The sequence below is a fragment of the Burkholderia sp. A9 genome (assembly GCF_000801975.1).
The window spans coordinates 169,019-347,578 of sequence record NZ_JSZN01000004.1; the positions used below are offsets into that span (position 1 = coordinate 169,019).

Annotated in this window: 156 protein-coding genes and 2 pseudogenes (1 of these 158 running past the window's edge); 62 read left to right on the top strand and 96 right to left on the bottom strand. The window is 65.8% G+C overall.

Features of this window, described 5'->3' with window-relative positions; genetic code table 11:
* On the top strand, window positions 1-149 hold the 3' portion of the coding sequence (locus PI86_RS02705) for a VOC family protein (protein ID WP_039318514.1). 235 nt of this gene lie to the left of the window's left edge; 149 of the gene's 384 nt are visible here — the last part of the coding sequence; its start codon lies off the left edge, out of view; it ends in the stop codon at window positions 147-149.
* 196 nt (window positions 150-345) lie between these two features.
* Here PI86_RS02705 and PI86_RS02710 read toward each other — a convergent pair whose 3' ends face one another.
* Window positions 346-1,194 (bottom strand): ureidoglycolate lyase, encoded by an 849-nt coding sequence (locus tag PI86_RS02710; protein ID WP_039318516.1) that lies wholly within the window; start codon window positions 1,192-1,194, stop codon window positions 346-348.
* A gap of 659 nt (window positions 1,195-1,853) precedes the next feature.
* On the opposite strand from PI86_RS02710, the gene PI86_RS02715 reads away from it, so the two are divergent.
* A complete protein-coding gene (locus PI86_RS02715) occupies window positions 1,854-2,675 on the top strand; it encodes an IclR family transcriptional regulator (protein WP_014900838.1) in 822 nt (273 codons plus the stop codon).
* A gap of 227 nt (window positions 2,676-2,902) precedes the next feature.
* Entirely contained in the window at window positions 2,903-3,454 is a 552-nt protein-coding gene (locus PI86_RS02720; RefSeq protein ID WP_014900837.1) for a hypothetical protein, read from the top strand.
* 674 nt (window positions 3,455-4,128) lie between these two features.
* Here PI86_RS02720 and PI86_RS02725 read toward each other — a convergent pair.
* The 5 genes from PI86_RS02725 to PI86_RS02745 form a co-directional block, all read right to left on the bottom strand.
* The gene (locus PI86_RS02725; RefSeq protein ID WP_039318517.1) at window positions 4,129-6,486 is read right to left on the bottom strand and encodes a GNAT family N-acetyltransferase; all 2,358 of its coding nucleotides are present in this window, start codon (window positions 6,484-6,486) and stop codon (window positions 4,129-4,131) included.
* Window positions 6,487-7,057: 571 nt separating this feature from the next.
* Window positions 7,058-7,354: an H-NS histone family protein gene (locus PI86_RS02730; protein WP_039318519.1), complete on the bottom strand. Its 297-nt coding sequence runs from the start codon at window positions 7,352-7,354 to the stop codon at window positions 7,058-7,060.
* A 103-nt stretch (window positions 7,355-7,457) separates the two neighbouring features.
* The gene (locus PI86_RS02735) at window positions 7,458-7,742 is read right to left on the bottom strand and encodes a hypothetical protein (protein ID WP_014900834.1); all 285 of its coding nucleotides are present in this window, start codon (window positions 7,740-7,742) and stop codon (window positions 7,458-7,460) included.
* 61 nt (window positions 7,743-7,803) lie between these two features.
* Window positions 7,804-8,331: a hypothetical protein gene (locus PI86_RS02740; protein ID WP_039318520.1), complete on the bottom strand. Its 528-nt coding sequence runs from the start codon at window positions 8,329-8,331 to the stop codon at window positions 7,804-7,806.
* Between the two features lie 66 nt (window positions 8,332-8,397).
* Window positions 8,398-9,885 (bottom strand): sigma-54 interaction domain-containing protein, encoded by a 1,488-nt coding sequence (locus PI86_RS02745; RefSeq protein WP_039318521.1) that lies wholly within the window; start codon window positions 9,883-9,885, stop codon window positions 8,398-8,400.
* A 326-nt stretch (window positions 9,886-10,211) separates the two neighbouring features.
* On the opposite strand from PI86_RS02745, the gene PI86_RS02750 reads away from it, so the two are divergent.
* Window positions 10,212-11,615, top strand: a complete 1,404-nt coding sequence (locus PI86_RS02750; protein ID WP_014900831.1) for a GntP family permease — start codon at window positions 10,212-10,214, stop codon at window positions 11,613-11,615.
* Window positions 11,616-12,098: 483 nt separating this feature from the next.
* Window positions 12,099-12,350, top strand: a complete 252-nt coding sequence (locus PI86_RS02760; RefSeq protein ID WP_039318739.1) for a DUF4148 domain-containing protein — start codon at window positions 12,099-12,101, stop codon at window positions 12,348-12,350.
* Between the two features lie 27 nt (window positions 12,351-12,377).
* Here PI86_RS02760 and PI86_RS02765 read toward each other — a convergent pair whose 3' ends face one another.
* From PI86_RS02765 to PI86_RS02775, 3 genes are all read right to left on the bottom strand, one after another.
* Entirely contained in the window at window positions 12,378-13,973 is a 1,596-nt protein-coding gene (locus tag PI86_RS02765; RefSeq protein ID WP_039318524.1) for a thioredoxin family protein, read from the bottom strand.
* Between the two features lie 467 nt (window positions 13,974-14,440).
* Window positions 14,441-15,487: a helix-turn-helix domain-containing protein gene (locus PI86_RS02770; protein ID WP_039318525.1), complete on the bottom strand. Its 1,047-nt coding sequence runs from the start codon at window positions 15,485-15,487 to the stop codon at window positions 14,441-14,443.
* 342 nt (window positions 15,488-15,829) lie between these two features.
* Window positions 15,830-20,722, bottom strand: a complete 4,893-nt coding sequence (locus PI86_RS02775) for a YadA-like family protein (RefSeq protein WP_039318526.1) — start codon at window positions 20,720-20,722, stop codon at window positions 15,830-15,832.
* A 129-nt stretch (window positions 20,723-20,851) separates the two neighbouring features.
* Between PI86_RS02775 and PI86_RS16805 the strand changes: the two genes are divergently transcribed.
* The gene (locus PI86_RS16805) at window positions 20,852-21,559 is read left to right on the top strand and encodes a hypothetical protein (protein WP_152608028.1); all 708 of its coding nucleotides are present in this window, start codon (window positions 20,852-20,854) and stop codon (window positions 21,557-21,559) included.
* Window positions 21,560-21,887: 328 nt separating this feature from the next.
* Here PI86_RS16805 and PI86_RS02780 read toward each other — a convergent pair whose 3' ends face one another.
* Window positions 21,888-22,448, bottom strand: a complete 561-nt coding sequence (locus tag PI86_RS02780) for a GNAT family N-acetyltransferase (RefSeq protein WP_039318528.1) — start codon at window positions 22,446-22,448, stop codon at window positions 21,888-21,890.
* A gap of 321 nt (window positions 22,449-22,769) precedes the next feature.
* Between PI86_RS02780 and PI86_RS02785 the strand changes: the two genes are divergently transcribed.
* Window positions 22,770-23,039, top strand: coding sequence for a hypothetical protein (locus PI86_RS02785; protein WP_014900823.1), 270 nt, complete (start codon window positions 22,770-22,772; stop codon window positions 23,037-23,039).
* A gap of 161 nt (window positions 23,040-23,200) precedes the next feature.
* On the top strand, window positions 23,201-24,193 hold the full coding sequence (locus PI86_RS02790) for a DedA family protein/thiosulfate sulfurtransferase GlpE (protein WP_039318529.1): 993 nt from the start codon (window positions 23,201-23,203) through the stop codon (window positions 24,191-24,193).
* 68 nt (window positions 24,194-24,261) lie between these two features.
* On the opposite strand, the gene PI86_RS02795 is transcribed toward PI86_RS02790, so the two are convergent.
* The 7 genes from PI86_RS02795 to PI86_RS02825 all read right to left on the bottom strand — a co-directional run bounded on the left by PI86_RS02795 (window position 24,262) and on the right by PI86_RS02825 (window position 32,146).
* Window positions 24,262-25,734, bottom strand: coding sequence for an OprD family porin (locus PI86_RS02795; RefSeq protein ID WP_039318531.1), 1,473 nt, complete (start codon window positions 25,732-25,734; stop codon window positions 24,262-24,264).
* Window positions 25,735-25,893: 159 nt separating this feature from the next.
* Window positions 25,894-26,916, bottom strand: a complete 1,023-nt coding sequence (locus tag PI86_RS02800) for an ABC transporter ATP-binding protein (RefSeq protein WP_039318533.1) — start codon at window positions 26,914-26,916, stop codon at window positions 25,894-25,896.
* Window positions 26,913-27,905, bottom strand: a complete 993-nt coding sequence (locus PI86_RS02805; RefSeq protein ID WP_039318536.1) for an ABC transporter ATP-binding protein — start codon at window positions 27,903-27,905, stop codon at window positions 26,913-26,915. The genes PI86_RS02800 and PI86_RS02805 overlap by 4 nt, the downstream gene beginning before the upstream one ends.
* A 1-nt stretch (window position 27,906) precedes the next feature.
* Complete coding sequence (locus PI86_RS02810) at window positions 27,907-28,809, bottom strand: ABC transporter permease (RefSeq protein ID WP_039318538.1); 903 nt, start codon at window positions 28,807-28,809, stop codon at window positions 27,907-27,909.
* Between the two features lie 13 nt (window positions 28,810-28,822).
* Window positions 28,823-29,761 carry an ABC transporter permease subunit gene (locus tag PI86_RS02815; RefSeq protein ID WP_039318541.1) on the bottom strand — a complete coding sequence of 313 codons (939 nt, stop codon included), beginning with the start codon at window positions 29,759-29,761 and terminating at the stop codon, window positions 28,823-28,825.
* A gap of 11 nt (window positions 29,762-29,772) precedes the next feature.
* Complete coding sequence (locus PI86_RS02820) at window positions 29,773-31,386, bottom strand: peptide ABC transporter substrate-binding protein (RefSeq protein WP_039318543.1); 1,614 nt, start codon at window positions 31,384-31,386, stop codon at window positions 29,773-29,775.
* Between the two features lie 178 nt (window positions 31,387-31,564).
* Window positions 31,565-32,146 carry a cupin domain-containing protein gene (locus tag PI86_RS02825; RefSeq protein ID WP_014900815.1) on the bottom strand — a complete coding sequence of 194 codons (582 nt, stop codon included), beginning with the start codon at window positions 32,144-32,146 and terminating at the stop codon, window positions 31,565-31,567.
* Window positions 32,147-32,645: 499 nt separating this feature from the next.
* On the opposite strand from PI86_RS02825, the gene PI86_RS02830 reads away from it, so the two are divergent.
* Complete coding sequence (locus PI86_RS02830) at window positions 32,646-34,169, top strand: peptide MFS transporter (RefSeq protein WP_039318547.1); 1,524 nt, start codon at window positions 32,646-32,648, stop codon at window positions 34,167-34,169.
* A gap of 120 nt (window positions 34,170-34,289) precedes the next feature.
* Window positions 34,290-34,496: a hypothetical protein gene (locus tag PI86_RS02835; protein ID WP_014900813.1), complete on the top strand. Its 207-nt coding sequence runs from the start codon at window positions 34,290-34,292 to the stop codon at window positions 34,494-34,496.
* A gap of 55 nt (window positions 34,497-34,551) precedes the next feature.
* On the opposite strand, the gene PI86_RS02840 is transcribed toward PI86_RS02835, so the two are convergent.
* From PI86_RS02840 to PI86_RS02850, 3 genes are all read right to left on the bottom strand, one after another.
* Window positions 34,552-35,676 (bottom strand): OpgC domain-containing protein, encoded by a 1,125-nt coding sequence (locus PI86_RS02840; RefSeq protein WP_039318549.1) that lies wholly within the window; start codon window positions 35,674-35,676, stop codon window positions 34,552-34,554.
* Between the two features lie 386 nt (window positions 35,677-36,062).
* Window positions 36,063-36,962, bottom strand: a complete 900-nt coding sequence (gene rarD, locus PI86_RS02845; RefSeq protein ID WP_014900811.1) for an EamA family transporter RarD — start codon at window positions 36,960-36,962, stop codon at window positions 36,063-36,065.
* A 13-nt stretch (window positions 36,963-36,975) separates the two neighbouring features.
* Window positions 36,976-37,272, bottom strand: coding sequence for an acylphosphatase (locus PI86_RS02850; RefSeq protein WP_014900810.1), 297 nt, complete (start codon window positions 37,270-37,272; stop codon window positions 36,976-36,978).
* Window positions 37,273-37,452: 180 nt separating this feature from the next.
* Between PI86_RS02850 and hpnA the strand changes: the two genes are divergently transcribed.
* Together hpnA and PI86_RS02860 are read left to right on the top strand one after the other, a co-directional pair.
* Window positions 37,453-38,460 (top strand): hopanoid-associated sugar epimerase, encoded by a 1,008-nt coding sequence (hpnA, locus tag PI86_RS02855; protein ID WP_011353724.1) that lies wholly within the window; start codon window positions 37,453-37,455, stop codon window positions 38,458-38,460.
* Between the two features lie 108 nt (window positions 38,461-38,568).
* Window positions 38,569-39,969 (top strand): hypothetical protein, encoded by a 1,401-nt coding sequence (locus PI86_RS02860; protein WP_039318562.1) that lies wholly within the window; start codon window positions 38,569-38,571, stop codon window positions 39,967-39,969.
* A 104-nt stretch (window positions 39,970-40,073) separates the two neighbouring features.
* Here the strand turns inward: PI86_RS02860 and PI86_RS02865 are convergent, their stop codons facing one another.
* Window positions 40,074-41,261, bottom strand: a complete 1,188-nt coding sequence (locus PI86_RS02865) for a glycosyltransferase (protein WP_014900807.1) — start codon at window positions 41,259-41,261, stop codon at window positions 40,074-40,076.
* A 427-nt stretch (window positions 41,262-41,688) separates the two neighbouring features.
* Between PI86_RS02865 and ispH the strand changes: the two genes are divergently transcribed.
* A complete protein-coding gene (ispH, locus tag PI86_RS02870) occupies window positions 41,689-42,630 on the top strand; it encodes a 4-hydroxy-3-methylbut-2-enyl diphosphate reductase (RefSeq protein WP_014900806.1) in 942 nt (313 codons plus the stop codon).
* Between the two features lie 12 nt (window positions 42,631-42,642).
* Window positions 42,643-43,803, top strand: a complete 1,161-nt coding sequence (hpnH, locus tag PI86_RS02875; RefSeq protein ID WP_014900805.1) for an adenosyl-hopene transferase HpnH — start codon at window positions 42,643-42,645, stop codon at window positions 43,801-43,803.
* Between the two features lie 148 nt (window positions 43,804-43,951).
* On the opposite strand, the gene PI86_RS02880 is transcribed toward hpnH, so the two are convergent.
* The 3 genes from PI86_RS02880 to PI86_RS02895 all read right to left on the bottom strand — a co-directional run bounded on the left by PI86_RS02880 (window position 43,952) and on the right by PI86_RS02895 (window position 45,470).
* Entirely contained in the window at window positions 43,952-44,212 is a 261-nt protein-coding gene (locus PI86_RS02880; RefSeq protein ID WP_039318566.1) for a hypothetical protein, read from the bottom strand.
* Between the two features lie 180 nt (window positions 44,213-44,392).
* Window positions 44,393-44,872 carry a hypothetical protein gene (locus tag PI86_RS02885; protein ID WP_039318568.1) on the bottom strand — a complete coding sequence of 160 codons (480 nt, stop codon included), beginning with the start codon at window positions 44,870-44,872 and terminating at the stop codon, window positions 44,393-44,395.
* A 220-nt stretch (window positions 44,873-45,092) separates the two neighbouring features.
* On the bottom strand, window positions 45,093-45,470 hold the full coding sequence (locus tag PI86_RS02895; protein ID WP_039318741.1) for a hypothetical protein: 378 nt from the start codon (window positions 45,468-45,470) through the stop codon (window positions 45,093-45,095).
* Between the two features lie 498 nt (window positions 45,471-45,968).
* Here PI86_RS02895 and PI86_RS02900 point away from each other — a divergent pair, with 498 nt between their 5' ends.
* Both PI86_RS02900 and PI86_RS02905 read left to right on the top strand, forming a co-directional pair.
* Window positions 45,969-46,322, top strand: coding sequence for a DOPA 4,5-dioxygenase family protein (locus PI86_RS02900; RefSeq protein WP_039318573.1), 354 nt, complete (start codon window positions 45,969-45,971; stop codon window positions 46,320-46,322).
* A 118-nt stretch (window positions 46,323-46,440) separates the two neighbouring features.
* Window positions 46,441-46,872 carry a nuclear transport factor 2 family protein gene (locus PI86_RS02905; RefSeq protein ID WP_039318576.1) on the top strand — a complete coding sequence of 144 codons (432 nt, stop codon included), beginning with the start codon at window positions 46,441-46,443 and terminating at the stop codon, window positions 46,870-46,872.
* A 90-nt stretch (window positions 46,873-46,962) separates the two neighbouring features.
* Here PI86_RS02905 and trhA read toward each other — a convergent pair whose 3' ends face one another.
* The 5 genes from trhA to PI86_RS02930 all read right to left on the bottom strand — a co-directional run bounded on the left by trhA (window position 46,963) and on the right by PI86_RS02930 (window position 52,320).
* Window positions 46,963-47,583 carry a PAQR family membrane homeostasis protein TrhA gene (gene trhA, locus PI86_RS02910; RefSeq protein ID WP_014900798.1) on the bottom strand — a complete coding sequence of 207 codons (621 nt, stop codon included), beginning with the start codon at window positions 47,581-47,583 and terminating at the stop codon, window positions 46,963-46,965.
* A gap of 223 nt (window positions 47,584-47,806) precedes the next feature.
* Window positions 47,807-48,013: a YbdD/YjiX family protein gene (locus tag PI86_RS02915; RefSeq protein WP_014900797.1), complete on the bottom strand. Its 207-nt coding sequence runs from the start codon at window positions 48,011-48,013 to the stop codon at window positions 47,807-47,809.
* A gap of 12 nt (window positions 48,014-48,025) precedes the next feature.
* Window positions 48,026-50,104: a carbon starvation CstA family protein gene (locus tag PI86_RS02920; RefSeq protein ID WP_014900796.1), complete on the bottom strand. Its 2,079-nt coding sequence runs from the start codon at window positions 50,102-50,104 to the stop codon at window positions 48,026-48,028.
* Window positions 50,105-50,374: 270 nt separating this feature from the next.
* The gene (locus tag PI86_RS02925; protein WP_014900795.1) at window positions 50,375-50,803 is read right to left on the bottom strand and encodes a PRC-barrel domain-containing protein; all 429 of its coding nucleotides are present in this window, start codon (window positions 50,801-50,803) and stop codon (window positions 50,375-50,377) included.
* A 386-nt stretch (window positions 50,804-51,189) separates the two neighbouring features.
* Window positions 51,190-52,320 (bottom strand): 3-deoxy-7-phosphoheptulonate synthase, encoded by a 1,131-nt coding sequence (locus PI86_RS02930; RefSeq protein ID WP_014900794.1) that lies wholly within the window; start codon window positions 52,318-52,320, stop codon window positions 51,190-51,192.
* Window positions 52,321-52,506: 186 nt separating this feature from the next.
* Here PI86_RS02930 and PI86_RS17595 point away from each other — a divergent pair, with 186 nt between their 5' ends.
* Window positions 52,507-52,662 (top strand): hypothetical protein, encoded by a 156-nt coding sequence (locus tag PI86_RS17595; protein WP_235362672.1) that lies wholly within the window; start codon window positions 52,507-52,509, stop codon window positions 52,660-52,662.
* Between the two features lie 84 nt (window positions 52,663-52,746).
* Here PI86_RS17595 and PI86_RS02940 read toward each other — a convergent pair whose 3' ends face one another.
* The gene (locus PI86_RS02940; RefSeq protein ID WP_039318579.1) at window positions 52,747-53,457 is read right to left on the bottom strand and encodes a YceH family protein; all 711 of its coding nucleotides are present in this window, start codon (window positions 53,455-53,457) and stop codon (window positions 52,747-52,749) included.
* 410 nt (window positions 53,458-53,867) lie between these two features.
* On the opposite strand from PI86_RS02940, the gene PI86_RS02950 reads away from it, so the two are divergent.
* Window positions 53,868-54,632 carry an SDR family oxidoreductase gene (locus PI86_RS02950; protein WP_014900792.1) on the top strand — a complete coding sequence of 255 codons (765 nt, stop codon included), beginning with the start codon at window positions 53,868-53,870 and terminating at the stop codon, window positions 54,630-54,632.
* A 44-nt stretch (window positions 54,633-54,676) separates the two neighbouring features.
* Complete coding sequence (gene hutC / locus PI86_RS02955) at window positions 54,677-55,414, top strand: histidine utilization repressor (protein ID WP_014900791.1); 738 nt, start codon at window positions 54,677-54,679, stop codon at window positions 55,412-55,414.
* A gap of 91 nt (window positions 55,415-55,505) precedes the next feature.
* Here the strand turns inward: hutC and PI86_RS02960 are convergent, their stop codons facing one another.
* Together PI86_RS02960 and PI86_RS02965 are read right to left on the bottom strand one after the other, a co-directional pair.
* A complete protein-coding gene (locus PI86_RS02960; protein WP_039318583.1) occupies window positions 55,506-56,354 on the bottom strand; it encodes a phytanoyl-CoA dioxygenase family protein in 849 nt (282 codons plus the stop codon).
* Between the two features lie 39 nt (window positions 56,355-56,393).
* Entirely contained in the window at window positions 56,394-57,197 is an 804-nt protein-coding gene (locus PI86_RS02965; RefSeq protein ID WP_039318585.1) for an ABC transporter substrate-binding protein, read from the bottom strand.
* Window positions 57,198-57,691: 494 nt separating this feature from the next.
* Here PI86_RS02965 and PI86_RS02970 point away from each other — a divergent pair, with 494 nt between their 5' ends.
* The 3 genes from PI86_RS02970 (at window position 57,692) to PI86_RS02975 (ending at window position 58,857) form a co-directional block, all read left to right on the top strand.
* Window positions 57,692-58,171, top strand: coding sequence for a helix-turn-helix domain-containing protein (locus PI86_RS02970; RefSeq protein WP_039318745.1), 480 nt, complete (start codon window positions 57,692-57,694; stop codon window positions 58,169-58,171).
* A 71-nt stretch (window positions 58,172-58,242) separates the two neighbouring features.
* The gene (locus PI86_RS17600) at window positions 58,243-58,362 is read left to right on the top strand and encodes a nucleotidyl transferase AbiEii/AbiGii toxin family protein (protein WP_235362677.1); all 120 of its coding nucleotides are present in this window, start codon (window positions 58,243-58,245) and stop codon (window positions 58,360-58,362) included.
* Between the two features lie 9 nt (window positions 58,363-58,371).
* On the top strand, window positions 58,372-58,857 hold the full coding sequence (locus PI86_RS02975; protein WP_235362673.1) for a nucleotidyl transferase AbiEii/AbiGii toxin family protein: 486 nt from the start codon (window positions 58,372-58,374) through the stop codon (window positions 58,855-58,857).
* A 2-nt stretch (window positions 58,858-58,859) separates the two neighbouring features.
* Here PI86_RS02975 and PI86_RS02980 read toward each other — a convergent pair whose 3' ends face one another.
* Window positions 58,860-59,534: an ankyrin repeat domain-containing protein gene (locus PI86_RS02980; RefSeq protein ID WP_039318588.1), complete on the bottom strand. Its 675-nt coding sequence runs from the start codon at window positions 59,532-59,534 to the stop codon at window positions 58,860-58,862.
* Between the two features lie 136 nt (window positions 59,535-59,670).
* Here PI86_RS02980 and PI86_RS02985 point away from each other — a divergent pair, with 136 nt between their 5' ends.
* The gene (locus PI86_RS02985) at window positions 59,671-60,534 is read left to right on the top strand and encodes a LysR family transcriptional regulator (protein WP_014900785.1); all 864 of its coding nucleotides are present in this window, start codon (window positions 59,671-59,673) and stop codon (window positions 60,532-60,534) included.
* A gap of 61 nt (window positions 60,535-60,595) precedes the next feature.
* On the opposite strand, the gene PI86_RS02990 is transcribed toward PI86_RS02985, so the two are convergent.
* The 3 genes from PI86_RS02990 to PI86_RS03000 all read right to left on the bottom strand — a co-directional run bounded on the left by PI86_RS02990 (window position 60,596) and on the right by PI86_RS03000 (window position 63,589).
* On the bottom strand, window positions 60,596-61,075 hold the full coding sequence (locus tag PI86_RS02990; protein ID WP_039318591.1) for a nuclear transport factor 2 family protein: 480 nt from the start codon (window positions 61,073-61,075) through the stop codon (window positions 60,596-60,598).
* Between the two features lie 60 nt (window positions 61,076-61,135).
* Window positions 61,136-62,320: an amidohydrolase family protein gene (locus PI86_RS02995; RefSeq protein WP_039318594.1), complete on the bottom strand. Its 1,185-nt coding sequence runs from the start codon at window positions 62,318-62,320 to the stop codon at window positions 61,136-61,138.
* A gap of 69 nt (window positions 62,321-62,389) precedes the next feature.
* Window positions 62,390-63,589 carry an amidohydrolase family protein gene (locus PI86_RS03000; RefSeq protein WP_039318595.1) on the bottom strand — a complete coding sequence of 400 codons (1,200 nt, stop codon included), beginning with the start codon at window positions 63,587-63,589 and terminating at the stop codon, window positions 62,390-62,392.
* A 428-nt stretch (window positions 63,590-64,017) separates the two neighbouring features.
* Here PI86_RS03000 and PI86_RS03005 point away from each other — a divergent pair, with 428 nt between their 5' ends.
* Window positions 64,018-64,632 (top strand): glycine zipper 2TM domain-containing protein, encoded by a 615-nt coding sequence (locus tag PI86_RS03005; RefSeq protein WP_039318597.1) that lies wholly within the window; start codon window positions 64,018-64,020, stop codon window positions 64,630-64,632.
* Between the two features lie 273 nt (window positions 64,633-64,905).
* Here the strand turns inward: PI86_RS03005 and PI86_RS03010 are convergent, their stop codons facing one another.
* The 3 genes from PI86_RS03010 to PI86_RS03020 all read right to left on the bottom strand — a co-directional run bounded on the left by PI86_RS03010 (window position 64,906) and on the right by PI86_RS03020 (window position 68,036).
* Window positions 64,906-66,297, bottom strand: coding sequence for an amino acid permease (locus PI86_RS03010; protein WP_039318600.1), 1,392 nt, complete (start codon window positions 66,295-66,297; stop codon window positions 64,906-64,908).
* A gap of 103 nt (window positions 66,298-66,400) precedes the next feature.
* Window positions 66,401-67,651, bottom strand: coding sequence for an NAD(P)/FAD-dependent oxidoreductase (locus PI86_RS03015; RefSeq protein ID WP_039318603.1), 1,251 nt, complete (start codon window positions 67,649-67,651; stop codon window positions 66,401-66,403).
* Between the two features lie 31 nt (window positions 67,652-67,682).
* On the bottom strand, window positions 67,683-68,036 hold the full coding sequence (locus PI86_RS03020; protein WP_039318605.1) for a RidA family protein: 354 nt from the start codon (window positions 68,034-68,036) through the stop codon (window positions 67,683-67,685).
* A gap of 269 nt (window positions 68,037-68,305) precedes the next feature.
* On the opposite strand from PI86_RS03020, the gene PI86_RS03025 reads away from it, so the two are divergent.
* Window positions 68,306-68,944, top strand: a complete 639-nt coding sequence (locus tag PI86_RS03025) for a helix-turn-helix domain-containing protein (RefSeq protein WP_039318747.1) — start codon at window positions 68,306-68,308, stop codon at window positions 68,942-68,944.
* A gap of 245 nt (window positions 68,945-69,189) precedes the next feature.
* Window positions 69,190-69,699 (top strand): GNAT family N-acetyltransferase, encoded by a 510-nt coding sequence (locus PI86_RS03030; protein WP_039318607.1) that lies wholly within the window; start codon window positions 69,190-69,192, stop codon window positions 69,697-69,699.
* 70 nt (window positions 69,700-69,769) lie between these two features.
* On the opposite strand, the pseudogene PI86_RS03040 reads toward PI86_RS03030, so the two are convergent.
* Window positions 69,770-70,275: pseudogene (locus PI86_RS03040) on the bottom strand (hypothetical protein).
* A gap of 324 nt (window positions 70,276-70,599) precedes the next feature.
* Between PI86_RS03040 and PI86_RS03045 the strand changes: the two are divergent.
* Window positions 70,600-71,958 carry an aspartate aminotransferase family protein gene (locus PI86_RS03045; RefSeq protein ID WP_039318613.1) on the top strand — a complete coding sequence of 453 codons (1,359 nt, stop codon included), beginning with the start codon at window positions 70,600-70,602 and terminating at the stop codon, window positions 71,956-71,958.
* A gap of 160 nt (window positions 71,959-72,118) precedes the next feature.
* On the opposite strand, the gene PI86_RS03050 is transcribed toward PI86_RS03045, so the two are convergent.
* The 5 genes from PI86_RS03050 to PI86_RS03070 all read right to left on the bottom strand — a co-directional run bounded on the left by PI86_RS03050 (window position 72,119) and on the right by PI86_RS03070 (window position 78,187).
* The gene (locus PI86_RS03050; protein WP_039318615.1) at window positions 72,119-73,342 is read right to left on the bottom strand and encodes a serine hydrolase domain-containing protein; all 1,224 of its coding nucleotides are present in this window, start codon (window positions 73,340-73,342) and stop codon (window positions 72,119-72,121) included.
* Between the two features lie 71 nt (window positions 73,343-73,413).
* Window positions 73,414-74,610, bottom strand: coding sequence for a serine hydrolase domain-containing protein (locus PI86_RS03055; RefSeq protein ID WP_039318617.1), 1,197 nt, complete (start codon window positions 74,608-74,610; stop codon window positions 73,414-73,416).
* Between the two features lie 63 nt (window positions 74,611-74,673).
* A complete protein-coding gene (gene hydA / locus PI86_RS03060) occupies window positions 74,674-76,098 on the bottom strand; it encodes a dihydropyrimidinase (RefSeq protein WP_039318618.1) in 1,425 nt (474 codons plus the stop codon).
* 10 nt (window positions 76,099-76,108) lie between these two features.
* Window positions 76,109-76,837 (bottom strand): maleate cis-trans isomerase family protein, encoded by a 729-nt coding sequence (locus tag PI86_RS03065; RefSeq protein WP_039318620.1) that lies wholly within the window; start codon window positions 76,835-76,837, stop codon window positions 76,109-76,111.
* A gap of 51 nt (window positions 76,838-76,888) precedes the next feature.
* A complete protein-coding gene (locus PI86_RS03070) occupies window positions 76,889-78,187 on the bottom strand; it encodes an MFS transporter (protein ID WP_039318622.1) in 1,299 nt (432 codons plus the stop codon).
* 172 nt (window positions 78,188-78,359) lie between these two features.
* On the opposite strand from PI86_RS03070, the gene PI86_RS03075 reads away from it, so the two are divergent.
* Window positions 78,360-79,073 (top strand): GntR family transcriptional regulator, encoded by a 714-nt coding sequence (locus PI86_RS03075; protein WP_039318624.1) that lies wholly within the window; start codon window positions 78,360-78,362, stop codon window positions 79,071-79,073.
* Between the two features lie 47 nt (window positions 79,074-79,120).
* Here PI86_RS03075 and PI86_RS03080 read toward each other — a convergent pair whose 3' ends face one another.
* Both PI86_RS03080 and PI86_RS03085 read right to left on the bottom strand, forming a co-directional pair.
* Entirely contained in the window at window positions 79,121-80,305 is a 1,185-nt protein-coding gene (locus tag PI86_RS03080; protein ID WP_039318749.1) for a M20 aminoacylase family protein, read from the bottom strand.
* 38 nt (window positions 80,306-80,343) lie between these two features.
* Window positions 80,344-81,585 (bottom strand): diaminopropionate ammonia-lyase, encoded by a 1,242-nt coding sequence (locus tag PI86_RS03085; RefSeq protein WP_039318626.1) that lies wholly within the window; start codon window positions 81,583-81,585, stop codon window positions 80,344-80,346.
* A gap of 179 nt (window positions 81,586-81,764) precedes the next feature.
* Between PI86_RS03085 and PI86_RS03090 the strand changes: the two genes are divergently transcribed.
* Window positions 81,765-82,241 carry an Lrp/AsnC family transcriptional regulator gene (locus PI86_RS03090; RefSeq protein ID WP_014900764.1) on the top strand — a complete coding sequence of 159 codons (477 nt, stop codon included), beginning with the start codon at window positions 81,765-81,767 and terminating at the stop codon, window positions 82,239-82,241.
* Between the two features lie 27 nt (window positions 82,242-82,268).
* Here the strand turns inward: PI86_RS03090 and hpaB are convergent, their stop codons facing one another.
* The 5 genes from hpaB to PI86_RS03110 form a co-directional block, all read right to left on the bottom strand.
* The gene (hpaB, locus tag PI86_RS03095) at window positions 82,269-83,741 is read right to left on the bottom strand and encodes a 4-hydroxyphenylacetate 3-monooxygenase, oxygenase component (RefSeq protein ID WP_235362674.1); all 1,473 of its coding nucleotides are present in this window, start codon (window positions 83,739-83,741) and stop codon (window positions 82,269-82,271) included.
* Between the two features lie 35 nt (window positions 83,742-83,776).
* Entirely contained in the window at window positions 83,777-84,169 is a 393-nt protein-coding gene (locus PI86_RS16820) for a hypothetical protein (protein ID WP_152608031.1), read from the bottom strand.
* 228 nt (window positions 84,170-84,397) lie between these two features.
* Window positions 84,398-85,039, bottom strand: a complete 642-nt coding sequence (locus PI86_RS15960; RefSeq protein ID WP_326929216.1) for a JmjC domain-containing protein — start codon at window positions 85,037-85,039, stop codon at window positions 84,398-84,400.
* A gap of 224 nt (window positions 85,040-85,263) precedes the next feature.
* Complete coding sequence (locus PI86_RS15965; RefSeq protein ID WP_152608032.1) at window positions 85,264-86,853, bottom strand: ATP-binding cassette domain-containing protein; 1,590 nt, start codon at window positions 86,851-86,853, stop codon at window positions 85,264-85,266.
* A 168-nt stretch (window positions 86,854-87,021) separates the two neighbouring features.
* Window positions 87,022-87,717, bottom strand: coding sequence for a hypothetical protein (locus PI86_RS03110; protein ID WP_039318751.1), 696 nt, complete (start codon window positions 87,715-87,717; stop codon window positions 87,022-87,024).
* A 968-nt stretch (window positions 87,718-88,685) separates the two neighbouring features.
* Here PI86_RS03110 and PI86_RS03115 point away from each other — a divergent pair.
* Window positions 88,686-88,862 (top strand): annotated as a pseudogene (locus PI86_RS03115) (Lrp/AsnC ligand binding domain-containing protein); the annotation flags it as partial.
* Window positions 88,863-88,864: 2 nt separating this feature from the next.
* Here the strand turns inward: PI86_RS03115 and PI86_RS03120 are convergent.
* From PI86_RS03120 to PI86_RS03190, 15 genes are all read right to left on the bottom strand, one after another.
* The gene (locus PI86_RS03120; RefSeq protein WP_039318631.1) at window positions 88,865-89,482 is read right to left on the bottom strand and encodes a 3'-5' exonuclease; all 618 of its coding nucleotides are present in this window, start codon (window positions 89,480-89,482) and stop codon (window positions 88,865-88,867) included.
* A 192-nt stretch (window positions 89,483-89,674) separates the two neighbouring features.
* Entirely contained in the window at window positions 89,675-91,396 is a 1,722-nt protein-coding gene (locus tag PI86_RS03125; protein ID WP_039318632.1) for a tannase/feruloyl esterase family alpha/beta hydrolase, read from the bottom strand.
* Between the two features lie 28 nt (window positions 91,397-91,424).
* Window positions 91,425-92,573, bottom strand: a complete 1,149-nt coding sequence (locus PI86_RS03130; protein ID WP_039318633.1) for a porin — start codon at window positions 92,571-92,573, stop codon at window positions 91,425-91,427.
* A 66-nt stretch (window positions 92,574-92,639) separates the two neighbouring features.
* Window positions 92,640-93,845 carry a 3-(3-hydroxy-phenyl)propionate transporter MhpT gene (gene mhpT / locus PI86_RS03135; RefSeq protein WP_039318634.1) on the bottom strand — a complete coding sequence of 402 codons (1,206 nt, stop codon included), beginning with the start codon at window positions 93,843-93,845 and terminating at the stop codon, window positions 92,640-92,642.
* A 214-nt stretch (window positions 93,846-94,059) separates the two neighbouring features.
* Window positions 94,060-95,946, bottom strand: coding sequence for a feruloyl-CoA synthase (locus tag PI86_RS03140; RefSeq protein ID WP_442854563.1), 1,887 nt, complete (start codon window positions 95,944-95,946; stop codon window positions 94,060-94,062).
* A gap of 11 nt (window positions 95,947-95,957) precedes the next feature.
* Complete coding sequence (locus PI86_RS03145; protein WP_039318636.1) at window positions 95,958-97,406, bottom strand: aldehyde dehydrogenase; 1,449 nt, start codon at window positions 97,404-97,406, stop codon at window positions 95,958-95,960.
* A 119-nt stretch (window positions 97,407-97,525) separates the two neighbouring features.
* A complete protein-coding gene (locus tag PI86_RS03150) occupies window positions 97,526-98,356 on the bottom strand; it encodes a p-hydroxycinnamoyl CoA hydratase/lyase (protein ID WP_014900752.1) in 831 nt (276 codons plus the stop codon).
* A 230-nt stretch (window positions 98,357-98,586) separates the two neighbouring features.
* Window positions 98,587-99,090, bottom strand: coding sequence for a MarR family winged helix-turn-helix transcriptional regulator (locus tag PI86_RS03155; protein ID WP_039318637.1), 504 nt, complete (start codon window positions 99,088-99,090; stop codon window positions 98,587-98,589).
* A gap of 172 nt (window positions 99,091-99,262) precedes the next feature.
* Complete coding sequence (locus PI86_RS03160) at window positions 99,263-100,165, bottom strand: SMP-30/gluconolactonase/LRE family protein (protein WP_039318638.1); 903 nt, start codon at window positions 100,163-100,165, stop codon at window positions 99,263-99,265.
* A gap of 43 nt (window positions 100,166-100,208) precedes the next feature.
* Window positions 100,209-101,228, bottom strand: coding sequence for an L-arabinose ABC transporter permease AraH (gene araH, locus PI86_RS03165; protein WP_039318639.1), 1,020 nt, complete (start codon window positions 101,226-101,228; stop codon window positions 100,209-100,211).
* A gap of 30 nt (window positions 101,229-101,258) precedes the next feature.
* Window positions 101,259-102,821 carry an L-arabinose ABC transporter ATP-binding protein AraG gene (araG, locus tag PI86_RS03170; protein ID WP_039318754.1) on the bottom strand — a complete coding sequence of 521 codons (1,563 nt, stop codon included), beginning with the start codon at window positions 102,819-102,821 and terminating at the stop codon, window positions 101,259-101,261.
* A 20-nt stretch (window positions 102,822-102,841) separates the two neighbouring features.
* On the bottom strand, window positions 102,842-103,855 hold the full coding sequence (locus tag PI86_RS03175) for an arabinose ABC transporter substrate-binding protein (protein WP_039318640.1): 1,014 nt from the start codon (window positions 103,853-103,855) through the stop codon (window positions 102,842-102,844).
* Between the two features lie 83 nt (window positions 103,856-103,938).
* The gene (locus PI86_RS03180) at window positions 103,939-104,868 is read right to left on the bottom strand and encodes a Gfo/Idh/MocA family protein (RefSeq protein ID WP_039318641.1); all 930 of its coding nucleotides are present in this window, start codon (window positions 104,866-104,868) and stop codon (window positions 103,939-103,941) included.
* Between the two features lie 36 nt (window positions 104,869-104,904).
* Entirely contained in the window at window positions 104,905-105,834 is a 930-nt protein-coding gene (locus PI86_RS03185; protein WP_039318642.1) for a dihydrodipicolinate synthase family protein, read from the bottom strand.
* Between the two features lie 101 nt (window positions 105,835-105,935).
* A complete protein-coding gene (locus tag PI86_RS03190) occupies window positions 105,936-107,687 on the bottom strand; it encodes an IlvD/Edd family dehydratase (RefSeq protein WP_039318643.1) in 1,752 nt (583 codons plus the stop codon).
* Between the two features lie 114 nt (window positions 107,688-107,801).
* Here PI86_RS03190 and PI86_RS03195 point away from each other — a divergent pair, with 114 nt between their 5' ends.
* Window positions 107,802-108,752, top strand: coding sequence for a LysR substrate-binding domain-containing protein (locus tag PI86_RS03195; protein WP_039318644.1), 951 nt, complete (start codon window positions 107,802-107,804; stop codon window positions 108,750-108,752).
* 118 nt (window positions 108,753-108,870) lie between these two features.
* On the opposite strand, the gene PI86_RS03200 is transcribed toward PI86_RS03195, so the two are convergent.
* Entirely contained in the window at window positions 108,871-109,347 is a 477-nt protein-coding gene (locus PI86_RS03200; RefSeq protein WP_039318645.1) for an OsmC family protein, read from the bottom strand.
* A 94-nt stretch (window positions 109,348-109,441) separates the two neighbouring features.
* On the opposite strand from PI86_RS03200, the gene PI86_RS03205 reads away from it, so the two are divergent.
* Entirely contained in the window at window positions 109,442-110,098 is a 657-nt protein-coding gene (locus PI86_RS03205) for a GntR family transcriptional regulator (protein WP_039318646.1), read from the top strand.
* A gap of 136 nt (window positions 110,099-110,234) precedes the next feature.
* Here PI86_RS03205 and PI86_RS03210 read toward each other — a convergent pair whose 3' ends face one another.
* A complete protein-coding gene (locus tag PI86_RS03210) occupies window positions 110,235-111,269 on the bottom strand; it encodes a LacI family DNA-binding transcriptional regulator (RefSeq protein ID WP_039318647.1) in 1,035 nt (344 codons plus the stop codon).
* A 190-nt stretch (window positions 111,270-111,459) separates the two neighbouring features.
* Here PI86_RS03210 and PI86_RS03215 point away from each other — a divergent pair, with 190 nt between their 5' ends.
* From PI86_RS03215 to PI86_RS03235, 5 genes are all read left to right on the top strand, one after another.
* Window positions 111,460-112,608, top strand: coding sequence for an ABC transporter ATP-binding protein (locus PI86_RS03215; RefSeq protein WP_039318648.1), 1,149 nt, complete (start codon window positions 111,460-111,462; stop codon window positions 112,606-112,608).
* A gap of 9 nt (window positions 112,609-112,617) precedes the next feature.
* Entirely contained in the window at window positions 112,618-114,618 is a 2,001-nt protein-coding gene (locus tag PI86_RS03220; RefSeq protein WP_039318649.1) for a beta-galactosidase, read from the top strand.
* Window positions 114,619-114,694: 76 nt separating this feature from the next.
* A complete protein-coding gene (locus PI86_RS03225; protein ID WP_039318650.1) occupies window positions 114,695-115,954 on the top strand; it encodes an ABC transporter substrate-binding protein in 1,260 nt (419 codons plus the stop codon).
* Window positions 115,955-116,008: 54 nt separating this feature from the next.
* Window positions 116,009-116,995 carry a carbohydrate ABC transporter permease gene (locus PI86_RS03230; RefSeq protein ID WP_039318651.1) on the top strand — a complete coding sequence of 329 codons (987 nt, stop codon included), beginning with the start codon at window positions 116,009-116,011 and terminating at the stop codon, window positions 116,993-116,995.
* 26 nt (window positions 116,996-117,021) lie between these two features.
* A complete protein-coding gene (locus tag PI86_RS03235) occupies window positions 117,022-117,873 on the top strand; it encodes a carbohydrate ABC transporter permease (protein ID WP_039318652.1) in 852 nt (283 codons plus the stop codon).
* A 323-nt stretch (window positions 117,874-118,196) separates the two neighbouring features.
* Here the strand turns inward: PI86_RS03235 and PI86_RS16830 are convergent, their stop codons facing one another.
* The 5 genes from PI86_RS16830 to glcC form a co-directional block, all read right to left on the bottom strand.
* Window positions 118,197-118,874, bottom strand: a complete 678-nt coding sequence (locus PI86_RS16830) for a hypothetical protein (protein ID WP_152608033.1) — start codon at window positions 118,872-118,874, stop codon at window positions 118,197-118,199.
* A gap of 254 nt (window positions 118,875-119,128) precedes the next feature.
* A complete protein-coding gene (locus tag PI86_RS16835; RefSeq protein WP_152608034.1) occupies window positions 119,129-119,803 on the bottom strand; it encodes a hypothetical protein in 675 nt (224 codons plus the stop codon).
* Window positions 119,787-121,328, bottom strand: a complete 1,542-nt coding sequence (locus PI86_RS03240; RefSeq protein WP_235362675.1) for an N-acetylmuramidase domain-containing protein — start codon at window positions 121,326-121,328, stop codon at window positions 119,787-119,789. The genes PI86_RS16835 and PI86_RS03240 overlap by 17 nt, the downstream gene beginning before the upstream one ends.
* A 43-nt stretch (window positions 121,329-121,371) precedes the next feature.
* Window positions 121,372-124,272 carry a type VI secretion system Vgr family protein gene (locus tag PI86_RS03245; protein ID WP_052319350.1) on the bottom strand — a complete coding sequence of 967 codons (2,901 nt, stop codon included), beginning with the start codon at window positions 124,270-124,272 and terminating at the stop codon, window positions 121,372-121,374.
* A 786-nt stretch (window positions 124,273-125,058) separates the two neighbouring features.
* Window positions 125,059-125,829, bottom strand: a complete 771-nt coding sequence (gene glcC / locus PI86_RS03250; RefSeq protein ID WP_039318653.1) for a transcriptional regulator GlcC — start codon at window positions 125,827-125,829, stop codon at window positions 125,059-125,061.
* Between the two features lie 223 nt (window positions 125,830-126,052).
* Between glcC and glcD the strand changes: the two genes are divergently transcribed.
* The 10 genes from glcD to PI86_RS03300 all read left to right on the top strand — a co-directional run bounded on the left by glcD (window position 126,053) and on the right by PI86_RS03300 (window position 137,924).
* Window positions 126,053-127,552: a glycolate oxidase subunit GlcD gene (gene glcD / locus PI86_RS03255; RefSeq protein WP_039318654.1), complete on the top strand. Its 1,500-nt coding sequence runs from the start codon at window positions 126,053-126,055 to the stop codon at window positions 127,550-127,552.
* Window positions 127,552-128,640 (top strand): glycolate oxidase subunit GlcE, encoded by a 1,089-nt coding sequence (glcE, locus tag PI86_RS03260; RefSeq protein WP_039318655.1) that lies wholly within the window; start codon window positions 127,552-127,554, stop codon window positions 128,638-128,640. The genes glcD and glcE overlap by 1 nt, the downstream gene beginning before the upstream one ends.
* Window positions 128,641-128,664: 24 nt before the next feature.
* Window positions 128,665-129,885 carry a glycolate oxidase subunit GlcF gene (gene glcF, locus PI86_RS03265; RefSeq protein ID WP_039318656.1) on the top strand — a complete coding sequence of 407 codons (1,221 nt, stop codon included), beginning with the start codon at window positions 128,665-128,667 and terminating at the stop codon, window positions 129,883-129,885.
* A 22-nt stretch (window positions 129,886-129,907) separates the two neighbouring features.
* Window positions 129,908-130,312, top strand: a complete 405-nt coding sequence (locus tag PI86_RS03270) for a GlcG/HbpS family heme-binding protein (protein ID WP_039318657.1) — start codon at window positions 129,908-129,910, stop codon at window positions 130,310-130,312.
* Between the two features lie 38 nt (window positions 130,313-130,350).
* Complete coding sequence (locus PI86_RS03275; RefSeq protein ID WP_039318658.1) at window positions 130,351-132,525, top strand: malate synthase G; 2,175 nt, start codon at window positions 130,351-130,353, stop codon at window positions 132,523-132,525.
* A 563-nt stretch (window positions 132,526-133,088) separates the two neighbouring features.
* Complete coding sequence (locus tag PI86_RS03280; RefSeq protein WP_039318659.1) at window positions 133,089-134,651, top strand: sensor domain-containing diguanylate cyclase; 1,563 nt, start codon at window positions 133,089-133,091, stop codon at window positions 134,649-134,651.
* A 110-nt stretch (window positions 134,652-134,761) separates the two neighbouring features.
* Window positions 134,762-136,144, top strand: coding sequence for a cache domain-containing protein (locus tag PI86_RS03285; RefSeq protein WP_014900726.1), 1,383 nt, complete (start codon window positions 134,762-134,764; stop codon window positions 136,142-136,144).
* A 31-nt stretch (window positions 136,145-136,175) separates the two neighbouring features.
* Window positions 136,176-136,820 (top strand): response regulator, encoded by a 645-nt coding sequence (locus PI86_RS03290; RefSeq protein ID WP_039318660.1) that lies wholly within the window; start codon window positions 136,176-136,178, stop codon window positions 136,818-136,820.
* 364 nt (window positions 136,821-137,184) lie between these two features.
* On the top strand, window positions 137,185-137,670 hold the full coding sequence (locus PI86_RS03295; protein ID WP_039318661.1) for a DUF2778 domain-containing protein: 486 nt from the start codon (window positions 137,185-137,187) through the stop codon (window positions 137,668-137,670).
* Entirely contained in the window at window positions 137,667-137,924 is a 258-nt protein-coding gene (locus tag PI86_RS03300; protein ID WP_039318662.1) for a hypothetical protein, read from the top strand. The genes PI86_RS03295 and PI86_RS03300 overlap by 4 nt, the downstream gene beginning before the upstream one ends.
* A 473-nt stretch (window positions 137,925-138,397) precedes the next feature.
* Here the strand turns inward: PI86_RS03300 and PI86_RS03305 are convergent, their stop codons facing one another.
* Complete coding sequence (locus PI86_RS03305; RefSeq protein ID WP_014900723.1) at window positions 138,398-138,994, bottom strand: MlaC/ttg2D family ABC transporter substrate-binding protein; 597 nt, start codon at window positions 138,992-138,994, stop codon at window positions 138,398-138,400.
* 330 nt (window positions 138,995-139,324) lie between these two features.
* On the opposite strand from PI86_RS03305, the gene PI86_RS03310 reads away from it, so the two are divergent.
* Window positions 139,325-141,958 (top strand): MMPL family transporter, encoded by a 2,634-nt coding sequence (locus PI86_RS03310; RefSeq protein ID WP_039318663.1) that lies wholly within the window; start codon window positions 139,325-139,327, stop codon window positions 141,956-141,958.
* On the top strand, window positions 141,951-142,991 hold the full coding sequence (locus PI86_RS03315; protein ID WP_039318664.1) for an MlaA family lipoprotein: 1,041 nt from the start codon (window positions 141,951-141,953) through the stop codon (window positions 142,989-142,991). Before PI86_RS03310 ends, PI86_RS03315 begins: the two co-directional genes overlap by 8 nt.
* Window positions 142,992-143,107: 116 nt before the next feature.
* Here the strand turns inward: PI86_RS03315 and PI86_RS03320 are convergent, their stop codons facing one another.
* The 5 genes from PI86_RS03320 to PI86_RS03340 all read right to left on the bottom strand — a co-directional run bounded on the left by PI86_RS03320 (window position 143,108) and on the right by PI86_RS03340 (window position 148,501).
* Window positions 143,108-143,815 carry a phosphorylase gene (locus PI86_RS03320; RefSeq protein ID WP_039318665.1) on the bottom strand — a complete coding sequence of 236 codons (708 nt, stop codon included), beginning with the start codon at window positions 143,813-143,815 and terminating at the stop codon, window positions 143,108-143,110.
* Window positions 143,816-143,818: 3 nt separating this feature from the next.
* Entirely contained in the window at window positions 143,819-145,792 is a 1,974-nt protein-coding gene (shc, locus tag PI86_RS03325) for a squalene--hopene cyclase (RefSeq protein ID WP_039318666.1), read from the bottom strand.
* A gap of 11 nt (window positions 145,793-145,803) precedes the next feature.
* Window positions 145,804-147,057: a hydroxysqualene dehydroxylase HpnE gene (hpnE, locus tag PI86_RS03330; RefSeq protein ID WP_039318667.1), complete on the bottom strand. Its 1,254-nt coding sequence runs from the start codon at window positions 147,055-147,057 to the stop codon at window positions 145,804-145,806.
* Between the two features lie 4 nt (window positions 147,058-147,061).
* Window positions 147,062-147,910 carry a presqualene diphosphate synthase HpnD gene (gene hpnD, locus PI86_RS03335; protein ID WP_014900717.1) on the bottom strand — a complete coding sequence of 283 codons (849 nt, stop codon included), beginning with the start codon at window positions 147,908-147,910 and terminating at the stop codon, window positions 147,062-147,064.
* A 258-nt stretch (window positions 147,911-148,168) separates the two neighbouring features.
* Window positions 148,169-148,501, bottom strand: coding sequence for a hypothetical protein (locus PI86_RS03340; RefSeq protein ID WP_039318668.1), 333 nt, complete (start codon window positions 148,499-148,501; stop codon window positions 148,169-148,171).
* A gap of 205 nt (window positions 148,502-148,706) precedes the next feature.
* On the opposite strand from PI86_RS03340, the gene PI86_RS03345 reads away from it, so the two are divergent.
* Window positions 148,707-149,591 (top strand): alpha/beta fold hydrolase, encoded by an 885-nt coding sequence (locus tag PI86_RS03345; protein ID WP_039318669.1) that lies wholly within the window; start codon window positions 148,707-148,709, stop codon window positions 149,589-149,591.
* Window positions 149,592-149,621: 30 nt separating this feature from the next.
* On the opposite strand, the gene PI86_RS03350 is transcribed toward PI86_RS03345, so the two are convergent.
* Genes PI86_RS03350 through PI86_RS03360 form a run of 3 tightly spaced genes read right to left on the bottom strand, consistent with a single transcriptional unit; the run spans window position 149,622 to window position 151,550 of the window.
* On the bottom strand, window positions 149,622-150,566 hold the full coding sequence (locus PI86_RS03350) for a GGDEF domain-containing protein (RefSeq protein WP_014900714.1): 945 nt from the start codon (window positions 150,564-150,566) through the stop codon (window positions 149,622-149,624).
* On the bottom strand, window positions 150,563-151,189 hold the full coding sequence (locus tag PI86_RS03355; RefSeq protein ID WP_014900713.1) for a chemotaxis protein CheC: 627 nt from the start codon (window positions 151,187-151,189) through the stop codon (window positions 150,563-150,565). Before PI86_RS03355 ends, PI86_RS03350 begins: the two co-directional genes overlap by 4 nt.
* On the bottom strand, window positions 151,182-151,550 hold the full coding sequence (locus PI86_RS03360) for a response regulator (RefSeq protein ID WP_014900712.1): 369 nt from the start codon (window positions 151,548-151,550) through the stop codon (window positions 151,182-151,184). Before PI86_RS03360 ends, PI86_RS03355 begins: the two co-directional genes overlap by 8 nt.
* A gap of 468 nt (window positions 151,551-152,018) precedes the next feature.
* On the opposite strand from PI86_RS03360, the gene PI86_RS03365 reads away from it, so the two are divergent.
* Window positions 152,019-154,265: a hybrid sensor histidine kinase/response regulator gene (locus PI86_RS03365; RefSeq protein ID WP_039318672.1), complete on the top strand. Its 2,247-nt coding sequence runs from the start codon at window positions 152,019-152,021 to the stop codon at window positions 154,263-154,265.
* Window positions 154,266-154,311: 46 nt separating this feature from the next.
* Here PI86_RS03365 and PI86_RS03370 read toward each other — a convergent pair whose 3' ends face one another.
* Complete coding sequence (locus PI86_RS03370; protein WP_039318674.1) at window positions 154,312-154,866, bottom strand: NADPH-dependent FMN reductase; 555 nt, start codon at window positions 154,864-154,866, stop codon at window positions 154,312-154,314.
* 367 nt (window positions 154,867-155,233) lie between these two features.
* Here PI86_RS03370 and PI86_RS03375 point away from each other — a divergent pair, with 367 nt between their 5' ends.
* Window positions 155,234-155,830 carry an RNA polymerase factor sigma-70 gene (locus tag PI86_RS03375; RefSeq protein ID WP_039318676.1) on the top strand — a complete coding sequence of 199 codons (597 nt, stop codon included), beginning with the start codon at window positions 155,234-155,236 and terminating at the stop codon, window positions 155,828-155,830.
* Entirely contained in the window at window positions 155,811-156,047 is a 237-nt protein-coding gene (locus PI86_RS03380) for a zf-HC2 domain-containing protein (protein WP_039318678.1), read from the top strand. Before PI86_RS03375 ends, PI86_RS03380 begins: the two co-directional genes overlap by 20 nt.
* Window positions 156,048-156,369: 322 nt before the next feature.
* On the opposite strand, the gene arsC is transcribed toward PI86_RS03380, so the two are convergent.
* Window positions 156,370-156,726, bottom strand: coding sequence for an arsenate reductase (glutaredoxin) (gene arsC / locus PI86_RS03385; RefSeq protein WP_039318680.1), 357 nt, complete (start codon window positions 156,724-156,726; stop codon window positions 156,370-156,372).
* 973 nt (window positions 156,727-157,699) lie between these two features.
* Between arsC and parA the strand changes: the two genes are divergently transcribed.
* Both parA and PI86_RS03395 read left to right on the top strand, forming a co-directional pair.
* Entirely contained in the window at window positions 157,700-158,362 is a 663-nt protein-coding gene (gene parA, locus PI86_RS03390) for a ParA family partition ATPase (protein WP_014900706.1), read from the top strand.
* Between the two features lie 23 nt (window positions 158,363-158,385).
* A complete protein-coding gene (locus PI86_RS03395; RefSeq protein WP_039318682.1) occupies window positions 158,386-159,447 on the top strand; it encodes a ParB/RepB/Spo0J family partition protein in 1,062 nt (353 codons plus the stop codon).
* A 90-nt stretch (window positions 159,448-159,537) separates the two neighbouring features.
* On the opposite strand, the gene PI86_RS03400 is transcribed toward PI86_RS03395, so the two are convergent.
* The gene (locus PI86_RS03400; protein WP_014900704.1) at window positions 159,538-160,902 is read right to left on the bottom strand and encodes a replication initiation protein; all 1,365 of its coding nucleotides are present in this window, start codon (window positions 160,900-160,902) and stop codon (window positions 159,538-159,540) included.
* A 1,822-nt stretch (window positions 160,903-162,724) separates the two neighbouring features.
* Here PI86_RS03400 and PI86_RS03405 point away from each other — a divergent pair.
* Window positions 162,725-163,906, top strand: coding sequence for a DNA-binding protein (locus PI86_RS03405; RefSeq protein WP_039318685.1), 1,182 nt, complete (start codon window positions 162,725-162,727; stop codon window positions 163,904-163,906).
* 139 nt (window positions 163,907-164,045) lie between these two features.
* Here the strand turns inward: PI86_RS03405 and PI86_RS03410 are convergent, their stop codons facing one another.
* The 3 genes from PI86_RS03410 to PI86_RS03420 form a co-directional block, all read right to left on the bottom strand.
* Window positions 164,046-165,059, bottom strand: a complete 1,014-nt coding sequence (locus PI86_RS03410; protein WP_039318687.1) for a tyrosine-type recombinase/integrase — start codon at window positions 165,057-165,059, stop codon at window positions 164,046-164,048.
* A gap of 102 nt (window positions 165,060-165,161) precedes the next feature.
* Window positions 165,162-165,539 (bottom strand): DUF2471 family protein, encoded by a 378-nt coding sequence (locus PI86_RS03415; protein ID WP_039318689.1) that lies wholly within the window; start codon window positions 165,537-165,539, stop codon window positions 165,162-165,164.
* Between the two features lie 129 nt (window positions 165,540-165,668).
* Window positions 165,669-166,280: a helix-turn-helix domain-containing protein gene (locus tag PI86_RS03420; protein ID WP_039318691.1), complete on the bottom strand. Its 612-nt coding sequence runs from the start codon at window positions 166,278-166,280 to the stop codon at window positions 165,669-165,671.
* A 161-nt stretch (window positions 166,281-166,441) separates the two neighbouring features.
* Here PI86_RS03420 and PI86_RS03425 point away from each other — a divergent pair, with 161 nt between their 5' ends.
* Together PI86_RS03425 and tdh are read left to right on the top strand one after the other, a co-directional pair.
* Entirely contained in the window at window positions 166,442-167,641 is a 1,200-nt protein-coding gene (locus PI86_RS03425) for a glycine C-acetyltransferase (RefSeq protein WP_014900699.1), read from the top strand.
* Between the two features lie 13 nt (window positions 167,642-167,654).
* Window positions 167,655-168,683, top strand: a complete 1,029-nt coding sequence (tdh, locus tag PI86_RS03430) for an L-threonine 3-dehydrogenase (protein ID WP_014900698.1) — start codon at window positions 167,655-167,657, stop codon at window positions 168,681-168,683.
* A 496-nt stretch (window positions 168,684-169,179) separates the two neighbouring features.
* On the opposite strand, the gene PI86_RS03435 is transcribed toward tdh, so the two are convergent.
* The gene (locus tag PI86_RS03435; protein ID WP_039318694.1) at window positions 169,180-169,581 is read right to left on the bottom strand and encodes a hypothetical protein; all 402 of its coding nucleotides are present in this window, start codon (window positions 169,579-169,581) and stop codon (window positions 169,180-169,182) included.
* Window positions 169,578-170,216: a GNAT family N-acetyltransferase gene (locus PI86_RS03440; protein ID WP_039318696.1), complete on the bottom strand. Its 639-nt coding sequence runs from the start codon at window positions 170,214-170,216 to the stop codon at window positions 169,578-169,580. The genes PI86_RS03435 and PI86_RS03440 overlap by 4 nt, the downstream gene beginning before the upstream one ends.
* 191 nt (window positions 170,217-170,407) lie before the next feature.
* Between PI86_RS03440 and PI86_RS03445 the strand changes: the two genes are divergently transcribed.
* Both PI86_RS03445 and PI86_RS03450 read left to right on the top strand, forming a co-directional pair.
* On the top strand, window positions 170,408-171,022 hold the full coding sequence (locus PI86_RS03445; protein ID WP_039318698.1) for a TetR/AcrR family transcriptional regulator: 615 nt from the start codon (window positions 170,408-170,410) through the stop codon (window positions 171,020-171,022).
* 55 nt (window positions 171,023-171,077) lie between these two features.
* Entirely contained in the window at window positions 171,078-171,557 is a 480-nt protein-coding gene (locus tag PI86_RS03450) for a nuclear transport factor 2 family protein (protein ID WP_039318701.1), read from the top strand.
* 559 nt (window positions 171,558-172,116) lie between these two features.
* Here the strand turns inward: PI86_RS03450 and PI86_RS03455 are convergent.
* Window positions 172,117-173,202 carry a tartrate dehydrogenase gene (locus PI86_RS03455; RefSeq protein WP_014900693.1) on the bottom strand — a complete coding sequence of 362 codons (1,086 nt, stop codon included), beginning with the start codon at window positions 173,200-173,202 and terminating at the stop codon, window positions 172,117-172,119.
* Window positions 173,203-173,319: 117 nt separating this feature from the next.
* Between PI86_RS03455 and PI86_RS03460 the strand changes: the two genes are divergently transcribed.
* Window positions 173,320-174,243: a LysR substrate-binding domain-containing protein gene (locus PI86_RS03460; RefSeq protein WP_039318703.1), complete on the top strand. Its 924-nt coding sequence runs from the start codon at window positions 173,320-173,322 to the stop codon at window positions 174,241-174,243.
* A 160-nt stretch (window positions 174,244-174,403) separates the two neighbouring features.
* On the opposite strand, the gene argC is transcribed toward PI86_RS03460, so the two are convergent.
* Entirely contained in the window at window positions 174,404-175,369 is a 966-nt protein-coding gene (gene argC / locus PI86_RS03465) for an N-acetyl-gamma-glutamyl-phosphate reductase (RefSeq protein WP_039318759.1), read from the bottom strand.
* Between the two features lie 118 nt (window positions 175,370-175,487).
* Between argC and PI86_RS03470 the strand changes: the two genes are divergently transcribed.
* Window positions 175,488-176,372: a LysR family transcriptional regulator gene (locus tag PI86_RS03470; RefSeq protein WP_039318705.1), complete on the top strand. Its 885-nt coding sequence runs from the start codon at window positions 175,488-175,490 to the stop codon at window positions 176,370-176,372.
* Between the two features lie 26 nt (window positions 176,373-176,398).
* Here PI86_RS03470 and PI86_RS03475 read toward each other — a convergent pair whose 3' ends face one another.
* The 3 genes from PI86_RS03475 to PI86_RS03485 all read right to left on the bottom strand — a co-directional run.
* Window positions 176,399-176,863 carry a hypothetical protein gene (locus PI86_RS03475; protein WP_039318707.1) on the bottom strand — a complete coding sequence of 155 codons (465 nt, stop codon included), beginning with the start codon at window positions 176,861-176,863 and terminating at the stop codon, window positions 176,399-176,401.
* A 60-nt stretch (window positions 176,864-176,923) separates the two neighbouring features.
* Window positions 176,924-178,141, bottom strand: a complete 1,218-nt coding sequence (locus tag PI86_RS03480; RefSeq protein ID WP_039318708.1) for a patatin-like phospholipase family protein — start codon at window positions 178,139-178,141, stop codon at window positions 176,924-176,926.
* 122 nt (window positions 178,142-178,263) lie between these two features.
* Window positions 178,264-178,560, bottom strand: a 297-nt coding sequence (locus tag PI86_RS03485; protein ID WP_039318710.1) for an SDR family oxidoreductase, incomplete at its 5' end; no start/stop codon positions are given.

Below are 178,560 nucleotides of genomic sequence, written 5' to 3' on the forward strand. Positions count from 1 at the left end.
TCTACCGCGCCGCGCTCCAGCACGGCGGGCAGGACAACGGCGGGCCCGGCAAGCGCGAGCACTATGGCCCCGGCTATTACGCGGCATTCGTCGTCGACCCCGACGGGTATCGGCTCGAAGCCCATTGCGAGCTGGACAACGTCGTCTGATCCGGTTCGTACGGCCCCGGATGAACGACAAGGGCCCGATTCCGCATCGCGCGGAATCGGGCCCTTGTCTTTGCTGCATCGATGTTCGGTTCGCGACGGCCGCCGCCGGTCATGCGAGGCGATCGGGCGGCTGGCCGGGCAGCGCGGCCGGGTTGCGGTTGATTGCGCCCGCGATCCGGCCCGCGCCGGCCAATGCTTACTGCGCGTTGCGCGTGCTCTGCAGTTGCTCGCCGAGCCCTTCGATCCCGAGGCGCACCATCTGGCCGGCCTTCAGGAACACCGGCGACGGCTTGATGCCCATCCCGACGCCCGGCGGCGTGCCGGTCGTGATCACGTCGCCCGGTTGCAGCGTCATGCAGGTCGACAGGTAGGCGATCAGTTGCGCGACGGTGAACACCATCGTGCGCGTGTTGCCGTTCTGATAGCGATGGCCGTCGATCTCGAGCCACAGGTCGAGGCGCTGCGGATCGGGCACCTCGTCGCGCGTGACGAGCCACGGGCCGATCGGGCCGAACGTGTCGAAGCCCTTGCCCTTGTCCCACTGGCCGCCGCGCTCGATCTGCCACTCGCGCTCGGACACGTCGTTGACGACGCAGTAGCCCGCGACGTAGTCGAGCGCGCGCGCTTCGTCGACGTCCTTGCAGGTCGCGCCGATCACGACGCCCAGCTCGACTTCCCAGTCCGTCTTCACCGAGCCCTTTGGAATGTCGATGCCGTCGTTCGGGCCGCAGATCGAACTCGTCCACTTGCCGAACACCACCGGCTCCTTCGGCACCGGCATGCCGGCTTCGGCCGCGTGGTCCGCATAGTTCAGGCCAATGCCGATGAACTTGCCGACGCGCCCGACGCACGCGCCGATGCGCGGCTCGCCGGGGACGAGCGGCAGCGTGGCCGGGTCGATCCCGCGCAGCCGCGCGAGACCGGCGTCGGACAGCGCGTCGCCGGCAAGATCCGGCACGTGCGCGGACAGGTCGCGAATCCGGCCGTCCGCGTCGAGAATTCCGGGCTTTTCCTGGCCGGACGGGCCATAGCGAAGCAGTTTCATCGTGCTCAACCTCTGTTGTCGAATGTGACAGGATACCGGCCGACGCGGCCGCTCACAGCCACGCGCCGGACTGAATGTCGATCGTCGATGGCGCGCGTCGGCCCAGGTTCCGGCAGCCGTTCGACGCGCGAGGCTCGCGCAGGCGCAGCGATCGCGGCGCCGCACCGGGGTGCAGCGCGCATCGAACGGGCGGCCGCCGGTCTGCGCATCGGCGACGACGGCCCGGCATCCGCGGCATGTGCCGGCCCTTGCCGGCCGGCTTCACGCGCGGCCGCGCCGTCGCTGGCCCGCCACTCTTTGTACCATCGGCGGCCCGCCATGAAATGGCGCGCGACGGATACCGACTATTGGTGCGCCTGCCGTGGTTGCACCGCAGCATCGGACCTGTCGATACATTCGGCCCGACGCCGAATCCCGCTTTTCTTCCATCCCAGGCAAGCGAATTGCGAATATTCGTTATGACCCTGTCATCGGGAACGACACCTGATCCGTTCTTGCTCGGTAACGATCGGTAAAAAGATGCCGCATTGCACACTGTAAGTTTGTTGTTAAGCTCGCGCGGATGGCGGTCACATCCGCATGCGGCTTGACGAATCCGCGTGCAAAACGGGCCTGCGTGCGTCGCCCGCCGATCGGCAATTCCCGGACTTCCAAACATAATGCAAACGACCAACAATCCGCTTCCCGGCATCGACGCACGGGAGTCGATGGGCGCAGCCGATCGCTATCGCGCGCCCGCGCTCGACAAGGGTCTCGACATCCTCGAACTCCTGTCGGAACAGAAGGAAGGACTCACCCGCACCGAAATCACGAAAGAGCTCGGCCGCAACGCGAGCGAGATCTACCGGATGCTCGAACGTCTCGTTGCCCGCCGCTACGTGATGCGCTCGACCGGCGGCGACCGCTACACGCTCAGCCTGAAACTGTTCGCACTCGCCCACCGGCATCCGCCTATGAACCGGCTGATCGCCGAAGCCTTGCCGCTGATGCAGCGCTTCGCCGATGCCGCCGAACAGTCGTGCCATTTGTCAGTCTACGATCGCGGCAACCTGCTCGTGATCGCGCAGGTCGACGGCCCCGGCCCGTGGGGCGTGTCGGTGCGGCTCGGCTCGCGTGTCGGGCTCGCCGATACGGCGTCGGGCCGCGTGATGCTGTCGTTCCAGAGTGCCGAGCAGCGCGCGCACATACTGGCCGAGCATCGCAAGGTCAAGGGTGAAGCGCCGATCAACGAACAGGAACTCGCGTACGCGTGCCAGTCCATCCGGCAGTCCGGCTATCTGCGCCAGGACAGCCGCCAGGCGTACGGCGTCACCGACCTGAGCGCGCCGATCCTCGGCCCGTCCGGCCATGCGATCGCGGTGCTGACCTGCCCGTACATGCGCCGCATCGATGCGCACATGGCGCCGTCCTCCGACACGGTCGTCGCAGGGCTGCGCGATACGGCCGGCCATCTGTCGATGTGCCGCGCGGAGACATATTGAACGCGCGACGGCGCTGAAGCCGGTCGATCGTTCGGGCGCGGCAGTCGTTCAGCCACCCGGCCGGCGGGCGGCCGCTCCGGTGCGCGATGCGCGGCGGGATCGCGGACGCTCGCGCCGGCCTTCGCCAGACCGTTGCCGAAGGTGCGGGCGCTGCACGCGCGGCGCTACGCTAGAATAGCGGCCCTCTCAAAAACTACGGCGGCCGGTTGTCGCGGCCGTCGTGTCTGATGGATGTCATGGCCAAACTTCTGAACGATCAAGAATTCCAGCGCTTCTCCGAACTTCAGCAGAAGCAGGCAAGCTTCACGATCACGCCCGAGGAAGCGGACGAGCTGCGCGATATCGTCGCGCGCGCGCAGAAGAAGCGCGACGATCGCGCCGCTGCGATGCTCGCGATCGAGAACTACATCGAACAGTTCGACATCACGCCCGACGAGCTCTTCTCGCCCGAGCAGATCGGCGACGCCGCGCGCACCTACGGCCTCATCACGGCCACCAAGAAGGAACGCACGCTGCCGCCGTCGATCACGTTCAACGGCAAGCCGTACCAATGGACCAAGACGCTCCCGGACGACGTGCGCAGCGCGCTGTTCGACGCGTTTACGTCCGGCGAATCGGTCAAGCGCTTCATCGCGATGCCGAAGGACACCGCGCGTTGCGCACTGACGATCGCCCGCCTCGAGCGCGAAACCGGCGGCGTCTATGCCGAAGCGCATCTCGAAGAACTCGCGATTTCGCGCGACCAGGTGAACGACGCAGCGTCGAAACTCGCTGTGTAAACGCTGTTGCGGGCACGGTTCATGCGTGCCTGCAACGGCGCGGACGCCGGCCGAGGCCGGTGCCGCGCCTGCCGGAGCACTGCGTCCGCAGGCTCCCGAAAAGCCTCACCTCGGCCTCCCGCAAGCGCTCACCGGCACATCCCGTAACGGCTCACCCAAGGCTCCCGGAGACGCTCACCGCAGCCTCCCGAACGTCCTCACCCACACCTCCCGCAGACGCTCACCCGGCCTTCCCGGAAAGGCTCACCAGCGCTTCCCGCAAGGGCTCACCGGCCGTTCCCGGGAAAGCTCACCGAGTGCTCCCGCATCGGCTCACCTCCGTCATCCCGGAGAAGCTCACTCACGGCTCCCGAAAAGTCTCACCTTTGTGGAATTTCGGACGCTGCGGGTGCGGAATGCGGGTTCGGGGTGCGCGAATGCACAGTCGAAATGGTGCGTACACGCCGGCCGTCGACGCACGCAACGGCCCCGTCGCCGATGTCGCTGATCGATGACTTCGCGCTTCCGCACGGGTCCCGAGGGGGCTTCCGCTGTGCGTGTTCGATCAGCCTGGATACTTTGCAGCCCGAAGTAGAGCCGGCCCACGCGACCATGAATGAACGCCCCCGACACCGTGCGGCATGTATCGACGACGCACGACATCGCGGCACGTTCGAGCCTGCACCCAACCTCGATTACGACTGCAGCTTCATCCTGAACCCCACCACGCCGGGTTCTTCCGTCGTCGATACCGCGAAACCGCACGACTTCGCCAGCGAGATCATCGCCGTGTTCTCGCGCAGCGCCTCGCCGATCATCCACGCCGTGCCGCGCGATCGCGCATAGTCGATGATACGGGTCATCAGCAGCCGACCGAGCCCCTTGCCCTTCTGATCGGGCCGCACCGCGATCGCAAACTCGGCCGTCTCATTGTCGGGATCGGCGACCGCGCGCACCACCGCGAGCGTGTGCGACCGGCCCGATACGTCGGTGAACGACACGACGAAGGCCATCTCGCGGTCGTAGTCGATCTGCGTCATGCGCGCCACTTGCGAATGATCGAAGCTGCGCACCGCACCGAAGAACCGCATCCGCAAATCGTCCGGCGTCATCGCGCCAAGCAGTTCGTTGTGTGCCTCCTCGTCCTCCGGACGGATCGGGCGGATCGTCACGGTCTCGCCGCGCCATTCGAGCGTCTGCTCGAGATGGCGTGGATACGGCATGATCGCGAGCCGGCTGCGCCCGGTAGCCAGCGTGATGCGCGGCGCGATGACGTGCACACGATCGGCCAGCACGCGCAGCGTGATCGACATCGCGACGACTTCGCGAACGTCGCATACGACTTGCGACAGCGCAATGAGCGCACCAAGCGTGGGTTCGACGGGCGTGCGGCGTGCATACGGCGAACGCTCCATCACCGCGCGCGCGAGCACCGTATTCAGCGGCGGCAGCCCGTACACGACGAACGGCGCCGAGATGCCGTCCGCCGGCGGCACGGCATAGCGGAACACCGGGCCGAAGTTCGAATCGTCGTACATCTCGACCGTGACGTCGACGACTCTGGCACCCGCCGGCGCATCAGCCGGCTCGCCGTGCAGCCCGAAGTGGGACAGCCAGCGCAGCGCCGCTTCGCCGGCCAGTTCGGGTTCACCGGCCTCGACCCTTCGGCGCGCATCGGCCTGTGCGGACGCGACGCACTCGGCCGGTTGCGGCGGCGTGCCCTCGGGCGTCTGCATCAGCAGTTGCCGACCGAGGTTGTAGTCGACGAGCCGCGCGTATGCGCGCGCAAGCCGCTGCGGTGTCGTATGCACCGGGATGCCGTTGGCGTGCAGTGCGTCGCGCGTCGTTGCGTCGACCCCACCGAAGAAACACGCAAGGATGCCGCGGTACGCATGCTGCCGCGATTCGATCAGCGTGCGCGCGACGGCGTCGGCCGGCGCGCTGTGAGACGTCGAATGCACGACGAACAGCGTGCCCGTCTGCGGAAACGGCGCAAGCGCCTTGATGGCCGCGCCGAAATGCTCGGGGCGCGCATCGTCGCCCAGCGCCAGCGGATTGCCGGGCTCGACGAGATGCGGCAACGCGGCCGACACCGCCGAGGTTGCCGCCGCCGGCCAGTCGGCCAGCACGTCGCGCACCTCCGCGACTGCATCGACCGCGAGTTTCGCGACACCCGCGTCGCTGGTCACGAGCGTCGCCGCGCCACGCGCAGTGACGCGCCCGACGCCGAGCGTCTCGATCTCGTCGAGCAGATCGTCGAGCGCATCGACGCGCACCATTCCCGCACGCTGGAACGCCGCCGTGTAAAGCGCATCGCCGGGATCGGCGCGCCCGGTGCGCAGCGCGAGCACCGGCTTGTTGCGCGCCGCCGCACGCGCCGCCGACATGAACTTGCGCGCGGCGCATACGGTGTCGAGTTCGAGCAGGATCGCACGCGTGCCGGGATCGCTTGCCAGATAGTCGAGCACGTCGCCCGCATCGACGTCGGCCTCGCCGCCGAGTGCGACGACATGCGAAAAGCCGAGGCCGCGCGCATCGGCCCAGCCCAATACCGCGTTCGTCAGCGCGTTCGATTGCGACACCCACGCGACGCCGCCCGATCGCGCCGTATAGGCCGGCGCGCCGAAATGCGCATGCCGGGCGGGCGACAGCACGCCGAGACTGCCGGGCCCGACGATACGGAGCACGAACGGCTTCGCGGCCTTGAGCGTGCGATCGAGCGCGGCGCGATCCGCGTCGGTGCGCACCTCGCCGACGATCACCGCGACGCGCGTGCCGAGCTCGCCGAGCTTGCGCACGATGCCGGCCCACGTGGCCGGCGGCGTGCAGATCACCGCGACCGACGGCGGCGCGGGAAGCCGGTCGACATCGGCGATGACCCGGTGCCCGTTCAATTCGCGATACTTCGGATTGACGGGCCACACGGGCCCGTCGAACGCGCCGTCGAGCACGCGCGCCCACACCATCGCGCCGAAACTCCCCGCGCGCGACGATGCACCGACGACCGCAACGGACCTGGGCTGGAACAACGCATCGAGATGGCGGACGGTCACATCGGCTCCCTACGTTAACGAAAGACGACCCGACCGGCACACGCACCCGGCGGGCCGTGCGCCGATCGACGCGAACCCCAAGCATAGGCGAACGGGATGCGGCTGCCTATATGCCGAACGGCCGACTGTGCGACACGCGTCAACGCCTGCAACATGGGCCGGTCGTCGATGCCTGCGCACGACGCACACGATGAACGCATGCGATGCGACGATCCGGTCGCCTCCTCAAAGGTGAGGATTTACAGGAGCCATGGTGAGCATATTCGGGAATTGCGCATCGCGCTGCGTGAATGCGCGAAAGGTGATGACAGACCGCAGCACGCAGTCACCGCGAAGCGTGCAAATGGCAACGCGCGCATGTCGTGCAATTGCGCGGTTGTTTACCGGAATTCACGGAGATATACGGTCGAATCGCAGCGAATTCGCAAAACGGCACCCGTTAATCGCGCGGCATGGCACGTCGATTCACCGGCCTGCTTCGCGCTGCGGTGATACAAAAACAAAACGGTGCGACGGCCATTTGGCCGTTCGCACCGTCAGTCAGCACACGAAAGGTGAGGATTTTCGGGAGTCAGTCCTTGATCAGGAAACGCGCGCGGTTCTTGCCGAGCCATGCCGGCGCACGCCCGCGGCCACTCCACGTTTCGCCCGTCTTCGGGTTCAGGTACTTCGGTGGCAGCGGACGCTTCGGCTTCGCGGCAGCGGCAGTGCCCAACGGACGGAAACCGAGTTCTTCCGCCGTAATGTCGAATTCCTCGATTTTCGCCCGGATCGCGGCAATCGCATCGCTAATTGCCTTTTCGCGTTCCTTGTCGATCTTTTGCTGAAGTCTTTCGAGCTGCGCTGTCAGTTGCCTGTAGGTCGCCATATGGATGGGATTCCGTGAGTGTTATTCATGAAAAATAGCCGACTCCAAGCGAATAGAAAAGCGCTTCACCCGATTATGGTCTCCTCATCCGGTCATGTCGGGATCAATAACCGCTTTTCTTCTTGCATGCGAAGAGAAGGTTTCGCACGGCGTCATCGGTCGATTGCTGGAGGATGTCGAATTCCCCGTTGCACATGGCTCGGGCATTGTCCGTGCAATTGCTCCAGCCACTGCCGGTGCACTGCACCTGCGTAGTCGGGCGCCCGTCCGAAGTAAACAGCGGCGCCCCGCCGCCGCACCCGCCGAGCCCTGCGACCAGGGCCAACAATCCGGCCCGACGCCAATGCGTTCCAGGCCACCGACAGACCGACGCAAGCATGTGTTTCATTGTTCTTTCCGTCAACCATTTTTTGAATGTCGCGAGTATGCCATGCACGCTCATCACGCGTTCATTCCGGTGTCCGGTCGGGCCGTCCGCGCGTCTTGTACGGCACGGCCCGGTGCGGATCGTCGGTGATGCGAACGAAAACCTGCTCGACGTCGGGAAGCGCGCCGAGTTCGCGCTGCAGCGCCTGCCGATCGAAGGCCGGATCGGCACACCCTTCGACATAAATGAAGCGCCGCTGCACGGTGATCCACAGGCTCGTGCCCTGCAGGCGATCGGAGCCAGCGAAATGCGCTTTCGCAGCCGCGGCGATCGGTGCGTCATACATATAGGAATTCGGTTTCGTGCAGCGGTGGGCGAGCCAGCAGGTGGTCCCGCGCTCGGCGCGGTAATGCGCGTCGTCCGTCATCTCGGCGCGCGTCATCCACGGGCCGAGCGGCAGCGGACATTCGGCGAAGTCCTGCGACAACGCGACGAACGGATCGTTGTACCAGTTGCGCCGCGCAGCGGGTGCGTCAGCGTCGTCGCCCTGCGCGACCGCCGACGTCGCCACCAGCACGGCAAGCCATCCGGCGATGCCGATTCGTTTCATCGTTGTCTCCTGTTGGGCACTTCCCGGGTGCCGCTCGTCATGTCCGACCGCATCCGCCACCGCTTGCTATCGGTCGATCCCCAGCGCCACCAGTTTCTTGTAGAGCGTCGCCCGACCGATACCGATGCGCGCGGCCGCTTCCACGACCTTCCCGTCGCACGCCGCGAGTGCGTCGATCAGGAACTGGCGCTCCCACGCGGCCAATGCATCGGTATACGAAACGACCGGCGCACCGGATGCACCCGGCGCGTCGCCCGCGTCCAGGCCGACCTGCGACGGAGCAGCCCGCATGCCCGCCGGCATGCTGTCCGGCGCGACACGCACCGGCCCGAGGAACGGCGCGAGCGCACCCGCATCGATCACCGTGCGGTCCGACAACATCAGCGCACGCTCGAGCGTGTTGCGCAGCTCGCGCACATTGCCGGGCCACGGGTACGCACACAGCATCCGCAGCGCATCGTCGGTCAGTTCGCAGTGCGCGGCGCGGCCGTGCTGCGCGGCGAGTTCCTCGAGCGTCGCGTACACGAGCGCCGCGATGTCCGACGCTCGCTCGCGCAGCGGCGGCGCATGGATCGTCAGCACATTGAGCCGGTAGTAGAGATCCGCGCGAAAGCGCCCGTCCGCGACCAGCGCGGGCAGGTCGGCCGACGTCGCGGCGATGATCCGGACGTCCGCGCGCACGATCCGGTTCGAGCCGACCGGTTCGAACTCCTTGTCCTGCAGCACGCGCAGCAGCTTGCCCTGCAGCGGCAACGGCATGTCGCCGATCTCGTCGAGAAACAACGTGCCGCGGTCGGCCAGCTCGAACTTGCCGACGCGCCCCTTGCGATCGGCACCGGTATACGCACCCGGCGCCGCGCCGAAGAATTCGGTTTCGAGCAGCGTGTCGGGAATCGCGGCGACGTTGACGGTCACGAGCGGCTGGAGCGCGCGTGCGGACGCTGCGTGGATCGCATGCGCGAGCAGTTCCTTGCCGGTGCCCGTTTCGCCGAGCAGCAGCACCGGCGAATCGACCTGCGCGGCGCGGCGCGCCTGCCGCTTGGTTTCGAGGCTCGCGGCACTCGTGCCGACGAAGCTCGCGAACGTGTATTTCGCACGGCGCGCCTGCGCAAGCGACCGCTGCGTCGCGATCAGCTGCTGCTGCAGCTGCACGTAGCGGGAAAAGATCGGCGTGAGCGTCTTCAACTGGTCGAACAGCGCGAAGCCGATCGCGCCGACCGTCTCGCCCGCCTCGTTCTTCAGCGGCAGGCGCGTGACGACCAGCGGCTCGCGGCCGGTCTCCATGATGTCGAGCAGGATCGGCTGTCCGCTCGACACGACCTCGCGCATCAGGCTGTTCGGAATCACGGCCTCGCAGTCGAGGCCGACCGCCTGCTGCGGATCGGCGAACCCGAAGCGCGCCGCGTAACGCTCGTTCATCCACACGACGCGCGCATCGCGATCGACGACCACCGTGCCCGCACTCGAATCTTCGAAGGTCCGAAACAGCGACTCGGCGGCACGCCGCAGCACGTCGCCGTAATTGACGGGCAGGCGGGCCCAGTCGTTCATCATCGTGTCGTCGTCTCCGCGTATGCTTGGCCGGATGTCTCCGGAACGAGACGGATTATCTCATTTCGGAGACACGCCGGAATGGCTTGTCCGGGAAAGCCCTGCGTGCTTCATCGGGCATCCCGGGCGGCCGGATCGTCTCCGAATGGAGACGTTTTATGTAGAATCATCAGACATTGGCCGGCGCAGGCCCGCCAGCCTGCGTCGGACCCATGTCCGGCGGCGCAATCCGGCCGATGGCACGAAACCTGCACGAACCTGAGCCGGTCCGCGGCGCGTCCCGCGATCGAACAACAACCAAAGCCATTCAAAGCCATTAGGAGACTCCCTTGTCTTTCGTGATCGTCCTCGCCGCGCTGGCGTTCCTGATGTTCGCCGCGTATCGCGGCTACAGCGTGATCCTGTTCGCGCCGATCGCCGCGCTCGGCGCGGTCCTGCTGATCGAACCCGCCGCCGTCGCACCGGTCTTCTCCGGCATCTTCATGGAGAAGATGGTCGGCTTCGTCAAACTGTACTTCCCGGTGTTCATGCTCGGTGCCGTGTTCGGCAAGGTGATCGAACTGTCCGGGTTCTCCGAGTCGATCGTCCATGCGGCGATCCGCTACATCGGCCGCTCGCGTGCGAATGCGGTGATCGTCGCGGTGTGCGCGCTGCTCACCTATGGCGGCGTGTCGCTGTTCGTCGTGGTGTTCGCGGTATATCCGTTCGCGGCCGAACTCTATCGCCAGAGCAACATTCCGAAGCGGCTGATGCCCGGCGCGATCGCGCTCGGCGCGTTCTCGTTCACGATGGATTCGCTGCCCGGCACGCCGCAGATCCAGAACATCATCCCGACCACGTTCTTCAAGACGACCGCCTGGGCCGCTCCCGCGCTCGGCACGATCGGCTCGCTGTTCATCATCGTCGTCGGCCTCGCGTACCTGGAATGGCGCCGCCGTTCGGCGATGGCGAAGGGCGAAGGCTACGGCACGTCGCTCATCAACGAACCGGAGCGCGTCGAAGCGACGGCACTGCCGCATCCTGCGCTGGCGATCCTGCCGCTGATCCTCGTCGGTGCATCGAACTTCACGTTCACCAAGCTGATCCCGCAGTGGTACGGCGCCGCGTCGTACACGGTTGCGCCGGACGTGCTGCCCGGCGTGCACACGCCGGTCACGACGTCGATCAAGACCGTCGTCGCGATCTGGTCGGTCGAGGCCGCGCTGCTGCTCGGTATCGTGCTGGTCGTCCTGACCGCGTTCAAGCGCGTCAGCGACCGCTTCGCAGCCGGCTCGAAGGCCGCCGTCGGCGGCGCGCTGCTCGCCGCGATGAATACGGCGTCGGAATACGGTTTCGGCGGCGTGATCGCCGCGCTGCCGGGCTTCCTCGTCGTCAGCGACGCGCTGAAGAGCATTCCGAACCCGCTCGTGAACGCGGCCGTGTCGGTCAGCTCGCTCGCCGGCATCACCGGTTCGGCGTCGGGCGGCATGAGCATCGCGCTCGCAGCGATGTCGGACCTGTTCATCAAGGGCGCGCAGGCAGCCAACATTCCGATGGACGTGCTGCACCGGGTGGTCGCGATGGCCAGCGGCGGCATGGACACGCTGCCGCACAACGGCGCGGTCATCACGCTGCTCGCGGTCACGGGCCTCACGCACCGCGAGTCGTATCGCGACATCTTCGCGGTCACCGTGATCAAGACGCTCGCGGTGTTCTTCGTGATCGCCGTGTACTACACGACGGGCCTCGTGTAAGCCCCCACATCGGGCAGCGTTCCGCACGCTGCCCCACTCCGGCCGGCCGCATCGACGCCGGCCGGCGCTCCGCTCCTCAAGCCTCCTTCTGCGTGTCACGGCCGTTCGACTGGCCTGGCAGGCAACACGCAGCGCGGCGCTCATCACGTCGCACAGCGTCGGCCCGATCGGCCTGCATGCAAACCGGGGCGTATCGCTCGGAATTCACCTCCGACCGGCTCGCCCCGTCCGATCGCCCGAACTCGTTGGGCACCATGCTGCCGTGTGGCCCGAACGGCTCGACGTCCGCCATGCACCGCCATCCGGCATCGCGCGCTAGCGCCGACCCATTGCTACCGCCCACCCATTGTTACCGACAGCAGAACACTGCGTTGGGAGTGATCGCATTTTTCCCGCACACGGCCAGGCCTACACTGCCTTCAACCGCCGCCGCTTCGTCGCCCGAAGCCCGGCCGCCCAGTCGGAAACATGGAGGTCCCGATCATGAAGCGCCTGATCCATGCAGTTGCCATTGCCCTGGCCGTATCCGCGCCGCTCGCCGCCCAGGCACAGTCGAACCCACCGCTGACACGCGCGCAGGTGCACGCCGAAGTGAAGGCGCTCAAGCAGGCCGGCTTCCAGCCCAGCGACTGGTTCTATCCGGCCAGCATCGTTTCCGCCGAAGCAAAGATCGCCCGTCAGCAGCGCGCCGGGTATGACGGTAACAGCAGCGCGGCGCCGGAATCGGCCCAGTAATCGCGGGATCCGCGCCCTCGCGCGCCGTTACGCCTTCACAGGCTGAATCAGCTTCGTGCATGCCGCTGCCTGCGGATCGCCCGCCGGCAGCTTTGCGCACACCCCGTCGAACTGCTTCACGACCAACCTGACCGACGCATCGTGCGCGCCGCCGCCGCGCCAGCGGTTCAGTTGCGTGACGACCTTGGTCAACGCGCGCAGGTTCGCACCATAGAAGGCATCCTTGGTCTTGCCCGCCTGAGCCAGCACGCTTGCGGCAATCCCTTCGATGCGCGCCCCATCGTCCGGTGCCAGCGCGACTGCATTCGCGAAATAGGTTGCGCCCCAGCGCAGCTTCGTCGCCGGTCCGCTCGCCGAGTCGTACGCCTTGCTGTACCAGTCGAGCGCCGCGGCCTTGTCGCCGCGCGCCTTCGCATTCGCGGCCAGCCCTGACATGAAGTAGTACGGCGTCGACGAACGCGGCAACTCGGCCTTCAGCAGCACATCCGATTCGTCGTAGAGCCCCGCGTCGGTCAGCGTGTCCGCGGCTTCGCTGACGAGCGCCTGGCGTTCGTACGCATTCGCGGCGCCCTGCACCGATGCCGCGATCTGCTTGCGGGCAGTGTCGACCAGAGCCGGCGCAGCGAGCGGCGCGCCGTCGTGCGCGTCGCCGCGCGCGAGCAGCACGCGGCCGTGCAACGCCATCAGCCGGTCGATCGACGACAGCGTGGTGTCGGTCGACAGGCGTGCGAGCGCCGTGTCGTACGCAGCGCGCAACGTCGCGCGCTGCGTGGCGTCGCCGCCGAGGTATGCGACCACCCGCGCGGGCGCCGCCACCAGCACGTCCGAATCGGCCCGCGACAGCGCCGGCTCGCGCAGCACCCCGCGCAGTGCATCGGCGAGCACGGCCTTGTCGAGCGCACCGGCCTGCGCGGGATCGTCCGATGCCGCGACCACCGCCGACTTCAGCGCGAACCGCGCGGCGTCCGCCTTCGCGCCGGCTGGGCGCGCACGTTGCGACAGCGTCTGCAGCGTCACCGCGACACGGTCGGCCGGCACCGGCAGCGCGCCGTCGGTGTCCCACGAATAGTCGGCAAGCAAATGCCATTCGTCCGGCGTCAGCGACGCGCCGTTGTTCAGCGCGTTCGCGAGCGTCTGCCGCACCGGATGCGTGGCCGTCATCCCGAGCGACAGCGCTTGCATGTAGCGGTCGAGATCGGCTTCGCCCGGCAGCCGCGTCACTTCGGTGCCGTCCGGGCGGAACAGGATCATCGTCGGGTAGCCGTGCACCTTGAAGCGCTCGCCGAGCTTCTGCGCGCTTTCGGTATCGCCGTCGAGATACACGGGCACGAAGAACGTCGAGCGGCTCTTGAATGCCTGCTGGCTGAAGATCGTCGACTTCACCTGGTTGCACGACGGGCACCACACCGCGCCCCAGTACAGCAGCAGCGGCTTGCCGGTGCGCTTCGCCAGCGCGAAGGCCGCATCGACGTCGCCCTGCTGCCACGCGATGCCGGGCGGCAGATGCACGCCGCCGCTCGACGCGCTGGATACCGCAGCACCCTGCGGCGCGGTGGTGGCAAACGCCGCACCCGCGGCGGCGATCAGGCAGGCGGCGGTCAGGTTCCGGAGGACGGTTTTCATCGAAGCGGGTTCCGTAGAGAAGAAGGCGGGGGTATCGCACGCCACTGTCGCGCGAATTTCGGCGATGCAACCGTTGGCGCGCCGACGTACGGGTGCGCCGCACGCCAAATCATCGAACCATACCGCGCACGCGTCGATCATCTAACGAATAAGTTTTCGAATGGTTATTACGCGTCGAATTCCGTAATGCGCATTACGCGCGAATCGAGATACTGCGATCATTCGACGAAATGGGACACTTCAACGTAATTAAAGAGACGATTCACCGCCCGCGCCGTTCATCTTGATTCGCGTTAGTAAGATAATTAACGAATCGGGCACCCCCGTGTCCGATCTTTGTGCCTTCACAAGCCACATTCGTGTGGCTTTTTTTCAACCGAGCGCAACGCCTTCATGCACTGAACGGCAAACGGGCCATCGGTCCGACCGCGCGCCCCTGCACCAGCCTGCGCTCGCCGGATACGACATCATCGGTCGCTCGTCCCCGGTTCCGGCTGCGGCACCACCGCGTAACGCGCGAAATAACCGTGCAACCGAGACAAATCATGCGCGGGCGCCGCGAGCTTCGCGTGCCCCATCCTGATCTCGCTCGCCGTCATGCCGAAGCGCTGACGGATCGCGTGCACGAACCGGTCGCTGCTCGAAAAACCGTGGCGCAGCGCGATTTCCTTGATCGACTGCCCGCTCGACCGCGGATCGACAAGCGCCCGATACGCGAGATCGAGACGGCGGGCGCGAATGAACCGCGCGACACCGCCGTCCATCTCGAACACGCGATACAGGTGCGCACGCGAAATGCGGAAGTACGCCATCAGCGATTCGGGGCCGAGATCGCGATCCGTTACGTGACCCGCGATGTACCGCACGATCCGTCTGCGCAGGACGGTGCCGTGCGTCGCGAGGCCCACGTCGTCCCCGTGTGACGCGTCCAGTAACCCGGCCGCGAGCAGCGCCACCAGTGCGTCCTGCACCGCGGTCGCCTGCGGCGTCGACACATGCGCCGCGACCCGGTGCACCCCTCTCAGATAGTCGGCGAGCAGGCGTGTGGTTCCCTTGTCCGCGCCAAGCACCGCGCCGTGCAGATTCCGTCCGTCGGCCACCCGCTCGAGCCCGTCGCGCGGCATGACGACCGCGAGGGATGCGCCCGGGTCCACCTGGCTGCTCAGCGGCCGGGCAAGGTCGATCACATAGATGTCTCCCGCCTGCGCACGCGCGTCGACGCCGTCGAAATGGCCGACGTGCGCGCCCTCCTGCACGAGCTGCACGACGTACTGGTCGAGGCCGCTTTGTTCGATCGTGCGGCGATCGCGCCGGTACGCTTGCGCATTGAATGATGCACGCCACAGCAGCATCTCGCCGACCATGCGCGACACGAGCGTACCTGCCAGACGCGCGTCGCCGTGATCCGCTATCAGGGACGTTTCCGCGATGGGCCGCGTGACGTCGCGCCAGTACTCGTCCCGCAGCGCGGGCTCGATGTGGTCGGTCGAAAGATAGACTTCCCCGGAAGCCATGTTGTCCTCGCATTTTTTATTGCGAATGTCGTTGTCGTGGATCGGAACGGGCGACGCGCCGCGGTCATCCGAGCGGCACCACGCCTAGGGCGATTGCAGCGCCGCCCCGTAACGGGATGCGCCGTGCCCGCTATCGGATCCGCTTGCCTGCGCCGGTTCACCGAGCGCTAAACGGCCGCGGAGATCGGGCGGCGCGAAGCACCACCTTAGGCGGGATGCGGCAGCCGGTCCGGCATGAGTCGCTTCGTCGCCTGCCGGCTGCGAACCGCCCCGAACGGGCAGGTTCGCAGCCGCTCGCCGCGCACTTGACGGACGTGCGCGGCCACGCGATGTCGGCTTGCGTCAGAACTGGTAGCCTGCGCCGACGACCGCGCCGAAGTCCGAACGGGTGTTGCCCGTGACGGACGCTTTCACGACCCACTTCTCGTTCTGCGTCACATACGAATAACCCGCCGCGAAACCTTGCTGGCCGCGGTAGTTCGCCGTGGCGGCCGTCACCATCGAACGCCCCGGTGCGGTCGGCTGCGGAAGACCGGCAACGGCCATCGCCGACGCAACGCCGCCGAACATGTCCTTCTTGACGGTGTTCAGGTCGTTGTACACCTGGCCGACACGTTGATCCGTGTAGCCGCGCGATGCCGCCGACGCTGCCGCGACGTTGTCATTGAGCTGCTGCACGTTCACCGCATCGGTCGGCGCCGTACCGGCCGCGACATGGGTGACCTGACGTTCGTTGCCGGTCGCGCCGACGGAGAACGTGTTGTCGCGATCCGCAACCGAGCCCTGCCCGACGGCCACCGAGTTGTTGCCGGTAGCCGTCGCGGTCGATCCGAACGAACCCGCATCCGCGCGGGCGATCCAGTTCGTGTTCGCATCGGTGGCGACGCCCTTGACCTGCTGGTCGGCCCTGACGCCCTGGAGCGCGCTGTCGAGCTGACCGAGGTTCACCGCGTCATTGCTGTTGACGCCCGCGGCCACGCCCGTCAGCACGCGATCCGCGTTGGCGCCGTTGGCGAAATTCACCGACGTGCCGCCGGTACCCGCGCCGACCGTGATCTGCCCGTTCGGATCCTGCTGCTGCACGAGGCCGGCTTTGCCGTTCGCGACATTGGTCACGTTCTGCTGCAGGTTCGAGATGTCGGTCGTGTTCTGCGCGACTTGCTGGTTCGTCGCGTGGAGCTGCGAGCCGTTCACCGCGTCCGTGCTGGTTGCGCTGAGCGTGCCGGCCTGCACGTTGGTGATCTTCGTGCCGCCCGCACCGCCGCCGAGCGTGATGACGTGCTTCGAGCTGTCGTCGTACGTGACGGCCAGCGCACCGAGCACGTCGATGTTGGACTGCACGCCCTTCAATTGCTTCACGTTCACCGCATCGGTATCGGCCACGCCGGCCGCGACGTTCTTCAACACGACGGGCGACGTGACGTCGCCGCCGACGAGCGACACGGAATTCAAACGGTTGCCGCTCGCGTCCACATCGTATTTCACGACGTTCTTCACGGCCTCGCCGGCCTGGTTCGACACGTTCGTGATCTGCTGTTCGAGATCCGATTTCACGCCGAACAACTGACCGCCGTTCACCGCGTCCGTGCTGCCCGCCGCGACATGGCCGTCCGCCACGCTGGAGATCTTCGTGGCCGCGCCGCCTCGCGCCGCGTTGTAGGCGCCGACGACCGGATCGAATTGCAGCGCGTCTTGCTGCAAGCCTGCGATGGCAGTCGTGTTATTGACGATATTCGTTTCCGCGTTGCCGATACGCGTTTCGTGGTTCTGGATCGTCGTCGCGTTGATCGCGACGCGGTGGTCGATGTTGCCGAGCGCGTCACCGACGTTGTTGAACGTGTCGCCGCCGACGTCGTACTTCGGCGCATTGATCGAGCCGTTCGAGTTCGCCGAGGCACCGCCGCCGAGTGCAGCCGCGACGCTGTCGGTCGCGTAGCGCAGTTGCGAGCCGTTCACCGCATCGTTGCTGCCGGCGTAGACGCCACCTTCCGCGACGTTCGTCACGCGCACCGGCACGCCGCCGTTGCCGGCGCCGAGCGAAACCTGCCGCTTGCTCGCATCGTCGTACTTCACCGCGAGCGAATCGAGCGCGCCGACGCCTTCCTTCACCGCACTATTCAACTGATCGACGTTGACCGCGTCGGTGCCCTTCACGCCTTGCGCGAGGTTGGCGATCTGCTGCGGCGCACTGCTGCCGTGGCTTGCGTCGTACGCGCCGAGCGTCGCATTCCATTGCAGCGCGTCCTGCTTTAGCGCCGAAATGCTGGTGGTGTTCGTCGTCACGCGTTGATCGATCGACGTGATCGTGCCGTCTTGCGTGGTGATCTGCTGCTGCAGATTGCCGGTGACCTTCGACAGTTGACCGACGTTGACGGCGTCGCTGTTTGCCACCCCGTCCGCGACGTTCGACAACTTGACCGGGACATGGCCCGCACCGCCGAGCGTGACGGTGTTCTTGTCGCTTCCGTCGTACTTGACGTTCAGCTTGTCCGCCTGCTGCAGGTTCGTGACGTTCGTATTCGTGGTCGCCAGGTTGCTCGTCAGCGTCGACACGTTCGTCGTCAGGTTATCGACACGTGTCGTCTGCGTCGCGACATTCTGGTTGGTCGCGTACAGCTGCGAGCCGTTGACCGCATCGGTGCTGTTCGCGTCGAGCGCACCCGGCGCGACGTTCGCGATCTTCACCGCGCCGGCAGCCCCGCCCGCGAGCGTCACCGAATTCAGGCGATTGCCGTTCGTATCCGTGTCGTATACGACCGCATTCTTCGTCGCCCCGCCGATCTGCGTGCCGATCTGGTCCTGCACGCGCTGCAGTTGCGCGCCGTTGATTGCGTCCGTGCTCGTCGCCGACACATCGCCGGCCGCAACGTTCGTGATCTTCTGCGCGGAACCGCTACCGTGCGAGGCATCGTATGCGCCGGCCGCTGCCGACCATTGCAGCGCATCCTGTTGCAGCGCGCCGATGCTGGTCGTGTTCTGCGTGACCTGGCCACCGATCTGCGTGATCGAGTCGCCCTGCTTCGCCACCGTCTGGTTGGTCGCATACAGTTGCGAGCCGTTCACCGCATCGGTGCTCGTCGTCGACAGCTCGGCCGCCTTGACGTTCGTCACCTTCGTGCCGTTCGGGCCCGCGAGCGTCACGGAATCAAAGCCTTCCGCACCGTCGTATTTCACGTTTCGCTTGTCGGCCGCCTGCAGGCTCGACACGTCCGTCTGCGTGCCGGCAAGGCTCGAGCTCAGGTTCGTGACGTTCTGGTTGGTCGTGCCGAGCGACGTGCTCAGGCTGGTCACATTGTCTTGCAGGTTGGTGATGTTCGTCACGGCCGACGACAGCGACGACCGGATCGGCGAAATCGCACCGTTCAATTGACCGATGTTGACGGCATCGTTGTTCGCGACCCCATCCGCGACGTTGTGCAGGCTCACCGGGCCGCTCGCACCTTGCCCGCCGAGCGTGACGCTCGTGTGAGCGTCGTCGTCGTACTGCACCGCGTTCTTCGTGGCCGCGCCGATCTGGCTGTTGATCGTGGTGCTGAGATTGCTGATCTGCGAATTGACGTTGTTTGTCACGCTCGTGCTGAGCGACGACAGGCCGCCGTCGAGCTGGCCGACGTTCACCGCATCGTGCACATCCTTGCCATCCGCGACATTCTTGATCGTCGTGCCGTTGGTGCCCTGCAGCGTCACCGTATCGAAGCCCGACTGGCCGTCGTACTTCACGTTGCGCGTATCCGCCTGTTGCAGTTGCGTGATGTTCGACGTGGCCGTGCTCAGCGACGTGCCGATGTTCGTGACGCTCGTGTTCAGGTTGTCGACCGTCTGATTCGTCGTGCTGAGCGACGTCTGAAGGTTCGTGATGTTCTGGTTGATCGGTGCAACCGCGGTGCTGATGCCGCTGTTCAGTTGCTTGACGTTCACCGCGTCCGTGTCGGCGGTGCCCGTCGCCACGTTATGCAGACCGACCGGTGAAGTGGCGCTCGCGCCCCCGAGCGTCACGCTGTCGTGCGCGCCGCTGTCATACTGGACCGCGTCCTTCGTCGCAGCGACGATCGACGTGCTCAGCGACGAGCCGAGGTTGGTGATCTGCGTATTGACATTGCCTTGCACCGTCGACAGGCCGCTGTTCAGCTGGCCGACGTTTGCCGCATCCGTGTCGGCGACACCCGCCTTCACGTTGCCGATCGTCGTGCCGCCATTGCCGTCGAGCGAGATTGCGGTGTGCGTGCTGTCGGTGTATTTCACGTTCAGCAGGTCGGCCGCTTGCAGATTGGTGATATTGGTCGTTGCCGTCGACAGCGACGTGTTGATGGTCGTGATCTGGCCGCCGACCGTCGTGCTCAGGTTCGTCACGCGCGAATCGACGCTACCGATGCTCGTCGTCAGGCCGTCGTTGACCGACTTCAGCTGCGCAATGTTGACGGCATCCGTGCCATCCACGCCGGCCGCGACGTTCTTCAGCTGACGCTCGTTGCCGATCGAACCGAACGAAACCGCGCCGCCGACCGGTGCGGCCGTGCCGCCGAACACCGGCTGGTTCGTGTTGTTCGCCGCACCGACACTGCCCGAGCCGATCGCGATCTGGTTGTCGCCTTTGGTCTGAGCACCTGCGCCGATCGCGACGGATTGCGTGCCGGCCGCACGCGTCTGCGTGGCGGCGTCATAGGCTGCACCGTTCGACACGCCGTCGCTCGCCGTCGGATTCGCTCCGCCGATCGCGACCGAGCGATCGCCTTGCGCAAGCGCCGAATGGCCGAGTGCGATCGAGCTCTTCCCGTGCGCATCCGCGACGTTGCCGAGCGCCATCGAGTAATCGCCGACTGCGGCCGATTGACGACCGATCGCGAGTGCCGTGTTGCCTTGCGCCACGGCGACCGTGCCGATCGCCGTCGCCGAATTGGCAAGCGCCTGTGCACCGACGCCAATTGCGGTGGCACCGCCACCACCGCTGCTGGTGTCCTTGCTGTTCGCGTTGGCCCGATCGCCGATCGCGATGCCGGCGGCGCCTGCCTTCGCGTTGTTGCCCGCGGTATAGCTCGCAGTGCTCACAGCGACATACTGGCCACTCTTGGTCGCAACGCAAAGCGGGTTCGTTCCGTCGATACACTGCCCGTTGAGCGCGTTGTCCGGATTGCCGCGGTCGACGAAATTGCTCTGCGCATGAACAAGCCCTGCACTCATGATGCCTACTCCGGCGAACATCGCCGCCACGAGCATCGAAATCTGCTTCTTCTCCATATCGTATTTCCCCTTTTTTCAAGTAGCGCTGCGTTACAAATCAGTAGTGCGAATTTTCGTGTGCTCTCGAGCATTCCGGCCGCGCTGGCCAACCAACCGATACGAGAACATGCGTAACGATTTCCGCGCGTGACGACGCATCCGCGTCGATGCGGACGATCTTCAACTGCTGGTTATCGATGCCGCTCGAGCGGCCTTACAGATTCAATTTCAAAGGTGTCGCCGGGCGCGTGGCGGATGCGCGGCAACGTCGACGGCGTACGGGACTATTTGCCCGGGCCATTGGAGGGGGTGACGTCGTTCAGACGAACGACGGATTCGAGTGCCGGCATCGCGACAACAACGTCGACGACTTGCGGCATCGCGGCGGCTTGCGGTCGAGCGCCGAATACGGACAGGATGTTCCACGGCATTTTGATACTTCCCCGTAGCGAATGGACTTCTGCTCTCTCATGCACGGCCTGCGGGATCGATAGCGTTCTCGAACGCGCCCGCCAGTTCTGGACCGGCTCTCTTTATTCAGTGTTCGATCCAGCCGGGTGTCCGGCCCGGGATCGACACTATCGTTCTATGCGACTGGCGGGTCTCCATCACTTCCGCAATCCGCTCTCTTTTTTCGGATCGACTGGAATTAAATCCATCTCCCTTACCAAAATCGCGAACGGATTATATCCATCAATTTTCAGAAACGGTCTCTCAAAATTACAAACAGCCGCCATTTATTTGTCAAACATCGTCAAAATCACCGCCAATTTCGCCGATATTAAGAAAAACCTTTTATTAAACAGAGCCCCACCAAAAGGTGCAATCCCAATACCCCTCCATTGTCTCATTTGATATTTCAAAACGTCTCATTTCTCGATTTCAATAATTCGATCAAGTCGAATACCAGCATATTCAAAATCAGCGCATTCGCGCGAATGCCGTTTGATGCGCGACTCGCCCGCGATCATCGAGCCGGAGCGGCAACGCAAGATAAGGAAACCAAGGAAGGAGGCAAGCAACGCTCACCCGCCGGTTCCGACCGGAACCGGCGCGCAGAAATGGAACCAGGCAGAAAATGGAGTCGATCCGGATTCGACCGGGCACAGGCATGCCGGCCGATTCTGGCCGTCTCGCACACACCGTGCGTTCCCGCGGGCTGCGCCCCGGGCGAACACGGCGTCTAGTCGCGAGCGTCAGCGGAGAGGGGCGCGTCGGGATTCCGAATGCCGTCGGCAGACGGCCGGGCCACACGCCTGAGCCGCGCCATGTGGCAGGTGGATACGTACTCGCCGTCGCGCAGCGCGAAGTCCGGCGACTCGCCTTCGATCCGGAACCCGTGCTTCTCGTACAGCGCGATCGCCGCGCGGTTGTCCGCGTACACCGTCAATTCGATCCGCGTAATGCTCAGCCAGTTTTCCGCAAGATCGATCGCGGCGGCCAGCAGCCGGTTACCGATGCCGCGCCCGTGGTGCGACGCCTTGACCATCATCCCGAACCCGGCCACATGGCGCCGCCTTGGGTTCTGTTCCGGGGTGAGCCCGAGATGGCCGACCACCTCACCGTCGAGCTCGGCGACGAGGCTGAAACCCCGTTCGCGTATGCCGTCGATGCGGTGCGCCCATTTTTCGAGCGACGGGAACGGCGCCTGCAGCGTGTTTGCATAGACGGCCGGGGCCGCGGCGATCTGCCGGATCGCGTCGATATCTTTCGTTTCGCTGTGTCGGATCGTGATGTTGGCCATGAGGGTCCCGGTTCGAGGCCGCACGCGACAGCCCTGGATCAGGCTTCGCCGTCGTGCCGATAATCCTTCGAGAATATCCGATTGCACGTTTTCGTCATACGGTTGCGAAGCGGGGTGCCGCCCGATCCGCGATCCGGAGCCCGGACCTGTCCCGCAAGGCCCGCGAAACGGACCAAACATCCGAAGGATGGCTGGTGCAGCCCTCATTTCGCACCCACGAAAATGCTCCGTATTACCGCCCGTTCGCGTTAAACTTCGTCAAGCTGCATTCAACAACGACATCTTCGCCAATACGGCATCCACGACACGAGGATAGGTTCGATGCGCACTACCGGCTCATCCGGGGCAATGACCCTGCTCACCGAACACGACCCGGCCGACGGCCGTGAACTGCGCTCGCTCCGGCTCGAATCGACCGCCGACGGCAAGAGCGTGCTGCTGATCGAGATCGACGAGCGCAAGCCCGGCATTCACCGCGAGGTCCGCTACGAGATCACGCCGGCCGAACTGATCGCGGCGATCCGCTCGCACGGCGCCGAGCTGCCCGGCGAAAACCACGGCGCCGCATCGCTCGCCCGCACCCCCTCCTGATTTCCAACGGTGAGCCGTGTGCAGCGCATCGGCTCACCGACCCGCCGCATTTCCCTGCCGCCGGCAGGCGCTTTCCGTCATTCCCCGCCGCCAGCTTGAAAATGGCCGATAATCGGCCCATCTACGTATCCCCCCACGCGCTTCCTTTTCGGCCAGCCGTCATGCTCCGTGACCTCGTCGCCCAATACGGGCCGCTTCTCGTTTTCGCCAATGTGCTCGCGGCAGCCATCGGCCTGCCCGTGCCGGCGATGCCAACGCTCGTGCTGTTCGGCGCGATGGCCGCGATGCATCCGGCGATGATCGGCTCGCAGCTCGTGACGGTGCTGGCGCTGTCGGTGCTCGGCGCACTGATCGGCGACACCGTGTGGTACATGGCCGGGCGGCGTTACGGCGGCACGACGCTGAAGACGATCTGCCGGCTGTCGCTGTCGCGCGATACCTGCGTGAAGAAGACCGAACGCTTCTTCGGCCGCTACGGCGTGCGCGTGCTCGCCGTCGCGCGCTTCATTCCGGGCTTGTCGCTCGTGTCGGTGCCGATGGCCGGCGCGCTCGGCACGCGCTATCGCACGTTTGCGGGCTACGACGCCCTGGGCGCCGCGCTGTGGACGATCGTCGGGCTCGTCGCGGGGGTCGTGTTCTACCGGCAGATCGACTGGCTGTTCGCCGGCGCGAGCCGGCTCGGCCGCGCGGTGCTGCTGGTGATCGTCGCGCTGCTGGCAGTCTATGCGGCCGTGCGCTGGATGCGCCGCCGCGCGCTGATCCGTCAGCTGGCAAGCGCGCGGATCGGCGTCGACGAGCTCGACCTCCTGCTGCGCGACCCGGTCGCGCCGGTGGTGCTCGACGTGCGCTCGCCCGAGCACCGCAAGCTCGACCCGTTCACGATTCCCGGCGCGCAGTTCGCGGACGAGCGGCGCATCCAGGACATCGTCGCGCGCTATCCGCTCACGCAGAAGTTCGTCGTGTACTGCTCGTGCCCGAATGAAGTGACGGCCGCGCTGATGGCCAAGCGCCTGCTCGACGCAGGCTTCACCGATGCGCTGCCGTTGCGCGGCGGCCTGGACGCCTGGCGCGACACGGGCCGCCAGCTCACGTCGCTGGTGGAAGACATGCCCGCCGCGAACGATCCGGTGGCGGGGTTGCACAAGCCGGCCTGATCACACTGACTGCAGGCCGGCCGCGCGATGCGGAAAATACTGCGGGGGACAACTGCGCCCCCCTTCGATCAGAACGCGTGCAGCGGCACGTTCACGACCAGGCGGTACTCCTTGTTGGTCGCGTCCGCGGTGTGCGCGGAACCGGTATGCCACATCGCGATGAACGTGACCTTCGTGTCCTTCAGCTTGCCGCTCTGGAACGTGTACGACGGGATGAAGCCGAATTCGTGGTGACGGCCCTGCACCGGCGCGCCGTTGCTCCAGTAGATGCTCGACTTGCTCGGATCCGCCGCCGCGCCCGCGCTGCCGTCCGAACCCCAGCCCGTCACGCCCCACAGCATCGCCTTGAAGCCCGGCAGGCCCGCTTCCTTGCCGTAGAACGTGTAACGCAGCTGCAGCGACTTTTCGTGCGGCGCGTTGTAGTCGACGTCCATCGAGTTGGTCAGGAAGATGCCGTTCGTTTCGTTCAGGTAGTCGAAGAACTGGTCGCCGAGAATCTGCTGATAACCGAGCAGCAGTTCGTGCGGCCCGTGCTGTGCAGCCAGCGACAGGCTGTACGCGTTGTTGTTGATCTTGCCCTGCAGCGCGTCGCCCGTGTCATGCGTCGAGTAGACGTTGCCGAAGCCCGTCCACTTGACCGTCTGCGTGCTGCCGATGCTCTGCTTCACCGACGCGTAATACTGGTGCCACACGTCGTCGGCCTGGTTCGCGTACAGCGCGACTTCACCGTTCGGCGAGTAGTCCCACGTGCCGCCCACGTAGGACAGGCGATTGATGCGCGTGCCGCCGTACTGCGTCGTGAGGTTCGTGAGCGTCGTATGGCCGCGTGCGTCGGTCTTGGTGAAGCTGCCGCCCTCGAGCATCACGTTCTTGAATTCATTGCTGACGATCGTCGCACCGAGGAAGGTCGGCGGCAGCGCACGGTTGTCGTGCTGCTCCATGAACGGGTTGTCGACGGCCTGCAGACCGTACTTGACCACCGTGTTCGAGATCCGCGCCTTCACGTCGTAGACGCCCGGATACGCCCATGCGAGCTGGTTCGAACCACCGCCGCCCTTCGCGATGTGCACCATGCTGCCCGCGCCCGCGCCGCCGTCGAGCTTCAGCGCCGCATACAGCGACGCGTCCACGCCGAAGCCGATCAGGCCGGTCGTGAAGCCCGACTCGAAGTTCGCCATCGCGCCCTGGACCCACGCGTGACGGTGCGGCCCGCCCTTGTTGTCGAGCGTGTCCGCGTAGTTGCGGAACAGGAAGTTCAGATGGCTGTCGGCAATGAAGCCGTTCGACTTCGACTGCGCCGAAGGCTCGTCCGGCGGCGTGACGGCCTGGGTTGCCTCGGCGTTGATGATCGCGTTCTCGGTCGATGCCTGTGCAACCGTCGTGCTCGTGCCGGCGGACGGCGCGGCCTGTGCGACCATCAGCGGTGCGGGGGCTGCGTCGTCGGCGCGCGCGACGCCGCTCAGCGATACGCCGGCGAGCGCCGGCAGGCCCCATGCAAGCAGCATCTTCGATGCCGTCCCGATCGTCTTCTGCTTCTTCATCGTAATTCTCGTCTTGTGTTGATGTCGTCCACGCCGGTTGCGATCCGCTTCCGGCCCCCCGGCGTGCCCGGCTAAGGACGCGCCTGTACCCGCGGCGCGAAGGTCATTCGCGCCGCACCTACCCCTGTTGACCTGCCTTGTTATGTTTGCTGCGTCACTTCACGCCGCCACACCCGCCCGAATGCACGCGACACGCGCCGCCGAGCCCTGCCGCACTTCCGGCAGCGGCACGTCCTGCGCGCACGCGTCGATCGCGACCGGGCAGCGCGTGCGGAACGCACAGCCGGACGGCGGGTTGAGCGGAGACGGCATCTCGCCCGCCAGCAGCATCGGACGGCGAGCACGCTCGCGCGCCGGCTCCGGCGTCGGCGCTGCATCGAGCAGCGCCTTCGTGTACGGGTGCTGCGGCACGCCGTACACGTCATGCCGCGCGCCGAACTCCATCACGCGGCCGAGATACATCACGAGCACGCGCTGGCTGATGGCCTTCACCACCGCCAGATCATGCGCGACGAACAGATAGGACAACGACAGTTCGCGTTGCAGATCGCGCAGCAGGTTCACGATCTGCGCCTGGATCGACACGTCGAGCGCCGATACGGGTTCGTCGCAGATCACGAGCTTCGGCTCGCCGATCAGGGCGCGTGCGATGCCCACGCGCTGGCACTGTCCGCCGGAGAATTCGTGCGGATAGCGCAGCAGATGATGCGCGTTCAGGCCGACCCGCTCGAGCATCGTGACCACCCGGCGGCGCACTTCGGTGCGGCCGAGGCCCGCGTGGTGCGTGACGAGCGGCTCGGCGACGATCTGCTCGATCGTCATGCGCGGATCCAGCGACGCAAGCGGATCCTGGAAGATCATCTGCACTTCGCGGCGCATCGCGGTGCCGCGCAGGTGATCGGGCGCGACGGCTTCGCCGCGCCAGCGCACCGTGCCGGCCGTCATCGGCACGAGGCCGATCAGCGAGCGCGCGAGCGTCGACTTCCCGCAGCCCGACTCGCCGACGAGCCCGACCGTCTCGCCGCGCTTCACGTCGAACGACACGCCGTCGACCGCGCGCAGCGTGCCCTTCGGCGACCACGGATAGCCGCCGAGCGGCACGCGGAAATGCACCTTCAGATCCTCGACGGACAGCAGCGTGTCGCCCGTCGCGCCGTCATTGCGGCGTTCATTGACGCTCATCGCAGACCTCCCGTCAGATCGGCCAGCGGCCGGTGGCACGCGCGCACCGCGCCTACCGCGCCATAGGTTTCGAGCGCGGGGCGCGCGTCACCGCAGCGCGCCTCCGCATACGTGCAGCGCTTCGCGAACGCGCAGCCGGCCGGCGCGGTGCCGGGCATCGGCGGATTGCCGGGAATCGCGACGAGCGGGGCATCGTCCGCGTCGGTCAGGCGCGGCAGCGCGTTGAGCAGGCCGATCGTGTACGGATGCGACGGCGCCGCGAAGATCGATTCGGCCGGCGCGTATTCGACGGTGCGGCCCGCATACATGACCATCACGTCGTCCGCGAGGCCCGCGACCACGCCCATGTCGTGCGTGATCAGCACGATCGCGGTGCCGCGCTCGCGGTTCAGCTCGCGCAGCAGGTCGATGATCTGTGCCTGCACGGTCACGTCGAGCGCGGTGGTCGGCTCGTCGGCGATCAGGATTTCCGGCTCGGACAGCAGCGCCATCGCGATCATCACGCGCTGGCGCATGCCGCCCGAGAACTCGTGCGGATACATCCGGATGCGGCGCGCCGCGTCGGGAATGCGCACCGACTCGAGCGCCTCGATCGCGCGCTTCGTGGCTTCCTTGCGCGACAGCTTGCAATGCAGCTGCAGCGTCTCGGTCATCTGCCGCTCGATCGTCAGGAACGGATTGAGCGACGTCATCGGATCCTGGAAGATCATCGCGATCCGGTCGCCGCGCACCGCGTTCAGCGCGCGCGTATCCATCTCGAGCAGGTTGTCGCCACGATAGCGCGCGGCGCCGGTCGTCGCGCCGTTGCCGGCCAGGAGGCCGAGCAGCGCCATCACGGTCTGGCTCTTGCCCGAGCCCGATTCGCCGACGATGCCGAGCGTCTTGCCGGCTTCGAGCGAGAACGACACGCCGCTCACGGCGTCGATCGGCGGTGCGTCCTTGCGCGAGAAACGCACGCCGAGGTTTTCAACTTCAAGCAGAGCTGCCATTTCAGCGATCCTTCGGGTCGAGCGCGTCACGCAGGCCGTCGCCAACGAAGTTCACGCAATAGAGCGTCACGCACAGCATGACGGCCGGCGCCAGCAACAGCCACGGCGTCGATTCCAGTTTCTGCGCGCCGTCCTGGATCAGCACGCCCCAGCTCGTCATCGGTTCCTGCACGCCGAGGCCGAGGAACGACAGCACCGATTCCGTCAGCACGATGTTCGGCACCGAGACCGTCGCATACACGACGACCACGCCGAGCAGGTTCGGCACGACGTGGCGCAGGATGATCGACGCCGGCGACACGCCGATCGCGCGCGCCGCATCGACGAACTCGCGGTTGCGCAGCGACAGCGTCTGGCCGCGCACGACGCGCGCCATGTCGATCCACGAGAACGCGCTGATGGTCAGCACGACCAGCATGAACGAGCGGCCGAACAGGGTCATCATCAGGATCGCGATCAGCAGGTACGGGATCGCGTACATCATGTCGACGACGCGCATCATCGCGGAGTCGACGCGGCCGCCCGCGAAGCCGGCGATCGCACCCCACGCGACGCCGAACAGGCCGGACACCAGCGTGCCGAGCAGGCCGACCTCGATCGACACGCGGCCGCCGATCAGCGTGCGCACGAGCAGGTCGCGGCCGAGCTCGTCGGTGCCGAACCAGTGCTGGCTCGCGAGCGTCGGCGGCAGGCTGATCGAGCCCCAGTCGCTTGCGGCGGGATCCGCCGCAAGCAGCCACGGGCCGACGAAACACGCGAGCGTGATCAGCGCGAGCAGCACGAGGCTGAACACGGCCGCGCGGTTGTGAAGGAAGCGCGCGAACGCGAGCGCGAGCGGCGAACGCGAACGCGGCGGCGAGTCGGTCTGCACGGGCAGACTGACGACGGGAGTAGTCGGAGTCATCGCAGGGCCTCGCTCAGTAACGGATGCGCGGATCGAGCCACGCGTAGGCGAGGTCGACCAGCAGGTTGAACAGCACGGCACAGACGGTCGTCAGCACGACGAGGCCGAGCACCAGCGTGTAGTCACGGTTGATCGCGCCGTTCACGACCAGCTGCCCGAGCCCCGGCAACGCGAACACCGATTCGGTGACGACGGCCGCCGTGATCGACGTGATGCAGACCGTGCCGAACAGCGACACGACCGGCATCAGCGCGGGCTTGAGCGCGTGGCGCAGCACGATCGTCGAGCCTTGCAGGCCCTTCGCGCGCGCAGTGCGGATGAAGTTGCTCGACAGCGTCTCGATCATCGAGCCGCGCATCACGCGTGCGAGCAGCGACACGTTGATGAGGGTCAGCAGCACGATCGGCAGCAGCCGGTACTGCCAGCCACCGTCGCCCCAGCCGCCGGCCGGCAGCCAGCCGTTGCCGGCCGACGTCTTCAGCAGGATCGCGAAGATCCACACCAGCACCGGGCCGAGCACGAACGGCGGCACGACGTTGCCGAAGTTGCCGATCAGCATCACGAAGCGGTCGATCAGGCTGTCGCGGCGCACGGCCGCGACGGTGCCGAGCAGCACGCCGAACACGATCGAGATCGGGATCGACACGCCGCCCACGCCGAGACTCACGGGCAGCGCCTTCTTCACGAGATCGTTCACCGACCAGTCGACGTAGCGGAACGACGGGCCGAGATCGCCCTGCAGCAGCGAACCGAGATACAGCAGGTACTGCTTCCACAGCGGCTCGTCGAGGTGGTACTTCGCGTTCAGGTTCGCGAGCGTCGCCGCGGACAACTGCTTCTCCGTATCGAACGGACCGCCGGGCGTGAAATGCAGCAGCAGGTAGCAGACGGTGATGACGGCGAGAATCGTCGGCACCGCCCACAACGTGCGTCTCAATGCGTAGGCCAGCATGATCGCTCCGCTCAGTGCTTGATCAGGTACATGTCCTGCGAAGCACGCATGTCGATCACGTTCTTCAGCGAGTACCCGCCCACGTAGGGCTTCACGAGACGGTCGGCCGAGTACTGGAACAGCGGCACCATCGGCGTGTCGTTCATCGCCGTGTCGTGCGCCTGCGTGAGCAGCGTGGCGCGCGCCTTGTCGTCGAGCTTCTGGTTGCCTTCGTCGACGAACGTGTCGACCTGCTTGTTGCAGTAGCCGACGGTGTTCTGCGAGCTGCCGCAGCGGATCAGGTCGAAGAAGGTCATCGCGTCGTTGTAGTCGGCGAACCAGCCGTCGCGCGCGATCTGCACCTTGCCGTCATGCCGATCCTTCATCAGCACCTTGAACTCGACGTTCTCGAGCTTCGTGTTGATGCCGAGCTTGGTGCGCCATTCCGATGCCGTGAACAGCGCGACCTTCTTGTGCAGGTCGTTGGTGTTGTAGGTGAGCGTGAACGACAGCGGCTTCGCGTCCGAGTAGCCGGCCTGCTTCAGCAGGGTCTTCGCGGTCTCGACACGCTTGGCCATCGGCCACGACGCCCATTCCGGCGTGAACGGCTTCGCGCCCTTCGTGCCGTTCGGCATCAGCCCGTACATCGGCTTCTCGCCGGCCTGCGTGAGCTTCGACGTCAGCACCTCGCGATCGATCACCATCGACAGCGCCTGGCGCACGCGCTTGTCCTTCAGCGCCGCGTCGCTGTTGTTCAGGTAGTAGTAGTACGTCGCGAGCTGCAGGCCCGGGCGCAGTTCGCCGCCGAACTGCTTGCTGACCTGCTGGAAGATGCCCGACGGGATCGAGTAGCTGTAGTCGATCTGGCCGGCCTGGTACATGCGCATCGCCGTTTCATCGCTCTCGATCGGCAGGTACGTGACCTTGTTGATCACGACCTTCGGCGCGTTCCAGTACTTCGCGTCCTTGGTCACGACGATGCGGTTGTTCGGCTGCCAGTCGGCGAGCTGGTACGCGCCGTTGCTGACGAGGTTGCCCGGGCGCGTCCACGCGTCGCCGAACTTCGCGACGGCGTCCTTGTTCACCGGCACGAGCGGCGCCATCGCGGTCAGCTCGGGGAAGAATGCGACCGGCACGTCGGTCGTCACTTCGAGCGTGTACGGATCGACGGCGCGCACGCCGAGCGTCGACGGCGCGGCCTTGCCCGCGATGATGTCCTTCGAGTTCTTCACGAACTCGACGAGGATCGTGTATTTCGAGCCCGTCTTCGGATCGACGAGGCGCTGCCACGAATAAACGAAATCGGCTGCCGTCACGGGCTCGCCGTTGCTCCACTTCGCGTCGTGGCGCAGCTTGAAGATCCACGTCTGCGGCGTCTTGCGCTCCCACGATTGGGCGACGCCCGGCACGACCTGGCCGGTCGCGTCGATACGGGCGAGCCCCTCGAACAGGTCGAGGCCGATCGTGTTGCCGGTCCACGACTCGATGTGTGCCGGATCGAGCGACTCGACTTCGGCGGGCACCTGGCGCGTCAGGTCCTGTTGAGGAGCGAGCGCGACGTTCGACGGAACGGTAACGGCGTGGGCGACAGGCGTCGTCAGGGCGAGCGCGGCCAGCACGGCCGACATGGCATGCAAGGATTTCATCGTGGCAGTCTTGAGAAAGTGTTTCGGTGAGCGTCGCGCGGCGGATGCCGCGGATTACGCGTGAGACGCTGACGGGTACAGCGATTGAGGAGGCCCGTGATTCTCGTATTGCATGTTAGTATTCCTTACGTTTCTTTCGACAGGCATCCCATCTCTGAAACGAAGGAATACCCGTGCGTTAGAACAATCGCGGTGTACCGACCCAGACCACCACCGATTCAACCTTCGCGGTGTTGACCCAGCTGTGCGGGACCGTCGACTGATAGTGCGAACTGTCGCCGGCATGCAGGACGAACGTCTTGCCTTCCAGCGTCAGCGACACTTCCCCTTCAATCACATACAGGAACTCCTCTCCTGCATGTGTCGTCACCTCCGACCGCTTCTGCCCCGGCGGCATCCGCACGAGGATCGCCTCGAGCTGACGCCCTTCGGTCACGTTCGTCAGCCTCGCGAACAGGTTCGCCGAATCGGCGAATCCGAAGAAGCGCAACTGCTCGCCTCTGCAGACCGAGCGTTCCTCGCTCGGCGTATCCACGAAGTACTGCACCGTCACGCCTAGCGCCTGTGCGATACCGGCCAGCGACGTCAGCGACGGCGACGCGAGCCCGCGTTCGACTTGAGACAGAAACGGCTTAGAAATCCCCGCGGCGGTAGCGGTGTCGTCGAGCGTGCGCTTGAGTCGTTGGCGCAACGCGCGAATCTTGCTGCCCAGTGCGGCGGCAGCGTCTGCTGACCGCGAGTTTTCAGTGGGGGGAACCATAGCAGGCCGAAAAGTGGTCGTCAAAAAATGTTTGATGGAAAGTAACTAAGTTAGATCGATTTGGCTTAGTCTTCGGGTTCGCACACGTCTTCGGTGTTGAGCCCGGTGCACTAAACAGGGCACGAAGCGAGCGAAACGACGCGCTATCTTGCCAGACTCGCCGGCTTCACAGGCAAGCTGCAAGCGGCTCTCCGGGAATCTGCGGAGAACTGGCGCAAAGCTTACAAGTAGATGATGAGACAAATGTTCCTGAAAGCTGCCGCCATATCGGGAGTTTCCCTGAGTGGCGCGAACCTGACGCACCGGACCGGCGAACGTTACCATTCGCGCGCCGGTCGGGGCCCCGCCCCGCCCTACCAGGCGGCGTCCGACCCCGGCCCGGGCTAACCCGCCCGACTGCTCCATCGCCCACGCAAGGCCTACCCGGCCACTGCGCTGCGGCGCCAGTTCGACCCCCAAGGCGACGCGCGATCCGCGACGCCCGTTTCAGACGAGATTGATGATGCAAACACCTGTTTCCCAAACCCGATCGTTTACGACGGTCTTCCTCATCGAGATGTGGGAGCGCTTCGGCTACTACGGCATGGCCGCGCTGCTCGTTCTCTTCATGATCGACAAGCTCGGCTTCACCGACAGCAACGCGAGCCTGACCTGGGGCGCGTTCACCGCGCTCGTCTGGGCGGCACCGTCGATCGGTGGCTGGATCGGCGACAAACTGCTCGGCTCGCGCCGCACGATGGTCATCGGCGCGATCGTGCTGTGCCTCGGTTACCTGATGCTCGCGCTGCCGAACGATCAGCTTGGCTACATGTACGCGTCGCTGGCCGTGGTCGTCGTCGGCAACGGTCTGTTCAAGGCGAACGCGGCGAACCTCGTGCGCCGGATTTACGAAGGCGACGACGCGCGTATCGACAGCGCGTTCACGATCTACTACATGGCAGTCAACATCGGCTCGACCGTGTCGATGCTCGCGACGCCGTGGATCAAGGATCACTGGGGCTGGCACACCGCATTCGCAGTATGCGCCGCGGGCATGATGCTCGGCGTCCTGAACTTCTTCCTGATGCATCGCACGCTTTCGCAGATCGGCTCGCAGCCGGATGCGGAGCCGATCCGCTGGGGCCGCCTCGGCGCGGTTCTCGCGGGCAGCGCGGTGTTCTGCGTCATCACGATGTACGTGATCGGACACAAGCAGCTCGCGGTCGCGAGCGTGTGGACGGCAGCGTTCGCGATCCTCGCGATCTTCGGGTACATGATCGCGAAGGCAGAGCAAACCGAGCGCGCAGGCCTCATCGCCGCGCTCGTGCTGACCGCGCAGGTGATCCTGTTCTTCATCTTCTACATGCAGATGTCGACGTCGCTGACCCTGTTCGCCATGCGCAACGTCGACCCGCGCTTCATCGTGTTCGGCACGACGCTGTTCTCGTGGAGCCCCGCGCAGTTCCAGGCGCTCAACCCGATCTGGATCATGCTGATGAGCCCCGTGCTCGTGGCGATCTACAACCGCCAGGCGAAGAACGGCCGCGACCTTCCGGTCGCCGCGAAATACGCGCTCGGCTTCGCCACGGTCGCGCTCGGCTATCTGATCTTCACGATCAGCGGCCGCTATGCGGTCGACGGCCACGTGTCGTCGTGGTTCATGGTGTGGGGCTACGCTCTCAACTCGCTCGGCGAACTGCTCGTCAGCGGCCTTGGCCTCGCGATGATCGCCCGCTACGTGCCGGCGCGCATGAGCGGCTTCATGATGGGCGCGTACTTCGTCGCGACCGGCGTGTCGCAGTATCTCGGCAGCGTGGTCGCGAACTACGCGCAGATGCCGTCGAAGGACCTGCCCGCGACCGTGTCGCTGCCGCTCTACCTGTCGCTGTTCGAGAAGCTCGGCTGGCTCGCCGCGGTCGGCATGCTGCTCTCGCTGCTGCTGCTGCCGATGATGAACCGCCTGTCGCGCCAGCATCAGCGTTGCGCGGAAGAGCGCCGCGAGGAAGAAGCCGGTCAGGCGCCGGCGCTGGCCTCGGTCCAGTAAGTACTATCCCTCGGCGTGCGGCATGCACGCCACATTCTCCCGCCAGAGCGGCCAGCACGTCCTACACTGGTTGCAACAGCGCATTCGCTCCATCGCGATGTGCACTGGTGGGAGAAGATCATGAAAAGCAAAACGACACGGCTTTTGAGGCTACTGTCGGACATCCGGCACGCGCAGCGCTGCACCGCATTGCGCGCCGCCCGGGCCGCAGCCGAAGCCGACGCGGTGCTCGCGCAACCGGACGATCCGAAGTCCGACGAACGCGACGACACCGAATCCGACGACGCGACCGTCGTCCCCCGCTCCCGTATCAGCTCACCTCACTGACGGCTCCGCCGCCGCGCGGCCCGTTGCGTGCCGCCTGCGCGTTGTCCCGCGCCGCTCACGCGGCCGCGCCGCGCCAGCGCGCGATCCACGTTCCCGAACCGGCCACGACCATCATCAGCGCGACCGCGCATGCGTCGGCCGCGAGGCCCACACCGGGATGCCGCAGCTCGGCACCGTTCGCGACCGGATGCAGCAGCGAATCGATGACGAGCGAGATCGCGGCGCCCGCGACGAAGCAGATCAGCCCGCGCCGGCCGACCGCGACGACGGGCCCCACGGCGCGCGCGATCCGCGCGATCCAGCCGTAGCGCACGCAGTCGGCCATCAGCCACGCGACCGCCGCGAAGCTCACGATGCGCGGCAGCGCGAGATCGCGCTTGAGCACGCCTTCGGGCACCGGCAACCCCGAGAACAGCTTGTAGCTCGCGCAGCCGAGCACGATCGCGCATGCCACGCCGGTCGCCGCGGCGCTCCAGCGCCCGAGCGCGATGTGCCGGTACACGGGCTGGCAGCGCGCGAGCACGCCGCCGACGAACATCAGCTGCCACGCGAACGGATTGAAGCTCCAGCGGAACGAATCGGTATCCAGCAGTTCGGGGCCGAGCCAGCCCGCCGCGAGCCACGACGCGGCGCTGAACGCGGCGAGCAGCCACGGATGGCGGCGCGCGAACGGCACGATCGCCGGCGACGCGAGCGCGAACAGCACGTACATCGGCAGCACCGACGCGAGATACGGCTGGCGCTGGAACGTGAGCAACTCGGCGAGGCCCGTGAGCGGCGACGCGAGCATCACGCTGACGTCGTCGAGCGCGAGGTTCGGCGCGTCGATCCCGTAATGGTCGAGCACGGCGGACACGACGAGCATCAGCGTCGACGTCGCGAGAAACGCGCGATAGATCTGCATCGCGCGGCGCACGAACCGCCGCTGCGCGGCACGCGCGCCGTGCCGGTCGGCGATCGCGCCGTACGCGCTCGCGGTCGCGAAGCCGCCGAGGAACACGAACACCTCCGCCGCGTCGCACAGCGCGAACGCGTGGAGCGTCACGCGAGACAGCACGCTCGCGCCGATGTGATCGACGACGATCATCAGCAGCACGATTCCGCGGAAGAAATCGACTTCGATCAGGCGGCCGCTGCGCGCCGGCGCGACCGTGGCGACGGGCGGCGCGCTCAACGACATGGCCGCACCTGCGCGATGACGGCGCGGCACGCGCCGGTGGAGGATTCGGAAGGGAGAAGGCAAACGTGATCGGCGGCGATACGCGTATGCTCGTATCGCGCCAACCCGGCCGGCCCGGCACGGAGATGACCGTTCATGGAAAAGCCGCATACGAAGAGAAGACGGTCAGATCAGTCTAGCGGCCGGTCGGGGGATACCCTAAGTAACAAAGTGCAACGGAATCTTCTGTTCGATTACAGGCGTGACATCGGCGATGCGAAGCTGGCGAGGCGGCCAGCCCGATGTCAGCGCGATGCCAGTTCGACGCCAGCATCGCGGGATTCGACGCTAGGAACGCGCGATGCGCAGCACGTTCCGTGAGGCCGCCGCGTCGTGAGCGACAACGCTCAACCGCGCATGGGCAAGCGCCGCATCAGCATCGCGCTATGCCACGCGGTCAATGCGACGGCAGCCCAGATCGGCCCGTACGTCGCGAGCTGCGCGACGCTCAACGTCTCGCCGAGCAGCAGCAGCGACACCGCGACGAGCAGCACCGGCTCGACGTAGCCGAGAATTCCGAACAGCGCCATCGGCAGCATCCGGCTCGCCTTCAGGTAGCTCGCGAGCGCGAGCGTGCTGAGCACGCCGAGCCCCGGCAGCAGCGCGGCCCACAGCAGCGGATGGCTGGCGACCGGCGTCGGGCTCGCCGCCACCATCGCGAGCGCAATCGGACACAGCAGCACGATCTCGAGCGCGAACGCGGCCAGCGAATCGGCGTTGATCCGGCGGCGCAGCACGAAATACGGCGGATAGCCGAGCGCGACGACGAGCGTCGGCCATGCGAACGCGCGCGTCGCCCACACTTCGTGCGCGACGCCGAGCGCCGCGCAGGCGACCGCCATCCATTGCAGCGGGTCGAGCCGTTCGTGGTAGTAAAAGCGGCCGACGAGCACCATCGTCAGCGGCAGCAGGAAATAGCCGAGCGACACTTCGAGCATGCGCCCGTGCAACGGCGCCCACAGGAACAGCCACAGCTGCAGGCCGAGCAGCGCCGCGCTCACCGGCAGCGCGATCATCAGGCGCCAGTCGCGCACGCTGCGCCGCACGAGCTCGACGAGCGCCGGCCAGCGGCCGCGCAGCGCGATCAGCGCGAGCGCGCCCGGCGCGGTCCACACGATGCGCCACGCGAAGATGTCGAGCCCCGTGAGCGGCGCGAGCAGTTTCGCGTAAGCGGACATCAGCGCGAACAGTGTCGACGCCAGCACCGACAGCACGATGCCGCGCCCGGCCTCCGGATACCCCGTCATGTTCTTGTTCGCCTTACTGCTGCTGGAAACGCTCGAAGCGCTTTTCAACCTGACGCTCCTCGAACGTCACCTCGGTCACGCGCGCGGACGGCGGCCCGTGGCGCAGCCACGCGAGCATCCGGTCGATCTGCGCGCCGGGGCCCTGGATCATCGCCTCGACGCTGCCGTCCTCGAGATTCGCGACCCAGCCACGCAGCTTCAGCGCATGCGCCTCGCGCACGGTCGCGTGACGGAAACCGACGCCCTGCACGACGCCGCGCACCCGCACGTAGTAGGTCTCGATCCGTTCGTCCAGTTCATTGCGGCTCATGGCGTCGCCCTCCCGTTGCATTCAAGCCCGGCATTGTAGTCGCGTCGGCCGCTTCGCACACGCGTGCGGCGGGCCGGCCCGACCGCCGCGCGGCGCTCGCGTCGCCGGGCGCGCCGACCACGTACAATCTCGCCGACGCACAACCGCCGCGCCGCTTGCGCGCGGCCCTGAAGGAAACGCATGACTGATACTTCCCGCGATCTCGTTCTCGTCACCGGCGCGTCCGGTTTCGTCGGCTCGGCCGTCGCACGCATCGCGCAGCAGAAAGGCTATGCGGTGCGCGTGCTGGTGCGCCCGACCAGCCCGCGCACGAACGTCGCGGATCTCGATGCCGAGATCGTCACCGGCGACATGCGCGACGAGGCGTCGATGCGCGCCGCGCTGCGCGGCGTGCGCTACCTGCTGCACGTGGCGGCCGACTACCGGCTGTGGGCACCGGATCCGGACGAGATCGAGCGCGCGAACCTGGAAGGCGCGGTCGCGACGATGCGCGCGGCGCGCGCCGAAGGCGTCGAGCGGATCGTCTACACGAGCAGCGTCGCGACGTTGAAGGTGACGAGCGCCGGCGATCCGTCCGACGAGAACCGGCCGCTGACGGCAGAGCAGGCGATCGGCGTCTACAAGCGCAGCAAGGTGCTGGCCGAGCGCGCAGTCGAGCGGATGATCGCCGACGAAGGGCTGCCGGCGGTGATCGTCAACCCGTCGACGCCGATCGGCCCGCGCGACGTGAAGCCGACGCCGACCGGCCGCATCATCGTCGAAGCCGCGCTCGGCAAGATCCCCGCGTTCGTCGACACGGGGCTGAACCTCGTGCACGTCGACGACGTCGCGCACGGCCACTTCCTCGCGCTCGAGCGCGGCCGGATCGGCGAGCGCTACATCCTCGGCGGCGAGAATCTGCCGCTGCAGCAGATGCTCGCCGACATCGCGCAGATGACGGGCCGCAAGGCGCCGACGATCGCGCTGCCGCGCTGGCCGCTCTACCCGCTCGCGGTCGGCGCGGAGGCCGTCGCGAAGTTCACGAAGAAGGAGCCGTTCGTGACCGTCGACGGGCTGCGGATGTCGAAGAACAAGATGTATTTCACGTCCGCGAAGGCCGAGCGCGAGCTTGGCTACCGCGCGCGTCCGTACCGCGAAGGGTTGCGCGACGCGCTCGACTGGTTCGGCTCGGCGGGCTACCTGAAATAACATAAAGCGGCGTGCTTCACGCTGCTTTGCGCACTTTGTTACACGTCGCTGACGGACCAGCACCGGCGCAGCGGTTAAAATCGCGGGTCTTACGCAGAGAAGACACGCATGAACCTGAACGAACAGATCGATTCGCTCAACGCGGGCGTCGATCAGCTCCTCCACGATCACCACGCCGCGCAGCAGGCGGCACGTAGCGCGGAAGCGTTCGCGCGCGCCGCCGCCGCGGAAGCCCAGGCCGCCGCCGAACGCCACGCGGCCGCCGAGACCGAAGCCCAGGCCGCCGCGCAGCGCCACACGGCTGCCGCCGCCGATGCCGATGCCGCGCAGCAGCGCCATGCCGACGCCACCGCCGCGGCCGACGCCGCCGCCCAACGTCACACCGAAGCTGCCGCGCAGGCCGAAGCCGCCGTCCAGCGGCACGCGGAAGCGACCGCGCTGACCGAAGCACTCGCGCAGCGCCACGCGGATGCCGAAGCCGCGTCGCAGCGTCATGCGGCCGCGATCGCCGAAGCCGAGGCCGCCGCGCAACGCCATCACGCCGCCGCGACCGAAGCGGACGCAGCTGCGCAGCGTCATGCCGCCGCCACCACCGAGGCCGAAGCCGCCGCGAAGCGTCACGCGGAAGCGACCGCCGAAGCCGAGGCCGCGACCCAGCGCCAGGCGGCCGCCATCGCGGACGCCGAAGCGCTCGCGCAGCGTCACACGCAGGCGATCGCCGACGCGCAAGCCGCCGCGCAGCGCCATGTCGACGCGACCGCCGAAGCGGAGGCCATCACGCAGCGCCACTCCGAGGCGATCGCACAGGCCGAATTGGCCGCGCAACGTCATGCAGACGCGACGGCCGAGGCCGAGGCCGTCACGCAACGTCACACCGAAGCGATCGCGCTGGTCGAAGCGGCCGCGGAGCGTCACGCGAAGGCGATCGCCGACGCCGAGGCGCTGGTCGAAGCCGTCGTGAAGGAGGCCGCGACGAGCGCGGTCGCTGCGGCAACCGCGACGGATGTCGTGGCCGAAGTCGCGGCCGAAGTCGTCGCACCGGCTGTCGAGCCCGCTGTCGAGCCGGTGGCAGAAGCAGCCGAACCGGTTGTCGCCGATGAAGTCGTTGCAGCGCCGGCCGACGCGACCACCGCCGTCGTCGCGACGACGGCAGCCGACGCCGTGGTCGAAGTCGCCCCGGCGGACAACGCGACGCTGCACGTCGCGCGCCCGTCGCAGAACGAGCTGACGCTGACCGTCAACGGCCAGTCGATCACGCTGCACCCGGAACAACTGGGCCAGCTGATCGAGGAACTCGCGCATGCGCGCGCGTCGATGCAGCCGGAGCCGCCACCCGGCATCCCGGCCGGCTGGCGTTTCGTGACGACGAAGAACCCGATGATGGCCGTGCAGAAGCAGTCGAACGGCGACCGCCTGTTGGTCGCGCGCCACACCGGCTACGGCTGGGTGCCGTTCACGTTCTCGCCGGACGTCGTGGTCCAGATGTACATGATGCTGACCCAGCGGTAAGCACGCGCGGCACCGCCGCAAAAGAAACAGCCCGACCGGTTCGCACCGATCGGGCTGTTTGCTTTCCGAACACCGGGTGAACGGCCGGCATCCGCCGGCGTCGTTCAGCGATCCACCGGCGCCTGCACGCGCGCCTTCCACTGGCCGCCCTTGCCGCGCCAGTAGCGCCACGCGGACGCGAACGTCGCGCCGACGTAGAACAGCGCGACCAGCGGCAGCGCGGGCGCCCACAGCGGCGAGCGCCGGTAGTAGCGCAGCATCGGCGCATACGCGGTGCACATCGACGCCCACGCGAGCCACGCCGGCCATGCGCGTGCACCGTACACGAGCGCGGCGACGGGCGGCACGAGATAGATGATCGTCATCCCGAGCAGCGTGCCGGCGAGCAGCAGCGGCGAATAGTGAAGCTGCGTGAACGCGGTGCGCGCGATCATGTTCCAGATGTCGCGCCAGCTGTCGTACGGACGCAACGAGACGCTGCGGTCGGCCAGATCGAGCCGGATCGGATGCCGGCCGCTACCGCGATGCTTGATCTGCGCGGCAAGGCTGCAGTCGTCGATCAGCGCGCCGCGGATCGATTCGATGCCGCCCGCCTCCTCGAGCGCACTGCGCTTGACCAGCATGCAGCCGCCCGCGGCGCCGGCGGTCCGGTTGCGCGGATTGTTGATCCACGAGAACGGATAGAGCTTCGCGAAGAAGAACACGAACGCCGGGATCAGCGCCTTTTCCCAGAACGAATCGCAGCGCAGCCGCACCATCAGCGACACGAGATCGCGCTGCTCGGCCTGTGCGCGCGTGACCAGCTGGGCCACCGCGTCGGGCGGATGGCCGATGTCGGCATCGGTCAGCAGCAGGTAGTCGGCCGGCAGCCCGAGCGTGCGCACCGCCGCGATGCCCTGCGACTGCGCCCACACCTTGCCCGACCAGCCGGCCGGCAGCGGCTTCGCGGCGAGCACCGTCAGCCGGTCGGCGCGGTTGATCGCGAGCGCGGCCGCGCGGGCCGCGTCGGCGGTGCCATCGTCGCTGTGGTCGTCGACAATGATCAGATGAAAGTCGCCCGGATAGTCCTGCTCGAGCAGCGACGTCGCCGCTTGCGCGATCACGTCGACTTCGTTGCGCGCCGGCACGACCGCGACCACGGCCGGCCAGCCAGCCTCGGCTGCGGCGCCGCGCGCGTCGGGCGGCAGCGCCCGCGCTGGCCGCGCCCGCCAGAAGCCGCCGCGCGCGACGAGCAGCACGATCCAGATCAGCAGCGACAGGCCGGACACCAGGAAGGTAATCGCCAGCATCATCGGCAGGCCTCCTGCCGGACACCGGCGCGAGCGGTCCGGCCGCCCGCGGCGCCGGACCGGTCAATCAGGGTCGGAGTGAAAACGCCCAAAACCGCACGGGCGGCAGGGCAATACGCGTAAGAATCGACGGTCATCGAATGGCCTTGAAATGAGCGCGACGCCGGGCAACCGGACAGGCTGCCCGCGAAACCGCGCAGTTTACCGGGTTCCGCGCGCGCGAGCGCCGACGCGGCTCTGCGCGGAATGCAACAGCGTCGATACAGCACCAAAGCAAGGACGGCCCGATAGGGTTAAAATGCGCGATTAATTCGGGGTTCCGGGGCCTGGCATGGCCGGTTCGTTTCCTGCCTTCATAACATCAAGCCGGGGCGAGCGAGCGGTGCCAGCTCTTCGAACCCCGGCGTCTGTCGTCGGAGTTCGCTCACTTATGCGAGTCATCCTTGCCCAGCCCCGCGGCTTCTGTGCGGGGGTTGTCCGTGCGATCGAGATCGTCGATCGCGCGCTGCAACAGCACGGCGCGCCGGTCTATGTGCGTCATGAGATCGTTCATAACCGGCATGTCGTCGAAAACCTGCGTAATAAAGGGGCGCGATTCGTTGAGGAGCTCGACGAAGTGCCGCACGGTGCCGTGGCGATCTTCAGCGCCCACGGTGTCGCCCAGACGGTCGAACGCGACGCGGAAACGCGCGGGCTCGACGTGCTGGACGCAACCTGCCCGCTCGTCACGAAAGTGCACGTTCAGGGCCGCCAGTACGTCGCGGCGGGCCGCCGGCTGATCCTGATCGGCCATGCGGGCCATCCGGAAGTCGAGGGCACGATCGGCCAGATTCCGGCCGAGGTGGTCCTCGTGCAGAGCGAGGCCGAAGTCGATACGCTGACGCTGCCGGTCGATACGCCGGTCGCGTACGTCACGCAGACAACGCTGTCGGTCGACGACACGCGCGGCATCATCGAAGCGCTGCAGCGCCGGTTCACCGACATCGTCGGCCCGGACACGCGCGACATCTGCTACGCGACGCAGAACCGCCAGGCCGCCGTGCGCGAACTGAGCAGTCAGGTCGACGTGCTGCTGGTCGTCGGTGCGACGAACAGCTCGAACTCGAACCGCCTGCGCGAGATCGGCACCGAAAGCGGCGTGCCGAGCTATCTCGTCGCCGACGGCTCGGAAGTGAAGGCCGAATGGTTCGCGGGCGTGCAGACGGTCGGCCTGACCGCCGGCGCGTCGGCACCCGAGGAAATGGTTGAGGATGTAATTGGCGCGCTACGCGCGCTGGGGCCCGTCGATGTCACGACGATGGCGGGCCGTGAGGAAAAAGTCGAATTCAAGTTGCCGGCGAAGCTTACGCAAGCTGTCGCCCGCGAAGTTTAAGGAGGACAACTCTTGTCTATTCCGCTGCTCCAGCAAGTCCGCGTCGGCGCATACATCATGCGCCAACACCTGTCCGGCAACAAACGCTATCCGCTCGCGCTGATGCTCGAGCCGCTGTTCCGCTGCAACCTCGCCTGTAACGGCTGCGGCAAGATCGACTATCCGGACCCGATCCTGAACCAGCGCCTGTCCGTCGAGGAATGCCTGCAGTCCGTCGACGAGTGCGGCGCGCCCATCGTGTCGATCGCCGGCGGCGAGCCGCTGCTCCACAAGGAGATGCCGGAGATCGTCAAGGGCATCATGAAGCGCAAGAAATTCGTGTACCTGTGCACGAACGCGCTCCTGATGGAAAAGAAGATGGACGACTACGAGCCGAATCCGTACTTCGTCTGGTCGGTCCACCTCGACGGCGACAAGGACATGCACGATCATTCCGTGTCGCAGGAAGGCGTGTACGACAAGGCGGTCGCGGCCATCAAGGAAGCGAAGCGCCGCGGCTTCCGCGTGAACATCAACTGCACGCTGTTCAACGACGCGATCCCCGAGCGCGTCGCGAAGTTCTTCGACACGCTGGGGCCGATCGGCGTCGACGGCATCACCGTGTCGCCGGGCTACGCGTACGAGCGCGCACCGGACCAGCAGCACTTCCTGAACCGCGACAAGACGAAGAACCTGTTCCGCGAGATCCTGAAGCGCGGCGAAGGCGGCAAGCGCTGGTCGTTCAGCCAGTCGTCGCTGTTCCTCGACTTCCTGGCCGGCAACCAGACGTACAAGTGCACGCCGTGGGGCAACCCGGCGCGTACGGTGTTCGGCTGGCAGAAGCCGTGCTATCTGGTCGGCGAAGGTTACGTGAAGACCTTCAAGGAGCTGATGGAAGACACGAACTGGGACAACTACGGCGTCGGCAACTACGAGAAGTGCGCGGACTGCATGGTCCACTGCGGCTTCGAAGCCACCGCCGTGATGGACACGATCTCGCATCCGCTGAAGGCGCTGCGCGTGAGCAAGAAGGGCATCAAGACCGACGGCCCGTTCGCACCGGACATCTCGATCGCGAAGCAGCGCCCGGCCGAGTACGTGTTCTCGCGCCACGTCGAGATCAAGCTCGAGGAAATCCAGCGCGCCGGCAAGGGCAAGCTGCAGAAGCCGGCGAAGCCGGCAACGGCGGCTTAAGCGCGTTGCGCCATGCGGAGGGTTGCCCTCCGCACCGGCGGGCCTCAAGAAAGCGTCACGGAGTTCGCTCCGTGGCGCTTTTGTTTTGTCGGACGCCAGATAGCCCGCTGCGCATCCGGGCACGCATGCGAATGAGAACGCCGGCTGCCTAGTTTCGCGACTGCGCCGCGGCGATCAGCTGCCATGCGGTCGGACCGGGATCGAGCAACGGGTCGGACGGCGGGTCGAGATCATGTTGATGCGCTTCGTCGGACGGCAGCGCCTGCGACTTCGCGATGCCGATCTCGTCGCCGCATACGGTGCATCGATAGATGCCCGCGATCGTCACTTCACTGCCCGGCGGCAGGTTCTCGCTGAATGCGCGGCCGCTTCCGCACGTGAAGTAGCCGCCGATCCTGTATAACGCCATCGCTCCTCCTGACCGAAACGAATGCGTTCGCGCCGACACGCACGATCATCGCAAACGCGAGGATGGATCGTCATCGACCGAACCCGTCCGGCTCCTGTCTTGACATTAGACGGCGAGCGTCAGCCCCAGGGAATGGGACACGTATGAAACACAGCGCGGAGCCGGTCGCGTTGCAGCCGCTCAATGCAGAACGGCCGGCTTGCGCATCCTCGCCACCGCCTGCGCGACCAGCTCCGGCTGCGCGGCGGACGCGAACGTGCAGACATGACGCCACAGCTCGGCGAGCCGGTGCCGCGTGAGCGTCGCGACGCAGGTGTCGTGCGCGGCAAGCACGTGTTCGAGCACCGCGCATTCGTCGTCCTGCAGCGTCCATGCGCCGCTTTGCGCGGCGCGCGCCACGCTCGCGTCGAGCACGCGCTCCGCGGCAATGCACAGGTCGGCGCTCGCATCGGCGCACACCGCATCGTCGAGCGCGAGGAACACCAGATAGACGCTCGTGCGCAGCCGCATCAGCAACGCTTCGCTGCCATGCTCGCCGCGCAGCGCGACGAGCGCCATGTGGCACTTCAGCGAGATGTCGCGCACATGCGTGGGCGGCAGCGGCAACAGCCACTCACGCGTGAGCGGCGGGTGGCGACGGCTTTTTCGGACGGCCTTCATGATTCGCACTCGCTTGCGGAAACATCGTCCGCGTCGAACGCCGGCCACACCGTGCGGCACGCGACCGCGCCGCGGCGCGCGACGCGCAGGTCCTTCGCACGGCGCCGCGCGCCGTACACCGCGGCCCGCCGCGGCGCGCACGCATCCGGTAGCCGGCGTATCGCCGACGCACGCAACGCGTCGGGGAATCGGTTGGGGCATGCCATGCTCGTCTCCCGCATCAGAACGTGTTCTCGCCCTTCAGGTAGTACGCCGTCTTCACGAAGAACGCCTTCACCGGATGGCCGCTCTGCGCGTCGCCGGCCGCGCGTGCTTCCATCGCGGCCTTTTCCTCGCGCGACCGGTCAGGCACCGGGTTCCTCACGCGTTCGAGCGCACGCTGCATCGCGAGCGGATAGTTCTGGTTGCCGGCCGTCGTCGCACGAAAACCGGCGCGCGTCATCTGCATCAGCTGCACGTCGGTTTCGGCGCGCGCCGCCGACCAGTTCAACGGTGCGGCGTTCGGCTGCCACTCGGTATTGACGGATTGCGCGAAGCTGGCGGCGGGCAGCGCGACCAGCGCGCCGGACAGGACAGCAAGGGAAACGAGGGATCGCATCATGGCCTCCAGATGGTTGTTTCCGCATCGATCTCCGGCGTCGATGCGGTGAAACCATCGTATGTCGCGCGGCAGCGCGCTTGAATAGCCGAATCCGCAATTGATATTTTCGGTACCGAAATCCGGGCTGCGATCCGCTTGATTCGCCAATCCCGCCAAACCGGAATTTCTTTATTTCATTCAATTACCTGATCGCGTTTTCGCAGACGATTCGAAGCGGCCCGTGAATCGTTTTTTCAGTTTTTGAAATGACGTATTGCCGGCGCGATTGCGTGCCGCAGCAAGTGCCGGCGCGGCTTTCGGCGTAACGCCTTGCATGCCGGCCCGCGCGAGAAATGCTTCATCGAGCGAGCTTGTTCGTCTGACGCGCGGCAGTCGTCCACGCCGAATTACTGCTCTGCGACAAGACGTGTCCGACGAGGACGCGCGATAATTGCGCATCGCGCCGTATGTCACGGCCGTCCCGCATTCCGCTTCCTTCTCTTCGCGAGTCCCGCCATGGCTGCCATCGACACTACCGCCATCCACAGTTGGCATGCCCACGTCTACTTCGATGCCGCGAGCCGCGACACGGCCTGGGCGTTTCGCCTCGTCGTCGAAGAACGGTTCGGCGCGATCATCGAACTCGGCCGCTTTCATGAACGCCTCGTCGGCCCGCATCCGGCCTGGTCGTACCAGATCGCGTTCGACGCCACGCGGTTCGACACCCTCGTGCCGTGGCTCGTGCTGAATCACGGCGCGCTCGACATCTTCCTGCATCCGAACACGGACGACGAACTGCGCGACCATCGCGACAGCGCGGCGTGGATCGGCAAGTCGCATGAACTGAATCTCGGCGCGCTGGCGGGCTGACCGCCGCCGCGAGGTCGCCTTCGACACTTGCGACATCCACGTTTCGGCCTGCGCTGAAACGTCCGGCGGCGTCGCATCGATACAGTGGTTCCGTGATCCACGCGCACCGGAACCCGCCATGACGCACACCGACACCGATGCACGCCGCATCTATCAAGACTGGCACGCCGCCGTCGTCGCCCGCGACCTCGACGGCCTGATGGCGCTGTACGCGGACGACGCGATACTCGAAACTCCGCTGATCGTCGTCACGCTGCCCGGGCACGGTTCGGGCGTGCTGCACGGCAAGGCCGCGATCGGCGAATTCTTCGCGGCCGGCCTGCGCAATCCGGGCAACAAGCTCGGACGCTGGTACCGCACGGGACTGTGCTTCTCGAACGGGCGGCAACTCACCTGGGAATATCCGCGTGAAACGCCGGAAGGCGATCAGGTCGATCTCGTCGAGGTGATGGATCTGCGCGACGGGCTGATCGCGCATCACCGCGTCTACTGGGGGTGGGTCGGGTTCAATGCGCTGCGGAACGTCGCGCCGGCGGCCGGTCGCACCTGATGCCGACGGCCACGAAGAACGCGCGGCGCGCCTGCTCCCGCTGGCGCGGCCGCCGCATGCGACTGCACATACGCCGCCGCCCCGCGTCGCTCACGCGACATACATCGCGACACTGACGAACTGGCACAGGCTGCCGGCCAGCACGAAAAGATGCCAGATACCGTGCCCGTGGCGGATGCGCTCGTCGTTGATGAAGAAGTAGATCCCGACACTGTAGATGATGCCGCCGGCCAGGAGCCACGCGGTACCCACCGGCGGCAACGCATGGATCAGCGGGCGGATCGCGACGAGCGCGAGCCAGCCCATCAGCACGTACAGCACCATCGAGACGATCCGCGTGCGTCGTCCGAGCGTGAGTTCCTGCGCGATCCCGAAGGCGGCGAGCCCCCAGCTCACGCCGAACAGCGACCAGCCCCACGGGCCGCGCAGCGTGACGAGCGTGAACGGCGTGTAGCTGCCCGCAATCAGCAGATAAATGGCCGAATGGTCGCACTTCTGCAGGATCGCCTTGAGCCGCGGGTTGCGCACGCTGTGATACGCCGTCGAGATCCCGTAGAGCAGGATCAGCATCGCACCGTACACGCTGAAGCTCACGATCTTGTAAGGATCGCGGTCGAGCGCGCCGATCGTCACCAACGCGACCAGCCCTGCCACCGACAGTACCGCGCCGACGAGATGGGAAATGCTGTTGAAACGCTCACCGACATGCACGACCGGTTCTCCTGCGCGGATTCATCGGAAAAAAGCAGAGCCCTATGATACCGGGGTGTGAATTAAGCCGCGCTGAAGCCGGTCAAACGCCGCGGCGACGGCCGGGCCACGCCACGCCCGCGCGCGCCGCCCGCCCCGCCAAAGAAAAAGCGCCGCGAAATCCTTCGCGGCGCTTCCTGGTCCGTCCCCGGACCGCCTTACCGGACGGCTTCACCGCTCCGGTTCAGCAACACTTCCCGGCCCCCGATCCGTATCGCGCATTCTGACGCTCGCGGAAGAATGCCTCGTATGTCATCGGCTCGCGGTCCGGATGAGTCTCGCGCATGTGCGCGACGTAGGTGTCGTAGTCGGGCAGGCCGACCATCAGCCGCAACGCCTGCCCGAGGTAACGCCCCGCGCTGCGCAGGTCGCTGCCAAGATCGCTGAACATCGCGGCCTCCCGTTAGCGTCCGCTGCCGAGCGCCTGCGCGGCCGGCATCGGCTCGTACGGCGTCTCGCGCACGGTCGGCGTCGATTCGCGACGCGCGCGCAGCACGGCGAGCAGGCCGTACACCGCGATGGCCACGACGACGAAGATGAACAGGCCGGCCAGCGCCGCATCGATGTAGTCGTTGAAGATGATCCGCTGCATCTGCGCGATCGACTTCGCCGGTGCGAGCACCTTGCCTTCGTCCACCGCAGCCTGCAGCTTCGCGGCGTGCGCGAGGAAGCTGACCTTCGGGTTCGAATCGAAGATCTTCTGCCAGCCGGCCGTCAGCGTGCAGATCAGCAGCCATGCGGTCGGCACGAGCGTCACCCACGCGTAGCGCTCACGCTTCATCTTGAACAGCACGACGGTGCCGAGCACCAGCGCGATCGCGGCCAGCATCTGGTTCGAGATGCCGAACAGCGGCCACAGCGTGTTGATGCCGCCGAGCGGATCGACCACGCCCTGATACAGGAAGTAGCCCCACGCGGCCACGCACAGCCCGGTGGCGACCAGGTTCGCGGGCAGCGACTCGGTGCGCTTGAGCGCCGGGTGGAACGTACCGAGCAGGTCCTGCAGCATGAAGCGGCCCGCGCGCGTGCCGGCGTCGACGGCCGTCAGGATGAACAGCGCCTCGAACAGGATCGCGAAGTGATACCAGAACGCCATCATCGCTTCGCCGCCGATCACCTGGTGCAGGATGTGCGCCATGCCGACGGCCAGCGTCGGCGCGCCGCCCGCGCGCGCGATGATCGTCGTTTCGCCGACGGCCTTCGCGGTCTGCGTCAGCATGTCAGGCGTCAGCACGAAGCCCCATTGCGTCACCGTGTTAGCGACGGCTTCTGGCGTCGAGCCGAGCACGGCGGCCGGTGCGTTCATCGCGAAGTAGATGCCCGGCTCGATCACGCACGCGGCGACCAGCGCCATGATCGCGACGAACGATTCCATCAGCATCGCGCCGTAACCGATGAAGCGCGCGTTGGTTTCGTTGTCGATCAGCTTCGGCGTCGTACCCGACGAGATCAGCGCGTGGAAGCCCGACACCGCGCCGCACGCGATCGTGATGAACAGGAACGGGAACAGGTTGCCCGACCACACCGGGCCGGTGCCGTCGACGAACTTCGTCAGCGCGGGCATCTTCAGTTCCGGCGCGACGACCAGGATGCCGATCGCGAGGCCGAGGATCGTGCCGATCTTCAGGAACGTCGACAGGTAGTCGCGCGGCGCGAGCAGCAGCCACACCGGCAGCACCGATGCGACGAAGCCGTAGCCGATCAGGATCCACGTGAGCTGCGTGCCGTTGAACGTGAACCAGGCGGCGAGCGTCTGCGAATCGTGCACGGTCTGGCCGAACGCGATCGACGCCATCAGCAGCACGAAGCCGATGATCGACACTTCGCCGATGCGGCCCGGGCGGATGTAGCGCGTGTAGACGCCCATGAACAGCGCGATCGGAATCGTCGCGGCGACGGTGAACGTGCCCCACGGCGAATTGGTCAGCGCCTTCACGACGATCAGCGCGAGCACCGCGAGGATGATCACCATGATCAGGAACGCGCCGAACAGCGCGATCACGCCGGGCACCGTGCCGAGCTCCATCTTGACGAGGTCGCCGAGCGAGCGGCCGTCGCGGCGCGTCGAGATGAACAGCACGATGAAGTCCTGCACCGCGCCGGCGAACACGACGCCGGCCAGGATCCACAGCATGCCGGGCGTGTAGCCCATCTGCGCGGCGAGCACCGGCCCGACGAGTGGCCCGGCGCCGGCGATCGCGGCGAAGTGATGGCCGAACAGCACGTACTTGTTGGTCGGTACGTAGTCGAGGCCGTCGTTGAACTTGACTGCCGGCGTCATCCGCAGCCCGTCGAGCTGCATGACCTTGCTGGCGATGAAACGGCTGTAGAAGCGATATGCGATCAGATACACGCAGACTGCGGCGATCACGATCCAGAGCGCGCTGACGCGTTCGCCGTGCGCGAGTGCGATCGTTCCGAACGAGAACGCGCCTAGCAGCGCGACCGCGATCCAGAGCAGGGTACTGGAAGCCCGATTCATGGCGTCTCCTGGTCTCCAATGTGATTTTGAGTGGATCCGGCGAGGCGCCGGACCCGCGTGACGTCGATGCGTCGTGCCGCGGTCTCGTGAAGGCCACGGCGGTGGGCTGTAGTATTCCGTGCGACGGGGGAGGCTTACAAGCGCACAACTACGTATGCGCGGCTACGTAGAATTACGTAGAAGCAGCGTGCGACCGCGTTGAATCGACTCACGGCGCGACATGCGTGCAGTCGGGCCGGGCCCGGCACATCGCGCGCCGGGCCGCATGCATCAGTGCTTGTCGTCGACCTTCTTCGGCTTCGGCGGCGACGGCACCTTCGCATACTGGAACGCCGGCGTCGCCTTCAGCGCATCCTTCGTCGCGCCCGGCAGATAGATGTTGCCGTTGCGCACGTCGAGCGACGCGATCGGCACCGCGACGTCATGCGCGGCCACGCCGAGGAAGCCGCCGGCCGATACGATCGCAGCCGACACCGAGCCGTCCGGCGCGACGATCAGGTCGCGCACCGTGCCGACCTTCTGGTTCGCGTCGTTGTACACGGCCTTGCCGAGCACGCTCTTCTTCACGCTCCAGCCTTCGAGCAGCGCCTGCGATTGCTCGACGGTCACGCTGAGCGGCTGCGCGCCGGCGATCTGTGCGTGCGCGCTGACGCTCGATGCAAGGATGGTTGCTGCGATGAGGGTTTTGTAGAACTTCATGTATTGCACTCCGGTTCGGTTGTTGTTGATTCCGGCAGCGAAGCGACGCGGGCGCAACGGCAGATCGGTGGGCCCCCCGTGCTTCGTCGGTGGCGTGGCGGCTGGCCGCACCGCCACTGCGTGTGTGCATGACGGACCGGCGTGGCCGGACCTCAGCGTGCAGCACGGCGTTCATGGTAGCGGTATTCGCCGGATCGTGGGTTCGGAGTGCGACGTGACAGGCGGGGCGAGGCGGATGGAGATCAATGGCCGTGCGGATAGGGGCTGCGCGCGACATGGAAAAGCACACCGCCGGTACAAGTCGATCAGGACAACATGGCAGCTGAGCAACCGGTCTTCGCCGGCGCATCAAGCAACACGGCGGGCGCTACCCCGCCGCCACTGGATCATGCGTTGCGTGAATAGACGCGCCGATGCCGCACCGCCTCCGCCAGCACGTCCAGCACCGGCTCCGTCTGCGTCCAGCTCAGGCACGCATCGGTAATCGACACGCCGTACTGCAACGGCACGCCCGGCTTCAGATCCTGACGCCCGGCCTCGAGATGGCTCTCGACCATCACGCCGACGATCCGGTGCTCGCCCTGCGACAGCTGCCGCGCGAGATCCTGCGCAACCTCGATCTGCCGTTCATGCGACTTGTTCGAGTTCGCATGCGAGCAATCGACCATCACCTGCTCGCGCAACCCGCTCTTGCGCAGCACCGCGCAGCTCGCCTCGACGTGCTCGGCGTCGTAGTTCGGCCCGTTCTTGCCGCCGCGCAGGATCACGTGCGCGTCGTCGTTGCCGCGGGTCTCGAAGATCGCGGCCATCCCCATCTTCGTCATCCCCATGAACGCATGGCTCGCGCGTGCTGCGACGATCGCGTCCGACGCGACCTGCACGCCGCCGTCGGTGCCGTTCTTGAAGCCGATCGGGCAGCTCAGCCCCGACGCGAGCTGACGATGGCTCTGGCTCTCGGTCGTGCGCGCGCCGATCGCGCCCCATGCAATCAGGTCCGCGATGTACTGCGGGCTCAGCAGGTCGAGGAATTCGGTCGACGCCGGCAGGCCGAGCGCGTTGATGTCGAGCAGCAGTTGCCGCGCAGCGCGCAGCCCTTCGTTGATGCGGAAGCTGCCGTCCAGGCGCGGATCGTTGATGTAGCCTTTCCAGCCGACCGTCGTGCGCGGCTTCTCGAAGTACACGCGCATCGTGATCAGCAGGTCGTCCTTCAGCGCATCGGCGGCGGCCTTCAGGCGGCGGGCATACTCGAGCGCCTGGTCATGGTCGTGGATCGAGCACGGGCCGACGACGAGCAGCAGCCGGTCGTCGCGACCGTGCAGGATGTCGCCGATCGCGCGGCGCGTGTCCTCGACGAGCGTCTGCGTGGCGGCCGGCACCGGCAGCTCGTCCTGCAGCAGCGCCGGCGAAATCAGCGGACGCACGGCGCCGATGCGGACGTCGTCGATGCGCGTGGTGTCCTGCGTCGCGTCGGCACTGCCTACCTCGCGATCGTGGGAAGGATTGTCGAGGTTCTGCATGGGGATTCTCCGGGGGACGTCTGGAATGATGGGCAAGCTCGATTATGGCACTCGCGCAAGGCGCCAGCGAGGCGCGGCGGGCGGGATGCGACATCGAAGACGGCGATTCCGCTGCTGTTCAAGCACGAGGAACACGAAGCACTCGCGGAAGGCCGGCCGTACCAGTTCACGACGACGTGGTGGGAAATGGTCGGCGGCAAGATCGCCGGTGAATACGAGATGATGAGCCAGGGTGCAATCGCCTATTCGATGACGTACACCAATGCGCGCACCGGCAAGAAGACCGATTTCGCGTGGGCGCAGGACGTCGATGCGTCCGCGAAAACGGGGTGCCGCTGGTAAGGCGGATCGGGCAGTGTCGCGGAGAGGGTCGATCAACCGGCGCGCCCGCGTGCGCGCCGGTGTGGTGGTGCCTCGCGCCGTCTGTCAGCCCGCGTCGCCCGGTGCGTCGACGTCGATGCCGAGTTCGGTCGCCATCCGCTGAACGAGTGCGTTCAGCCGCGCCACTTCATCCGAAAGCCGCTTCTGCTCGGCCTTCAGCGCCTCGAACTCGGACGGCGGAACGGAATCCGCGCCGCCACCCGCATCCCCACCGGCGAAGTCGGCGATGTTCACCTCGCCGCACATCAGGTGCATCCAGCGGTTCTCGCGCGCACCGGGCGCGCGCGGCAACCGGACGACGAGCGGCTGCGTACGCGCCGCGAGTTCGTCGAGGAATGCCTCGACCGACGAGATGTCCGCGAAGCCGTGCAGGCGTGCGCTGTTCAGGCGCAGTTCGGCGGCCGTCTGCGGGCCGCGCAGCAGCAGGATCGTCAGCAGCGCGATCGCCTGGCTCGGGATGCCGAGCACGCGGTTCACGTTGTGCTCGAAACGCGGCACGCGGCTGCTGCTGCCCTCCATCACGAGGCTCAGGTGCTTGAGCCCGTCGAGCGCGGTCGTGACTTCGTCGTCGCTGACGTTCATCACCGGCAAGCGCGCGGTTTTCTGGTTGCAGCCCGAGGTCAGCGCATTCAGCGACAGCGGATAGGTGTCCGGCACCGTATGCTGCTTCTCGACGAGCACCCCGAGAATGCGGGCCTCGAGGGGCGTGAGTTCGCGCAGGGCGCGTGGCGTGGGCATGTCCGGCGTGGTGTTCATGGTAGCGTCGCAGCGTGCAGCAGGTGAAGGGAAACGGTCGCGGCCCGTCCGGCGTCGCGATCGGGCGAGCCATATGATAGCTCGCGTCATGAGGCATGGCGCCGCTCGCCGCGACGGCGCGCGGACTTGCCGCAGCCGGCTTTCGTCCAACGTATCAGCCGCAGGGCGTCGCGCCGGGATGCACGCGCGCGGCGCCGCCGCTTCATGCTCCGCGCACACGCCCGGCATCGCCCCGTTGTTTGCGCGGCGCGCATGCCGGCGCTACGATACGCGTTCACCCGGCACGCGGCGCCGCGCGTGAGCACCTTCGCACGCAACGCCGACACCGCGCATCGCCCGTCCCGCACGCCGCGCCGCCGCACATGCGCGTCGCTCGCCACCCCCATTCACCCCGTCACTCGTTCACCGCCATGACCGCATCCTCTTCCGCGCCGCACGTGCGCGCCATCGTCACCGGACACACGCGCGGCCTCGGCGCGTCGCTCGCCGAACAACTGCTGCTGGAAGGCATCGCCGTGCTCGGCGTCTCGCGCAGCCGCCATCCGTCGCTCGCATCGCACGCCGGCGACCGTTTCGCCGAAGCCGAACTCGACCTGTCCGATGCATCGGCCGTCGCGACCTGGCTGGCCGGCGACACGCTGCGCAGCTTCGTCGACGGCGCGTCGATCGTGCTGCTGTTCAACAACGCGGGCATCGTCGATCCGATCGGCCCGCTCGCAGCACAGGACCCGGCAATCGTCGCGCGTGCGGTCGGCCTGAACGTCGCGGCGCCGCTGATGCTGTCGGCCGCACTCGCACAAGCGGCATCCGCGACGACCGAATGCCGGATCCTGCACGTGTCGAGCGGTGCGGCGCGCAACGCGTACGCGGGCTGGAGCGTCTACTGCGCGACCAAGGCCGCGCTCGACCATCACGCCCGCGCCGTCGCGCTCGATGCCAGCCGCGCGCTGCGGATCTGCAGCGTCGCGCCGGGCGTCGTCGATACGGGCATGCAGGCGACGATCCGCTCGACCAGCGAAGAGAACTTCCCGCTACGCGAGAAATTCGACGAGCTGAAGGCAAGCGGCGCGCTCTCGACGCCCGAGGCGGCCGCGCGGCAGCTCATCGGCTATGCGCTGAGCGACGCGTTCGGTTCGGTGCCGACGACCGACGTTCGCGAACTGCCCGCGGCCTGATCCGGGATAGAATTTCGCGGTTGCCTTTCCCCAAGGATCCCCCGATGGTCACAAAGGCCACCGCACCGTTCCAGCAGATCAAGACGCTCGTTCGCCAGAATGTCGATTCGGGCGACTGGCGCCCCGGGGACCGCATTCCGTCCGAGCTCGATCTCGCCGCGCAGTTCGGCGTCGCGCGCATGACGGTCAACCGCGCGCTGCGCGAGCTGACCGAGGAAGGCGTGCTGAAGCGTATCGCGGGCGTCGGCACCTTCGTCGCCGAAGTGAAGCCGCAGTCGAACCTGCTGATGATCGCGCACATCCGCGACGAAATCCGCGCGCGCGGGCACGAGTACCGCTGCCGCGTGCTCAGCCAGTCGCGCGAGCCCGCGTCGTTCGACGTCGCGGCCGCGTTCGGGCTGGCGGTCAACACGCCGGTCTTTCATGTGGTGTGCGTGCACGAGGAAAACGGTCGCCCGATCCAGCTCGAGGACCGCTACGTGAACCCGGTCGCCGCACCGGAATTCATCGATCAGGATTTCCAGGCCGAGCCGCCGTCGGAGTACCTGTTCAACAACGTGTCGCACTACGAACTGGAAATCGAGCACGTCGTCGACGCGTCGCTGCCGACCGGCGAACAGGCGCGGCTGCTCGACATGCGCGCCGACGAGCCGTGCCTCACGCTCACGCGCCGCACCTGGACGAACGGGCTGCCGGTCACGTTCGTGCACTTCCTGCATCCGGGCAACCGCTACCGGCTCGGCTCGCGCTTCAAGCCGGGCGCCGGACGTCACCAGACCTGACCGCTCACCGACGCTTGCAAACGACCACGCGCGGCGGCCGCTTCATCGAGAAGCGGCCGCTGCGCGCGTGACGTGCGCTTGACGCTGCCGCTCAAAGCGCCCCGACCTGCCCCGCGCCGCGCGACCACACGACCGGAAACAACGGATGTTCGAGCGGCGCGCCGTCCGGCAGTTGATCTGCCAGCCCCGGGAAGTCAGGCGACGTCTTCCAGCGGCGCGGCGCGTGACGGACGTCGTCGCCGACGAAGCGGATCGAAAACGCGCGCCGGCGGTTCTGCGTGCCGCCCGACGCATGCAAGGTCAGCATCCGGAAGCACACCATGTCGCCCGGCTCGAGCGCCCAATGGCGGACCGGGAACGCCGAGCGGTCGGCCTCGATGTCGGGCAGGTCGGCGAGGCTGCCTTCCGGGAACCACTTCGCCTCCTTGTCCATGAACGTGCGCGGCATCAGCCACGGCCCCTGGTGCGAACCCGCGACGAATTCCAGCGTCGATTCGAGCGGCACCGGATCGACCGGAATCCACATGCTCACGTTGTCGTCGCCTTCGATGTTGTAGTACGGTTGGTCCTGATGCCACGGCGTGCGCTGCCGCGTGCCGGGCTCCTTCACGAGCAGGTGGTCGTGATGCAGCCGCACCGTCTGCGTGCCCATCAGCGCGGCGGCCACCGATGGCGCAGGCGAGCGCACGATGAAGTCGCGGTACGCGTCGTTGTGCTGCCAGTTGCAGAAGTCCTCGAAGAACCAGCCCGGATCGTCGGGCCGGCTCGCGACCTTCGCGCGTTCGCTCGGCTGCGCGAGGTTGGCGTCGATGCCGGCGCGCAGCGCGGCCACTTCGTCGGGCGAGAAGATGCCCTTGATGCATACGGCGCCTTCGTCACGGAAGGCGGCGATCAGTTCGGGCGTCACGGCTTTCGCGACGCGGTCCTGGATACTCGTCATGGGTTGCCTGTCGATTGAGTGAATCACGTGGTCATGGGTTCACGGTGCGGAGGTCAACTGCTGCTTCGCGCCGTAGATGTCGAAGTCGAAGTATTTCGCGGCGATCTTCTGGTACGTGCCGTTCGCACGGATCGCGACGATCGCGTCGTTCAGCCGCTTCTTCATGTCGGCATCGCCCTTGCGCACGCCCATCGCGACGCCATAGCCGGTGATGCGCACGTCGGTCACGTCCGGGCCCGCGAACGCGTAGCCCTTGCCGCGCGGCGTCTTCAGGAACGAATAGCCGGCCTGCGTCTTGTCCTGGAAAGTCGCGTCGAGCCGGCCGTTCACCAGGTCCTGATACACCTGGTCCTGGTTCTGGTACGACACGATCGTCACGCCCTTGGTCGCCCATTCGGCCTTCGCGTACGCCTCCTGCGTCGTGCCCTGGTCGATCCCGATGCGCTTGCCGGCGAGCGACGCCGCGGTCGGCAGCAGCTTCGAGCCGGCCGGCGCGACGAGCGCACCCGGCGACGCATACAGCTTGTTCGAGAAGTCGATCTGCTTGAGCCGCTCGTCGGTGGCCGTCATCGCGGACATGATCACGTCGAACTTGCGCGCGCGCAGCGCCGGGATCATCCCGTCGAAGCCCTGCTCGACCCACACGCATTTCGCATGCAGTTCCTCGCAGATCGCATTGCGCAGGTCGATGTCGAAGCCGGCGAGCGAGCCGTCGGGCTGCTTCGCCTCGAACGGCGGATAGGTGGGGTCGATGCCCCAGCGGATCGTCGCCGTGTCCTGCGCGAACGAGACGAGCGGCGCGAACGCCAGCGCGGAAACGACGAGCTTTGCAGTGCGGTTCATGGTGTGTCCTTGTGGTCTCGACGTGGCGGGCGAGCGCCGGGCGTCCGTTGGGGAGCGTCGTGCCGGGATGCCCGGCACGGCACGGTGTGCGAAAGACTGGGACTTCGATGAAACTGCGATGCAGTCTAGACCGCTCAATTTTTGAGCGCAAGCGGGGGAAATGGAGGGGGAACGGATTGGGGGGAGTTGGACGGAGAAATCAGGGCAAAACGATGGGTTGACGGTCGGAGAATGACCATCAGCGCAGGATTTTCGTTAAATCTCGAGTGTTTACCCGGCGTGATGCTTGGCTGCCACAGAACGAGTTTTTGCGGATATCCGTCCGGATGAATTGTCTATACAACGCGGCCGACCATCGCCGTTCCAGAGACTTGACCGCCTGTAAAGTCCATGCACCCTATACCGCGCTCGCAACCATGCGTGGCGACGCGTATCGTCGAAATGTAAGATATACCTTACATTCACGCGCGATGCGCCTGCATCGGGAGGTCAACATGCAACTCTATGAAATCGGACAGGCCGTTGCAAAGCGGAGGGCCGAACTCGACCTCACACAGGCCCAGCTTGCAAAACTCGCCGGCTTGTCTCGCCTCACGGTGAACCAGCTCGAAACCGGCAAGGTCAAGGATCTTGGAATCAACAAGCTGATCCCGTTGCTCAGCGTGCTCGGCATCGAACTCCTGGCGCAGCCGCGGCAGGCCCAAAGCGGTCTCTACAAGGCCGTTGTGAGCTCGAACGTCAGCTATAAGGGCGAATTGACCGAGCGGCTGCTGGCCGACGCATTGACCACGGGACGGATTCCGGCAGGATACGAATCGCAGATTTCAGTCATCCTCGACGAGGTGCCTCTGCCGGTGGTGGTGAAGGCCGCCGAGGAAGCCGCTGAACGCTCCGGCACGCCGCTTCGCGCCATCTGGAAAAACCTTGCCGCATGGTCGAAGGCGCTTCATCTGTACCGGGAGGTATGGGCATGATTGCACCAGCTGCTTTGCCCGACGGCACGTAGCAGGGCCTTTTCCGTCAGGCGCTGACGCTAATCGACGAAATACGGACGCACGGCACGTCCCGTCCGTTCTGGACATTCGGCGGTGGCACCGTCCTCATGCTGCGTCACGGACATCGCATGAGCAAGGACGTCGACATCTTCGTTCCCGACCCGCAGTAGCTCGGGTACGTGAACCCACGCATCAGCGACGCCGCATCCGACATCACGAACGAGTACGAGGAACACGCCGGTTTCGTGAAATTGCTGTTGCCCGACGGCGAAATCGACTTCGTCGTTTCACGAAACCTGATGTCCCCCGGTTATGACGAATGGACGCTGATGGGCCAGGTCGTCAAGGTCGAGACTTCAGCGGAAATTGTGGCCAAGAAAATGTGGCACCGCGGAGATCGCCCCACCGCGCGAGACCTGTTCGATCTGTGCCTGGTCATCGAGCGAGAACCGGAGAGTCTGATCGAGGCAAGCGCATTTCTCGTTCGCCATCGCGACACCCTCCTCCATCTGCTCGACGAACGTCGTGCGTTCGTTCAGTCGCGCTTCGACGATATCTCGACACTCGGCTACACGCCGTCGTTCGACTATTGCGTAAATCTGGCCGGCGAGTTCCTCCGACAACTTCCCGACACCAGTACCGTGCGCAAATCGCGTCCCCGCTAACCCTACCGCCCTCCCGCCGCCACCAGAACCCGCTCGATCTCCGCATACCCGCGGCAGCGCGCATGCTGCAACGGCGTCTCGCCGTTCGAATCGGCCAGGTTCACGTTCGCCTTCGCATCGACCAGCAACTGCACGATCCGCACATAGCGCTCGCTGCCATCGCCGAGCATGATCGCCTCCAGCAGCGCGGTCCAGCCGAGCCGGTTCACGTGGTCGACATTCACGCCCGCGTCGATCAGCGTGCGCACCGTGTCGACGTGCCCGCGCTCGGCCGCCGGAATCAGCGCCGTGCCGCGATAGCGGTTCGTGCTGCGCATGTCGGCGCCGTGCGCGAGCGTCATCTTCAGGATGTCGAGATGACCGCGCGCGCCCGCATACAGATACGGGCTGTCCTGGATCGCATCCTTCGCGTTGACGTCCGCGCCCGCGTCGATCAGCACGCGCGCCGTCTCCACATGGTTGCCGTGCGTCGCGAGCAACAGCGCCGTGCGGCCCTGCCCGTCGCGCGAATCGATCTGCGCGCCGCGTTCCAGCAGCGTGCCGACCTCGGCCGCATCGCCGCGATCGGCCGCGCTACGCAGCCGGCCCTCGAGCGCGCCGCCGTCGGCGGCCGCCACGGCCGAGGTGAGCGTCGTCAACGCAAACGAGCCGATGATCGCGATCCGTTTGAAAAACATCCCGTGTCCTCCTGCATGCCCACCCGCGCAGCCGTGCCGGGTCCGGCGAAACCGCGATTGCCCGCGGGCTCAGGCCATGTTAAAAGTCGTCGCACATATTTGGAAATGAAATGTTCGAATCCGAAAAAGTGCGGAAATGAATAGACCTTTGTTCGACCTCGACCTGCTGCGCGCGCTCGTGATGGTCGCCGATTGCGGCAGCTTCACGACAGCGTCCGCGCGCCTGCATTCGACCCAGTCGACGGTCAGCCAGAAGGTGCGGCGGCTCGAGGAGATCGCGGGGCATCGCCTGCTCGACCGCGGCACGCGCGACGTGCGGCCGACCGACGCCGGCGTGACGGTGCTCAGCTACGCGCGGCGCATGATCGCGCTGAACGACGAGATGCTGGAAGCGCTGTCGGGCGCAACCGTCGCGCTGACAATCCGGCTCGGGGTACCCGACGATTTCGCGGCGGGCCGCACGACCCACGCGCTCGCCGCGTTCAAGCGCGATCATCCGCAGGTGAAGCTGGAGGTAATGTGCGGGCTGAGCCGCGACATCTGCGCGGCCTACGATCGCGGCGAGCTCGATCTCGTGCTGATCAAGCAGCGCCGCGACAGCCGCGAGGCCGTGGTGCGCTGGCCGGAGAAGCTGCGCTGGATCGACAGCGCACTGCATCCGACGATCGAGCTCGACCCGGTGCCGATCGTGGTGTTTCCGCCGCGCGGGCTCTATCGCGACGACATGATCAAGGCGATCGAGGAACGCGGCCGCCGCTGGCGGATCAGCTTCACGACCTCGAGCCTGAGCGGCATCCAGGCGGCCGTCGCGGACGGGCTCGGCATCAGCGTGCTGCCCGCGCGCGTGGTGACCGACGAGCACGTGGTGCTGACCGAGGAGCACGGCTTCGCGCCGATCGAGAACATGGACATCGCGATCCTGCATCGGCCGACCGCCGATCCGATGGTCAGCGAACTGACGAAAGCGCTCGCTTCGATGCTGGAGCACGAGCAGGAGTAAGCGCGGCGCGATGCGGATCGGGTTCGGCCGAAAGGCGACGTCACCGAAAAGCCGATGCCCGTCAGAACATCGTGTTCCCGTTCGCGGCCTGCTCCGGCACCGGCTGGTTCACGTCCCAGTGCTCGACGATCCTGCCCTGCTCCAGCCGGAAGATGTCCATGATCGCGCTGCCGCGCGTGCCGGGCTCGCGCACCGCGTGCACGTGCAGGATCACGTAGTCGCCGTCGACGAACGAGCGCTTGATCTCGCTGTGCGACTGCGGATATCTGTCGCGCAGGAACGCGACGAACTTGCGGAAGCCGTCGGGGCCGTCGGCCGCGTTCGGGTTGTGCTGGACGTAGCGGTCGCCGACATACGCGAGCGCGGCATCCGCATCCTTCTCGTTCAGCCCTTTTTCGTAGAACGCGAGCACCGTGCGGCGATTCGCTTCCTGCTGCGCGGCGTCCGGGCCGGCCGCCATCGCATGCGCGGCCGTCACCGCGAACGTCGCCGAGGCCATCCATCGTGCGGCCCGTGCCGCCATCATGCGTGTGCGTCGCATCGTCGTCTCCCCGGAGATCCGGCTTAAGGAAGCCCGATCATACCGGGGGCGACGCGCCGCTCAGACCAGCGCGCCGTTGCGCGCGACGATCTTCCCCGACGACACGACGAGCCGCCGCGTCGGTCGCGCGACGACGGCCTCGGCGAACGTCAGCGCATCGACGAGCACCACGTCCGCGCGCTTGCCCGCCTCCAGACCGTAGTCGGCGAAGCCGCAACCACGCGCCGCGCTGTGCGTCACGCAGTCGAGCGCGACTTCGAGCGCGTCGTCGCGACGGAAATCGTTGCGCATGCCGATCAGCATCGCGCGTTCCAGCATGTCGGGCGAACCGTATGGCGTCCAGGTATCGCGCACGCCGTCGTTGCCGCCGATGACGGTCACGCCAGCCGCGCGGCATGCGGCAACCGGCGGCACCGGCACCGCGGCCGGCGCGGTCGTGACGATCGCGACGCCGAGTTCGGCCATCCGCGCGAGCAGCGCGTCGCGCTCGCGTTCGGCGATGTCGCCGAGACAGAAGCCGTGGCTGATCGTAACCTTGCCCTGCATGCCGAGCGCGGCCGTGCGCTGCAGGATCAGGTCGAGCGAGTACGCGCCCATCGACCCGCGTTCGTGCAGGTGGAGGTCGAGCCCGCGGCCGTGGCGCTCGGCGATCCCGAACAGCACGTCCACCGCCTCGACCGGGTCGCCTTCGATCGCGCACGGGTCGAGCCCGCCGAGCAGGTCGGCGCCCGCGCCCAGCGCGTCGGACAGCAGCGCGGCGGTGCCGGGCCGCTTGAGCACGCCCGATTGCGGAAACGCGACAATCTGGATTTCCACCTGGCCGCGTAGCGTCTCGCGTGTCGCGAGCACGCCGCGCAGATGCCGCAGCCCGGCCTCGGTGTCGACGTCGACGTGCGTGCGGATGCGCGTCGTGCCGGCCGCGAGGAACGCGCGCGACAACGCGAGCGATGCGGCGCCGGCGTCATGGCCGCTGGTCGCGCGATAGTTGCGCTCGTTCTCGATGCGGTCGACGAGACGCGGCCCCACCGCGTTGCGATACCACGGCATCCCCCAGTGGGTCTTGTCGAGGTGCGTATGGCCTTCGACGAGGCCGGGCAGCGCGAGCGCGTGCGCGCCGTCCTCGATCGCGCAGCCGGCGGGCGCGTCGAGCGACGGGCCGACGCGCGCGATGCGTTCGCCTTCGATCAGGATGTCGAGCGCTTCGTCGGCGTGCGTGCGGACGTTGCGGATCAGCAGGTTGGTCATGTCGGTTCCGGTAGGGTCGGTCAGTGCAAAGCCGTCACGATGCAGGGCACCGTGACGGCGGTCAGATCGTTATCGCGTGAAACGCAGCGCCGGCGCAAAGGGCGCACCGGTATCGCTTTCGCCGCGGCGGAACACCCAGCGTTCGGCCGGCACGCCCGCGACGGCCGCCGCCGCATTCGGCGCGCGCACCGCGACGAAGCTCGCGTCGCAGCCGACGGCGATGCCGTAGTTGTCCCGGCCGAGCGCGCGTGCGCCGGCGTGCGTCGCCATGTCGAGCGCGATGCCGAGCGCTGCGTCGGTGTAAAAGCCCGAGCGGTAGCCGACCATCATCGCGCGCTGCAGCATGTCGCCGTTGCCGTACGGCCACCACGCGTCGCGGATGTTGTCGTTGCCGGCGAACACGTGCACACCCGCGTCGCGCAGTTGCTGCACCGGCGGGAATGCGCAGTCGCCCGGCGCGTTGGTCAGGATCGACACGCCGGCATCGGCGAGTGCCGCGGCGGCACGCTCGACGTCGCCGTGATCGACCTGGCCGAGCGCATACGCGTGGCTCACGTTCACGCGGCCGCCGAGGCCCGCCGCGCGCGTGCGCGCCGCGATCCGCAGCAGTTGCGCGATGCCGGTCTCGCCCGGTTCGTGCAGGTGGATATCGATCTTCGCGCCGCGTTTCTCGGCAATGCCGAACACGATGTCGAGCTGGCCGTCCGCGTCGCCATCGAGCGTCGTCGGATCGATCCCGCCGACCACGTCCGCGCCTTCGCGCACCGCGGCATCGAGGATCGCGGCGGTGCCCGGGCACGTCACCACGCCGGCCTGCGGAAACGCGACCAGCTCGATGTCGACGATCCCGCGCCATTGTTCGCGCGCGGCCATCACGGCCTGCAGGTTCGACAGGCCCGTCGTCGCATCGACGTCGACGTGGCTGCGCATCGCGATCGTGCCGAACGCGGCGGCCTGCTCGATCAGCGCATTCGCGCGCTCGACGATCGGCGGCGCGGCCGCGAGCTGGCGCTTCTCGACCGCGAGCCGCTCGCGCAGCGAGTCGACCGATTCGTGCGGCACCCAGCGATCGCCGACGAAGCTCTTGTCGAGATGGATATGGCCGTCGACGAAGCCGGGCAGCACGACGCGCCCGCCCAGGTCGATCGTTTCCGCGCCGGGCGCGGCGGTGCAATCGGCACCGACGCCGACGAAGCGGCCGTCATGGACGACGAGGTTGATGGGCTGGCCGCCGGCATCGACGGCGTTGGTGAAGAAACGATCGGTCATGACTCGGAATGGTGGGGCGGTCGCTGCGCGACGCCGGCGCGGACAAGGGAGGGAACCGCGGCCGGCACGGCGCGACCGTTGGCAGGGAATGCGGTCACGATATCGGACGGGGCGGCCAGTGGCCAATTAAATGTCGCGATGCCGTGCATTCGATTTCGCGATGTGCGGGCGGGCCGCCCGCCGGGCCTGGCGGGGAGATGGGGGGCGATCACCGGGAAGCTGGCCGCGTGGCCGATAACGGCGTATCGGCGCGGCCGCGATCGAGCGCGCCGCATTGCCGCCCCCGACCGCGAGTTGCGCGGCAACAGACTTTACACGTTGTTACCCGGCCGCACCGGACGCGCACGCGCCCATTCCTTATACTCACGCCGAGTTCGCCACCCGTCCCGGAATTCGTCGGCGAACACGTTGCCGATGCAGGAAACATCATGATGCGCATGCCTTCCACGAAGACCGTTCTGTTCGCCTCGCTCGTCGCCGTGGCGGCGCTTCCGCTGACCGCCTGTGTCGCGCCGGGTTACTACGGCGCGCAACCGGGCTATCCGCAGCAGCAATACGCGACGCCCGGCTATGCACAGCCCGCGTATTCGCAACCCGGCTACGTGCAGCCGCAGCAGCCGGCGTATCCGAACCAGGCGCCGCAGTACGATCAATACGGCAACCAGCAGTCGTACGGCGGCCAGTACGGCAACGGCTACGGCGCGCAATACGGCACTGTCGCGAACATCCAGCCGGTCAACGGCTCGGTCGGCACGTCGGGCGTCGCCGGCACCGTCGTCGGTGCGCTGGTCGGCGGGCTGGTGGGGAATCAGTTCGGCCGCGGTCACGGCCGCGATGCGGCCACCGTGATCGGCGCGCTGGGCGGCGCCGTCGCCGGCAACCAGATCGGTCAGCAGATGGGCGCGGCCCAACCGCCGAGCAGCTACCGGATCGACGTGCAGGTCAGCGACGGCTCGACGCGCTCGTTCGACGTGCAGTCGCCGGGCGACCTGCGCCCGGGCGATCGCGTGCAGATCAACGGCAATCAGCTGTCGCGGTATTGATGCGGCGCGCGTGCGCCTGATTTGATCGGGCGCATCGCGCGTCTTTCACACATCACTCGCGCGCCTCTCACACGTCTCCCGCACGTTTCGCGCGCTTGATCGCGTGCGCCGGACCGGCGCGATGGCCGGCGCATCACAGCCTTTGCCTGCTTCGCGTCGACGCGGCATACCTGCCGCACACGACGCTTCGACAACACTTCCGCGCCTCATCCACGCCGGCGTTCATCTCATCGGGCACAACACGCATTCGCCCGCATCGACGGCGCCGGACACTCACACGTGCTCGACACCCAGCGCGACACGCGTCGACTGCGCCGCCGCCTGCAGATGCCGCGACCGCCGGTAGACGATCGCCATCACCGCCATCACCGCCGCGCCGGCATACAGCGACCCGCGCGTCGACGGATCGACGCCGAGCATCACGAACACGAACGCGACGAACACCAGACAGATCCACGATGTCACCGGTGCACCCGGCAGCCGGAACGCCACCGTCTCGCCGCGCGCGGCGATCACGCGCCGGAACCGCATGTGGGTCAGCACGATCATCGCCCAGATCACGGCCACGTCGAACGACAGGAACGACATCAGCCAGCCGAACACGCGCGCCGGAATCACATAGTTCAGCAGCACGCCGACCGACATGAACAGCACGGTCGCCCGCACTGCGCGCGACGGCGACCCGCTCGCGCTGAGCGCCGCGAACGCCGCGGGCGCGAGTCCGTTCCCGGCCATGCTCGACAACATGCGCGCGCCGCTGAACACGATGCAGTTGAAGCTCGACAGCGCGGCCGTCAGGACGACGAAGTTGACGACGCCGGCCGCCTGCCGCAGCCCGAGCGATTCGAACGTGGTGACGAACGGGCTGCCGTGGTCGCCGAGACCGTTCCACGGATACAGCGCCATGATGATGAACAGCGCGCCCACGTAGAAGATCAGGATCCGCCACAGCACCGAGTTGATCGCGCGCGGGATCATCTTCTGCGGCTCGCGCGCCTCGCCGGCCGTGAGGCCGATCATCTCGACGCCCGCGAACGAATACGCGACGATCGGCAACGCGCTCACGACACCGAGCACGCCGTGCGGAAACACGCCGCCGTGGCGCCACAGGTTCGACAGGCCGACCGGTTCGCCGTGATGCCCGATCCCCGTGAACACGATCAGCGCGCCGCCCGCGATCATCAGCACGATCGTCACGACCTTCACGATCGCGAACCAGAACTCCAGCTCGCCGTACACCTTCACGTTGAGCAGGTTGAAGCCCGAGATCGCGGCGATCGCCGCCACGACCCATAGCCACTGCGGCACGTCCGGAAACCAGAAGCCCATATAGATGCCGATCGCGGTGGTCTCCGCGACGCCGACGCCGACCATCAGCAGCCAGTAGCTCCAGCCGACCACGTAGCCGGCGAACGGCCCGAGGTATTCGAACGCATACGCGCCGAACGAGCCGGATACCGGCCGGTGCACGGCCATCTCGCCGAGTGCGCGCATGATCAGGAAGATCATCCCGCCACCAATCAGGTACGCGACCAGCGCGCCGGGCCCGGCCGCCTTGATCGCGGACGCCGAGCCGAGGAACAGGCCGACGCCGATGGCCATTCCAAGCGCCATGAACGAGATCTGGCGCGCACCAAGCTCGCGCCGCATCGTGTGCTGTTGCATGTTGTCTCCAGTCGTGGAACGTCGCGGCGCGCCGGATCGGACGGCCGCTGGGGAGGCACCCGGCATCGTGTGCCGGGCGCCCTTGCATCGCGCGGCGCCGGATTCAGCGGCCGTGCAGAAAGCGTTCGACGCGGAATGGCGTCGGGTCGACGAACGGGCGCACGCCGGTCATCAGGTCGGCGATCAGCCGGCCGGTCACCGGGCCGAGCGTGAAGCCGTGATGCGCATGGCCGAACGCGAACCACAGATCGCGGTGACGCGGCGCAGCGCCGATCACCGGCAGCATGTCGGGCGTGCACGGCCGGCGGCCGAGCCACGGCGAGCCGTCGACGCGCGCGCCGAGCGGGAACAGCTCGCGCGCGACCGGCTCGACGGCGGCGAGCTGCGTCGGGGTCGGCGGCGTGTCGCGATAGCCAAGCTCGACGCCGGTCGTCAGGCGGATACCGCGCGTCATCGGCGTGATCAGGAAGCCGCTGTCGGCATCGAGCACCGGCCGGTTCAGCCGCGCGCCGGGCTGCGCCGCGTAGTGCATGTGATAGCCGCGCTTGACCGCGAGCGGCAGCGTGTAGCCGAGCCGTTCGCACAGCAGGTCCGACCACGGACCGAGCGCGACGACCGCCGCGCGCGCATCGAGCGGGCCGTGTTCGGTGTCGACGCGCCAGCCGTTCGCGGCCGACAGCGTCAGCGCGTCGCCGGTCACGACGCGGCCGCCGAGCTGCTCGAAGTGCCGCGCATAGGCGGTCACCAGCCCGTTCGGATCACTGATCGAATCGGAAGCCGTGTAGCGCAGCGCGCCGATCAGCGCGCGGCTCAGGTTCGGCTCCGCGTCGCGCAGCGCGGCAGCGTCGAGCGGGTCGAAGGTCACGCCGTATTCGGCGCGCCAGCGCTCGGCGGCGCGCGTTTCGGCATCGCGGGTCGCCGCCGTGCGGAACACCTTGAGCCAGCCGCCTTCGCGCAGCAGCGCGCCGGCGCCGGCCGCGTCGATCAGCGCGCGGTGCTCGGTCACGCTATGTTCGATCAGCGGCGCATACGCGCGCGCGATCTCGGCGTGCCGCACCGGGTGCGAATTGCGCCAGTAGCGATACAGGAACGGGATCAGCTTCGGCAGCGCCGCCGGGTGATAGCGCACGTCCGGCGAGCGGTTGCACGCGTACTTCAGCAGCGTGCCGAAGCCGCGCGGAAACGCATACGGATACACGCCTTCGCGCTGGATCAGCCCGGCATTGCCGAACGACGTTTCATTGCCGGGCGCCTTGCGATCCACGAGCGCGACCGACAGGCCGCGCTGCTGCAGGTGAACGGCGATGGACACGCCGATCATGCCGCCGCCCAGGACGAGCGTATCGAACTTCATCGGAAACTCCTCGGGGCGTGCGGCGCGAACGTCACGCGAGCGCGGTGACGGCGATCTCGACGTCGAGACCGGGCTTCATCAGCAGCGCCTGCACGCATGCGCGGGTCGGCGCGTGACCGGCCGGCACCCACGCATCCCACACCGCATTGAACGCGTCGAAGTGCGCGGCATCGCTGAGCCACACGTTGGCCGTCAGCACACGCGTCTTGTCGACGCCGGCCGATGCGAGCAGCGCGTCGATGCGCGTCAGGATTTCGGTCGCCTGCACGGCGATCGGTGCGCCAGCGGTGTCGGGCACCTGGCCGGCCAGATGGACGATGCCGTTGGCGATCACGACCTGGCTCATGCGCGGGCCGGTTTGCAGACGTTTGATTTCAGCGGACATCGATGAACCCCTTTGCGAGGCCAGCCGCGACGGATGACGTCCGGCCGGGTCAATAACGGAAATGACTGGAATATCGCCTGTGAACGAGCGCGAATCGGGCCGCGCATGGGGGCCGCCGCGAGTTTCGCGCCGTCCGATGCTAGAGTGGCCGTCACGCTCGCCGTTGGCGATTTCGACGAAAATTATCATATACGAGAAAATTGATTCTCGAATACGATAAAACCCGTATTCACGCCGCGCGCGCGTCGCGCCCGTTTGCCCGCTTTCGCATGCCCAAATCCACCGCCCCCGTTCCGCCGCCCACCGACGACGCCCCGCCGCAGCTCGACCACCAGACGGTCGGTGCGCGGCTGCGCGACGCGCGCAAGTCGCGCGGCCTGACGCTCGCGCAGCTGTCCGAGCGCTCCGGTATCGCGGTCTCGACGATTTCGAAGGCCGAGCGCGGTGACATTGCGCTGACCTACGACAAGTTCGCGGCGCTCACGCATGCACTCGCACTCGACTTCGACACGATATTCGGGCGGCCCGCGCCGGCCGGCGCGATGACGCCATCGTTCACGCCGGCCGGCCAGCAGATGGTCTACGACACGCCGAACTACGCGTACGGGATGCTCGCAAACGACCTGACCGGCAAGCGGATGGTGCCGGTGCGCGGGCGCATCCATGCGCGCAAGCTGTCCGACTTCGCCGACTACATCCGGCACACCGGAGAGGAATTCGTGTTCGTGCTGAGCGGCGAGCTGGAGCTGCGCTTCGAGAACGGCACCGCGTACCGGCTCGGCGCCGGCGACAGCCTGTATTTCGATAGCGCGATCGGGCATGTCTATCTGAGCCTCGGCGACACGGACGCCGAGGTGCTCGTGTGCTGCGTCGACGGCGACGCGCGGCGGCCGTGGGACGCGATCTGACGCTGACCGACGCAGTCGCAGATACTGCTCATCGGGTTTCACGTCACGCTACGCACCTGATTCACGCATGATACGAACGATCCGGGCAGCTCCGACACAACACCCCGTCGTTCGATCGCGACGTCATCGCGCGTCGCATTCGAGCCGCTCACACGACCGGCGGATTCCGATTAGCATAGGCACAATGCGTCGCGCCTCCGATGCGGCACACGACGCATCCCCCTCCCTCCACCGGAATGCCCGCGATGACAATCACGATCCGCCTGCTCGATGCCGCCGACGCCCCCCGTTTCCAGGCTGTCCGCCTGCGTGCAGTCGACACCGCGCCGACCTCTTTCCTGCCCACGCTCGATGAGGAATCGCAGGTGCCGGTCGACGAGTTCGCGTCGCGCATCACGCCGGGCCACGCACGCGCCGTGTTTGGCGCGTTCGACGGCGACACGCTCGTCGGCATCACCGGTGTGCGCCGCGATGCTCGCGCGAAGATCGCACACAAGGCGACGATCTGGGGCGTGTTCGTCGATGCCGCCTATCGCGGGCAAGGCATCGCGCAAACGCTGCTCGATCGCGCAACCGCGCACGCGGCGCAGGTATGGGAATGCAAGCAACTGATGCTGTGCGTGAACGAGATCAACGGCACCGCCGAACGGCTGTACGCGGCGCAAGGGTTCGTCCGGTTCGGCACGGAGCCGCGTTCGTTGTTCGTCGACGGGCGCTTCTACGATGAACATCACATGGTGAAGACGCTGGCGTAACGCGGCCGCGTTCGCGTGCAACGGCCGGTCGCACGGGCCGCACGCGAACGCTCTCGTCCACCCCGTTACGTCACCGCTTGTCGGCGATCGTCGCGTTCGTCAGCGTCATCGCGCTCACGTTGAACGCATAGACCGGGCCCGGTGACGTGACGGTTGGCATGCCCGACGCGACCGGCGTCCCGAAGTCGCAGTTGCTGATCGTCACGCCGGAGATCGGCTGCACGGCGGGCGTCGGCGGCGTGTCGTTGTAGTCGAACGCGACTGGCCCCTGCGCGACGATCGCGCAGGGGCGCGCGCCGTGTGCGTGACGTCGAAGTCATGCTTGCGGAACGCGAACCGCGACAGGTGCGCGAGCGACGCCGCAATGCGCGCCGCCGCGCCGTGATCGCCCCAAATCAGGTCGACCGCCGCATTGGGCGGCGTGCCGGCCGCCAATGCGCGGGTGGCCGCGAGCGGTCCGCCGAGCACCGCGCCGCCGGCGAGCGTACCGGTCCAGCCGATGAAGTCGCGGCGCGATACCCGCTTCGGTGACGGCGATCGGACAGACGAAGCCGAACGGCGACGGTTGGCGTCCATACCATCTCCTTCAGCGGTTGGGTATCGATACGCCGATCGACGGATCCATATTCATACGTCGTCGTATTACATCGATCAGTCTAGACTCGATCAAAGCCGAGGGAATATCCGTCGTTTACTCTGTCATTTATGATCTATTCCCGCCGATGTGAGTGCACACTCGCTTCTTTATCTCCAAACAAAGATATAAGTTGTCGTATCTTTATGCGCAAAAACTCCTTGTCTGACGGATACGCGGTCGAGTCCGAATCGACCGCGCGCAGGGAATATGACAAGCTCGCGGAGGCCTCACCGGTCCATTCAAACCCGTCACAGGAGCCTCAATTGCAGACCCGCCACGGAGTCGACCTCATCCGCGCCCGCGCGCTGTTCGATCGCGAGCGCCGTGCCTTCACCGAAGCAATGCCAACCTCCCGCGCGTTGTCCGCGGAAGCGTCCGAGCACCTGCTGTTCGGTGTGCCGCTGCACTGGATGCAGGACTGGTCGACGCCGTTCTCGCTGGTCGTGAAGGAGGCGCGCGGTGCGACGTTCACCGACGTCGATGGTCACCGCTATGCGGACTTCTGCCTCGGCGACACCGGCGCGATGTTCGGCCATGCACCCGAGCCGGTCGCGCGCGCACTCGCCGAACAGGCGACGCGCGGCTACACGACGATGCTGCCGAGCGAGGACGCCGCGTGGGTATCGCGCGAGCTCGCGCGGCGCTTCCGGCTGCCGATCTGGCAGTTCGCGCTGAGCGCGAGCGACGCGAACCGCTTCGTGCTGCGCTGGGCGCGCGCGGCCACCGGCCGCAAGACGATCGTCGTGTTCAACGGCTGTTATCACGGCACGGTCGACGACGTGTTCGTCGATCTCGTCGACGGCCGCCCGGTGCAGCGCGACAGCCTGCTCGGGCAGTCCTATGACCTGCTCGCGAACACCCGCGTGGTCGAATTCAACGATCTGGACGCGCTCGAAGCGGCGCTGAAGGACGGCGACGTCGCGTGCGTGCTGGCCGAGCCCGCGATGACGAACATCGGGATGGTGCTCCCTGAGCCGGGCTTCTGGGAGGCGGCGCGCGAACTGACGCGCCGCTACGGCACGCTGCTCGTGATCGACGAAACCCACACGATCAGCAGCGGCCCGGGCGGCTACGCAGCCGCGCACGGTCTCGAACCGGACGCGCTAGTTGTCGGCAAGCCGATCGCCGGCGGCGTGCCGTGCGCGGTGTACGGCTTCAGCGCCGACTTCGCGGCGCGCGCGAAGCAGGCGAAGCTGAATGCGCCGCCCGGCCATTCCGGGATCGGCACGACGCTCACCGCGAACATGCTGGCGATGCATGCGATGCGTGCGACGCTCGCCGAAGTCGCGACCGATGCCGCGTATACGCACATGTTCGAGTTGGCCGCGCGGCTCGCGACCGGGCTCGAACGGGCAATCGCGAAACACGGATTGCCGTGGTGCGTGACGCGCATCGGCGCGCGCACCGAGTTCCAGTTCACGCCGACGCCGCCACGCAACGGCACGATCGCGGGCGAACAGCTCGACAGCGAGCTCGAGCACATCGTGCACCTGTACCTGCTGAACCGCGGCGTGCTGATCACGCCGTTCCACAACATGATGCTCGTGTGCCCGCAGACGACGGCCGACGACGTCGACACGCTCGTCGCGCAATTCGACGCATGCCTGGGCGAACTGGTGTGACGTGATCCACCGTGCGTCCGGCTCGCCTGCCTCGGCAGGCCGGACGCCCGCTCGGCGCTACTTCGGCAGATCGGTCGGATCGGCCTGCGCGCCGGGCACGCCCGCGGAGCGCGCACTCACTTCCAGCTCCACACGCAGCGCCGCGCGCGTATCGACGCGGCTACTTCGGCAGATCCGTCGGATCGACCTGCGTACCGGGCACGCCCGCGGAGCGCGCGCTCACTTCAAGCTCGTCGCGCAGCGCCGCACGCGCATCGCCTCCACCGGCACCCTGCCCCGACGCAGCACCGCCATCGAGTGCCGGCAGGATGTAATCGTTCACCATCCGCCGGAACAGCTTCACGTTCTCGGCATCGCGCAGGCCGCCGTCCACCGGCAGCACGCCCGTCATCACGATCACCGTATTGCGCTTCGGCAGCACCGTGATGAATTGCCCCTTGAAGCCCATCGCGTCGAATTCGGGCTCGCTCTCGACGATGTTGTTGATCCACCAGTAGTAGCCAAAATGCGGCGACACACGCGGCGCCGTCATCTGTGCGATCCACGCTTGCGGGACCACCTGCCGCCCCTGCCAGCGCCCGCCGTCGAGCACGAGCATGCCGATCTTCGCCATGTCGACGGCGCGCAGCCGCAGCCCCCAGCCGGCCGACACGAGCCCGGTGCGGTCCGCGCGCTCCCATGCGGCGCGCTTCATGTCGAGCGGAGCGAACAGATGCGTCCGCGCATAGCGCTCGACGGGTTCGCCGGCCGCCGCGCTCAACATCGCCGACGCGAGGATCGGGTTCACGTCGGTGTAGTCGAACGCGGTGCCGGGCGCGACCTTCGGCACCGCCGACGCCGCGAGCTTCAGCCGGTCCGGCGCGGTGTAGTAGATCGGATCGTCCTTCGGGCTGAAGTCGTAATGCAGGCCGCTCGACATCGACAGCACGTGCTTCAGCGCGATGCCGCGCTTGTCCGCGAGCGCGCCGCCCAGGTCGGGACGCCACGCGGCGAGCCGCGCGGCCACCGGGTCGTCGAGATGCACGGCGCCGCGCTCGACCAGGATGCCCGCGACGAGCGACGTCACGGCCTTCGTCACCGAGTACAGCTCGTAGGTCGAATCACGCGACGCGTTCGCACCGTAGCGCTCGAACACCAGCTTGCCGTCCTTCACGACGAGCAGGCTGTACACGTCGAGCTTCTGCGCGCGGATCCAGCGCGACAGGTCGACGAGCTTGCGCGAATCGACGCCGACATCTTCCGGCGCGGCGGCCTCGATGCCGGTCTCATGCAGCGGCGGCAGTGCATCGGCCGCCTGCGCCGCGGACAGCGCCGGCACGGGCGCCGACGCCAGCGCACCGCCGCCGATCAGCAACGCCGCAACCCGCGCGAGCAGCCGGCGCATGAAAGGCGCGGCTGGCCGCCGCGCATCGGGATGCCACGCAGACGAGTGGCCAATAATGTTCGCTATCCTCATCAAATCTCCGGCGCATCGTTGAACGCGGCGGCGGTACCGGGCACGCCCTTCGTCTGCCGGCTACGCGCGAGTTCTTCGCGCAGCGCCTGCGTGGTTGCCGCGCGCTCGACCGGCGGCTGCGCGGGCGAGAGCGCCGGCAGGATGTAGTCGCCGACCATCCGTCGATACAGGTTCAGGTAGGTCGCGTCGCGCAGGCCGCCGTCGGTCGGCAGCAGGCTCGTCATCACGACGACCGCGCGCTGCGCGGGCAGCACCGTGATGAACTGCCCCTTGAAGCCCATCGCGCCGAATTCCGGCGTGCCGTGCTCGACGACGTGACTGATCCAGCAGTAGTAGCCGTAATCGGCCGCGGCCGGCGACGGCGTCGTCATCTGCCGGACCCAGCCGGCCGGCACGATCTGCTGGCCGTTCCACTGGCCGTGGTCGAGCAGCAGCATGCCGATTTTCGCCATGTCGACCGCGCGCAATCGCAAGCCCCAGCCGCCGGCCACCGCGCCGGTGCCGTCGGCGCCGCTCCAGCGGTAATGCGCGAAGCCGAGCGGTTCGAACAGCCGCTTGCGCGCGAAGTCGTCCTCGCGTTCCCGCGCGGCGATCGACACGGCGGTGCCGACCAGCACCGGGTTCACGTCGATGTAGTCGAACTGCGTGCCGGGCGGCTGCGCGGCGCGGCTCGTCACCGCGACGTGCAGCCGGTCGGGCGCGTCGTAATACAGCGGATCGGTGCCTTCGCGCGTGGTGTAGCGCAGCCCGCTCGACATCGACATCAGGTGCCGCAGCTCGATGTCCTGCTTGTCCGCGAGTTCGCTCGCGAGATCGGGCCGCGCGGCCGCGAGCAGCGGCGCGACCTTCGTCGACGGGCCGAGCTTGCCCTCGCCGTCGAGGATGCCGGCGAGCAGCGCGGTGATCGTCTTCGTTACCGAATACAGCTCGTAGTTGTTGTCGCGCGAAAGGCCCTCGCCGTAGCGCTCGAACACGATCCGACCGTCCTTCACGACGACGAGGCTGCGCACGTCCATCCGGTCGCGGCGCAGCCATTCGGACAGCCGTACGAGCGGCGCCGAATCGACGCCGACCGCTTCGGGCACGACGCTCGGCAGGTCCTGCGGTGCGCCACCGGCGGCCAGCGCCGGGCCGCCGTTTGAACCGGCGACGATGGCCGCCGCCGCGATGCCGCGCATTGCGTGGGAAACGCTCATTCTTGCTCCTGTTGAAACTGCGCCCGCTGCTGCAAGCGGGCGCTCACATCAAGTCACGTGAAGTCAGTCGAGACACGGCGTGCCGGCCGGCACGAACTGCCCGCGCCCCGGCTCCGCCGCGAGCAGCCGGCCGTCCTCGACGAGCAGCTCGCCGCGCGACAGGCAATGACGCGGCCAGCCCGTCACCTCGATGCCTTCATAAGGCGTGTAGTCGACCGCATGATGCAGCGCCGAATTCGCGATCCGCACGCGCTTGTCCGGGTCCCATACGACGATATCCGCATCGGCGCCGACCGCGATCGTCCCCTTGCGCGGATACAGCCCGTACAGCTTCGCGGGCCGCAGCGAAGTCAGCTCGACGAACTGGTGCAGCGACAGATGCCCCTTGCGTACGCCGTCGAACAGCAGCGGCAGCCGCGTCTCGAGGCCCGGGATTCCGTTCGGGATATGGTCGAACGATACGCGCTGACCGCCCGGATGCTTGCCGCACGGGTCGTCGTAGTTGAACGGCGCATGGTCCGACGAGAATACCGAGAATACGCCCTGCTTCAGCGCCTTCCACACGGCCTGCTGGTTGGCCGGATCGCGCGGCGGCGGGCTGCATACGCACTTCGCGCCGTCGTAGCCGTCGTAGCCGTCGTGACCGTCGTGGCCGAGATCGGCGGCCGTCAGGTACAGGTACTGCGGGCACGTTTCGGCCAGGATCGGCAGCCCGCGCGACTGCCCCCAGCGGATCTGCTCGATCGCTTCGGCGCCCGACACGTGCACGATCAGGATCGGCACGTCGACGAGTTCCGCGAATGCGATCGCGCGATGCGTCGCCTCACGTTCGACCACGGCTGGCCGCGCATGCGCATGGAAGTGCGGCGCGACGTGGCCGTCGCCGAGCAGCCGCTCGGTCAGCCAGCCGATGCAGTCCGAATTCTCCGCATGCACCATCACGAGCGCGCCGTGCGCGCGCGCGACCGACAGCACGTCGAGCATCTGCCGGTCGTTCAGCTTCAGGTCGTCGTAGGTCATGTACACCTTGAACGACGTGTAGCCGTTCGCGATCAGCCTCGGCAACTCCTCGGCCAACACATGCGGCGTCGGATCGGCGACGATCAGGTGAAAACCGTAGTCGACCAGCGCGCGCCCTTCCGCGCGCCGGTGATAGTCGTCCACGGCGGCCTGCAGCGACTGCCCCTTCGCCTGCGCGGCGAACGGGATCACGGTGGTCGTGCCGCCGCACAGTGCCGAGCGCGTGCCGGACAGGAAGTCGTCGGCCATCCGCAGCCCGTCGGGCATCGGCTGGTCGAGATGGCAGTGCGCATCGACGCCGCCCGGCATCACCAGCATCCCGCTCGCATCGAGCTCGCGCGGCGCATGCGGCAGCCCGTGGCCGAGCATGGCCACGCGCCCCGCGCGGATGCCGATGTCGCACGAGAACCGGTCCGCCGCCGTCACGACGTCCGCGTGACGGATCACGAAATCGAGATCGTTCGACATGGCGCGCGCCTCAGATCACGTCGCTGAAGAGACGCCCCCAGCCCTTCACCTGGCGCGTGTCGTAGTCGGCGAGCTGCAGCGACTTCCACACGACGGTCGAGATGGTGTCGTAGACCGGAATGCCCGTCTCTTCCTCGAGCGCCGGCACCAGATGCGCGGCGTTCAGGTTCGTGCAGAAGATCGAGATCGCGCGCGGGCCGGCCTTCGCGACTTCGCGCACCATCCCGCCGATCTGGTCGCCCGTCACTTCGGAGAACGAGAAATTGACCTTCAGGTTCAGATGGCGCTCGGCGATGCAGTTCAGGCCCGAGCGGCGGTAGTTGTCGACGATCTTCGTCTGCACGTCGTCGAGATACGGCGTGACGAGGCCGAACTCATGCGCGTTGGTCTTCTTCAGGATCTCGTTGAGTGCGAGCACCGAGGTCGTGGCCGGAATGCCCGTCGCTTCGGTGATCCGCTGGCACAGCCGCTCGTCGGCTTCGAAGCCCAGCCAGCCGGACGATGTGCCGTTCCACGCGATCACGTCGACCTTCGCGTCGGCGAGCAGCATCGCGGCCTGGATGATCTTGTCGTCGTCGAACTGGCCGAGCGCCTGGCCCGACAGCGAGATCTCGGTGACGGGAAAGCGCGCGAAGTGCGCGGACACGCCCGGCAGGCCGGCGACCATCGCGCTCGTCAGCGGTTCGAGCGAGGTGTTGGACGAAGGGGTGAGCATGCCGAGCAGGGTACGTTTCTTCATGATGGATGTCTCTCTACCAGTGAAAGCAGTGGATGCAATGAAAAGGGTCGGTCAGACCGGGAGCTTGTTTTCGTAGTCGATCGAGCTGGAGCACACGAGCAGGCCGACGCCGGCCGCCGCGAACACCATCAGTGCGAGGAAGTAGGAACCGGTGAACTGCACGATCGCGCCGACGACGATCGGCACGGTCACGCCGCCGATGTTGCCGCCGAGGTTCATGAGGCCACCGAGGAAGCCGATCTTGTTGCGCGTGCCGAGCGACGACGGGATGCACCAGTACAGTCCGCACCAGCGCAGGAAGAACAGCGTCGTCGACAGCAGCACGACGCACACGACCGGGCTCTTCACGTAGGCGACGGAGAAGATCGACACGGTCGCGATCACCGCGGCGATGCCGAACAGCGTGCGCATCACGACGTTCGGGCGCCCACCCGCGGCCTTCCACTTGTCGGCGATCCAGCCGCCGAGCAGTTCGCCGACGAAGCCGCAGAAAAAAATGATGAAGGTCGAGCCGCCCATCTGCTTGATGTCGAAGCCGTGCACCTTGTGCAGGTAGTTCGGCATCCACGTGAGCAGCCCGTAGAACACGCTGTTGAAGCACATCCAGCCGAAGAACATGCACCACACCGAGCGGTACTTGAAGAAGTCGCGCGAGCGGCCCGATGCCCCGGCCGGCTCGGCCGCGAGGTCGCTCGCGTGCGACGCCTCGATGTAGTCGGCTTCGAGATCGTTGACGCCCGGATGCTCGCGCGGCGTGTTGCGGATGTAGTACCACGCGAGAAAACCGGCCAGCACCGTGCCCACGCCGGCCACCGCGAACGCGAGCCGCCACGACCCGAGCAGCGCGATCAGCCCGGCAATCAGCACCGCGCCCAGCGCCGCACCGAGCGGCGCGCCACCGTCGAGCAGCGTGGCGCCGCGGCCGCGCTCGGTCTGCGTCATCCAGATCGCGTTGAGCTTGCCGCCGGCCGGGTAGATCGGCGCTTCGGACGCGCCGAGCCCGAGGCGCGTAAGCAGCAGCGACGGCGCGTTCGTGCACAGCGCGGCGATCGCCTGGAAGAAGCCCCAGAACACGGTCGCCGTCGCGATCACGATGCGCGGCTTGAACCGGTCGGCCAGCATCCCGCCCGGGATCTGCATCACCGCATAGGTCCAGAAAAACGAACTGAGGATCAGACCCTCCATCGCCGGCCCGATATTGAACTCCTGCGAGATGTAAGGCATGGCGACGGACAGCGACGCGCGATCGACGTAGTTGATCGCGATGAGGCTCAGCATGACGACGAATATCTTCCAGCGGACGGCGGACTTGCCGACCGTCAGGGCGGCGACACCGGAGGTTGAAGACATGGACGGACTCCAGGAGTGAACGAGGATGGTCAGGACGTCGCGCAACGTTGAGCCGAGTATAGGATTAGAAATTTATAATTACCGTTAGCGTAAACGCTTGGTTTGATTGAGATTCTTATATCACAACGTTGGCGCAGGGTAAGCCCCGATATCGTGATAAGCTCGCACCATCATGAGCCAGACACCCCGCAATCCCCTGCTTCTGCGCACCCGCGGCATGGCCGCGGAGATCGCCGCGCGCCTGCGCGTGATGATCGACGAGGGCGAATTGCCGCCCGGCGCGCGGATCGACGAGAAGGAACTGAGCCTCGCGTTCGACGTGTCGAAGACGCCGCTGCGCGAAGCGCTGAAGGTGCTCGTCGCGGAAGGCGTCGTCACGCATCGCCAGTACATCGGCTATCGCGTCGCGTCGATCGACGTCGACGATCTCGTGTCGACGTTCGAGTTGCTGCACGGGCTCGAGGCGATGGCGGGAGAGTTGCTGCGCAAGCGGATCGGCGCGTCGACGCTTGCCGCGCTGCAGGCGAAGCATCGGAAGATGATCGAGTGCCACGAGGCCGGCAAGCGGGTCGAGTATTTCCGGCTGAACCAGCAAATTCATCAGATGATCATCGACGCGGCGGGCAACCCGGTGCTGTCAGGCGTCTATGCGTCGCTGATGTCGAAGGTGCACCGCGCGCGCGGCGCCGCGAACGCGGACACGCTGCGCTGGGCCGAGTCGCTGCACGAGCACGACGAGATCATGGCCGCGCTCGCCGATCCCGACCATACGCGGCTACCGCAGGTGCTGCGCAGCCATTCGGAGAACACCGCGCGCGAAGTGCTGGCGATCCTCGATCGCACCAGCACGGCCGCCGCGCCGGGCAAGCGGGCGGCCGAAGCGTAACCGCTTCGTGATGGACAGGCCGCCATATTCTGGCGGCCTGACGCCCGCTACGCGGCCTTCAACGCGCGCCGCGCCACTTCCGCGAAATAGCGCGCGCCGACCGGCAGGATCTCGTCGTTGAAATCGTAGGTCGCGTTGTGCAGCGGCACGCCGCCGCGCCCGGCCGCTTCGCCGTTGCCGATGAACACGAAGTTGCCCGGCACTGCCTGCAGGAATGCGCCGAAGTCTTCCGAGATCATCATCGGCTGCACGTCGGCGTTCACCGCGTCGGTCCCCACGATGTGGGCGGCCGCGTGCACGGCTGTCTCGACCCATTCCGGGGAATTCACCGTCGGCGCGAACTCGTGCGTGTACTCGAACGTGCAGGTCGCGCCGTGGGTGCGGCAGATTCCTTCGCTGATCTCGCGCATCCGCGCTTCCAGCAGCGCCTGCACGTCGCGCGAATAGCTGCGCGTGTCGCCCTTGATCGTCACCGTCGACGGCAGCACGTTGCGCAGCCCGTCGGTGATGAACTCCGTGCACGAGATCACGGCCTGCTGGCCCGGATCGAGATTGCGCGACACGATCGTCTGCAGCGCGAGCACGATCTGCGAACCGATCACGATCGGATCGATGCCCATGTGCGGGCGCGCCGCATGCGTGCCGCGTCCGTCGATCCGGATCACGAAGTTGTCCTCGCTCGCCATGATGCCGCCCGCGCGCGTCGAGAACGTGCCGGCGCGCATGCCCGGCATGTTGTGCGCGCCGAAGATCGCATCGACCGGAAAGCGCTCGAACAGGCCGTCGGCCATCATCGCCTTCGCGCCGCGGCCGTGCTCCTCGGCCGGCTGGAAAATGAAGCGCACCGTGCCGTCGAAGTCCTTGCGCTCGGCCAGCAGCTGCGCGGCGCCGAGCACCATCGACATGTGGCCATCGTGCCCGCACGCGTGCATCTTGCCCGGCGTGCGCGACGCATGTTCGCGGCCCGGCGCGTGCTCGACGATGTTCAGTGCGTCCATGTCCGCGCGGATGCCGATCGCACGCGTGCCGGTGCCGACCGTCAGGTTCGCGACGAGCCCGGTGCCGCCAATCCCGCGATGCACGTCGAGCCCGAGCGTCGTCAGGATCCGCGCGACGTAGTCCGACGTGTTCACCTCCTCGAAACCCGTCTCCGGATGCTGGTGCAGATGCCGGCGCCAGCTTTTCAGTTGCCCCTGCAGCGTGCTTTCTTCCGTTGCGTCGATCGCGTCCATCGTGCTTGCCTCGTCGGTCGTCATGTCGTTCGGTTCGCTCAGGCCACTGCGGCCGCGCGGTTCAGCTTCAGCCAGTCGCGCTGGCGCGCGAGCACCGCGTCGGCCGTGTAGCCGACGCACTGCCGGTAGACGGACGGCGCGGTCGCGCCTTCCGTGCTGATCGCCAGCACGCGCGCATTCGCATCGAGCCCCGCCTGCCGCGCCAGCGCCGGGTCGCGCATCAGCACGGTCAGCCCCGCGATACCCGCCGCGCCCGACTCGCCGGACACGAACGGCACGTCGCGTTCGCTGCCGGCGGCGAGCGCGCGCATCGCCTGCACCGCGTCGTCGTCGTCGATCAGCATGAAGTGGTCGATGCTCGGCTCGAGGAAATCCCATGCGAGCGGCGACGCCTCGCCGCACGCGAGCCCGGCCATCACCGAATCGACGCTGCCGGTCGCCTTCGTCGCGCGCCCCGCGAGCGCGCTCTGGTACAGGCAATCGGCCTGGCGCGGCTCGACGACGATGAAATGCGGGCGCTGTGCGCCATCATGCTCCCACAGGTAGCTCACGATACCCGCCGCAAGACCGCCGACGCCGCCCTGCAGGAACACGTGCGTGAACGGCCGGCCGTCGGCGCCCGCCGGCTGCTGCGCGAGCGCTTCGGCCGCGATCACGCCGTAGCCCTGCATCACGTCGCGCGGAATCGCCTCGTAGCCGTCGTACGACGTATCCGACACCACGTGCCAGCCGTTCGCGTCCGCGAACTGCGCGGCGTGCACGACCGATTCGTCGTAGTTGCCGGCGATCCGCACGATCCGCGCGCCGTGCGCGGCGATCGCCTGCTCGCGCTCGGCATCGACGTGCGCGTGCAGCACGATCACGCAGCGGCAGCCGATCGCGCGCGCGGCGGCGGCCAGCGCGCGCCCATGGTTGCCGTCGGTCGCGCTGATCACAGTCAGGTCGGCGAGCGACGCCGCGTAACGGCCGGTCATGAGCCCCTGCGGATCGAGCGCCTCGTTGCGCCGCAGCCGCTTCACGAGCCGCATCAGCGCGATCGGCGCGCCGAGCGCCTTGAAGCTGCCGAGCGGCGAACGGCAGGCTTCGTCCTTCACGCTGACGCTCGCGACGCCGAGCCGCGCGGCCAGGTCGGGCAGCGCGCGCAGCGGCGTGCGCGCGGCGCCCACCAGCGGCCAGTGCGACAGCCACGCGCCGCTCTCGTCGGCCGCCGCGATGTTCATGACGCGTTGCAGCGTGTCGGGATAGTCGGTGCGCGACGCGCGGGGATTGGCGATCAGCATGACGGGAAATCTCCGGAAAGGGGCCGCGCGGGCGGCCCGTCGGTGGTTGCGGTGCGGGCGCATACGGGTTGCGCTCGCTGTCGGTCCGAAAATAATATTGCGCATGCCGGTCAACGAAATCGCCAAATCGGCACTCCGGACGCAAAAATTTCTCATTCTTTCGAGGTTGCCGCACCACCATGCCCACCCCACTCGATGCGTTCGATCGCAAGCTGCTGATGGAAGTCCAGCGCGACGCGCACACGCCGCAGAACGAACTCGGCGCCCGCGTGAACCTGTCGACCGCCGCCGTCAACCGCCGCCTGCGGCGGCTCGCGGAAGATGGCGTGATCGAGCGCTATACCGCGATCGTCGCGCCGGACAAGGTCGATCATCCGCTGACGATCGTCGTCAACGTCGAGGTCGAGAGCGAGCAGATCGACCAGCTCGACGCGATGAAGCGGACCTTCGAGCGCTGCCCGCAGATCCAGCAGTGCTACTACGTGACCGGGGAATGGGATTTCGTGCTGATCCTGGCCGTGCGGAACATGGATCAGTACAACGCGCTCACGCGCGAGCTGTTCTTCGCGAACAACAACGTGAAGCGGTTCAAGACGCTCGTGAGCATGAGCCGCGTGAAGGTCGGGCTCGAGGTCCCGGTGGGTTCGGACGAGTAGCGCTTGAATTCAAGATATTAAAATTGGTTAGCCGTGACCATCGCGAATAAAGTTATCCACGCGCTCCATCAATTCTGAGCATGGATTGTTTCGAAATATCCGGGTCGCCATATTTACGGGATCACCAAAGAAGAATCGTTCGTAGAGAACTTGGCGTCCACCAAATGCAGAGATTGATGCATCCCACGCCAGCCGGTACAAATCAATCTTCTCCTCTGCCTCTAGTCTCATGCCTTGAAAATATTTATCGATCTCGCCGCGCATCGGCCCATCCAGATCCTGACTCATCGGTAACGTCACCAAGCCGCTGGCACCAATCTGCTGAACGATCTCCACGATCTGCGGATACATGCGGGGAAACAGGTATCGAGCAGCCTCCAGGGGCCCCCAGTCAGGAACCAGCATGCCAAAATCGTTCGGCCTCGCCCCGGCCTCTGCGGCTAATTTGAATGCCTTCATCGTTTGCCATCCCGCCCAGACCTCGGCCATCTTACCGTGAATATGCTGAAACGACTCAAGCCCAGACCCACGAATCATCAGGGAAATGAGACCAAGAAAAAACTCGATCTTGACAATGTTCTTACACACTACTTGATAGGTTATATGGGCGGTCGCACCGGTCGCGTCGTAGAAGCGATTACAAATGTCTATATCGCGATAGCAAAATACCCGCTCCCACGGAACCAACACATTATCGAAAATCGCTACAGCATCCATTTCCTCATATCGCGCGCCAAGCGGATGATTTTTGCGACCCGTCCCGTAGTCAACGGATTCCCGACAGATAAATTTCAACCCTTCAGTACAGGTCGGCAGAACGAATGCGAATGCGTATGGTTTAGACGCGTCTGAAACATCCAGTAACCTCGCTGGGAAAACCGCTATCTCATCGGCAAAAGGAAGTGTCGCAATCAACCTTGCGCCAGTTACATAGATGCCCGCATCCGTTTCCTTTGTGACATGTGCCGATACAGTAGGGTCATCTTGAAACGCTGGCCCGACTCGGCGATTGGCCCGTGGATTCAATATCGTATGCGTAAGAGCGAGATCGTTGTCTCGCACAAATCGAAAATATTTCCTGGCATTGTGCGAAAACGATCTTCCACCAATGTCGAAAAAATCCGCGGACCCCGCGAATGACGCAACTGCCCTGTTCAGGTAAGCTGGATCGCGACCGAGCATACCCTGGCTGAACTCAGCACCTACAAGAAGCGCCTTACCGACGGACAGCAAATCACTTCGGCTTTTTGTGATCGAAAATGACTTGCTCACTTGTCTTCCGTCAATACTCTCCAACATGAGATCACTGCGATCCCATTGATAGTCATAAAGCGCGGCGAGCGTCTCTATCCCGTTTTTGAGTTGCGCGGATTCTCGAACATTTTCGATACGCCTTCCCTGATACCAAAGCTCAGGAGGATGATTTTCGAGACGTCGCAAGAAATCTTTACCCATCCTCGCACCTCGATACTCATCTTTAAACGCAAGCGACCTGGACATAGCGCCCTTATTTCCTCGACACGAAACCATCATCGTTATATTTTGCGTGCTTGATCGATATCTTCGATGCATAGCATTACGACCTGCCACCGGCTCTCAACAATCACCCACAGTTCGAAGAAATCAAATTGACTGGCCACCTCTCCGCCCCTCGTGATTTGCGCCGAACCGTATACTGTGGCCCAATTCTTGCGCTCCCGCATCTGGTCGATTACCTCCGTATATTTGACATCATTCGTGCGCTTGTTCGGGAATTTCCTTCGACTCACCTCTATAAATGCAATTTCTTCAGATTTTGATATATGCACGCCATTTCTATTCACAAAAAATGATGGCGCCTCAAGATATGCAAGCCAATCCACCTCACCATTCAAGTAAGCATTGATCCAGACATCTCGAATCTGCGCTATCGAGTATTTATGTCTCATTCCGCAAAAATATATGCCCTTCTCTTGGCACCAGCCATTCAGCCGGCATCCGCCCTATACCAAACACATCTTCACTTTCTAACTAGGCAAATACCAATTTCCGATATTTCTCTGCTCGACATGAAATCTTCAGGTCATAGACAGAGGTAAAAAAACCTTTATTCTTCACATTACTCGCATCGTGCCGAGTACCGCCCCATCTAAATTGCTGCTGCCCGCAACACTCTTTCAAAGCGCCGGAAAATCGAACCCGACCTTTCTTTCGCGTCTTCGCTCACGCAACTCCACAAGGAGCATTTCCATGTCCAGTTCTTGTATCGAATGGACTACCCTTTCCTTCAGCTCGCCCGCCTCGGCCACAGTGGCCGAATGATTCACCTTGTCACGAAAAAATCGATTCTTGGTTAATTTTTCCAAGAGCAGCGTCAGCACATCCGACTTGCGGGCAAAGTCGAGCCCGATCGTCACGTGCATTGAAATATCGCTCATAGCTTCAACGTCATGCCAATATCCAAATGGCAAGTACAGGCCCTTTCCCGTGGACAGCAAATACTCCTTAAGCGGCGCTCCCTTGGGGGAAGGCAAGTGGAAACTCTTATCTCCTCGATTCGGCGAGTGGTATGTGGGAGCATATATTGTCCATCGCTTGATACCATGAATTTGTATAGCAAAGACGTCGTGATCGTCGAAGTGGCAGCCAAATCCACTCGGCCCCTTGGGTGAAACATACAAGTTGGCCCAAGCCTGGCAGCAAAGCGAAGAACTAATTTCTTCTGTTAGCGCGCCAACCCCCGGAAAGAATACTTCACAATTGTCTATGATGATTGCGCAGCCATCGCCCAATGCCTTGCGCAGCACTCCATGAACCACCTTTGGTCGCCTCTCTCCCCTCTCCGAGAACGAATAGCGGAGGAATCCGTTATAGTTTCGACTATAGACGTTACCTGCGGCGGCAACCCGGATCCTGGGATAATCGAGCAATCCACTCGATAAAAGTGAATTGACTTCATCCCAGGTAGCTATCCGGTCAACCTTAATTGAGTCGAACACATATGGCCGCAAATGGAGACCCTTCGATAGAAAATCCCGAGAATTCAGCATGCCCGCCCCCCTTGCCTAATATGGATTGCACCGTCAGACTCCTCCATGACATGCGAATTAATTCTTGAGTCTGGTCCGAAAATAAGTCCCGGGGGTTGATGCGCTATCACGAATATGCCCACACTACGCGCGAGGAGCGTTATAGTTCCCGCAAGTTCCTGGGCACCTTTTTCATCCAAGCCCGAAAATGGTTCATCCAATATCAAGATGTCGCATTCCTGCAGCAACCCCCTGGCAATAACCAATCGCTGGCGCTCACCCCCAGAAAGTCGGCCGCCTTTTTCACCAACGATATATTCAAGATCGTTCGCAAATTTATGGAGCCCAACCTTTTCAAGCGTATCGGCAATTTCTTCTCGCGTGATATCACGTCTGCCGTAGCGAAGATTTTCAGCGATAGACTCATTGAAAATAATATTATCCTGAGAAATGTAGCCAATCTTTTTCAATAACAAATTTGAACTCAGACCAAATACATCAACGCCATTTATGAACAATTGATCTCTCAGCGATCGAATTTCCCCGCGCATCGCACGCGCGACAGTACTCTTCCCAATGCCGCTAGGGCCCCGCAGTGTGTTAAGCGATCCCAACGCGATCGAAATTTCCCCATGAATTGGCTGCATGTTGTTCTCATTCAGATCCGCCGCCCTGAAACCTCGAAATGAGAATTCGTAGCATTCCGCGTCGAATACCAAAGAATGCAGATCAGAATCTGAACCAACCCTTATCTCCAACCCTTCCGAAATTCTCGAAATATCTATCCTCGCACTAAGGATATTTCTATAGTTAAAGCCAAGCGTATTGATCTGAACAATCAGTTGCGCCAGCCCGGTTGCGAGCATAATAACAGTGCCAATTGCGCCCTCCCCTTGGCTGGAGTACCACATAAGACTCAAAGAACACACTACCAGACATATAACAGAGGAAGCAGCACTATCTAAAAATAATGTCTTTGAGTTTTTGTTCTTTCTATTTTCCAACCCAGCCAGCAGTGCATTGTGACGGCTCATTCGCTCAATCAGCACACTCGGGGAAATGGAACCCGAATTGATAAAGCTGTCATGCATGAATGCCGCGCATTCAGCATCCGATTTTGCGATACCTCTCAACAATGGTACTCGCCTCTTCGTCACATAGATGACAAAAGCAGAGTAGGTGACCGCAAATGAGACCAAAATTAAACCTGCATCCCATCCCACAAGAAAAACGGAAAATAACGTGACAGACGCGATCTCGAGCGTGATCGACAGCAATGATCTTAATGTATTGTTTAACAGGGTGCGCACCGAAGCAATCGCCTCCTGTATTTTCTTTTGATATTCTCCGGAATTCTTCAGTCTGGCGCTACGATAACCCATCGTTACAACGTACTCGTACCACTTGTTGCGAACGTCACTCTCAATCCGGTTAGCGAGCTTGTTCGAAATCAGCGTTCCGCTGGCGCCAACAATTGGAAGTAGAAATCTCTGCAACGAAAACAAGGCAATAAAGTAGAGTAATGCATCTTGCCTTCCATGCAGCAAGCTATCAGTTAACCACTTCAACATTGCGCCAAACGACGTATTCAGAGCTGCACTCAAGCACGCAAGAGCCAGTACAGCCCCGAAATGCCACTTGTAAAGAAACCATAACTTCGTAGAATATTGAGACACGAGCCACCCTTTATCCCCGACCCTTTGTATGGCCGCCCCGAACTTGACCTCGAATTAACACACCGTCGGGGCAACCGATTTTTGCACCACCCAACGTTAGGCATAAAGATCACGTGAGGAGTTGCAGGTGCAATACATACCGCATCCGCGCCTGCCGCAGCCCATCGCAATCTCGGATTTTTTAACGATCTCCGAGACCAATTCACACCCTGTCATACTCGAAGTCAATTGCAGGTCGATCGACGTCCCGTACCTGTCAGGCGCGCCATGAGCGATAGCCCTTTGCAGCATATTCATTTTTCTCAACGAATATTTTTCACCATATTCTACGTACCACTTTCTCAGCGTTTCGTCTCCAATTGTCAAACTGATAAACTGGAGCTGCCTTTCCAGTCGAGCCCGGTTAAAGTCCTTTAGAGTTACTCCATTCTGAGCCAGAGTTTTGACTTTCTGGCTCAGATGCGCCGCACAGAAAGGCACATGGTGAAGCATTCTGCCAAAGAATCGATTGCAAAATCCCTCATAATCTTTGGTGAAGAGAATAAATTGGTGCCACATTTTATCAATCATCAAAATAGACTCATCCACCTCAAACTCGATACATTGCTTTTGCGCACATTCTGAAACGCAAAGAAACTTCTTTGTTTCAGAAAAAATATCGATTGCTTCCGCCTCCTCAACGCCCCACTCATCTCGAAATTTTCCAATTACACCTTCATGCTCGTATCGCGCCAGCGCTTCCGGATACACAAAACCCTCGACACCGCACTTGTAATCCATAATTGCACTCACAAATCCTCCGGCCCACTGAATTATCAGAATGAAATGCGCGATACAAGTCACGCAACGCGTTTCCGGAAGATTGCCGATTTACAAAACACAAATCCATAAGACAAGTTCGAAATGCTTGTTTATTTTTAGACACAAATTTAAACAATCCTATGGATTGTTTTAACTTATAAAAAAGACACTCATGATTCTGCGAAACGACTGACGCAACGTTGCCGGGTTATGGTTTTGTCCCAAGAAGGCCCATGCAACGGCCCATTTTCCGGCAGGATCTTGTGTACTGAAGAAATATTCGGAGGCGCGATTAACTGACGCAACCGCCCCTCATCGGGTGATTTGCGCAACCCCCCTCGATATCAAAGCTCTGTCAAGCACCGGTCGCCGTGGTACGGCCCCCTAATCTCATCCCTACAGGCGTCGAAGGCAGCGACATGCTTGGAACTGCTGCAAATGAGCGGGGCGAGTATTTCTTCTCCGCGTGACCGACCCGACAAGTACATCGCCGAGCAATTTTGGCGGCACCGCATGAAATGGGGTCAATCCGTCTCCGAATAGATCGACACGCGATCTCCTTCTGGCGCGATCATCAGCGTTCGTCGATAAAAGAAGTGTCCGTGTCGAATTCACGGGCACCTCATTACTGTAGATGGCGACTCGGTGCCGGCACTAGAGCACAATCATCGACGTCGTGAATTGAATCCGCCACGTTCGCCGCGGTCCCAACGTCGCGTGAGTCCGGCGGATCTCAGAAACTCCCTGGTATGTCGAGCGCAACATGCATGGGGCTTGAGACGGAACTTCCCCATACTGCGTCGTATTTGACTGGATTAGCAGTTGCGCAGATTCGGCCGCATCCGGTCATCAGAGCGGTAAGTGAGCGTTCGCGGCTGTGGCTTGCAATATCGGTCATACCGACGGCGTCGGTCTATAGCAATTCGTGCGACTTCATGCCTGAAACGACACAACGACCGACTCTGACCGGGGAACGGGATTTCGTGCTGATCCTGGCCGTGCGCAACATGGATCAGTACAACGCGCTCACGCGCGAGCTGTTCTTCGCGAACAACAACGTGAAGCGGTTCAAGACGCTCGTGAGCATGAGCCGCGTGAAGGTCGGGCTCGAGGTGCCGGTGGATCTCGACGCGTGATGTCAGCGCGTACCGGCGGCCAATGACCCGAAAAACGTCGCGACCTTGGCTTTGCTCGTCTTCTGCAAGCGCGACATGAGCCCGTGGTCGACGTGCTGCAGCCCGTAGGTCTCGCCGATGTCGCGCTGCAATCGGCACCACAGATGACTCGCGATCTCCGCGTCGACCATCGCCCGGTGAGCGCGGCCCGACTGCGGCAGCCGCAGCAAGTCCGCCAGGTTCGACAGGCGGTGACTTTGCGCGTCCGGGTAGATGCGCCGCGCCACGAGCATCGTGCAGGCGAACGCATGCTCGGCCGCCATGCCGAGCATGCCGAGCTCGGCCTGCCAGAACCGCTTGTCGAAGCCGGCGTTGTGCGCGACGACGGGATGGCTGCCGACGAATGCGGCGGCTTCCTTCATGACCTTCGACACCGGGGGCGCCGTTGCAATCATCTCGTTCGTGATGCCGGTGAGCGCGACGACGTCGGACGGAATGCGGCGTCCCGCGTTCATCAGGCTCTGGTAACGGTCGACGATCTCGCCGTCGCGCAGAAGAATCACGGCGATCTCGGTCGCCCGGTCCCCCATGTTCGGAGAAAGCCCGGTTGTTTCGAAGTCGAGTACTGCAACGGTTTGCATGGTCAAATCAGAGGAAAGATACCTGGCGCGGCACGTCGGTCAGGACGCGTCGCGCCGACAGGAAAGCGTCATAGTATCTCCGGATGCGGCATGTGACGGCAAACGCGGTCGCCATGCGTGGCCGATGCCCCCGCGAAACCACGGCAAATGTGCCGATGCGCCCGCGCATCGGCACATTCCCCCCCTTCTACGTCAGCGACAACTGAAGCTCGCCGCCGAATTCACGTCGCCCGAGCCGTTGTAGCGCGCGACCTGCGGATACGGGCACAACGGACGCGTGCGTCCCGCGCCCCACGACGCCGGCACATCCGCATTCGGCACCGCGTTCGTCGTGTCGCGCGCGGCGGCAACGATCGCGGCGGGCGCCTGCCCCTGCTCGACCCACGCGACGAGCGGCGTCAGCATGTCGAACTGGTCGGCCGCCGGCCCGCCCGAGCAGTGGTTCATCCCCGGCACCGGATAGAAGCGCGCGAAGCCGGACGCGTCGCCGCCGTTCGCCTGCGCGAGCCGCCCATACCAGTCGCTCGTGTCGTTGAAGGAAAACACCGGGTCGCCGGTACCGTGATAGACGAGCAGCTTCGCGCCGCGCGATTTCAGCGCGGACAGGTTGGTCTCGTCGGGCGGCGTCATGAACGACCACGCGGATTGCGGGTACACGCCGTTCGTCGCGAAGATCGCCGGCGCGTCGTTGTCCATGTCGAAGCCGAGCGCGAAGCCGGCGAGGTTCGCGAGTGTCGCGGCGGTTTTCGGCGGCGTCATGAACGTGAACGCCATCGCGGCCGGGTCGAGCGTGACCGAGTTCGACTGCTTCCACGCGGCCCAGCCCGTGCCCGCCATGCCCGGATCGTACGGAAAGCTCGCATAGAGCGCCGTGCCCGCGCTGTTGCGCGCGCCCGCGAACACGTTCTCGAGCGCGCTCTTCTGCGCGGTCGTCAGGCAGGCGCCGGTGCGCGTGCCGTTCGCGCAGGTCGGGATGTCCGCCTCGACGCTGAAGTGCGCCTGGCACGCGGCGACGTCCTGCACCATCCCGTCGGCCGAGCCGTCGAGCGCATCGCATTTGTCGAGAATCTTCGCGCCGACGAACCGGCGCTCCGCGTCGGTGAAGCCGCTGCGGATGTCCGGCAGCCCGTTGGTCCCGGTCGCCGACGCGATCTTCGCGAACTGCTGCGCGCCGTACATCTCGCCGATCGCCGCCTTCGGCAGGTGGAAGCCCGGGTCGCCGGCGATGATCCCGTCGTAGTCGCCCGCGTTGCGCACGGCCGTGACCATCGCGTGCCGGCCGCCGTTCGAGCAGCCGCCGAAATAGCTGCGGTCAGGCGTCTTCCCGTACGCGAGCCGGATCACCTGCTTCGCCATCGGCGTGAGCGCGTCGACGGCGCCGTAGCCGTAGTCGAGCCGCGCCTGCGGATCGAGGCCGAACAGCGGGTTCTGCGCGGCGCTGTGCCCGGCATCCGAGCTGATCACCGCGAAGCCCAGGTTCAGCGCGTCGGTCAGCGGCCCGCCGCCGCCAATCTCGCCGGTCGCGGTCACGACGTTGCCGTCGAGCCCGCCGTTCGCCTGATAGAAGAAGCGGCCGTTCCACGCTTTCGGCAGGCGCATCTCGAAGCCGATCGCGTAGGTCTTGCCGTCCACCGCGCTCACGCGCTCGTTCATCTTCCCGTCGATCACGCAATGCTCGGCGATCGGCTTGCCGGCCACCGTCAGCGCGCCGGCGGCCGCAGTCGTCACCGACGTGAACGACGTGTTCGCGTACGCCAGCTTCGCGGCAAGCGCGTCGCAGGTCTGCGCCATCGCGGCCGGCGTCGCGGCGCTCAGGTGCGTCGGCGTGGAACTGACCGGATCGTCGCCGCCGCAACCGGCGAGCATGGCCGCGGACAGCGGTGCAATACAGAGGAATGCAGATTTTCTGTTCACGGTATCTCCCGTTTTTCAGTGCACCGGATCAGAACATGTGCCGCACGCCGACCATCGCGCCGAGCTGCCCCATCCCTGCGCCAGGCGTCGTGCCGGCACCGCCGCCGCTGACCGCGTAGCGGGCATGCGCGCTGTTCCACAGATACGACGATTGCGCGTAGACGGCCGTGCGCTTGGTCAGCAGATAGGTCGCGCGCAGCGTCGCCATCGTCGCGCGGGTGTCGTGCGCGCTGTTGACGATCCGGTAGCCTTCGCCGTCGACCACGAAATCGGGCTTCACCGCATACGACGCACCGACGAAGAACAAGTCCGAATGGGCGCCAGCCGCGGCCGGCGAACCGGTCGACACGCGCCGCCCGATCCAGCCCGCGCCGATCCGCGCGCCCGCCGCCTGCGCATACGCGCTCACGTGCGTGCGCGCGTCCTTGCCGCCGCTGCTGGTGAAGGCGACCGGTGCGATGCCGTCGAAGAAGTTCGCGGCCGCGCCGGTGCCGCCGCGCTGCTCCTCGTACGACGCCGCCGCACCGAAGTACGCGCTGTCGTACTTGAGCATCACCGACCAGTTGCGGCACTGGACGGCATCGCCCGGCACCTGCCCCGCGCACGTGCCCTGCCCCGGCGAGTTGCCTGTGCCCGCGCCGTCGCGGCCGAACGAATACGCGGCGCCGAGCGTCACGCCGCGATAGGTGCCGACGTAGGTCACCGCGTTGTCGGCGCGCCCGTTCGGCACGTACGCGTCGAACGAGCCGAGCCCGTAGATGTCGGGGCCGATGATGTCCGCGCCCTGCAGCGCGAGATAGGTCATCGTGTACTGGCGGCCGAACGCGAGCGTGCCGTAGCCGCTCTTCAGCCCGACGAACGCCTGCCGCCCGAACAGCCGGCCGCCCTGCCCGAGATCGCCGCCGCGCACGTTGAAGCCGCTTTCGAGCGTGAATACCGCCTGGTAGCCGCCACCGAGATCCTCCGTGCCGCGCAGGCCCCAGCGCGACGGCAGTTCGCCCGTCACGCCCGGCATGCGCACCACGTGGTCGCCGGCCGCGTTCGCGTGCGACACGAACTCGACGCCCGTATCGATGATCCCGTACAGCGTCACGCTCGACTGCGCGTGCGCGCCCGGCGCGGCCAGCGCGCAGCACGCGCCGGCGGCCAGCAGGCCGTTCCTTGTGTTCGTCTTCATTTCGTTGCGTCTCCAGACCGTGTTGAATTGCGCGCTCTGACGGCGCGCATTGAAAAAAACGAAACCTCAGTCGCCGGCTTGCGGGCGGCGAATCAGCACCAGCGCGGCGACGGCCGCGACGAGCGTGACGGGGATGCTCGCGCCGATCACGACCGGCGCGCTGCTGCCGGCGGCGAGCAGCGTCGCGGCCGCGAGCGGCCCGACGACGGAACCGAGCCGGCCGACGGCCACGGCCGTGCCGACGCCCGTGCCGCGCATCGCGGTCGGGTAGTAGATCGCCGCAAGCGCATACAGCACCGACTGGCCGCCGACCACGAACATCCCGGCCGCGAACGCGGCCGCCGCGAGCGACGCGAAGCCCGGCGCGGCCGCGAGCGCGGCGAGCGACAGCACGATCCCGACATACATGCCGCCGACCACGCGCGACGCACGCATCCGGTCGAGTGCCGCGCCGATGCCGAGCGCGCCGAGCCCGGCGCCGACGTTGAACGCGATCTGCACGAGGCCGACGTGCTCGCGATCGAGCCCGCGCGCGGCCATCAGCGACGGCAGCCAGTTCAGCAGGAAGTAGAGGACGATCAGCGTGCAGAAGTAGCTGACCCACAGCGCAACCGTCGACGTCGTCCGGCCGTCGCCGAACAGCGTACGTGCGACGCTGGTGCGCGCGGCCTGCGTGCCGGCGACGTCGAGGTACGCGCGCGACTCCGGCAGGAACCACACCAGCAGCGGCACGAGCAGCAGCGGCCCCGCGCCGCCGACGTAGAAGATGTGCCGCCATTCGGTATCGCCGGCGAGCAGCACGCCGATCAGCGACGCGATCACGCCGCCGAACGGGATGCCGCAGTACATCGTCGCCACCGCGCTGCTGCGAGAGCGCGGTTCGACGGCTTCAGACGACAGCGCGATCAGGTTCGGCATCGCGCCACCGAGGCCGATGCCGGTCAGCACGCGTACGACGACGAGCATCGCGAAGGTCGACACCTGCGCGGTGGCGATCGACAGCAGCCCGAACAGCACGGCCGACGCGATCAGCACGCGCTTGCGGCCGATCCGGTCGGCGAGCCGGCCGCCGAGCATCGCGCCCGGCAGCAAGCCGAAGGTGCCCGCGCTGAACGCGATGCCCATCTGCGATACGGTGAGCCCGAATTCGCGCGCCATGCGCGGCGCGGCGACGCCGACCGACTGAAGGTCGAGCCCTTCGAGTAGCGCGATCGCAAAACACAGCGCGAGCGTGGTCGCCACTGTGGGTTTTTCGGCAACGTAAGTGTTCATGCTGTCTCCAAATCCGATGTCTTGTCTTGTCGTCGGTCGGCCCTGTAACGGCCGCCGCGCGACGCCGCCGGCCAGTGGCGAAGCAGCGCGCGAGGTGTCGTCTGAACGGCTTTCTTTATCAGGCAACCTGATTCACTGGTCGCAAGAATGCCTGCCGGTCACGTGGCCGGCAGGTCGTTGTGTCTGCTTGTTGCTGCGAGTGTCCTGCTTCTGCTTACGCGTAAATCACGTCGGGGTCGCGCCGCGCCGGGTCGTACAGCGCGTCGATCGTCGCCGCGCGATGCTTCTGCACGGCCGCCTGGTTCAGCGAACCCTTGTCGGTCGCTTCGCCGAGATCGAGCGACGGCGGCGTGTCCATCAACCGGATGCGCGCGACGAACGTCGAGCCGCCGCTCGCATGCCGGTTCAGCGCGACGAGCCACGCCGCGAACGCCGCGCGCACGGCTGGCGCGCGCAGCACATCGGTCACGGATGCATCGGCAGCAAGCCCCGCCAGCGCACGGCACGCATCGACACGCGGAAACACCAGCAAACCGATGTCGTCGCGATTGATCCCGGTGACGACCACGTCCTGCACGTACGGCGCACCGCTCGACACCGCGTTCGCGCGCAATGGCCCGACGCTGACGAACGTGCCGCTGCTCAGCTTGAAATCCTCGGTCAGCCGCCCGTCGAACAGCAGCCCGAGTTCCGGCCGCTCCGGATCGGCGAAGGCGCCCGCGTCGCCGCTGCGGTAATAGCCTTCGTCGTCGAACACGTCGCGCGGATCGGCGTCCGCATGCCAGTAGCCGCGCATCACGTTCGGCCCCTTGAAGCGCAGTTCGAGCTTGCCGCCGCACGGCACGAGCTTCGCGTCGCAACCGGGCGCGGGCAGCCCGATATAGCCGGCGCGCATCAGCGGCCCCGTCGTGAACAGGCACGACGGCGACGCCTCCGTCATCCCGAGGCCGGCCATGATCCGGATGCGCTCGCCGCAATGCGCGTCGGTCACGCGGTCGAGCCGGTCCCACGCGGCCTGCGACAGCCCCGCGCCGCCGAAGAAATACAGCTTCACGCGCGAGAAGAACGTGTCGCGCAGCGCGGCGTCGCTTTCGAGCGCGGCGGTCAGCTCTTCCCAGCCCTTCGGCACGTTGAAGTAGATCGTCGGCGCGATCTCGCGCAGGTTGCGCACGGTTTCGTCGAAGCGGCCCGGCACCGGGCGGCCGTCGTCGATGTACAGCGTGCCGCCGTTGTACAGCGCGATGCCGAGGTTGTGACTGCCGCCGAACGTGTGATTCCACGGCAGCCAGTCGACCAGCACCGGCGGCTCGCGCGTCAGCTCCGGCATCGTCTGGCGCAGCATCTGCTGGTTGCTGCACAGCATCCGGTGCGTGGTCGGCACGGCCTTCGGCTGCTTCGTCGAACCGGACGTGAACAGGATCTTCGCGAGATGATCGGGACCGACCGCCGCGTGGATTTCATCGATCGTGCGCGGGACGGTGGCGAGCAGGCGCGACAGCGGCACCGCGCGCCCTTCGGCGTCGACGTCCGCATCGTGCGCGACGATCAGAGCCGCGTCGGCCGGCAGCGTCGCGTCGAGTGCACGCGCGAACGGCGCGCGTTCGGCGACGAACACCGCGCCCGGCCGCAGCACGCCGAGCGTGTGACGCAGCTTGCCGTAGTCAGTCGACACCAGCGAATACGCGGGCGAGATCGGCGAGTACGGCACGCCGGCCAGCATCGCCGCGAACATCAGCTGCAAGTGTTCCAGATCGTTGCCGGACAGCACCGCGAGCGGACGTTCGGCCGACAGCCCGAGATCGACGAGGCCCTGGCCGAGCGCACGGGCGCGTTCGAGCATCTGCGCGTAGGTGATCTCGATCCAGCGGCCGTCGGCGCCGCGCCGCGCGGCCAGCACGCGGTCGGGATGCGCTTGTGCGCCGCGCACGAGGCAGTCGGTCAGGCGCGTCGGATAGTCGCCGAGCGGTTCGCGCGAGCGCAGATACCACGCGCCGTTGTCCGCGCGACGAATCTCGGCCGCACCGACGGCAACGGCTGCCGCGCGATAGCGCACGCCGCCCGTGTCGTTCACCGGCCCGCTCGCGGGCGTCACAACCTTCATCGTCGGCTCGCTCATAGCGGGTAGTGACGCGGTGTGGTCTGCACGGTGATCCAGCGCAGCTCGGTGAATTCGGCGATCGACGCGCGGCTGCCGAAGCGGCCGTAGCCGCTCGCCTTCGTGCCGCCGAACGGCATCTGCGCCTCGTCGTGCACGGTCGGGCCGTTGATGTGGCAGATCCCCGATTCGATCCGGCGCGCGACCGCCATCGCGCGCGCGACATCGCGGCTGAACACGCTCGCCGACAGCCCGAACTCGCTGTCGTTCGCGAGCGCGACCGCTTCGTCGTCGCTGTCCGCGCGCAGGATCGCGACGACCGGCGCGAACGATTCCTCGCGGTAGAGCCGCATGTCGCGCGTGACGCCGTCGACGATCGCAGGCTGCATCGTCGCGCCCTCGATCCGGCAGCCGAGCGGCAGGCTCGCGCCGTGCGTACGCGCATCCTCGACGAGCGACGCCGCACGCGCGGCGGCCGCCGCGTCGACCATCGTGCCGAGCGCATGGCCAGCGAGCGGATCGCCGGCGACCAGCATGCGCGCCTTGTCGGTCAGCCGCTCGACGAGCGCATCGGCGATCGGCCGCGCGGCGATCACGCGCTCGGTCGACATGCAGATCTGCCCCTGGTTGAAGAATGCGCCGAACGCAATCGCGTCGACGGCCGCATCGAGATCGGCATCGTCGAGCACGAGCACGGGCGCCTTGCCGCCGAGTTCGAGCAGCACGGGTTTCAGGTGCGCGGCCGCGTGGCGCGCGATGATGCGCCCGACGTGCGTCGAGCCGGTGAAGTTGATCCGCTTCACGTGTGGATGCGCGATCAGCCGCTCGACGAGTTCGGGGGCGTCGGCCGCCGCGTGCGTGATCACGTTGACGACGCCCGCGCCGAGCCCGGCTTCATCCAGCACCGCGCCGATCAGCGCGTGCACGCCCGGGCACGCTTCGGACGCCTTCAGCACGACCGTGTTGCCGCAGGCGAGCGGCATCGCCAGCGCACGCGTGCCGAGGATCACCGGCGCGTTCCACGGTGCGATGCCCAGCACCACGCCGCACGGCACGCGCATCGCGAGCGCGAGATTGCCGGGCACGTCGGACGGGATCACGTCGCCGTCGATCTGCGTCGTCATCGACGCGGCCTCGCGCAGCATGTTCGCCGCGAGCGTCACGTTGAAGCCGAGCCAGCCGGGCGTCGCGCCGGTTTCGGCGACGCCGGTTGCGATGAACGCATCGATGCGCGCGTCCATCAGGTCGGCCGCCTTCAGCAGCCGTCGGCGGCGCTCGGTCGGCGCGAGCGCCGCCCACGCGGGGAATGCGCGGTGCGCGGCGTCGACCGCCGCGTCGGCGTCAGCCAGGCCGGCCGCCGGCGCGCGCGATGCGAGCGTGCCCGTCGCGGGGTTGAATCGGTCGAAGGTTCTGCCGTCGCGGGCGGTGCACCACTCGCCGGCGATCAGCATCCGTCTGTCGGTCATGTCGTCTCCTGCCTTGCCTGTCTCTTGCGGTTGCGTTGGCGGTTGCGTCGGCGGTTGCGTCGGCGGTTGCGTCGGCGGTTGCGTCGGCGGTTGCGTCGGCGGTTGCGTCGGCGCTTGTATCAGCGCTTGTATGCCTGCAGGCCCGGCTTGATCGTCTTGTCGTCGAGGAACTGCTTCAGCCCCTGCTCGCGGCCGCGCTCCGGATCGCGCAGCTGCGCCTGGTCGAGCTTCGCATACAGGTAATCCTCGCACTGTTCCCACGTGAGTTCGCGCGAACGCTTGAAGCCGTGTTTCGCGGCGCGCAGCACGACCGGGTTCTTGTCCATCAGCCGCGCGGCGAGCGCGATCGTCGCGTCGCGCAGGCCGGCCAGCGGCACGCTACTGTTCACGAGGCCCATGTCCGCCGCTTCCGCGCCGGTGAACGTGTCGCCGGTCATGATGTAGTGCAGCGCGCGACGATGCCCGACCGTATCCGCCATCGCCTTGCTGACGAGGTTGCCAGGCGGGATGCCCCAGTTGATCTCCGACAGCCCGAACACGGCTTCGTCCGCCGCGATCGCGAGGTCGCACGCGACGAGCGGCGAGAACCCGCCGCCGAAGCACCAGCCGTTCACCATCGCAATGGTCGGCTTGTTGTACATCCGCAGGCGGCGCCACTGCCATTCCGATGCGTCGCGCCGCACCTTTTCCTGCAGCGCGTCGGAGCCGCCGTCGATCTCGCGGAAATATTCCTTCAGATCCATGCCGGCCGTCCACGCGGCGCCCGCGCCGGTCAGCACCAGCACCTTCGCTTCGTCGTCGAATTCGACCGCGTCGAGTACCTGCAGCATCTCCCGGTTCAGCGTCGGGCTCATCGCATTGCGCTTGTCCGGGCGGTTCAGCGTCACCCAAGCGATACCGGCCTCCACGTTCACTTCAACGGTCTGCCAGCGGTTGTCGTACTTGCTCATGTCGGTTCCTGTCGTTCGTTCCTGTGCGATTCGGTGCGCAGCATTCCTGCTGCGGACGGCTTCATTTAATATCAGGCTACCTGATATTGCAAGCGGCATGAGCGCCGGTGTAAACCCGGAGCGGAAAGCGGCGGTAACGACGGAATCGGGGAACGGTCGGGCGACCGGCGAGCGGGCGGGAAAGCGAACGCGGGCCGCACGGGCCCGCGCGATGAAGGTTCGGGAAGGGGTCAGCCGCGCAGGTTGCGCGCGAACAGTTCGAGCGTGCGCTGCACGTGCGCGGCGTCGTCGATGGAGACGTCGCCGAGCATCCGCGTCTCGAGCGGACGCAGCACGGCCTCGCATTCGCGCAGCATCGCCGCGCCTTCGTCGGTCAGCGTCAGCAGGATGATGCGGCCGTGCGACGGATCGGCCGCGCGCGTGACGTAACCGCGAGCGGCCATCACGCTCATCACCTCGTTCGCCGATTGCGGCGTGATGAACGAGCGTTCCGCCAGTTGCGCGTTCGACGACGCGCCGCGCGCCTCGAGCACCGACAGCGCCGTGTACTGCGCGAGCGTGATGCCGAGCGGCGCGAGCGCGTCGGTCATATGGCGGCGCAGCAGCCGTTCGAGACTGCCGACCACGTAGGTCAGGCGCTGCGGCACGCGCGCCTTCGGTTTGTCGCCCGTCGCGCGGGCGGCGTTCTTCGCGGCGTTTTTCGGGTTCGCGGGCTTGGTCGGGGTGGAACTCATGGTGCAGGCCGGATGGAATTGCGGGCCATCTTACCAGCAGGGCGGCGCGCGAACGGGGTATTCCAGGAAGCCTGGACAGCCGCCGTGCGCTCGCGCATGCGCGGCGGGCTGTGGGCCTGATCGCCAGGCTCGCTGCGTCAGACGCATCCCATGAACGGGATCCGATACGCGGTCAGCCGCGCGGCGCGCCCGCGAATCGCGCGGTCGGCAGCCCTGCATGGCGCGTCCGGGCGACGAACACGCCGCCGGCATCGGCATCGCGCGCCAGCGCGTCGTCGCTCACCCCCACCCGCGCGCTCGTCACGTACAACCGGCCGGCGCCGTCGAGCGCCACGCAGCTCGGCTGCGCGGTCGGCACGGCCACCCGATCCGTCTCGACACCGTCCGGCCCGTAGCGCACCACCCGCCGGCCGCCCCACTGCGCGTTCCACAGCCCGCCGTCGCGATCGATCGTCGAGCCGTCCGGGTCGCCGTCCGCGTCGGTCAGCTGCGCGAACGGCCGCACGTTGGCCACGTCGCCACCCGCGCGGTAATCGCAGACGAGAATCTCGCGCACCATCGAATCGCAGAAGGTCATCTTCGTGCCGTCCGGCGAGAACGCGATGCTGTTCGCGATCGCCGCCGCCGGCAATGCAAGGCGTTCGAGCGTGAGGTCGGGATTGAGCCGGTAGAACCCGCCGACCGCGCGCGGCGGGTCGCCGCCTTCGTCCTTCATCCCGAACACGAACGCGCCGAACGGATCGCAGCGGCCGTCGTTCAGGCGCGTCGGCAGATCGGGTTCGACGTCGACGATCCGCGTGAACGCGCCGCTGCGCAGATCGAAGAACGCGAGATGCGTCGCGAGCCCGACGAGCAGCACGTGCGGCGCGTTCGTCAGCGCGAAGCACGCGAGCCGCTCGGGCATCGGCCACTGTGCGAGTTCCGAGCCGTCCGCGCGGCAGCGCCACAGCCGCGCGCCTTCGATGTCCGTCCAGTACAGCGTGTGCGTCGCGTCGCACCACGTCGCGCCTTCGCCGAGCGTGTTGCGGCTGTCGACCAGCAGCGCCGCCGACGCGCCCGGATGAATCTGTTGCATGCCGTCTCCCGATATCTGTCACATTCGCGGGCGGGCGCGTTCGTCAGATCTTCATCGCGCGCCGCTGGTTGCGACGATACTGGTCGAACAGCACCGCGAGCAACAGAATTCCGCCGCGTATCAGATATTGGTAAAAGGTCGGCACGTTCAGCAGGCTCATCGCGTCCTGCACGGAACCCATGATCAGCACGCCGACCAGCACGCCGGAGATCGTCGCGACGCCGCCCGTCAGCGACACGCCGCCGAGCACGCACGCGGAGATCACGCCGAGCTCGAGGCCGACCGACGTCTTCGGATCGCCGAGGCTCATCCGCGACGCGAGCATCACGCCGGCGAAGCCGGTCACGAGCCCCTGCAGCACGAACACCGCGATCTTGATGCGCATCACCGGCAGCCCCGCGAGCAGCGCAGCCTCGCCGTTGCCGCCGACCGCCAGCACGTTCTTGCCGAACACCGTCTTGCGCAGCAGGAAGCCGAACACGACGAAGCCGACGATGTTGCTCCAGATCGGATACGAGATGCCGAGGAACGAACCGGAGCCGAGCTCGAAGAAGCGTTCCTCGGAGATCATCACCGCGTCGCCGTTCGACGTGATGAACGCGAGCCCGCGCACGACTTCCATCATCGCGAGCGTGACGATCAGCGAATTGATCCGCCACCGCGCGATCAGCACGCCGTTCACGAGCCCGACCGCGCCGCCCGCGAGGATGCCGGCCGCGGTGCCGAGCAGCACGCTGTGCGTCGCGGTGATCAGCGTCGACGCGACGACGCCCGAGAACGCGACGATCGACGCCACCGACAAGTCGACTTCGCCGAGCGCGAGCACGAACATCATCGTCACCGCGATCGAGCCGATCAGCGTGACCGACAGCAGCAGGCCCTGGATGTTGCGCGGCGTGAGGAAGTCCGGCACGGTCAGCGACAGCGTCGCGAACAGCACCAGGAACACCATCACGATGCCGGAGCGGTTGATCAGTTGCCACATGCCGCCGCGCGCGCGCGTGGGCACGGCGGTGGCCTCGGGGGACGGGGAGGTGCGTTGGGGTTGCATTGCCTGGCTCATAACGTTTGCATTCCGGTTGACTGCACGCCGCTAGCGCGGCAGCGCGAGCTTGATCAGCGCGTCGGGCGTCGCCTGCGCCTTCGCCACCTCGCCCGCGATCCGTCCTTCTTTCATCACGACAATGCGGTCCGACACGCCGATCACCTCGGCCAGATCGCTCGACACGAGGATCACCGTGCGGCCCGCTTCCGCGAGTTCGTAGAACAGGTTGTAGATTTCCGCGCGCGCGCCGACATCGATGCCGCGCGTCGGCTCGTCCATCAAAAACACGTCGATGCGCTCGGCCAGCCAGCGCGCGAGCACGACCTTCTGCTGGTTGCCGCCCGACAGCGCGCCGATCGGCGTGTCGGCGTCGCGGGTCTTGATCGCGAGCCGCTCGATGTATTTCTGCGCCAGCTCGCGTTCGCGGCGGCCGTCGAGCAGCACGCGCGCCGGGCTGAAATGCCGGCGCGCGCTGATGTTCAGGTTGTCGGCGACCGACGCGATCGCGACGATGCCTTCCTGCTTGCGGTCTTCCGGGCACAGCGCGATGCCGGCACGCACCGCGTCGCGCGGGCTCGGGAATGCGACGCGCTTGCCGCCCAGCTCGACGTGCCCGCCGCTCGGACGCGCCGCGCCGTACAGCAGCTTCATCAGCTCCGAGCGACCCGCGCCGACGAGCCCGAAGAAGCCGACGATCTCGCCGCGCCGCGCGGCGAACGACACCGGCTCCTGCAAGCCGGGCCCCGTCAGCCCCTTCGCCTCGATCATCACGTCGCCGGCCGCGCGCGGCCGGTAGCCGTACACGTCCTCGATCGAGCGCCCGACCATGCAGCCGATCAGCCGGTCGCGGTCGAGTTCGGCGACCGATTCGAACGTCTCGATCCGGCGGCCGTCGCGGAACACCGTCACGCGATCGCACAGCGCGTCGACTTCCTCCATCCGGTGCGTGACGTAGATGATCGCGCGGCCGTCCGCGCGCAGTGAACGGATGATGCGGAACAGCTGGGTGGTCTCGCGCGCGGACAGCGAACTCGTCGGCTCGTCGAACGCGATCACGCGCGCATCGCGCATCAGCGCCTTGCCGATCTCGATCATCTGGCGCTGGCCGATCGACAGGTACTTCACCGGGATGTCCGGATCGATATGCTCGCCGAGCCGCTCCAGCGCATCGAGCGCGCGCACCGCGAGCGCACGCTCGTCGACCACGCCGAGCCGGCTCGGCAACTGGCCGAGCATCAGGTTCTCCGCGACCGTCAGTTCGGGCACCAGATGCAGCTCCTGGTAGATGATCGCGATGCCGGCCTCGAGCGCGGCGCGCGTCGACGCGAAGCGCTGCACCGCGCCGTTCAGCGTCAGCGTGCCGGCCTGCGGCTGGTTCACGCCGGACAGCACCTTCAGCAGCGTCGATTTGCCCGCGCCGTTCTCGCCCATCAGCCCGTGCACTTCGCCCGCGCGCACCGACAGCGACACGGCATCGAGCGCGCGCACGCCCGGAAACGTCACCGTGATGCCGTCGAGCGCGAGCAGCGCGCCGCCGGGGGGCGGCGCACCGGCGCCGGCTGCGGCAGCGCCGTCGTTGCCCGTTACGGCCGTCATCGTCTGCATCGTCATCGCGTCCTCGCCCCGCACGCTCAGATGCCGAGCTCGACGCGCACGGCCTGCCAGTTCGCGCGGGTCATCAGCTTGCCGCTCGTCTGCGTGTCGGCCTGCGGCGTCTTGCCGTTGCGAATCCAGTCGACGAGGTTCTGCGTGCTGTCCTTGCCGTGGTTCGTCGAGCTGACCGCGATCGTCCCGTAGAAGCCGGTCGGCTCCTTCTTCTGGAATTCGGCGAACGCCTCGCCCGCGCCGTTGATGCCGACGCCGATCACGTCGGCCGCCGGGATGTGCAGCTGTTCGGTCGCGCGCACCGCGCCGAGCACGGTTTCCTCGTTCAGCGCAAAGACCACCCACTTCTTCACGTTCGGATGGCGTGAGAGCACCGGGAAGGCCGCCTCGAGGCCACCGCTGTCGTCGGTCGTCTTCTGCGGCGCATCGAAGATGTTCTCCTTGCGGAAGCCGTTCGCGAGCAGCGCCTGCGTCGCGCCATCGGTGCGCAGCTTCGCCGTCGGCAACTCGTAGTTGGTGATGCGCAGCGCGCCGACTTCCTCCGGCTTCCAGCCGCGCCGCTTCATCTCGTCGGCGATCGCCTGGCCGACCTGGTTGCCGATCTTGGTGGCCGACATCCCGAGGTGCGGCACGTTCGTGAGCGGCTTGCCGGTCGAATCGACGAGCTGGTCGTCGACGGTCACGAACTTCATGTTGTAGCGCTTCGCGCGCGCGGCGATCGCCGGGCCGAGGCGCACGTCGGGCGCGCAGATCACGAAGCCCTGCGCGCCTTGCGAGTTGAGGTTGTCGATCGCGGCCAGCACTTTCTCGCCGTCCGGCGTGCCGATCTTCACGACCGAGAAATTCTCCTTCTGGCCGAGCGCGGCGGCCGCGTTCTGCTCGTTGATGAACCATGCCTGCTCGGGCATTTTCACCAGGAAGCCGATCTTCAGCGGCGCGTCGGCGTGCGCGGCGCCCTGCATGCCGAGCGGCGCGAGGCAAAGCGCGGCCAGCAGCGCGCGCAACGTCTGGCGGCGAATCGTGTGAGTCGTGCGGTTCATGCGGTGTCTCCTTGGTACCGGCTTGTGCCGTGATGTGTGCGGTAATGATTCGTCGCGCGCGCTTCGAGCCGAAGCGCGCACGTTCAGCGGCCGAACGCGTCGGTCTGCACGCGCCGGCCGAACAGGAAGGCATCGGCGACGAGCCGCAGCGGCCGCACGTCGACGTCGCTTTCGCCACGCGCGATCAGCGCATGGAAGTGCGCATACAGCGCCGGATACTCGCGCTCGGGCCCGATCTCGACCGGCTCGCCCGCGATCGACAATTGCGCGCCGCCGCGGCTGATCGCGAGCACACCGTCGGCCGTGTCCACCGCGATCTCCCATTGCTCGACGGGGCCGTGCCGCCAGTCGAATTCCGCGCGCACGGGCACCCCGTCGGTATCCGCGCAATCGAGTTCGGCCGCGATCGGCGTCTGCACGTCGCTCGGCACGTAGAGCGTCGCCTCGCGCAGCACGAGCTCGCGCGGCAGGATCCGCGTGACGATCGACAGCGCGTTGATGCCCGGATCGAACACGCCGAGGCCGCCGGGTTCCCAGATCCATTGCTGCCCCGGATGCCAGCGCCGTACGTCTTCCTTCCAGCGCACCTGCACCGCGCGGATCGTCCGCGTCGCGAGCCACGCGCGCGCGGGCTCGACCGCGCTCGCACAGCGCGAATGCCAGGTCGCGAACAGCGTGAGGCCGCGTTCACGCGCGAGCGCGTCCAGCGCGGCCACTTCGCCGAGCGTCGCGCCCGGCGGCTTCTCGAGCATCACGTGCTTGCCGGCTTCGAGCGCCGCGCGTGCCTGCGCGTAGCGCACCTGTGGCGGCGCACACAGCGACACGGCGTTAAGCTCGCGCTCGGCGGCCAGCAGCGCGCGCAGATCCTGATAGTTGCGCACGCCCGCGACTTCCGCGTGGCGGCTCGCGCACGCGGTCAACACAAAACCCGGTTGGGCGGCGATCGCCGGCAGATGCTGGTCGCGCGCGATCTTGCCGATCCCGACGACACCCAGCGAAATCGGATCACTCATCGTGCCTGTCTCCTTCGCGAATCGTTCGGTGATCGCTCAGTGCGCCCAGCGCAGCACGAGCGGATCGAGCCGGCGCGCGATCGCGAGCAGTTCCGCGCGCGTGTCCGGGTGCAGTTCCGGCATCGGATGCCGCGGCCGCTCGCACGCGATCACGCCGCCTTCGCGCATCAGCGCCTTCGCGGTGAGGATCCCGGACTGGCGGTTCTCGTGATTGATCAGCGGCAGCCACGCCTGGTAGCGTGCGTACGCGTCGTCGTGGCGGCCTTCGCGGAAGGCTTCGAGAATCGGCCGGATGCCGTCCGGAAACCCGCCGCCCGTCATCGCGCCGGTCGCACCGGCATGCAGGTCGGCGAGCAGCGTGATCGCCTCCTCGCCGTCCCACGGCCCTTCGATCGCGTCGCCGCCGAGCCGGATCAGCTCGCGCAGCTTGTTCGCGGCGCCGGGCGTCTCGATCTTGAAGTACGCGACCTGCTCGATCTCGCGCGCCATCCGTGCGAGGAACGGCGCGGACAGTGCAGTGCCGCTCGCGGGCGCGTCCTGGATCATGATCGGGATCGCGATCGCATCGGACACGCGTGCATAGAACTCGAAGACCTGCGCTTCCGGCACGCGGAACGTCGCGCCGTGATACGGCGGCATCGCCATCACCATCGCCGCGCCGAGCTGCTGGGCGCGCAGGCTGCGCGCCGCGCACACCTGCGTGCTGTAGTGCGACGTCGTGACGATCACCGGCACGCGGCCGGCGACGTGTTCGAGGATCGTGTGCATGAGCACGTCGCGTTCGTCGTCGGCGATCGCGAACTGCTCGGAGAAGTTCGCGAGGATGCACAGCCCGTCCGAGCCCGCGTCGATCATGAAGTCGGCCGCGCGCTTCTGGCTTGCGAGGTCGAGCTCGCCGGAGTCGGTAAACGTCGTCGGGACGACGGGGAAGATACCGCGATGGCGCGGCGTGCTGCTCGATGTCATGGTTCGGTCCTGCGTCGGCCCCGAGGCGAGGCCATTAAGCGTTCACGGTTTCACTCACCACTTCACGTTGCGCGAGCAGTCGCCAGCGCCCCGCCTGCCGCTCAGTGCGAATGACTCGGCACGTCCGCGCCGCGCGTGCCGACCAGGAAGTCGAGGTCGCACCCCTCGTCGGCCTGCAGCACGTGATCGATGTACAGCCGCGCGTAGCCGCCCTTGCCGAGCTGCCCGGCCACGCCGGGCGCCGCGGTCGGATCGACGTCCGACAGGCGGCGCTGCAGTTCGTCATCCGAAATGTCGAGATGCAGCGTGCCGGCCTCGCAGTCGAGCTCGATCCAGTCGCCGTTGCGCACGGCGCCCAGCGGCCCGCCCGCGGCTGCTTCCGGCGCGACGTGCAGCACGACCGTGCCGTACGCGGTGCCGCTCATCCGCGCATCGGAGATCCGCACCATGTCCTTCACGCCCTGACGCAGCAGCTTCGGCGGCAGACCCATGTTGCCGACCTCGGCCATCCCCGGATAACCGCGCGGCCCGCAGTTCTTCAGCACCAGCACCGAGCTCGCGTCCACGTCGAGCGCTTCGTCGTTGATCGTCGCCTTGTAGTGATCGAGGTTCTCGAACACCACCGCGCGACCGCGATGCTTCAGCAGTTCGGGGCTCGCCGCCGACGGCTTCAGCACCGCGCCGCGCGGCGCGAGATTGCCGCGCAGGATGCAGATCCCGCCGTCCGCGATCAGCGGCCGGTCGAGCGGGCGGATCACTTCGTCGTCGAAGTTCGGCGCTTCGCGCACGTTGTCCCACAGCGACTTGCCATTGACCGTCAGTGCGTCGGGGTGCGGCAGCAGCCCGCCTTCGCCGAGCCGGCGCAGCACGGCCGGCAGCCCGCCAGCGTAATAGAACTCCTCCATCAGGAAGCGCCCCGACGGCATCAGGTCGACGATCGTCGGCGTGTCGCGGCCGATGCGCATCCAGTCCTCGAGTTCGAGCGATACGCCAATGCGCCCCGCGATCGCCTTCAGGTGAATCACCGCGTTGGTCGAGCCGCCGATCGCCGCGTTCGCGCGGATCGCGTTCTCGAATGCGGCGCGCGTCAGGACCTTCGACAGCACGAGCCCGTCGAGCGCCATCTCGACGATCCGGATGCCCGACATGTGCGCGAGCACGTAGCGACGCGAATCGACGGCCGGGATCGCCGCGTTGTGCGGCAACGAGACGCCGAGCGCCTCGGCCATGCACGCCATCGTCGACGCGGTGCCCATCGTGTTGCAGGTGCCGGCCGAGCGCGACATGCCGGCTTCGGCCGACAGGAAGTGATGCAGGTCGATCTCGCCGGCCTTGAGCGATTCGTGCAGCTGCCACACCGCCGTGCCCGAGCCGATGTTCTTGCCTTCGAGCTTGCCGTTCAGCATCGGGCCGCCCGACACGACGATCGCCGGGACGTCGCAGCTCGCCGCGCCCATCAGCAGCGCGGGGGTCGTCTTGTCGCAGCCGGCGAGCAGCACGACCGCGTCGATCGGGTTGCCGCGGATCGCTTCCTCGACGTCCATCGACGCCAGGTTGCGCGTGAGCATTGCCGACGGCCGCAGGTTCGATTCGCCGTTCGAGAACACCGGGAACTCGACCGGGAACCCGCCCGCTTCGGAGATCCCGCGCTTCACGTGCTCGGCCAGCTTGCGGAAGTGCGCGTTGCACGGCGTGAGTTCGGACCACGTGTTGCAGATGCCGATGATCGGCCGGCCATCGAACTCGTGATCGGGGATCCCCTGGTTCTTCATCCAGCTCCGGTACATGAAGCCGTTCTTGTCGTTCGTGCCGAACCATTGGGTGGAGCGCAGCCTGGGTTTCGTTGCCGACATCGTCAGTCCTGTGGTGACGGGATACCGGCGCAGTATGGGCAGAATTTTGATAACTCGCTAATGACGTTTTAGGCGATTACGATATCGATTCTGATATCGATATAAACCCGTACGATGCTCGATGCCAGCCCGTGGGGAAACCGCAGCCGCCTGAAGACCCGCCAGCTCCTGCTGGTCGTCGCGCTCGCCGACGAAGGCAGCATCCATCGCGCGGCGGCCGCGCTGAACATGACGCAGCCGGCCGCGTCGAAGCTGCTGCGCGAGCTCGAGGAATCGATCGGCGCGGTGCTGTTCGAGCGGCTGCCGCGCGGGATGCGGCCGACGCTGTATGGCGACGCGCTGATCCGCCACGCGCGCGCGGCACTCGGCAGCCTCGACCAGGCGCGCGAGGAGCTGGCCGCGCTGAAGGCCGGCCATCTCGGGCATGTGGCGGTGGGCGCGATCACGTCGCCGGGGCTGCGGCTCGTGCCGCCGGCCGTCGCGGCCGTGAAGGGGACACATGCGAACGTGCGTGTGTCCGTCGCGATCGACACCAGCAACGCGCTGCTCGAACACCTCGCGCAGGACAAGCTCGACATCGTGCTCGGTCGGCTGTCCGCCGAACACGACAAGCTGCACCTGCGCTACGAGCCGCTGTCGGGCGAACCGGTCGCCGCGGTCGTACGGCCCGGCCATCCGCTGCTCGCGCAGGCGCCGCTGTCGCTCGCCGACGTGCAGCGCGCCGCGTGGGTCATGCCGCCGGCCGGCAGCGTGCTGCGCCATCGCTTCGAGCTCGTGTTCCAGCGCGCGAGCCTCGCGCCGCCCGCGAACGTCGTCGAGACGGCCGCGCTGCTGTTCATCACGCAGTTGATCGAACAGAGCGACATGATCGCCGTGCTCGCGGAGGACGTCGCGCTGTACTACGCGCGACACGGGATCGTCACGGTGCTGCCGCTGGAGATGGATTGCCGGATGGATGATTTCGGGATCATCACGCGCACGGACCGGCTGCCGTCGCCGGCTGTCGAGGTGATGGCCGATGCGATTCGGGCGGCGGCGCGGGAGGTGTACGGGGTCGTGTTGTAACGCGACGCGGCCCGGTTTCGTCGAGCCTGCTCGCCTGTTGAAAGGCACGCATGCGCCCGCGTCCCGCGTTTCGGTTACGCCCGGTGCGCAGCGAGCCCCGCCCGTTCCGCGGCCGGCATCATGCGTCGGCGACCTCGATCACCGGCTCGCACCGGATCGGGAAGTTCACGGAGTTCGCCACATAGCACTTCGCATGCGCGTCATGATGCAGCCGCTCGGCGAGCGCACGATCGTCGCCCGCCTGGATCGTCACGCGCGGATGCAGCACGATTTCGGTAAAGCGCCCCGGCCCTGGGCTGTCGACCATCGTCCCTTCCGCGTCGTCCACATACGCCAGCACGCGGATCCCCGCATCGGAACACAAATGCAGATACCAGAGCTTGTGACACGCCGAGGCCGACGCGAGCAGCAAGTCTTCCGGATTCCAGCGCGCCGCATCGCCGCGGAACGCCGCGTCCGACGAGCCCGGAATGTCCGGCTTCGAACCCGCGCGGATCACGTGATCGCGGCCGTATTCGCGATACCCCGAAGTACCGGTTCCCCGGTTGCCGATCCACTCCACTTCCACGCGATACGTGTGTTCGCCATGCGCCATCTCGCTCTCCTCTGCTATCGGGATATAAGGTCGTCATTTTGGCACCGGAATGCCATTTGGTATACCATTATTCCAAAATGAGGAGCACAGGAACATGGAAGCCAGACTCGATTCGACGGCGGACGCGGTGGCTGCATCGTTGCGGGAGATGATCATCAACGGCGAGTTGCAGGCAGGCGAGCGACTCGTCGAGCGCGACCTCGCCGACCGCTTCGGCATCAGCCGGATTCCGATGCGCGAAGCGATCCAGCGCCTCGAACGCGAAGGATTACTGGATATCTTCAGGAATCGCGGCGCGGTCGTGCGGATGCTGAGCGCATCCGACGTGCAGGAGATCTACGACATGCGCGCGCTGCTCGAAGGCGACGCGATCTACCGCAGCGTGAAGCGGCTCGACGACGAAACGCTCGCGCGCGCCGAACTCGTGCACAGGCTGCTCGGCGAATCGAACGTGCCGCGCCGGCAAGGCGAGCTGAACCGCGAATTCCATGCGCTGCTGTACTCGTGCTGCGGTAACGAGCGGCAGTTGAAGGCGATCGCGGAGCTGCGCAGCCAGGTCGAGCGCTACGAGCGACTGCAGGCGACGTTGCTCGCGGATACGCCGTCATTCCAGGTCGAGCATGAAGAAATCCTGCACGCGTGCCGCGAACGCAATGCACGTGGCGCCCGCGCGATGACGGTCGCGCATCTCGATTCGGCCCGGCGCATCGTGATGCGGCTCGTCGAGGACGATCTGCGCCTTGGGGCGTGATCGAGCCACTCTTGCGATTCCATCTACCGGCCCGCGGCCAGCCTCTACTCAGGCTTAGCCGGTCGGCTTCGGCTTCGGCTTCGGCTTCGGTAACCATGACACTACGCGACGCGCCCCGTGCAGCCGCCTTCGCCCGCTAAGCCATCGCGCGCCGCCCCCGCGCCACCCCCGTCGTCCCTCGCACCACCAGCCTCGGCACCGACGCCGTCCGCACGCGCGATGCATCGTCGACCTGACCGCCCGCCTCGCGCAACGCGTTGAGCAGTTCGACCGCGAGCCCCGCGGCCTCGGCGGTCGGAATCGCGACGGTCGTCAACGTAGGACGCGTATCGCTCGCCAGATGAATATCGGTGATGCCGACGATCGACAGATCGTCGGGCACACGCCGGCCGCGATCGGCGGCCGCGTGCAGCGCGCCGATCGCGGGCAGGTCGTTGGTCGCGACCAGCGCGGTCAGCCCGGGATGCGCGTCGAGCAGCCGGCCCGCCGCACGCACACCGCCTTCGATCGAATCGGGCTCGGCCGCGACGATCGACGCGTCGAGCCCCGCTTCGCGCATCACGTCGACGAAGCCGTCGTAGCGCGCCGCCTGCACGCCGCTCGCCGAGCCGCCGACGATCACGCCGATCGTCTTGTGCCCGAGTTCGACCAGATGCCGCGTCGCAATCCGCCCCGCCTCGCGGAAATCCACCGCGACGCACGGCAAGCCTTCGGGCGGCGCATCGGGCCGCTCCCACAGACACAGCACGACCGGCACGCCGCGCCGCGCGACGTCGACCAGATCCGGCAGGTGCAGGTTCGCGTTGGTCACGAGAATCCCCTCGGAAATCGTGCCGGCGATCTGGTCGAGATACGCGCGCCCCTGCAACGGATCTTCGTTCGTATTGCAGACGATCAGGAATTGCCCGTTACGCCGCACCGCGCGCTCGACCGCGAGCGCGAACTCCGGATAGAACGGGTTCGCGATGCTCGACACCATCAGCGCGACCGTCGGCGCGCGCCCTTCCGCCAGCGCCCGCGCGGCCAGATGCGGCCGGTAGCCGAGCGCCTGCACCGCTTCGAGCACCCGCGCGCGGGTGGCTTCGCCGACCCGGCCGCGGTCGCGCAGCACGTTCGAGACCGTCGCGGCCGTCACGCCGGCGCGACGGGCCACTTCATCCAGTGTCGCCATGATTTGCCCACTATATGAGACGTCGATCCAGTATTTGCTTCGCTCACCGAAGCGGCGCACTATCGCCGCACACCCTGCCGCCCGACCGACGGGCGCGACTCGGCCGCGATCGCGATCGGCTCTTTTTTTGATCGCGTTGCTTAAGCGCTTAAGCATCGACGAAGGCGCATTAGAACATGGAGCGGAGACAATGGCGAGCATCTCGATGCGACGCGTGCAGAAAGCCTATGGCGAGCACGCGCCGGTCATTCGCGACGTCGATCTGGAAATCGGCGCGCACGAGTTCTGCGTGTTCCTCGGCCCGTCCGGCTGCGGCAAGTCGACCCTGCTGCGGATGATCGCGGGCCTCGAGGACCTGAGCGACGGCGAGCTGTCGATCGACGGCCGCCGCGTCGACGACGTGCCGGCCGCCGAGCGCGGCGTCGCGATGGTGTTCCAGAGCTACGCGCTGTTTCCGCACATGACGGTCTACGAGAACATGGCGTTCGGGCTGAAGCTCGCGCGCGTGCCGAAGGCCGAGATCGACCGGAAGGTGCGCGACGCCGCGCGGATCCTGCAGCTCGACACGCTGCTCAAGCGCAAGCCGAAGGCGCTGTCCGGCGGCCAGCGGCAGCGCGTCGCGATCGGCCGCGCGATCGTGCGCGAGCCCGGCGTGTTCCTGTTCGACGAGCCGCTGTCGAACCTCGACGCGGCGCTGCGCGGTCAGACCCGCATCGAGATCGCGAAGCTGCACCGGCAGTTCGAGCGCGCGAGCGTCGTCTACGTGACGCACGACCAGACCGAAGCGATGACGCTCGCCGACAAGATCGTGCTGCTGCACGCCGGCGCGGACACCGCGCGGCACGGCAGCATCGCGCAGGTCGGCGCGCCGCTCGACCTCTATCACCATCCGGCGAGCCGCTTCGTCGCCGGCTTCATCGGCTCGCCGCGGATGAACTTCCTGCCGGCCGTCGTCACCGCCTGCGACGCGCGGCGCACGATCGTCACCGTCGTGCTCTCCGGCGAAACCTTCACGCTGCCGCGCGACGGTTCCGCGCTCGCGGTCGGCGCGGCCGTCACGCTCGGCATCCGCCCCGAACACCTGACGCTCGGCGCCGCGCACGACGCGACGACGCTCGCGCGCGACGTCGCGCTCGTCGAACGCCTCGGCGAGCAGACCTACGTGCACCTCGACCAGCCCGGCGGCACGCCGCTGATCGCAAAGGTGCCCGGCGACGCCCCGCTGCGCCGCGGCGAACGCGTGCACGCGCATGCGCCGGCCGCCGCCTGCCACCTCTTCACCGAAGACGGCCGCGCGGTGCCCGCGTGCGCCGACCTTCCCGTCCACCACTACGCATAAGGATCGGGCATGCGCCTCGGAGTCTGTTACTACCCGGAACACTGGCCGGAATCGATGTGGGCCGACGATGCCCGCCGGATGAAGGCCCTCGGCATCGCGCAGGTGCGGATCGCCGAATTCGCGTGGAGCCGCATCGAGCCGTCGCCGGGCGAATACGACTGGGGCTGGCTCGACCGCGCGATCGACGTGCTCGGCACGGCCGGCCTCGAGATCGTGATGTGCACGCCGACCGCGACACCGCCGAAATGGCTCGTCGACCGTCACCCCGACATCCTCGCGATCGGCGCGGACGGCCGGCCGCGCAAGTTCGGCTCGCGCCGCCACTACGACTTCTCGTCGCCGACCTATCTGGAAGCGTCGCGCCGCATCTGCACCGCGGTCGCCGAACGCTACGGCCGCCACCCGGCCGTGCGCTACTGGCAGACCGACAACGAGCTCGGCTGCCACCAGACGGTCGTCAGCTACTCGCCCGCCGCGCTCGTGCGTTTTCGCGCATGGCTGCAGGCGCGCTACGGCACGATCGACGCGCTGAACCGCGCGTGGGGCACCGTATTCTGGAGCATGGAATACCGGCATTTCGACGAAGTCGATGCGCCGGTCGGCACCGTGACCGAAGCGCATCCGTCGCACCGCCTCGACTACCGGCGCTTCGCGTCGGATGAAGTCGCGCGCTATCACCGGATGCAGGTCGACGTGATCCGCGCGCATTCGCCGGGCCGCCCCGTCGCGCACAACTTCATGCAGCTCTTCACCGAGTTCGATCATTACGAAGTGGCGCGCGACCTCGACGTCGCGACCTGGGACAGCTATCCGCTCGGCGCGCTCGAGGAGCAATGGTTCGCGCCCGACGTGAAGGCGCGCTGGCTGCGCACCGGCCATCCGGATTTCGCGTCGTTCAATCACGACCTCTATCGCGGCATGTCGAAGCTGCCGTTCTGGGTGATGGAGCAGCAGCCGGGCCCCGTGAACTGGGCACAGTGGAACCCCGCGCCGCTGCCGGGCATGGTGCGGCTGTGGAGCTGGGAAGCGTTCGCGCACGGCGCCGGCTGCGTGTCGTACTTCCGCTGGCGGCAGGCGCCGTTCGCGCAGGAGCAGATGCATGCGGGCCTGCACACGCCCGACGACCGGCTCGACGAAGGCGGCCGCGAAGCGCAGCGCGTCGCGCAGGAGATCGCCGCCGTGCTCGACGCAGGTGCCGATGCCGATGCCGACGCGAACGGCGCGGTGCGTGTGCCCGTCGCGCTGGTGTTCGACTACGAAGCGAAGTGGCTGTTCGAAGTGCAGCCGCAAGGCGCCGATTTCCACTACCCGCGCTTCGCGTTCGAGTACTACTCGGCGCTGCGTTCGCTCGGCCTCGACGTCGACATCGTTTCCGCGCACGCGCCGCTCGACGGCTACCGGCTCGTGGTCGTGCCGCCGCTGCCGGTCGTGCCGGACGACTTCGCGGCACGGCTCGCCGCCTCCGGTGCGCATGCGGTGTTCGGCCCGCGCACCGGCTCGAAGACCGCCGACCTGCGGATTCCGCCGACGCTGCCGCCCGGCCCGCTCGCGTCGATCCTGCCGGTGCGCGTGTGGCGCGTCGAATCGCTGCGGCCGAACGTGACCGAGCGGATCGACGGCACGCTGCGCGACGGCGCGCCGCTCACCGGCGACGCGCGTCACTGGCGCGACCTCATCGAACTGCGCGACGACGACGCGCGCAGCGTCGTGCGCGCGCGCTTCGCCGACGGTCATCCGGCGTGTGTGTCGCACGGCACGCTGCACTACTGGGCCGCGCTGTTCGACGACGCGACCACCGCGCGCCTGTTCGCCGACGTCGCGGCCGAAGCCGGCCTGACACCGTCGCCGCTCGGCGACGGCGTGCGCGTGAGCCGGCGCGGCGGCCTGACCTACGTATTCAACTACGGCAGCACGCCGCACACGATCGATGCGGTGCCGCCGTCCGCGTTCGTGGTCGGCGCCGCGCAGGTCGAGCCGCAAGGCGTCGCCGTGTATCGAAGTCGTTCGTAGCAGCCGTTCGTAACAACCGCCCCCGGCGCCGCGACGCGCCGGTCACGCACAACGACAGACAGGAATGGAGACACCCATGACACATCGCCCCCATCGCGTCGCCGCCCGGCTTGCGACCGCCGCCGCCATCGCGTTCGCTTCGTTCGGCGCCGCGGCGCCGGCCGACGCGGGCACGCTGACGATCAACATCGCGTTCAAGGGCGCCAGCCAGCGCGCGGTCTGGCAGTCGACGATCGAAGCGTTCCACAAGGCCCATCCCGACATCGACGTGAAGCCCACCTTCGTCGACGAGGAAGCGTACAAGGTGCAGCTCCCCGCATGGCTCACGACCGTCGCGCCCGACGTCGTGAACTGGCACGCGGGCGAGCGCATGGCGTACTACGCGAGGCGCGGGCTGTTCGAGGACCTGAGCGGCGACTGGAAGAAGAACGGCTGGGACGCGATGTACGCGTCGACGCGCAGCGCGTCGTCCTATAACGGCAAGCAGTATGCTGCGCCGACCGTCTATTACTCGTGGGGGCTGTTCTACCGCAAGGACCTGTTCGGCAAGGTCGGCATCGCCGACGAGCCGAAGACCTGGGACCAGTTTCTCGATGCATGCAGGAAGCTGAAGGCGGCCGGCATCACGCCGATCGCGATCGGCGGCCGCGACGCGTGGACGCTCGCCGGCTGGTTCGACTATCTCGACCTGCGCCTGAACGGCAACGCGTTCCACCAGCAGCTGATGGCCGGCGACGTGCCGTACACCGATCCGCGCGTGAAGAAGGTCTACACGACGTGGAAATCGCTGATCGACTCGGGCTACTTCATCGACAACGCGCTGTCCTACGATCTCGACGGCGCGCAGCCGTTCCTGTTCCAGGGCAAGGCCGCGATGATGCTGATGGGCACCTTCATCGCCGCGGGCTTTCCGCCGAACGTGAAGCAGGAAATGGGCTATTACCGCTTCCCCGTCATCGACCCGAAGGTGCCGACCGCCGAGGACGGCCCGGTCGAATCGCTGCACATCCCGACCAAGGCGAAGAACAAGGCCGACGCGCATACCTTCCTCGCGTTCGTCGAAACGCCCGAGATGGGCGCGAAGCTCGCCGAAGGGCTCGGTTCGCTGTCGGCCAACGGCAAGTCGCCGGAGCCGGCCGATCCGATCTCACGCATCGGCTTCCGGATCCTCGCCGACACCCGGGGCGGCGTCGCGCAGTTCTACGACCGCGACATGACGAAGGAAATGGCCGACGAAGGGATGAAAGGGATGCAGCAGTTCGTCGCGAATCCCGCGCAGCTCGACACCGTGCTCGCGCAACTCGAACAGACCCGCAAGCGGATCTACAAGAAGTAACCGCGTGACCCCTGCGGCGGCCGAATGCCGCCGCATCCGCCCAGGAGGCTTGCCGTGTCCAGTCCGATCACGTCCAGACCCGTCGCAACGGCGGCTGCCCCGGCCGCCCCGGCTACCCCGACCGCACCGCCCGCCGCCGCGCCGCCGGCCCGCAGCTCGCCTGTCGCGCTGCGCGCGCGCCGGCCGTCGCCGGCCGTGCGGCGACAACGGCGCGCCGCGTGGCTCTTTCTCGCGCCCGCGTGCGCAATGGTTGCCGTCTATGTGATCTGGCCGATCCTGTCGACGCTGTGGCTGAGCCTCTGCAACTGGGACGGGATGACCGAGCGCACGTTCGTCGGTCTCGCGAACTACGCCGAGCTGTTGCAAGCGCCGACGTTCTACACCGCGCTGCGCAACAACGTGATCTGGCTCGCGCTGTTCATGCTCGCGCCGCCGCTCGGCCTCGCGCTCGCGCTGTACCTGAACCAGGCGGTCGCCGGCATCCGGCTCGTGAAGTCGCTGTTCTTCGCGCCGTTCGTGCTGTCGGGCGTGGTCGTCGGCCTGATCTTCTCGTGGTTCTACGATCCGACCTTCGGGCTGCTCGCACTGATCGCCGGGCACGGGATCCCGGTGCTCGGCGATGCGCGCTATGCGACCTTCGGCATCGTGTTCGCCGCGCTGTGGCCGCAGACCGCGTACTGCATGATCCTGTACCTGACCGGCCTCACGTCGGTGAACCCGGAGCAGATCGAAGCGGCACGGATGGAAGGCGCGCGCGGCTTCGCGCTGCTGTGGCACGTCGTGCTGCCGCAATTGCGGCCGACCACGTTCATGGCGATCGTCGTCACGGTGATCGGCGCGCTGCGCAGCTTCGACCTGATTTCGGTGATGACGGGCGGCGGCCCGTTCGAGAGCTCGACCGTGCTCGCGTATTACATGTACGACCAGGCGATCAAGTATTACCGGCTCGGCTATTCCGCGTCGATCGCGGTCGTGCTGTTCGCGATCATGCTCGTCTACATCGTGTTCCAGTTGCGCCGCATGTTGCGCAACGAGCAGTGACCTGACCTTCAGGGGAACCATCCATCATGTTTCCGACACCCGTTGCCCACTGGAAGCCGGTATCGCGCCGGCTGTACAAGCTGTCGCTGCCCGTCGCGCTCGTGATCTGGCTGCTGCCGATGATCGCGGTGTTCGTCACGTCGGTGCGCTCGACCGAGGAGCTGGTCGAAGGTCACTACTGGGGCTGGCCGCGGCACTTCTCGATGATCGAGAACTATCGCGACGCGCTGACCACGTCGCCGATGCTGCATTACTTCTGGAACAGCGTGCAGATCACGGTGCCGTCGGTGCTCGGGTCGATCGCGCTCGCGGCGATGGCCGGATTCGCGCTGGCGACTTACCGGTTTCGCGGGAATGCCGCGCTGTTCGGGACGTTCGTCGCGGGGAATTTCGTGCCGGTGCAGGTGCTGATGATTCCGGTTCGCGACTTGTCGCTCAGGCTCGGCGTGTTCAATACGGTCGAGGCGTTGATTCTCTTTCACGTCGCGTTTCAGACGGGGTTCTGTACGCTGTTTCTGCGCAATTTCATCAAGCAGTTGCCGTTCGAGCTGATCGAGGCGGCGCGGATCGAAGGCGCGGGAGAGTGGACGGTGTTCTGGCGGATCGTGTTGCCGTTGATCCGGCCGGCGCTGGCCGCGCTCGCGATTCTCGTGTTTACGTTCGTGTGGAACGATTACTTCTGGGCGCTGTGTCTCACGCAAGGTGACGAGGCCGCGCCGATTACCGCGGGTGTGGCGGCGCTGAAGGGGCAATGGACGACGTCCTGGAACCTTGTTTCGGCCGGGTCGATTCTCGCAGCGTTGCCGTCGGTCGCGATGTTCTTCGCGATGCAGAAGCATTTCGTCGCGGGGCTCACGTTTGGGGCGACGAAAGGTTGAACTCGCCCTGACCGCCGATCGCGGATTCGCATCTCCCCCTCTTCATCGAGAGGATTGCCCGTTTCGGCGGGCTTTTTTTATTTTTTCGAGGTTGGATGGATGTCGCTTGACGCCGCGATGCAAACTTTCGCCATAGACCAAATTCAACAATCACAATGTGCAAGCCTACCGCGTCGGATAAGCGCTCAACCACAACGCCCTAAGCCATCGGTTGCAATCCACGACCTTGTAACTGGCCCCCCAGATCAACCGCAAGACTATGTTTCGAATCCGCCTACTGTGCACCACACAAGACATTCAATAAACGGCCTTCGGCGTCGATTTCATTGCGCTCCCCGGGGAAAGGGATCAACCAAATCCTTTGAGCGCAACCAGCCAAACGTGATACGACCATCAAATTTCGGCCCTGTATTGACGTAGCGGACATATGAGAACTCACCACGCACTTTTAGAACAACGACGGCATCGCCACTTATGAGGTAAGAATTTTTGACTATGAATTTACCGCCTTTTATATCGTGCAAGTTGGATTTCTTCGTGACCAAACGAATACCAAGCGCTGGAATTTCACTTGACGTGAAAAATTCTTTTGCCGATATATCTGGCGGGTCCGCAGAGAAGATGCCTTGCACGCTGCTGCAACCGGCCTGCGGGCTCACTGTTCCAAGAACCCACCCCTCATATTTTTTATATAAATAGCCATCGATGTCGTAATTTTTGTCCCGATCTTCAAAATCGAGAGATCCATCTCCACTAAGAAAGGTGTTGATCCTGAAGGCAGAGTAATCCGCTTTGTCAGGATATTTTTCATCAAACACCCCATAAAACAAGAAATAGCAAGATCCATTTTCACCAATTCTTGAGTAAATCCCGGTTACACGATTGGAATTCACAAACGCAATCAAGTATGGCTGCCGAAATAGAACAGCACTCCCGGCAAATACCGAGCCAGACATTGTCAACGCCGCTGCAAACAACAGCCTCTTACCCAAAAGATCCATAAAATTTCACAATATTATCCTGACCAGTTGAGACTTGATAGAACGGCGTCCTGATTCGCCCATGTTTTCCGGATCAAAGCCCGAACGATTTTTCCGGCATTTTGATCAACCCGATACGTCGCAGCGGCATTCTCGGCCCCGCCCGACCCGACAATGCCGCTCGCGCCCTAGTGCGTAAAATCGCGACCACCCCGTTTATCAAGCAGCATCGATCAACGCAGAGCCTGATACCTCGATAAATAATTATTAATATCTTATTTTTTAGGAAAGGGATCCACCAAATCCCTTGTACGCACCCACCCAAAAGTAACGCGCCCCTTGAACTTCGGCCCAGCACCTACGTAACGAATGTATGAAAAATCACCTTGATTTTTCATTACGATCACACCATCCCCCTCTACAAGATAGGATTTTCGTGCCATAAATTTTCCGTCGCGATTGTCATAAAAAACCGCTTCACCCTTCACAATACGAATTCCGATGGCCGGAAACTCTCGAATTACATGATAGGTGACCGATCTAAAGTCTTTTGGTCCAAACGCGAATACTCCTGTTGCATTTTCACACCCAGCCTGACCAATCTCAGTCTGTATAACCCACTCACTGTCGCGTCGATACAAAATCCCTTTGATGTCGAATGCTTTATTCCTATTCCGAAACTCCGGGGATAACTCACCCAAAACGAAAGTAAGTAACGGCGTATCAACATAACCCTCAACACTCACACTACTTGGCCTATCACCGTTCTCTACAAACAAGAAGCTGCAAGAAAATTTTTCATTCCCAGAATCATAAAAACCCGATATAGCCCTCCCGTTGCGAAATCCGATTAAACTTGGATCATTGAACAGAATCGCCTCACCAGCAAAGGACAAACGCGAAATCGACGCAAAGAATAAAGGCACAATGAATTTACTTGAACTGCTCATAGAATTTTTTGAGATTTTCAGCGTAGTGAGGATTCTTCGTGCGCCAGCGCCTACCATTGTATGAAGTCGCAACCTGCTCCCATTTGTGCCCTCTCAATCCGTCAACACCAGCACGCTTCTCTTTTTTCATAAAGGCAATAAATATTTCCATCTGCCCATCCGTTCCAGATATAAATTTATTGGCAAACTCTGCCGGCGTCGAACACCCACACGATGAATAGTACTCTCCCAGAATTTGAAAACCTCCCCAAGAGCATGATTGTATGGCGATATCAAAATCAAGAGCCGCAGCACGAATCAGCTTTTCATATTGATTCAGGCCGTTTCCGCCATATTGATCTCCGTTTGGGAAGCAGAGATCGGGGAATTTTGGATAAGGATTTTCGGGGAAATCCTTTCTTTTGGACGAATGCACTTTCTTCTTGGCAGCGCCAGTCGCTTTTGCGCTCTTCGATTCTGCCGCTTCCTTTTCCGCCCCCCTTTCCTTCTCCTCTGCCTCCTTGTCGCGCTTCTTTACGGATAGATCAAAGAAGTGCCGTCGTTCATACAGTATGGGAGGAAGTCCATTTTCCAGAAATGGATGGCCTTGAGATTCCTGTTGAACCAGCGCCTTAATGGCGGCGACTTCTACATTAAGTTCGCTAGCCATGCGCTGATACTGCATATCCGAAAAAAACTCTGGCTTTGGGTAACTCAGCCTCGAACCAAAAATGCTGAATGCTACGGTGCGCGGCTCACCCGTGTTCACCACCTTATAGTGGTGTTCAATTGTAATCCTGGTTTTCTTCTTGTGTGTTTTTTGATCGACAGTGACTTCCTTGTTTTTCTTGGAAAAATCTTTTTTTACCCGGCCTTGCTCGGTTACTTTTTGCGTCCATGCAATGTATTGACCAAATTCCTTGACCAATCTCTCGATCGTCATAACTTCGCCCTCTTTCACAACCGGAAGATTTAGATTCTGCTCAAACTCGTCCTTTGGGGTGAGTTGTGTAGTGGACTCCAAGTGATATTCGGGACTGACGATGGTGAACGCGCTGATATCCTTCTTGGGGACAATTTGGGCTTTCCAGGCAAATTCCCCACGACGATTCTTGACGAACACATCTATCGGTTGGTTGCGAGCCGCATTCGTGATCGTCACCGCAAAGCCATCCTTGTCGGTGGTCGCCTCCGTCTTGTTGTCCAAAATGGGCGACGAGCGCGCGGTCGATTCGGCTTTGCTATTCGGTGGTGTTTTTGCAGGCGCCGCCGCCGAGCTCGATACCGCTTCAGGTAAGGCCGCGGCACCGTAAACGGGTGTCGCAGCTGACGCATTGCTCTGTGTTGCCGAATCCTCTTGGATGATCGTTGGATCGGGGCCGGTTTCCCACGCTGGGGCCGGCCGTGCGTTTTTGCCAGACGTCAATTGGACGGCCAGGCCTTCGATAGGCTTTTTCAACACGTCGCGAAAAAGCACGGTTACCACCACGAATGCAGCTGGTTGAGCCTTCGGTGCCGGTGCGTCGGCGGATTGTGCGTTCGACACTTGCTCTCCCTATCGATTTCGCGGATATCAGAAGTTGAATCGGTCAAGTTTCCTGCTGCTCGTCGACCGGGTCTTCGCTCGCGTCGTCGACTGCTTCGTCATGGTCGTAAGCATCTTCAATCGCTAGCCAGTCGCCGCCACCGATCTCACACTTCACGTTCATTGGTGTAGGTGTGTGAACGGCTGCCGTTTCGCCGTCGAGTAGCCCGCCCTGCTGCTGAAGTGTTCCGTCCGGCAAATAGATGCGATATGTCTGCGCTTGCAGCGCTTCCCCGACACCAAGATTCGCGATGACCGAAGATACGTCGAAAGTCTGCGTATATTCATGGTTCAGGTTTTGCTGCAACGTGCTGACAGGCAGCGGCGGGATGGAATAGCGCATACTGCTCGGCCCACTAAACGCATGCTGCGCTCCCTTGAACTCGACGGTCCCGGGTGCATGCCCGCGGATATTGCCGCCTTCAAGGGTGATTGATGCGCCGCCCGCGGTGAGCACCAGCTTTCCACCCGCTGCGATCTCGACGTCGCCTTGTGCCAGCAGTTTGAGGACTGCTTTAGCGATCACCTCGACATCCGCGTCATGCGACTGGATCTGCACGGGTCCCTTGGTGAACAGCCTGATCGCCGTCTGCGAGAACATCCCAATGGCTTTGGCGGCATTTACGATAAATGCTCCTGCTGATCCGATATGCGTGTTCAGGCCGCTGACCACATTGATATGGCGATCTGCCGTCATGTGCAGCGAGTCTTGCGTAGACGTGCCGATGCCGAACGGGCTAGCGAGTAGCAGAATCGCCTTCTTGAACGCGTTCGCACTGCCAGTCCCGCCGCCTGCAGTACGACCGCCGCCGGCTTCCAGCGTCTCCGGCTGCTGGGTGGCGTCCGTGAACTGCTTGAGCGAAGCGTGGCTCTCTTTCAAGCTGTCCGCGTGGTGCTGCACGCCTACGTTCGACAGCGCCTCAACGAGGCTTTCGGCGCTAATCAATTGACCCTGCGCTTCCTTGACGTCAAGCTGATCATCGTTGTGCGCCTTCGCGTGCGTTCCGATATATGCACCACGATTCGCCCGCATACCGAGATAATCATCCGTATGCAGCAAAGCCCCTTTTCCGAGGTATCGGCCCCGCGCGTTGTTATTGCCCGCATGGTCAATCAGAACCCCTTGGTGGTACAGGCTGTAGCTGTTCCCGACCCTGCCCGTGTAGGTGGTCAGTCGTGTAGCCCCTTGATGTGTCGCATCGTCGTGTACGAACGCGTTGTAAGCACCACTCTTACCGAAGCCATTCGACATGAGGCCCGAGAGGAGCACGTTGGTATGCCATTGTGGGGGTGTCGTTTGGGATGGCAGGCGCCCGAGCACATACGGCCGGTCACAATCACCCTGGAAGTAGTCGACGAGGACCCATTCGTCTTTGCGCGGCACATGAACGCCACCATAGCCATATCCGGTGTCGGCCTGCATCACCAGCAGTGGCGGTGACGTTTGCGTCCGGTTCCTTCCGTCGCGCTCGTCCCACGGGTAGATCACGTAAATGCGATTGCGCTCGTCGGCCCATGCTTCCTCATTATCCGGGCCATTCACGAGCGCGTGCTCGGCATACATCAGCGGCTTTCCATGCTCGAATGGACTGCGATACTCGATGTTGGTCCGCTGCGCATCTACTTTGACCAAGTAGATGCCGCCCAGGCCATCGATGGGATTGGCTCGCGAGCTAAACTGCGTGCCATAGTCCTGGCGCAAGTCGGACAATGCGCTCTGCAAACTCAGTGGATAGGTCGCAGCGTGATTAGATAGCGGCACATTGTTCTCAATGAGCCACTCAACCTCGACGACCATGAACTCCCGAAGGTTCGAATCGAACGTCATATGCCGCGTGTGATGCTCGAGCGTGAAACGCGATCCGGCGTCGAGCCATCGCACACCGCCGAGACCAATGTATCGCCGGGCGGCGGAAGTCCAAGCCTGGGTTCTATTGGATGCACGTCGTCGCCCCTCGTCCGAGTTCGGGTAGGCATACGACAGGGCTTCACGAATAATCATGGGCGCATACGGAACGCTGCGCCTCACCTGCTGACGTCGCTCTTCGGTCACATAGGTGCTTGCGCTATCACCCAAGTCACTGCGCACCGAATAATTCCGTTGCGGATTCTTGTAATTGAAGGAGGTTGTCGCGTAGGCAAGACTTTGTGCAGTCTGAGTCACCGCCCATTGCGTGAAGCCATCTACCTCGTCGCTAATTGCATCGTTGAAAAATTCGATCGGTTTCGCATCAGGCAAGGCAGAAAGCCGATCGACTATGACGAGTGTTGACACGCGTGGATCGTCTTCATACTGGACTGGCGCATGCTCGAAATAAAAGTACCATCCTTCGTCTTCGAGAATTCTATGGAAAAAGTTCAGATCTGTTTCGCTCTGCCGCGTGTACGATCGCGCACGTGGCTCGTCCCACAGGACGAAACGTACTCGCCCGGCAAGCTGCGGGTAGGCTCCCAGCAACTCAGAGAGAATTTCCCGTGCGCTTTTATTGAACCAATGATCGTTCTTGCTCGCCTTGCCGAGAAAGAAAAGCGCCGACTCGAACTCAATCTGGTAGACGGTCAGATTTCCGTCTTGCCCGAGCGTGTGGAATTTGTGAACGAAACCGTGAATCGGGCGATAGACTGATTCAACAAATGGCTTGGAGGTTTGCTGAATAAACAGCGTGACAGGCTGATGCTCGAGTTCCAGGTTATCGATATCGTCACGTAACGAAACGACGTCGACCACCCAGCGATAGCCTCGCCCGACTCTGGACCATCCCTTTGCGCGCACTGGAATGAGCGTTTGCGCCCCCAGCGGGGAGCGGAACATAAGCAGTCGCTCGTGCTGCATCAAGCCCCGATGTATCGACTCGTAAAGCGTAGCCGCCCGCAATCTTGCGGGATCGACGGGTGGAAAAACCATTTCCTTTCCTTGTCTCTCAGGTTCAACCGCCAAGGAAGCGACGCGGGTGACGGTCGGCCATTGCGACGATGAGTCGCTCGCTCGATTCTATTCAGGATTGAGCGGAGCTATATATGTGACCAAGTACTTGAAAATGGTTTATCTCTGAAAATGGAGATCCCCGTGCGCTCAATTCATAATCTCAAATATTTTCGAAAGATTAGCGCAACAACCCCGTTTCCGGGCCGGGAGTATCTCAAATTAGCAGCCGTTCCCTTCCTACACGGAAATTGGATGGCAACCTTTAAATTTCACAGAATGTGGCAAAACGATATATATGCCACGCTTTCTGCTAACGCACATTGGCAGACATCCATCGTCGCACCGATGATCGTACCGGCAGGCGTGGACAGTCGGGTGCCTAGACCGACATCCACCTGCACGTAGGCTTTGAAGGGGGCCCCAGAGGATCCGCCATGCTACTTGGACGCTTTGTCACGGCTACCCGATTTGCCCGCCGGCCTGCCTGCCCCCAGCCGGCTTGCCCGCAGGTCTGCTGCGCGGCCTTGTCACGCTGAACGGACTGCCGATCGTGTAGTCCGGTCCGTTACCGGCCGGCTTCGCGTGCGGTGCCGCCGGCTTGCGCTTGCTTTCTCCGCCTGGCGCCTGCGGGCGCGGCATTTTACCGGGCACCGGCTGGCGTGCCGCGCACCATATACGTCATATTATGATGTAATAGTCGATCAAACCGCATCGTCAACGCACTTCGTTTGATTGACGTCATCGTACGAACGCACCGGTGCTTTCTCAAGTCCACCCTTCAAGCCGCAACGTCGAGCGCACGAGCCGCTGCTCCTCCTCTTCGATCTCGCGCAGATACTCGACGCACTGCCGGATATGCTCGCTCGCCGCCTTGCGCGCCTGGTCGGGCAGCCGCCCGGTCACCGCGTTGTAGAGCCGCGCGTGCTGGCGGTCGATCTGCTTCTTCAACGGCTCACGGTGATAGAGGTTGTTCACCGACGCGAACACGGAACTGAGCAGCAGATCGGTCAGCGACCGCAGCGTATTGACGAGCACCGGATTGTGCGACGCCTCGCAGATCGCGAGATGGAACGCATGGTCGAGCTTCGCGCGCGCGGCCGGGTCGAGATCCAGCGCGTCGGCCGCCGTCATTTCCTCGTAGCGGCGCTTGATCAGGATGAAGTCGGCGGGCGTCCCGCGCAGCGCGGCGAGCCGCGCGGCTTCGGTCTCGAGCATCCCGCGCACCTCGAACAGGTCGTACAGCGTGCGCGGCTGCGAGCCGAGCAGATGCATCATCGGCGAGACTTCGCGTTGCGGGGTCAGGCTCGCGACGAACGAACCCTTGCCGTGCGTCGTCTCGATGATTCCGCGCGCGCGCAGCAGCTTCATTCCTTCACGCACGGCCGTGCGCGACACGCCGAGCTTCTCGGTCAGCCGCCGCTCGGACGGCAGCGCCTGCCCGGCCTTCAGCACGCCGTCGACGATCAGTTGCTCGATCCGCTCGGCGACGACATCGGCGACGTTGCGCGCCGGCGCTTGTCGATCCCGCATTTCCATACTGGTATGACCACTTCGGACGATGATCGCCGATTTTCTCACAAACCCTTGTGTTGATTGGGTTTTCCGTCACATCAAACCCTACGTCACAGGCCTCCCTCGAAAAACTGGTATGACCACATCCGCGACGTCTGGACACGCCCCCGCCGCCCGCCAAGAATGCCGTCCATCCGGCACGCCGCGCCTCCCGCGGCCGACTGCAGGGTGGAGACGGAGACACACGATGAGTTTCACCTACGACGAACGGATCGACGGCCCGCTGGCAACCGTCGACCGCGACACGCTCGTCGCCGCGCTCAACGCGGCGGCGCCCGGCCTCGACGTGCTGCACGAACGCGAGGCGCTGAAGCCGTTCGAATGCGACGGTCTCGCCGCGTATCGCACGGTGCCGCTCGCGGTGGTGCTGCCCGACACGGTCGAGCAGGTGCGCGCGGTGCTGCGCGTCGCGGCCGCGCACGGCGTGCCGGTCGTCGCGCGCGGCGCGGGCACCGGGCTGTCGGGCGGCGCGATGCCGCTCGAAAAGGGCATCCTGCTCGTGATGGCGAAGTTCAGCCGGATTCTCGCCATCGACGCCGACGCCGGCATCGCGCGCGTGCAGCCCGGCGTGCGCAACCTCGCGATCTCGCAGGCGGCCGCGCCATACGGCCTCTACTACGCGCCCGATCCGTCGTCGCAGATCGCCTGCTCGATCGGCGGCAACGTCGCCGAAAACGCGGGCGGCGTGCACTGCCTGAAATACGGCCTGACGGTGCACAACATCCTGAAGGTCGAGATCGTGACGATCGACGGCGACACGCTCACGCTCGGCGCCGACGCGCTCGACGCCCCCGGCTTCGACCTGCTCGCACTGTTCACCGGCTCCGAGGGGATGCTCGGCATCATCACCGAAGTGACCGTGAAGCTGCTGCCGAAACCGCCGAGCGTCAAGGTGCTGATGGCGAGCTTCGACGACGTCGCAGAAGCCGGCACCGCGGTCGCGCGGATCATCGGCGCAGGCGTGATTCCCGGCGGGCTGGAAATGATGGACAACCTGGCGATCCGCGCGGCCGAGGACTTCATCCACGCGGGCTATCCGGTCGACGCGCAGGCGATCCTGCTGTGCGAACTCGACGGCGCGGCCAGCGACGTCGAGGAAGACGCCGACCGTGTCGCCGCGCTGCTGCGCGACGCCGGCGCGTCGGAGATCCGCGTCGCACGCGACGAAGCGGAGCGCCAGCGCTTCTGGGCCGGCCGCAAGAATGCGTTCCCGGCGGTCGGCCGCATGTCGCCCGACTACTACTGCATGGACGGCACGATCCCGCGCCGCGAGCTGCCGCGCGTGCTCGAAGGGATCGCCGCGCTGTCCGCCGAATACGCGCTGCCGGTCGCGAACGTGTTCCACGCGGGCGACGGCAACATGCATCCGCTGATCCTGTTCGACGCGAACCATCCCGGCGAGCTCGACCGCGCGGAAGCGCTCGGCGGCAAGATCCTCGAACTGTGCGTCGCGGTGGGCGGCAGCATCACCGGCGAACACGGCGTCGGGCGCGAGAAGATCAACCAGATGTGCGTGCAGTTCAACGCCGATGAAATCACGTTCTTCCACGCGGTGAAGACTGCGTTCGATCCGCAGCGCCTGCTCAATCCGGGCAAGAACATCCCGACGCTGCATCGCTGTGCCGAATTCGGTGCGATGCACGTCCATCACGGCAAGCTGCCGTTTCCCGAACTGGAGCGCTTCTGATGCGACGCGAACGCGAACGCGAACCCGAATCGATCGACGACAGCGCCGCGCTCGTCGCGCAGGTCGACGCAGCAATCCACGCTCGCCAGCCGCTGCATATCCGCGGCGCCGGCACGAAGGCGTTCGTCGGCCGCGCCGTCGAAGGCCGCACGCTCGACGTGCGCACGCACCGCGGCGTCGTCGCGTACGACCCGACCGAACTCGTCATCACCGCACGCGCGGGCACGCCGCTCGCCGAACTCGAAGCGATGCTCGACGCGGCCGGCCAGATGCTGCCGTGCGAGCCGCCCGCGTTCGGCGGCGCGGCGACGGTCGGCGGGATGTTCGCGGCCGCACTGGCGGGGCCGCGCCGCCCGTGGGCCGGCGCGGTGCGCGATTTCGTGCTCGGCTGCCGCGTGATCACCGGCCACGCGAAACACCTGCGCTTCGGCGGCGAGGTGATGAAGAACGTCGCGGGCTACGACGTGTCGCGGCTGCTCGCGGGCAGTTTCGGCTGCCTCGGCGTCGTGACCGAGGTATCGCTGAAGGTGCTGCCGAAGCCGCGCTCCACCGGCAATCTCGCGTTGCTGCTCGACGCGGGCGAAGCCGTGCAACGCGTCGCCGCATGGCGCCGCGCGGGGCTGCCGCTCGCGGGCGCGTGCCACGCGGACGGCCTACTGCATGTGCGGATCGAAGGCGGCGAGGGCTCGGTGAAGGCCGCGCGCGACACGATCGGCGGCGAGCAGATGGACGATCGCGACGACGGATTCTGGGCGCGGCTGCGTGACCTGTCGCTGCCGTTCTTCGACGATCCGCGCCCGCTGTGGCGCATGTCGGTGCCGGCCGCCGCACCGCTCGACGCGCTGTCCGGCGTGCAGCTGGTCGACTGGGGCGGCGCGCAGCGCTGGCTGAAGAGCGACGTGGCACCGGCCGACGTGCAGCGGTTCGCCGCGCAGTGGGGCGGGCACGCGACCTGCTTCACGCCCGGCACGACGCCCGAGCCGTTCCAGCCGCTGCCGCCCGCGCTGCTGCGCGTGCATCGGCAGTTGAAGGCGCAACTCGATCCGCATGCGATTTTCAATCCCGGCCGCCTGTACGCGGACGTCTGACGCCAACCCGACTTCAAACCGCCGATGCAAACCAATCTCAGCGAAGCCAGCAAGGCCCTCGACCGGGCCGACGAAGCGGAAGCGATCCTGCGCGCGTGCGTGCACTGTGGCTTCTGCAATGCGACCTGCCCGACCTACCAGGTGCTCGGCAACGAGCTCGACGGGCCACGTGGGCGCATCTACCTGATCAAGCAGATGCTCGAAGGCGAGCCGTGCGGCGAGCGCACGCAGCAGCATCTGGACCGTTGCCTGACCTGCCGCAACTGCGAGACGACCTGCCCGTCCGGCGTGCGCTATCACACGCTGCTCGACATCGGCCGCGCGGAAGCCGAGAAGCGCGCGCGGCGCCCGGCGCGCGAGCGCCTGTTGCGCGCGGGCCTGCGTCACGTCGTGCCGCGGCCGGCGACGTTCGCCGCGCTGCTGAAGACCGGCCGCGCGCTGCGTCCGCTGCTGCCCGGCACGCTGCAGGACAAGATTCCGGCCGCCGTGCCCGCCGCCACGCCGCGCCCGCCGGTGCGCCACGCACGACGCGTGCTGATGCTGGAAGGCTGCGTGCAGCCGTCGCTGTCCCCGAACACCAACGCGGCCGCGGCACGCGTGCTCGACCGGCTCGGCATCAGCGTCACGCCGGCGCGCGAGGCGGGCTGCTGCGGTGCGACCGAATATCACCTGAACGCGCAGGCTGCCGGTCTCGCGCGCGCACGCCGCAACATCGATGCATGGTGGCCGGCGATCGAGGCCGGCGCGGAAGCGATCGTGCTGACGGCGAGCGGGTGCGGCGCGTTCGTGAAGGAATACGGCGATCTGCTGCGCTCCGACCCCGTCTACGCGGACAAGGCACGGCGCGTCAGCGCGCTCGCGCGCGACCTCGCGGAAGTCATCGCGGCCGAACCGCTCGACGCGCTGGCCGATACGACGCAGCGCCGCGTCGCGGTCCACTGCCCGTGCACACTGCAGCATGCGCAGCGGCTCGGCGGCGCGGTGGAAAGCATCCTGACGCGGCTCGGCTTCGATCTGACGAATGTCGCCGACGGCCACCTGTGCTGCGGCTCGGCCGGCACCTATGCGCTGACGCAGCCCGAGCTCGCGACGAAACTGCGCGACAACAAGCTCGATGCACTCGAAGCCGCACGGCCGGACCTGATTGTCACGGCCAACATCGGCTGCCAGACTCACCTGAACGGCGCGGGCCGCACGCCCGTGCGCCACTGGATCGAGCTCGTCGACAACCGATTCGCCAACTGACCGCTGACTCCGGAGAACCTTCATGAAAACGAAACCCGAACTCGAACTCGCCGACGTCGAGCGCATGCTCGCCGCCGCCCGCGCGGAAGCCGAGCGCCACGGCTGGGCCGTGTCGATCGCGATCGTCGACGACGGCGGCCACCTGCTCGCGTTCGCGCGCCTCGACGGCGCGTCGGCCGCCAGCACCTACATCGCGCAGGACAAGGCGCGCGCGGCGGCGCTCGGCCGTCGCGAGACGAAGGCGTATGAGGATATGATCAACGGTGGCCGCACCGCGTTTCTGAGCGTGCCGCTGACGGGCTTGCTCGAAGGCGGCGTGCCGGTCACGGTGGACGGCCGCATGGCGGGCGCGATCGGTGTGTCTGGCGTAAAGTCCGAACAGGATGCGCAGATCGCCCGCGCCGGCACACAAAGCGTCGTGGCCTAAGCCAGCCGCGCGCGCATTTTTCCCCGGGAGGAATCACGATGATCGACCAAGCAGGACTGCAAGTCGCACCAGCGCTGAGCCAGTTCATTGAAAACGAAGCACTGCCGGGCACCGGTATCGACAAAGCCGCGTTCTGGAGCGGTTTCTCGGCCCTGGTGCACGACCTCGCGCCGCGCAACCGCGCGTTGCTCGCGGAACGCGACCGCCTGCAGCAGGAACTCGACGCATGGCATCGCGCGCACCCGGGCCCGGTGCGCGACCATGCCGCCTATCGCGCATTCCTCGAACAGATCGGCTACCTCGTGCCGGTCCCGTCGAACGTCGCGGCAGCCACCGCGAACGTCGACAGCGAGATCGCGACGCAAGCCGGCCCGCAGCTCGTCGTGCCGCTGTCGAACGCGCGCTATGCGCTGAACGCCGCGAACGCGCGCTGGGGCAGCCTGTACGATGCGCTGTACGGCACCGACGCACTGCCCGAGGACGGCGGCGCCGAACGCACGTCGGCCTACAACCCGACGCGCGGCCAGCGCGTGATCGACTACGCGCGCAACGTGCTCGACAACGCGGCGCCGCTCGCGAGCGGCTCGCACCGCGACGCGCTGCGCTACCGCGTACAGGACGGCCAGCTCGCCGTCGAAACCGGCAAGGGCGTCACGCACCTCGCGCAGCCGGCGCAATTCGTCGGCTACCAGGGCACGGCCGACGCGCCGTCCGCGATCCTGCTGCAGCACAACGGCCTGCACCTCGAGATCCAGATCGACGCGTCAACCCCCATCGGTCGCGCCGATCTCGCGAACGTGAAGGACGTCGTGCTCGAAGCCGCGGTCAGCACGATCATCGACTGCGAGGATTCGGTGGCGGCGGTCGACGCCGACGACAAGGTCCAGCTCTACCGCAACTGGCTCGGCCTGATGCAGGGCACGCTGGTCGAGGAAGTCGCGAAGGGCGGCAAGACCTTCACGCGCCGCCTGAACGCCGATCGCGAGTACACGACGCCGGCCGGCGGCACGCTGTCGCTGCACGGCCGCTCGCTGCTGTTCGTGCGCAACGTCGGCCACCTGATGACCAACGGCGCGGTGCTCGACCGCGACGGCAACGAGATTCCGGAAGGGATCCTCGACGGCGTCGTCACGACGCTGTGCTCGCTGCACGACCTGCAGGCCAAGCGCAACTCGCGCACCGGCTCGATCTACATCGTGAAGCCGAAGATGCACGGCCCGGTCGAAGTCGCGTTCGCCGACACGCTGTTCGCGCGCATCGAGGATCTGTACGGCCTGCCGCGCAACACGCTGAAGATGGGCATCATGGACGAGGAGCGTCGCACCAGCGTGAACCTCGCCGCGTGCATCGCGGCGGCCGCCACGCGCGTCGCGTTCATCAACACCGGCTTCCTCGACCGCACCGGCGACGAGATGCACACCGCGATGGAAGCGGGCCCGATGATCCGCAAGGGCGACATGAAGTCGTCGGCGTGGATCCAGTCGTACGAGCGCAACAACGTGCTCGCGGGCCTGTCGGCCGGCCTGCGCGGCCGCGCGCAGATCGGCAAGGGCATGTGGGCGATGCCGGACCTGATGCACGCGATGCTCGAGCAGAAGATCGCGCATCCGCGCGCCGGCGCGAACACCGCATGGGTGCCGTCGCCGACCGCCGCGACGCTGCACGCGCTGCACTACCACCTCGTCGACGTGCAGGCCGTCCAGCAGGCGCTCGAGAAGACGCCGTACGCGAGCGAACGCGACGCGCTGCTCGAAGGGCTGCTGACCGTGCCGGTCGTCGAGCGCGCCGCCTGGAGCGAGAGCGAGATCCTGAGCGAGGTCGAGAACAACGCACAGGGCATCCTCGGCTACGTCGTGCGCTGGGTCGAACAGGGCGTCGGCTGCTCGAAGGTGCCCGACATCCACGACGTCGGCCTGATGGAAGACCGCGCGACGCTGCGCATCTCGAGCCAGCACATCGCGAACTGGCTGCGCCACGGCGTGATCACCGAGGCGTTCGTGCTCGACGTGTTCAAGCGGATGGCGCGCGTCGTCGACCAGCAGAACGCGGGCGACCCGAACTATCGTCCGATGGCGCCCGGCTACGACCAGTCGACGGCGTTCAAGGCCGCGTGCGCACTCGCGCTGCAGGGCACGTCGCAGCCGAGCGGCTATACCGAGCCGCTGCTGCATCGGTTCCGGCTCGCGTTCAAGGCGCAACAGAACGGCGGTTGAGTCCGCGCATGCGGGTCTTCCCGCATGCCGGAAACCCGTACGCCGGTTTCACGAAACGGGCGGCCATCACGGCCGCCCGTTTTCATATTCGGGATTTACGCAACCGCTGAAACGGATAATCGGCGCATATCGTCCGACGGCTTTCCATACGCGCCGGTCGCTAAATCACGAAAATCGGCGGACGCTCAATGCGCGCCGCTCACGCGATGACGCGAAGCCTTGCGCCACAACGCTCGGCGCGCGATTGGCAAGTATCGGCCACTTCGATAATTTGATCCGGATCAACAGCGCGCAACATTTTCCGCGCAGACGAATGCGCGCGCTATACTCGGACCAATCCGCACCGCCCAATTCGTCGGATCATCGAATCGCGGCAGATGTCGGCGGTGAACAGGAGATTTAACGGTTTACCCGGCCGCCAAATCCGATAATGTGCGGCAACGTTCGCCGCCGATCGGGGGACCAGGCGCCGAACGGGCCGCGTACCGGATCGCCACCAGCAAGTCATACGAATAATCGCATCGACCCGCCGCCCGGCGACGGTGCCCATCGATCCACGGACCATGGCAGAAACCGACTACGCACTGCCCAGCGAATCCGGCCTGACGGGCCGTGTCGTCGCTCAATTGCGCCGGGTCCTGTTGCCGCACCTGATCTTCTATTCCGGGCTGCTGATCGCGCTGCTGCTGTTGCTGCTGTGCGCCATCCTGCTGTACGAAGGCCGCATCGACGCGCGCGACCGTGCCCGCATCACGCAGCACAACATCGCGCTGATGGCGTCGTGGGACATCGAGCGCAACATCGAGATCTATTCGCTGTCGCTGCAGGCGGTCGTCGAAGGCGAGAACGATCCCGCGGTCGTCGCGCTGCCGATGCCGCTGCGCCGTCAGGTGCTGTTCGACCGTGCGACGACCGCCAAATACCTCGGCGGCATCTACGTGCTCGACGCGAACGGCGACATCGCGGTCGACGGCAAGAGCGACGTGCCACGCAAGGCGAATTTCGGCAACGAACCGTACTTCACGGTGCACCGCGACCACCCGGACGTCGGCCTGTACGTCAGCGATCCATACCATTCGCGGCTGCGCGACGGCTCCCCGAGCATCGCGCTCAGCCGGCGCATCACGCGGCCCGACGGATCGTTCGGCGGCGTCGCCGTGATGTCGATCCGGCTTGAATATTTCCAGAACCTGTTCTCGCGCCTCGCGCTCGGCGATCGCGGGTCGATGGCGCTGATCAACACGAAGGGCCTGATGCTCGCGCGCCAACCGTACGATCCGGCGATCGTCGGCCGAAACATCAGCCGCGCCAGCACGTTCCGGCAGTTCATGACCGCCAACGAAGGCAGCTTCGCCGATACCGCGTCGATCGACGGCGTGCGGCGCCTGTACGTGTTCCGGCACCTCGACAACCTGCCGCTGATCATCATGGTGGCGCGCTCCGAAGCGGACACCTACGCCGCGTGGTACGACCGCGCGATTCCGATCGGCTCCGCGATGGCCCTGCTCGCACTCGGCTTCGTCGGCCTGTCGCTGCTGCTCGACGTGCAGTTGCGCAAGCGCCACCGCGCGGAAACCGAACTGCAGGCGCTCGCGCGCACCGACGGCCTCACGGGCCTCGACAACCGCCGGATGCTCGACGTCACGCTCGCGCGCGAATGGCGCCGCGCCGCGCGCTCGCAGCATGCGCTGTCGCTGCTGTTCGTGGACGTCGATCACTTCAAGCGCTACAACGACACACAAGGCCACCAGGCCGGCGACGATGCGCTGGCCGCGGTCGGCCGCTGCATCGCCGGATGCCTGCGCCGGCCGGCCGACTACGCAGCGCGCTATGGCGGCGAGGAGTTCGTCGTGGTGCTGCCCGACGTCGACACGACCGGCGCCGTGACGATCGCGGAGGCGATCCGCACCGGCATCCTCGATCTCGGTATCCGGCACGATACGGGCGCATCCGGGTGCCTGACCGCGAGCATCGGCGTGACGACCTGCTTTCCGGAACACGACGACAGCATCCAGGCCGCGTTGAAGCTCGCCGACGACGCGCTGTATCGCGCCAAGGAGCGCGGACGCAACCGGGTCGTCGTGCAGCCGTCCACGGCCGCCGACCGCGAACCGCGCCGGGCCTGAGCGCTGGCGTGCCGGGCGGCCGCCGCGCCGGCGCCGCCCGCGGGCCAAAATCGCCGACAATGTCGGCTCGCCGCGCCGCCGCGCGGTAAGCGCGCCCGCTTCGCACCACCATGAGACTCAAGGCAAAGATTTTCCTCCTGGCCATCGTGCCGTTCCTGCTCGCCATCGCCGGCATCGGCTTCGGCGTGCGTCAGCAGGCGACGTCGCTCGCCCACACGCAGCACGCGACGATCCAGGCCGCGTACCTGTCGAGCAAGGAAGTCGAGCTCAAGCACTACGTCGAACTCGCGACGAGCGCGATCATGCCGCTCTACGACGCGAGCGGCCGCAACGCGCGCGACGACGGGATGCTGCGCACGCAGGCGCTCGCGATGTTGCAGAAGATGGATTTCGGTCCCGACGGCTATTTCTTCGTGTACGACCTGCACGGCAATTCGCTGATGCATCCGCGCGAGCCCGAGCGCGTCGGCCACAATTACTGGTCGATGCGCGACCCGCAGGGTGCGCTGACGATCCAGCAGCTGATCGGCGCCGCATCGCACGGCGGCGGCTACGTGCGCTACGCGTGGCAGCGGCCGTCGACGGGCAAGGTCGCGCCGAAGCTCGGCTACGTCGTCGCGCTCGAACGCTGGGGCTGGATGGTCGGCACCGGCATCTATCTCGACGACGTCGACACTGCGCTGCAGCGCATCGACGCGCGCGCGTCCGCCAACATCGAGCGCACGATGAGCTGGCTCACCGCGATCGCGCTGACCGGCGCGGCGGCGATCGCCGTCTGTGCGCTGGTGCTGAACGTCAGCGAGTCGCGCAGTGCCGATGCGAAGCTCAAGCAACTCGCGCAGCGCGTCGTCGAATCGCAGGAACAGGAGCGCGAGCGGCTGTCGCGCGAACTGCATGACGGGATCAGCCAGATGATGGTGTCTGCGAAGCTGATGCTCGAATCCGCGCTCGCGCGCTTCGAGCGCGGCGCAACGCGCATGCCCGAGGCCGAGCAGGCGCTCGCGTCGGGCGTCGGGCGGCTCGGCGACACGCTGCGCGAAGTGCGGCGCATCTCGCATGCACTGCGCCCGGCGATGCTCGACGATCTCGGCCTCGCGGCGGCGCTCGAGCAGCTCGTGCGCGAATTCGGCACGGAAAGCGGCATCGACATCGGCTATACGCAGGTCGCGCACAGCGGCGCGCGGCCGCTGCCCGCGCCGGTCAATACGGCGCTGTTCCGGATCGCACAGGAAGCGCTCAGCAACATCGTGCATCATGCGCAGGCGTCACGCGCGGCCGTCACGCTCGACGTCGGCGCGCATTCCGTCACGCTGACCATCGCCGACAACGGCTGCGGCTTCGATGCCGAGCGTTCGCAGACCGATGCGCGCCGCGGCATCGGCCTGCGCAACATGCGGGAGCGCCTCGACGCGCTCGGCGGCATGCTGACGATCACGTCGCACGTCGGCCACACGGTCGTGGCCGCGCGCGTGCCGCTGCGCGCCGCCGCCTGACGACGCGCCCCATAACCGGAGACCTTTGCCCATGAGCGCCCCCGACACCGCCCGGCCCGCTGCCCGACTGCTGCTCGTCGACGATCACCCGCTGGTGCGCGACGGCCTGCGGATGCGCCTCGAAGCTGCCGACCTGTCCGTGGTCGGCGAGGCCGGCAACGCCGACGAGGCGCTCGCGCTCGCTGCGTCGCTCGAACCCGATCTCGCGCTGATGGACGTCGGCATGAACGGGATGAACGGCATCACGCTGGCCGGCGTGTTCCACGAGCGCTTTCCGGGAATTCGCGTGCTGATGCTGTCGATGCACGACAACATCGAATACGTGACGCAGGCCGTGCGCGCCGGCGCGAGCGGCTACCTGCTGAAGGATTCGCCCGCCAGCGAGATCATGCGCGCAATCGGCACGGTGCTGGCCGGGCAGACGTTCTTCAGCGAAGGGCTTGCCGCGCGGATGATCCAGGCGCGCGCGACCACGTCGCCGCTCGACCGGTTGACGCCGCGCGAACGCGACATCCTCGATGCGCTGGCCGAGGGGCTGTCGAGCAAGCAGATCGCGCAGCAGACGGGGCTGTCGGTGCGCACGGTGGAAACCCATCGGCTCAACCTGAAACGCAAGCTCGAGATAGAAGGGCAGGCGGAGCTGATCAAGTTCGCGGTCGAGCATCGGCGGCGGTGAGCGGATTTCCGGCCGATTTTCCCTATTCAGGGTCCAACGTGACGAACTCCACCCGGTGTTGGGCCTTAGTCGCGTCTTACGCGATGCAGCCAAAAAGCACGACGTGACTTGCCTTGATTCGACCTACAGCGAACGTACTGCAAGGGCAGTGGTATGCATGTGTTGCACTGACAGGTGATTTCGCGGACAGTCCGTAACATTTCCGGCGGCTGCGCATGATCACGCGCGTGCGGCAGTGGCGGCAGTGGTTCACGACGACTTCGCCGAGGGTGGCAACCCGATCGTAGCCCTCGGCAGGATTACCGAATTGAGTGATCCAGGTTCATCTGATAGGGTTCGCCCAAATTCAACCGAGGGATCACCCATGCCAGTGTCATGCACCTTCGTGCTGAACGGGCGGCCGATTTCCACCCTTTCATGCGTCGGCGCCGGTTCCGTGCCAGCGTTCAGCGGCATGCCGAATGATCGGAACAAGCCGGAAGCGGTCACGAAGCCGAAGTCAGGTCCCTTGCCGCGGGGCTTGTATTACATCGTAGATCGACAGTCGGGGGGCCATCTGGGATGGCTCTATGACTTCGTGCGCGCGAACCTGTATGGAACCGACAGGGATAGATGGTTTGCGCTGTACCGTGCTGATGGAACAATTGACGATTGGACAACCGTGAACGGCGTGCGCCGCAGCGCATTCCGCCTGCATCCGAACGGCCCGCTCGGACGCAGCGAAGGCTGCATCACCGTGAAGGATGCGCAAGACTTCGAACGGTTGTCGGCGTACCTTCGCGCTCGAGGCGCAACGCTACCGATCCCCGGGAGCGACATCAAGGCATACGGAATCGTCGAGGTCGAATGATGAAGGTCGTGCGCTATAGCCTCAGCATCTTGGCTACCCTCATTCTCGGCATGCTGCTCGCGCGCTGGTTCGTTCGCCTCCCGATCGAAACGCCCATTCCTGCGGCAATCGAATCGGCAATGACATTTTTCGGGGTCGACACCATTGCGCATGCCGACGACGTCGATGGGATCGCGCTCTTGCTCGTACTGGCTATCTGTCTCGTCGTGGCCGGCTTGGCTGTTTGGGGCGTTAACCGTGTGGTTCGGCGTTAGGGAAACACTGACGGCGCAATCGTTCAGCCTGGCGTGCAATTTCTGAGCACGAGGGCCGGCATTCGCCCGCCGCAAATATAGCTGGGGAAGCAACGTGAAACCGGATTCACACGCGTGGTGGAAGGACCGATTTCTACTGTTGCTGGTTGCACTTTCATGCGCCGGATCGACGACCGTGCTTTCCCGTGTTTCCGGGAACGAGGCACCGATGATTATCCTGGCGATCACCGTCGTCGCATTGCTCGTCGATAACCATCGGCTTCGCACAGCGCTGCGGCAAGCCGCCGAGGAAAATCGGCGACGCGAGTCATAAGCGGGACTTCAATGTGAAAACGCCCCGGCCGCATCTGCGACCGGGGCGTCATGGTTCCAGTGCTCGCGCTGCACCGTTTGGCGTCCGGGCAAAAAAGAGGGCTGAACGAAACGAGCGCCGAAGCCCACTGCTCCGATCGCGAGCCTCTGTCGGTCGACCGTCAGTTCGTCCGCGAGTTGTGCTTCTGCAGATACGCGATCAGCCCGTCGATCCCGCCCGACGCGAGCTGGCCCTTGAACTGGCCCTGGTAGACCTGGATCAGCCACGCGCCCGACATGTCGATGTCGTAGATCTTCCAGTCGTTGCCGACCTTGCCGAGCCGGTAGCCGACCGACTGGCTGTCGCCCGGCGTCGTCACCGTCGACTGCACCAGCGCATCGGCGCCCGACGCGCCACCCGCCTTGAACGAGAACTTCGCGTCCTGGCTGCCGAGCTGTGCAAGCGACGCGGCATAGGTGCGCGTCATCAGCAGCTTGAACTGCTTGTACAGCTCCTGCTGCTGCTGCGGGGTTGCCTGCTTCCAGGCGTCGCCGACCGCGATGCGGGTCGTGCGCTCGAAGTTCGTCGCGGGCAGGAAGCGCTGCTCGACGACTTGCGTGACCTTCGCCATGTCGCCGCCACGCGCGACCGGATCGGCCTTCATCGCGTTGACGGTGCCTTCGACGGCATTGCGGACGATATCGACCGGCGCGCTCTGCGCGAAAGCGGAAACCGACACGGCAGCCGCCGCGACGAAAGCAAACAGATGACGTTTCATACGGATATTCGCACTCGATGGAAAAAAACGGCCGGCCAATTGCATCGATTGCATCGGCCGGTGGGTCGAAGTATAGCGGCCCGGACGCCGGCCTGCCGTACGGTGACCGACTGTTACCTTTGAGCCCCTTTTGTCACCGGGCGCCGGCCGCAGCGCGACCGGCGCCGATTATGTAAATATCCCCTTACCAATCGTCCGACCATTCGCGCCGATTCCTTCGCGGCAGCGCAAATATCCTTCCCGCCCCTTAACGCTCCAACGTAGCGACTGACGCCACGTTGCGCCGGTATACTCGCTTCTTTGTTCTGGCCAGCCCATTACCGCCGCCACATGGTGACATCTCTCATCGTCCGACTCGTTGCATGGTCGGTACGACGCCCCGTCTGGGTCGTCGTGCTGTCGCTCGTCATTGCCGCCTTCAGCGGTGTCTATGTCGCGCAGCACTTCAAGATCAACACGGACATCAGCAAGCTCGTCGACGCGGAGCCGCAATGGGCCGCGCTCGGCCAGGCCGTCGACACGGCCTTCCCGCAACGCAACGGCACGATCCTCGCGGTGGTCGAGGCGCCCGCGCCCGAATTCGCGACCGCCGCCGCGCACACGCTGACCGAAGCACTGCAGAAACAGGCCGAGGCCGGCCATATCGGCCAGGTCGCCGAACCCGGCGGCGGGCCGTTCTTCGAGCACAACGGGCTGCTGTTCCTGTCGCCGCAGGAAGTCTCGGATACGACGTCGCAGCTCGCGAGCGCACGCCCGCTCGTCAACGAACTCGCGAAGAACCCGAGCCTGACCGGGCTCGCGACCACGCTGTCCACCACGCTCGGCCAGCCGCTCCTGAGCGGCCAGGTGAAGCTGCCCGCGATGGCCAAGCTGCTCGCCCGCAGCGCCGCGACGGTCGACGATGTGCTTGCCGGCAAGCCGGCCGCGTTCTCGTGGCGCGCGCTGGTCGACAGCGATGCCGCGCGCCAGCCCGCACGCGCGTTCGTCACGGTGCAGCCGGTCGTGAACTACGGCGCGCTGAAGGCCGGTGCCGAAACGACCCAGGTGATCCGCGACACGGCGAAAGCGCTCGGCCTCGAGCAACGCTACGGCGCGGTCGTGCGCCTGACCGGCGAACAACCGCTCGCCGACGACGAATTCGCGTCGGTGGAAGACGGCGCAGCACTCAACGGCGTGCTCACGCTGCTCGCTGTGCTCGTCATCCTGTGGCTTGCGCTGCGCTCGAAGCGGATGATCGGCTCGGTGCTCTTCACGCTGTTCGTCGGCCTCGTGGTGACCGCGGCGCTCGGCCTCGCGATGGTCGGTTCGCTGAACATGATCTCGGTCGCGTTCATGGTGCTGTTCGTCGGCCTCGGCGTCGACTTCTCGATCCAGTACGGCGTGAAATATCGCGAGGAGCGATTCCGCGATCCACGCATCGATCACGCGCTGATCGGCGCCGCGCACTCGATGGGCATGCCGCTCGCACTCGCCACCGCGGCTGTCGCCGCGAGCTTCTTCTCGTTCATCCCCACGGCCTATCGCGGCGTCTCCGAGCTCGGCCTGATCGCGGGCGTCGGCATGTTCGTCGCGCTGCTGACCACGCTCACGCTGCTGCCCGCGCTGCTGCGCCTGTTCGCGCCGCCGGGCGAATCGAAGACGCCTGGCTTCCCGTGGCTCGCCCCGGTCGACGATTACCTCGATCGCCATCGCAAGCCGATCCTGATCGGCACGCTCGTGGTCGTGATCGGCGCGCTGCCGCTGCTCGCGTTCCTGCGCTTCGACTTCAACCCGCTGAACCTGAAGGATCCGCACAGCGAATCGATGGCAACGCTGCTCGCACTGAAGGATTCGCCGGAGGCAGCCGTCAACGACGTCACGCTGCTCGCGCCGTCGCTCGCCGATGGCGACGCGGCCGCGAAGCGCCTCGACGCGCTGCCGGAAGTCGGCCGCACGACCACGCTGTCGACCTTCATCCCCGCCGACCAGCCGGCCAAGCGCGCGGCGATCGCCGCGGCCGCGAGCGACCTGCTGCCCGCGCTGACGCAGCCGGCCGCGCCGCCCGCGACCGACGCACAGCGCGTCGCCGCGCTCAAGCGCGTGTCGGACCTGCTGAGCTACGCGGCCGAAGATCACCCGGGCCCGGGCGCGGCCGCCGCGCAGCACCTGTCCGCGTCGCTCGCGAAGCTCGCTGCCGCCGACAGCGCGACGCGCGACCGCGCCGAGCGTGCGTTCTCCGACACGCTGCACATCGCGCTGAATCAGCTCGCGACGCTGCTGCAACCGCAGGACATCACGCGCGCATCGCTGCCGCCGCAACTCGTGCGCGACTGGGTCGCGCCGGACGGCCACGCACTCGTGCAGATCTCGCCGAAGGTGCCGAAGGGCGTCGACCCGAACGACGACACGATGCTGCGCCGTTTCGCGAAGACCGTGAAGGCCGCGGAACCAGGCGCGACCGGCGGGCCGATCTCGATCCTGCATTCGGCCGACACGATCATCAACGCGTTCCTGCACGCGGCGCTGTGGTCGATCATCTCGATCACGATCCTGCTGTGGATCACGCTGCGCCGCTTCGGCGACGTGCTGCGCACGCTGGTGCCGCTGCTCGTGTCCGGCCTCGTCACGCTCGAGATGTGCGTCGTGCTCGGCATGTCGCTCAACTTCGCGAACATCATCGCGCTGCCGCTGATGCTCGGCGTCGGCGTCGCGTTCAAGGTGTACTTCGTGATGGCGTGGCGCGGGGGGCAAACCGGCCTGCTGCATTCGAGCCTCACGCACGCGGTGCTGTTCAGCGCCGCGACGACGGCAACCGCCTTCGGCAGCTTGTGGCTGTCGCATCATCCAGGCACGTCGAGCATGGGCAAGCTGCTCGCGCTGGCGTTGACCTGCACCCTGATCGGCGCCGTGGTGTTTCAGCCCGTCCTGATGGGCAAACCACGCGTCAAACGCGCCAAGAACCAATCGCAAGGAAACAATGAATAAGGTGCGAATCATTGCGGCGACCGTCGCTGCCAGCGCAGTGCTGAGTGGCTGTGCGACGGGCCCGAACCGCAACCCCGACGACCCGCTCGAGCCGATGAACCGGGCGGTGTACAAGTTCAACGACACGGTCGACACGAACATCGCCGTGCCGATCGCGAAGGGTTACCAGAAGGTCACGCCGACGCCCGTGCGTACCGCGATCAGCAACTTCTTCTCGAACCTCGGCGATCTCGGCAACCTGGCAAACAACCTGTTGCAGCTCCGTATCACCGATGCGACGCAGGATCTGATGCGCGTGGCGATGAACTCGGTGTTCGGCGTCGGCGGCCTGATCGACATCGCGACGCCGGCCGGGCTGCCAAAGCATCACCAGGATTTCGGCCTGACGATGGCGCGCTGGGGCATGCCGTCCGGCCCGTACGTCGTGCTGCCGGTGTTCGGGCCGAGCACGGTCCGCGACGGCGTCGGCCGCGCGGTGGACGTCCGCTTCAACCTGCTCAACTACATCGAGCCGGCCGCGCGCAATCCGATGTACATCGCGCAATTCATCAGCGCGCGGTCGGACCTGCTCGGCGCGACCGACCTGTTGAAGCAGGCGGCGCTCGATCCGTATTCGTTCGTCCGCGATGCGTACCTGCAGCAGCGCAAGTCGCTCACGTATCACGGCGAGTCGGCGTCGGCCGCGCCGCCGAACTACACCGAGCCGGGCGAATCGGGAGCGGTGCCAGGTGCGGCGCCGGCTGTCGCGCCGTCTGTGCCGGGTCTGCCGAACTACGAGGATCCGGGCGAGTCGGGTGGCGCATCGGGCACCGCGCCGAACAACGCGCCGGCCACGCCGGGGTTGCCGCAGTACGACGATCCGGGTGCGGACAGCGCGATGCCTGCGAGCGCGCCTGCCGCGGCACCAGCGGCTGCCTCGGCCGCGGCGCCGGTCGCTGCGTCGGCAGGGGCTACCACGACGCCGGCCGCCAACGGCGCGCCGATCGCGCCCGCGATGCCGGCCATGCCCGCGAGCAGTCCAGCCGCGCAGTAACGCGGGACTGTATCCGTCGGGAAGCCGAAGAGCGCTGCATCATGCAGCGCTCTTTTTTTGCGCGTACGCGTTTGAAAAGGGGAAGGGGAGGAGAATCAAGCAGCGGCGAACGCCGCTCAGACAATCCGCATCGCGCCCGCACGCTCGAATGCGTGCCGCGCCTGGATCAGCGTCGTGCGCGCCGCGCGTGCGTCGCCCGCGACCTGCAGCAGCGGGCCGAGCTGCGACGGCTGCTTCAGCAGTTCGCGCAGGATCGGCAGGATGGCCGTGCTGCCGTCGTCGCGCAGGCCGGCCGTCGCCGCGCGCGGCAGCGTGCGCCACGCCGGATCGACGATCGCGCGGCACACCGCGAACGGCACGCCGCGTGATGCCGCGAAGGCCGCCGCGATATGCGATTCCATGTCGACGGCGAGCGCGCCCTTCGTGCGATGCAGCGACGTCTTTTCCTGCTCGCTGACCACCGGCGCGCCGACCGCCGCCATCGTGCCGCGCGTGACGCGCGCCCACACCGGCGTGTCGTGCAGCGCGGCGACGAGGCGCGCGCTCCAGGCCGGGTCGGTCTGCACGCGGCCGAACGGGCCGTCGATCGCATCCGCGATCACGAGCGCGCCGGGCGCCAGGTCGGGGGCGAGCCCGCCCGCCGTTCCGAAGCTCACGATGCCCGCGCAACCACGCGCGGTCGCCTCGGCCAGCGCGCGCTCGAGCCGGTCGGCCCGCGCCGCGAACACGGCCTCGACGCCTTGACCGCGCGCGATGCGCGCCTCGAACGCCATCCCCGTGACGGCGATGACGGGCAACGTGCCGTTATGCTGCGTCGCGGCCACGCGTTACATCCCGACCGTCACGCGCGTCGCGTTGGCGCGCTTCAGGTTGCGATAGCGCGCGAGCGCCCACAGCGGGAAGAACTTGCGATAGCCGTGATAGCGCAGGTAGAACACGCGCGGGAAGCCGGTCGCCGTGAAGCGCGTCTCGTCCCACAGGCCTTCTTCGTTCTGCCGGGCGATCAGGTAGTCGACGCCGCGTGCCACGGCCGGGTTGTTCACCTCGCCGGCCGCCATCAGGCCGAGCAGCGCCCAGGCCGTCTGCGACGCCGTGCTCGGCGCCTGCTCGAAGCCACGGTAGTTGAGCTTGTAGCTGTCGCCGTCTTCGCCCCAGCCGCCGTCCTTGTTCTGGATCGACAGCAGCCACTGCGCGCCGCGCTTCATGCGCGGATCGTCCGGCGTCAGGCCGGCAGCGTTCAGCGAGCACAGTGCGGTCCACGTGCCGTACACGTAGTTCATCCCCCAGCGGCCGTACCAGCTGCCGTCCGGTTCCTGTTCCTTCAGCATATAGTCGAGCGCGCGACGGGCCGGCTCGCTGGTCAACGCACTCTCGCCAAGCTGCGACAGCATCGACAGGCAGCGGCCCGACACGTCGGAAGTCGGCGGGTCGAGCAGCGCGCCGTGATCCGAGAACGGGATGTTGTTCAGGTAGTACTGCGTGTTTTCCGGTTCGAACGCACCCCAGCCGCCGTCGCTACTCTGCATGCCGACGACCCATTCGCGCGCGCGCGCCATCGATTCGCGATACGTGTCCGTCTGCTTGAGCTTCTGCGCGCGGTCCATCGCCATCACCACGACGGCCGTGTCGTCGACGTCCGGATAGTGCGCGTTCGCATACTGGAATGCCCAGCCGCCGGGACGCACGTTCGGGCGGCGCGAGATCCAGTCGCCGCGCACGTCGAGGATCTGCAGCGGGAGCAGCCAGTCGAGGCCGCGCAGCACGGCTTCCTCGGCGCGTGCATCGCCGGTTTCGAGCAGCGCGTGCGCGGCGAGCGACGTGTCCCACACCGGCGACAGGCACGGCTGGCAATACGCTTCGTCCTCGTGCACGACGAGCAGTTTTTCGACCGCCTTGCGCGCGATCGCGCGGTTCGGATGGTCTTCCGCATAGCCGAGCACGTCGTACATCATCACCGCGTTGGCCATCGCCGGATAGATCGCGCCGAGGCCGTCCTCGCCGTTCAGGCGCTCGTCGACGAACGACACGGCCTGGCGGATCGCGCGTTCGCGCGTGTAGCTCGGGAACAGTCCGTCGACCGCGCGCAGCGCATGGTCGACCACCCGGAAGAACGCGAACCAGCCGGCGCTCTGGTGGCCCTGGCGGGGCAGCAGGCCAGCGTTGACGGGCGGGTCGATGAACAGCTCGTCGATGCGCACGCCGCGCGGGTTCTTCGCGAGCGGGCGCTTCGCGTTCAGCACCAGCAGCGGCACGATCACGGTACGCGCCCAGTACGACACCTTCGACAGGTGGAACGGGAACCACTGCGGCAGCAGCATGATCTCGACCGGCATCATCGGCACCGCGCGCCACGGAATCGCGCCGTACAGCGCGAGCTGGATCCGCGTGAACACGTTCGACATCTCGGCGCCGCCCATCGCGTGGATCGCGCGGCGCGCGCGCTGCATGTGCTCGGCGTTCTCGTCGTCGCCGATCACCTTCAGCGCGAAATACGCCTTCACGCTCGCGCTGATGTTCGGCGCGCCGTCGGTGAACAGCGGCCAGCCGCCGTCCGCCTGCTGGATGCGGCGCAGATAGCGGCCGATCTTCTGTTCGAGCTCGAGGTTCGGCGTCTCGCCGAGATAGTGGACGAGCAGCACGTATTCGGCGGGAATCGTCGAATCGGCCTCGAGTTCGTAGACCCAGTGTCCGTCCGCGTTCTGCGCGGCCAGCAGCGCGTCGGTCGCGCTGGCGACGGCCGCGTCGAGCCCGGCCGGCGCGGTGCCGGCGGACAGGGTAGCCATATCGGTGAGATCGTTCATCGGTCCCTCTCTTATTGTGTCTGGAGCACGTCCGCGGCCAGCTGGCCGGAACGGATCGCGCCCTCGATCGTGGCGGGCAAGCCGGTGGCAATCCAGTCACCCGCCAGCACAAGATTGGTCCAGCGCGTACGCACGGCCGGACGTTTCATTTCCTGCGACGGCACCGCCGCAAAACCCGCGCGCGGCTCGACGACGAGCTGCCACGCGGGGACGGTTTCCGGGTTCGCGCCCGTCACGCGCGCGACGTCGTCCCAGATGCGCCGCGCGAGCACGTCGCGCGGCAGGTCGAGCCAGCGGCCCGCGTCGCGAATCGTCGCCGCGAGCGGACCGCCGCCGGTGCGCACCGCGTCGACGACACCGTTGACGACGCTCGTCTGCAGCGGGCTGCCGGCCGGCGTATCGACCGCGAAATACGCGGTCACGACCGCGCCGAACGTGTCGGGCGCGGTGAGATCCGGGACGAGCGGCTGCGCGACTTCGGGCGGCACGGCCAGCACGACCGCGTCGCCCGGCGCGAGATCGACGCGCTCGCCGCCGATCGTGACCGCGTCGACCGCATTGCCGTGCGCGCCGAATTCGAACGCGTCGAGCCGCGAGTTCAACCGGATCTGCGCGCCGCCGTGCTGCAGCATCCGCAGCGCCGGTTCGACGAATGCGCTGCCGAGCCCGTGGCGCGCGACGAGCGGACGACAAGCGGGGCCGCCCGCGGCGAACGCGCCGCCCAGCGCCGCTCGCGCGAGCTCGGCGCTCGCGTGGCGCGGCTCGACGTTCAGCACGCCGAGGAAAAACGGCCGCAGCCAACGATCCCACAGCACGCCGTCGCATCGCATCGTCTGTGCGAGTGAGCGGCCCGCGCGCGCGAACGCGAGCGGCGCGAGCGCAAGGTAGTCGAGCGGCGTCGTGCCCGGCGCGCGCGACGCGGCGTCGAACAGCCACGACGGCCAGCGTCCGTTGCCGAAGCGCAGGGTCCAGCGCTGCTGCGATGCGACGTCGACCACCAGACATTCAGGCAGCGCGGGCCCCGCGAGCTGATCGGCCGCGCCGATCGCGCGCAGGTAGCGCTGCGTCGCCGGCTGCCCCGCGAAAACCTGATGCAGCCCGCTGTCGAGCGTCGTGTTCAGCGTCCCGTCGAACCACGAACGGCAGCGGCCGCCCGCGTGCGCATGCGCGTCGTGCAGCACGATGCGCCGCCCGCGGCGTTGCAGCTCGACGGCGGCCGACAGGCCCGCGAGTCCTGCACCGATCACGTGGACGGTTCTGGGCATCGGCTCAGAACAGCGCGTAGCGCGCGGCGATCATCAGCATGCGCGCCTTCGGCTTGCGCAACGGCGCACGCGGGGCGGCAAAGCCGCGCGCGATCGCGGCCTCGAGAATGCAGCGATACGCGCCCGACATGATGCGCGGTGCCTTCACCTGCGCACGCGTGCAGGTGTCCATCACGGCGTCCGCCTCGCGGAAGTGGTCGAGCGCGCGTTCGACGAGCGTCGCGCAAACCCGCGGCAGCGCCGGGTCACGCACGATCGTCGCCGGATCGGTGATCGCGATGCCTTCGCGCGCAAGCAGCTCGCGCGGCAGGTAGCAGCGGTTGATCGCAGCGTCGTCGTCGATGTCGCGCAGGATGTTCGTCAGTTGCAACGCGCGGCCGAGGTGGTGCGACAGCTTGATGCCTTCCGCTTCCGGGATCCCGAAAATCCTCACCGACAGACGGCCGGCCGCGCTCGCCACGCGATCGCAAAACAGGTCGAGCGTCGGCTCATCGGGCGCGCAGATGTCCTCGGCGGCGTCCATCGCCATCCCGTCGATCATCGCGTGGAAGTCGTCGCGCTGCAGGTTGAACGCGCGAATCTCGCGCTCGAGCGCCACCAGGTGGCGCGGCGGCTGGCCGGCGAAGCACGCGTCGATGTCCGCGCGCCAGCGATCGAGGCCCGCGTTGCGCTCGGCGCGCGGCAGGTCGCTGTCGGCGATGTCGTCGACCGCGCGGCAGAACGCGTAGACCTGGAACATCGCGTCGCGCTGCACCGCCGGCAGGATGCGCATCGCCAAATAGAAAGAACTGCCCGATGTGACGGCAGCGGCGTCGGTTTCTTGTTCGTCCACGACGAGATTGGAAACGGCCAAGACGAGCTCCACGGAGACACCCACGCGGGGCGATTGAAGAAGCCATGCCCGGCTGGGTTGGTCAGGGCGTCAAATGCGTGCGAGATATGCGAACGATCGACGCAGACAGGCACAAATTACCGGCCGGAAGCCGGAATTGGCCGAAAGTATAGCAATCTTTGAAGTTCGATGGCGGACACGCACCGCGCCGGCGGGGCGCCCGAGGCAGTGACGGGCCGGCGCGGCCCGCCCGGGCGGGGAGCGACGCCGCGCCGCCCGTCAGCCGTAGACGATGTCGCGCTGCAGGTCGAGCGCAATGAGCCCCATTTCGCGGGTCAGTTGCAGCATCGAGCGGCGCTCGAGCCGCGAGCCCATGAAGCTCGTCACCCACCCGTCGGGCTCCACCGTGAACTGGAACGACGGGCCGCCGGTGCCGAACCATGCGCCCGGCACGTCGGGCGACTCCCGCCAGTCGATCTGCTCGAACACCCGCGCGATTCCCGCGCGTACCGCGTCGCTCGGGCCGATCGGCGGCGCGGTGTCGCCCAGGTCGTCGAGCGAATAGGGGCCAGGCTTGTCCGGCTTCCGATAGAAGAGGTAGTCGACGTTCATGTGGCGGAAACGGGAGCAAAGCGTCAAATTAGCGCGCTTCGGCGCAAATTCAAATCAGATCCGGACAAAATGTGGCCTGTACGAGACAAAAGGGCGCAATCGCGACACCCGGCGCGAGCGCGCACACGGTCGGGCTGCGGCTTCATGCTTGGACGCGCGCGGCTTCGTCTAAGATGGACATCTTTCTCAAAAATACACGGACACCATGGAGACGAACGTAACCGCCACCCCGCACGCCGACCATCCCGTTTTCGTGCTCGTGCACGGCGCGTGGCACGGTGCGTGGTGCTATGCGCACGTCGCGGCCGCGCTGGCCGCGCGCGGCTACCTGTCGATCGCGCGCGACCTGCCCGCACACGGCATCAACGCACGCTTCCCCGCGTCGTATCTCGCCCGGCCGCTCGACCGGGACGCGTTCGGCGCCGAGCCGTCGCCGGTCGCGAACACGACGCTCGACGATTACGCGTCGCAGGTGATGCAGGCCGTCGACGACGCTTACGCGCTCGGCCGCGGCAAGGTCGTCCTCGTCGGGCACAGCATGGGTGGCCTGGCGGTCACGGCGGCGGCGGAACGCGCGCCAGAGAAGATCGCGAAGATCGTCTACCTCGCTGCATTCATGCCCGCGTCGGGCGTGCCGGGCCTCGACTACGTGCGTGCGCCCGAGAACACCGGCGAGATGCTGGGCCCGCTGATGCTCGCGAGCCCGCGCGTCGCGGGCTCGCTGCGGATCGATCCGCGCAGCGGCGACGCCGCGTATCGCGAGATGGCGAAGCGTGCGCTGTACGACGACGTGTCGCAGGCCGACTTCGAAGCGGTGGCGAACCTGATGACCTGCGACGTGCCGGCCGCGCCGTTCGCCACCGCGATCCCGACGACCGTCTCGCGCTGGGGCGCGATCGACCGTCACTACATCAAGTGCCTGCAGGATCGCGTGATCCTGCCCGCGCTGCAGCAGCGCTTCATCGACGAAGCCGACGTGTTCGCGCCCGACAACCCGACGCACGTGCACCAGCTCGACAGCAGCCATTCGCCGTTCATGTCGCAGCCGGCCGTGCTGGCCGGCGTGCTGGCGGACATCGCGAAAAGCTGAACCACGCGCGTCGGACGCGCGGCGCAGCGGTTACGCGTAGGCGATCGACCGATCGCGCCCGAGCCGCTTCGCGCGATAGAGCGCGGTGTCGGCCTCGTTGACGAGCACCTCGCACGCCGGCGCGCCCGCCTTCGCGCACGCGCCGCCGACGCTCGCCGTCACCGGCACGCTGACGCCCTCCGCATCGACCGGCGTGCGGCCGATCGCATCGCGCACCTTGTCGGCCACGAGCATCGCCTCGTCGAGATTCGTGCACGGCAGCAGCAGCGCGAATTCCTCGCCGCCGAAACGGCCGAACGTGTCCTGCGCGCGCACGATCGACGCGACCCGGCGCGCCGTCTCGCGCAATACAGCATCGCCGGCCGCGTGCCCGAACCGGTCGTTGATCGTCTTGAAGTGGTCGAGGTCGAACAGCAGCACCGACAGGTCGCCGCCGTAGCGCTGCCAGCGCGCGAACTCGTTGCCGAGCTGCGTCTCGAAGAAACGCCGGTTCGCGATGCCGGTGAGGCCGTCGCGATTCGCATGTTCGCGCAGCTTGGCGACCGCCTCCTCGCGCTCACGCTGCATCACGCTCACGTGCGTGACGTCCGAGATCGTCACGCACACGGCCTCGACGTCGCGGCCGCGCGTGAGCGGCATGAACGTGCAGTCCTGCTGCATGTAGTCGACGCCGCCCGTGATCGGCCGGTCGTGCTCGAAACGAAACAGGTAGGGTCGCTGCTCCCACGAGCTGAACGCGAAGCTGCCGAGCTGGAACACGCTCTCGAGCTTGCGTTCGAGCCACGCGCGCGGCAGTTCCGGAAAGCAGTCGAACAGGTCGCGGCCGATCACGTCGGCGGCCGGGATACCGCTGTGGTCCTGCATGAAGCGGTTCCACATCAGCACGGTCATCGTGCGGTCGAGCACGAACAGGCCGAAGCCCACCCGTTCGATCACGAGGTCGCTCAGCGACGCGGTACCGGTAGCGGCGTTCATAGCGCGGACAGCAACGCGTCGAGCGCGTCGCCCATCAAGCGGATCGAATCCTCGGCCATCAGCATCACGAAATGTGCGCGGAACGCGTGATCCTCGAGCCCGAAGTTCACCTCGAGCAGCAGCGCGACGCTCCACGCGAGCGCGTTGGCCTGGAACACGTCGTCGAACGACACGTTCGCGCCGAGCAGCCCCGGCGGGAAGAACACGGGCTTGCGGCCGAACTCGTCGAGGATCGACGCGACGCAGGCGCTCATCAGCACGTTGGCGACGTCGAACACGAGTTCGTCCTGCGTCGCCATGCCGGCGTACGCGCCGTCGCCGAACGTGCGCTCCATCAGCGACATGAGCCGCGCGACGCCCGCGCTGCGACACAGCACGATCGCCTCGCCCTTGATGTCGGAGCGGAAGCCCTGGCGCACGGCCGTCACGTTCTCGTGGATGCCGGTCATCTCGCGCAATGCGTCGCCCGCATCGGCGGCCTTCACGATGCGCACGCGCGGTACCGACAGCTCGATGAAGTGCCCGAGCAGCAGCGCGAGCCGCGCAGCGGCGCGGCCCATCGCGAGGTTGGCGATTTCCTGCAACGCGTCGCGTTGCTCCGCCGTGAACACCGATTCAGGCATACAACCCATACTCCTTGAGAATGGGCAGCAACGCCTCCGGCGTCACGGGCTTGGCAACGAATGCGATCGCGCCCATCTCGCGCACGCGGGCTTGCGCCTGCGGCTGGATATCGGCGGATACCACGATCACGAACGTGTTCAGATCTTCGTGGCGCAGTGTCTCCAGCACCTGATAGCCGTTCATGTCGGGCATCGTCAGGTCCAGAAACATCACGGAAGCTTTGCCGTCACGATAGAGCGCCAAGGCCTCGCGACCATTCGCTGCATACGCGACATCGACGTCCCAGTCTCCCGGCAGCGCCTTTGTCAGAAGTTTGCGAGCGAGCAGGGAATCGTCGGCAATCACAATCGGCAAAGGCATGGCGGCGAAGCGGTATACGGAATGGTCTCTCTCGCGTTAACGACCGCTCGGCGCATTTCTTGAGCCGCCATGCAATCAAGCGCGGGCAACCGCCGTGCGGCCGTGCGCGGGCGCCGCGGTACGATGCACGCGACGCACCGCGCGGCAAACGCCGGCGGGCGCATATATCTGTCATAGGGAAAGCAAGGCGCGATTCTCTGAGTAAACCGGAGGCGGTGCAACTCGCCATTTTCACTATTTCAAACAGAATCGATCCGATCGCCCGGCATTCCGAAAACAGCCGCGACCATTTCCGGGATAAGCACGCAAAATTTTTCCTTGTGTACGTTTGCGCTGCCGGATTCATAGCGTTTTCAATCTTTCAGTGTTCCCCTGTCGGACCTGACAGGTAGCGCGCACGTGCGGCGGCGCGGCGGGCATGCGCAACTCGTTTATGATGGAACACCTCCGCTTCACCCGCTTTCCTTGATGACGTCCGAACGGCCCGCCGACTCCCGCACTCACGCCTCCACACCCGCTGACGACTGGCAGGACGACGGCAGCTATGCGGCCGGCGCGCCCGAGCACGATTTCGCGGTGCGTCGCGTCACGCTGATCGTGCTGCTCGTCGCGGCGATCGTGCTGCCGTGCATCTACGTGTCGGTGATGGCGTACAACGACCTGAGGACGCGCGAAGCCGCGGCAAGCGACGTGACGATGCGCACCGTGCGCGTCGCAGAGGAGCATGCGCTCAAGGTGTTCGACCTGAGCGAAACGCTCGATGCGCGCATCGTCGACCTCGTGCAGGACATGGACGACGCCACCGTGCGCCGCCAGGAGTCCGACATCCACGAAGCGCTGAACACCATCGGCGGCGGCTATCCACAGGTGGCTGCGGTGTCGATCTTCGGCGCGAGCGGGATGCTGCTCGCGAACAGCCTCTACTATCCGGCGCCCTATGCGTCGATCGCGAACCGCGACGACTTCGTGGGCATTCGCGACGGCAAGGTCATCGAACATATCTCGCGGCTGATGATGGGGCCGCTCAAGCTCGAGAACATCCCCGTGTTCAACACGGGCGTCGCGCGACGCCATAGCGACGGTTCGTTCGCCGGGATGGTGTCGATCGCGCTCAAGTCGTCGTATTTCAACGCGTTCTACCGCGACCTGCTCGGCGGCGCGGCCACGCCGATGACGATGGCGCTCGCACGCTCCGACGGCGCGGTGATCGCGTCGTACCCGCCGCCGCCGTCGCTTGCGCACACCGATCGCATCGCCACCTTCGGCAACGCCAGCAATGATCCGCGCATGGGCATCGTGCGCGTGCGCCATGACGGCGCCGGCAGCGAGATCGTCGCGTACCGCCAGGTCGGCAGCTACCCCGTATACGTGACCTGCGCGTACCGGACCTCGGCAATCTGGCGCGAATGGTACGAACACCTGAGCGTGCTGTTCATCTCGATGTTCGCGCCGTCGGTCGCGCTGTGGTCGGTGATCTGGCTGTCGCTGAAGCGGCTGAAGGCGGAAGAGGAGGCGTGGGACCGCTGGCAGGCGGAGGCGTCGATGCGGCGTTCGATCGAATCGGCGTACCGGCAGTCGCGCAAGATGCAGGCGCTCGGCAACCTGGTCGGCAGCGTCGCGCACGATTTCAACAACCTGCTGATGATCATCTCGAGCAACGTGCAGATCGTGCGGCGACGCGGGGTCCAGCAACTCGACAAGGAACTCGACGCGATCGAACGCGCGCTGAAGAACGGCCAGTCGCTCACGCGCCAGCTGCTCGGCGTCGCACGCAAGCAGCCGCTGCACAACGAGACGATCGACATCGGCCAATGGCTCGACACGTGCCGCGAACTGCTGAAGACATCGCTCGGTTCGAAGTCGTTGCTGGTCGTCGCGATCGAACCCGGCGTGTGGCCGATCCGGATCGATGTCGCGGAGCTCGAGCTCGCGGTGATCAACCTCGCGGTCAACGCGCGCGACGCGATGACGACCGGCGGCCGCTTCACGGTCGGCGCGCGCAACGTGACGCTGCGCCGCGAGGACGGCTTTCCGCTGACCGGCGATTTCGTGCAGATCTCGCTCGACGATACGGGTTCGGGCATGGCGCCCGACGTGCTCGCGCGCGCGTTCGAGCCGCTGTTCACGACGAAGGCGCAGGGGATGGGAACGGGCCTCGGGCTACCGCAGGTGTTCGCGTTCTGCGAGCGCTCGGGTGGCCTCGCGACGATCGACAGCGCGGTCGGCGCCGGCACCTCGGTGCGCCTCTACCTGCCGCGCGCGCGCGTCGAGGACATCGTCGCGCGGCCGCACGCCGCCGTCGCACACGACACGAGCGCGCTCGCGGGCCTGCACGTGCTGCTGGTGGAAGACAACAGCGAAGTCGCGGCCGGCACCGAAGCGCTGATCACGCTGCTCGGGCACCGCGTGACCTATGCGCCCACCGCCGACGACGCGTTGCGCCTGGTCGAAGGCGCGGCCGCGAACGACACGTTCGACCTGGTGATTTCGGATATCCACATGCCGGGCAGCCTGAACGGCATCGATCTCGCCGAAGCCATCGCCAGGCGGCCGGGGAAGCTGCCCGTGATTCTGGTCACGGGTTACGCGGAGGAACTCGATCGCACGCGCACCGTCAACGTGCGCGTGCTGTCGAAGCCGTTCGACATCGCGCTGCTCGACGAGATCCTGCTCGGGATCCGCGAAGCGCGCGATGCGCGGCACACCGGCACCTGACCCACGGCACGCGGGCCCGGCGCCGACAGCGGGAAGGGGAGGGCGATCAGGCCGCCTTCAGCACGCGCACCCAGTCGACGTAGCGATCGACGAAGCCCTGCAGGAACTTGCGGGTATCCTCGCTGACGATCTGGCCTTGGTCGTCGATGCGCGCCGGGTCGTGCTTGATGAACATCTCGGGCTGGCCGAGCATCTTCACGTCGAGATACGCGAGCACGTTGCGCAGGTGTTGCTGCGCGAGCGCGGTACCGACCGCGCCCGGCGACGTGCCGAGCACCGCGCCCGGCTTGCCGGACCACGAGTTGTGACCCCACGGGCGCGAGCCCCAGTCGAGCGCGTTCTTCAGCACGCCCGGGATCGACCGGTTGTACTCGGGCGTGACGAACAGCAGTGCGTCGGCCGCTTCGATCGACTTCTTGAAGCGCTGCGCGACTTCCGGAAAATCCGCGTCGTAATCCTGGCTGTACAGCGGCAGTTCGCCGATCTCGACGAATTCGAACGAGAAATCGGCGGGGGCGAGCGAGATCACGGCATGCGCGAGCGCCAGGTTCCAGGAACCGCGACGCAGACTGCCGACGACGACCGCAACACGATAGGACATGGTTTTCTCCTTCCGGTGAGTAACGAATCGGATCGATTGATTCTGAACAGACGACAAAGGTCTGTTTATAGGCAAGCCAGCCCGCGAGCCGTCCCACGGGGCCGAGCGGCCGACTTTCCACAAGGTTTTCCACAGAAATTGTGGATAACTTGATCGTTATGGTCTGATGTTACAGACCGCCTGCATCGCGATTTCGCGGCGCGCGACGCGGGGCTCCGGCAAGCATAGCGCAGCGCGCCGGCAGGATTCGTGAATTCGTGACGGAACATGCATTGCGGGTCGGCGTCGCGCCCAGTAAGCTGCTCGGACCGCGACAAGCCCGCCCGGTGGCATGCGCGCGATCGCTCCTTGAGACTCCCGACCCGCCATGCCGTCCGCGTACGACGATCCCGCCTACCTCTCGCAACTGCGGCACGACCTGCTGCGTTTCGCGCGACTTCAGCTCCGCGATGCCGATGCGGCCGAAGATGCGGTGCAGGAAGCGCTGACCGCCGCGTGGTCGCACGCGGGCGAGTTTGCCGGACGGTCCGCCCACAAGACCTGGGTGTTCGGCATCCTGCGCAACAAGCTGATCGACATCCTGCGCGTGCGGCAGCGGACGGTGAGCCTGTCCGCGCTCGATGCGGAGCTCGACGGCGAATCCGTGCTCGATCGCGAGTTGTTCAAGGAAAACGGGCACTGGGCCGCGCATACGAAGCCGCGACCGTGGCCGCGCCCCGAAACGCTACTGCAGCAACAGCAGTTCTGGACGCTGTTCCAGGTCTGCCTCGACCATCTGCCGGAACAAATCGGGCGCGTGTTCATGATGCGCGAATTCCTCGATGTCGAAATCAACGACATCTGCAGCGAACTGACGTTGACGACGAATCATTGCAGCGTGCTGCTGTATCGGGCGCGCACGCGCCTGCGCACCTGCCTCAGCGAAAAAGGACTGACGACCGAAGATGCTGCCGGGGAAATGTAGGAACGTGACGCGACTGCTGTCGGATGCACTCGACCGGTCTTTGACGCTGCACGAGCGCGTGCAGGTGCGCGTGCATCTGCCGGTCTGCAGCGGATGCCGGGCCTATCGCGGCCAGATCGCACTGCTGCGGACGGCCGCGCAAGCGGCGGCGGGGCGGAGTGCGAGGGATGGGGCGGCCGGGAAGGCGGATGAATCGTCGGGCGACGGCCAGGACTGAGTTGCCGGTGTCGTTCGGGGAGTGCGGGGTAGGGCGATGGATGAGGTTGTCGGGTTGCCCGTTGGAGGCGGCTCGCGGTCACTGTGGAGGGCGCTGCCCGCGCGCGACGTCGGAGATCGTCGGCGGTATGCGATTTCAGTCGATCGATCCGGCGTGCCGCGCTCCTTGTGATTGGATTGCGGCTACCAGCGGCCGGTGAGCGTCACGTACGGTGCTGCCGGCGTCACGGCCACGGAGGTCGATTGCGGTACGCGACTTCAGTCGATCGATCCGGCGCGCTCGCGCCGGGGTGACGCGATAAGAAAAATACGCCAGGCAATAATTATTCGAACAACGCACGTACCGACTCGGGCGGCCGCCCGATGGCTGCCTTGCCTCGATACACGACGATCGGACGTTGCAGCAGGATCGGATGCGCGGCAATCGCTTCGTATGCCTCCGCATCGGTCAGATTCGCGCGGGCCAGAGCCAGCGTCTTGTACGGCGCCTCTCCGTCGCGAAGCATGTCGCGCACCGGGCGCCCAAGTTGACGATGCAGCGCTTCCAGTTCCTCGACCGTCGGCGGCGTCTTCAGATACTCGACGACATTCACCGGCGCGCCGGTGGTGTTCAGCGTCTCGACCAGCGCGAGCGTCTCGCGGGACTTCGAGCAGCGGGGATTGTGGTAGATCGTGATCATCGTTCAGGCCTGGGTGGTAGAGGTCGGTATTGTAGCCAGTCTGGTTGGGAGCGTTTCGGCGGGGTATCGACGTGCGAGGGGAAGAGGGGAATGAAGACTCGGTGTGACGTAGGGCGCGCCAGCGAGTGCGAAACGCGCTTGATGCGTTTATGCGCATAAAGTGTGTTGCGTGGACGATCACCAGAGGCCGTCTGCAAGAATGAAGAGCGCAGGTGAGTGACGACGCATCGCTATGACGTGATGCAGGCGGCAGCGCGAAAGCCGCCGTATGGCTTATCCGTCGTTGGGTTTATGCGCATAAAGCTCACGCTTACCGGGTTGGGAATGCCCGTTCATATCGCGCGTTTCAGAGCGCATCGACAAGAAGGAGCCCTCGTTGAGCGCTCGCGCTTCGATGCCCTGAGTGATCAGTGACTCGATATGTGATGGCGCCCGGGGCATCGTCGCAGTTCAACCTGATACGCAACTGCCAGCGTGCGACCGAAGGTAGTCGTCGATCCGCTCGATGGTTTATGCGCATAAACACCGCAGGGCGGACTGCGCTTCGGCGACGCACACGGCGCGCTTTGCGCGTATCTCGTCGGCCGAGGCCGAGTTGGGTCCCCATTCGGGCGTGAGTGCAATCGACGGGTTGGTCTCGCCGGTCCTCACCAGAACCCGAAAGTTTATGCGCACAAACTCACCCGCCACCGAGGCTGCGCCCTCTCAACAAGCGGAAGGGCAGGTGCTGACACATCGCAGCGACCGGCTTCCCGAACGTGATCACGAGACGCCTGACAGCGCGACTCTCCAGTCGCGCATCATCCACGCGCGACAACCTCGACTCCACTGTTCCAGCCACCCAGCATACTCCATTCGTTTATGCGCATAAACCGATAGCCCGAATGGCTAACGCGTAGTTGGCGAACGACAATTTCATTGAAATATAAATATCGTCCTGTAGAATTCCAACGACCAAAAACAGGAGTGAAAATTGGCCGCGGAAATCATTGCAGTCACTCAACAAAAAGGTGGCGTCGGCAAGAGCACGATTGCCATGCACCTCGGCGCGGCATTCCATGAGAAAGGGAAGCGCGTCCTCGTCGTCGACGCAGACGGTCAAAACACACTGATTCACTGGTCGAGCGCATCCGGTGACAGCGACGCCGGTATTCCTTTCCCGGTCGTCAACCTCGCCGAAGCCGGCGGCCAGATCCATCGCGAGATCAAGAAGTTCATCAACGACTACGACATCATCGTTGTCGACTGCCCGCCGTCGATTACCGAGAAGGTGTCCGGCGTCGTGCTGCTCGCCGCATCGATTGCCGTGATCCCGACTTCGTCGTCGCCGGCCGATTACTGGTCGAGCGTCGGGCTGGTCAAGCTGATCCAGCAGGCGCAGGTGATGAACGAAGACCTCCGTGCCGTCTTCCTGCTGAACAAGACCGAAGAGAAGCGCATGCTGACGCGCGAACTCAAGCGCGCGCTCGAGGAACTCGGCTTCCCGCTGTTGAAGACGCAAATCCCGACCCGGGAAGCGTACAAGCAGGCGATGGCGCTCGGTCAGACCGTGCTGCAGATGAACGATCGCGGCGCCAAGCTGGCCGCTGCGGAAATCCGCGCATGTGCCGACGAAATCGTCGCCATGCTGCCCTGACTTTATGCGCATAAAGGAGTCACATGAAGCCCTCCCAATTTGCAAAAGGATTCCAAGCGCGCCCGGATATCACGACGAGCGAGAAGCGCACGGCGCTTGATCGACTGAATGCCATCGACGGCATCGTCAAGTCCGAGACGGCCACGCCGGCCCCGACGAAGTCCGCCAAGAAAGACATCACGCCGCCGCCGGCTCCGGAAGTCCTGCTCGATCCGTCGACCGACGAATCGCCGCAATATCGCGCATGGCGTCTGGAGAACCGCTACGCGCCCGGCCAGGTGATCGAGCTGTCGCTGAAGGCGATCAAGCATAGCCCGTTCAACCCGCGCCACTTCTATCTGAAGTCGTCGATTGCCGAACTCGCGGTCAACCTCGCGAAGCAGGGGCAACAGCAGGCGATCCACGTGATTCCGGACTACGACAATCCGGGCTCGTATTTCGTCAGCGACGGCGGCCGTCGCGTGCGCGCGCTGAAGGAGGCGAACAAGGAATCGGTGAAAGCGATCGTGATCGACGTGCCGATCGGGATCCAGAGCTACAAGCTCGGCTACGACCTGAACGTGCAGCGCGATTCGCAGACGGTGTTCGACAACGCCGTCGTATGGCGTCGCTTCCTCGACGACAAGCACTTCCAGAGTCAGAAGGAGCTGTCCGAACATCTCGGCCTCGACGAATCGACGGTCGCCGTTGCGCTGTCGATCGGCAAGCTGCCGGAAACGGTGATGCAGGAGATGGTCGCGCGCCCCGATCGCTTCGGGTCGAACATGGCGTATCAGGTCGGCCGTTATCACAATGCGCGCGGCACCGACGCAACGCTGCGGCTGATCAACAAGATCGTGTCCGACGATCTCAGCACGCGCCAGGTGTCGGACATCGTCAAGGGCCGCGTCGCGGCGCAGGAAACGCCGAAGCCGGCCGGCCGTCAGCGCTATGCGCAGCGCCTCGAGATCAAGCTCGGCGGCAAGTCGGTCGGCGATCTGAAGTCGTATGGCGAAGACCGCATCGAACTGCGCCTGCGCGGCCTCCCGAAGGACAAGCGCGACGCGATCCTCGAGCAGCTCGAGCGGATGCTGTTGTCGGACTGAGGAAAGCGGCCGGCAGGGCCTGGCGAGGCGCCGGGCCCGCCGGTGGGGGCGGGCGGCCGGCGGCGGCCCGTCAGCGGGCCTGAACGGGCCTCAGGCGGCCCGGGATTGATTCAGGGTGAACGACAGCAGGTCGCCGTCGGTCGGCTCGCCCCAGGTCTTCTGGGCCAGCCAGTCGAAAAACGCCGTCTCGGCCAGCTTCGAATCGAGACCGCGCTTGCGCCAGTCGTCACGCAGGTGCGAGCCCATCGTCGGCAGCACTTCCGACTCGAACGACTCGCGCGCCACTTCGCGCTCCGCGTCGCCTTGCTCCTCGTACAGCACCTTCGCTTCCTTGCGGCGGAACGCCGCGAATTCGCTCAACAGACGCGCCTTCAGATCGTCCGGCTGCGCCGCGACGACCTTCGCTGACGGCGTGCCGGCGGGCAGCGCGTCGACGGACTCGACCGGCGGCGCATAACCCTTCTTCAGCGCATCCTTGAACAACGCGGGCGCGCTGCGCACCGGCGGTAGCGTCGTGCTGCGCATCCGTTGCTCGGTCATCTGCAACGCCGCGCGAATCCGGTTTTCCTCGCTGTCCGCGTAGAGCGTCTGCGCTTCCTTGAGCGGAATCCCGAGCTTCACCATCCGGTCGACCAGCGTGCTGTCGAACACGTTCGGATGCTCGTCGAGCGCCAGCATCGGCTGCTTGCGTTCGGTCACGCGGAACTGGATCTCCGCGACCCGCCGACCTTCACGATGCTCGATCAGTTCGACGAAGATGTTGGTGACCGCGTTGACCTCGGCGATCGCCGGACGCAGGTAGTCGCGCTTGAAGTACTTGTACTCGCGCTTCGCCTCGTCGCCGGCTTCCGTGTCCGGCGTGCCCGACAGGATCGGCCGCCACCATTCCCACGGTTCGCGCATCGTCAGGTGACTCGGGTTCGTCAGGTAGCGCACGCAGATTTCGTAGAGCGCGAGGCCGGCGCTGCTGCGCAACTGGCTCTGGAACTGCAGGCTCAGGCGTGCGTACTGGACCGGGTCGAGCAGCTTCTTCTTGATCTTCGGTGCGAACGAGAATTCGACCCACACGCGGCGGGTGGCCGGATCCTCGAGAATTTCCGCATCGGCGATCAGCGTCGAGATCCCCCACTTGCGGCCCGGCTTCTGGCTCGACGTGCCCGTGCTCCATTCGACCTGCACCGACACCATGCGGCGCAGGTGTTCCTTCACCAGTGCGGTGTCGTTCGAATCGAAAGCGGAGTTGGCAACGATGTCCGACAACAGCGCGCGATAGGTATCGCCCGAGTCGTCGGCCTGCTGCGCGACGGCGAGCAGGACATTGAACAGCTTGCGGGTGAGGAGCGTGATCTTGCCGCTCTTCGGCTGAATTGCGATCGCCTCGACGGCCTTACGCAATTCGGCTGAACTGGCACTCACCACATCCACATCGGTTTTCTTGGCGCGCTTCGTGGCCATGCGTCGGGTCGGAGGAGAAGTTTTCCGGAAGGATAGCGCCTGTGGTGATGTGCGTCCAGAACGACATGCTCACCATAGCCGGTGAAGTGCGCGTGCAAAACGGCACTCACCCCAACCACCTCCCGAAAACGCTCACCGGTCCGGAATTACGGCGTTTCCGACTCTTCCAGACGTGTCGCGGGATGCGCCGATTCACAGATTTTTGCCTGTGCTCGACACGTGCGAAACTTGCTCCCGTATTCGCTCACCTTTCGATTTGTCGTAATTTTACGACTGCGTCGGCGTACGTCCGTCACAGGGTCGCCACTGGATGTCCCGGCATCGCGCCGACCGGTCCGCAGCGGCCTGTATGCATGTACAGGCGTGCCTGTGCGGGCGATCGCGAACCCGTCCGGTAGCCGGAAGCGGCGATCGAAATGGCGTCCTGCTGTGTCGATCGAACCCGTTTCACAGGCCCGGGCGCGCATTGTACAGCGTGCAAAACGCGTTCGGTCCCGAAAATTCTCACCTCACAGGCTCGGAAGTCTGTGACCAGGCCCCCGACGAATCCCCGGCACGCACGGGATCGACCGCCGTCACCTCCCGAAAAACCTCACCTTACTGAAAAAAGCGGCGCTGCAACGGACGCGAAAGCGCCTCCCGAAAAATCTCACCGTAACCGGCGCGGTATCAAAAATGTCAATGGCATCCGATACTTATGTGCTGCAGGCACTCCGCTGTGTCCGACGATCATCCCCCGAAAAGCCTCACCTTTCTGACATCCGGGCCGATGCGATAGCTGTGTGTCGGCTCCTGAAAAACCTCACCTGTGCCCAAAAGTGGCACAGTAAAAATCAGATTTCTGCCAGTCCCGGCGGGCTTTTCGGCGAATTCGTCCCGTCACAGGTCCCGAAAAGCCTCACCGTTGACCAATTTTCGAGCAAATAGCGCTCCTGAAAAATCTCACCTGTGAGGGCGCCGGCACGCTGTGATTTATGCCCCGAAAAAGCTCACCTCAACGGGATCCGGGCTGGAAAACCCGGATTTCGCTCCCGAAAAGCCTCACCTTTAGGGCTTCCCTGGCCCCACAGGGCCCTTTTGCTGTGCAAAATGGCAGTCGTTTCCCGGAAACCCTCACAGCAAATCCGCGCGGAGTCCCGTGAAACCTCACCTTTCATGAAAACTGCCCAAAAGATGGGCAGAATCGGGGCGCGAAGAAGGTCCCGCAAATTCTCACCTATGTCTGCACAGGCAGAAAACTGTGCGCGTAGTCACAGCGCGGGCTCCGCGGCTGTGCGGACCCGAAAACCCTCACCCTTGGGAAACCTCGTGTTTCACTGTGATCCCGAATCCGCTCACGACCTTTCCCGCATCGGCTCACGCAGCTCCCTGAACCCCATCACTTCAGCTCCCGCAGAAGATCACCTTGGTTCCCGTAAAACTTCACCTTGTCAGCCGGAAAGCCTTGCTACATAAGGCTGTGCCGTGGCGTTAACGTTTTTAACTAAGGGTTCAAGGGTGTTTACTTCTAATACTCTCAAGACATAGGCCGTCGAGTTTTCCACAGAGACCCCAACCCCTGAACACCCACAGGCTGCGATGTCCGTTGTCATGTGAAACAAATGCCCTTTTTCTGTGCCTACTCGAAAACGCTGTTAGTACAAGGACTTGGCTAACTTTCTTCGCTTTGTTTCACGGAATCGGAGCGCTGGCTCGTCCAGAACAGCTCACAGATCCGATTTCTGTGCACAGCGATGTAAATTCACCACGGTCAGCGGAAACAAGTATCAAAAAATACGTATTTCGTTATGATCACAACATTTCAATGTCTGTGAGTCCTGCCATGACGCTGGATGAAATGCGTGAAGTCATCCGAGAAGAACTGGAATCGCTGCGCGCGAGCGGTGCGCGGCGCCAGGAACTGTCGCTGCATGCTTGCAAGCGCCTGTTCTTCGATCTGGGCATCCGGCCATCGGCCGCCAACGTTCGCGATCTGACGCAGACCGGCAGTGCCAGCGATATTCCGAAGGACATCGATCACTTCTGGGAACGCATCCGTTCCGCGTCCAAGATCAGGCTCGACGGTGCGGCAATTCCGAAAGCGGTCGAAGAAAAGGCAGGTGCATTGCTCGGCGCGCTATATGAAGAGGCATTGAAAGCGGCGCGGGAAAGTCTCGACGTTGACCGCGAACAGGTTCGCGCCGGCGTGACCGACGCGGAACAGCGGCTGCGCGACGCCACGGTCCGCCAGGAAACACTCGAAGGCGCGCTCGCCCGCAGTGAAACCCGCAACGACCAGTTGCAGGCGCGCGTGACCGAACTCGAAGTGCAACTCGCGTCGCAATCGACGCACGGTTCGGCAAACGAAGCGACGCTGCTCACCACAGTTGCCCGACTCGAAAAAGAACTGGCGGCAATGGCCGGCCGCGTCGATGCGGAACAGACGCAGAACGCGGCGCTGCGCGACCGCATCGATACGCTGCAAGCCGAATTGCAGCAGCGTACCGAGCACTATGCGCAGCAGATCAAGGATGCGGTGGCCGAAGCCGAGCGTCGCGTCAAACCGATGCTGGTCGAACTGGATTCGCTGCGCAGCATGGCATCGACCTACCAGAGCGGCCTGCGCGACGTGCAGCGCAAGGAATTCGATTTCCTTCAGCAGCTGAGTTCGGCCAAGGCCCGCGCGGACCGGCTCGAGGAACAGCTGCGCAGCCAGGGTGACGAACTGGAACGCGCGACGCGCGACGTGAACACACTGCGCGCGAGCCGCGGGATGAATCCGGAGATTTCCGCGTTGATCCGGCGTCTGGCCGAGGCGGGCCAACTGGATGCGGATGCGTTTTCCGCGATCGGTACGTCGCTGGATCACGAGATTCCGGTACCGAACCAGTGCCCGCATTGCGACGGTGAACCGGAGCTGTCGCATGGCGACGACGGGTTCGAAGTATCGTGCCCCGAATGCGAACATGCGTCGGGACCGTGGCCTTCCCGATTCGAAGCAGTTGCGCGCTTTGCGCGCAACTGACGGGCCGGCAGGCACAGCCATCCCACAGGTGAGGTGATCCGGGACGCTTGAGGTGAGGTTTTTCGGGAGCTGTGAAACGGTGAGGCTCGGCCGAGCAAGGCTGCTCACGGCTCATGTCGCTTGAGCAGCCGGCTTTGGATCAGTGAGTTTCTTCCTGGTCGGACGGGGCACCATTGGCCAGGTCATCGCGCCAGTTTTTCCACGCGCGGTGCAGCCGGTTCGACGAAATCGGCCGCACGAAGCCCAGCCATTGGCCGACCCGCTCGGGCGCCACGTCGTGCTCGAACAGTTCGGCCGCATAGCTGTTGCGCAGCGTTTGCGGACTCGCGCGCGCGGTGCGCGACGACGTGAGCCCGGCGGATTCGACGATCGCATCGATCGCGCGCAGCATCGTCGCCTTGTGCATCGGCCGCCCGGCGTGCGAGGCCGGGAACACGAGATCGCCCGGAATCTCCTGGCGCTTGCGCTCCACGAGCCATGCTTCGAGCAACGCGATCGCGAACGACGCCAGATGGGTTTCGCGCGCGAAATCGGGATGCGTTGACGGGATCTGCAGCGACGTTCCACTCGTAGTGATGCAACTAATCGTAAGTGCGCGTGCTTCGCCGGTTTTCACGCCTGCGCCGAGAAACGCGGCGACGAGCGCGCGGTCGCGCCGTTCTTTCCAGTATGCGGAGCCAGACACGCTGATCGGCGAAAACAGGTAGGCCAGCAACTTCGCGCGTTCGGCTGGCGTCAGGAAACCGGTCGGCTCGTTGTCGCGTGCCTGTCGCCAGTTCGCTTCGCCATCCTGAGCAATGAAGCGGGCCGGGTTGGTGGATGCGAACTCGGTGCGCCGGATGTGGTCGAGCACGCGCTCGATCAGCCGCAAATAGCGCATTCGTTGCGTCTTCCGGATCGGAAGCTCGCCGACGAAGTTCGCAATCGATGCCGTGTCGACCGTGGCCAGGTTCTTCTGATGCGCACGCAGCCAGGTGAGAAAGGCACCCCATTGCGCGCGATAGACATCGGCCGATGAACGGCGGTAGTCCTGCATGGCAAGCCAGGCGTCGAACGCGGTTTCGGGTGAGACGATCCAGTCGGACGTGCCGCGGTCGAACAGATCCTTTTCTTCCGGGCGTGCAGGAGTGTCGGGGGACGTGGGAAGGGACATGTTATTTATTCCGTTAGTTGCGTATATGGTAGCCCTTTCCGCAACGTCGCGGGCAGCAGGATGCGGGAGGGGGCCGCCGTGTCGGACGGCCCGGGCATGGCGTCAGTCGCCCCACGCCTTGGACGGACGGTGAATGCGCTCGCGGGGCGCCGCATCGTGCGACCTGGCCGCCGCTTCATACGCGAGGACCGCGAACGAGAAGACGGCAGGGAGCGCGTTCGACCGGCCGAAGTCGATCGGATCGTCCGTTTCGGGAAAGGTCATGTCCGATGGCCGTTCGAACAGTTGACGCATGCCGGCCTCGTGCCGGCTGGCAAAGCCGAGATCGGCGAGCGCCTCGGCTTCGATGGCGTGCAGCAGGCGCCACGACAGCGGGACGCGCTGACGGATGTAGCGCCCGGCAATATGGCGAACGATCAGCTCGAGGTCGTGCGCAGCAGCCTTGAAGCTGAGCGCGGCCAAATCTTGTTCTTCTGTCATCGCAGGCTCCTGTCGACCGGGGCGGGCGCCTCGGTGCGCCGGCTCCGGCCATGCATGGCGGAATGTCCGTATACTGTACAAACATACAGTATTTTCCGCAACTGGCCTTTCTGCCAGCTATCCGCATCGTCAGCGATGGATCACGATCAGTAATGCGCGGGCCTCGCCCTTGCCCGGGTTGCGGATCGCATGCGGTGTGTCGGCCGGGTAGCGCGCCGTGTCACCGGTTTTCAGGCGTCGGCTCGCCGCCGCGGCTTCGATTTCCATCGCACCCTGCAGCACGGTGAGGTGCTCGCGGGTGCCGGGTTCGTGCGCGTTCGACACGAGCGCGCCGCCGCCGGGCAGCGTCAGCTCGTACCACTCGAACTTGCCGGCCAGGTCGATCGGACCCCACACGCGCAGCTGGTAGCGGCCGTCGTGGCCGGCGAGCGTCGGGATGTCGTGCGGGCCGTCCACGCGGATCGTCTCCGGCGCTTTCGGTTGCGAGAACAGTTCGTCGAGCGTGATGCCGAGCGCATTCGTGAGCCGCCACGCGACCGCGATCGTCGGATTGGCCTTGTCGCGCTCGATCTCGGAGAGCATCGATTTCGATACGCCGGCCGCGCGCGACAGGTCGTCGAGCGTCAGCTTGCGCTCGTTGCGCAGGCGCTGGATTTGCTCGCCGACTCGCGGCGGCGTGACGGCCGGCGGCTGCGGTGCGGCGCCGGCTGGCGTGCGCCGCGACGCGGAGGAACTTGCCATTTGGTTTCCGTTCGCTTAGAGTTGTTCGGTATTTCGAATTCTAGTTCGGAATATCGGATAAGTGCGGTCAACCGAACGACCGACTATAACAGTAGCAGGCCGTTGCGCTGCCGCCACGAGTGGCGCGTGCCGGAATGCGAATCCCTGTCAGGAGCTTTGCGATGCGTGATGCCTTTCTCGCCCAGGTGCGCGGGACGCTCGACCAGATCCGTGCGGACGGTTTTTACAAGACCGAGCGCGAGATCGCGAGTCCCCAGGCGGCGGCCGTGCGGCTCGCCGGCGGTGCCGGCGTGCTGAATTTCTGTGCGAACAACTATCTGGGTCTGGCGAACGATCCGCGCCTGGTCGCCGCGGCGCAGGCCGGTCTCGACCAGGACGGTTTCGGCATGGCGTCGGTGCGTTTCATCTGCGGCACGCAGTCCGTGCACAAGCAGCTCGAAAGCGCGCTGGCTGCGTTCCTCGGCACCGAGGACAGCATCCTCTATTCGAGCTGCTTCGATGCGAACGGCGGCCTGTTCGAGACGCTGCTCGACGAGAACGACGCGGTGATCAGCGACGAGCTGAACCACGCGAGCATCATCGACGGCATCCGCCTGTGCAAGGCGAAGCGTTACCGCTACAAGAACAACGACCTGTCCGACCTCGAGGCGAAGCTGAAGGAAGCCGACGCAGCGGGCGTGCGTCACAAGCTGATCGCGACCGACGGCGTGTTCTCGATGGACGGCATCATCGCCGACCTGAAAGGCATCTGCGACCTCGCCGATCGCTACGGCGCGCTCGTGATGGTCGACGATTCGCATGCGGTCGGCTTCATCGGCACGCATGGCCGCGGCACGCCCGAGCACTGCGGCGTCGAAGGCCGCGTCGACATCATCACCGGCACGCTCGGCAAGGCGCTCGGCGGCGCATCGGGCGGCTATGTCGCGGCCCGTCGCGAGATCGTCGAATTGCTGCGCCAGCGTTCGCGCCCGTACCTGTTCTCGAACACGTTGACGCCGAGCATTGCCGCGGCGTCGCTGAAGGTGCTGGAACTGCTCGGCAGCGACGAAGGTGCGAAGTTGCGCGAGCGCGTGCGCGAAAACGGCGTGCGTTTCCGCGAGCAGATGACCGCAGCGGGATTCACGCTCGTGCCGGGCGCGCACCCGATCATCCCGGTGATGCTCGGCGACGCGCAGCTCGCGACCAACATGGCCGACCGGTTGCTCGCCGAAGGTGTCTACGTGATCGGCTTCTCGTTCCCGGTTGTGCCGCGCGGTCGCGCGCGCATTCGCACGCAGATGAGCGCGGCGCACACGCCGGAACAGATCGACCAGACGGTCGCCGCGTTCGTGCGCGTCGGCAAGTCGCTCGGCATCGTCTGACGGAGGCGCGATCATGAAAGCACTGGCAAAGCTCGAACGCGGCCCGGGCCTCACGCTCACGCGCGTGAAGCGTCCCGAAGTCGGACACAACGACGTGCTGATCAAGATTCGCCGCACGGCGATCTGCGGCACCGACATCCATATCTGGAAGTGGGACGACTGGGCGCAGAAGACGATTCCCGTGCCGATGCACGTCGGTCACGAATACGTCGGCGAGATCGTCGAGATGGGGCAGGAAGTGCGCGGCTTCGCGATCGGCGATCGCGTGTCCGGCGAAGGCCACATCACGTGCGGTTTCTGTCGCAACTGCCGTGCGGGGCGCCGGCATCTGTGCCGCAACACCGTCGGCGTCGGCGTGAACCGCGAGGGCGCGTTCGCCGAGTATCTGGCGATTCCGGCGTTCAATGCGTTCAAGATCCCGCCCGAGATCTCCGACGATCTCGCGTCGATCTTCGATCCGTTCGGCAATGCGACGCACACGGCGCTGTCGTTCAACCTCGTCGGCGAGGACGTGCTGATCACCGGTGCCGGCCCGATCGGCATCATGGCTGTCGCGATCGCGAAGCATGTCGGCGCGCGCAACGTCGTGATCACCGACATCAACGACTACCGGCTCGAGCTCGCGCGCAAGATGGGCGCGACGCGTGCGGTCAACGTCGCACGCGAGTCGCTGCGCGACGTGATGGCCGACCTGCGGATGACGGAAGGCTTCGACGTCGGCCTCGAGATGTCGGGCGTGCCGAGCGCATTCACGAGCATGCTCGAGGCGATGAATCACGGCGGCAAGGTGGCGCTGCTCGGCATTCCGCCCGCGCAGACGGCGATCGACTGGAACCAGGTGATCTTCAAGGGGCTCGAGATCAAGGGCATCTACGGTCGCGAGATGTTCGAGACCTGGTACAAGATGGTCGCGATGCTGCAAAGCGGCCTCGACCTGTCGCCGATCATCACGCATCGCTTTGCGGCCGACGATTACGAGAAAGGCTTCGCCGCGATGCTGTCCGGTGAAAGCGGCAAGGTGATTCTCGACTGGACGGTCTGAGTGCCGGCGGGGCCGCTCGGCGCGTTTGCCGGCTGCCCCGCTCGCGTCGGTATGAGCGTTTGTCGAGGCCCGGCGGCTTCGGCAAACGCTTAAGGTGAGGAAATTCGGGAGCTGTGTTTGCGTGCCGAACGGCAGCTCGATCACGCATTCGCTGCACCTGTGGGCGCGGAATTCAACGGCTGCACGCGGTTTCTCGTTCGTGATGCGAGGGCGATCACGCTGCGATCCCCCGGGACCCATCGGTGACATGCCATTGCGCATGCACCTCACCCATCAAGGCTGCTCCCCTGTCCCCGCTGTCGCGTCGCTCGGCGCCGTGTCTTTCTTCTTACCCTTTCGTTCTCGCTTGCCGCGCTTGAATAGCGCGGCAAGCGCCGCCTCGCCCGCTTGCCACGGTCTTGCTCCGTTCCCACGGCAGCCTCGATGCGTGAGGCGATCGATGACGTGCCAACTCACCCGTCAGCCGGCCTGTCGGCATCGACAGGTGCGCCGCATGCTATTTGATTCGCTCACCATTCAACCATCGCGGTTCGAGCTGCAGACTCAGCACGACGAGCCAGCGCTTCGGGCATTGCGGTGCGATCTCGATCAGCTCGCCATGCACGCCGGAAACCGTCACGAGCCCGTGTTGCGCCGCATGCCGATACGCACGCGATGCGTCCGCCTGAAGCCAGAAGCTGACGAGCGCGCAGGTGACGAAGCGGAACAGCAGCAACGTCGCGGCTTCCGGCGTGTCGCCGACTGAAACGAGCAGAGCGTCGAACACGAGCGTCAGTATTTGCGTGACCGCGATCGTGATCACCGTCAGCTTCGACAGACCGCGCATCCGCAGTGCCGCACGGATGCGGACATGCCGCAGGGCAAGCCGCGCGCGATCGTCGTCGGCATCGTGTTTCATGACGCCGCTCCGGCACGCTGCGCGACGTCGATCGATGTCATGTCGGATGCAGGCATCCGCTCGCCTGGCACCCCGACGGCTTTGCACAGGATCGCGCTGTCGTAGCTATGCGCTGCAAACCGCATCACATCGATCAACTGAAACCCTTCGCGGCGATAGAACTCGACGAGCCGGACAGCCGCATGCGGCGCATCGAGCGCGATGTGCGTCGCGCCACGCGCGGCAGCCCGCCGTTGCGCGAACGCAAGCAGCGCACGGCCGATGCCGCGGTCCTGCCAGGCCGGATCGACGGCCAACTGGCCGAGCGTCGCGACGCGTCGGCTGCGGTACGGATCGCAACGCGAATCGGGATCGTGCGGCTGTATCGTGATCGTCGCGACCAGATACCCGCTGCCGAGCGCGACGAAACATTCGCTGGTGAGCGTGCGTTCACGCGTCGCCGACGCCGGCTGGTCGACCCCCGGACAGTTGAAACCCGCGGCGCCGAGATGCGCATACGCGCGATGTAGCAACGCGGTCAGCGACTCGTACGAATCGCTGCGCGGATCGAAACGCCGTACGACGACGCGGCCGTCGAGCCGCTTCGCATAAGCCGCATGGGCACGCCGGGAGCGTGCGGATTCCGGTCGCTGCATGATGTCCTTTCGGCCAGACAGGGTGACCGAAGTGTAGTGAGCGCCGTGCGTTCGCTTCAAGAAAAAATGTCGTAAACGCCGCCTGAAATGCGCTGTGCGCCATCGGAACCACGCGGCGTTCGGCCCTCCCGCCGACAGGGCCTTTTCGCCCGGGTGTTGACGAGTGAGAACGATCGTTCTACCGTAAACCCATGAACACACATGACGACCTCGTCGGCGAACCAGCCGTTCGCGACCGGCTGCTCGACGCGGCCGAAGCGCTGATCTACTCGGGCGGCATCCACGCCACGGGTGTCGATGCGATCGTGAAGCGGTCGGGCGCCGCGCGAAAGAGCTTTTATTCGCATTTCGAATCGAAGGAGGCGCTGGTCGTCGCCGCGCTCGAGCGCCGTGACGAACGCTGGATGCGCTGGTTCGTCGACGCAACGCTGGCGCGTGGCAAGTCACCGCGTGCGCACTTGCTCGGCATGTTCGAGGTGCTGCGTGACTGGTTTGTGCAACCCGATTTTCACGGCTGCGCGTTCCTGAACGCGTCCGGCGAGATTGCCGATGCCGACGATCCGGTGCGCGTCGTCGCACGTCTGCACAAGGCACGCTTGCTCGCGTTCGTGCGCGAGCGGTTCGACGCGTACGCCGACGCCGCCGGGATCGAGCGCCGCGGGCTGGCCCGCGTCGCGCGTCAATGGCTGGTGCTGATCGACGGCGCGATCGGCGTGGCGCTCGTCAGCGGCGATGCAAGCGTTGCGCGCGATGCGCGCGCAACCGCCGAACTCTTGCTCGATACGGTGTCTCGAGCGTCGAAGTAACGCGTCCCAACCGGCTGCGTTCGTGCGCGGCCCAAACCTTGAACAGGAGCATCCCATGGCCGCTTCCCCGGAAGTTCGTCCGCCCGTTCCGCCCTTCACGCTCGACACGGCGCACCAGAAAGTGCGCGCCGCGGAGGATGCGTGGAACACGCGCGACCCGCAGCGCGTCTCGCTCGCCTATACGCCGCAGAGCCGGTGGCGCAATCGCGCGGAGTTCGTGACGGGCCGCGACGAGATCGTCGGCCTGCTGCAGCGGAAATGGACGCGCGAGCTCGACTACCGGTTGATCAAGGAGCTGTGGGCGTTCGGCGGCAATCGCATCGCGGTGCGATTCGCGTACGAATGGCATGACGACGCCGGCAACTGGTTCCGCTCATACGGGAACGAAAACTGGGAGTTCGACGAAAACGGCTTGATGGCGCATCGCCACGCGAGCATCAACGATCTGCCGATTCGCGAAGCGGATCGCCTGTACCACTGGCCGCTCGGCCGCCGTCCGGACGACCATCCCGGCCTGTCCGATCTCGGGCTGTGACGCCGCACGACGACGATGCGGGGACGCGCTCGATCGTGCATCGAGCGCGCAGTCCGTGCCCAACGGTGAGGAAATACGGGAGGCGTGTGCTGAGGTGAGTGTTTTCGGGAGAAGGGGCATTCTGTGCCGGACGGTGTGATTTTTCACGCCCGGCATCTCACCGCTCAATCTTCGCAGGAAACGGCGCGATTGCGCTGACGGAAGCACAGCATGCATTGTCGTGCACGAGCTTTCGTTGATCACGTGCGAATCGAATGCGACATCGGCGGCGCATTTGCTACATACACGCACAGTGGTGAGATTCAATCGGTGTGTATCGATGCGCGATGCAACTCACCGCTCGACTTCAACGTGACGCCAGACACGGTGATGGATCGACGCATAACCGTGCGTGCCATCGAATCGCATTGCTCACCGTTCGAAATCGACATCGACACCCACGCTTCCAGGCGTGCGTGTCGGAATCAACCAAGGTGCGCAGCACTCAGTCGTGTGGGCTCACTCCTGGACACGACCTCCATCGACCGCCTGGCAACCGCGCACCCTTCACATCGGTCGTTCAGCCTGCGATCCGCGCAGCGATCGCCTCGCCCACTTCCTGCGTCCCCGCCTGACCGCCGAGATCGCGCGTGCGCGGCCCCGTACGCAGCAGGTCCTCGATCGCCGCGACGATCGCGTCGTGCGCTTCGCGTTCGCGGCCCGTGCCGTTGCCGAGGAAGTCGAGCATCATCGCCGCCGACCAGATCATCGCGATCGGGTTCGCGATGTACTGGCCCGCGATGTCCGGCGCGGAACCGTGCACCGGTTCGAACAGCGACGGAAACGTGCGATCCGGGTTGAGGTTCGCGGACGGTGCGATGCCGATCGTGCCCGTGCAGGCCGGACCGAGGTCGGAAAGGATGTCGCCGAACAGGTTCGACGCGACGACGACGTCGAAGCGGTCCGGCTGCAGCACGAAGCGCGCACACAGGATGTCGATATGCTGCTTGTCCACGGTGATCTCGGGATAGCGCTCGCCCATTTCGGCCGCGCGCGCGTCCCACCACGGCATGCTGATCGCGATGCCGTTGCTCTTCGTCGCGACGGTCAGGCGCTTCGCGCGGCGCTGGGCGAGTTCGAACGCGAACTTCAGCACGCGCTCGGTACCGTGACGCGTGAAGATCGACTGCTGCATGACCACTTCGCGCTCGGTGCCCTCGAACATCGTGCCGCCGACCGACGAATATTCGCCCTCGGTGTTCTCGCGCACGATCATGAAGTCGATGTCGCCTGCCTTGCGGCCGGCGAGCGGCGACGGCACGCCGTCGAACAGGCGCGCGGGCCGCAGGTTGATGTACTGGTCGAACTCGCGGCGGAACTTCAGCAGCGAACCCCACAGCGAAATGTGGTCGGGCACCGTCGCGGGCCAGCCGACCGCACCGAACAGGATCGCGTCCATGCCCGACAGCTGGGCCTTCCAGTCGTCCGGCATCATCTTGCCGTGCTGCGCGTAGTAGTCGCAGCTCGCCCAGTCGATCTGCTCGAACTGGAAACGGATACCGAAGCGTGCCGTCACGGCGTCGAGCGCGCGCAGGCCCTCGGGCATTACTTCACGGCCAATGCCGTCACCGGGGATGACGGCAATCCTGTACGTCTTGTCGCTCATGCGAGCCTCCTTGGCTGATCGGGCCGCTGGCAGCGTGCGCAGCGGAACATGACGCCATTTTATTTATTTCCATTCAGATTAAAATCGTGCGAAAGGTTAATCGACTTTCCACGAATCGTGAATAAATCGCCGAATCTCGACGACCTGCGCGTCTTCAGCCTGGTCGTCCGCCTGACGAGCTTCAGCGCGGCTGCGGAGCAGCTCGCGGTGTCGCCCGCGTATGTGAGCAAGCGCATCGCGCTGCTCGAGGCGCAGCTCGGCACGCGGCTGCTGCATCGCTCGACGCGTCGCGTGACGGTCACGGAGGCCGGCGAACGCGTGTTCGCGCGGGCCGAGAAGATTCTCGACGACGTCGATCATCTCGTCGAGGACGTATCGACCACGCGCACGGTGCCGCGCGGCACGCTGCGCATCTCGAGCAGCTTCGGCTTCGGCCGCCATGTCATCGCGCCGGCGCTGCTCGACTTCTCCGCGCGCTATCCGCAGCTAAACGTGCGGCTCGATCTGTTCGACCGGCTGGTCGACGTGGCGGGCGAGGGCTACGACCTCGACGTGCGCATCGGCGATGACATCGCCGATCACCTGATCGCGCGCCGCCTTGCCGCGAACTATCGGGTGCTGTGCGCGTCGCCCGACTATCTCGCACGGCGCGGCACGCCGCGCACGCTCGCGGATCTCGCGTCGCACGACTGTCTCGCGATCAAGGAGCGCGACCATCCGTTCGGCGTCTGGCGGTTGAACCTGCGCGGAGAAACGGCAACGGTGAAGGTCGGCGGCGCGCTGTCGACGAACCACGGCGAGGTGGCCGTGCAATGGGCGCTCGCCGGGCGCGGGATCGTGTTGCGTTCGATCTGGGAAGCGGGGCCGCTGATCGAACGCGGCGAACTCAGTCGCGTGCTGCCGGACGCGATTCAGCCGGCGAACATCTGGGCGGTGTATCCGGAACGCGTCGCGGCTTCGGCGAAAGTGCGCGTGTGTGTCGATTTTCTGGCGGAGGCGCTTGCCGGTTTGAATGCCGCTGCGAGCGACGATGCGACCTGAAATCGGTCAAAGGTGAGCTTTTGCGGGGGCATGTGCGGAGCGTCGGCACACGCCCGTTTACGGCTCGCGACCGCGTCGCGAGCCGGCAGCGTGCCGTGGGCACCGACGCGTCGCTGGCCGCGATGCGCCGGGCAGGCGGACGATGGCGCCCGCACGCGGCTCACGCCGCTTTCGCCGCTTTCGCCGTTTTCGCGTCGCCCGCTGCACCGAGCATCAGGTCGAGATTCTGCACGGCCGCGCCGGATGCCCCTTTGCCGAGATTGTCGAACACGGCGGACAGCAGCACCTGGCCATGATCGGCATTGACGAACACGCCAAGCCGCAGGTCGTTCGTCCCGTTCAGCGCTTGCGGATCGAGATGCGTGATCGCGCGCGTATCCGCGAGCGGCGTGACCTCGACGTGGCGCGCGCCGGCGTAATGGTGCGCGAGACACGCGTGCAACAACTCACCGGTCACGCCGGCCGGGAGCAGGCGCAGCTCGATCGGCACGGTCAGCACGATGCCCTGCCGATAGGCGCCGTAAGCCGGCACGAACAGCGGACGATGCGCGAGCCCGGCATGCAGCTGGATCTCGGGCACGTGCTTGTGCGCGAGCGCGAGGCCGTAGACCTGCAGCGGCTTCGCGTGTGCCGCGCCGTTCGATTCGAATGCGTCAACGGCGGTTCGCCCGCCGCCCGAGTAACCGGACACCGCATGGATGCTCACCGGGTAGTCGCGCGGCAGCAGCCCGGCGTGTTGCAGCGGCCGGAGCAGGCCGATCGCGCCCGTCGGATAGCAGCCCGGATTGGTGACGCGCTGCGCGCGCGCGATGGTTTGCGCGTGTCCTTCGACCATCTCGGGAAAGCCGTACACCCATTCCGGTTCGGTGCGATGGGCCGAACTCGCGTCGATCACGCGTACCGCCGGATTGCGGATGAAGCCGACCGCTTCGCGCGCGGCGGCGTCGGGCAAGCACAGGATCGCGATATCGGATGCGTTGATCGCTTCAGCGCGCCGCGCGGGGTCCTTGCGCTCGGCATCCGGCAGCGTGACGAGCCGCAGGTCGGTGCGATCCCGCAGGCGCTCGTGGATCTGCAATCCGGTCGTACCTTGGTCGCCGTCGATGTAGACAGTGGGGAGGCTCATGATGGTCGCGTTTCTCGTTTCGGACATCGGGAAAGCCGTATCGTCCACCGAGCGCCTAGAATAGGAAAAGTTGAATTTCCTGATTGCCGGATTCAGTTTTCCTGAACGAGAGGCAAGCATGCGCGAGATCAGCCTGGACCGGCTGCGTACACTGGTCGCAATCGCCGACCAGGGATCCTTCGTGGCCGCGGCGCAACTGCTTCATCTTGCGCCGCCGACGGTCAGCCTTCATGTCGCCGAACTCGAAAGCCGCATCGGTGCGCCGTTGCTGTCCCGCACGCGCGGCAACGTGCAGCCGTCGACCATCGGTGCCGTGCTGGTGGAGCGGGCGCGCCGCCTGCTGGCCGAGGTCGAGTCGACCCTCGACGACGTGGAGCGGCAAGTGCAGGGGCTGACCGGGCGGGTGCGGCTCGGGGCATCGACCGGGGCGATCGCCCATCTGTTGCCGCAGGCGGTGGTCCGGCTGCGCGAGCGGCATCCGGACATCGATGTCCAGATCGCGGTGCTCACGTCGCAAGACACGCTGGCGCGCATTGCGCAGGGCACGCTCGACGTCGGGCTGGTGGCGTTGCCGCAGCCGGCGGTCGCGGGGTTGTCGATCCGCGCGTGGCGGCGCGATCCGGTGCTGGCCTTTCTGCCTGCCGACTGGCGGCTTCCGGCGCGGGTGACGCCAGCCTATCTGGCCGCGCGTCCGCTGATTCTCAACGATGCGACGACCCGCCTGTCGCGGCTCACGACGGAATGGTTCGCGCTCGGCGGTCACCGGCCCGAGCCCCGCATCGAGCTCAACTACAACGATGCGATCAAGAGTCTGGTCGCCGCGGGTTACGGCGCGACGCTGCTGCCGCACGAAGCGGGCGCCCCGTTGCCCGACGCACGGATCGTCATGCGGCCGCTGCGTCCGGCGTTGTGGCGCGAACTGGGCATCGCGCATCGCGCCGGCCCGATCGATCGGTCGACCCAGCACGTGCTCGACGCGTTATGGGCGCTCGGCGCACGATAGGGCGTTTGGCGAACGGCGCCGCTGTGTTACAGCCGGTTGTCCTTCGCGAGCATCAGCACGCGCGCCCAGCGCTGCGCATCGCGCTTGTCCATCATCGGCAGTTTCCATTCGCCGCGCACGGTGTCGCGCACGCGCACGACCAGATGCCAGCGGCCATCGATCGGCGCGGCCTCGCAGGCGTCGAGCTGCGACAGCGTATAGCGGCCGTCCGCGCCGTCATGCGACAGCCACAGCAGCCCCTGCGTCGCGGATACACGCAATTCGCCCCATGCGCGATGCACGATGTGGGTCCAGCCTTGTTCCTTCGTGTTCGGTGCGATGTCGCGGCGGCGTTTGATCCACCACGCGATCAGCGCGATCAGGATCGCGGCGGCGAGCACCGCGGCCGCGATCGCGACTGGCTGGCCGAACTGCGCGGCAATGACATGAAACAGGTGTACCGCGCCCCATCCAATGGCGATGAGCGCGAATAGCGCGATGAAAATCGGCATGTCGAATCGGAAAAGAGGACGGACCGGCGCAGGCAGCGCACCGGTCCGTCGCACACGGCATCACCGGCGGCGGTGAATGTCGTGCGTGACGAAGCCCGCGTCGTTGATGGGCAGCGCGAGGCCGTCCTTGACCGCGAGCGTCTTGCGGATGTCGTCGAGACCCGCGCACCAGTGGTCGCGCATCGTCGACAGACCGAACTGATAGTCCTTGTAGTGGTGCTCGTACGCCTTCTGCTGATAGATCAGGTGCTGGATGTTGTACTTCTTCCCGCTCGACATCGCTTCAGCCTCGATACACCACGGGTCGTTCTTGCGCTGCTCTTCCGGCACCTGCTCGAGCACGTGGCGCAGCACGTTGCGGTAGCGCTGTTCGCGCTGCAGCGTGTCGGTGACGAAACGCGTGCGGCTCGAATACTGCACGTCCTTCGTGCGCTCCGCGACGTCGGCCATCGTGCGCGGCAGCGGCCCGCGCGCGCTCCACAGATCGACCTGGAACGCGAGCGTGTCGCGGCGCGGACGCGCGCGCAGCACTTCCATCAGCGGCGTGTTCGACACGACGCCGCCGTCCCAGTAGTACTCGCCGTCGATCTCGACCGGCGGGAACGCGGGCGGCAGCGCGCCGGACGCCATGAAGTGCTCGGGCGCGAGGCGGATGCGCGAGTTGTCGAAGTACACGAAGTTGCCGGTGCCGACGTTCACTGCCCCGACCGACACGCGCGTCTCGCCCGAGTTGATCCGGTCGAAATCGCACAGCTTCAGCAGCGTCGCGCGCAGCGCCGACGTGTCGTACCAGCTGATCTTTTCCGGATGATCGGACACACCCGGCAGCGGCGGCGGGAAACGTGGCGCGAAGAAACCCTGCTGGCCCTGCATCATCGCGCTCGCGGCCTGCGATGCGGTGAAGAACGTGCGGATCTGGTCGATGCTGTTGAACAGCGCAAATTCGAACGCAGCCGGCATCGCGGGAAAGAACGCCGGCTGGCAGATCGTTTCCCAGAATTCGCGCAGCCGCTCGACCCGATGTTCGGGCGCATTGCCCGCGATCAGCGCGGTGTTAAGCGCGCCGATCGAGATACCTGCGATCCAGTCGAGCGGAACGCCCGCCTCGTGCAGCCCTTCGAACACGCCGGCCTGATACGCGCCGAGCGCGCCGCCGCCCTGCAGGACGAGGGCGATCGTTTCGTACGGCAGCGACCGCGCAGCGGCCGGCGCACCGGCTTCGTGATGCAGGTCCGCCGCATCGACGGCCTGCTTTTCTGTACGCGCGTGCGGTTTCATCAGTTGCTCCGAGAAATCCCGCCATCGATGGCGGAGACGGATGGCGTGTCGTCGATCGACGGCACGCCATCTTGAGGATAGGCGTGGTGCGGGAATCGCCTCCCGTCAGGGAGGCGAGGGCGTTACTGCATGAACCAGCCGTGGCTGACGACGAACGACTGGCCGGTGAGCGCGGCGCTCGGGAATGCCGACAGGAACAGCACCGTCTGCGCGACGTCCTGCACCGTCGTGAACACGCCGTCGACCGTATTGCCGAGCATCACCTTCTTCACCACTTCCTCTTCGCTGATGCCGAGTTCCTTCGCCTGCTCCGGAATCTGCTTGTCGACCAGCGGCGTGCGCACGAAGCCCGGACACACGACGTGCGAGCGCACGTTGTGCTTCGCGCCTTCCTTCGCCAGCACGCGGGCCAGGCCGAG

What these genes read in the sequence shown, in the direction of transcription:
- PI86_RS03280 (WP_039318659.1), top strand. Translation starts at nt 133,089, where the DNA reads ATGGCAGAAACCGACTACGCACTGCCCAGCGAATCCGGCCTGACGGGC.
- araG (WP_039318754.1), bottom strand. Translation starts at nt 102,821, where the DNA reads ATGACGATGCAGACGATGACGGCCGTAACGGGCAACGACGGCGCTGCC.
- PI86_RS03340 (WP_039318668.1), bottom strand. Translation starts at nt 148,501, where the DNA reads ATGAACGTCGACTACCTCTTCTATCGGAAGCCGGACAAGCCTGGCCCC.
- PI86_RS02980 (WP_039318588.1), bottom strand. Translation starts at nt 59,534, where the DNA reads ATGTTTTTCAAACGGATCGCGATCATCGGCTCGTTTGCGTTGACGACG.
- arsC (WP_039318680.1), bottom strand. Translation starts at nt 156,726, where the DNA reads ATGATCACGATCTACCACAATCCCCGCTGCTCGAAGTCCCGCGAGACG.
- PI86_RS02790 (WP_039318529.1), top strand. Translation starts at nt 23,201, where the DNA reads ATGCTCCGTGACCTCGTCGCCCAATACGGGCCGCTTCTCGTTTTCGCC.
- PI86_RS02840 (WP_039318549.1), bottom strand. Translation starts at nt 35,676, where the DNA reads ATGTCGTTGAGCGCGCCGCCCGTCGCCACGGTCGCGCCGGCGCGCAGC.
- PI86_RS17595 (WP_235362672.1), top strand. Translation starts at nt 52,507, where the DNA reads ATGGTCGGCGGCAAGATCGCCGGTGAATACGAGATGATGAGCCAGGGT.
- PI86_RS03405 (WP_039318685.1), top strand. Translation starts at nt 162,725, where the DNA reads ATGACGCTGGATGAAATGCGTGAAGTCATCCGAGAAGAACTGGAATCG.
- PI86_RS03130 (WP_039318633.1), bottom strand. Translation starts at nt 92,573, where the DNA reads ATGAAGACGAACACAAGGAACGGCCTGCTGGCCGCCGGCGCGTGCTGC.
- PI86_RS02885 (WP_039318568.1), bottom strand. Translation starts at nt 44,872, where the DNA reads ATGAAGGCCGTCCGAAAAAGCCGTCGCCACCCGCCGCTCACGCGTGAG.
- ispH (WP_014900806.1), top strand. Translation starts at nt 41,689, where the DNA reads ATGCGAGTCATCCTTGCCCAGCCCCGCGGCTTCTGTGCGGGGGTTGTC.
- PI86_RS03480 (WP_039318708.1), bottom strand. Translation starts at nt 178,141, where the DNA reads ATGAAACCGCACGCGCGTACAGAAAAGCAGGCCGTCGATGCGGCGGAC.
- PI86_RS03445 (WP_039318698.1), top strand. Translation starts at nt 170,408, where the DNA reads ATGAACACACATGACGACCTCGTCGGCGAACCAGCCGTTCGCGACCGG.
- PI86_RS03140 (WP_442854563.1), bottom strand. Translation starts at nt 95,946, where the DNA reads ATGAAGGTTGTGACGCCCGCGAGCGGGCCGGTGAACGACACGGGCGGC.
- PI86_RS02800 (WP_039318533.1), bottom strand. Translation starts at nt 26,916, where the DNA reads ATGAGCGTCAATGAACGCCGCAATGACGGCGCGACGGGCGACACGCTG.
- PI86_RS03225 (WP_039318650.1), top strand. Translation starts at nt 114,695, where the DNA reads ATGACACATCGCCCCCATCGCGTCGCCGCCCGGCTTGCGACCGCCGCC.
- PI86_RS03360 (WP_014900712.1), bottom strand. Translation starts at nt 151,550, where the DNA reads ATGCCTTTGCCGATTGTGATTGCCGACGATTCCCTGCTCGCTCGCAAA.
- PI86_RS02730 (WP_039318519.1), bottom strand. Translation starts at nt 7,354, where the DNA reads ATGGCGACCTACAGGCAACTGACAGCGCAGCTCGAAAGACTTCAGCAA.
- PI86_RS02995 (WP_039318594.1), bottom strand. Translation starts at nt 62,320, where the DNA reads ATGACCAACCTGCTGATCCGCAACGTCCGCACGCACGCCGACGAAGCG.
- PI86_RS02775 (WP_039318526.1), bottom strand. Translation starts at nt 20,722, where the DNA reads ATGGAGAAGAAGCAGATTTCGATGCTCGTGGCGGCGATGTTCGCCGGA.
- PI86_RS03150 (WP_014900752.1), bottom strand. Translation starts at nt 98,356, where the DNA reads ATGAGCAAGTACGACAACCGCTGGCAGACCGTTGAAGTGAACGTGGAG.
- PI86_RS03410 (WP_039318687.1), bottom strand. Translation starts at nt 165,059, where the DNA reads ATGTCCCTTCCCACGTCCCCCGACACTCCTGCACGCCCGGAAGAAAAG.
- PI86_RS02895 (WP_039318741.1), bottom strand. Translation starts at nt 45,470, where the DNA reads ATGCGATCCCTCGTTTCCCTTGCTGTCCTGTCCGGCGCGCTGGTCGCG.
- PI86_RS02780 (WP_039318528.1), bottom strand. Translation starts at nt 22,448, where the DNA reads ATGGCCAACATCACGATCCGACACAGCGAAACGAAAGATATCGACGCG.
- PI86_RS16830 (WP_152608033.1), bottom strand. Translation starts at nt 118,874, where the DNA reads ATGGATCTTTTGGGTAAGAGGCTGTTGTTTGCAGCGGCGTTGACAATG.
- PI86_RS02865 (WP_014900807.1), bottom strand. Translation starts at nt 41,261, where the DNA reads ATGATGCTGGCGATTACCTTCCTGGTGTCCGGCCTGTCGCTGCTGATC.
- PI86_RS03205 (WP_039318646.1), top strand. Translation starts at nt 109,442, where the DNA reads ATGGAAGCCAGACTCGATTCGACGGCGGACGCGGTGGCTGCATCGTTG.
- PI86_RS02880 (WP_039318566.1), bottom strand. Translation starts at nt 44,212, where the DNA reads ATGGCGTTATACAGGATCGGCGGCTACTTCACGTGCGGAAGCGGCCGC.
- hydA (WP_039318618.1), bottom strand. Translation starts at nt 76,098, where the DNA reads ATGTCGAACGATCTCGATTTCGTGATCCGTCACGCGGACGTCGTGACG.
- PI86_RS03285 (WP_014900726.1), top strand. Translation starts at nt 134,762, where the DNA reads ATGAGACTCAAGGCAAAGATTTTCCTCCTGGCCATCGTGCCGTTCCTG.
- PI86_RS03400 (WP_014900704.1), bottom strand. Translation starts at nt 160,902, where the DNA reads ATGGCCACGAAGCGCGCCAAGAAAACCGATGTGGATGTGGTGAGTGCC.
- PI86_RS03090 (WP_014900764.1), top strand. Translation starts at nt 81,765, where the DNA reads ATGCCCACCCCACTCGATGCGTTCGATCGCAAGCTGCTGATGGAAGTC.
- PI86_RS03290 (WP_039318660.1), top strand. Translation starts at nt 136,176, where the DNA reads ATGAGCGCCCCCGACACCGCCCGGCCCGCTGCCCGACTGCTGCTCGTC.
- shc (WP_039318666.1), bottom strand. Translation starts at nt 145,792, where the DNA reads ATGAACGATCTCACCGATATGGCTACCCTGTCCGCCGGCACCGCGCCG.
- PI86_RS03475 (WP_039318707.1), bottom strand. Translation starts at nt 176,863, where the DNA reads ATGCCGATTTTCATCGCGCTATTCGCGCTCATCGCCATTGGATGGGGC.
- hutC (WP_014900791.1), top strand. Translation starts at nt 54,677, where the DNA reads ATGGTCACAAAGGCCACCGCACCGTTCCAGCAGATCAAGACGCTCGTT.
- hpnE (WP_039318667.1), bottom strand. Translation starts at nt 147,057, where the DNA reads ATGCCCAGAACCGTCCACGTGATCGGTGCAGGACTCGCGGGCCTGTCG.
- PI86_RS03300 (WP_039318662.1), top strand. Translation starts at nt 137,667, where the DNA reads ATGATGAAGGTCGTGCGCTATAGCCTCAGCATCTTGGCTACCCTCATT.
- PI86_RS03120 (WP_039318631.1), bottom strand. Translation starts at nt 89,482, where the DNA reads ATGCAAACCGTTGCAGTACTCGACTTCGAAACAACCGGGCTTTCTCCG.
- PI86_RS16835 (WP_152608034.1), bottom strand. Translation starts at nt 119,803, where the DNA reads ATGAGCAGTTCAAGTAAATTCATTGTGCCTTTATTCTTTGCGTCGATT.
- PI86_RS02985 (WP_014900785.1), top strand. Translation starts at nt 59,671, where the DNA reads ATGAATAGACCTTTGTTCGACCTCGACCTGCTGCGCGCGCTCGTGATG.
- PI86_RS03470 (WP_039318705.1), top strand. Translation starts at nt 175,488, where the DNA reads ATGCGCGAGATCAGCCTGGACCGGCTGCGTACACTGGTCGCAATCGCC.
- PI86_RS02830 (WP_039318547.1), top strand. Translation starts at nt 32,646, where the DNA reads ATGATGCAAACACCTGTTTCCCAAACCCGATCGTTTACGACGGTCTTC.
- PI86_RS03215 (WP_039318648.1), top strand. Translation starts at nt 111,460, where the DNA reads ATGGCGAGCATCTCGATGCGACGCGTGCAGAAAGCCTATGGCGAGCAC.
- araH (WP_039318639.1), bottom strand. Translation starts at nt 101,228, where the DNA reads ATGAGCCAGGCAATGCAACCCCAACGCACCTCCCCGTCCCCCGAGGCC.
- PI86_RS03395 (WP_039318682.1), top strand. Translation starts at nt 158,386, where the DNA reads ATGAAGCCCTCCCAATTTGCAAAAGGATTCCAAGCGCGCCCGGATATC.
- PI86_RS03145 (WP_039318636.1), bottom strand. Translation starts at nt 97,406, where the DNA reads ATGACCGACAGACGGATGCTGATCGCCGGCGAGTGGTGCACCGCCCGC.
- PI86_RS02960 (WP_039318583.1), bottom strand. Translation starts at nt 56,354, where the DNA reads ATGACGAGTATCCAGGACCGCGTCGCGAAAGCCGTGACGCCCGAACTG.
- PI86_RS03155 (WP_039318637.1), bottom strand. Translation starts at nt 99,090, where the DNA reads ATGAGTTCCACCCCGACCAAGCCCGCGAACCCGAAAAACGCCGCGAAG.
- PI86_RS03075 (WP_039318624.1), top strand. Translation starts at nt 78,360, where the DNA reads ATGAGCCAGACACCCCGCAATCCCCTGCTTCTGCGCACCCGCGGCATG.
- PI86_RS03180 (WP_039318641.1), bottom strand. Translation starts at nt 104,868, where the DNA reads ATGAGTGATCCGATTTCGCTGGGTGTCGTCGGGATCGGCAAGATCGCG.
- PI86_RS02970 (WP_039318745.1), top strand. Translation starts at nt 57,692, where the DNA reads ATGCAACTCTATGAAATCGGACAGGCCGTTGCAAAGCGGAGGGCCGAA.
- PI86_RS03425 (WP_014900699.1), top strand. Translation starts at nt 166,442, where the DNA reads ATGCGTGATGCCTTTCTCGCCCAGGTGCGCGGGACGCTCGACCAGATC.
- hpaB (WP_235362674.1), bottom strand. Translation starts at nt 83,741, where the DNA reads ATGTCCAGGTCGCTTGCGTTTAAAGATGAGTATCGAGGTGCGAGGATG.
- PI86_RS03070 (WP_039318622.1), bottom strand. Translation starts at nt 78,187, where the DNA reads ATGTCTTCAACCTCCGGTGTCGCCGCCCTGACGGTCGGCAAGTCCGCC.
- PI86_RS16820 (WP_152608031.1), bottom strand. Translation starts at nt 84,169, where the DNA reads ATGAGACATAAATACTCGATAGCGCAGATTCGAGATGTCTGGATCAAT.
- PI86_RS03200 (WP_039318645.1), bottom strand. Translation starts at nt 109,347, where the DNA reads ATGGCGCATGGCGAACACACGTATCGCGTGGAAGTGGAGTGGATCGGC.
- PI86_RS03210 (WP_039318647.1), bottom strand. Translation starts at nt 111,269, where the DNA reads ATGGCGACACTGGATGAAGTGGCCCGTCGCGCCGGCGTGACGGCCGCG.
- PI86_RS02815 (WP_039318541.1), bottom strand. Translation starts at nt 29,761, where the DNA reads ATGCTGGCCTACGCATTGAGACGCACGTTGTGGGCGGTGCCGACGATT.
- PI86_RS03315 (WP_039318664.1), top strand. Translation starts at nt 141,951, where the DNA reads ATGAATAAGGTGCGAATCATTGCGGCGACCGTCGCTGCCAGCGCAGTG.
- glcF (WP_039318656.1), top strand. Translation starts at nt 128,665, where the DNA reads ATGCAAACCAATCTCAGCGAAGCCAGCAAGGCCCTCGACCGGGCCGAC.
- PI86_RS03030 (WP_039318607.1), top strand. Translation starts at nt 69,190, where the DNA reads ATGACAATCACGATCCGCCTGCTCGATGCCGCCGACGCCCCCCGTTTC.
- PI86_RS02920 (WP_014900796.1), bottom strand. Translation starts at nt 50,104, where the DNA reads ATGAATCGGGCTTCCAGTACCCTGCTCTGGATCGCGGTCGCGCTGCTA.
- PI86_RS03275 (WP_039318658.1), top strand. Translation starts at nt 130,351, where the DNA reads ATGATCGACCAAGCAGGACTGCAAGTCGCACCAGCGCTGAGCCAGTTC.
- PI86_RS03295 (WP_039318661.1), top strand. Translation starts at nt 137,185, where the DNA reads ATGCCAGTGTCATGCACCTTCGTGCTGAACGGGCGGCCGATTTCCACC.
- PI86_RS03415 (WP_039318689.1), bottom strand. Translation starts at nt 165,539, where the DNA reads ATGACAGAAGAACAAGATTTGGCCGCGCTCAGCTTCAAGGCTGCTGCG.
- glcC (WP_039318653.1), bottom strand. Translation starts at nt 125,829, where the DNA reads ATGGAAATGCGGGATCGACAAGCGCCGGCGCGCAACGTCGCCGATGTC.
- mhpT (WP_039318634.1), bottom strand. Translation starts at nt 93,845, where the DNA reads ATGAACACTTACGTTGCCGAAAAACCCACAGTGGCGACCACGCTCGCG.
- PI86_RS02915 (WP_014900797.1), bottom strand. Translation starts at nt 48,013, where the DNA reads ATGTTCAGCGATCTTGGCAGCGACCTGCGCAGCGCGGGGCGTTACCTC.
- tdh (WP_014900698.1), top strand. Translation starts at nt 167,655, where the DNA reads ATGAAAGCACTGGCAAAGCTCGAACGCGGCCCGGGCCTCACGCTCACG.
- PI86_RS02795 (WP_039318531.1), bottom strand. Translation starts at nt 25,734, where the DNA reads ATGAAGAAGCAGAAGACGATCGGGACGGCATCGAAGATGCTGCTTGCA.
- PI86_RS02715 (WP_014900838.1), top strand. Translation starts at nt 1,854, where the DNA reads ATGCAAACGACCAACAATCCGCTTCCCGGCATCGACGCACGGGAGTCG.
- PI86_RS03455 (WP_014900693.1), bottom strand. Translation starts at nt 173,202, where the DNA reads ATGAGCGACAAGACGTACAGGATTGCCGTCATCCCCGGTGACGGCATT.
- PI86_RS03345 (WP_039318669.1), top strand. Translation starts at nt 148,707, where the DNA reads ATGGAGACGAACGTAACCGCCACCCCGCACGCCGACCATCCCGTTTTC.
- PI86_RS03175 (WP_039318640.1), bottom strand. Translation starts at nt 103,855, where the DNA reads ATGAACCGCACGACTCACACGATTCGCCGCCAGACGTTGCGCGCGCTG.
- PI86_RS03370 (WP_039318674.1), bottom strand. Translation starts at nt 154,866, where the DNA reads ATGTCCTATCGTGTTGCGGTCGTCGTCGGCAGTCTGCGTCGCGGTTCC.
- PI86_RS02760 (WP_039318739.1), top strand. Translation starts at nt 12,099, where the DNA reads ATGAAGCGCCTGATCCATGCAGTTGCCATTGCCCTGGCCGTATCCGCG.
- PI86_RS03305 (WP_014900723.1), bottom strand. Translation starts at nt 138,994, where the DNA reads ATGAAACGTCATCTGTTTGCTTTCGTCGCGGCGGCTGCCGTGTCGGTT.
- PI86_RS03245 (WP_052319350.1), bottom strand. Translation starts at nt 124,272, where the DNA reads ATGGTTTTTCCACCCGTCGATCCCGCAAGATTGCGGGCGGCTACGCTT.
- PI86_RS03055 (WP_039318617.1), bottom strand. Translation starts at nt 74,610, where the DNA reads ATGAGCGTTTCCCACGCAATGCGCGGCATCGCGGCGGCGGCCATCGTC.
- PI86_RS03220 (WP_039318649.1), top strand. Translation starts at nt 112,618, where the DNA reads ATGCGCCTCGGAGTCTGTTACTACCCGGAACACTGGCCGGAATCGATG.
- PI86_RS02965 (WP_039318585.1), bottom strand. Translation starts at nt 57,197, where the DNA reads ATGAACCGCACTGCAAAGCTCGTCGTTTCCGCGCTGGCGTTCGCGCCG.
- PI86_RS02940 (WP_039318579.1), bottom strand. Translation starts at nt 53,457, where the DNA reads ATGAACACCACGCCGGACATGCCCACGCCACGCGCCCTGCGCGAACTC.
- PI86_RS02835 (WP_014900813.1), top strand. Translation starts at nt 34,290, where the DNA reads ATGAAAAGCAAAACGACACGGCTTTTGAGGCTACTGTCGGACATCCGG.
- hpnA (WP_011353724.1), top strand. Translation starts at nt 37,453, where the DNA reads ATGACTGATACTTCCCGCGATCTCGTTCTCGTCACCGGCGCGTCCGGT.
- rarD (WP_014900811.1), bottom strand. Translation starts at nt 36,962, where the DNA reads ATGACGGGGTATCCGGAGGCCGGGCGCGGCATCGTGCTGTCGGTGCTG.
- PI86_RS02710 (WP_039318516.1), bottom strand. Translation starts at nt 1,194, where the DNA reads ATGAAACTGCTTCGCTATGGCCCGTCCGGCCAGGAAAAGCCCGGAATT.
- PI86_RS02810 (WP_039318538.1), bottom strand. Translation starts at nt 28,809, where the DNA reads ATGACTCCGACTACTCCCGTCGTCAGTCTGCCCGTGCAGACCGACTCG.
- PI86_RS03065 (WP_039318620.1), bottom strand. Translation starts at nt 76,837, where the DNA reads ATGAAGAAACGTACCCTGCTCGGCATGCTCACCCCTTCGTCCAACACC.
- PI86_RS02905 (WP_039318576.1), top strand. Translation starts at nt 46,441, where the DNA reads ATGACGCACACCGACACCGATGCACGCCGCATCTATCAAGACTGGCAC.
- PI86_RS02925 (WP_014900795.1), bottom strand. Translation starts at nt 50,803, where the DNA reads ATGAAGTTCTACAAAACCCTCATCGCAGCAACCATCCTTGCATCGAGC.
- PI86_RS03020 (WP_039318605.1), bottom strand. Translation starts at nt 68,036, where the DNA reads ATGTCCGCTGAAATCAAACGTCTGCAAACCGGCCCGCGCATGAGCCAG.
- PI86_RS03435 (WP_039318694.1), bottom strand. Translation starts at nt 169,581, where the DNA reads ATGAAACACGATGCCGACGACGATCGCGCGCGGCTTGCCCTGCGGCAT.
- PI86_RS02740 (WP_039318520.1), bottom strand. Translation starts at nt 8,331, where the DNA reads ATGAAACGAATCGGCATCGCCGGATGGCTTGCCGTGCTGGTGGCGACG.
- PI86_RS03080 (WP_039318749.1), bottom strand. Translation starts at nt 80,305, where the DNA reads ATGGACGCGATCGACGCAACGGAAGAAAGCACGCTGCAGGGGCAACTG.
- PI86_RS02930 (WP_014900794.1), bottom strand. Translation starts at nt 52,320, where the DNA reads ATGCAGAACCTCGACAATCCTTCCCACGATCGCGAGGTAGGCAGTGCC.
- PI86_RS03365 (WP_039318672.1), top strand. Translation starts at nt 152,019, where the DNA reads ATGACGTCCGAACGGCCCGCCGACTCCCGCACTCACGCCTCCACACCC.
- PI86_RS02765 (WP_039318524.1), bottom strand. Translation starts at nt 13,973, where the DNA reads ATGAAAACCGTCCTCCGGAACCTGACCGCCGCCTGCCTGATCGCCGCC.
- PI86_RS02900 (WP_039318573.1), top strand. Translation starts at nt 45,969, where the DNA reads ATGGCTGCCATCGACACTACCGCCATCCACAGTTGGCATGCCCACGTC.
- PI86_RS03190 (WP_039318643.1), bottom strand. Translation starts at nt 107,687, where the DNA reads ATGTCGGCAACGAAACCCAGGCTGCGCTCCACCCAATGGTTCGGCACG.
- PI86_RS03085 (WP_039318626.1), bottom strand. Translation starts at nt 81,585, where the DNA reads ATGCTGATCGCCAATCCCCGCGCGTCGCGCACCGACTATCCCGACACG.
- PI86_RS02785 (WP_014900823.1), top strand. Translation starts at nt 22,770, where the DNA reads ATGCGCACTACCGGCTCATCCGGGGCAATGACCCTGCTCACCGAACAC.
- PI86_RS03380 (WP_039318678.1), top strand. Translation starts at nt 155,811, where the DNA reads ATGCTGCCGGGGAAATGTAGGAACGTGACGCGACTGCTGTCGGATGCA.
- PI86_RS03235 (WP_039318652.1), top strand. Translation starts at nt 117,022, where the DNA reads ATGTTTCCGACACCCGTTGCCCACTGGAAGCCGGTATCGCGCCGGCTG.
- PI86_RS03195 (WP_039318644.1), top strand. Translation starts at nt 107,802, where the DNA reads ATGCTCGATGCCAGCCCGTGGGGAAACCGCAGCCGCCTGAAGACCCGC.
- argC (WP_039318759.1), bottom strand. Translation starts at nt 175,369, where the DNA reads ATGAGCCTCCCCACTGTCTACATCGACGGCGACCAAGGTACGACCGGA.
- PI86_RS03310 (WP_039318663.1), top strand. Translation starts at nt 139,325, where the DNA reads ATGGTGACATCTCTCATCGTCCGACTCGTTGCATGGTCGGTACGACGC.
- PI86_RS03450 (WP_039318701.1), top strand. Translation starts at nt 171,078, where the DNA reads ATGGCCGCTTCCCCGGAAGTTCGTCCGCCCGTTCCGCCCTTCACGCTC.
- glcD (WP_039318654.1), top strand. Translation starts at nt 126,053, where the DNA reads ATGAGTTTCACCTACGACGAACGGATCGACGGCCCGCTGGCAACCGTC.
- PI86_RS03015 (WP_039318603.1), bottom strand. Translation starts at nt 67,651, where the DNA reads ATGAAGTTCGATACGCTCGTCCTGGGCGGCGGCATGATCGGCGTGTCC.
- PI86_RS03440 (WP_039318696.1), bottom strand. Translation starts at nt 170,216, where the DNA reads ATGCAGCGACCGGAATCCGCACGCTCCCGGCGTGCCCATGCGGCTTAT.
- PI86_RS03025 (WP_039318747.1), top strand. Translation starts at nt 68,306, where the DNA reads ATGCCCAAATCCACCGCCCCCGTTCCGCCGCCCACCGACGACGCCCCG.
- PI86_RS03005 (WP_039318597.1), top strand. Translation starts at nt 64,018, where the DNA reads ATGATGCGCATGCCTTCCACGAAGACCGTTCTGTTCGCCTCGCTCGTC.
- PI86_RS02770 (WP_039318525.1), bottom strand. Translation starts at nt 15,487, where the DNA reads ATGGCTTCCGGGGAAGTCTATCTTTCGACCGACCACATCGAGCCCGCG.
- PI86_RS02950 (WP_014900792.1), top strand. Translation starts at nt 53,868, where the DNA reads ATGACCGCATCCTCTTCCGCGCCGCACGTGCGCGCCATCGTCACCGGA.
- PI86_RS02850 (WP_014900810.1), bottom strand. Translation starts at nt 37,272, where the DNA reads ATGAGCCGCAATGAACTGGACGAACGGATCGAGACCTACTACGTGCGG.
- PI86_RS02720 (WP_014900837.1), top strand. Translation starts at nt 2,903, where the DNA reads ATGGATGTCATGGCCAAACTTCTGAACGATCAAGAATTCCAGCGCTTC.
- PI86_RS03420 (WP_039318691.1), bottom strand. Translation starts at nt 166,280, where the DNA reads ATGGCAAGTTCCTCCGCGTCGCGGCGCACGCCAGCCGGCGCCGCACCG.
- PI86_RS03160 (WP_039318638.1), bottom strand. Translation starts at nt 100,165, where the DNA reads ATGCAACAGATTCATCCGGGCGCGTCGGCGGCGCTGCTGGTCGACAGC.
- PI86_RS02745 (WP_039318521.1), bottom strand. Translation starts at nt 9,885, where the DNA reads ATGATGAACGACTGGGCCCGCCTGCCCGTCAATTACGGCGACGTGCTG.
- PI86_RS03185 (WP_039318642.1), bottom strand. Translation starts at nt 105,834, where the DNA reads ATGACATCGAGCAGCACGCCGCGCCATCGCGGTATCTTCCCCGTCGTC.
- glcE (WP_039318655.1), top strand. Translation starts at nt 127,552, where the DNA reads ATGCGACGCGAACGCGAACGCGAACCCGAATCGATCGACGACAGCGCC.
- PI86_RS03050 (WP_039318615.1), bottom strand. Translation starts at nt 73,342, where the DNA reads ATGCGCCGGCTGCTCGCGCGGGTTGCGGCGTTGCTGATCGGCGGCGGT.
- PI86_RS02820 (WP_039318543.1), bottom strand. Translation starts at nt 31,386, where the DNA reads ATGAAATCCTTGCATGCCATGTCGGCCGTGCTGGCCGCGCTCGCCCTG.
- PI86_RS02860 (WP_039318562.1), top strand. Translation starts at nt 38,569, where the DNA reads ATGAACCTGAACGAACAGATCGATTCGCTCAACGCGGGCGTCGATCAG.
- PI86_RS02735 (WP_014900834.1), bottom strand. Translation starts at nt 7,742, where the DNA reads ATGAAACACATGCTTGCGTCGGTCTGTCGGTGGCCTGGAACGCATTGG.
- PI86_RS03010 (WP_039318600.1), bottom strand. Translation starts at nt 66,297, where the DNA reads ATGCAACAGCACACGATGCGGCGCGAGCTTGGTGCGCGCCAGATCTCG.
- PI86_RS03000 (WP_039318595.1), bottom strand. Translation starts at nt 63,589, where the DNA reads ATGACCGATCGTTTCTTCACCAACGCCGTCGATGCCGGCGGCCAGCCC.
- PI86_RS03350 (WP_014900714.1), bottom strand. Translation starts at nt 150,566, where the DNA reads ATGAACGCCGCTACCGGTACCGCGTCGCTGAGCGACCTCGTGATCGAA.
- PI86_RS02805 (WP_039318536.1), bottom strand. Translation starts at nt 27,905, where the DNA reads ATGGCAGCTCTGCTTGAAGTTGAAAACCTCGGCGTGCGTTTCTCGCGC.
- PI86_RS03270 (WP_039318657.1), top strand. Translation starts at nt 129,908, where the DNA reads ATGAAAACGAAACCCGAACTCGAACTCGCCGACGTCGAGCGCATGCTC.
- PI86_RS02990 (WP_039318591.1), bottom strand. Translation starts at nt 61,075, where the DNA reads ATGCGACGCACACGCATGATGGCGGCACGGGCCGCACGATGGATGGCC.
- PI86_RS03375 (WP_039318676.1), top strand. Translation starts at nt 155,234, where the DNA reads ATGCCGTCCGCGTACGACGATCCCGCCTACCTCTCGCAACTGCGGCAC.
- PI86_RS02825 (WP_014900815.1), bottom strand. Translation starts at nt 32,146, where the DNA reads ATGGTTCCCCCCACTGAAAACTCGCGGTCAGCAGACGCTGCCGCCGCA.
- PI86_RS03355 (WP_014900713.1), bottom strand. Translation starts at nt 151,189, where the DNA reads ATGCCTGAATCGGTGTTCACGGCGGAGCAACGCGACGCGTTGCAGGAA.